Origin of the sequence: Micromonospora sp. NPDC000668, from assembly GCF_042897975.1 — a bacterium.
Taxonomy (GTDB): Bacteria; Actinomycetota; Actinomycetes; order Mycobacteriales; family Micromonosporaceae; genus Micromonospora.
The window spans coordinates 1-229,913 of sequence record NZ_JBIAYP010000007.1 but is presented as its reverse complement, the minus strand read 5'-3'; the positions used below and the strand labels follow the sequence as shown (position 1 = coordinate 229,913).

210 protein-coding genes, 9 pseudogenes and 1 riboswitch (1 of these 220 running past the window's edge) are annotated in these 229,913 nt (G+C 71.5%); of the genes and pseudogenes, 156 read left to right on the top strand and 63 right to left on the bottom strand.

Translation table 11 applies throughout. The features are described from left to right. From pgsA to pdxT, 6 genes are all read left to right on the top strand, one after another. A protein-coding gene (gene pgsA, locus ACFY29_RS31220) for a phosphatidylinositol phosphate synthase (RefSeq protein WP_328425930.1) crosses the window boundary here: on the top strand, positions 1-200 show its final stretch. Its footprint begins 430 nt before the window's first position; the window shows 200 of its 630 coding nt (coding positions 431-630); the start codon falls outside the window, past its left edge; its stop codon occupies positions 198-200. A gap of 46 nt (positions 201-246) precedes the next feature. Next, on the top strand, positions 247-1,179 hold the full coding sequence (locus tag ACFY29_RS31215) for a phosphatidylinositol mannoside acyltransferase (RefSeq protein WP_386991849.1): 933 nt from the start codon (positions 247-249) through the stop codon (positions 1,177-1,179). Positions 1,180-1,252: 73 nt separating this feature from the next. Continuing rightward, a complete protein-coding gene (locus ACFY29_RS31210; RefSeq protein WP_328425934.1) occupies positions 1,253-2,413 on the top strand; it encodes a glycosyltransferase family 4 protein in 1,161 nt (386 codons plus the stop codon). A gap of 83 nt (positions 2,414-2,496) precedes the next feature. Then, positions 2,497-3,000 carry a hypothetical protein gene (locus ACFY29_RS31205; protein WP_386991847.1) on the top strand — a complete coding sequence of 168 codons (504 nt, stop codon included), beginning with the start codon at positions 2,497-2,499 and terminating at the stop codon, positions 2,998-3,000. A 138-nt stretch (positions 3,001-3,138) separates the two neighbouring features. After that, on the top strand, positions 3,139-4,056 hold the full coding sequence (gene pdxS / locus ACFY29_RS31200) for a pyridoxal 5'-phosphate synthase lyase subunit PdxS (protein ID WP_386991845.1): 918 nt from the start codon (positions 3,139-3,141) through the stop codon (positions 4,054-4,056). 5 nt (positions 4,057-4,061) lie between these two features. Continuing rightward, positions 4,062-4,667: a pyridoxal 5'-phosphate synthase glutaminase subunit PdxT gene (pdxT, locus tag ACFY29_RS31195; RefSeq protein WP_328426449.1), complete on the top strand. Its 606-nt coding sequence runs from the start codon at positions 4,062-4,064 to the stop codon at positions 4,665-4,667. Positions 4,668-4,684: 17 nt separating this feature from the next. Here the strand turns inward: pdxT and ACFY29_RS31190 are convergent, their stop codons facing one another. Next, positions 4,685-5,539 (bottom strand): helix-turn-helix transcriptional regulator, encoded by an 855-nt coding sequence (locus ACFY29_RS31190; RefSeq protein WP_386991843.1) that lies wholly within the window; start codon positions 5,537-5,539, stop codon positions 4,685-4,687. A gap of 101 nt (positions 5,540-5,640) precedes the next feature. Between ACFY29_RS31190 and ACFY29_RS31185 the strand changes: the two genes are divergently transcribed. From ACFY29_RS31185 to ACFY29_RS31175, 3 genes are all read left to right on the top strand, one after another. Further along, positions 5,641-6,282 (top strand): NADPH-dependent FMN reductase, encoded by a 642-nt coding sequence (locus tag ACFY29_RS31185; protein ID WP_386991841.1) that lies wholly within the window; start codon positions 5,641-5,643, stop codon positions 6,280-6,282. 231 nt (positions 6,283-6,513) lie between these two features. Beyond that, positions 6,514-7,266 carry a YebC/PmpR family DNA-binding transcriptional regulator gene (locus tag ACFY29_RS31180; protein WP_121654488.1) on the top strand — a complete coding sequence of 251 codons (753 nt, stop codon included), beginning with the start codon at positions 6,514-6,516 and terminating at the stop codon, positions 7,264-7,266. Between the two features lie 2 nt (positions 7,267-7,268). After that, complete coding sequence (locus ACFY29_RS31175; protein WP_386991839.1) at positions 7,269-7,880, top strand: DUF402 domain-containing protein; 612 nt, start codon at positions 7,269-7,271, stop codon at positions 7,878-7,880. A 59-nt stretch (positions 7,881-7,939) separates the two neighbouring features. Here the strand turns inward: ACFY29_RS31175 and ACFY29_RS31170 are convergent, their stop codons facing one another. The 6 genes from ACFY29_RS31170 to ACFY29_RS31145 form a co-directional block, all read right to left on the bottom strand. Beyond that, the gene (locus ACFY29_RS31170) at positions 7,940-9,001 is read right to left on the bottom strand and encodes an ABC transporter permease (RefSeq protein ID WP_386991837.1); all 1,062 of its coding nucleotides are present in this window, start codon (positions 8,999-9,001) and stop codon (positions 7,940-7,942) included. Beyond that, positions 8,998-9,891 (bottom strand): ABC transporter ATP-binding protein, encoded by an 894-nt coding sequence (locus ACFY29_RS31165; RefSeq protein ID WP_386991835.1) that lies wholly within the window; start codon positions 9,889-9,891, stop codon positions 8,998-9,000. The genes ACFY29_RS31170 and ACFY29_RS31165 overlap by 4 nt, the downstream gene beginning before the upstream one ends. A gap of 81 nt (positions 9,892-9,972) precedes the next feature. Then, on the bottom strand, positions 9,973-10,668 hold the full coding sequence (locus tag ACFY29_RS31160; protein WP_328426450.1) for a response regulator transcription factor: 696 nt from the start codon (positions 10,666-10,668) through the stop codon (positions 9,973-9,975). A gap of 23 nt (positions 10,669-10,691) precedes the next feature. Continuing rightward, positions 10,692-12,005: a sensor histidine kinase gene (locus tag ACFY29_RS31155; protein ID WP_386991833.1), complete on the bottom strand. Its 1,314-nt coding sequence runs from the start codon at positions 12,003-12,005 to the stop codon at positions 10,692-10,694. Between the two features lie 131 nt (positions 12,006-12,136). Then, positions 12,137-13,090: a permease prefix domain 1-containing protein gene (locus ACFY29_RS31150; protein ID WP_386991832.1), complete on the bottom strand. Its 954-nt coding sequence runs from the start codon at positions 13,088-13,090 to the stop codon at positions 12,137-12,139. Further along, positions 13,087-13,428 (bottom strand): PadR family transcriptional regulator, encoded by a 342-nt coding sequence (locus tag ACFY29_RS31145; RefSeq protein WP_110564981.1) that lies wholly within the window; start codon positions 13,426-13,428, stop codon positions 13,087-13,089. Before ACFY29_RS31145 ends, ACFY29_RS31150 begins: the two co-directional genes overlap by 4 nt. A gap of 125 nt (positions 13,429-13,553) precedes the next feature. Here ACFY29_RS31145 and ACFY29_RS31140 point away from each other — a divergent pair, with 125 nt between their 5' ends. Then, entirely contained in the window at positions 13,554-14,729 is a 1,176-nt protein-coding gene (locus tag ACFY29_RS31140) for a low temperature requirement protein A (protein ID WP_386991829.1), read from the top strand. A gap of 6 nt (positions 14,730-14,735) precedes the next feature. Here the strand turns inward: ACFY29_RS31140 and ACFY29_RS31135 are convergent, their stop codons facing one another. Further along, complete coding sequence (locus ACFY29_RS31135) at positions 14,736-15,356, bottom strand: L-threonylcarbamoyladenylate synthase (RefSeq protein WP_386991827.1); 621 nt, start codon at positions 15,354-15,356, stop codon at positions 14,736-14,738. 134 nt (positions 15,357-15,490) lie between these two features. Between ACFY29_RS31135 and dnaE the strand changes: the two genes are divergently transcribed. Further along, on the top strand, positions 15,491-19,021 hold the full coding sequence (dnaE, locus tag ACFY29_RS31130; RefSeq protein WP_386991825.1) for a DNA polymerase III subunit alpha: 3,531 nt from the start codon (positions 15,491-15,493) through the stop codon (positions 19,019-19,021). 23 nt (positions 19,022-19,044) lie between these two features. Here the strand turns inward: dnaE and abc-f are convergent, their stop codons facing one another. After that, the gene (abc-f, locus tag ACFY29_RS31125) at positions 19,045-20,682 is read right to left on the bottom strand and encodes a ribosomal protection-like ABC-F family protein (protein WP_386991823.1); all 1,638 of its coding nucleotides are present in this window, start codon (positions 20,680-20,682) and stop codon (positions 19,045-19,047) included. Between the two features lie 356 nt (positions 20,683-21,038). On the opposite strand from abc-f, the pseudogene ACFY29_RS31120 reads away from it, so the two are divergent. After that, a pseudogene (locus ACFY29_RS31120) lies at positions 21,039-21,430 on the top strand (type II toxin-antitoxin system RelE/ParE family toxin). Further along, the gene (locus ACFY29_RS31115) at positions 21,430-21,744 is read left to right on the top strand and encodes a helix-turn-helix transcriptional regulator (RefSeq protein ID WP_328425968.1); all 315 of its coding nucleotides are present in this window, start codon (positions 21,430-21,432) and stop codon (positions 21,742-21,744) included. Before ACFY29_RS31120 ends, ACFY29_RS31115 begins: the two are co-directional and overlap by 1 nt. Before the next feature lie 65 nt (positions 21,745-21,809). On the opposite strand, the gene ACFY29_RS31110 is transcribed toward ACFY29_RS31115, so the two are convergent. Beyond that, entirely contained in the window at positions 21,810-22,505 is a 696-nt protein-coding gene (locus tag ACFY29_RS31110) for a response regulator (protein ID WP_328425970.1), read from the bottom strand. Continuing rightward, complete coding sequence (locus ACFY29_RS31105; RefSeq protein WP_386991820.1) at positions 22,502-24,088, bottom strand: ATP-binding protein; 1,587 nt, start codon at positions 24,086-24,088, stop codon at positions 22,502-22,504. The genes ACFY29_RS31110 and ACFY29_RS31105 overlap by 4 nt, the downstream gene beginning before the upstream one ends. 113 nt (positions 24,089-24,201) lie before the next feature. On the opposite strand from ACFY29_RS31105, the gene ACFY29_RS31100 reads away from it, so the two are divergent. Both ACFY29_RS31100 and ACFY29_RS31095 read left to right on the top strand, forming a co-directional pair. After that, positions 24,202-25,593, top strand: a complete 1,392-nt coding sequence (locus tag ACFY29_RS31100; RefSeq protein WP_386991818.1) for a cation:dicarboxylate symporter family transporter — start codon at positions 24,202-24,204, stop codon at positions 25,591-25,593. A 107-nt stretch (positions 25,594-25,700) separates the two neighbouring features. Next, positions 25,701-26,267: an NUDIX hydrolase gene (locus tag ACFY29_RS31095; RefSeq protein WP_386991816.1), complete on the top strand. Its 567-nt coding sequence runs from the start codon at positions 25,701-25,703 to the stop codon at positions 26,265-26,267. A gap of 3 nt (positions 26,268-26,270) precedes the next feature. Here ACFY29_RS31095 and ACFY29_RS31090 read toward each other — a convergent pair whose 3' ends face one another. Beyond that, a complete protein-coding gene (locus ACFY29_RS31090) occupies positions 26,271-27,692 on the bottom strand; it encodes a helix-turn-helix domain-containing protein (protein WP_386991814.1) in 1,422 nt (473 codons plus the stop codon). A 438-nt stretch (positions 27,693-28,130) separates the two neighbouring features. Here ACFY29_RS31090 and ACFY29_RS31085 point away from each other — a divergent pair, with 438 nt between their 5' ends. Next, positions 28,131-28,304 carry a hypothetical protein gene (locus ACFY29_RS31085; RefSeq protein ID WP_386991812.1) on the top strand — a complete coding sequence of 58 codons (174 nt, stop codon included), beginning with the start codon at positions 28,131-28,133 and terminating at the stop codon, positions 28,302-28,304. A 48-nt stretch (positions 28,305-28,352) separates the two neighbouring features. On the opposite strand, the pseudogene ACFY29_RS31080 reads toward ACFY29_RS31085, so the two are convergent. The 4 genes and pseudogenes from ACFY29_RS31080 to ACFY29_RS31065 form a co-directional block, all read right to left on the bottom strand. After that, a pseudogene (locus ACFY29_RS31080) lies at positions 28,353-28,926 on the bottom strand (HD family hydrolase). Positions 28,927-29,033: 107 nt separating this feature from the next. After that, a complete protein-coding gene (locus ACFY29_RS31075; protein WP_386991810.1) occupies positions 29,034-29,405 on the bottom strand; it encodes a hypothetical protein in 372 nt (123 codons plus the stop codon). Positions 29,406-29,458: 53 nt separating this feature from the next. Continuing rightward, a complete protein-coding gene (locus ACFY29_RS31070) occupies positions 29,459-30,037 on the bottom strand; it encodes an AAA family ATPase (protein ID WP_386991808.1) in 579 nt (192 codons plus the stop codon). A 24-nt stretch (positions 30,038-30,061) separates the two neighbouring features. Beyond that, on the bottom strand, positions 30,062-30,649 hold the full coding sequence (locus tag ACFY29_RS31065; protein ID WP_386991807.1) for a hypothetical protein: 588 nt from the start codon (positions 30,647-30,649) through the stop codon (positions 30,062-30,064). Between the two features lie 139 nt (positions 30,650-30,788). Here ACFY29_RS31065 and ACFY29_RS31060 point away from each other — a divergent pair, with 139 nt between their 5' ends. The 3 genes from ACFY29_RS31060 to ACFY29_RS31050 all read left to right on the top strand — a co-directional run bounded on the left by ACFY29_RS31060 (position 30,789) and on the right by ACFY29_RS31050 (position 33,008). Continuing rightward, the gene (locus tag ACFY29_RS31060) at positions 30,789-31,286 is read left to right on the top strand and encodes a Tn3 family transposase (protein ID WP_386991805.1); all 498 of its coding nucleotides are present in this window, start codon (positions 30,789-30,791) and stop codon (positions 31,284-31,286) included. 234 nt (positions 31,287-31,520) lie between these two features. Next, positions 31,521-32,360, top strand: a complete 840-nt coding sequence (locus tag ACFY29_RS31055; protein WP_386991803.1) for a helix-turn-helix domain-containing protein — start codon at positions 31,521-31,523, stop codon at positions 32,358-32,360. Positions 32,361-32,426: 66 nt separating this feature from the next. Then, positions 32,427-33,008 carry a dihydrofolate reductase family protein gene (locus ACFY29_RS31050; protein ID WP_355605671.1) on the top strand — a complete coding sequence of 194 codons (582 nt, stop codon included), beginning with the start codon at positions 32,427-32,429 and terminating at the stop codon, positions 33,006-33,008. Positions 33,009-33,210: 202 nt separating this feature from the next. Here the strand turns inward: ACFY29_RS31050 and ACFY29_RS31045 are convergent, their stop codons facing one another. Further along, the gene (locus ACFY29_RS31045) at positions 33,211-33,366 is read right to left on the bottom strand and encodes a hypothetical protein (protein ID WP_386991801.1); all 156 of its coding nucleotides are present in this window, start codon (positions 33,364-33,366) and stop codon (positions 33,211-33,213) included. 528 nt (positions 33,367-33,894) lie between these two features. Between ACFY29_RS31045 and ACFY29_RS31040 the strand changes: the two genes are divergently transcribed. The 3 genes from ACFY29_RS31040 to ACFY29_RS31030 all read left to right on the top strand — a co-directional run bounded on the left by ACFY29_RS31040 (position 33,895) and on the right by ACFY29_RS31030 (position 39,862). Continuing rightward, on the top strand, positions 33,895-36,138 hold the full coding sequence (locus ACFY29_RS31040; protein ID WP_386991799.1) for a serine/threonine protein kinase: 2,244 nt from the start codon (positions 33,895-33,897) through the stop codon (positions 36,136-36,138). Positions 36,139-36,399: 261 nt separating this feature from the next. Then, complete coding sequence (locus ACFY29_RS31035) at positions 36,400-38,586, top strand: FUSC family protein (protein ID WP_386991797.1); 2,187 nt, start codon at positions 36,400-36,402, stop codon at positions 38,584-38,586. 238 nt (positions 38,587-38,824) lie between these two features. Beyond that, positions 38,825-39,862 carry an aminotransferase class V-fold PLP-dependent enzyme gene (locus tag ACFY29_RS31030; protein ID WP_386991795.1) on the top strand — a complete coding sequence of 346 codons (1,038 nt, stop codon included), beginning with the start codon at positions 38,825-38,827 and terminating at the stop codon, positions 39,860-39,862. A 21-nt stretch (positions 39,863-39,883) separates the two neighbouring features. Here ACFY29_RS31030 and ACFY29_RS31025 read toward each other — a convergent pair whose 3' ends face one another. Then, on the bottom strand, positions 39,884-41,056 hold the full coding sequence (locus ACFY29_RS31025) for an acyl-CoA dehydrogenase family protein (RefSeq protein WP_386991793.1): 1,173 nt from the start codon (positions 41,054-41,056) through the stop codon (positions 39,884-39,886). Between the two features lie 97 nt (positions 41,057-41,153). On the opposite strand from ACFY29_RS31025, the gene ACFY29_RS31020 reads away from it, so the two are divergent. Genes ACFY29_RS31020 through ACFY29_RS31010 form a run of 3 tightly spaced genes read left to right on the top strand, consistent with a single transcriptional unit; the run spans position 41,154 to position 44,423 of the window. Next, complete coding sequence (locus tag ACFY29_RS31020) at positions 41,154-41,819, top strand: TetR/AcrR family transcriptional regulator (RefSeq protein WP_328426004.1); 666 nt, start codon at positions 41,154-41,156, stop codon at positions 41,817-41,819. Between the two features lie 55 nt (positions 41,820-41,874). Next, positions 41,875-43,332, top strand: a complete 1,458-nt coding sequence (locus ACFY29_RS31015; RefSeq protein WP_386991791.1) for an aldehyde dehydrogenase family protein — start codon at positions 41,875-41,877, stop codon at positions 43,330-43,332. Further along, the gene (locus tag ACFY29_RS31010) at positions 43,329-44,423 is read left to right on the top strand and encodes an alcohol dehydrogenase catalytic domain-containing protein (RefSeq protein WP_386991789.1); all 1,095 of its coding nucleotides are present in this window, start codon (positions 43,329-43,331) and stop codon (positions 44,421-44,423) included. Before ACFY29_RS31015 ends, ACFY29_RS31010 begins: the two co-directional genes overlap by 4 nt. On the opposite strand, the gene ACFY29_RS31005 is transcribed toward ACFY29_RS31010, so the two are convergent. Together ACFY29_RS31005 and ACFY29_RS31000 are read right to left on the bottom strand one after the other, a co-directional pair. Further along, a complete protein-coding gene (locus tag ACFY29_RS31005; RefSeq protein ID WP_386991787.1) occupies positions 44,407-44,655 on the bottom strand; it encodes a TetR/AcrR family transcriptional regulator C-terminal domain-containing protein in 249 nt (82 codons plus the stop codon). The genes ACFY29_RS31010 and ACFY29_RS31005 overlap by 17 nt on opposite strands. A gap of 54 nt (positions 44,656-44,709) precedes the next feature. After that, positions 44,710-45,567, bottom strand: a complete 858-nt coding sequence (locus ACFY29_RS31000) for an SPFH domain-containing protein (protein WP_328426014.1) — start codon at positions 45,565-45,567, stop codon at positions 44,710-44,712. Between the two features lie 224 nt (positions 45,568-45,791). Between ACFY29_RS31000 and ACFY29_RS30995 the strand changes: the two genes are divergently transcribed. From ACFY29_RS30995 to ACFY29_RS30965, 7 genes are all read left to right on the top strand, one after another. Then, positions 45,792-46,553 (top strand): ABC transporter ATP-binding protein, encoded by a 762-nt coding sequence (locus ACFY29_RS30995; RefSeq protein WP_328426016.1) that lies wholly within the window; start codon positions 45,792-45,794, stop codon positions 46,551-46,553. After that, positions 46,540-47,232, top strand: coding sequence for an ABC transporter ATP-binding protein (locus tag ACFY29_RS30990; RefSeq protein ID WP_328426018.1), 693 nt, complete (start codon positions 46,540-46,542; stop codon positions 47,230-47,232). Before ACFY29_RS30995 ends, ACFY29_RS30990 begins: the two co-directional genes overlap by 14 nt. 53 nt (positions 47,233-47,285) lie before the next feature. Continuing rightward, entirely contained in the window at positions 47,286-48,536 is a 1,251-nt protein-coding gene (locus ACFY29_RS30985; RefSeq protein WP_328426020.1) for an ABC transporter substrate-binding protein, read from the top strand. A gap of 12 nt (positions 48,537-48,548) precedes the next feature. Continuing rightward, entirely contained in the window at positions 48,549-49,430 is an 882-nt protein-coding gene (locus ACFY29_RS30980) for a branched-chain amino acid ABC transporter permease (RefSeq protein WP_109818387.1), read from the top strand. Next, positions 49,427-50,440, top strand: a complete 1,014-nt coding sequence (locus tag ACFY29_RS30975) for a branched-chain amino acid ABC transporter permease (protein WP_328426025.1) — start codon at positions 49,427-49,429, stop codon at positions 50,438-50,440. The genes ACFY29_RS30980 and ACFY29_RS30975 overlap by 4 nt, the downstream gene beginning before the upstream one ends. 334 nt (positions 50,441-50,774) lie before the next feature. Further along, a complete protein-coding gene (locus ACFY29_RS30970) occupies positions 50,775-52,343 on the top strand; it encodes an MFS transporter (RefSeq protein ID WP_355605707.1) in 1,569 nt (522 codons plus the stop codon). Positions 52,344-52,354: 11 nt separating this feature from the next. Beyond that, the gene (locus tag ACFY29_RS30965) at positions 52,355-52,963 is read left to right on the top strand and encodes a TetR/AcrR family transcriptional regulator (RefSeq protein ID WP_328413958.1); all 609 of its coding nucleotides are present in this window, start codon (positions 52,355-52,357) and stop codon (positions 52,961-52,963) included. A gap of 41 nt (positions 52,964-53,004) precedes the next feature. Here the strand turns inward: ACFY29_RS30965 and ACFY29_RS30960 are convergent, their stop codons facing one another. After that, the gene (locus ACFY29_RS30960; RefSeq protein WP_328413959.1) at positions 53,005-54,924 is read right to left on the bottom strand and encodes a helix-turn-helix domain-containing protein; all 1,920 of its coding nucleotides are present in this window, start codon (positions 54,922-54,924) and stop codon (positions 53,005-53,007) included. 14 nt (positions 54,925-54,938) lie between these two features. After that, entirely contained in the window at positions 54,939-55,721 is a 783-nt protein-coding gene (locus tag ACFY29_RS30955; RefSeq protein ID WP_386991782.1) for a 3-hydroxybutyrate dehydrogenase, read from the bottom strand. Positions 55,722-55,972: 251 nt separating this feature from the next. On the opposite strand from ACFY29_RS30955, the gene ruvC reads away from it, so the two are divergent. From ruvC to ACFY29_RS30915, 8 genes are all read left to right on the top strand, one after another. Then, positions 55,973-56,500, top strand: a complete 528-nt coding sequence (gene ruvC, locus ACFY29_RS30950; protein ID WP_355605715.1) for a crossover junction endodeoxyribonuclease RuvC — start codon at positions 55,973-55,975, stop codon at positions 56,498-56,500. After that, positions 56,497-57,099: a Holliday junction branch migration protein RuvA gene (gene ruvA / locus ACFY29_RS30945; protein WP_355605718.1), complete on the top strand. Its 603-nt coding sequence runs from the start codon at positions 56,497-56,499 to the stop codon at positions 57,097-57,099. Before ruvC ends, ruvA begins: the two co-directional genes overlap by 4 nt. Then, positions 57,096-58,163, top strand: a complete 1,068-nt coding sequence (gene ruvB, locus ACFY29_RS30940; RefSeq protein ID WP_386991779.1) for a Holliday junction branch migration DNA helicase RuvB — start codon at positions 57,096-57,098, stop codon at positions 58,161-58,163. Before ruvA ends, ruvB begins: the two co-directional genes overlap by 4 nt. Positions 58,164-58,304: 141 nt before the next feature. Next, the gene (yajC, locus tag ACFY29_RS30935) at positions 58,305-58,643 is read left to right on the top strand and encodes a preprotein translocase subunit YajC (RefSeq protein ID WP_386991777.1); all 339 of its coding nucleotides are present in this window, start codon (positions 58,305-58,307) and stop codon (positions 58,641-58,643) included. A 276-nt stretch (positions 58,644-58,919) separates the two neighbouring features. Continuing rightward, positions 58,920-60,830 carry a protein translocase subunit SecD gene (secD, locus tag ACFY29_RS30930; RefSeq protein ID WP_386991775.1) on the top strand — a complete coding sequence of 637 codons (1,911 nt, stop codon included), beginning with the start codon at positions 58,920-58,922 and terminating at the stop codon, positions 60,828-60,830. A 1-nt stretch (position 60,831) separates the two neighbouring features. Continuing rightward, positions 60,832-62,025 (top strand): protein translocase subunit SecF, encoded by a 1,194-nt coding sequence (gene secF / locus ACFY29_RS30925; RefSeq protein ID WP_386991773.1) that lies wholly within the window; start codon positions 60,832-60,834, stop codon positions 62,023-62,025. Between the two features lie 105 nt (positions 62,026-62,130). After that, positions 62,131-62,697, top strand: a complete 567-nt coding sequence (locus tag ACFY29_RS30920; RefSeq protein ID WP_328413974.1) for an adenine phosphoribosyltransferase — start codon at positions 62,131-62,133, stop codon at positions 62,695-62,697. Positions 62,698-62,867: 170 nt separating this feature from the next. Continuing rightward, on the top strand, positions 62,868-65,393 hold the full coding sequence (locus tag ACFY29_RS30915) for a RelA/SpoT family protein (protein ID WP_386991771.1): 2,526 nt from the start codon (positions 62,868-62,870) through the stop codon (positions 65,391-65,393). A gap of 109 nt (positions 65,394-65,502) precedes the next feature. On the opposite strand, the gene ACFY29_RS30910 is transcribed toward ACFY29_RS30915, so the two are convergent. Together ACFY29_RS30910 and ACFY29_RS30905 are read right to left on the bottom strand one after the other, a co-directional pair. Continuing rightward, positions 65,503-66,342: a peptidylprolyl isomerase gene (locus ACFY29_RS30910; protein WP_386991769.1), complete on the bottom strand. Its 840-nt coding sequence runs from the start codon at positions 66,340-66,342 to the stop codon at positions 65,503-65,505. A 59-nt stretch (positions 66,343-66,401) separates the two neighbouring features. Then, positions 66,402-67,286 (bottom strand): peptidylprolyl isomerase, encoded by an 885-nt coding sequence (locus ACFY29_RS30905; protein ID WP_328413976.1) that lies wholly within the window; start codon positions 67,284-67,286, stop codon positions 66,402-66,404. Positions 67,287-67,551: 265 nt separating this feature from the next. Between ACFY29_RS30905 and ACFY29_RS30900 the strand changes: the two genes are divergently transcribed. From ACFY29_RS30900 to ACFY29_RS30890, 3 genes are all read left to right on the top strand, one after another. After that, complete coding sequence (locus ACFY29_RS30900; protein ID WP_328413978.1) at positions 67,552-68,262, top strand: MBL fold metallo-hydrolase; 711 nt, start codon at positions 67,552-67,554, stop codon at positions 68,260-68,262. Positions 68,263-68,330: 68 nt separating this feature from the next. Further along, on the top strand, positions 68,331-69,659 hold the full coding sequence (hisS, locus tag ACFY29_RS30895; RefSeq protein ID WP_386991767.1) for a histidine--tRNA ligase: 1,329 nt from the start codon (positions 68,331-68,333) through the stop codon (positions 69,657-69,659). 77 nt (positions 69,660-69,736) lie between these two features. Next, on the top strand, positions 69,737-70,672 hold the full coding sequence (locus tag ACFY29_RS30890) for an acyl-ACP desaturase (RefSeq protein WP_386992034.1): 936 nt from the start codon (positions 69,737-69,739) through the stop codon (positions 70,670-70,672). A gap of 127 nt (positions 70,673-70,799) precedes the next feature. Here the strand turns inward: ACFY29_RS30890 and ACFY29_RS30885 are convergent, their stop codons facing one another. Continuing rightward, positions 70,800-71,321, bottom strand: a complete 522-nt coding sequence (locus ACFY29_RS30885; RefSeq protein WP_355605747.1) for a PaaI family thioesterase — start codon at positions 71,319-71,321, stop codon at positions 70,800-70,802. A gap of 55 nt (positions 71,322-71,376) precedes the next feature. Here ACFY29_RS30885 and ACFY29_RS30880 point away from each other — a divergent pair, with 55 nt between their 5' ends. Both ACFY29_RS30880 and ACFY29_RS30875 read left to right on the top strand, forming a co-directional pair. After that, complete coding sequence (locus tag ACFY29_RS30880; RefSeq protein ID WP_386991764.1) at positions 71,377-71,853, top strand: winged helix-turn-helix transcriptional regulator; 477 nt, start codon at positions 71,377-71,379, stop codon at positions 71,851-71,853. Between the two features lie 427 nt (positions 71,854-72,280). Next, entirely contained in the window at positions 72,281-73,327 is a 1,047-nt protein-coding gene (locus tag ACFY29_RS30875; protein ID WP_328413990.1) for a S1 family peptidase, read from the top strand. 72 nt (positions 73,328-73,399) lie between these two features. Here ACFY29_RS30875 and ACFY29_RS30870 read toward each other — a convergent pair whose 3' ends face one another. Both ACFY29_RS30870 and ACFY29_RS30865 read right to left on the bottom strand, forming a co-directional pair. Then, positions 73,400-74,050, bottom strand: a complete 651-nt coding sequence (locus ACFY29_RS30870; RefSeq protein WP_386991762.1) for a DUF998 domain-containing protein — start codon at positions 74,048-74,050, stop codon at positions 73,400-73,402. An 85-nt stretch (positions 74,051-74,135) separates the two neighbouring features. Then, positions 74,136-74,870, bottom strand: a complete 735-nt coding sequence (locus ACFY29_RS30865; RefSeq protein ID WP_386991760.1) for a DUF998 domain-containing protein — start codon at positions 74,868-74,870, stop codon at positions 74,136-74,138. A gap of 153 nt (positions 74,871-75,023) precedes the next feature. On the opposite strand from ACFY29_RS30865, the gene aspS reads away from it, so the two are divergent. The 4 genes from aspS to ACFY29_RS30845 all read left to right on the top strand — a co-directional run bounded on the left by aspS (position 75,024) and on the right by ACFY29_RS30845 (position 79,721). Further along, positions 75,024-76,829 (top strand): aspartate--tRNA ligase, encoded by a 1,806-nt coding sequence (gene aspS / locus ACFY29_RS30860; protein ID WP_355605760.1) that lies wholly within the window; start codon positions 75,024-75,026, stop codon positions 76,827-76,829. Positions 76,830-76,925: 96 nt separating this feature from the next. After that, positions 76,926-77,738, top strand: a complete 813-nt coding sequence (locus tag ACFY29_RS30855) for an SDR family oxidoreductase (RefSeq protein WP_386991758.1) — start codon at positions 76,926-76,928, stop codon at positions 77,736-77,738. Positions 77,739-77,814: 76 nt separating this feature from the next. Then, positions 77,815-78,423: an ArsR/SmtB family transcription factor gene (locus ACFY29_RS30850; RefSeq protein WP_386991756.1), complete on the top strand. Its 609-nt coding sequence runs from the start codon at positions 77,815-77,817 to the stop codon at positions 78,421-78,423. Next, positions 78,420-79,721 (top strand): MFS transporter, encoded by a 1,302-nt coding sequence (locus ACFY29_RS30845; protein WP_386991754.1) that lies wholly within the window; start codon positions 78,420-78,422, stop codon positions 79,719-79,721. The genes ACFY29_RS30850 and ACFY29_RS30845 overlap by 4 nt, the downstream gene beginning before the upstream one ends. Before the next feature lie 49 nt (positions 79,722-79,770). Here ACFY29_RS30845 and ACFY29_RS30840 read toward each other — a convergent pair whose 3' ends face one another. Continuing rightward, on the bottom strand, positions 79,771-80,511 hold the full coding sequence (locus ACFY29_RS30840; protein WP_386991752.1) for a GNAT family N-acetyltransferase: 741 nt from the start codon (positions 80,509-80,511) through the stop codon (positions 79,771-79,773). A gap of 139 nt (positions 80,512-80,650) precedes the next feature. Here ACFY29_RS30840 and ACFY29_RS30835 point away from each other — a divergent pair, with 139 nt between their 5' ends. The 21 genes and pseudogenes from ACFY29_RS30835 to ACFY29_RS30735 all read left to right on the top strand — a co-directional run. After that, positions 80,651-80,863, top strand: a complete 213-nt coding sequence (locus ACFY29_RS30835) for a hypothetical protein (RefSeq protein ID WP_328414004.1) — start codon at positions 80,651-80,653, stop codon at positions 80,861-80,863. Between the two features lie 75 nt (positions 80,864-80,938). Further along, on the top strand, positions 80,939-82,477 hold the full coding sequence (locus ACFY29_RS30830) for a replication-associated recombination protein A (protein WP_386991750.1): 1,539 nt from the start codon (positions 80,939-80,941) through the stop codon (positions 82,475-82,477). A 2,078-nt stretch (positions 82,478-84,555) separates the two neighbouring features. Continuing rightward, positions 84,556-85,281 (top strand): hypothetical protein, encoded by a 726-nt coding sequence (locus ACFY29_RS30825; protein WP_386992032.1) that lies wholly within the window; start codon positions 84,556-84,558, stop codon positions 85,279-85,281. 150 nt (positions 85,282-85,431) lie between these two features. Next, complete coding sequence (locus tag ACFY29_RS30820) at positions 85,432-85,896, top strand: DUF948 domain-containing protein (RefSeq protein ID WP_386991748.1); 465 nt, start codon at positions 85,432-85,434, stop codon at positions 85,894-85,896. 29 nt (positions 85,897-85,925) lie between these two features. Then, entirely contained in the window at positions 85,926-86,231 is a 306-nt protein-coding gene (locus ACFY29_RS30815; protein ID WP_328414009.1) for a hypothetical protein, read from the top strand. Then, a complete protein-coding gene (gene alaS / locus ACFY29_RS30810) occupies positions 86,228-88,906 on the top strand; it encodes an alanine--tRNA ligase (RefSeq protein WP_386991746.1) in 2,679 nt (892 codons plus the stop codon). Before ACFY29_RS30815 ends, alaS begins: the two co-directional genes overlap by 4 nt. A gap of 72 nt (positions 88,907-88,978) precedes the next feature. Beyond that, positions 88,979-89,437, top strand: coding sequence for a Holliday junction resolvase RuvX (gene ruvX, locus ACFY29_RS30805; protein WP_328414012.1), 459 nt, complete (start codon positions 88,979-88,981; stop codon positions 89,435-89,437). Then, on the top strand, positions 89,437-90,630 hold the full coding sequence (gene mltG, locus ACFY29_RS30800) for an endolytic transglycosylase MltG (RefSeq protein WP_386991744.1): 1,194 nt from the start codon (positions 89,437-89,439) through the stop codon (positions 90,628-90,630). The genes ruvX and mltG overlap by 1 nt, the downstream gene beginning before the upstream one ends. A gap of 121 nt (positions 90,631-90,751) precedes the next feature. Then, on the top strand, positions 90,752-91,564 hold the full coding sequence (locus ACFY29_RS30795; RefSeq protein ID WP_386992030.1) for a shikimate dehydrogenase: 813 nt from the start codon (positions 90,752-90,754) through the stop codon (positions 91,562-91,564). Positions 91,565-91,661: 97 nt separating this feature from the next. Next, on the top strand, positions 91,662-93,371 hold the full coding sequence (locus tag ACFY29_RS30790; RefSeq protein ID WP_386991742.1) for a glycoside hydrolase family 26 protein: 1,710 nt from the start codon (positions 91,662-91,664) through the stop codon (positions 93,369-93,371). A 208-nt stretch (positions 93,372-93,579) separates the two neighbouring features. Further along, positions 93,580-95,508: a hypothetical protein gene (locus tag ACFY29_RS30785; RefSeq protein WP_386991740.1), complete on the top strand. Its 1,929-nt coding sequence runs from the start codon at positions 93,580-93,582 to the stop codon at positions 95,506-95,508. 212 nt (positions 95,509-95,720) lie between these two features. Beyond that, the gene (locus ACFY29_RS30780) at positions 95,721-97,325 is read left to right on the top strand and encodes a lipopolysaccharide biosynthesis protein (protein ID WP_386991738.1); all 1,605 of its coding nucleotides are present in this window, start codon (positions 95,721-95,723) and stop codon (positions 97,323-97,325) included. A gap of 2 nt (positions 97,326-97,327) precedes the next feature. Further along, positions 97,328-98,695 (top strand): O-antigen ligase family protein, encoded by a 1,368-nt coding sequence (locus ACFY29_RS30775; RefSeq protein ID WP_386991736.1) that lies wholly within the window; start codon positions 97,328-97,330, stop codon positions 98,693-98,695. Next, positions 98,692-100,335, top strand: a complete 1,644-nt coding sequence (locus ACFY29_RS30770) for a lipopolysaccharide biosynthesis protein (RefSeq protein WP_386991734.1) — start codon at positions 98,692-98,694, stop codon at positions 100,333-100,335. The genes ACFY29_RS30775 and ACFY29_RS30770 overlap by 4 nt, the downstream gene beginning before the upstream one ends. A gap of 8 nt (positions 100,336-100,343) precedes the next feature. Beyond that, a complete protein-coding gene (locus ACFY29_RS30765) occupies positions 100,344-101,246 on the top strand; it encodes a sulfotransferase domain-containing protein (protein ID WP_386991732.1) in 903 nt (300 codons plus the stop codon). After that, on the top strand, positions 101,243-102,502 hold the full coding sequence (locus ACFY29_RS30760; RefSeq protein WP_386991730.1) for a hypothetical protein: 1,260 nt from the start codon (positions 101,243-101,245) through the stop codon (positions 102,500-102,502). Before ACFY29_RS30765 ends, ACFY29_RS30760 begins: the two co-directional genes overlap by 4 nt. Before the next feature lie 220 nt (positions 102,503-102,722). Beyond that, the gene (locus ACFY29_RS30755) at positions 102,723-103,202 is read left to right on the top strand and encodes a UDP-N-acetylglucosamine--LPS N-acetylglucosamine transferase (protein WP_386991728.1); all 480 of its coding nucleotides are present in this window, start codon (positions 102,723-102,725) and stop codon (positions 103,200-103,202) included. 56 nt (positions 103,203-103,258) lie between these two features. Further along, entirely contained in the window at positions 103,259-103,906 is a 648-nt protein-coding gene (locus ACFY29_RS30750) for a glycosyltransferase (RefSeq protein ID WP_386992028.1), read from the top strand. Next, positions 103,903-104,820, top strand: coding sequence for a glycosyltransferase family 2 protein (locus ACFY29_RS30745; protein WP_386991726.1), 918 nt, complete (start codon positions 103,903-103,905; stop codon positions 104,818-104,820). Before ACFY29_RS30750 ends, ACFY29_RS30745 begins: the two co-directional genes overlap by 4 nt. A gap of 73 nt (positions 104,821-104,893) precedes the next feature. Beyond that, positions 104,894-105,550: a class I SAM-dependent methyltransferase gene (locus ACFY29_RS30740; RefSeq protein ID WP_386991724.1), complete on the top strand. Its 657-nt coding sequence runs from the start codon at positions 104,894-104,896 to the stop codon at positions 105,548-105,550. Positions 105,551-105,614: 64 nt separating this feature from the next. After that, positions 105,615-105,854: pseudogene (locus tag ACFY29_RS30735) on the top strand (shikimate dehydrogenase); the annotation flags it as partial. A gap of 27 nt (positions 105,855-105,881) precedes the next feature. On the opposite strand, the pseudogene ACFY29_RS30730 reads toward ACFY29_RS30735, so the two are convergent. Further along, a pseudogene (locus tag ACFY29_RS30730) lies at positions 105,882-106,110 on the bottom strand (IS3 family transposase); the annotation flags it as partial. 66 nt (positions 106,111-106,176) lie between these two features. Further along, a pseudogene (locus tag ACFY29_RS30725) lies at positions 106,177-107,099 on the bottom strand (cation:proton antiporter). A gap of 184 nt (positions 107,100-107,283) precedes the next feature. Here ACFY29_RS30725 and aroC point away from each other — a divergent pair. Together aroC and ACFY29_RS30715 are read left to right on the top strand one after the other, a co-directional pair. Next, the gene (gene aroC, locus ACFY29_RS30720) at positions 107,284-108,462 is read left to right on the top strand and encodes a chorismate synthase (protein ID WP_355605786.1); all 1,179 of its coding nucleotides are present in this window, start codon (positions 107,284-107,286) and stop codon (positions 108,460-108,462) included. After that, entirely contained in the window at positions 108,462-108,965 is a 504-nt protein-coding gene (locus ACFY29_RS30715) for a shikimate kinase (RefSeq protein ID WP_328414071.1), read from the top strand. The genes aroC and ACFY29_RS30715 overlap by 1 nt, the downstream gene beginning before the upstream one ends. 5 nt (positions 108,966-108,970) lie before the next feature. Here the strand turns inward: ACFY29_RS30715 and ACFY29_RS30710 are convergent, their stop codons facing one another. Next, complete coding sequence (locus ACFY29_RS30710; RefSeq protein WP_386991721.1) at positions 108,971-109,618, bottom strand: hypothetical protein; 648 nt, start codon at positions 109,616-109,618, stop codon at positions 108,971-108,973. Positions 109,619-109,785: 167 nt separating this feature from the next. Next, complete coding sequence (locus ACFY29_RS30705; protein WP_355605794.1) at positions 109,786-110,514, bottom strand: alpha/beta hydrolase; 729 nt, start codon at positions 110,512-110,514, stop codon at positions 109,786-109,788. 80 nt (positions 110,515-110,594) lie between these two features. Here ACFY29_RS30705 and ACFY29_RS30700 point away from each other — a divergent pair, with 80 nt between their 5' ends. The 5 genes from ACFY29_RS30700 (at position 110,595) to nusB (ending at position 114,245) form a co-directional block, all read left to right on the top strand. Beyond that, entirely contained in the window at positions 110,595-111,593 is a 999-nt protein-coding gene (locus ACFY29_RS30700; protein WP_328414076.1) for a YafY family protein, read from the top strand. A 10-nt stretch (positions 111,594-111,603) separates the two neighbouring features. Beyond that, on the top strand, positions 111,604-112,683 hold the full coding sequence (gene aroB / locus ACFY29_RS30695; RefSeq protein ID WP_386991719.1) for a 3-dehydroquinate synthase: 1,080 nt from the start codon (positions 111,604-111,606) through the stop codon (positions 112,681-112,683). Positions 112,684-112,741: 58 nt separating this feature from the next. Further along, on the top strand, positions 112,742-113,167 hold the full coding sequence (gene aroQ / locus ACFY29_RS30690) for a type II 3-dehydroquinate dehydratase (RefSeq protein WP_386991717.1): 426 nt from the start codon (positions 112,742-112,744) through the stop codon (positions 113,165-113,167). 86 nt (positions 113,168-113,253) lie between these two features. Beyond that, complete coding sequence (gene efp / locus ACFY29_RS30685) at positions 113,254-113,811, top strand: elongation factor P (protein ID WP_210917934.1); 558 nt, start codon at positions 113,254-113,256, stop codon at positions 113,809-113,811. 23 nt (positions 113,812-113,834) lie between these two features. Next, on the top strand, positions 113,835-114,245 hold the full coding sequence (nusB, locus tag ACFY29_RS30680) for a transcription antitermination factor NusB (protein WP_328426460.1): 411 nt from the start codon (positions 113,835-113,837) through the stop codon (positions 114,243-114,245). A gap of 75 nt (positions 114,246-114,320) precedes the next feature. On the opposite strand, the gene ACFY29_RS30675 is transcribed toward nusB, so the two are convergent. Then, positions 114,321-114,809 (bottom strand): transcriptional regulator, encoded by a 489-nt coding sequence (locus tag ACFY29_RS30675; RefSeq protein WP_007458348.1) that lies wholly within the window; start codon positions 114,807-114,809, stop codon positions 114,321-114,323. A 287-nt stretch (positions 114,810-115,096) separates the two neighbouring features. Between ACFY29_RS30675 and pyrR the strand changes: the two genes are divergently transcribed. The 19 genes from pyrR to ACFY29_RS30580 all read left to right on the top strand — a co-directional run bounded on the left by pyrR (position 115,097) and on the right by ACFY29_RS30580 (position 137,401). Next, a complete protein-coding gene (gene pyrR, locus ACFY29_RS30670; protein WP_328414084.1) occupies positions 115,097-115,681 on the top strand; it encodes a bifunctional pyr operon transcriptional regulator/uracil phosphoribosyltransferase PyrR in 585 nt (194 codons plus the stop codon). Further along, positions 115,678-116,604, top strand: a complete 927-nt coding sequence (locus ACFY29_RS30665) for an aspartate carbamoyltransferase catalytic subunit (RefSeq protein ID WP_328414086.1) — start codon at positions 115,678-115,680, stop codon at positions 116,602-116,604. Before pyrR ends, ACFY29_RS30665 begins: the two co-directional genes overlap by 4 nt. After that, entirely contained in the window at positions 116,601-117,878 is a 1,278-nt protein-coding gene (locus ACFY29_RS30660; RefSeq protein ID WP_355605804.1) for a dihydroorotase, read from the top strand. The genes ACFY29_RS30665 and ACFY29_RS30660 overlap by 4 nt, the downstream gene beginning before the upstream one ends. Further along, the gene (carA, locus tag ACFY29_RS30655; protein ID WP_355605807.1) at positions 117,875-119,050 is read left to right on the top strand and encodes a glutamine-hydrolyzing carbamoyl-phosphate synthase small subunit; all 1,176 of its coding nucleotides are present in this window, start codon (positions 117,875-117,877) and stop codon (positions 119,048-119,050) included. Before ACFY29_RS30660 ends, carA begins: the two co-directional genes overlap by 4 nt. After that, entirely contained in the window at positions 119,043-122,390 is a 3,348-nt protein-coding gene (gene carB / locus ACFY29_RS30650; RefSeq protein WP_328414091.1) for a carbamoyl-phosphate synthase large subunit, read from the top strand. The genes carA and carB overlap by 8 nt, the downstream gene beginning before the upstream one ends. Continuing rightward, positions 122,387-123,433 (top strand): quinone-dependent dihydroorotate dehydrogenase, encoded by a 1,047-nt coding sequence (locus tag ACFY29_RS30645; RefSeq protein ID WP_386991712.1) that lies wholly within the window; start codon positions 122,387-122,389, stop codon positions 123,431-123,433. Before carB ends, ACFY29_RS30645 begins: the two co-directional genes overlap by 4 nt. A 58-nt stretch (positions 123,434-123,491) precedes the next feature. Then, positions 123,492-124,766: an adenosylmethionine--8-amino-7-oxononanoate transaminase gene (locus ACFY29_RS30640; RefSeq protein WP_386991710.1), complete on the top strand. Its 1,275-nt coding sequence runs from the start codon at positions 123,492-123,494 to the stop codon at positions 124,764-124,766. A 72-nt stretch (positions 124,767-124,838) separates the two neighbouring features. After that, positions 124,839-125,678, top strand: a complete 840-nt coding sequence (pyrF, locus tag ACFY29_RS30635; protein ID WP_355605818.1) for an orotidine-5'-phosphate decarboxylase — start codon at positions 124,839-124,841, stop codon at positions 125,676-125,678. A gap of 174 nt (positions 125,679-125,852) precedes the next feature. Beyond that, positions 125,853-126,170 carry an integration host factor, actinobacterial type gene (gene mihF, locus ACFY29_RS30630; protein ID WP_053655462.1) on the top strand — a complete coding sequence of 106 codons (318 nt, stop codon included), beginning with the start codon at positions 125,853-125,855 and terminating at the stop codon, positions 126,168-126,170. Between the two features lie 25 nt (positions 126,171-126,195). Further along, positions 126,196-126,729 (top strand): guanylate kinase, encoded by a 534-nt coding sequence (locus ACFY29_RS30625; protein WP_386991707.1) that lies wholly within the window; start codon positions 126,196-126,198, stop codon positions 126,727-126,729. Between the two features lie 64 nt (positions 126,730-126,793). Next, complete coding sequence (rpoZ, locus tag ACFY29_RS30620) at positions 126,794-127,057, top strand: DNA-directed RNA polymerase subunit omega (protein WP_074318577.1); 264 nt, start codon at positions 126,794-126,796, stop codon at positions 127,055-127,057. A 14-nt stretch (positions 127,058-127,071) separates the two neighbouring features. Continuing rightward, a complete protein-coding gene (gene coaBC, locus ACFY29_RS30615; protein ID WP_386991704.1) occupies positions 127,072-128,280 on the top strand; it encodes a bifunctional phosphopantothenoylcysteine decarboxylase/phosphopantothenate--cysteine ligase CoaBC in 1,209 nt (402 codons plus the stop codon). Positions 128,281-128,367: 87 nt separating this feature from the next. Next, positions 128,368-129,561 carry a methionine adenosyltransferase gene (gene metK / locus ACFY29_RS30610; RefSeq protein WP_355605826.1) on the top strand — a complete coding sequence of 398 codons (1,194 nt, stop codon included), beginning with the start codon at positions 128,368-128,370 and terminating at the stop codon, positions 129,559-129,561. A 59-nt stretch (positions 129,562-129,620) separates the two neighbouring features. Continuing rightward, complete coding sequence (locus ACFY29_RS30605) at positions 129,621-131,759, top strand: primosome assembly protein PriA (protein ID WP_386991702.1); 2,139 nt, start codon at positions 129,621-129,623, stop codon at positions 131,757-131,759. 247 nt (positions 131,760-132,006) lie between these two features. Continuing rightward, positions 132,007-132,990: an AAA family ATPase gene (locus tag ACFY29_RS30600; RefSeq protein WP_328414112.1), complete on the top strand. Its 984-nt coding sequence runs from the start codon at positions 132,007-132,009 to the stop codon at positions 132,988-132,990. 174 nt (positions 132,991-133,164) lie between these two features. Continuing rightward, positions 133,165-134,433 carry a cytochrome P450 gene (locus tag ACFY29_RS30595; protein WP_386991700.1) on the top strand — a complete coding sequence of 423 codons (1,269 nt, stop codon included), beginning with the start codon at positions 133,165-133,167 and terminating at the stop codon, positions 134,431-134,433. A gap of 45 nt (positions 134,434-134,478) precedes the next feature. Next, the gene (gene def, locus ACFY29_RS30590; protein ID WP_328414115.1) at positions 134,479-135,036 is read left to right on the top strand and encodes a peptide deformylase; all 558 of its coding nucleotides are present in this window, start codon (positions 134,479-134,481) and stop codon (positions 135,034-135,036) included. A gap of 5 nt (positions 135,037-135,041) precedes the next feature. Continuing rightward, positions 135,042-135,968, top strand: coding sequence for a methionyl-tRNA formyltransferase (gene fmt, locus ACFY29_RS30585; protein ID WP_328426462.1), 927 nt, complete (start codon positions 135,042-135,044; stop codon positions 135,966-135,968). Then, complete coding sequence (locus tag ACFY29_RS30580; protein ID WP_386992026.1) at positions 135,923-137,401, top strand: RsmB/NOP family class I SAM-dependent RNA methyltransferase; 1,479 nt, start codon at positions 135,923-135,925, stop codon at positions 137,399-137,401. Before fmt ends, ACFY29_RS30580 begins: the two co-directional genes overlap by 46 nt. A gap of 80 nt (positions 137,402-137,481) precedes the next feature. Here the strand turns inward: ACFY29_RS30580 and ACFY29_RS30575 are convergent, their stop codons facing one another. Continuing rightward, on the bottom strand, positions 137,482-138,372 hold the full coding sequence (locus tag ACFY29_RS30575; protein ID WP_355605835.1) for a septum formation family protein: 891 nt from the start codon (positions 138,370-138,372) through the stop codon (positions 137,482-137,484). Positions 138,373-138,456: 84 nt separating this feature from the next. Next, complete coding sequence (locus ACFY29_RS30570; protein WP_386991697.1) at positions 138,457-139,347, bottom strand: septum formation family protein; 891 nt, start codon at positions 139,345-139,347, stop codon at positions 138,457-138,459. A gap of 255 nt (positions 139,348-139,602) precedes the next feature. On the opposite strand from ACFY29_RS30570, the gene rpe reads away from it, so the two are divergent. From rpe to argH, 24 genes are all read left to right on the top strand, one after another. Beyond that, positions 139,603-140,283: a ribulose-phosphate 3-epimerase gene (rpe, locus tag ACFY29_RS30565; protein WP_328414119.1), complete on the top strand. Its 681-nt coding sequence runs from the start codon at positions 139,603-139,605 to the stop codon at positions 140,281-140,283. A 1-nt stretch (position 140,284) separates the two neighbouring features. Continuing rightward, entirely contained in the window at positions 140,285-141,241 is a 957-nt protein-coding gene (locus ACFY29_RS30560; protein WP_386991695.1) for a response regulator, read from the top strand. A 78-nt stretch (positions 141,242-141,319) separates the two neighbouring features. Beyond that, positions 141,320-141,490, top strand: a riboswitch (FMN riboswitch). 162 nt (positions 141,491-141,652) lie between these two features. Next, positions 141,653-142,714, top strand: a complete 1,062-nt coding sequence (gene ribD / locus ACFY29_RS30555) for a bifunctional diaminohydroxyphosphoribosylaminopyrimidine deaminase/5-amino-6-(5-phosphoribosylamino)uracil reductase RibD (RefSeq protein WP_328426466.1) — start codon at positions 141,653-141,655, stop codon at positions 142,712-142,714. Between the two features lies 1 nt (position 142,715). Beyond that, positions 142,716-143,366, top strand: coding sequence for a riboflavin synthase (locus tag ACFY29_RS30550; RefSeq protein ID WP_386991693.1), 651 nt, complete (start codon positions 142,716-142,718; stop codon positions 143,364-143,366). Beyond that, complete coding sequence (gene pnuC, locus ACFY29_RS30545) at positions 143,366-144,055, top strand: nicotinamide riboside transporter PnuC (RefSeq protein WP_328414124.1); 690 nt, start codon at positions 143,366-143,368, stop codon at positions 144,053-144,055. Before ACFY29_RS30550 ends, pnuC begins: the two co-directional genes overlap by 1 nt. Positions 144,056-144,092: 37 nt before the next feature. Continuing rightward, positions 144,093-145,358 (top strand): bifunctional 3,4-dihydroxy-2-butanone-4-phosphate synthase/GTP cyclohydrolase II, encoded by a 1,266-nt coding sequence (locus ACFY29_RS30540; RefSeq protein ID WP_328414126.1) that lies wholly within the window; start codon positions 144,093-144,095, stop codon positions 145,356-145,358. 2 nt (positions 145,359-145,360) lie between these two features. Next, complete coding sequence (gene ribH / locus ACFY29_RS30535) at positions 145,361-145,858, top strand: 6,7-dimethyl-8-ribityllumazine synthase (RefSeq protein WP_328414128.1); 498 nt, start codon at positions 145,361-145,363, stop codon at positions 145,856-145,858. Between the two features lie 8 nt (positions 145,859-145,866). Beyond that, positions 145,867-146,148, top strand: a complete 282-nt coding sequence (locus ACFY29_RS30530) for a phosphoribosyl-ATP diphosphatase (protein WP_328426468.1) — start codon at positions 145,867-145,869, stop codon at positions 146,146-146,148. Positions 146,149-146,195: 47 nt separating this feature from the next. Beyond that, positions 146,196-147,041: an ATP phosphoribosyltransferase gene (gene hisG / locus ACFY29_RS30525; RefSeq protein WP_328414130.1), complete on the top strand. Its 846-nt coding sequence runs from the start codon at positions 146,196-146,198 to the stop codon at positions 147,039-147,041. 353 nt (positions 147,042-147,394) lie between these two features. Further along, entirely contained in the window at positions 147,395-147,868 is a 474-nt protein-coding gene (locus ACFY29_RS30520) for a PH domain-containing protein (protein ID WP_386991690.1), read from the top strand. A 445-nt stretch (positions 147,869-148,313) separates the two neighbouring features. Continuing rightward, a complete protein-coding gene (gene infC, locus ACFY29_RS30515; protein ID WP_328414137.1) occupies positions 148,314-148,964 on the top strand; it encodes a translation initiation factor IF-3 in 651 nt (216 codons plus the stop codon). Between the two features lie 20 nt (positions 148,965-148,984). Beyond that, positions 148,985-149,179, top strand: coding sequence for a 50S ribosomal protein L35 (gene rpmI, locus ACFY29_RS30510; RefSeq protein ID WP_328414139.1), 195 nt, complete (start codon positions 148,985-148,987; stop codon positions 149,177-149,179). Positions 149,180-149,211: 32 nt separating this feature from the next. After that, a complete protein-coding gene (gene rplT / locus ACFY29_RS30505; protein WP_281583696.1) occupies positions 149,212-149,604 on the top strand; it encodes a 50S ribosomal protein L20 in 393 nt (130 codons plus the stop codon). 83 nt (positions 149,605-149,687) lie between these two features. Beyond that, positions 149,688-150,485: a TrmH family RNA methyltransferase gene (locus tag ACFY29_RS30500; RefSeq protein ID WP_386991687.1), complete on the top strand. Its 798-nt coding sequence runs from the start codon at positions 149,688-149,690 to the stop codon at positions 150,483-150,485. A gap of 218 nt (positions 150,486-150,703) precedes the next feature. Continuing rightward, positions 150,704-151,771 (top strand): phenylalanine--tRNA ligase subunit alpha, encoded by a 1,068-nt coding sequence (pheS, locus tag ACFY29_RS30495; RefSeq protein ID WP_386991685.1) that lies wholly within the window; start codon positions 150,704-150,706, stop codon positions 151,769-151,771. Positions 151,772-151,811: 40 nt separating this feature from the next. Next, a complete protein-coding gene (gene pheT / locus ACFY29_RS30490) occupies positions 151,812-154,391 on the top strand; it encodes a phenylalanine--tRNA ligase subunit beta (protein WP_386991684.1) in 2,580 nt (859 codons plus the stop codon). A gap of 167 nt (positions 154,392-154,558) precedes the next feature. Next, positions 154,559-155,560, top strand: a complete 1,002-nt coding sequence (argC, locus tag ACFY29_RS30485; protein ID WP_386991683.1) for an N-acetyl-gamma-glutamyl-phosphate reductase — start codon at positions 154,559-154,561, stop codon at positions 155,558-155,560. Further along, a complete protein-coding gene (gene argJ / locus ACFY29_RS30480) occupies positions 155,557-156,729 on the top strand; it encodes a bifunctional glutamate N-acetyltransferase/amino-acid acetyltransferase ArgJ (RefSeq protein ID WP_386991681.1) in 1,173 nt (390 codons plus the stop codon). The genes argC and argJ overlap by 4 nt, the downstream gene beginning before the upstream one ends. Continuing rightward, positions 156,726-157,613: an acetylglutamate kinase gene (gene argB, locus ACFY29_RS30475; RefSeq protein ID WP_386991679.1), complete on the top strand. Its 888-nt coding sequence runs from the start codon at positions 156,726-156,728 to the stop codon at positions 157,611-157,613. Before argJ ends, argB begins: the two co-directional genes overlap by 4 nt. Then, entirely contained in the window at positions 157,610-158,881 is a 1,272-nt protein-coding gene (locus ACFY29_RS30470; RefSeq protein WP_386991677.1) for an acetylornithine transaminase, read from the top strand. Before argB ends, ACFY29_RS30470 begins: the two co-directional genes overlap by 4 nt. Then, positions 158,878-159,822, top strand: coding sequence for an ornithine carbamoyltransferase (gene argF, locus ACFY29_RS30465; RefSeq protein ID WP_386991675.1), 945 nt, complete (start codon positions 158,878-158,880; stop codon positions 159,820-159,822). The genes ACFY29_RS30470 and argF overlap by 4 nt, the downstream gene beginning before the upstream one ends. Then, positions 159,819-160,334 carry an arginine repressor gene (locus ACFY29_RS30460; protein WP_386991673.1) on the top strand — a complete coding sequence of 172 codons (516 nt, stop codon included), beginning with the start codon at positions 159,819-159,821 and terminating at the stop codon, positions 160,332-160,334. The genes argF and ACFY29_RS30460 overlap by 4 nt, the downstream gene beginning before the upstream one ends. Next, on the top strand, positions 160,331-161,542 hold the full coding sequence (locus tag ACFY29_RS30455; protein WP_328414162.1) for an argininosuccinate synthase: 1,212 nt from the start codon (positions 160,331-160,333) through the stop codon (positions 161,540-161,542). Before ACFY29_RS30460 ends, ACFY29_RS30455 begins: the two co-directional genes overlap by 4 nt. Before the next feature lie 8 nt (positions 161,543-161,550). Further along, a complete protein-coding gene (argH, locus tag ACFY29_RS30450; RefSeq protein ID WP_328426469.1) occupies positions 161,551-163,014 on the top strand; it encodes an argininosuccinate lyase in 1,464 nt (487 codons plus the stop codon). Positions 163,015-163,060: 46 nt separating this feature from the next. Here argH and ACFY29_RS30445 read toward each other — a convergent pair whose 3' ends face one another. The 6 genes from ACFY29_RS30445 to ACFY29_RS30420 all read right to left on the bottom strand — a co-directional run bounded on the left by ACFY29_RS30445 (position 163,061) and on the right by ACFY29_RS30420 (position 166,606). Further along, positions 163,061-163,414 (bottom strand): MmcQ/YjbR family DNA-binding protein, encoded by a 354-nt coding sequence (locus ACFY29_RS30445; protein ID WP_355605879.1) that lies wholly within the window; start codon positions 163,412-163,414, stop codon positions 163,061-163,063. A gap of 86 nt (positions 163,415-163,500) precedes the next feature. Then, positions 163,501-163,926: a DNA-binding protein gene (locus ACFY29_RS30440; RefSeq protein WP_386991670.1), complete on the bottom strand. Its 426-nt coding sequence runs from the start codon at positions 163,924-163,926 to the stop codon at positions 163,501-163,503. 214 nt (positions 163,927-164,140) lie between these two features. Next, positions 164,141-164,614: a GNAT family N-acetyltransferase gene (locus tag ACFY29_RS30435; RefSeq protein ID WP_386991668.1), complete on the bottom strand. Its 474-nt coding sequence runs from the start codon at positions 164,612-164,614 to the stop codon at positions 164,141-164,143. Positions 164,615-164,648: 34 nt separating this feature from the next. Further along, the gene (locus ACFY29_RS30430; protein WP_386991666.1) at positions 164,649-165,110 is read right to left on the bottom strand and encodes a GNAT family N-acetyltransferase; all 462 of its coding nucleotides are present in this window, start codon (positions 165,108-165,110) and stop codon (positions 164,649-164,651) included. A gap of 157 nt (positions 165,111-165,267) precedes the next feature. Continuing rightward, positions 165,268-166,185 carry an NADP-dependent oxidoreductase gene (locus tag ACFY29_RS30425; RefSeq protein ID WP_386991664.1) on the bottom strand — a complete coding sequence of 306 codons (918 nt, stop codon included), beginning with the start codon at positions 166,183-166,185 and terminating at the stop codon, positions 165,268-165,270. Between the two features lie 88 nt (positions 166,186-166,273). Continuing rightward, a complete protein-coding gene (locus ACFY29_RS30420) occupies positions 166,274-166,606 on the bottom strand; it encodes an SDR family NAD(P)-dependent oxidoreductase (RefSeq protein WP_386991662.1) in 333 nt (110 codons plus the stop codon). Between the two features lie 408 nt (positions 166,607-167,014). Between ACFY29_RS30420 and msrB the strand changes: the two genes are divergently transcribed. The 5 genes and pseudogenes from msrB (at position 167,015) to ACFY29_RS30395 (ending at position 170,247) form a co-directional block, all read left to right on the top strand. After that, the gene (gene msrB / locus ACFY29_RS30415) at positions 167,015-167,494 is read left to right on the top strand and encodes a peptide-methionine (R)-S-oxide reductase MsrB (RefSeq protein ID WP_386992023.1); all 480 of its coding nucleotides are present in this window, start codon (positions 167,015-167,017) and stop codon (positions 167,492-167,494) included. Positions 167,495-167,503: 9 nt separating this feature from the next. Then, entirely contained in the window at positions 167,504-168,010 is a 507-nt protein-coding gene (gene msrA / locus ACFY29_RS30410) for a peptide-methionine (S)-S-oxide reductase MsrA (RefSeq protein WP_386991660.1), read from the top strand. A 420-nt stretch (positions 168,011-168,430) separates the two neighbouring features. Then, on the top strand, positions 168,431-169,087 hold the full coding sequence (locus ACFY29_RS30405) for a TetR/AcrR family transcriptional regulator (protein ID WP_328414180.1): 657 nt from the start codon (positions 168,431-168,433) through the stop codon (positions 169,085-169,087). A 59-nt stretch (positions 169,088-169,146) separates the two neighbouring features. After that, positions 169,147-169,347 (top strand): annotated as a pseudogene (locus tag ACFY29_RS30400) (transposase family protein); the annotation flags it as partial. Positions 169,348-169,818: 471 nt separating this feature from the next. Next, on the top strand, positions 169,819-170,247 hold the full coding sequence (locus ACFY29_RS30395; RefSeq protein WP_328414182.1) for an OsmC family protein: 429 nt from the start codon (positions 169,819-169,821) through the stop codon (positions 170,245-170,247). Positions 170,248-170,417: 170 nt separating this feature from the next. Here the strand turns inward: ACFY29_RS30395 and ACFY29_RS30390 are convergent, their stop codons facing one another. Both ACFY29_RS30390 and ACFY29_RS30385 read right to left on the bottom strand, forming a co-directional pair. Then, on the bottom strand, positions 170,418-170,669 hold the full coding sequence (locus ACFY29_RS30390) for a hypothetical protein (RefSeq protein WP_386991658.1): 252 nt from the start codon (positions 170,667-170,669) through the stop codon (positions 170,418-170,420). Beyond that, the gene (locus ACFY29_RS30385; protein ID WP_328414184.1) at positions 170,669-170,899 is read right to left on the bottom strand and encodes a hypothetical protein; all 231 of its coding nucleotides are present in this window, start codon (positions 170,897-170,899) and stop codon (positions 170,669-170,671) included. The genes ACFY29_RS30390 and ACFY29_RS30385 overlap by 1 nt, the downstream gene beginning before the upstream one ends. Before the next feature lie 26 nt (positions 170,900-170,925). On the opposite strand from ACFY29_RS30385, the gene ACFY29_RS30380 reads away from it, so the two are divergent. Further along, positions 170,926-171,174: an MFS transporter gene (locus ACFY29_RS30380; protein ID WP_386992021.1), complete on the top strand. Its 249-nt coding sequence runs from the start codon at positions 170,926-170,928 to the stop codon at positions 171,172-171,174. A 96-nt stretch (positions 171,175-171,270) separates the two neighbouring features. Further along, positions 171,271-173,148, top strand: a complete 1,878-nt coding sequence (gene nhaA / locus ACFY29_RS30375) for a Na+/H+ antiporter NhaA (RefSeq protein WP_386992019.1) — start codon at positions 171,271-171,273, stop codon at positions 173,146-173,148. Positions 173,149-173,185: 37 nt separating this feature from the next. Here the strand turns inward: nhaA and ACFY29_RS30370 are convergent, their stop codons facing one another. Then, positions 173,186-173,557, bottom strand: a complete 372-nt coding sequence (locus ACFY29_RS30370) for a MerR family DNA-binding transcriptional regulator (RefSeq protein ID WP_386991656.1) — start codon at positions 173,555-173,557, stop codon at positions 173,186-173,188. A 416-nt stretch (positions 173,558-173,973) separates the two neighbouring features. Here ACFY29_RS30370 and ACFY29_RS30365 point away from each other — a divergent pair. Then, positions 173,974-174,224: pseudogene (locus ACFY29_RS30365) on the top strand (ISL3 family transposase); the annotation flags it as partial. Positions 174,225-174,680: 456 nt separating this feature from the next. Here ACFY29_RS30365 and ACFY29_RS30360 read toward each other — a convergent pair. After that, a complete protein-coding gene (locus ACFY29_RS30360) occupies positions 174,681-175,544 on the bottom strand; it encodes an SDR family oxidoreductase (protein WP_386991654.1) in 864 nt (287 codons plus the stop codon). A gap of 320 nt (positions 175,545-175,864) precedes the next feature. On the opposite strand from ACFY29_RS30360, the gene ACFY29_RS30355 reads away from it, so the two are divergent. From ACFY29_RS30355 to ACFY29_RS30330, 6 genes are all read left to right on the top strand, one after another. Next, positions 175,865-176,731: a helix-turn-helix transcriptional regulator gene (locus ACFY29_RS30355; RefSeq protein ID WP_386991652.1), complete on the top strand. Its 867-nt coding sequence runs from the start codon at positions 175,865-175,867 to the stop codon at positions 176,729-176,731. A 745-nt stretch (positions 176,732-177,476) separates the two neighbouring features. Further along, the gene (locus ACFY29_RS30350) at positions 177,477-178,118 is read left to right on the top strand and encodes a DNA-3-methyladenine glycosylase (RefSeq protein WP_386991650.1); all 642 of its coding nucleotides are present in this window, start codon (positions 177,477-177,479) and stop codon (positions 178,116-178,118) included. 89 nt (positions 178,119-178,207) lie between these two features. After that, a complete protein-coding gene (locus ACFY29_RS30345; protein ID WP_386991648.1) occupies positions 178,208-179,293 on the top strand; it encodes a WD40/YVTN/BNR-like repeat-containing protein in 1,086 nt (361 codons plus the stop codon). 10 nt (positions 179,294-179,303) lie between these two features. Continuing rightward, positions 179,304-179,570, top strand: coding sequence for a ubiquitin-like small modifier protein 1 (locus tag ACFY29_RS30340; RefSeq protein ID WP_328414190.1), 267 nt, complete (start codon positions 179,304-179,306; stop codon positions 179,568-179,570). Between the two features lie 135 nt (positions 179,571-179,705). Continuing rightward, positions 179,706-180,845 (top strand): LLM class flavin-dependent oxidoreductase, encoded by a 1,140-nt coding sequence (locus ACFY29_RS30335; RefSeq protein ID WP_386991646.1) that lies wholly within the window; start codon positions 179,706-179,708, stop codon positions 180,843-180,845. Beyond that, entirely contained in the window at positions 180,842-181,540 is a 699-nt protein-coding gene (locus ACFY29_RS30330) for an FMN reductase (RefSeq protein WP_386991644.1), read from the top strand. The genes ACFY29_RS30335 and ACFY29_RS30330 overlap by 4 nt, the downstream gene beginning before the upstream one ends. Here the strand turns inward: ACFY29_RS30330 and ACFY29_RS30325 are convergent. Both ACFY29_RS30325 and ACFY29_RS30320 read right to left on the bottom strand, forming a co-directional pair. Then, on the bottom strand, positions 181,470-182,351 hold the full coding sequence (locus ACFY29_RS30325) for a universal stress protein (RefSeq protein WP_386991642.1): 882 nt from the start codon (positions 182,349-182,351) through the stop codon (positions 181,470-181,472). The two genes, ACFY29_RS30330 and ACFY29_RS30325, sit on opposite strands and share 71 nt — an antisense overlap. 118 nt (positions 182,352-182,469) lie before the next feature. Then, positions 182,470-183,357: a universal stress protein gene (locus ACFY29_RS30320; RefSeq protein WP_386991640.1), complete on the bottom strand. Its 888-nt coding sequence runs from the start codon at positions 183,355-183,357 to the stop codon at positions 182,470-182,472. A 161-nt stretch (positions 183,358-183,518) separates the two neighbouring features. On the opposite strand from ACFY29_RS30320, the gene ACFY29_RS30315 reads away from it, so the two are divergent. Beyond that, on the top strand, positions 183,519-183,980 hold the full coding sequence (locus tag ACFY29_RS30315) for a cyclic nucleotide-binding domain-containing protein (RefSeq protein WP_328414200.1): 462 nt from the start codon (positions 183,519-183,521) through the stop codon (positions 183,978-183,980). A gap of 121 nt (positions 183,981-184,101) precedes the next feature. Here the strand turns inward: ACFY29_RS30315 and ACFY29_RS30310 are convergent, their stop codons facing one another. Then, positions 184,102-184,530 carry a hypothetical protein gene (locus ACFY29_RS30310; protein WP_386991638.1) on the bottom strand — a complete coding sequence of 143 codons (429 nt, stop codon included), beginning with the start codon at positions 184,528-184,530 and terminating at the stop codon, positions 184,102-184,104. 11 nt (positions 184,531-184,541) lie between these two features. Continuing rightward, a complete protein-coding gene (gene ppdK / locus ACFY29_RS30305; RefSeq protein WP_386991636.1) occupies positions 184,542-187,202 on the bottom strand; it encodes a pyruvate, phosphate dikinase in 2,661 nt (886 codons plus the stop codon). A gap of 141 nt (positions 187,203-187,343) precedes the next feature. On the opposite strand from ppdK, the gene ACFY29_RS30300 reads away from it, so the two are divergent. Next, on the top strand, positions 187,344-187,820 hold the full coding sequence (locus ACFY29_RS30300; protein WP_386991634.1) for a GNAT family N-acetyltransferase: 477 nt from the start codon (positions 187,344-187,346) through the stop codon (positions 187,818-187,820). On the opposite strand, the pseudogene ACFY29_RS30295 reads toward ACFY29_RS30300, so the two are convergent. Next, positions 187,817-188,442: pseudogene (locus ACFY29_RS30295) on the bottom strand (SDR family oxidoreductase); the annotation flags it as partial. The gene ACFY29_RS30300 and the pseudogene ACFY29_RS30295 sit on opposite strands and share 4 nt — an antisense overlap. Positions 188,443-188,448: 6 nt before the next feature. Then, positions 188,449-188,965, bottom strand: a pseudogene (locus ACFY29_RS30290) (sugar nucleotidyltransferase); the annotation flags it as partial. A gap of 467 nt (positions 188,966-189,432) precedes the next feature. On the opposite strand from ACFY29_RS30290, the gene ACFY29_RS30285 reads away from it, so the two are divergent. The 4 genes from ACFY29_RS30285 (at position 189,433) to ACFY29_RS30270 (ending at position 194,461) form a co-directional block, all read left to right on the top strand. Next, on the top strand, positions 189,433-190,827 hold the full coding sequence (locus tag ACFY29_RS30285; protein ID WP_386991632.1) for a sugar transferase: 1,395 nt from the start codon (positions 189,433-189,435) through the stop codon (positions 190,825-190,827). Positions 190,828-190,898: 71 nt separating this feature from the next. Beyond that, positions 190,899-192,251, top strand: coding sequence for a UDP-glucose dehydrogenase family protein (locus ACFY29_RS30280; protein WP_386991630.1), 1,353 nt, complete (start codon positions 190,899-190,901; stop codon positions 192,249-192,251). Between the two features lie 170 nt (positions 192,252-192,421). Further along, positions 192,422-193,498, top strand: a complete 1,077-nt coding sequence (locus ACFY29_RS30275; RefSeq protein WP_386991628.1) for a GNAT family N-acetyltransferase — start codon at positions 192,422-192,424, stop codon at positions 193,496-193,498. A gap of 30 nt (positions 193,499-193,528) precedes the next feature. After that, the gene (locus ACFY29_RS30270; RefSeq protein WP_386991626.1) at positions 193,529-194,461 is read left to right on the top strand and encodes a glycosyltransferase; all 933 of its coding nucleotides are present in this window, start codon (positions 193,529-193,531) and stop codon (positions 194,459-194,461) included. A gap of 6 nt (positions 194,462-194,467) precedes the next feature. Here the strand turns inward: ACFY29_RS30270 and ACFY29_RS30265 are convergent, their stop codons facing one another. From ACFY29_RS30265 to ACFY29_RS30250, 4 genes are all read right to left on the bottom strand, one after another. Next, positions 194,468-195,160 (bottom strand): polysaccharide deacetylase family protein, encoded by a 693-nt coding sequence (locus ACFY29_RS30265; protein WP_386991624.1) that lies wholly within the window; start codon positions 195,158-195,160, stop codon positions 194,468-194,470. Further along, positions 195,141-196,007: a glycosyltransferase gene (locus ACFY29_RS30260; RefSeq protein ID WP_386991622.1), complete on the bottom strand. Its 867-nt coding sequence runs from the start codon at positions 196,005-196,007 to the stop codon at positions 195,141-195,143. Before ACFY29_RS30260 ends, ACFY29_RS30265 begins: the two co-directional genes overlap by 20 nt. Next, positions 196,004-197,335: a glycosyltransferase family 4 protein gene (locus ACFY29_RS30255; RefSeq protein ID WP_386991621.1), complete on the bottom strand. Its 1,332-nt coding sequence runs from the start codon at positions 197,333-197,335 to the stop codon at positions 196,004-196,006. The genes ACFY29_RS30260 and ACFY29_RS30255 overlap by 4 nt, the downstream gene beginning before the upstream one ends. A gap of 183 nt (positions 197,336-197,518) precedes the next feature. Beyond that, positions 197,519-198,151: a hypothetical protein gene (locus ACFY29_RS30250; RefSeq protein WP_386991619.1), complete on the bottom strand. Its 633-nt coding sequence runs from the start codon at positions 198,149-198,151 to the stop codon at positions 197,519-197,521. A 241-nt stretch (positions 198,152-198,392) separates the two neighbouring features. Between ACFY29_RS30250 and ACFY29_RS30245 the strand changes: the two genes are divergently transcribed. From ACFY29_RS30245 to ACFY29_RS30215, 7 genes are all read left to right on the top strand, one after another. Further along, positions 198,393-199,370 carry a hypothetical protein gene (locus ACFY29_RS30245; protein ID WP_386991617.1) on the top strand — a complete coding sequence of 326 codons (978 nt, stop codon included), beginning with the start codon at positions 198,393-198,395 and terminating at the stop codon, positions 199,368-199,370. Beyond that, positions 199,345-200,712 carry an O-antigen ligase family protein gene (locus ACFY29_RS30240; protein ID WP_386991616.1) on the top strand — a complete coding sequence of 456 codons (1,368 nt, stop codon included), beginning with the start codon at positions 199,345-199,347 and terminating at the stop codon, positions 200,710-200,712. The genes ACFY29_RS30245 and ACFY29_RS30240 overlap by 26 nt, the downstream gene beginning before the upstream one ends. Beyond that, the gene (locus tag ACFY29_RS30235) at positions 200,709-202,184 is read left to right on the top strand and encodes an oligosaccharide flippase family protein (RefSeq protein WP_386991615.1); all 1,476 of its coding nucleotides are present in this window, start codon (positions 200,709-200,711) and stop codon (positions 202,182-202,184) included. The genes ACFY29_RS30240 and ACFY29_RS30235 overlap by 4 nt, the downstream gene beginning before the upstream one ends. 14 nt (positions 202,185-202,198) lie before the next feature. Beyond that, a complete protein-coding gene (locus tag ACFY29_RS30230; protein WP_386991613.1) occupies positions 202,199-203,002 on the top strand; it encodes a glycosyltransferase family 2 protein in 804 nt (267 codons plus the stop codon). Positions 203,003-203,028: 26 nt separating this feature from the next. Continuing rightward, on the top strand, positions 203,029-204,219 hold the full coding sequence (locus ACFY29_RS30225; protein WP_386991612.1) for a hypothetical protein: 1,191 nt from the start codon (positions 203,029-203,031) through the stop codon (positions 204,217-204,219). 400 nt (positions 204,220-204,619) lie between these two features. Then, entirely contained in the window at positions 204,620-207,613 is a 2,994-nt protein-coding gene (locus tag ACFY29_RS30220) for a N,N-dimethylformamidase beta subunit family domain-containing protein (RefSeq protein ID WP_386991610.1), read from the top strand. Between the two features lie 75 nt (positions 207,614-207,688). Beyond that, positions 207,689-208,735, top strand: coding sequence for a glycosyltransferase family 2 protein (locus tag ACFY29_RS30215; RefSeq protein WP_386991608.1), 1,047 nt, complete (start codon positions 207,689-207,691; stop codon positions 208,733-208,735). Between the two features lie 24 nt (positions 208,736-208,759). Here the strand turns inward: ACFY29_RS30215 and ACFY29_RS30210 are convergent, their stop codons facing one another. Genes ACFY29_RS30210 through ACFY29_RS30200 form a run of 3 tightly spaced genes read right to left on the bottom strand, consistent with a single transcriptional unit; the run spans position 208,760 to position 211,924 of the window. Continuing rightward, positions 208,760-209,887: a biotin/lipoyl-containing protein gene (locus ACFY29_RS30210; RefSeq protein WP_386991607.1), complete on the bottom strand. Its 1,128-nt coding sequence runs from the start codon at positions 209,885-209,887 to the stop codon at positions 208,760-208,762. Positions 209,888-209,912: 25 nt separating this feature from the next. After that, entirely contained in the window at positions 209,913-210,923 is a 1,011-nt protein-coding gene (locus tag ACFY29_RS30205) for an alpha-ketoacid dehydrogenase subunit beta (protein ID WP_386991605.1), read from the bottom strand. After that, positions 210,920-211,924, bottom strand: coding sequence for a thiamine pyrophosphate-dependent dehydrogenase E1 component subunit alpha (locus tag ACFY29_RS30200; protein WP_386991603.1), 1,005 nt, complete (start codon positions 211,922-211,924; stop codon positions 210,920-210,922). Before ACFY29_RS30200 ends, ACFY29_RS30205 begins: the two co-directional genes overlap by 4 nt. A 453-nt stretch (positions 211,925-212,377) precedes the next feature. Between ACFY29_RS30200 and ACFY29_RS30195 the strand changes: the two genes are divergently transcribed. The 3 genes from ACFY29_RS30195 to ACFY29_RS30185 are packed head-to-tail and all read left to right on the top strand — an operon-like array spanning position 212,378 to position 215,799. Next, positions 212,378-213,493, top strand: coding sequence for a DegT/DnrJ/EryC1/StrS family aminotransferase (locus ACFY29_RS30195; protein WP_386991601.1), 1,116 nt, complete (start codon positions 212,378-212,380; stop codon positions 213,491-213,493). Positions 213,494-213,505: 12 nt separating this feature from the next. Next, entirely contained in the window at positions 213,506-214,786 is a 1,281-nt protein-coding gene (locus ACFY29_RS30190; RefSeq protein WP_386991599.1) for an MFS transporter, read from the top strand. Continuing rightward, positions 214,783-215,799: a hypothetical protein gene (locus ACFY29_RS30185; RefSeq protein ID WP_386991597.1), complete on the top strand. Its 1,017-nt coding sequence runs from the start codon at positions 214,783-214,785 to the stop codon at positions 215,797-215,799. The genes ACFY29_RS30190 and ACFY29_RS30185 overlap by 4 nt, the downstream gene beginning before the upstream one ends. Here the strand turns inward: ACFY29_RS30185 and ACFY29_RS30180 are convergent. Continuing rightward, positions 215,762-217,018, bottom strand: coding sequence for an acyltransferase family protein (locus ACFY29_RS30180; protein WP_386991595.1), 1,257 nt, complete (start codon positions 217,016-217,018; stop codon positions 215,762-215,764). The genes ACFY29_RS30185 and ACFY29_RS30180 overlap by 38 nt on opposite strands. A gap of 197 nt (positions 217,019-217,215) precedes the next feature. Here ACFY29_RS30180 and ACFY29_RS30175 point away from each other — a divergent pair, with 197 nt between their 5' ends. Then, the gene (locus ACFY29_RS30175; RefSeq protein WP_386991593.1) at positions 217,216-219,006 is read left to right on the top strand and encodes a hypothetical protein; all 1,791 of its coding nucleotides are present in this window, start codon (positions 217,216-217,218) and stop codon (positions 219,004-219,006) included. A 430-nt stretch (positions 219,007-219,436) separates the two neighbouring features. Next, a complete protein-coding gene (locus tag ACFY29_RS30170; protein WP_386991591.1) occupies positions 219,437-221,152 on the top strand; it encodes a DUF4082 domain-containing protein in 1,716 nt (571 codons plus the stop codon). Positions 221,153-221,227: 75 nt separating this feature from the next. Here the strand turns inward: ACFY29_RS30170 and ACFY29_RS30165 are convergent, their stop codons facing one another. From ACFY29_RS30165 to ACFY29_RS30155, 3 genes are read right to left on the bottom strand one after another with little or no spacing between them, the layout of a single operon-like run. Next, positions 221,228-222,367: a DegT/DnrJ/EryC1/StrS family aminotransferase gene (locus ACFY29_RS30165; protein WP_386991589.1), complete on the bottom strand. Its 1,140-nt coding sequence runs from the start codon at positions 222,365-222,367 to the stop codon at positions 221,228-221,230. After that, positions 222,364-223,329 carry an NAD-dependent epimerase/dehydratase family protein gene (locus ACFY29_RS30160; protein WP_386991587.1) on the bottom strand — a complete coding sequence of 322 codons (966 nt, stop codon included), beginning with the start codon at positions 223,327-223,329 and terminating at the stop codon, positions 222,364-222,366. The genes ACFY29_RS30165 and ACFY29_RS30160 overlap by 4 nt, the downstream gene beginning before the upstream one ends. After that, positions 223,326-224,465 (bottom strand): Gfo/Idh/MocA family oxidoreductase, encoded by a 1,140-nt coding sequence (locus ACFY29_RS30155; protein ID WP_355614714.1) that lies wholly within the window; start codon positions 224,463-224,465, stop codon positions 223,326-223,328. Before ACFY29_RS30155 ends, ACFY29_RS30160 begins: the two co-directional genes overlap by 4 nt. A gap of 278 nt (positions 224,466-224,743) precedes the next feature. Here ACFY29_RS30155 and ACFY29_RS30150 point away from each other — a divergent pair, with 278 nt between their 5' ends. From ACFY29_RS30150 to ACFY29_RS30140, 3 genes are all read left to right on the top strand, one after another. Then, positions 224,744-225,370, top strand: a complete 627-nt coding sequence (locus ACFY29_RS30150) for an acyltransferase (protein ID WP_355614711.1) — start codon at positions 224,744-224,746, stop codon at positions 225,368-225,370. A gap of 80 nt (positions 225,371-225,450) precedes the next feature. Continuing rightward, a complete protein-coding gene (locus tag ACFY29_RS30145) occupies positions 225,451-226,092 on the top strand; it encodes a hypothetical protein (RefSeq protein ID WP_328414218.1) in 642 nt (213 codons plus the stop codon). A 126-nt stretch (positions 226,093-226,218) separates the two neighbouring features. Continuing rightward, positions 226,219-227,544 (top strand): hemolysin family protein, encoded by a 1,326-nt coding sequence (locus ACFY29_RS30140; protein ID WP_386991584.1) that lies wholly within the window; start codon positions 226,219-226,221, stop codon positions 227,542-227,544. A 30-nt stretch (positions 227,545-227,574) separates the two neighbouring features. Here ACFY29_RS30140 and ACFY29_RS30135 read toward each other — a convergent pair whose 3' ends face one another. Then, complete coding sequence (locus tag ACFY29_RS30135; RefSeq protein ID WP_328426472.1) at positions 227,575-227,958, bottom strand: PaaI family thioesterase; 384 nt, start codon at positions 227,956-227,958, stop codon at positions 227,575-227,577. 105 nt (positions 227,959-228,063) lie between these two features. On the opposite strand from ACFY29_RS30135, the gene tyrS reads away from it, so the two are divergent. Beyond that, complete coding sequence (gene tyrS, locus ACFY29_RS30130) at positions 228,064-229,356, top strand: tyrosine--tRNA ligase (RefSeq protein ID WP_386992017.1); 1,293 nt, start codon at positions 228,064-228,066, stop codon at positions 229,354-229,356. Positions 229,357-229,913: the final 557 nt, after the last annotated feature.

Below are 229,913 nucleotides of genomic sequence, written 5' to 3'. Positions count from 1 at the left end.
CCTGCAACGTGGGCATCGCCGAGCGAACCGAGCGGCTGCTGATCGTCGGGGTCGGTGGGATCCTCACCGGCGTCGGTGTCGACCCGGCGCTGGAGATCGCGCTCTGGCTGCTCGCCGCCGTGTCGATCTTCACGGTGGGGCAGCGGATGGCACACGTCTACCGCCAGGCCCAGCAGCTCCAGCCGGACGGCCAGGCGTGAGCGGAGCGCCGGCGACCCGGCGTCGGACGACCGGCGGCCGGGCCGCGTGAACCTCACCGAGCTGGGCTACGTCGCGGGCTGGCGGGTGATCCGTGCGCTGCCCCGGCCGCTGGTGGCCGCGGCGTTCCAGGCGGGCGCGGACCGCGCCCACCGCCGCGCCGGTGGGGGTACGGCTCGACTGCGCGCGAACCTGCGCCGGGTGGTCGGCCCGGAGCTGCCCGAGGCCGAGCTGGACGATCTCGTCAAGCGCGGGCTCCGCTCGTACGCCCGGTACTGGATGGAGGCGTTCCGGCTGCCCTCGATGAGCCGGGCGCAGATCCTGGCCAATTTCCGGCTCGACGGCGCCGAGCTGCTTGCCGCCGACGTGGCCGCCGGCCGGGGCGCCGTGGTGGCGCTACCCCATGCCGGTAACTGGGACGCCGCGGGTGCCTGGGTGGCGGCCACCGGTTGGCCGATCACCACGGTCATGGAGCGGCTCAAGCCGGAGGGTATGTACGAGCGTTTCTATGCCTTCCGAGAGCGCCTGGGAATGGAGATCCTGCCGACCCACGGCGGGTCGCGTCCGGCGTTCGACGTGCTGCTGGACCGGGTACGCGCCGGCGCGGTGGTGCCGCTGCTGGCCGACCGGGACCTCTCCGCCCGAGGGGTGGAGGTGGACTTCTTCGGCGGAAAGACCCGGATGCCCGCCGGGCCGGCGCTGCTCGCGCTGCACACCGGCGCCCCGCTCTACGTGGCATCGATGTGGTACGAACCGGACAGGGCGTGCGCATCTCTCGCCGGCCCGCTGCCGGTACCCGGGCCGGAGGAGGGGCCGCTGGACCAGCGGGTCCGGTCGCTGACCCAGCTGATCGCCGACCGTCTGGCGGCGGGTATCGCCCGGCATCCGGAAGACTGGCACATGTTGCAGCGGATGTGGCTGGACCAGCGGGGGACGGGGGGCGGCACCGCGCTGCCCTCGCCGGCCGCCGGTCAGGCCTGAGGGGGTGGGCACGGTGAGCGCGAGGAGTGCACCGCAGCGGAGCCCCGCAGTCGCGGGCGAGGGGCGCTGACGTATGCGGATCGGCATCGTCTGCCCGTACTCCTTCGACGTCCCCGGCGGGGTGCAGAACCACGTGATGGACCTCGCCGAGGCGCTGATCACGCTCGGCCACCAGGTCAGCGTGCTCGCCCCGGCCGACGAGGACTCCCCGCTGCCGGAGTACGTGGTCTCCGCCGGCCGGGCCGTGCCGCTGCCGTACAACGGCTCGGTGGCCCGGATCGCGTTCGGCCCGGTCTCCACCGCCCGGGTCCGGCGTTGGATCACCAATGGCGACTTCGACGTGCTGCACGTGCACGAGCCGCTCACGCTGAGCCTGTCGCTGCTGGCGGTGCTCTCCGCCCGGGGCCCGGTGGTGGCCACCTTCCACACCGCGATGACCCGTTCGCGGGTGCTGGCCGCCGCGCAGGGGGTGCTGCAGATCGTGCTGGAGCGGATCACCGCCCGGATCGCGGTCAGCGCGCTGGCCCGCAAGGTGCAGGTCGAGCACATGGACGGCGGCGCCGTGGAGATTCCCAACGGGGTGGCGGTGGCCAAGTTCGCCGACGCTGAGCCGTTGCCCGGCTGGCCGGGGGAGTGCACCCCGGGCACCGGCGGCACGCTGGGTTTCCTGGGCCGGTTCACTGAGGCGCGCAAGGGCTTCCCGGTGCTGCGTGACGCGTTCGTGGAGCTGGCCGCCACCCGCCCCGAGCTGCGGCTGCTGGTCGCCGGCCCGGGCGACCCCGACGACCTGTATGACCGGTTTCCGGCCGAGTTGCGTGACCGGGTGACCTTCCTCGGCCTGGTGTCCGAGCCGGACAAGGCGCGGATGCTGCGCAGCGTGCACCTCTACGTGGCGCCGAACACCGGCGGCGAGTCGTTCGGCATGATCCTCACCGAGGCCCTGGCCGCCGGTACCACGGTGGTCGCCAGCGATCTGGACGCGTTCCGGCGGGTCCTCGACGGCGGCCGGGCCGGGCGGCTCTTCCCCACCGGCGACCCGGCGGGGTTGCGCGACGCGCTGGCCGATCTGCTCGACGATCCGGCCGGCCGGGCCGTGCTGAGCGCCTGCGGTGATCAGGTCGTGGCGAATTTCGACTGGCCGGTGGTTGCTCGCCGCGTTCTGGAGGTATACGCAGCGGCGATCGAGGCAACCGACGGGCGGGTCATCGACCAGGAATGGGTGGGGCTGGGCTGAGCCGGTGTGACGCATGGTGCGGGTGGTGACCGGGGTTTTCGGCGCGACCGCGCCCGGACGGACGGAAACGGAGCAGCACTACGATGCCGCACATGTGGTGGGTGGTGGCCGCGAGCCTGGTCGTGGGGCTGGTCGCGGCGTACCTGATCTGGACCGCCGGGCGGGTCGAGCGGCTGCAGGGCCGCGCGGAGCTGGCGGCGCGGGCCCTCGACGCCCACCTGCTGCGCCGGGCGGCGGCCGCCGCCGTGTTGGCTGAGCGGCACTTCGGCGTCGAGTTGTACGCGGCGGCCCGGATCGCCCTGGACGCCCACCCGGACGAGCGGGAGGCCGCCGAGAACGACCTGACCCGGCAGCTCCGCGCGGTGCAGCTCGATCCGGCCGATCCGGACTGCGGGGCGGTTATCGCCGCCAGTCGCCGGCTCGCGCTGTCCCGGCAGGTGCACACCGACCTGGTCCGTGACGCCCGGTCGGCGCGCAGCCGGCCGCTGGTGCGGTTGTTGCGGATGGGGCGGGGCCGGGAGTGGCCGCGCTACTTCGACATCGACGACCCGACCCTGGCCGTTCCCACGGACGTGCCGGCGAACTGATCGGGAGCTGCTCGGCGGGCCGGTGACCGTTGCCACTACGCAGGCCACCGGGGGTCTGATTGGCTGTCGGAACGGCGTTGACCTCCGCGTAGCATTTTTCCTGCCACCCCCAGAGCACGTCCCGAGGAGCGCTGACCCGTGTCCGAAACCACCGCGCCGAACACCGGAACCACCCCCGTCGTCGGCACCGCCCGCGTCAAGCGGGGCATGGCCGAGATGCTCAAGGGTGGCGTGATCATGGATGTGGTCAACGCCGAGCAGGCCAAGATCGCTGAGGACGCCGGCGCCGTCGCGGTGATGGCCCTGGAGCGGGTGCCCGCCGACATCCGCGCGCAGGGCGGGGTGTCCCGGATGAGCGACCCGGACATGATCGACGGGATCATCGCGGCGGTCTCCATCCCGGTGATGGCCAAGGCCCGCATCGGCCACTTCGTGGAGGCGCAGATCCTCCAGTCGCTCGGCGTGGACTACGTCGACGAGTCCGAGGTCCTGACCCCGGCTGACTATGCCAACCACATCGACAAGTGGGCCTTCACGGTCCCCTTCGTCTGTGGTGCGACCAACCTGGGCGAGGCGCTGCGCCGGATCACCGAGGGCGCGGCCATGATCCGCTCCAAGGGCGAGGCGGGCACCGGTGACGTCTCCAACGCCACCACCCACATGCGCAAGATCCGCCAGGAGATCCGCCGGCTCTCCAACCTGCCGACCGACGAGCTGTACGTCGCGGCCAAGGAGCTTCAGGCCCCGTACGAGCTGGTCAAGGAGGTCGCCGAGAACGGCAAGCTACCGGTGGTGCTGTTCACCGCCGGTGGGATCGCCACCCCGGCCGACGCCGCGATGATGATGCAGCTCGGCGCGGAGGGCGTTTTCGTCGGCTCCGGCATCTTCAAGGCCGGCAACCCGGCTCAGCGGGCCGCCGCGATCGTCAAGGCCACCACCTTCCACGATGACCCGGACGTGCTGGCCAAGGTCTCCCGCGGTCTCGGCGAGGCGATGGTCGGCATCAACGTGGACGAGATCCCGCAGCCGCACCGTCTGGCCGAGCGGGGCTGGTGAGCGCCCTGAGCGCCCCCACCATCGGTGTGCTCGCACTCCAGGGGGACGTCCGCGAGCACGTGGCGGCACTGGCCGCGGTGGGCGCGGACGCCCGCCCGGTCCGCCGTCCAACCGAGCTGGACGCGGTCGACGGGCTGGTCATCCCCGGGGGCGAGTCCACCACCATGAGCAAGCTCGCCGACATCTTCGAGCTGCGCGAGCCGATCGACAAGCGGATCGCCGACGGTATGCCGGTCTACGGGTCCTGCGCCGGCATGATCATGCTGGCCACCGAGGTGCTCGACGGCCGGCCGGACCAGCGTGGCTTCGCCGGCATCGAGATGACCGTCCGACGGAACGCGTTCGGCCGGCAGGTCGACTCGTTCGAGGCGCCGGTGGAGATCGCCGGAGTCGAGGGCGAGCCGTTCCACGCGGTGTTCATCCGCGCCCCGTGGGTCGAGCGGGTCGGTGACGGCGTCGAGGTGATCGGGAAGGTGACCGGTGGCCCGGCCGCGGACCGGATCGTGGCGGTCCGGCAGGGCAATCTGCTGGCCACCTCGTTCCACCCGGAGCTGACCGGTGACCTGCGCGTGCACGCGTACTTCGTGGACATGATCCGCACCGCCTCCTGACGGCGTGACCCGTCGCCTCAGCCGGCGACCGCGCGTAGCTGCCCCGGGCGGCGACCCGCCAACTGGTCGAGCGCGGTCGCCGTGGCGGCGTCGGCGGGCAACTGCACCACCAGTCGCTGCGGGTCGGCCTCGGTCAGCTCCAGCGTCTCGACGTTGAGGCGCAACAGCCCCGCCTCCGGATGGCGCACCGTCAGCAGGCCGGTACGCGCGGCGGTGACCGGCCGCCGCCGCCAGCGGTCGGTGAACGGCGCGCCCACCGTACGGGCCAGCCGCTCGGCGAAGGCGTCGCTGGCCGGGTCGCCCCGGCGCAGCAGGTGCAGCTCCGCGACCTGCTGGTCGGCCAGCGCCGACCACTGCGGGTAGTACGCACGGGCCCGCTCGTCGGTCAGCACCCACCAGGTGAGGTTCGGTCGCGTCCCGTCCAGCAGGCCGAGCGGGCGGGCCAGCAGGTCGAATGGCTCGTTCCAGGCGAGCACGTCGCCGAGCCGGTTGAGCACGTACGCCGGGGTGTCGCGCAGCGCGTCGAGCATCGCGCGGACCGTTGGCCGGACGGTGCGGGAAACCGTCGGCCGGTCGCCCGAGCACAGCTGTCGGGCGTGCTGGGCCGAGGCGAGCTGCCGCAGGTGTTCCCGGTCGGCGCTGTCCAGGCGTAGGGCGTCGGCGAGCGCGGCGAGGATCTCCGGCGACGGCCGGGTGTCGCGGCCCTGCTCCAGCCGGGTCAGGTACTCCACGCTGACCTGCGCCAGCGTTGCCAGTTCGGCCCGGCGCAGCCCGGGGGTGCGTCGGCGGGGACCCTCGGCGAGGCCGACCTCGGCTGGCCGCCGCGCCTCGCGGCGACTGCGCAGGAACGCACCCAGCTCTCCGTCAATCACCGAACCAGTCTGGCAGCCGGCGCCGGTCGGAGGGTGGCCCTGGCAAGGCCATCCTCGCGGCGGTCTCCCCGCCCCGTCCCGTCGCCCGCAGGATCGTGGTCATGAGAGACGCACAGAGCACAGGACCGCTGCGGGTCGGTCTGATCGTGGGCAGCACCCGGCCCGGCCGGCGCGGCGCGGCGGTCGCCCGTTGGGTCATGGAGGTGGCTGAGCGGCACGAGGCGGTACGCGCCGGGGACGCCGTCTTCACGCTGGTCGACCTCGCGGAGCAGGCATTGCCACTGCTCGACGAGCCGGTGCCGGCGCTGTTCGGCGACTACCGGCGCCCGCACACTCGGCGTTGGGCGGCTGTGGTGGACGGCTGCGACGCCTTCGTCTTCGTCACCCCGGACTACAACCGCTCGATACCGGCCGCGCTCAAGAACGGCATCGACTACCTGTACGCGGAGTGGACCGGCAAGGTGGCCGGAGTGCTGAGCTACGGCGTGCAGGGCGGCAATCGGGCCGCCGACCACCTGCGGGCGATCCTCACCGAGGTGCGGACCGTGGTGGTGCCGACGGGTGTGGCACTGTCGATCTTCACCGACTTCGACTTCACCGGGGCCGACCCTGGTGACCGGACCGCCGGCCGTTTCGCGCCGGGCGACGGCCGGGAGGCGGAGCTGTCGACCATGCTCGCCGAGGTCGTGACCTGGTCGCGGGCGCTGCGCCCGGCGGACCGGGCCCTGCTGGGGTCGTCGTAGCCGTCCGGGATTTTCGTCCCGTCTGCTCCGATTGGAGCGGACGGGGCGGAGCCGCCACGCGCGGTGCATGACAGCGACCCCGGGGACGTCGGTAGGATTGCCGAGATTCGGCAGCGCCATCTGCCCGCCACGGCTTCCACCAGAGCTGACCGGCACCTCCGCGTGCGCCGGCGGAAGCGGGGCGTGCGCGGTGCCCTCGATGCAGACGGCGGGTAGCAACGGAGGTAACAGATGTCCGGCCACTCAAAGTGGGCGACGACCAAGCACAAGAAGGCCGTCATCGACGCCAAGCGCGGCAAGATGTTCGCCAAGCTGATCAAGAACGTCGAGGTGGCCGCGCGGACCGGCGGTGGTGACCCGTCCGGCAACCCGACGCTCTACGACGCCATCCAGAAGGCGAAGAAGAGCTCGGTGCCGAACGACAACATCGACCGCGCGGTCAAGCGCGGCTCCGGGCTGGAGGCCGGCGGCGCCGACTGGCAGACCATCATGTACGAGGGCTACGGCCCGAACGGCGTGGCGATGCTGATCGAGTGCCTCACGGACAACCGCAACCGGGCGGCGACCGAGGTGCGCACCGCGCTGACTCGCAACGGCGGCTCGCTCGCCGACGCCGGCTCGGTGTCGTACATGTTCTCCCGCAAGGGCGTGGTGATCGTCCCCAAGGAGAGCACGAGCGAGGACGACGTGATGATGGCCGTCCTCGACGCCGGCGCCGAGGAGGTCAACGACCTCGGTGAGGCGTACGAGGTGGTCTCCGAGCCGACCGACCTGATCGCGGTCCGCACCGCGCTTCAGGACGCTGGCATCGAGTACGAGTCGGCGGAGTCCTCCCTCATCCCCAGCATGAACATTCCGCTGGACGAGGAGGGCGCGCGCAAGATCTTCAAGCTGATCGACGTTCTGGAGGACTGCGACGACGTGCAGAACGTCTACGCGAACTTCGACGTCAGCGACGACGTGATGGCCGCGGTGGACGCCTGACCGTGCGGTTCGCGCCGGGCGAGGTGGTCGTCCGGCGCGAGGTTCTGCTCGGCGAGGTCTGGTTCGGCTGCCCGACGATCTGCGTCGAGGACTCGCCCGATCTGCTCGCTCTCTACCTCCCACCGGGTGCCGAGTTCGGCTTCCCGGAGTCCGGCACCTTTCCGTGCGGGCGGCACCCCTGGCAGACCGCCGGGCACCGCGCCTGGCAGGGGCACGGCAAGCTGATGCTGCAACGCCCCGGCGAGGCGCACTCGGTGGACGTCTTCTGGACGGGCCCGGAGCGCGACTTCGCCGGCTGGTACTTCAACCTCCAGGATCCGCTGCGGCGTACCCCGATCGGGGTGGACACCCTGGACCACGAGCTGGACCTGTGGTGGGGCGCGGACGCCGACCGGTACGTCTGGAAGGACGTGGAGATGTTCGCGCAGCGCCTCGTCGAGGGGCGCTACCCGGGGATGGCGGAAGCCATCCGTGGCGAGGGCGACCGGATAGCCGCGCTGCTCGACGCGGGCCAATGCTGGTGGGACCCGGCGTGGGCGTGCTGGCGGCCCGACCCGTCCTGGCCGGTGCCTCGGTTGCCCGCCGGCTGGGACCGGGTGCCGCCCGCCCGTTGAGCGCGAACGGGCGCCGGTGTCCGATCAGGACACCGACGCCCGCCCGGGCCGGTCACCGGTCAGCCGATGGTCTCCCGCTCGCGCCAGGCGGCGCGCAGGGAGGTCCGGCCGTTGGTCCGCAGTAGCGACCCCTCGTAGATGCGGGCCCCGGCGACCACGAAGGCGCAGGCGCCGACCAGCAGGATGGCCAGCGAGACGATCGGCTCCCAGCCGGCCGCGTCCCCGGTGAAGAGCCGCAGCGGCATCGCCGTCGGCGACGAGATCGGCAGGTACGACAGCACCTTCATGGCGGCGGGGTTGTCGTTGAAGAAGATCACCGCGAAGAACGGCAGCATGACGGCGAGCTGCACCGGCGTCGACACACCGGCGATGTCCTCCTGCCGGTTGACCAGTGCTCCGGCCGCCGCCCACATCGCGGCCAGCAGCACGAAGCCGAGCAGGAAGAACGGCACGAACCAGCCGATCGCCGGGGCGAGCAGGGTGAGCAGGTCGCCGCTGTCCCCGATCTGCATGCCGACGACGGCGACAAGGGCGATCAGCGCGATCTGCCCGAGCGCCAGGATGCCGCCGGCGATCACCTTGCCGGCCAACAACGCCCGTACCGGTATGGCCGCGACCAGGATCTCCACGATCCGGGTCTGCTTCTCCTCGGTGACGCTCTGCGCGATCTGCAGGCCGAAGGTCTGCGAGGTGAGGAAGAAGACGAACGCGAAGACGAACGGCACCAGGAACGCCACCACCGGGTCGACCGCGTCCGGGTCCAGCAGCCGTAGCGGCGGAGCGCTGCTCAACGCCTGCACCACGTCGTCGGGGGCCTCGTCCATGGCGAGCACCGCCGGGCCGGAGACCACCGCGGCGTCCACGTCGCCGTCGCGGACGGCCTGTTCGGCGGCGCGGTCGTCGGGCACCACGCGGACGTCGAGGCCGGCGGCCCGCAGCGGGCCGGCGGCGTCCTGGGTGACCGCGACACTCGCCGGCCCGCCGGAGAGCAACGGCGGCAGGATCGTGCCGGCTGCGGCGATCAGCAGGAAGAAGAGCGTGCCGAACAGGAAGGTACGGTCGCGCAGCTTGACCCGGATCTCGCGGGCGGCGACCAGCCGGGTGGCCTGGTAGGTGTTCACTGGGTGACCTCTCGGAAGATCTCGGTGAGCGAGGGGGTGACCGGGCGGAAGGCGCGCACCGGGCCCCGGGCCAGGGCCGCCCGCAGCACGGCCTGCTCGTCGGCGCCCGGCGCGAGGTCGAAGACCGCGCGGGCGCCGTCCAGGTCCACCAGCGTCACGTCGGGCTGGTCGCGCAGCCAACCCGCGTCGGTGTCGACCACCAACTCGAACCGGGGCACCGTGTACGTCGCGCGCAGTTGCTCCCGGCTGCCGGCGGCCCGGATCGTGCCGTCCGCGATGATCACCAAGTCGTCGCAGAGTCGCTCGACCACGTCGAGCTGGTGACTGGAGAAGAGCACCGGCACGCCCGCCTTGGCCCGCTCCCGCAGCACCGTCACGACCGTGTCGACGGCCAGCGGGTCCAGGCCGGAGAACGGCTCGTCGAGCACCAGCACCTCGGGGTCGTGCACCAGCGCGGCGGCGATCTGGGCGCGCTGCTGGTTGCCCAGTGACAGCGTCTCCAGGAGGTCGTCGCCGCGTTCGTCGAGCCCGACCCGTTCCAGTAGCGTGTCGGTGCTGCGCCGGGCCGCAACCGCGTTCAGCCCGTGCAGGCGGCCCAGGTAGGTCACCTGTTCCCGGACGCTCATCTTCGGATAGAGGCCGCGTTCCTCCGGCATGTAGCCGAACCGCTGCCGGTCCTCCCGGGTCAGTTGGGCACCCTGCCAGGTGACCTCGCCGGCGTCCGGGGCGAGCACGCCCAGGACGATCCGCATGGTGGTGGTCTTGCCGGCGCCGTTGGCGCCTACGAAGCCGGTCATCCGGCCGGCGGCCACCTCGAAGGAGACGTTCTTGAGTACCTGCCGGTCGCCGAAGCTGCGGTCGACGCCGTCGAGGCGGAGCGTTCTGGTCACGCACCCACGGTAGAGAGAACACGTCGGTCCGCCGTCCGCCCGGCGGGTGAGCCGGCGGGTCCACCTCGCGGCGGATGCCGGTCAGCCGCCGGGACGGACCACCCCGTTCTCGTACGCGAAGACCACCGCCTGCACCCGGTCGCGTAGGCCGAGCTTGGCCAGCACCCGGCTCACGTGTGTCTTCACCGTCGCCTCGCCCAGGTGCATGGTCGTGGCGATCTCCGCGTTGCTGGATCCGGCGGCGAGCAGCACCAGCACCTCCCGTTCGCGCGGGGTCAGCTCGCGCAGTGCGGCCTCGGCGGCCGGCCCCTGGTGGGCGGTGCCCGTCGGGTCGCCGGGGCGGGCGAAGGTGGAGATCACCCGACGGGTGATCTCCGGGGCGAGTAGACCGTCGCCCCTGGCCAGTACCCGGATCGCCTCGATCAGCTCCTCCGGTGTGCCGTTCTTGAGCAGGAAGCCACTGGCCCCGGCCCGCAGCGCGGCGAACAGGTAGTCGTCGCGGTCGAAGGTGGTGAGGATCAGCACCGCTGGCGCGTCAGGCCCGTCCCCGGTGATCCGCCGGGTGGCCTCCAGCCCGTCCATCCCGGGCATCTCCACGTCCATCAGCACCACGTCCGGTTGGGTGGCCCGGGTCATGGTGACGGCGCGCGCGCCGTCCGCCGCCTCGCCAACCACCTCGATGTCGTCCTCCACCTCGAGGATGACCCGGAAGCCGGTGCGGACGAGGTGCTGGTCGTCGGCGAGCAGCACCCGGATCGGGTCGTCCGCGCCCGGCAGCGTGGCGTCGGCCGGCGGGGCGGTCACGCCGACCACCCCGCGCCGGCCGCGGCGGTTTCGCCCAGCCTCGACGTCTCGGCGGGCAGCGGTAGTCGGGCGCGGACCCGCCAGCCGCCGCCGGGGCGCGGGCCGGCTTCCAGGACGCCGTCCTGGGCGGCGACCCGCTCCCGCATGCCGATGAGGCCGAGCCCGTCCGCGTGGGGCGGAGTACCGGTCCGTCCGTCGTCGCTCACGTCCAGCTCCACCTCTCGTGCCAGGTAGCGGATCCGCACGTCGAGCAGACCGGCCCCGGCGTGCTTCAGCGTGTTGGTCACCGCCTCCTGCACCACCCGGTACGCCGTCTGGGAGACGGACGCGGGTAGCGGGACCGGTTCGCCGTACACCCCGACGGTGGCCGTGAGCCCGGCGGCGCGGGCCCGCTCGACCAGCTCGTCGATCCGGTCGACCGTCCCGGTCGACGGCGGCGGTGGCGCGGTGTCGCCGTCGGGGGCGCGCAGCACGCCCAGCATCCGGCGCAGCTCGTCGACGGCGGTGCGGGCGCTCTGCTCGATGGCGCTCAGCGCCGTCCGGGCCTTGCCCGGGTCGCGGTCCCACACCCGGCGGCACGCGGACGCCTGCACCCCCATCACCGACACGTGGTGGGCGACCACGTCGTGCAGCTCCCGGGCGATGCGCACCCGTTCGCCGAGCACCGCCCGTTCGCGGGCCTCGGCCTGCGACCGGCGCAGCTCCTCGGCCTGGGCGCGCAGCTCGTGCTCGCGGCGCGCGGCCACCCAGGAGGTCTCACCGAAGAAGTACGCGAAGCCGAAGTACAGCCCGTTGATCAGGACGCCGCTCACCATCGCGGCGAGCACCGGTGGCACTGGCCCGACCGCGTCGGAGAAGGCGCCGGGCGGGATGTGGCCGATGCTCACCGCGTAGTAGAGACCCAGCCAGGCGAACATGGCGGCGATCACGCCGATCCGCAGCTGGCGGGCGAGCCGGCGGTCCCGTCCCCAGGCGCCGACGGTGTAGAGGGCGCTGAACAGCGCCCACGAGGAGAGCTGGGTTTCCGGAGCCGACCGTGCCTGCGCGGCGATGAACGCCACCGAGACGACCAGCAGGGTGGCGGCCGGCCAGCGCCGCCGCCAGATCAGCGGCAGGGTGACCGCGACGGTCCAGAGCACCTGCTCCGGCCCGGACGGCGGCGGGCCCAGCAGGAACGCCCCGGTGCTGCGCGCCAGGGTCAGGCTCACCAGTGCCAGCAGGGTCACCGCCAGCCCGATCCAGAGATCGATCCGGCGCTGCTCCGGTGTCGGAGCCGGGCGACGCCATTCGTCACGCTGTGCCACGGTCATCCGGGAACGATGCCACGCCGGCCACGCCAACCGCCACGGCCGCTCGCCGGTCCGTACGACGGTGGCCTGGTCCGGTGGACAGGCGGCGGCCCGGCGCGGAGTCCGCGCCGGGCCGCCTGGTCGGCTGCTGCTCACGCCCGCGCCGACTGGCGGCGGCTCTTGGTGGCGGTGTCGATCAGGTCCCAGACCAGCACCACGGCCGCGCCCACCGCGATGGCAGCTCCGAGGGTGTTCCGGTTGTCCCCTTCCGCCAGCCAGCTCAGCCGATCGCCCAGGGCCGGGTTGAGCAGCCGGTCGGAGAGCGCCAACCACACCACCGGCACCGTGAACGCCAGGTTGAGCAGGGCCTTCACCCCGAACAGGGTCCAGGTCCAGCGCCCGATCCGGTACTTGACGATCTCGAACACCATGGTGGCCAACAGCACCGCGATCAGCGCCGGCAACCAGAACGACCACAGCGCCGGGTCGAGGATCGGGATGTTGCCACCGTCGGTCTCGTGCACCCAGGACTGGTAGTGCTGGAAGGGCAGGTAGCCGATGGCCAGCGCCAGCATGGCCACCGAGGCGATGGTGTCGGCGAGAGAGATGTCCCGGTGCGCGGGGACGTCGGGCAGCTGGTCGACGGTCCAGTCGGGCAGGCCGGAGACGGGTTGGAAGCGCTCGATGAGGGCGAAGGTCAGGGTGAGCCAGAAGGCGATCTGCACGGCCACCTCGATGGCGGTGCCGATGCCGGAGCCGATGGCCCCGAAGCCCTTGCCGTCCGCCACGTCGATGACCGCGACCACCGTGCCGACGATCGCCGGGACGAGGCTGAGCAGCACCTTCAGCAGCCGCAGCCAGACGAGGTAGTAGGTCGGGCCGATGAGCTGCAGCCGTCGGTCGGTGTACCGGGCGGCCAGCAGGTCCGGGTTGCCCAGCTCGGTGAGCACCTCCCGCTCGGCGGTGGTGGTGTCCTGGCCGCCGCCGGCCCGGTCCTCGATCATGTCCTCGATCGAGGCGCGCAGCTCGGTGGCGATCTCGTCCCGGCGCTGGGTGGGCACCGAGCGCAGGGTGGCGGCGAGATAGCGGTCGGTCAGGGTGTTCATCGGTCTACTCCTTGGATCAGCCCGGTGATAGAGGTCTGTACGGCGGCGAGGTCGTCGAGGAGCCGGCTCAGCATCGACTCGCCCTCGTCGCTGGTCCGGTAGAACTTGCGCGGCCGGCTTTCCTCGGTGTTCCACTCGCTGGTCAGCAGGCCCTGGTCCTCCAGGCGGCGCAGCAGCGGGTAGAGCGTGTTGGCGTCCACCGGAAAGCCGTGGTCGGTGAGCCGTTGCAGCAGTGCGTAGCCGTAGTCCGGTCGGCGCAGCGCGACCAGGCTGGCTACCACGACGGTGCCTCGACGCAACTCCTGTAGGTGCGTCCTCAGAACGTCCTCGCTAACCATGTGTCACACCATACTGTGTGGCACACAGTGTTGTCTAGACCGATAACATCGTGCCCGATCGGGTCCGGCGAATGTGGCTGGCGGTCCGGCCCTGGATGTGAAGCTGTCCCCATGGCGGTGAGCCGGTGACGAAGGAGCCACGTCTGCCGTTGACCCGCATCCCGAGCGGCTCGCAGCGGGCGGATCTGCTGGAGCTGTTCTTCGACCTCGCCGTCGTCGCCGGCCTGGCGTTGACGTCGGCGAAAATGGCCGCCGACCAGACCTGGACCGGCATCAGCCAGGGCCTACTCGTCCTGTCGACGCTCTGGGCGGTATGGGTGACCACCACGTTGATCACCGACACCTACAGTCCGCGGAAGCGACCGATCCCGTACCTGATCCTGGGTGTCATGTTCGGCCTCATGCTGATGTCGGCCGCGCTGCCGGCCGCGTTCGGCGACCACGGGCTGATCTTCGGCGGGACCTGGGCCGCGATCAACCTGGGCCGCGGGCTGACGCTCATCCGGTCCCTGCGCGGCCGGTCGGAGCAGGAGCGTTCCGTGCGCGCCCTGGTCTGGAGCCTCGGCTCGGGGATCCTCTGGGTGGTCGGCGGCCTGGTGTCCGACCCCGGGTGGCGGCTGGTCGTGTGGCTGGCCGCGCTGGCCGTCGACTACATCGCGTTCGGGTTCCGCTTCCCGATCCCCGGCCGGCCACCCCTGCCGCAGTACCAGGTGGCGCCCGAGCACCTCGCCGAGCGGTACCAGCAGATCTACATCCTCACCCTGGGCGAACTCATCCTGGTGAGCGTCCTCAGCCTGAGCCACCAGCCGTTCACCGCGGGCCGGATCGGCGCCTTCGGCACGGCGTTCCTGACGGCCGTGGTGCTGTGGTGGAGTTACGCACGAGGAGCGGGCGCGACGCTCCGCGCCGCCATCGAGTCGTCACCTCACCGAGGCCGGCTCGTGCAGACCAATCCGTACGCCCACTGGTTGATGGTGGCCGGGGTGGTCGGCACAGCCGCCGGCGTCGAACGCGTCATCGCGTGGCCGGGGGAGCAGCCGGGCACCCCCATGACCGCGCTCATCCTGGGCGGCGCCGGGCTCTTCCTCTGCGGCCGGGCGGTGTTGGAGCACGAGGTCTACCAGCGCGTGCCGCTGTCCCACGTCGTCGGTCTCGTCGCGGCGATCGCCCTCGGGCCGCTCGCCGTGCACCTGACCGGTCTGGCGGTGAGCGTTGCCGCCGGCCTCGTGCTGCTGGGCGTCGCCGTCGGCGAACTCCTGAGAGCCCGGCGGCATCCGGCCCAGGCGCCGGCGACGACCTGAGCGGCGCTACTCGAAGCGCGACGGGTCGCCCGCACCCTGGCGCAGAATCTCCGGCTCAGGGCCCGACAGGTCGACCACCGTCGTCGGGTCCTTGCCGCAGTCGCCGGCGTCGAGCACCGCGTCGAGAAGGTGGTCGAGCCGTTCCTTGATCTCCCATCCCTGGGTCATCGGCTCCTCCTCGCCGGGCAGGGCCAGGGTGCTCGACACCAGCGGCTCGCCCAACTCGGCCAGCAGCGCCTGGGTGACGGTGTGCCGGGGTACACGGACACCGACCGTGCGCTTGCGGGGGTGCAACATCCGGCGCGGGACCTCGCGGGTGGCCGGCAGGATGAAGGTGTAACTGCCCGGGGTGGACGCCTTCACGAGGCGGAAGACCGAGTTGCTGATCTGGACGAACTGGCCGAGCTGCGCGAAGTCGCTGCAGACCAGGGTGAAGTGGTGCCGATCGTCGAGGTGGCGGATCTCGCGGATCCGGTCCAGCCCTTCGCGGTTGCCCAGTTGGGTGCCGAGCGCGTAGCAGGAGTCGGTCGGGTAGGCGACCAGCCCGCCGTCGCGGATCAGGTCGGTCACCTGGCGGATGACCCGGGGTTGCGGGTTCTCCGGGTGCACGTCGTAGTACCTCGCCATCCTCTGAGACTAGGCGCTGCGAGGAGACGCGGGCCACCCTCGGCGCGGACGGTGGAGCCGCCGAGATCACCTCGGTAGGGTAGGTCCCGGTCGGTTCCGACCATCAAGATCCACACCGCCGGGGGGCGCCACGCATGGCCGATTCGTTCGCGCATCTGCACGTGCACACCGAGTACTCGATGCTCGACGGGGCGGCCCGGCTCAAGGACCTGTTCACCGAGGCCAATCGGCTCGGCATGTCGGCGGTGGCGATCACCGACCACGGCAACATGCACGGCGCGAACGACTTCTACAACCAGGCGATGGCCGCCGGGATCACCCCGATCCTGGGCGTCGAGGCGTACGTGGCGCCGGAGTCGCGCTACCACAAGGCGCGGGTCAAGTGGGGCCGGCCGGAGCAGAAGAGCGATGACATCTCCGGTAACGGCGCGATCACCCACAAGACCATGTGGGCGAAGAACGCGCAGGGCCTGAAGAACCTCTTCACCCTCAACTCGCGCGCGTCCATGGAGGGGCACTACGTCAAGTGGCCCCGGATGGACATGGAGCTGATCGCCGAGCACGCCGAGGGCATCATGGCCACCACCGGCTGCCCCTCCGGTGCGGTGCAGACCCGGCTGCGGCTGGGTCAGTTCGACGAGGCGCTCAAGGTCGCCGCGAGCTACCAGGACATCTTCGGCAAGGACAACTACTTCCTGGAGATCATGGACCACGGCCTCTCCATCGAGAGCCGGGTCCGCGAGGGTCTCACCGAGATCGCCCGCAAGCTCGACATCCCGCCGGTGGTCACCAACGACTCGCACTACACCCACGAGGCGCAGGCCACCGCGCACGACGTGCTGCTCTGCGTGCAGACCGGCAGCAACATCGACGACCCGAACAGGTTCCGGTTCGAGGGCGGCGGCTACTTCATCAAGAGCGCCGAGCAGATGCGCGGGGTCGACTCCTCGGAGCTGTGGCAGCAGGGCTGCCGCAACACCCTGCTGGTCGCCGAGAAGGTCGACCCGACCGGCATGTTCGAGTTCCACAACCTGATGCCGCGCTTCCCGGTCCCGGAGGGGGAGACCGAGGAGTCCTGGTTCCGCAAGGAGACCTTCGCCGGCCTGGCCCGCCGCTACCCGGGCGGCATCCCGGAGGGGCACGTCGTCCAGGCCGAGTACGAGTTGGGCGTCATCAACCAGATGGGCTTCCCGTCGTACTTCCTCGTGGTCGCCGACTTCATCCAGTGGGCGAAGAACCAGGGCATCGCGGTGGGGCCGGGCCGTGGTTCGGCCGCCGGCTCCCTCGTCGCGTACGCGCTGGGCATCACCGACCTGGACCCGATCCTGCACGGCCTGATCTTCGAGCGGTTCCTCAACCCCGAGCGGGTCTCGATGCCGGATGTCGACATCGACTTCGACGAGCGTCGGCGCGGCGAGGTGATCAAGTACGTCACCGACAAGTGGGGCGAGGACAAGGTCGCCCAGATCGCCACCTTCGGCACGATCAAGGCGAAGGCCGCGATCAAGGACTCGGCCCGGGTGCTCGGGTTCCCGTACGCGGTCGGCGACCGGATCACCAAGGCGATGCCGCCGGCCGTGATGGGCAAGGACATCCCGCTCACCGGCATCTTCGACCCGAAGCACGCCCGCTACGCCGAGGCCGGCGAGATCCGCGGCCTGTACGAGTCCGACCCGGACGTGCGCAAGGTGATCGACACCGCGAAGGGCATCGAGGGGCTGATCCGGCAGACCGGTGTGCACGCGGCCGGTGTCATCATGTCCGCCGAGCCGATCATCGAGCACATCCCGTTGACGCGCCGCGACGCCGACGGGGCGATCATCACGCAGTTCGACTACCCGACCTGCGAGTCGCTCGGGCTGTTGAAGATGGACTTCCTCGGCCTGCGAAACCTGACGATCATCGATGACGCGGTCAAGAACATCAAGCTCAACCACGGCAAGCAGCTCGACCTGCTGGCCCTGCCGTTGGACGACAAGGCCGCCTACGAGCTGCTGGCCCGCGGTGACACCCTCGGCGTGTTCCAGCTCGACGGTGGGCCGATGCGCTCGCTGCTGCGGTTGATGAAGCCGGACAACTTCGAGGACATCTCCGCCGTCCTGGCGCTGTACCGGCCGGGCCCGATGGGCGTCGACTCGCACACCAACTACGCGCTGCGCAAGAACGGCCTCCAGGAGATCACGCCGATCCACCCGGAGCTGGAGGAGCCGCTGCGGGAGATCCTGTCGCCCACCCACGGCCTGATCGTCTACCAGGAGCAGGTCCAGCGCGCGGCGCAGATCCTCGCCGGCTACACCCTCGGTCAGGCCGACCTGCTGCGCCGGGCGATGGGTAAGAAGAAGAAGGAGATCCTCGACAAGGAGTTCATCCCGTTCCGGGACGGCTGCCGCGAGCGCGGCTACTCCGACGAGGCGATCCAGGCGGTCTGGGACGTCCTGGTGCCGTTCGCCGGGTACGCCTTCAACAAGGCGCACTCCGCCGCGTACGGGCTGGTCTCCTACTGGACCGCGTACCTGAAGGCGCACTACCCGGCCGAGTACATGGCGGGGCTGCTGACCAGCGTCGGCGACGACAAGGACAAGATGGCGCTCTATCTGTCCGAGTGTCGCCGGATGCGCATCCAGGTGCTGCCACCGGACGTGAACACCTCGGCCGGGCCGTTCACCCCGGTCGGCAAGGACATCCGCTTCGGCCTGGCCGCCGTGCGCAACGTCGGCGCGAACGTGGTCGCCTCGATCATGCGCTGCCGGGAGGAGAAGGGCGACTACGCCGACTTCTACGACTTCCTGTCCAAGGTGGACGCGGTGGTCTGCAACAAGAAGACGATCGAATCGCTGATCAAGGCGGGCGCCTTCGACTCGCTGGAGCACCCGCGCAAGGGCCTGCTCGCGGTGCACGCCGACGCCATCGACGCGTACGCCGACGTCAAGCGCAAGGAGGCGGTCGGCCAGTACGACCTCTTCGGCGCCGGCTTCGGCGATGCCGACACCGGCAGCACGACGGTGATGCCCACCATCGGCGACAGCGAGTGGGACAAGCGGGACAAGCTGGCCTTCGAGCGCGAGATGCTCGGCCTGTACGTCTCCGACCACCCGCTGTTCGGCCTGGAGCACATCCTCGGCGCGGCGGCCGACACCACCATCGCCTCCCTCGCAGAGGACGGCGCGGTGCCCGACGGCGCGGTGGTCACCCTCGCCGGCATCCTGTCCGGGGTGCAGCGCCGGGTCACCAAGCAGGGCCGGGCCTGGGCCTCGGCCACGCTGGAGGACCTGGCCGGCGGCGTGGAGACGCTGTTCTTCCCCAACACGTACGAGGTGATCGGGCAGTACATCGCCGAGGACGCCATCGTCGTGGTCAAGGGGCGGGTGGACCGCCGCGATGACACCCCGCGGATCATGGCGATGGACATGTCCATGCCGGACGTCAGCACCAGTGCCACCAACAAGCCGGTCACCCTCACCATCCCGGTGCACCGCTGCACGCCACCGCTGGTGGAGAAGCTCAAGGAGACCCTGGTGCTGCACCCCGGCGACACCGAGGTGCACATCAAGCTGCTCAACGGCGGGCGCACCACCACCCTGCGGCTGGGTCCGTTCCGGGTGGCGGCCACCACCGCGCTGATGGGGGACCTGAAGAGCGTCCTCGGCCCGGCCAACGTGAGCTGACCGGGCCGCGGACGCCGCCGGGCTCAGCCCCGGTCGGGGGCCGCGATCTCCCGCAGCTGGCCGTCGGCCAGCCGCAGCCAGCGCTGCACGCCGATCTCGGCCAGGAACCGTTCGTCGTGGCTGACCACCACGAACGCGCCCTGGTACGCCGTCAGCGCGCTCTCCAGTTGCGCGACGCTGACCAGGTCCAGGTTGTTGGTCGGCTCGTCGAGCAGCAGCAGTTGCGGCGCCGGCTCGGCGCAGAGCACGCAGGCGAGGGTGGCGCGTAGCCGCTCGCCGCCGGAGAGCACCCCGACCGGCAGGTTCACCCGGGCGCCCCGGAACAGGAACCGGGCGAGCAGGTTCATCCGCTTCGCGTCCGGCAGGCTCGGCGCGTACGCGGCGAAGTTCTCCGCCACCGTGCGATCGAGGTCCAGCAGGTCCAGCCGCTGCGACAGGTACGCGATCCGGCCGTCGGCTCGCCGGATCTCGCCGTCCGCCGGTTCAAGGTCGCCGTCGAGCAGGCGCAGCAGCGTCGACTTGCCGGCGCCGTTGGGGCCGGTGAGCGCGATCCGCTCCGGCCCCCGGATCACCAGGTCGGCGCCGTCGCCGGCGAACAGCTCCCGGTCGTCGAAGCGGACCCGCATGCCGAGCCCGGAGAAGACCGTGCGGCCGGCCGGGACGGTGGTGTCCGGCAGGTCCACGACGATCCGGTCCTCCTCGCGAAGCGCCCGGCCGGCCTCGTCGAGCCGCGCCTGGGCCTGGCCGACCCGGTTGGAGTGCGTTTCCTGGGACCGCCCCGCGGATTCCTGCGCGCCGCGCTTCATGGTCCCGGCGAAGATCTTCGGCAGGCCGGCGTTCTTCAGGTTGCGGCTGGCGTTGCTGGCTCGCCGGTCGGCACGCTCGCGGGCCTGCTGCATCTCCCGCTTCTCCCGCTTGACCTCCTGCTCCGCGTTGCGGATGTTGCTCTCGGCCACCTCCCGTGCCGCCCGCACCGCCTCCGTGTACGCGGTGAAGTTGCCGCCGTACCAGCGGATCTCGCCACGGTCCAGCTCGGCGATGCGATCCATCCGGTCCAGCAGTTCCCGGTCGTGGCTGACCAGCAGCAGACAGCCGGTCCATTCCGACAGCACGTCGTAGAGCTTGTGCCGGGCCTCCAGGTCCAGGTTGTTGGTGGGCTCGTCGAGCAGCAGCACGTCGGGGCGCCGGAGCAGTTGTGCGGCCAGGCCGAGGGAGACCACCTGGCCGCCGCTGAGGGTGTGCAGACGTCGGTCGAGCGACAGCTCACCCAGGCCGAGCCGGTCCAGCTCGGCGCGGGTGCGCTCCTCGATGTCCCAGTCGTCGCCGATCGTGGCGAAGTGCTCCTCGCTGGCGTCGCCGGCCTCGATGGCGTGCAGCGCCGCGATCCGCTCGGCGACGCCCAGCACCTCGGCCACGGTCAGGTCGCCGGCCAGGGGCAGGGTCTGCGGGAGGTAGCCGAGCACACCGTCGACGGTGACGCTGCCGCCGCTGGGGCGCAGCTCCCCGGCGATCAACCGCAGCAGCGTGCTCTTGCCGGCGCCGTTGGGCGCGACCAGGCCGGTGCGGCCGCCGGGGACGGTGAAGGACAGCTCCGAGAAGACCGGAGTGTCGTCCGGCCAGGAGAAAGACAGGTTCGAGCAGACGATGAACGCATCGGACATGCGAGTGACCTCAAAGGGTGGGGTGGGCGCGCCGGAGCTGCCCGAGACGAAACGGGGACCGGTGGAACGACGGCATGGCCACGGCGGCTGCGCTGACGCGCGCCGAACGGTGGCCTGAGACATCCGGTATCACCCGGAGATGTCGTCGTCACCCGCCATGTCTGGTCTCCCTCGTCAACCGCTGACACCCAACTCCGCCGAGTCTAGCAACGGATCTTCCCCCCGCCACGGCAATAGGGCGGCCCGCTTCGATCTTGTGGCGAGCGGTCAAGCTATGGCGGCTCGTCGACCGCCGCCCTGGGCAACAGACCCGGCTCCGCTGGGACATCGTGTATAGGTAAGGCTATAGTTTTCCTATGTCTCATGAGCCGCCACGTCGCTGGGCGATCAGGACGACAACCGATGTCCGGGACTGGTTGCGGTCTCTGCGGCAGGCTGACCCGGCGACGTACCGGTCGGTCAACGTAGCGATCGACATGCTCGCGGAGACCGGGCCGGGCCTCGGGCGTCCCCTGGTCGACACCCTCAGAGGTTCGAGCATCAGCAACCTCAAGGAACTACGACCGAGGTCCGGACGGGACGTCGCTGTTCGAGTGCTGTTCGTCTTCGATCGTGGTCCCAGGCAGTGCTGTTGGTGGCCGGCAACAAGGCAGGGGACTGGATTCGATGGTACGAGAAAGCGATTCCGGTCGCTGAGATCGCGTACGAGGGCTGGCTAGCCTTCGAGAGGAAACGGAGGGAGGGCTGATGAGCGGGTTCCATGACTGGGACGACATCCGGGCTGAGCTGCACGACGGAGACGATGAAGCGCTCGACGCAGAACGTGCCCGAACCGAAGCGTGGATCAGCGCGTTCCACCTTGCTGAAGAGCGGAAGCGGCTGGGTCTGACGCAGCGGCAGGTGGCCGAGCTGATGGGTGTCACGCCCGGCCGAGTCAGCCAGATTGAAAATGGCGATCTGGAGGCCAACGAGGTCGCGACGCTGAGCCGTTACGCACGAGCACTCGGCGCCCGGATGCGGATCATCTTCGACTATGGCGACGACCTCCGCCAGATTGCCTGAACACGAAGGTCCACTGCTAATACCGGCGACCAGCGCTGGCCAGCCCGATTGTCCGCCTGGGCCGTTCACCGAGGCCGGTACTCGACCTCCGGTCGACCAGGCGTGCCGTAGCGGGGTCGGCGCGCCGCCCGGTCGACGGTCACCAGGTACTCCAGGTAGCGGCGGGCGGTCACCCGGGAGATGCCGGTCCGCGCGCTCACCTCGGTCGCCGACAGCCCCACGTCCGCGCGGGTTCCGTCGGTGAGGGCGGCGCGCACCCGGTTCAGGGTCTGCGCGTCCAGCCCCTTGGGCAGGCTGTGCCCGGCCGTGCCGCGCAGGGTGGCGAACATCCGGTCCACCTCGTGCTGCGCGGCCACCTCACCGTCGGCGAGCGCCTGGGCGCGGTAGTCGGCGTACCGCTCCAGCTTGTCGCGAAACGCGGCGAAGGTGAACGGCTTGAGCAGGTAGTGGGTCACTCCAAGAGAGACCGCCGTGCGCACCACCGCGAGGTCCCGGGCCGAGGTCACCGCGAGCACGTCGACGCTGCTGCCCGCCGCGCGCAGCGCCCGGCAGACGTCCAGGCCGTGCAGGTCGGGCAGCCGGAAGTCGAGCAGCACCAGGTCGACGTCGCCGCCGTCGTTGGCGCGCAGCGCCGCCATCGCCGCCCGCGCGGTGTGCGCCACCCCGACCACCACAAAACCGGGAACCCGCTCGGTGTACGCCGCGTGCGCCTCCGCGAGCAGCGGCTCGTCCTCGACGACCAGCACCCGAATGTCGGTCATCGGCGGGCCCCGACGACCGGCAGTCGGACGGTGAACAGGCTGCCGCCGTCGTCCGAGCGGCCCACCTCGGCCCGGCCGCCGTGCCGGCGGACCACCTGCCCGACCAGCGCCAGCCCGAGGCCCCGGCCGGTGCTCTTGGTGGACCAGCCGCGCCGGAACGCGTCCGCCACCCGGTCCGGGGCCAGCCCGGGGCCGCTGTCGGCGACCCGTACCACCAGCTCGTCGTCGACCGCGCCGACGAAGACGCGTACCCGGCGGGGGGCTGGCGTACCGGCCACCGCTTCGAGGGCGTTGTCGACCAGGTTGCCGACCACGGTGAGGAGGTCGCCGGTCGGCAGGGGGCTGTCGTCGAGGCGGCAGTCCGGCTCGATCACCAGGTCCACCCCGCGCTCGCTGGCCTGCGCCGACTTGCCGAGCAGCAACGCGGCCAACGCCGGCTCGGTCACCGCGCCGACCACCCGGTCGGTCAGTTGCTGGGCCAGCGCCAGGTCCCGGGTGCCGAGCCGGACCGCCTCGTCGGCGCGGCCCAGCTCCACCAGGGTCAGCACGGTGTGCAGCCGGTTGGCCGACTCGTGGGTCTGCGCCTGCAACGCCTCGGTCAGCGCGCGGACCGAGTCCAGCTCGCTGGCCAGGGCGCGCAGCTCGGTCTGGTCGCGCAGGGTCAGCACGGTGCCGAGCACCGCGCCCTCGAAGCGGGTGGTCCGTTGGTTGGCCACCAGCACCCGGTCGCCGGCCAGGATGGGCTCGTCGAGGGCGTCCCGCTGGGAGGTGAGCAGCTCGGCCACCGCGGGCGGCAGGTCGATCCCGGCCACCGGCTGGTCGGTCACGGGCGCATCCCCGTCGAGGCCCAGCAGCCGGCGCCCCTCGTCGTTGATCAGTGCCACCCGGCGGTCGGTGGTCAACACGACGAGGCCCTCCCGCACCGAGTGCAGGACCGCGTCGTAGTACTCATACATCCGGGTCATCTGGGCCGGCCCGAGACCGTGCGTCTGGCGGCGCAGCCGGCGGCTGAGCAGCCAGGAGCCGGACGCGGCGAGGGCGAGCGCCGGTGCGGCGACACCCAGCAGCACCGGCAGTTGACCGAGCAGCTTCCGGTTGATGGCCCGGGTGGTGATACCCACCGAGACCAGCCCGACGATCCGCCGCTGGTCGTCGTACACCGGAACGACCGCGCGCACCGACTCGCCGAGCGTGCCGACGTTGGTGATGGTGAATGGGTGGCCCGCCAGGGCGGGCTCGATCTCCCCGACGAACGGCTGGCCGATCAGCTCCCGGGTCGGGTGCGAGAAGCGGGTCCGGTCGGGGGCCATCACCACCACGAAGTCGGTGCCCGTCGCGAGCCGGGTCGACTCGGCGTACGGCTGGAGGGTGCCGGCCGGGTCGGCGGTCGTGAGGGCCTCGCGGACGTCGGGAGAGCGGGCCACGGTCTGTGCCACCGCGAGCACCTCCTCCTGTGCGGCCTGCTGGGAGTCGCTGCGGGCCAGCCAGAACGCCCCTGCCGCGCCGGCCAGCACCAGCAGCGTCACCACCACGGCCTGGAGGGCGAACAGTTGCCCTGCGATGCTCCACTGCCGTCGGGCCACCTCCACCACCTCCTCGTTGCGCCTGTGTCGCTGGACGGCGTCACCGGTGATGTCGCGGTGAACAGAATGACCGCAAGGCTGTCAACGTGTGAGACGCGCTTCACATTGTCGACATGGACACCACCGCATCCACCACCACACCGGCACCGCCGGTCCGCCGGGACCGTACCCGGTATCTTTACCTGGCCGTCATCGTGGCCGTGCTGGCCGGCATCGTGGTCGGCCTCGTCGCCCCCGATTTCGGCAAGGAACTCAAGCCGATCGGCACCGGCTTCGTCAACCTGATCAAGATGATGATCAGCCCGGTCATCTTCTGCACCATCGTGCTGGGCGTCGGCTCCGTCCGGCAGGCCGCGAAGGTCGGCAAGGTCGGCGGCCTCGCCCTCGGCTACTTCCTGACCATGTCGACCGTCGCGCTCGCCATCGGCCTGGTGGTCGGCAACCTCATTCACCCGGGCTCCGGCCTGAATCTGGGTCAGGACCTCGCCGGTGCGGGCAAGGCCGCCGCTGGTGACGAGGCCGGCGGGACGGTGGACTTCCTGCTCGGGGTCATCCCGACCACGCTGCTCTCCGCGCTCACCGAGGGAGAGGTGCTCCAGACGCTGCTGGTCGCCCTGCTGGTCGGCTTCGCCGTCCAGGCCATGGGCCGGCGCGGTGAGCCGGTGCTGAACGCCATCGGGGTGATCCAGCGGGTGGTCTTCAAGGTGCTCGCCATGATCATGTGGCTGGCGCCGATCGGCGCGTTCGGTGCCATGGCCGCCGTGGTCGGCGCGACTGGTGTCGACGCGCTCAAGAGCCTCGCGCAGATCATGGTGGGCTTCTACGCGACCTGTCTGATCTTCGTGCTGGTCTTCCTGGGCTCGCTGCTGTGGTTCGTGGCCCGGATCTCGATCTTCTCGCTGCTGCGCTACCTGGGCCGGGAGTTCCTGCTGATCCTGTCGACCTCGTCGTCGGAGTCGGCGCTGCCGCGGCTCATCGCGAAGATGGAGCACTTCGGGGTGAGCAAGCCGGTCGTGGGCATCACGGTGCCGACCGGATACTCGTTCAACCTGGACGGCACGGCGATCTACCTGACGATGGCGTCGCTGTTCATCGCCGACGCGCTGGGCAAGCCGCTGTCGATCGGCGAGCAGGTGTCGCTGCTGCTGTTCATGATCATCGCGTCGAAGGGTGCTGCGGGGGTGACCGGCGCTGGGCTGGCCACGCTGGCCGGTGGCCTTCAGTCGCACCGGCCGGACCTGGTTGACGGGGTTGGGCTGATCGTGGGCATCGACCGGTTCATGTCGGAGGCTCGGGCGTTGACGAACTTCGCCGGTAACGCGGTTGCGACCGTGCTGGTCGGGACCTGGACCGGGGAGTTCGATCGGGATCGGGCGGCTGGGGTGCTGCGCGGCGACGACCCGTTCGACGAGGCCACGATGCTGGACGAGCATGACGACGAGGACGAGTCGGCGACGCGGCGGTCCGACGATGAGCCGGCCACGCCGGTTGGGGTGCCGGCCTGATTCCACGGCTAGGAGCCACCCGGGGGTCGCGTCGGCCGAGAGGCGGCGCGGCCCCTGGTTGCCCAGGCGGCCGGTTGAGTCTGGAGCGGGGAGTCGATACTGAGCCGATGGCGGAGGAGCAGTCGACGGAGCTGACCCGGTGGACCATCCACGGTGAGCGGGTCGTCGACGACACCCGGCGAGCGCGGTTGAGCATCGCCGAGGTGGAGTTGCCCGACGGGGTGCGGTTCGAGCAGTACGTGATCCGGGCGCCCCGTTCGGCCATGGTCGCGGTCGTCGACGATCGGGAGCGGCTGCTGCTGATGCGGCGGCACCGGTTCGTGTTCGACCGGTGGGTGTGGGAGCTGCCCGGCGGCTACGTCGACGGTCACGAGCAGCCCGAGGTGTGCGCGGCACGCGAGGTGGAGGAAGAGACCGGCTGGCGTCCGCATCAGGTCGAGCCGCTGCTGTCGTTCCAACCATGGGTGGGCATGGCGGATGCCGAGAACCTGCTCTTCCTCTCGCGGGCGGCGGAGCACACAGGCGGTCCGGTGGATGTGAACGAGGCCGAGCGGGTGGCGTGGATCCCGCTGGTCGAGGCGCGCGAACTCGTGGCGCAAGGCGAGATCGTCGGGGCCGGCACGGTGATCGCGGTGCTGGAGTTGGTCGCCCGACAGGCGCGCGGGGAGCTGTAGGCGTCAGCGTCGGGTGCCGAGGACCGCGTCGACCCGGCGGATGAACTGTTGGACGGTGGGTCGCCGACGGTACGGCACGAGTTCGGCTTGCAGTTCGCGTACGTAGCGCGCGGCTCTGGCCGATTGGAGCCGTGAGGTCAGGGTCAGTGCTTCCGCCCCGACGACGCAAGCCCGCTCCAGTTCGCCCTGCTGCGCCTGCGCGGTGGCGAGAAGCGCGAGGTTGAAAGCCTTGCCGCGGATGTACCGCTCGTCCATCCGGAGGGACCGGGCGGCGAAGCGTTCGGCCTGGGCAGGCTTGCCGAGCGCTCGGAAGCAGTGGCCGAACTTGGCCGACAGGTAGGCCTCGTCGAAGTACCCGAGCCATTGGGGAGCGCTGCTGCGGTCGGCCCGGTCAAGGGTCTTCTCCGCCTGATGCAGAGCGGCAGTGCACGCGCGTTCGTCCCTGACCATGGCATGCCCATGAGCCTCCATGACGGACGCCTCTGCCGTCAGGACGGTGAGCCCAGCCCGTTGCGCTGTCTGCCCGGCGGCGCGGGCGAGGTCGATGCCGGTAGCGCCGTGTCCAAGGTAGGTGGCCTGGTGGCTCATGGCGGCCAGGATCTCCGCGCCCAGACTCGCATCGCCGGCAGCGCGGGCCAGGTCGAGGGCGCGGGTCAGGTAGAGCTGGGCGATCCCGTGATCGGCGACGTCGTACGCCTGCCAGCCGGCGAGCTGGGTCAGCTCGGCGACGGCGCTGAGGAGCTTTCTTCCCGTCGAAGTCTCGTAGCGTCCGTTATCCAGCAGTGGCGTCACCTCCTGGTGGAGGTAGCGGGCGACCGTAGCGCGGGCGTGGCCGCCCCCGTACTGGTTGTCGAGTCGGCGGTAGGTCGTGGTCATCTCTCGGATGGTCTCGATATCGGGTTGCCCGACGGTTCGAGTGCCGGCGTGCACAACTGGTGGCGCGGCAGGTGCGGTGAACCAGCGCAGGGCCGTCAGGGTGTAGCCGGCCGAGCTGAACGCCATTTGCCGGATCACATCTCGACGGTTCACATCGCCTTCCCACAACTGCGCGGCGGCGCGGACGTCGTCACGCCAGGATCGGTTGACGGGCAGGTCACTCTCTCGTTGCTTCGGCGGCGAAGCCATGTCCAGGTGACATGGACGATCCTGTGGTGCCAGGCCAAGCGCCATCCGTGCCTGATCCGGCATCCGGCAGCCGTCGGCGATGCGCTCCAGCACCTCGATGGAGGTCACCTTCCGGCCCGCCATCACACGGCTGACGTACCCCTGCTCCAGGCCGACTGCCGCACCGATCCGGGTCTGGCTCGCGCCGGTCAGTTGGCCGATGCGTCGGAAGAGTGCGCCGACATCACGCCGGGTCAGGGCGTCGCCTACGGCCGGATCGGACCACACCGTGTTCGGAATGCGAAGCGGATCGAGCAGCACAGCAGCTCCCAGCGTCGCGGACTGACTACTCAAGGTGCTCGCTCCGCAGCCTATGGTCCGAATGTGCGCAGGTCGAGGCCGGTCATGTCACCGTGACATGACCGGACGACATGGCCGGCGGCCGACGACGGGCGGGAAAGTCGCCGCATGCTCTCGACTGCCCGAGCTCCTGCCTGTACGGGGACTGTCTCTTGTCCCGTGCCTGCCGGGACGACCCCATGAGAGCCAGCCGGGGAGAGCCGGCGCGCCGCGTCTCGTACGACGAATACCTGCTCGCAGTCGCGATGACCTTGCCCGGCAGCGCGAGTTGCGGGTGGAGTTCGATGGAGCTCCGGTGTCACTGGCTCTCTACATGGGTGCGCAACTGGTCCGGGCCTCGGCGGACATGACCTGGGCACCCGCCGGCACGCTGCACCGGCGCTTTCTTGGGTGGGTGCGGTGAGCATCCTGCGCGTAGGGGACGAGAAGTTCCACTACAGCGACGGCTCCCACAAGTGGATCCCACCAAATCCGGACTACGACCAGGAGATCTGGGACGAGCAGGTCCGCCAGCACAAGCATGGCCACCTGAGGAACGAGCGCCCGAAGGCGTGCATCAAGCGCCTCATCTAGAACTGCTAATCGGTCGCAGGCCGGGGCAACTATGGCCGTTTCCCTACCTCAGTTGAGGGGCGGGGTGAGCCAGGCGAGTTGCTGCCCTGCGAGGGCGCGTCAGCGAGGCGGTGAGCGGAGGCGGTCTTGAGGGCTGCGCGTGAGCTGTCGATCCAGCGTTGGACGTTGTCGATGCCCTGGTGGCGGTACTCGACGGCTTGGACGAGGCATTCGAGTTTGTCGGCGTCGCGGGCGACGACGGCTTCGAGGGTCTCTCCGGCCTCGTACTCGTTGACGGCGGCGGTGATGGCGTCGGCGACGGGTGGTGGGCAGTCGGCGACCTGGTCAGCGGTGACGGCGGTGTTGGGTACGGCGGTGAGGTACCGCTTGGCGATATGAGGGATGTCGGTGATCCGGGTCTCCTGGGTGTCGTGCAGGACGCACATCATGAAACCCGCGCGGGGTCGGCGCCTTCCATAGCGGCGAGCATCATGCCGATGAGGGCGGTGCGGAACGAGTGCTCGGCGATGGACTCGGGCTGCTTGACGCCAGCGAACCACCAGCCAGTGCGGGCTGCGCGCTTGAGTACGCCTGATTCGAAGATGAAGTTCATCGCGCCGGCGGCGTCGTGGTCGTCGCTCATGTGCCCGTCCCTGTGCCGGTGATTCCTTCGGTGCGCAGGCTCTAAACGATAGACGTCAACCCCTGGCGGGTTGCTCCACCGCGATCGTCCAGCCGCTCATCGCCGTCCTAAAGGCTCTTACCGAGAAGCCGGCGAGCTTGATGTTGTTGGTCCACGCCGATGCATGCGAGGACCGAGGTGCCGTCAACCGCCAGGAACAGTTGGAAGTGGTAGGGAGGATCCGACTGGTTGACGCGGCCGAGCCGCAACGGTTGCTCCCCGAGTGCGTGAAGCGTCTCGACGGCCCCTACGAGGCCGCGGGTGGGGATTCCCCGCTCCCTGGTGTGGGCCTGCCGCCTTCGGTACGTGCGCGCCAGGTTGTCCGCAGGGACAAGGTCGTCGTCGATGTGGAAAGGACTTCCCTCTTCGAGAGCCCTGCGGCACGCCTCGTGCACCGGACTGTCGTCGACAAGAAGGGAGATCAGTTCCGCGCGCTCCACCTGGCGACCGTACAGCCGTTGCTCGAATCTGAGCGGTACGGACGACGACGTGGTCACCGAAGCAGGGCGATGACTGCCGCCTCGATGGTGTCGATGTCCGGAGCCCGATCGTGTGAGGTGTCGACATCGATGACGGCGTCGACTCGGTCGGGTGGCGCGAAGATCGACCGCGTCATGTCGCCTCGCTCAAACAGAGACGCGAGCTGTTGGGCGACGGCCCCGCCTCCGGCCGCCCGAGCCCTCAGACGCTCGCCGATGACCGACTCGTCGGCAACGACGTGAACAGCGAGCACCCGAGCGTCAGCGGCGAGCAGGGCATTTAGCAGCTCGTGGGACAACACCGAGGACTCCACCACGAAACTCACCTCTGCGGTCGCGAGCAGCCGGGCTGCGTCGACCATTACGGCCGCGGCGCGGCGGCTGAAGGGACCGCCGGCGATGTGAAAATCCGGATCGAGGCGAAGGCCGCCGTCCTGGACCGCAGCGGAGGACAGCCCGATTCCGGTCTTGATCTCGTCGCGGGTCAGAAACGGCACACCGAGGCGGCGCGCTGTCGCGGAGGCAACGGTCGTCTTTCCGGCTCCCGGGGACCCGCAAACCGCAACCACTACAGGCCGTTCCTTCGTCGACATCCGCAGATGGTGCCACGTGCGCTGTCAGCAGCTGGCAGCCGCGTACTGGCGGAACTCCTCGCCGGTCATGGCCAGGGGCTCTCCGAACGGATCCGGTACTGCCCATACCTCTCCGTCGGCGAGCGAGCGCAGGTCGCCGAGTGTGAACCGAACCACGGCATCTCGACTCTCTGCCCCGTCGGTGTCTGCCCAGACCCCATAGTGCTGATCCTCTGCGAAGGCGGTCAGCAGGCGAGCTCCCGGCTCGACGTTCTTGAAGCGCACCTCGCCGCCCGGCTCGGTGATGCGCAGTTTCCAGCCGGGCGGAGTCTCCAGGAGTCGAATCTGTGTGACCGGGTCGTCGCCCTTGGCGTCGGCAACACTCCACCCGAGCGGAAGACCGGTGGCCGGCGCGGACCCGGTCATTTTCTCAACTGTCGAAACCACAACAACGTCGGAACGGCCACAAGGGTGAAAGAGGGCCGTCGGGTGGCCATCGTCAAGGAAAACGGCAGTAACCGAAATCTGGGCAGGCGAGCATCCGGCCGTGAGTAGGCAGCACAGCAGAATCAGGACGCCCGCGAGCGCCCGCCGGCCACGCTGCGCCAATGTCGTGTGCGCTTCTAACCCCATGAACCCACCCTGGCCGTCGTAGGTGGATCGAAGGCTCCGGTGGCGTAACGATCCGAGTTCGGCTGTATCGGTGCTCTCTCGCCGCCGAACCCTTGACCCGGTCAGGCAATCGGGCTCTTCACAATGCAAAGTGTCTTCGGTGACGCTGATGTGCCGATTCTCGTCGAACTCCCGCAAAAACCAGATCTACAAGGCGTTCCGGGAGGTCGGGCGCGTGATGCGGACCGTGGCGCTGCTGCGGTTCCTCGCCGACTCGGGGCTGCGGGCACGGGTGACCGCGGCCACCAACAAGGCCGAGGCCTACAACGGGTTCTCCGCCTGGACCCCGGTTCGGCAACCAGGGCGTGATCGCCGAGAACGACCCGGCCGAGCGGGAAAGTCGGTCAAATGGAACTCGCTGCTGTGCAACCTGATCGTGTTCCACACCGCGATCGACATGATGGAGGTCATCCGGCAGCTGGTTGCCGAGGGGTGGCAGGTGACGGCTGAGGATCTGGCCCAGCTCTCGCCCTACCTGACCTCCCACATCCTCCGGTTCGGCGCCTACGCAACCGACGAACTCCACATCCCGCCGGGCGTGTTCGACCCCGCGCTGGACGAGGTCGACTTTGGCGGCGAACAGCCCGCGGCCGCGTAGCAGGGCACGGTAACGCAGCAGAGGTGGTTTAGCGCCTCCCCCATGCGGGGCGACACTGGAGGGCCGAGAATCCTCCATCGCTCACGCAGCACGCGTATCCCACACAAATGTCCGCGGCCCGGCGCTCGTCCGGGATCGGCGCCGGCTCGATGCTGGCGGCAGCGCGGCTGGACCATTTCGGCGCGCGATGCCGGCGGGGTTGATCGCGAACACGGTGGCGGCGATGCTGTGGGCGTGGAGTACGTGTCCAGAGTGCCGCGACCGCCGCTGGACGGGCTGATCGACGACCTTTACTACCTGGAGGGTGCGCCGCCGTACGCCCGGCTGACGCTGCCGGCAAGTCCGGCGGCGTTGCTCATCGTCAACCTCGGGGCGCCGTTCCGCATCCGCGCCGGCACCGACATCGAGACGGCCGAGTACGCCGACGGCTGCGTGGTCACCATGCCCACCCGCGCGTGGGAGTTCGGCTACCCATCCCCGACCCGGTCCGTCGGCGTGCACTTCAAGCCGTGGGGGCCGGCGCCGTTCCTGCCGATGCCCGCGGCCGAGCTGTGTGACCGGCCGGTGACGGTAGAGCAGGTTTGGGGCCGGCCCGCCATTGCTGAGCTGCGAGACCGGCTGGCCACGGCGGACGGACCGCACGAGATGCTGACGCTGCTCGAGGAGGAGCTGATGCGACGGCTGTGCGAGACCGCCGGCCTGGGGCTGGTCCGCCATACGAGCAGCGTCATCGCGGCGACCAGCGGGGCGGTGGCGATCGGCGACCTGAGGGTGGCAGCCGGTGTCAGCAGCACTCATCTGGCACAGCGGTTCAAGGAGCTCATCGGCGTGACGCCGAAGCGGCTGGCCCGCACCTACCGCTTCACCGCCACCGTGTTCGCGATCAACCCCGCCGGACCGATCGACTGGGGCGACCTCGCCGGTGGCGCAGGCTACTTCGACCAGGCCCACTTCGGCCACGAGTTCCGGGCGTTCACCGGGCTCACGCCGACCCGGTACGTCGAAGTCCGGCGGCGGTTCCTGCGCGAACATCCCGGCCACGCGCTGGACGGCTGGCCGCTGCCGGCCGATTGATTTCTTACAAGAGCGACAGCTCACGACACGCTAATTTGGGGGCACCCCAAAGCAAAGGAGAGCCCCGTGGGCAAGGTGGTCATGTACAGCTCGGTGTCGGTGGACGGCTTCATCGCGGACGAGAATGACCAGCCCGGACCGCTGTTCGACTGGTTGTCCAGCGGTGACGTTCCGTTGGACGAGAGCGGCGTGCTAAAGGTGTCGCAGACGTCCTACGACTACACCCGGCCGTACTGGGACCAGATCGGGGTGACAATCGCCGGCCGCCACGTCTTCGACATGACGGACGGCTGGGACGGGAAGCCTCCGGGCGGGATCGACCACGTGGTCGTCGTGACGCACCGGCCGAAGCCCGAGGGCTGGGACCCCGAGGCGCCGTTTCACTTCGTCGACAGCGTCGAGGCAGCCGTGGCCAAGGCGCAGGAGCTTGCGGGTGACCGCATGGTCGAGGTCGCCGCCGGCGACGTCGGTGGCCAGGTGCTTGCCGCGGGCCTGATCGACGAGGTGCGCATGGACGTCGTACCCGTCGTGTTCGGGTCCGGCAAGCGCTACTTCGGGTCGGTCCACGCGCAGCACCTGTTGGAGGATCCTGACGTGGTGATTCAGAGCAACCGGGTGCTTCACCTGCGCTATCGGGTGCGCCGTTGACCGATCTGAGCGGGTACGCGAAGAAGTCCACTGCGAACGGTGACACAAGATCGGGCCTCCGGCTGCGTTTGCGCATCGCTGTCCGTGGTCGGGCAGCCGACGCCGATCCGCCCCAGCACCTCACCTACGGCAAGTTCAACTCAAGATCACTGGTTGCCGGTTTCCGTCGTGTCTTTGGCGGACCCCCGGGAAGAGCGGCTTTTCACCAATGCAGGGTGTAGTCGGGGTCTGAATCCGCCTGTCTCGAGTAGGGATCGGGCGATGTAGTTGGTGAAGTTGCGGAAGCCGAGGGCAAGGAACTCACGCCGATCGGCACCGGCTTCGTCAACCTGATCAAGATGATGATCAGCCCGGTCATCTTCTGCACCATAGCCGATTCGCTGGATCGGCCCTTTTTGATTTCTCCGTGGACAACACCGTGTCGTCAGACACCGCTACGTCTTATCCCGCTAGTCGATAAACCACTCGCCATTGCTCCCGCGTCTGCATTGAGCTTCGCCGTCCACAGGCGACGCGGTGCGGTGGCGTGAATCAGTTGGGGAGACTGGCGGGCGAGCAACACCAGCAGGCACCGGAGCCTTCAGCCCGTAGACGGGCTGTTCACGCTGCCCTGGGTTGATTCCGGAGGGGCCGGGAGCCACGCATGTTTGGTTACTGTGGATTCGATGCATTCGGTGTTCATGGCCGCGTAGTCGATCTACGTGTTGGTAACATCGCGCTGGGCAACAATGCCTGGTGTCCATGGTGGAGTTGGTCGAAATGGTGGGGTGGGAACCGCCGATCCGACGTGTGACATACGTAACTGTCGGGTTCTCGCCTGCCGCAGAAATTGGGCATGTAATCATTGCCGGGTACATTTCCTGTCGTGCCCGACGCTTCTCGACAAATGATTGCCGATCGTTACCGATTGGTCCGTCCGCTCGGCCAGGGCGGGATGGGCCGCGTGTGGCAGGCCCGGGACGAGATGCTCCAGCGAGACGTGGCCATCAAGGAGTTGGTGGCGCCGCCCGGCCTGCGCGACGACGAACGCCGCGAGATGCGCGAACGGTCCATGCGCGAGGCGCGGGCCGTCGCCCGCCTGGGCCACATCAACGTGGTACGCGTCTTCGACGTGCTGCACTCGGGCGACGACCCGTGGATCGTGATGGAGCTCGTCCCGTCCCGATCCCTGCATGAGGTGCTCGAAGCCGAGGGGCCGATGTCGGCGGCCCGCGCCGCGCGGATCGGGCTGGGCGTGCTGAGTGCGCTGCGGGCCGCACACCGGGCCGGCGTACTGCACCGGGACGTGAAGCCGGCCAACGTGCTGCTCGCCGACGACGGCCGGGTGGTGCTGACCGATTTCGGGCTGGCCACCCTCCCCGGCGATCCGCGGATGACCCAGACCGGGATGGTGCTCGGCTCACCGGCGTACCTCGCACCGGAGCGGGTCACCGACGGCGACGTCGGCCCGGCCGCCGACCTCTGGTCGCTCGGCGCCACCCTCTACGCGGCGGTCGAGGGCCGCACCCCGTATCACCGCTCGTCTCCGATGGCGACGCTGGCAGCGCTCGCCACCGAGGCGCCACCATCGGCCCAGCGAGCCGGCCAACTGACCCCGCTCCTTGAAGGACTGCTGCGTCGAGAGCCGGATCAACGGATCAGCGCCGAGGAGGCGGATCGCCTCCTGCGGCACGCCGCCGACCAGGGCAACCCGGTCGGCCCGACGCCCGCCGCGTCGGGACCGGCCGTGCCGTCCACGCGGATCAACACCGGCGACGGTACGCCCCGATCGATCGTGCCCGAGTTCGTCACCGCCGGGTCCGGCGGGCCGGTCGATCCGTCGACCGACCCACCGGCGAACGCCACGTCGCCGCCTCCTGCCGTGACGACGGACTCGTTGCCGGCGGTCTCCGCGACATCGTCCGGGTCCGACCCGAGCTCGTCAATTCCCGAGTCGGCCGCGCCGCCGGACCCCGCGGCCGGTCCGACCAGCGGCCCGGCCCGGCGGCGTCGGGGTTGGCTGGTCGGCTCGATCGCCGCTGCCGTACTGGTCGTGCTGGTGGTGAGCGCGTCGCTGCTGAGCGGCCGGCCATTCGGCGAAGCGGGCAGAGCGGCGCCGACCGCCAATCCCTCTCCAATCGCCGAAGAGGCGGTGTCCCAGGTGCTGCCGCCGCCGTCGGCCGGCTGGCGCTACCACCGGGACGACCCCCGCTTCCTCGTGCCGGTGCCGGACGGCTGGCGGTCGCAACGCGTTGGCGAGGGGGTCGAATTCCGCGAGTCGGGCGGCAGCCGACAGTTCGTCCTCGACGAACTCCGGCCGATCCCCGCGGATCTGGTCGCCGGGCTACGAACGCGGGAAAAGTCGGAGCGTCAACGGTACGGCAACTACCGGCGGGTCCGGCTCGCCGCGCTGAACTACCAGGTGCGGGCGGCTGAGTGGGAGTGGACGTACACCGATGCCAACGGCACGCCGATGCGGGCGACGAGCCGCGCCTTCGTCGATCGCAATGGGCACGCGTACACGATCGGCTGGACCACCTCGGACGCCGAATGGTCGGTCAGCCGGGGGATCTTCGAGCTGATCACGGATGGCTTCCAGGGGCTGCCGCTAGCCGCCGGTCCGCCGTCCGGATCGGCGAGTGCCCCACCGGCAGGAGGTGCGGGGCGCCCGTCGACCGGGTCGGGCAGTGGTTCGACGGCCGCTGCGGGGATCCCAGGGCAGCAGCCCTCGGCGACGGCGGCTCCACCACCCGCTGCGCCGGTCCGGCCGGCCGGCGCCAAGCAGATCGTCGGCAAGGAGACCGGGCTCTGCCTCAACAGCGGCGAACGCGACGGCGTGCGGGTTACGCTGCGCAAGTGCCAGGAGGTGCGGAACCAGTGGTGGTCCTTCTCGTCCGACGGCACCATCCGGGTAGGCAGCCTCTGCCTGGACGTCGCCTGGGGTGAGAAGCGCGACGGCGTTGCCGTGCAGTCCGCCAACTGCACCACCGTGCATGCCCAGAAGTGGGAGTGGATCGAGAAGGACGGGCGCCGCTCACTTTTCAACCGCCTGACCGGCAGGTGTCTGGACGTCGACGGCCACGCGGCGGGCGCGCCGATGATGATCTGGACCTGCGTGTTCAACGCGAAGCAGACGTTCAACCAGAAATAGGCTGCTGTCAGCGGCGATGATGCCCGCCATCGCGGTACCGGACCGACACAGTCAGTGTCGCCACGTCCATTGCCGACGGTCACGTCCGCTCCGACGACGACCCGGCCCCAATGCAACGGGAACGCCAATCAGAAAGGCGGGCCAGCTGAGCCCCCGGGCCGAGTGGGCGGCATAGCTGACGATTCGCAGCGAAAGCCGCCGCCACCGGGGAAGATGGTCAAACGGGGATAGGGGCGTGGCGACGAACCCGGGGGACCAGGCGTGCTCGGAACCAGCCTCCTGGGCCGGCTTCGTCGTCGTGACCCAGGGGATGCCGTCCTGCGGCGTGCTGCACGCCTGACACTCGTCGCCTCCCTCGTCTTCTACGCCTGCCGCTACGGCGCGGGGAACCCGGTGCTCGCGACGTACGGGCTGTTCGGCACGGTCGCCGCCGGGTCGTTCGCGCAGTTGCCCGGCCCGGCGCGCCAGCGGGCGCGGATCCTGATCACGTCGCTGCCGGTGGTCTGGGCGCTGATCACCGTGGGCACGCTGCTGGCGTGGAGCACCTGGGCGGCGGCCGGCGGGATGCTGGTCATCGGGTTCGTCGTGGCGTTCGCCGGGGTCGGCAACCCGCGCCTCGTCGGGCTGGGCAGCGCGTTCCAGCTCTTCTACATCCTGGCGTCGTTCCCGCCGTACCAACCGGGCACCCTGCCGCAGCGGCTGGGTGGGGTCACGCTCGCCATCGTGCTGCTCGCTGTGGCCGAGGTGGTCCTCTGGCCCGATCCGGTTCCGGTCTCCTACCGGCAACGACTTACCGACGCGGCGGATGGCGTCGCGGCGTTCCTCAATGCCACGTCGGACGCGCTGGCCGACCCGCACGGCGGTCACGGCGGTCGGGAGACGCACCGCGAGCGGGCGTACGGCGCGGTGGCGGGGCTCGCGCTGAGCCGTACTCCCGCGGCCTGGGCACCGATCGCCGCCGGCGCTCGTGATCGGGCGCTGCGGATCTGCGCGTCGGCGCTGCGGGAGGTCCTCGCAGAGGCGGACCGGCTGGCGACGGACGGCCCACCGGTGCTGTCTCCGGACCTGGCGGCGGCGCGGCTGCTGCGGTCGTGCGCCGACACGACCCGTGTCGCCGGCCGGAGCCTGTCGCCGGGTGGGCCGCCGGTTGACCTCGGCGACCTGGACGCCGCGATCGGGCGGGCCGAGGTGGCGTACCCCGCTGGGCAGGACGGCGGCCGCGACGTGCCGGACGTGTTCCGGTTGTGCCGGGACGCCACCGCGCTGGCCCTCGCCGACCAGGTGCGGGTCTTCGCGGTCGGGACCCGGGTGGCCAGCGGATCGCGACTCGACGACGGGGATACCTACTCAGGGCTCTTCGAGTACGCGAGGCGCAGTCCATGGACGTTGTACTGGCGGCAGTTCCGCGCCCACCTGGCGCCCCGCTCCGAACACCTGCACAGCTCGCTGCGGCTGGCCGTGGCGCTGGCCATCGCCCGGGTGGCCGCCGGGGTGTTGCAGCTCACCCACGGCTTCTGGGTGCTGCTGGCCACCCTCACCGTCCTGCGCACCTCGGCCGCTGACACCCGCACCGCGCTGCGGCCCGCGGTGCTGGGCACGATCGCCGGCGCCGTCGTCAGCGGACTGCTGATGTTCGTCATCGACGAGCCGATCGTCTACGCCGTCGCGTTGCCGTTCGCGCTGATGCTGGCCTTCGGCGTCGGTCGCCTGCTGGGTCCGGTCTGGCAACAGGCGCTGTTCACCCTGCTGCTGACGTTCGTCTTCGCCCAGCTCGGCCCCAAAGGATGGCGGCTCGCCGAGGCCCGCCTGGTCGACGTTGTGCTCGGCGCGGTGATCGGCGTGCTGGTCGGCGTGGCGATGTGGCCGCGCGGCGCAAGCCACGACCTTCGGCCCAACGCCGCCCGCTACCTGGCGGCCAGCGGAGACGCGGTCGAGCAGACCGTCCAGGCGCTGCTCGGCGGTCCTCCGCCCGACCGTGCCTTCCACCGGGTCGGTCAACGGATGATCCTGGTCGACTCGTCGCACTGCCAGTACCACTCGGAGCGGCACGATCCGTCGAGCCGGCGAGTGGACTGGGACGCGGTCCTGGGCGCCGGGCACCACGTGATGTCCGGCGCTGAGTCGCTGCTGCGGCGCAACCCGCCCGGCTGCCTCGCCGGCTGGCCGCCGGCCACGGCATTGCTGCGGGAGTCCGCCGGCGAGCTGCGCTCGGCGTACGACGACCTCGCCGACCATGTCGAGCACGGCCGGCCTTCGGGGCCGGTGCCCACCCCGCCCGGCTGCGTCGACGAACTCGACCGGATCCGCCCGTTGCTCGGCGAGGTCGACTCGCGGTCCTCGGTCCGGCATCTGGTGGAGGCCGATCGGTGGCTCGCCAGTCTCGCCGACGGCCTCGCCCGGATCCACCCGCCCGCCCCTGATTCGGCCGACCGAGACGGGAAGGCGTGAGCCCGAGGGTGGGATGCGCTTGGATGACGCCGGATCCGAGCAGCTCAACAAGGCTGCTGGACCGGCAGGGTGTCGGCGGCGAGCGTGATACCTCAGCGGCATTTCTATACCTCAGAGTCATCACGCTTGTTACGGCGATGCCCGCCCGCCGCCGACGGGTAGCTCATCGGTGTGCCGCAGGCCGCCGGTCGCCAATTGGCCGTGCCCATGCCAGGGCGCTCCGCCTAGCGTCGGTCGCGTGGACATTGAGCAGGCACAGAAGCTCTGGCAGCCGGAGCCCGGCTGGTTGAACACCGCCTCCTACGGGTTGCCGCCCGAGCCGGCCTGGACGGCGATGCAGGAGGCTCTGGCCGACTGGCGGGTCGGCCGGACGTCCTGGGAGGGCTGGGGGGACTCGGTGAACCGGGCCCGGACCGCGTTCGCCGGCCTGATCGGGGTGCCGGGCGAGGACGTGGCGGTCGGCGCGACCGCCTCGCAGATGCTGGCTCCGGTCGCGGCGTCGCTGCCGGCCGGTACGACGGTGCTGGTTCCCGAGGTCGAGTTCACCTCGAACCTCTTCCCCTGGCTGGTGCAGGAGGAGCGCGGCGTCAACGTCCGCACCGTGCCGCCGGGAGGGCTGGTCGACGCGATCGACGCCGACACCGACCTGGTCGCGTTCAGCCTGGTGCAGTCGGCCGACGGCGCTGTCGTGGCGTACGACGAGATTGTGGTGGCGGCCCGCGCGCACGGTGCGCTGGTCGTGGTGGACGCGAGCCAGGCGTGCGGCTGGCTGCCGTTCGACGGGAGCCTGGCCGACGTGGTGGTGGTGAGCGGTTACAAGTGGGTGATGGGCCCGCGTGGCTGCGCGTACGCCTATCTGGCCCCGGCGTTGCGTGACCGGCTGCGCCCGGACGCCGCCGGCTGGTACGCGGGCCGCGACCCGCACGCCTCCTACTACGGCCCGCCGCTGCGGTTGGCCGACGACGCTCGCCGGTTCGACATCTCACCGGCCTGGTTCAGCTGGGTCGGGGCCGCGCCCGCCCTGGAGTTGATCGCCGAGATCGGCGTGCCGGCGATCCAGGCGCACGACGTGGCGCTGGCCAACCGGTTCCTGACCGGGCTGGGCCGGGCGCCGGGGGAGAGCGCGATCGTCACCGTCGACGTGCCCGACGCGGAGCGGCGGCTGGCGGCGGCCGGAATCCGCGCGGCGGTACGGGCCGGGCGGGTCCGGGCGTCGTTCCACCTCTACTCCACCGAGGCCGATGTGGACGCCGCGCTGACGGCGCTGACCGGCTGAGCCGGTCAGCGCCACGCCCGCTCAGGCCAGGTGACCGCCGATCTTCGTGTACCCGCGCAGCAGGTCCCGCGAGATGATCAGCCGCTGCATCTCGTCGGTGCCCTCGAAGATCCGGTACAGCCGGACCTGCCGGTACCAGCGCTCGATGGGCAGCTCCCGGGTGTAGCCCATGCCGCCGTGGATCTGGAGCACCCGGTCGACCACCCGGTTGACCATGCCGGCGCCGTAGAGCTTGCCCATCGACGAGGCGTGTCGGGGGTCCATGCCCTGGTCGACCGTCCACGCCGACTTCAGCACCAGCCAGCGGGCGGCCTCCAGCTCGGTCTCCGAGTCGGCGATCATCCACTGGATGGCCTGGTTGGTGCCGATCTTCGCGCCGAAGGTCTCCCGGGTGTTGGCGTGGTCGATCGCCATCTGCAGGACCCGTTCGGCGATGCCGATGGCGTGCGACGGGATGGTGTAGCGGCCCTTGCCGATCCACTCCATGCCGAGGGTAAAGCCCTGCCCGATCTCGCCGAGGATATTGCGGTGCGGCACGCGGACGCCGTCGAAGATCAGCGACGCCGGGCCGCCCTCGCCCATGGTCTGGATGAACTCCGAGCGCCAGCCCATTGACCGGTCCACCAGGAACGCGGTGGCCCCGCCGTTGCGGGCGCCCTTCTCCCGGTCGGTCACCGCCACCACGATGGCGAAGTCGGCGTCGTTGCCGCCGGTGATGAAGGTCTTCTCGCCGTCGAGGATCCAGTCGTCGCCGTCGCGGCGGGCGGACAGCCGGATGTTCGCCGCGTCCGACCCGGCGCCCGGCTCGGTGATCGCGAAGCAGGAGCGCCGTTCGCCCTCGATGGTCGGGATGAGGAACTCCCGCTTCTGCTCCTCGGTGGCGTGGAACAGAATGTTGTCCGCCTCGCCGCCGAAGCGGAACGGCACGAAGGTGTGGCCCAGCTCCGTCCAGATCAGTGACTGGAGTACGGCCGGCAGGTCCATCCCGCCGTACTCCTCCGGCGTGGCCAGGCCCCAGAACCCGAACTTGCGGGCCTTGAGTTGCAGCTCGCGCACCTCGGAGTGGTCCAGGCCCGGCTGGTGCGCGCGCTCCCGGCGGAGCACCTCCGCCTCCAGCGGCATCACCTCGCGGCGGATGAACGACCGGACGGTGTCCCGTACCGCCCGCTCCTCGTCGGTCAGCGAAAAGTCCACGGTGGTCCTCCTGGCGTTGGCGCAGCTGGTCACCCTTAAACTAGCGGTGTAAGTTTTGCTGCGTCCAGACCCTACTGCCGAGACCGCGAGGAGCGCAGTGCCCCGACCACGTCAGCCCCGGCTCACCCGGCAGCTCATCGTCGAGACCGCCGCGGCGGTGATCGACGCTGAGGGCCTGTCGGCGTTCTCCACCCGCCGGCTCGCCGCCGAGCTGGGCGTGCGCGGTCCCTCGCTCTACAACCACTTCGCCACCAAGGACGAGATCCTGGACGCGGTGGCCGACACGGTCGCCGCCGCCGTCGACACCAGCGGCTTCGCCAGCCGGGACTGGGCCGCCGCGCTGCGCGACTGGGCCTGGTCGTACCGACGGGCGCTCACCGCGCACCCGAACATCGTGCCGTTCCTGGCTCAGGGGCCCGGGCGTCGGCCCGCCGCGCTGGCCATGGCCGACGCGGTCTACGGCGGGCTGGTGCGTGCCGGCTGGCCGCCGGCCCGGGCCACCCACATCGGGGCGGCGCTGCGCTACTTCGTGGCCGGGTCGGCGCTTGGCTCGTTCGCTCGGGGCTTCGTCGAGGACCCCGAGCTGTACGCCGCGCACTATCCGCACCTGCGCCAGGCGCACCGGCTCGCCGAGCACCAGCAGAGCGTGGACGAGGGCGCCTTCGCCCTCGGCCTGGACGCCCTGCTGCACGGCCTGGCCGCCGAGTACGCCCGCACCGTCGGCCCACTCGACCCGGTGGAGTCCGCCCGGCCCAGCGGGTAGCGTCCAAACTCCCAGCGCTAGTTTCCTCGCCCATCGCCCACCCCGAAGGGACGACATGGACCTCGCCGCCCCGCCGTCGCAGGTGCTGCCCGACGCCCTGCGCCTCCGGCGCCACCTGCACATCGCCGGCGAGTGGACCGAGTCCACCGCCAGCGACGTGATCGGAGTGGAGAACCCGAGCACCGGTGAGCTGATCGGGCAGGTGCCGGCCGGCACCCCGGCCGACGTGGCCCGCGCCGTCGCCGCGGCCCGCGCCGCCTTCCCCGGCTGGTCGGCCGCCGCCCCCGCCGAGCGGTCCGCTCACCTCGACCTGCTGCACACCGCGCTCGCCGCGCGTGCCGACGACCTCGCCCGCACGATCGCCGTGGAGATGGGCGCGCCGCTCAAGCTCGCCACCCGGGTGCAGGTCGGGTTGCCGCTGACCGTGCTGCGCGACCACGTCGCGCTCGCCGCCCGCCCCCCGGTCGAGGAGAGCATCGGCAACTCCCTCGTCGTCCGCGAACCGATCGGGGTGGTCGGCGCGATCACCCCGTGGAACTACCCACTGCACCAGGTGATGGCGAAGCTGGCGCCCGCGTTGGCGGCCGGCTGCACGGTGGTGCTCAAGCCCAGCGAGCTGACCCCGTTGACCGCGTACCTGCTCTTCGACGCCGTCACCGAGGCCGGGCTGCCGCCGGGTGTGCTCAACCTGGTCCCCGGCACCGGCCCGGTGGTCGGCGAGGCGCTCGCCGGGCACCCCGACGTCGACCTGGTCTCGTTCACCGGCTCCACCGCCACCGGCGCGCGGATCATGCGGCTCGCCGCCGACCGGATCGCCCGGGTCGCGCTGGAGCTGGGCGGCAAGTCCGCCAACGTGATCCTTCCCGACGCCGACCTGGCCACCGCCGTCAAGGTGGGCGTCGGCAACGCCCTGATCAACTCCGGCCAGACCTGCACCGCGTGGACCCGGATGCTGGTGCACCGCGACCGGTACGCCGAGGCACTCGACCTGATCGCCGCGGCGGTGGCCGGCTACCGCCTCGGCGACCCGTTCGACCCGGCCACCCGGCTCGGCCCACTGGTCTCCGCCGCCCAGGCCGAGCGGGTCCGCGGCCACGTCGACCGGGCCCTCGCCGACGGCGCCCGACTGGTCGTCGGCGGCCCGGACGCCCCGGTGCCCGCCCGGGGGCATTTCGTCGCCCCGACCGTCTTCGCCGACGTCCATCCGGACAGCGCGCTCGCCCAGGAAGAGGTCTTCGGCCCGGTGCTCGCCGTCATCCCGTTCGACAACACCGACGAGGCGGTGGCCATCGCCAACAACTCGAAGTACGGGCTGGCCGGGGCGGTCTGGTCGGCCGACACGGACGCCGCGCTGGCGGTGGCCCGGCGGCTGCGCACCGGCGCCGTCGACATCAACGGCGCGCAGTTCAACCCGCTCGCCCCGTTCGGCGGTTACAAGCAGTCCGGCCTCGGCCGGGAGTTGGGCGTGCACGGCCTCGCCGAGTTCTGCGAGCTGAAGGCGATCCAGCGATGAGCGGCCCGGTCACCGTGCGGGCGCTGGTCGCGCGCGGGTCCGGCGCCGAGCTGCGGGTCGAGCAGGTACGCCTGCCTGCGCCCGGCCCCGGTGAGCTGCGGGTGACGATCCACGCCGCCGGCGTCTGCCACTCCGACCTGTCCATGGTGAACGGCACCCTCGCCGCGAAGTTCCCGCTGGTGCTCGGGCACGAGGCGACCGGGGTGGTGGCCGAGGCCGGGCCGGGCAGCCGGCTGGCGGTCGGCACGCCGGTGGTGCTCAACTGGGCGCCCGCCTGCCGGGCCTGCTGGTGGTGTCAGCACGACGAGCCGTGGCTCTGCGCCGCCAACACCGCGCCGACCGTGGCGCGCGGCGAGACCGACGACGGCACCCCGCTGCACCTCACCCTCGGCCTCGGCGCGCTCGCCGAGGCGGTGGTGGTGCCCGAGAGCGCCGTCATCCCGATCCCCGCCGGGCTGCCCCCCGAGCGGGCCGCCCTGCTCGGCTGCGCGGTGCTCACCGGCGCCGGCGCGGTCCGCAGCACCGCCCGAGTGGCTCCCGGCGAGTCGGTGGCGGTGATCGGGCTCGGCGGGGTCGGGCTCGCCGTGCTCACCGCGGCCCGCCGGGCCGGCGCCACGCCGATCCTCGCCGTCGACGTCGCCGAGGCGAAGCGCGACCTGGCGCTCGCCGCCGGCGCGACCGACTTCCTGCTCTCCGACGACGGGCTCTCCAAGGACGTGCGGGCGCGCACCGAGGGTCGGGGCGTCGACCACGCCTTCGAGTGCGTCGGTCGCGCCGCCACCATCCGAGCGGCCTGGCGGCTCACCCGGCGCGGGGGAGTGGTGACCGTGGTCGGCATGGGCGCCAAGGACGACATGGTCAGCCTCGGCGCGCTGGACATCTTCCACTCCGCCCGTACGCTGCGCTCCTCGGTGTACGGCTCGTCCGACCCCGACCGCGAGGTGCCCGAGCTGGCCCGGGCCGCGCTCGACGGCACCCTGGACCTCGCGCCGTTGGTCAGTGGGGTGGTCACCCTCGACGAGGCGCCGGCCGCGTTCGATCGGCTGGCCCGGGGCGAGGGCGCCCGCTGGGTGGTCAGCTTCCCGGGCTGAGCTGAGGTTCGGCCGGCGGCCGCTGCTCGATCAGCGCGGCGTAGCCGTCGAGGAGCCGCCGCAGGCCGAACTCGAAGACGCTCTCCAGGTCGAGGTCCAGGTCGCCCTCGTCAATGAGCGCGGCCATCGTGGAGTAGCCGCCGCTCGCGATCACGTGCTGGAACGTGGTCACCTGGCGGTCCACCCACTGCTCGTCGGTGAGGCCGCTGTCCTGCTCCGCCTGCGCCCGCATCTCCAGGTTCGTCGGGTGACCCGGCCCACCCGGTGCGGGTGGGGCCGGTCCCGGTCACTTGCCGGTGACGATGCCCGGGTTGATGCAGAGACCCGGGTTGGCGCCGTTCTTCTCGGCGATCTCCAGGCAGCGGGTCACCTTGTCGACCTTCGCGTTGGTCTCGGTGATCTGCTTGGAGATCTCGGCGTTTTTGCGGTCCTGCTCCAGGTTGCGGGTCTGTGCCAGCTTGTCCTGGAACGCCTTGATGTTGCTCTCGGTCTTTTCGTCGTGGTTCACCCGGGTGATGGTCACCGAGAGGATGTCCACGTCGGTGGCGAGCCGGGTGTCCGCGCTGGCCTTGATGTTCGCCGCGAACGGCTTCAGGTCGACGTTGAGGTCACCGGTCTGTGCGTCGATCTTCTCCAGCGGGTTGTACGCGGCGAACGCGTCGTTGACCGCGCTGTCGAGCTGCACGCCCACCCGCTGGCCCCGGAAGCTGGTGAAGTCTCCCTTGTAGTCCATGAACTGCTTCGGCGCGTTCTCCGGCTTGACCTGCCACTCGATGAGCACCTCGACGCAGGCGTCGGCGAGCGTGCCGGTGCGGACCCGGACACAGTTGTTGCCGCCGATGTGGTCGTACTTCTGCCGGCCCGCGTCCCACTCGCCGACCTTCTGCCAGGGGGCCACCCACTTCAGGCCGGATCCGGTCACCTCGCCGGTGGGCTTGCCGAAGCTGGTGACGATGCCGACCGAGCGGATGGGCACCGAGTGGGCGCTGGAGGCGACGCCGATCAGCACGGTGACGGCGAGGAGGCCGAGCGCCGCGAGGGCGGCCGTTCGTTTCACCGCGCTTCTGGGGGCGACGAGCGCCAGGACGGCGCTGATCGCCAGGGCGACGGCGAAGACGATCGCCATGGTGAAGCCGACGGGCATGGGTTGGGGGCCTTTCGCTGGGCTGTGCGGATCATCAACCTAGGTGGCTCGGTCAAGGCGGCGACGCCGGGGAGTGGCGTTTGCGCACGTCTCCTGCCGGCCGAATATGGATGCCATCGACATGGCTCGACTCGCGGGGGCGGCCGTACGTTTCCTCCACGCGACGGCCCTGTGACCACGGTCACCGAATCGACCGTCGCCGCGACCATGCGGAGGATGAGGCGATGACCGGGCAAGCGCTCCTGTCGGCCCGAGGGCTGACCAGAGACTTCCGGGGCTTCCGGGCGGTCGACGACGTCGACCTCGACGTCGCGCCGGAGAGTGTGCACGCGCTGGTCGGCCCCAACGGCGCCGGCAAGACCACCCTGTTCAACCTGCTCACCGGCTTCCTGCGACCCAGCGGCGGGCGGATCGAGCTGGCCGGGCGGGACGTCACCGGGCTGCCCCCGGAGCAGGTCGCCCGGCTCGGCGTGGCCCGCTCGTTCCAGATCACCAGCCTCTTCCCGCAGCTCTCCGCCCGGGAGCACGTGGCGCTGGCCCTCCAGTCGTCGAGCGGGCTGGGCTGGCGGTTCTGGCGCTCGGCGAAGCTGATGGGCCGCTACACCGAGCGTGCCGACGAACTGCTGGCCATGGTGGGGCTGGCCGACCTGGCGGACGCCCCGTCCGAGTCGTTGGCGTATGGGCGCAAGCGCGCACTGGAGCTGGCGATCGCCCTGGCGCTGGACCCGAAGGTGCTGCTGCTCGACGAGCCGACCGCCGGGATGGGCCTCGAAGACGTCGACCGCACCGTCGAGCTGATCGGCCGGGTCCGCCAGGGCCGGACCGTGGTGATGGTCGAGCACAACATGAGCGTGGTCGGCCGGCTCGCCGACACGGTCACCGTGCTGCAGGCCGGCAAGGTCCTGGTCGAGGGCCCGTACGAGCAGGTCCGCGCGGACGAACGCGTGATCACCGCCTACTTGGGAGCCGCTGATGCTGCGCATTGAGAACCTCTCCGCCTGGTACGGCGAGGCGCAGGTGCTGCGGGACGCCAGCCTGGAGGTCGCCGCCGGTGAGGTGGTCACCCTGGTCGGGCGCAACGGCGCCGGCAAGTCCACCCTGCTGCGCTGCGTGATGGGCCTGCACTCCGGCCAGCGCGGCACGGTGGAACTGGACGGGCGCGACGTCGGGAAGCTGCCGGCGCACCGGCGGGCCCGGCTCGGGCTGGGCTGGGTACCCGACGACCGCGGGGCGTACGCCACGCTGACCGTCACCGAGAACCTGACGCTGCCGCCCCGGGTTGGTCCCGACCCGTGGTCGCTGGAGCGCGTGTACGAGGCGTTCCCCGCCCTCTACACCCGGCGCGACTCCGCGGCCACCATGCTCTCCGGCGGCGAGCAGCAGATGCTCGCGCTGGCCCGGGTGCTGCGGATGGGTGCCCGGCTGCTGCTCTGCGACGAGCCCACCGAAGGGCTCTCCCCACTGCTCGTGCAGCAGGTCGGTGACCTGCTGCGGGAGGCCAAGCGGCACGGGGTGACCGTGCTGCTGGTCGAACAGAACCTGCACTTCGCCACCGGTGTCGCCGACCGGCACTACCTGCTGGCCGAGGGACGCGTCGCCGAGGCGATGGACAACTCCGAGGTGCGCTCGCGGGAACGCGAGCTGCTGGCGTACCTCGGGATCTGATTTTTCTCTCAACAACGATCCGCGCGACGAAGCGCGGAATGGATGGAGTGGGCATGCGCAGGACGGTGGGTGTGGCCGCGGCGTCGGCCGCGGTGGTGCTGGTCGCCGGTTGTGGCGGCGGTGGACCCCAGGCGGGCGGCGACCAGAAGCTGACCGGCGACAAGATCGTGCTGGGCGTGCTCAACGACCAGTCGGGGGCGTACTCGGAGTTGTCCGGGAAGAACTCGGTGACGGCGGTGGAGATGGCCATCGCCGACTTCACCGCCAAGTACGGCGACAAGGCGGTGACCAAGGACATCACCGTGGAGACCGCCGACCACCAGAACAAGCCGGACGTGGCCAACTCCAAGGCCCAGGAGATGTACGACCGCAAGGGCGTCGACCTGATCCTGGACGTGCCCACCTCGTCGGCCGCGTTGAAGGTCGCCGACGTGGCCAAGGAGAAGAAGAAGCTCTACTTCAACATCGGCGCCGCGACGACCGACCTGACCGGCAAGAGCTGCAACAAGTACACCTTCCACTACGCCTACGACACGTACATGCTGGCCAACGGCACGGGGAAGACCACCACCGAGCAGATCGGCAAGAACTGGTACATCCTGTACCCGAACTACGCCTTCGGTCAGGACATGGAGAAGAGCTTCTCCACCGCCATCACGGCGGCCGGCGGCAAGGTCGTCGGCAAGGACGGCGCGCCGTTCCCGAACACCAGCGGCGACTTCTCCACGTTCCTGCTCAAGGCGCCGAACCTGAACCCGAAGCCGGACGTGCTGGGCACCATGCAGGCCGGTGCGGAGCTGGTCAACGTGGTGAAGCAGTACAACGAGTTCAAGCTGCGGGACAAGGGCGTCGGCCTCGCGGTGGGGCTGATGTTCCTCACCGACATCCACTCGCTCACCCCGGCGGCGCTGGCCGGCACCACGTACACCGACGCCTGGTACTGGAACTTCGACGCGAAGAACCGGGAGTTCGCCGACCGGTTCCAGCAGAAGGCCGGCACCCGACCGACCTTCGCGCACGCAGCCAACTACTCGGCGGCGTTGCAGTACCTGGAGGCGGTGCAGGCCGCCGGCACCGACGACGCGGACGCCGTCGTCAAGGGCCTGGAAGGCAAGACGATCGAGGACGTCTTCCTGCGCAACGGCAAGATCCGCGCCGAGGACCACCGGGTGGTGCACGACGCGTACCTGGCCCAGGTGAAGCCGCAGTCCGAGGTCACCGAGCCGTGGGACTACGTCAAGGTGCTCAAGACGATCCCCGCCGCGGAGGCGTTCCGCGCGCCGTCAGCGGACTGCAAGCTGTGAGCGTGTGACGCTGTGTCCGGATTCGCACAGAACACGTTCAACGGGTTGGTGAGCGGGGCGTTCTACGCCCTGCTCGCCCTCGGGCTCGCGGTCATCTTCGGCATGCTGCGGGTGGTCAACTTCGCCCACGGCGCGTTCTACATGCTCGGCGCGTTCGGCGCGTACGTGCTGCTCACCGAGGCGGGCGTGCCGTTCTGGGCGGCCCTGGTGATCATGCCGGTGGGGTTGGGCCTGCTCGGCATGGCGCTGGAGCGGGCGGTGATCCACCGACTGACCAGACTCGACCCGCTCTACAACTTCCTGCTCACCTTCGGCCTGACGCTGATCCTGCAGGATCTGGTGAAGCTGCGCTACGGCGTGCAGTCCAGCCCGTACGCCACCCCGTCGCTGTTGAGCGGGACGGTGAACTTCGGGCTCTTCGACTTCCCGACCTACCGGGTGTTCATCCTCGGCTTCGCGGTGCTGCTCTGCGTCGCGGTGTGGTGGGTGCTCACCCGGACCCGGATCGGCATGGTGGTCCGCGCGGCCACCGAGCGGCCCGACCTGACCCGGGCGTTCGGTATCGACGTCGGACGCTGGGTGACGCCGGTCTTCGGCTTCGGCATCGGGTTGGCCGGGCTGGCCGGCGTGCTGGCCGCGCCGATGCGCGCGGTCAACCCGCTGATGGGCGCCGATCTGATCATCGTGGTCTTCGCGGTGGTGGTGATCGGTGGGCTGGGCTCGATCTTCGGCTCGGTCGCCGCCGGTTTCGGCATCGGCCTGGTCCAGGCGTGGGGCGAGGCGTACCTGTCCAACTTTCCGATCGTGTCGCAGACGATCGTCTTCATCGTGATGGCCGTCGTGCTGCTCTGGCGGCCGGCCGGCCTGTTCGGTCGTGAGGAGGCGCCGGCATGACCAGCACTGTGGACACCCCGGCGGACGCGCCCCGAGCGGCGCCACCGTCCGGACTGGTCGCCGTGGCCCGCGCCCCTGGCTGGGTGCGGTACGCGCTGCTCGCCGTCGGGCTGGCCGCCGCCGCCTGGCTGCCCAACGGCCTCTACCCGGCGGTGGCGGTGGACATCCTCTGCTGGGCGCTGTTCGCGGTCGCCGTGGACCTGCTGCTCGGCTTCACCGGGCTGATGTCCTTCGGGCACGCCGCGTTCTGGGGCACCTCGGCGTACGTCACCGGGTTGGTGGCCATCCACGCCGGCCTGCCGTTCCCGCTGGCGGTGCTGGCCGGGGCGCTCGCCGCGGCCGTGCTGGCGGTGCCGATCGGTTACCTGGCGGTCAAGCGGACCGGCATCTACTTCGCCATGGTGACCCTGGCCTTCGCGCAGATGGTCTACTACGTCGCCAACGAGTGGCGCTCGGTGACCCAGGGCGAGAACGGCCTGCAGGGGGTGCCCCGGGAGTTGTTCGGCTGGGACCTCACCGACGACTACTACTTCTACTACGCCATCCTGCCGATCGTGCTGCTCGGGCTGGCCGCCGCCTGGCGGATCGTGCACTCGCCGTTCGGTCGGGTGCTGGTCGGCATCCGGGACAATCCGGCCCGGGCGCGGGCACTGGGCTATCCGGTGCACCGCTACAAGCTCACCGCGTTCGTGCTCTCCGGGTTCATCGCCGGGCTCGGCGGCGGGCTGTTCGCGGTCGGCCACCGCTTCGTCTCACTGGACGTGCTGCACTGGACCACCTCCGGCAAGGCGGTCATCGTGGTCGTGCTCGGCGGGATCGGCACGCTCTGGGGCGGGGTGCTCGGCGCCGGGATCGTGGTCCGGCTGGAGGACTGGTTGTCGTTCTCCGGGTTCGAGGCGATCGGCCTGGTCACCGGCGGCATCTTCGTCCTCGTCGTGGTGCTGTTCCGGCGCGGCATCTGGGGCAGCGCCGCCGCGCTGGCCCGCCGACTGGCGGCGCGCCGCCGGTAAATCCCGCGACGGCGCGTCCACCGCGCGCTGTCTCAGCGCACCCCCGGGTAGTAGGGAACACCTACCCGGGGGTGCGTCTGGTGCTGACCGATCCGATGCTGGCGGATGCCGTGCGAGGGCGTCCGGGTCGGGCTGGACGTGTACCGCCGGAGCCGGGCCGCAGCCTGCCCGGCGACCTCCCGACCGCATCGAGCGGGCGTGGGCCGAGCGTGACGCCCACCACATACGATACGGATCCGTTCCGTATCGTTAATGCCGGCCTTACGCTGTCCGCAGTTACGAGTCTGGCCCGTATCGTATTGCGCGGCGGGTGAAACCGGGGGGAGAACCGGGCATGGAGCTGCACGACAACACCGGACACCCGAGGAGGTGGGCGATCCTGGGGGTGCTGGTGATCAGCCTCCTCGTGGTCGTCCTCGACAACACGATCCTCAACGTCGCCCTGCGCACCCTGGCCGACCCGGTGCACGGCCTCGGCGCCAGCCAGGGCGAGCTGGAGTGGTCCATCAACTCCTACACTCTGGTCTTCGCCGGGCTGCTGTTCACCTTCGGGGTGCTCGGCGACCGCGCCGGCCGCAAGCGCTTCCTGATGATCGGCCTGGCGCTGTTCGGGCTGGCGTCGTTGCTCTCCGCGTACGCCCAGAGCCCGGCCCAGCTGATCGCGGCCCGCGCCCTGATGGGGGTCGGCGGCGCGGCCATCATGCCGGTGACGCTGTCGATCATCTCCAACGTCTTCGACCCACGTGAGCGCGGCCGGGCGATCGGCGTCTGGGCCGGTGCGGTCGGGCTGGCCGTGGCGATCGGCCCGATCCTCGGCGGCGCCCTGCTGGAGCACTTCTGGTGGGGCTCGGTCTTCCTGATCAACGTGCCGGTGGTGGCCGCCGGCGTGATCCTGGTCGCGCTGCTGGTCCCCGAGTCGCGCGACCCGCGCCCGGGCCGCGTCGACGTGCCCGGCGTCCTGCTCTCCGTGATCGGCCTGGTCGCCCTCTCCTACGGCATCATCGACGGCGGCGAGCACGGCTTCGGCCGGCCGGTGGCCTGGGGCTCGATCCTGGTCGGCCTGGCGGTGCTGGCCTGGTTCGTGCAGCACGAGCGGCGCAGCGACCACCCGTCGCTGGACGTCCGGCTGTTCACGCTGCCCCGGTTCGCCGCACCGGTGGCCATCGTCGGTCTGGTGTTCTTCGCCGCGATGGGCGTGATGTTCTTCAGCTCGTTCTACCTGCAGCTGGTGCGCGACTACAGCCCGCTGCAGACCGGCCTGCTCTTCCTGCCGTTCGCCGGCGCCCAGCTGATCTTCGCGCCGCGCAGCGCCGCGATGGTCCGCCGCTACGGCGGCCGGGCGGTCGCCACCGTCGGCCTGGCGCTGACCACGGTGGCACTGGCCGCGTTCGCCTTCGTCGACGCGACCACCCCGATCTGGATCGTGCTGGTCGTGTTCTTCTTCCAGGGCGTCGGAATGGCCAACATCATGCCGCCGGCTACCGAGTCGATCATGTCGGCTCTGCCTCGCGAGAAGGCCGGCGTGGGCTCCGCGGTGAGCAACACCGTCCGCCAGGTGGCCGGCGCGCTCGGCGTGGCGGTCCTCGGTTCGGTGCTCTCCGCGGTCTACCGGGCCGACGTGGACGGTGCGCTCACCGGCCTGCCCGCGCAGGCCCGCGAGGCGGCCAACGAGTCGATCTCCGGGGCGTACGCGGCGGCCGGGCAACTCGGCCCGGCGGCGCCGACGCTGATCTCGGCGGCCAACGACGCCTTCGTCACCGCCATGCACTGGGCGGCAGCGCTGTCCGCGGTGGTCGCCGCGCTCGGGATCCTCGTGGTGCTGCGCTGGATGCCGGGCCGGGAGGCCGCGGCTGCCGTACCGGCGGCGCCGGCCGCCGAGCCCGAGTTGGCCGGGACGGCCTAGGTTCGGGGACAATGTCCGACATGACGTCCACAGCTGATGCTCCGCGGTCGCCCGGGCGACCGCGGAGCCTCCGCGCCGATGAGGCGATCATCGAGGCCACCCTCGACCTGCTCGCCGAGGGCAGCACCATCGAAGCGCTCTCGATCGAGGCGATCGCTGCCCGCGCCGGGGTCGGTAAGGCCACCATCTACCGCCGCTGGGCCGGCAAGGACGCCCTGTTGCTGGACGCGCTGCGCCGGCTCAAGGGCGTCCTGCCGCAGCCCGAGGGGCACACCGTCCGGGACGACCTGATCCTGCTGGTCGGCGCGATCGGGAAGAACGTCGACCCGCGCGCGGCGAAGATCATGCCCTGCCTGGTGCCCGCGGTGAACCGCAGCCCGGACCAGTTCCAGCTCTACCAGAACATCATCGCCCCGCGCCGGCAGCTGATGCGCGAGGTGCTGCGACGGGGCGTCAGCGAGGGGGTGCTCCGGCCCGACCTCGACCTGGAGGTGACCATGGCGCTGCTCACCGGGCCGATGCTGATCCAGCGCGTGCTGCAGTGGAACCCGGAGCTGGACGAGCGGACCCTGCCAGAGCAGGTCGTCGACACCGTGTTGGAGGGCATCCAGGCCCGCTGACCCGGCCCGCTGGCTGACCGGTCCGGCCTGCCGGCCGGGGGTCAGCTGGCGGGGGCGCGGAGCCGGTGCAGGCGCAGCGCAAGCTGCACCTCCAACGCCCGCTCGGGCTTCTGCCAGTCGGCGCCGAGCAACTGCCCCACCCGTTCCAACCGCTGGGTCACCGTGTTGACGTGCACGTGCAACTGCTCGGCGGCCCGGGCCAGGCTGCCGCCCACCCCGAAGTACGCCTCCAGCGTCCGCACCAGCGCCGTGCCCCGCCGGGCGTCGTAGTCGACCACCGGCCCGACGGTGGCGGTGAGGAACTGCGCCACGTCCTTCTCGCCCCGGTCACCGACCGTGCCCAGCAGCAGCCCGACGAAGCCCAGCTCCGCGGTGCTCGCTCCCTGGCCGGAGCGGCCCAGCGCGCCGAGTGCGGTGAGGCAGCGGTCCGCCTCGTGGAACGTGCCGGCCAGCGACGCCGGCCCGGTCGACGGGCCGCTCGCCCCGGCGGTCACCGGCCGGCCGGTCACCCGGGACAGGTCCCGGGCCACCGCACGGGCGCTGGCACCCGCGTCCCGCCCGGGCAGCATCAGCACCACCCGGCCGTCGCGGGCCGCGGCCAGGCCGCCCCGGGCCGAGGCGTACGTGGTGGCCCAGGAGAACACCCGCTGCCGGGCAGAGCCGGTGGCGGCGATCGCGTCGTCGCCCACCGCCACCAGCACGTGCGGCGCGTCCAGGTCCACCCCGAGCCGGCGGGCGCGGTCGTGCAGGGCGTCGGTGTCGCGCAGCGGCCGGGCGATCAGGTCGTCCAGCAGCTCGCCGCGTACCCGCCCCTCGGCCTCGGCCACGGTGCGTCGGAACAGCAGCAGCAGTGCGGTGACCAGCGCGGCCCGTTCCAGGATTCGCTGGTCGGCGTCGACCAGCTCGTCGTCCGGTCGCAGTACCAGGGCGCCCAGGTTCTCCGTGCCAGCCACCACCGCCGCGTACCAGAGCGGGCCTCGGCGCACGCTGCGCCCCTCGGTCCGAGACGCGGCCACCGCCTCGACGATGTCCGCCCGGTCCGGCTCGTCGATCTCGCCGACCCGGGCCAACAGCCGGCCCTCGGCGTCCAGCGCCAGCAGCGCCCCGTCCAGCACCTCGGTCACCGCGGCTGCCACGTCCTCCACCCCGCCACCCCGCAGCACCAGCCCCGTCATCCGGTCGTGTGCGGCCGCCGCCCGCTCCACCGAGCTGCTGTGCGCGCGGATGGTGGTGTTCGCCGCCGACAGCTCGGCCAGCGCCGAGCGGGTCTCGGCCAGCAGTCGGGCGGTGTCGATCGCCACGGCGGCGTGCGCGGCCAGGGAGACCAGCAGCGCCACCTCCTCGCGGGCGAACGGGCGGGCCGAGCGGTTGGCCGAGTAGAGGACCCCGATCGAGGTGGAGCCGAGCCGCAGCGGCACCCCGAGGATCGCCACCAGACCCTCCTCGCCGACCCCGGCGTCGATCTCCCCGGTGTGGTGGAAGCGCTCGTCCTCGCCGTAGTTGGCGGTGACGTACGGAGCTCCGGACTGGGCCACCAGGCCGCCGAGGCCAGCGCCCATCGGCAGCCGCAGCCGCTGGAAGCGGGCCGAGACCGACCCGTCGGTGACCCGCATGTAGGTGTCGCCGCGCTCCTCGTCGTCGAGCGTCATGTAGGCCACGTCGGCGCCGAGCAGGTTGCGGGCCCGGTGCACGATCGCCCGCAGCACGTCGTCCAGGTCGCGCAGCCCGGCGAGGTCGCTGACCGTGTCGTACAGGCCGGACAGCTCGGTCTCCCGGCGGCGCCGGCGCTCCAGCAGCGCGCGGACCCGCAACGCCACCGTCCTGGCCTGTTCCAGCTCGGCCAGTCGGTCGGCGGGCAGCCCGGCGGCCCGCGCGGCCACCAGCGGTCCCTCGAACTCGACCGGCGCGGCCTCGCGGGCGAGCAGTTCCAGGAACTCCACCGGCGACGACATGGTCGACATTGTGCTCGGGCCCACTAGTTGGCCGTCCAGCCCCCGTCGAGCGCGATCGACGCGCCCGTGATGAAGGCCGCCGGCGCGGAGCAGAGGTACGCCATCAGCTCGGCCACCTCCTCCGGTTCGATCAGCCGCTTGATGGCGGCCCGGGCCAGCATGATCTTCTCGATCACCTCAGTCTCCGCCAGGCCGTGGCTGGCCGCCTGGTCGGCGATCTGGCTCTCCACCAGCGCGGTGCGCACGTACGCCGGGTTGATGCAGTTGGCGGTCACCCCGTGCGCGGCGCCTTCCAGCGCGACCACCTTCGACAGCCCTTCCAGGGCGTGCTTGGCGGAGACGTAGGCCGCCTTGAACGGCGAGGCGCGCAGCCCGTGCACCGAGGAGATGTTGATGATCCGGCCCCAGCCCCGGGCGTACATGTGCGGCAGGGCGCGGCGGATGATCAGGAACGGCGCCTCGACCATCACCCGCTGGATGTACTCGAAACGCTCGACGGGAAAGTCCTGCAGCGGCGCCACATGCTGGAGCCCGGCGTTGTTGACGACGATGTCCACGTCCACGTCGAGCCGGTCCACCGCCGCGGTGTCGGCCAGGTCCATCCCCTCGGCGTGGCCGCCGGCCTCTGCGGCCACCGCCTCGGCCGCCTCCAGGTTGCGATCCACCACGAGCACCTTGGCGCCGGCCGCGCCCAGTCGCAGGGCGCAGGCCCGCCCGATGCCGCTGCCGCCCCCGGTGACCAGGGCGGTACGACCGGCGAGGTCGACCTGTACGACGTGGGGGACCGCCACGGGTTCTGCCGTCATGGCGCAAGAAGTTACGAGCTGTGTGGCCCTGGGCACATGGGGCAGCGACACATACTCCGCACCAAAGCTGTGTGGCTACCCCCGCTCCCGTCGATCATGGTGTTGTGGTGCCCGATCGATCCAGATTTGCGGCCTCTGTCACCCACCACAAATCCATGATCGACTGGTGCGGGCGTGTCTGTTGAGGCCGGTGGGAGGGCGGGCAGTAGGGTGTCGAACACACGTACTGGTGATGGTTGGGGAGGGGCGGCGTGCGGGTGCTCGGTGTCGACCCGGGGCTGACCCGGTGCGGGGTGGGCGTGGTTGAGGGCGTGCCCGGTCGGCCCTGCACCCTGGTCGCCTACTACGTGATCTACACCGACCCGGCTGACGACCTGTCGCTGCGGCTGCTGCACCTGGACCGGTCGCTGAGCGAGTTGGTCGCCGAGCACCAGCCGGAGAGCGTCGCCGTCGAGCGGGTGTTCAGCCAGCACAACGTGCGCACGGTGATGGGCACCGCGCAGGCCAGCGGCATCGCCGTGCTGGCCGGGGCGCGCGCCGGGTTGCCGGTGCAGACGTACACCCCCAGCGAGGTGAAGGCGGCGGTGACCGGTTCCGGTCAGGCCGACAAGGCGCAGATGACCGCGATGGTGACCCGGCTGCTGCGGCTGGCCGAGCCGCCCAAGCCGGCCGACGCCGCCGACGCGCTCGCCCTGGCCATCTGCCACGTGTGGCGGGGCGGCACCCGTTCCAAACTGGCCGCGGCGGCCGACCGGGCACGACGAGGAGGGGCACGATGATCGCCAGCGTGCGCGGCACGGTGACCGCGACAGGTCCGGACCAGGCCGTGATCGAGGTCGGCGGGGTCGGCCTGGCCGTGCACTGCGCCCCGGGGACACTGGCCGACCTGCGGGTCGGCCAGACCGCCCGGCTGGCCACCAGCCTGGTGGTCCGGGAGGATTCGCTGACCCTCTACGGCTTCGCCGACGACGACGCCAAGGCGCTGTTCGAGCTGCTCCAGACCGCCAGCGGGGTCGGCCCGCGGCTGGCCCAGGCGGTGCTGGCCGTGCACACCCCGGACGCGGTCCGCAAGGCGATCGCCAACGCCGACACCGCCGCGCTGACCCGGGTGCCCGGGATCGGCAAGAAGGGCGCCGAGCGCCTGGTGCTGGAGCTGCGCGACCGGATCGGCCCGGTGGCGATCGGCGCCGACGGCGTGGGCGGCGTGACCGGGGGCAGTTGGCCCGAGCAGGTCCGCCAGGCGCTGGTCGGGCTGGGCTGGACGGCCGGGCAGGCCGACCAGGCGGTGGCCGCGGTGGCGGAGACCGTCGACGGCGAGACCCCGCCCGTGCCGGTCCTGCTCAGGCAGGCCATCCGCCTGCTGGGTCGCACCCGGTGAGTGAGACCGAAGGGCTTGTCTCGGCGTACGTCAGCGACGCGGACCGGGACGCCGAGGCCACCGTCCGGCCCCGGAGGCTGGCCGAGTTCATCGCTCAGGACCGGGTCCGCGACCAGCTCGACCTGTTGTTGCAGGGCGCCATGCGGCGGGGCTCGCCGCCGGACCACATCCTGCTCTCCGGCCCGCCCGGCCTGGGTAAGACCAGCCTGGCCAACATCGTCGCCGCCGAGCTGGGCGCGGGCATCCGGGTGACCAGCGGCCCGGCAATCGAGCGCTCCGGTGACCTGGCGGCCATCCTGACCAGCCTCGCCGAGGGCGACGTGCTGTTCATCGACGAGATCCACCGGATCGCCCGGCCGGCCGAGGAGCTGCTCTACAGCGCCATGGAGGATTTCCGGGTCGACGTGGTGGTCGGCAAGGGGCCGGGCGCCACCGCCATCCCGCTGGACGTCGAGCCGTTCACCCTGGTCGGCGCGACCACCCGGTCGGGTCTGTTGACCGGGCCGATGCGGGATCGTTTCGGCTTCGTGGCACACCTGGATTTCTACGCCCCGGCTGACCTGGAGACGCTGCTGCACCGCTCGGCGCGGATTCTCGGAGTGCCGATCACCGCCGACGGTGCGGCCGAGATCGCCGGCCGGTCCCGGGGGACACCGCGGATCGCCAACCGTTTGCTGCGCCGGGTCCGGGACTACGCCGAGGTGCGGGCCGAAGGGGTGGTCAACCTGGCCACCGCCCGTGCCGCCCTGACCGTGTACGACGTGGACGCGCTGGGCCTGGACCGGCTCGACCGGGCGGTGGTGACCGCGCTGGTCGACTCGTTCCGGGGTGGTCCGGTGGGGTTGTCCACCCTCGCCGTGGCGGTGGGGGAGCAGCCGGACACGGTCGAGGAGGTCTGTGAGCCCTTCCTGGTCCGCGCCGGTCTGCTGGCCCGTACCCCGCGGGGTCGGGTGGCCACCGAGGCCGCCTGGCGGCATCTGGGGCGTACACCGCCGAATGGTACATTTGGGGTGGATGTCCCATCGGCACCCGATCTGTTCTCGTCGGATGCCGATCAGGCGTGATGTGAACGTGATCTGTGCCGCATTCGGTGTTCTCAGGTGCAGGGATTAGACTTCGCCGCGGTCTGTACAGGACGTGAGAATCCGCCTCCGCTCCGGCACCCCACGTGCCGGGCAGGTGGCTAATGGGAAGGTTCAGTAACCGTGTATTACGCAGCAGCGGGCGGCGGGGCCGGCAGCTTTACGCCGATCCTGATGATCGCCCTGCTCTTCGGTGTCATGTACTTCATGATGATCCGACCCCAGCAGAAGCGCCGCCGCGAGGCGGAGGCGATGCAGTCCAACCTCGGGCCTGGCGACGAGGTCGTGACCATCGGCGGGCTCTACGGCACCGTCACCGGCATCGAGGACGACAGCGTCCTGCTCGAGGTTGCTCCGGGCGTGCAGACCCGGTACGCCCGGCCGGCCATCGCCCGGGTGATCACCCGCGCGGAGCTGCCGAGCGAGCCGGTCACCGAGGACGCGGACTCCGCCAAGGAGTGATCCTTCCTCCCGGGGGCGGGTCCGGCGTACGGCCGGTCGACCAGTCCCCCGGGGCCACCGCGCCCGATGGGGCAGCGGACGCGACGTGAAAACTGGATAGTTGGGTCGACGCCGGGCATCGGCACGTCCCCGTGACCGTCGGCGTCTCGCGTCGGCGCGTCCGGCCATCGTGTCGGCACCTCGCCGGCCCAGGTCAGACCGTCGACCGGGACCCCCGGCCCGACACCCGCCGCCGCCGCGCGCAGCGGCGCGACCGTACAGGGAGACAGGACAACCGTGGCACCACCTCAGGGACAGATGCGGCCCGGCAGGCAGCTCGCCGTGCTCGGGTTCATCTTCGTCGTCCTCTACCTTTTGGTGTTCTTCGCGGGCGGCGCCAGCGGCAGCTTCAAGGACCGGCTCGAGCCTCGGCTCGGCCTGGACCTGATCGGCGGCACCCGGATGACGCTGGAGGCGACCAACAGCGTCGATGGCAAGCCCCCGACGGCAGAAAACCTCGAGGAGGCCCGCCAGATCATCGAGAGCCGGGTCAACGCGTTCGGCGTGGCCGAGGCCGAGGTGGTCACCGAGGGCAACCGGAACATCGTCATCTCCCTGCCCGGTGAGAACCGGGACCTCACCGACGTGGGCAGCGCCGCCGAGCTGCGCTTCCGCAAGGTGCTCAAGGCCGCCGACGGCAGCGGGACGGCCGCCGTGCCGCCGCCGGCCGCCACGCCCGCCCCGTCGGGCAGCGTCAGCCCCGCCCCGTCCGGCAGCGCGTTGCCGACCCCGTCCGGCAGCGCCGCGCCGAAGGTGACCACGTCACCCAGCGGTGGGCAGGGTGGGATGGCCCCGGCGCCCAGCGCCACGCCGTCCCCCTCCGCCTCGGCCTCGCCGAGTGCCGCCGCGCCGTCGCCGAGCGCCAGCGAGGAGCCGGTGCCGGCCAGCATCGAGGAGCAGCGCAAGGCCGTCGAGCAGAAGGTCGGCGCCGCGTCGTGGCAGGCCGCCAACGGCTTGCAGGCCCCGGCCGACCTGACCGCCGACCCGTCGTTGGCCGACAAGCTCAAGCCGTTCGGCACGCTGTCGCCGCAAGAGGTGGCCGTGCTGCCGGCGCAGATGCAGTTCAACGTGCCGACGATCGGCTGCGCGCAGCTCGACAAGCGCCCGCCAGCGTCGATCTCCGACCCGAAGCAGCAGGCCGTCTCCTGCGAGGACGGCGCTTCGAAGTACCTGCTCGACCAGGCCAAGGTGCTCGGCACCGACGTGGACGACGCCGACGCGGTGCTCGACCAGACCAACGCCTGGGTGGTCAGCCTGGACTTCACCGGCAACGGCCAGGGCAAGTGGACCGCTCTCACCCGTGAGGCGTTCAACAACGAGGGCCAGGCCTGCGACGCGACCGCGCTGGGTCAGGACGGCAAGTGCCGGGTGGCCGTCGTGCTGGACAACGAGATCGTCTCCTCCCCGGAGATCCAGGGCGTACTGACCGGCAACTCCCAGATCACCGGCAACTTCACCCAGAAGGACGCCAGCGCGCTCGCCGGCCAGCTGCGCTACGGCGCGCTGCCGGTGACCTTCGAGCAGCAGGAGCGGCAGAACGTCACCGCCACCCTGGGTGCCAGCCACCTGCGGGCGGGTCTGCTCGCGGCCGGCATCGGCATGCTGCTGGTCATCATCTACGCGTTCTTCTACTACCGGCTGCTCGGCTCGGTCATCTTCCTGAGCCTGATCCTCTCGGCGCTGCTCGTCTTCGGTGCGCTGGTGGTGCTCGGCCGGCAGATCGGCTTCACGCTCACCCTCGCCGGCATCGCCGGCATGATCGTCTCGCTCGGTGTGGCGGCGGACTCGTTCGTCATCTACTTCGAGCGACTGAAGGACGAGATCCGGGAGGGGCGCAGTCCGCGCAGCGCGGTGCCCCGGGCCTGGATCCGGGCCCGTAAGACGATCATCTCGGCCAACGCGATCACCCTGCTCTCCGCGGTGGTGCTCTACGTGGTCTCGGTCGGCACGGTCAAGGGCTTCGCGTTCGCCCTCGGCCTGGCCACCGTGCTGGACCTGGTCGTGGTCTTCCTCTTCCGGCACCCGATCATGACGATGTTCGCCCGGACCCGGGCGTTCCTGTCCCCGCGGGTCAGCGGTCTGGGCCGGGCACTTCCGGCCCGCAGCCAGCAGACTCAGCCCCGCAACCCGCGCGCCAAGGAGGCCTGAGATGGCTCAGAATGGTCTGGCGAGCCGCCTCTACAACGGCGAGGCCGGTCTCAACGTCGTCGGCCGGCGCAAGCTCTGGTTCGGCGTCGCCGGGATCCTGATCCTGATCGCGATCCTCAGCTTCTCGATCCGTGGGTTCAGCCTCGGCATCGAGTTCGCCGGTGGTAACTCGTTCCAGGTGCCGGCCAGCGTCGGCACCCTGGAACAGGCCGAGGAGGAGGTCAACTCGGCTCTCGCCGCCGAGAACACCGGTATCGAGGTGGCCACCGCGCAGAAGGTCGGCGGCCCCGGCGGCGACTCCTACGAGCTGCGCACCGGGCAGCTCAGCGCCGAGCAGGCCAACGCGGTGCAGACGCGCATCGCGCAGGACTTCGGCATCAACGTCAACCAGGTCAGCGGCAACCAGGTCAGCGAGGCGTGGGGCAGCCAGGTCACCGAGCGGGCCGTCCTCGGCCTGGTCATCTTCATCGCGCTGGTGATGGTCTACCTGATCCTGCGCTTCGAGTGGCGGATGGCGGTCGCCGCCGTCTCCTCGCTGTTCATGAACCTGATCCTCACCGCCGGCATCTACTCGCTGGTCGGCTTCGAGGTCACCCCGTCGACGATCATCGGTTTCCTCACGATCCTGGGCTTCGCGCTCTACGACGTGGTGGTGGTCTTCGACAAGGTCCAGGAGAACACCCGGGGCATCACGGCCAACAACAACCAGACGTACTCCGAGGCGGCCAACCTGGCCGTCAACCAGAGCCTGATGCGGTCGTTGAACACCTCGGTCGTCGCCCTGCTGCCGGTCGGTGGTCTGCTCTTCATCGGTGCCGGCCTGCTCGGCGCCGGCACGCTGAAGGACCTCGGCCTGGTGCTGTTCGTCGGTATGGCGGTGGCGTTCGTGACCTCCATCCTGGTGGCCACGCCGCTGCTGGCGCTGCTGAAGAACTACGACCCGCGGATCCAGGCGCACAACAAGCGGGTGCTGGCCCGCCGGGGCGCGCTGGCCCGTGGCGAGGTCACCCCGAAGGGCGCCCCGAACCCGGCCCAGGCCGACGCGACCGACGCCCAGCTCGACTCGGATTCCGCCGCGCTGGCCGGTGCCGCCCCCAAGGTGGGCGCTCGGCCGGCCGGCAAGCGGCCGACCGGTGCCCGGGGCGGTCGCCCGGGTGGCGGCGGCAACCGGCCGGGTGGCGCCAAGCGGCGCTGACGGCCCCCGGGGCAGACCCGGGAGGAAACGCCCGAACGGCGTCCGGCATGCTGTGCGAGCAGCATTGCCGGACGCCGTCGTCGTTGGAGAGGAAGCGGAACAGCCGTGACGGAGACCCACAGCACCGCGGCGCGCGGGGACAGCGGCCCGGAGGCCGCCCAGCTGATCGCCAGCCGGGTGCTGGATGTGCCCGACTTTCCCCAGCCCGGTGTCATGTTCAAGGACCTGATGCCGCTGTTCGCCGACGGCAAGGTGTTCCGCGAGGTGGTCGACGGGATCGTCGCGTACCACGGGCGGGACGGCTTCGACGTGGTGGTCGGCATCGAGGCGCGCGGGTTCGTCGTCGCGGCGGCCGTCGCGTACGCGGCCGGGGTGGGCGTGGTGCCGGTGCGCAAGGCCGGCAAGCTGCCCCGTCCGGCGCACTCGGTCTCCTACGCGCTGGAGTACGGCGAGGCCACCCTGGAAGTGCACGAGGACGCCTTCACCGCTGGTCACCGGGTGCTGGTGGTCGACGACGTGCTGGCCACCGGCGGCACCGCCGAGGCGACGCTGGACCTGGTCGAGCGGGCCGGGGGGACGGTCACCGGCTTCACTGTTCTGCTGGAGCTCGCTTTCCTGGGCGCCCGCGAGCGGCTGGCCCCGCGTCCCGTCCATGCCCTGCTGACCGTTTGAACAGCGACCCGTCGGGCGGACCGGGCGCCGACCGTCCGGCGGAGCGGCAGGGGACCGTCCGTGCGGGTAGCATTGCCCTTTGCTGACGCCGGCGGTACGCCGTCCGGCGGCGCGAGACCAGGCCGGCCGACGTACGGCCGGTGTGTTTCCGGCGAGCGGTGAGGAGGCCGGTGTCCCACGATGTCGTCCCTCCGGTGGAGGGCACGGTGCACCCGACAGGCGACGCTGACGGCTCGGTGACCGACCGGAACGGTGACGCGCCGGCCCGGGTGACGGGCACCGGTAACGGCTCAGGCAGGGCTCCGGCCGAGGGCACGGTGCTTCCGATCGGTGCCGCATCGGGTGCTGTCGAGGCGTCCCCCGGTGCCGACGGTGTCGTGGTCCCGTTCCCGACCGATGTCGGCATCGACCCGTCGCCGAGCGGTGGTTTCGGGCTGTCCAACGCGCCCACCGGCCGCCGGGTCCGGGCCCGGCTGGCCCGGTTCAACGCGCCGTGGCAGACCTCGCAGGTCAGCGAGGTGCTGGAGCCGCTCATCGCGAGCCACCGGGTAAACCACCCCAAGGCCGACGCCCGGTTGCTCCAGCGCGCCTTCGACACGGCCGCGCGGTGGCACTCCGGGCAGTACCGCAAGTCCGGCGACCCGTACATCACGCACCCGCTCGCGGTGGCCACCATCCTGGGCAACCTGGGGATGGACACCACCACGCTGGTCGCCGCGCTGCTGCACGACACGATCGAGGACACCGAGTACACCCTCGACCAGATGCGCGCCGACTTCGGCGGCGAGGTCGCCCTGCTGGTCGACGGTGTCACCAAGCTGGACAAGGTCAAGCTGGGCGACGCGGCCAAGGCCGAGACGATCCGCAAGATGGTCGTGGCGATGGCCAAGGACCCGCGGGTGCTGGTGATCAAGCTGGCCGACCGGCTGCACAACATGCGCACCCTGACCTTCCTGCCCCGGCCCAAGCAGGAGCAGAAGGCCAAGGAGACGCTGGAGATCCTGGCCCCGCTGGCCCACCGGCTGGGTATGAACACCATCAAGTGGGAGCTGGAGGATCTCGCCTTCGGCACGCTGTTCCCGAAGCGGTACGAGGAGATCAACCGGCTGATCGGGGAGCACCAGCCGCAGCGTGAGGCACTGCTGCGGCAGGTGACCCAGAAGGTGCAGACCGACCTCAAGGCCGCGAAGATCAAGGCGGAGACGACCGGTCGGCCGAAGCACCTCTACTCGATCTACCAGAAGATGATCGTGCGGGGTCGCGACTTCAACGACATCTACGACCTGGTCGGGGTGCGGATCCTGGTCGACACAGTGCGGGACTGCTACGCGGCGCTGGGTGTGATCCACGCCAACTGGCAGCCGGTGCCGGGTCGGTTCAAGGACTACATCGCGATGCCCAAGTTCAACATGTACCAGTCGTTGCACACGACGGTCATCGGGCCCACCGGCAAGCCGGTGGAGATGCAGATCCGCACGTACGCGATGCACCGCACCGCCGAGTTCGGCATCGCCGCGCACTGGAAGTACAAGGAGCACAAGGGCACGCAGATCGTCGGCCCGCCGGCGCACATCGACGAGATGACCTGGCTGCGGCAGTTGCTGGACTGGCAGCGGGAGGCGGCCGACCCGAGCGAGTTCCTGGACGCGTTGCGCTTCGACCTGTCCAGCCAGGAGGTGTACGTCTTCACCCCGAAGGGTGACGTCATCCCGCTGCCGACGGGTTCGACGCCGGTGGACTTCGCGTACGCGGTGCACACCGAGGTCGGGCACAAGTGCATCGGGGCGCGGGTCAACGGCAAGTTGGTGCCGCTGGAGTCGACGCTGTCCAACGGCGACGTGATCGAGATCTTCACCTCGAAGTCCGAGACCGCCGGCCCGACTCAGGACTGGCTGGGCTTCGTCAAGAGCCCTCGCGCGCGGACGAAGATCCGCCAGTACTTCAACAAGGAGCGCCGCGAGGAGGCGATCGAGGCCGGCAAGGACGCGATCGTCAAGGCGATGCGCAAGCAGGGCATGCCGTTGCAGCGGATGCTCACCTCTGACGCGCTGATGTCGATCGCCCGGGACCTGCACCTCGCCGACGTGGCCTCGCTCTACGCGGCGGTCGGCGACAGCCAGGTCTCCGCGCAGTCGGTGGTGCAGAAGTTGATGGCCGCGTACGGCGGCGAGGAGGGCGCGGCGGAGGACATCGCCGAGACCGCCGTCGCCACCCGGCCGCCGCGCAGCCGGCAGAGCAGCAACGACCCGGGCGTGGTGGTCCGGGGCGTCAGCGACGTCTGGATCAAGCTAGCCCGCTGCTGCACCCCGGTCCCCCCGGATTCGGTGTTCGGCTTCGTCACCCGCTCCGGCGGGGTGAGCGTGCACCGCGACGACTGCGCCAACGCCGAGGACCTGCGGGCCCAGAGCGAGCGGGTGGTCGAGGTCAGCTGGAAGCTCACCTCCGCCTCGACGTTCCTGGTGGCCATCCAGGTGGAGGCTCTGGACCGGCACAAGCTGCTGGCCGACGTCACCCGGGTGCTCTCCGACGAGCGGGTCAACATCCTTTCCGCCACCGTCACCACCACCCGCGACCGGGTGGCGGTGAGCCGGTTCAGCTTCGAGATGGCCGACCCGAAGCACCTGGGCCACCTGCTGGCCACGGTCCGCAAGGTCGACGGCGTCTTCGACGCGTACCGGGTCACCTCCGGCGCCTGACCGCGTGCCGCCCTCCCCGGGCGGCGCCGATCCCCGGACACGACAGAGTTACCGGACACGACAGCGCCCGCCGGCTCAGCCGGCGGGCGCTTCGTCGTCTTCTCGGGCGTCAGCCCTGCGGCGCGCTCATGGCGAGGTCCTTGATGATGACCTCCTTCTTCGGGTGGCCACCGCCAGCCTGCTGGGCGAACGCCCCGTCGTCGCCGGTCTTGGCCACGTCCTTGACGATGTCCAGGCCACCGGTGACGGTGCCGAGCACGGTGTACGCCGGGTCCAGCGGCGAGTCGCCGTACACGATGAAGAACTGGCTGCCGGTGCTGCCCGGCTGGCCCGAGTTGGCCATCGCGATGACGCCCTCCGGGTACGGCGGACGCTTGTCGGTGGGCAGGTTCTCCTCGGGCAGCTTGTAGCTCGGGCCACCCATGCCGTCGGTCTCCCGCCAGCCGTTGCCGGTGGCGCTCGGGTCACCGCACTGCAGCACCTTGATGCCCTCGGTCACCAGACGGTGGCACTTGGTGTTGTCGAAGAAGTTCTTCTCCGCGAGGTAGCTGAAGCTGCCCGCCGTGCACGGCACCAGCGACCGGTCGACCTTGGCGGTGATCGGGCCCAGGTTGGTGTCGATCGTCATGGTCTGCACGCCGGTGCCGGACTGCTGGTTGCTCGGCAGCCCCACGTCCTTGATCTGCGGGCTCCGCTGGTCCGCGGGCAGTTGGTTGTACACGCACTCGGACGCGCCGGGCGCCTGGGCGGCGGTGTCGGTCTTGTCGTCGTCACCGCCGAGGCTCATCGTCAGCCAGACGGTGCCGGCGACCACGAGCACCAGCGCAGCGCCCGCGCCGATGATCGCCTGCGTCTGCCGGCGCTTGCGGGCCTTGGCCGAGCGCTCGGCCATCTCCTTCTCGAGCCGGGCGCGTGCCGCGGCGCGCTGCCGATCTCTGGTGGACGTCACGCCTGGATCCTCCTGGCTGTCTGCTGCTGGGTGCCGCTCGGGTGGGGTGGGGCGACCGGTCAGCCGGCACTCGGGCTGCTGGCCGGGGCGCCGGAGGCCGACGGCGACGGTGCCGCGGCGGTGACCGGCTCACCAACGGTGAGGCTCTGGATCACCACGTCGGTCTTGGGTTTGACCTGGGCCCCGGTCCCATTGTCCACGGTCGGCAGGGCACCGATCTTCTCCACCACGTCCAGCCCGCCGGTCACCCGGCCGATCACCGGGAACTTGGGGTCGGTGGTGGTGAAGTCCTTGAAGAAGATCAGGAACTGACTGCCGTTGCTGCCCGGCGGGTTGGAGATCATCGCCACGGTCCCCTTCGGGTACGTGGGCGGCTGGCCGGGCGCCGGGCTGGCCGACGGCGACGCCGACGGCACGGTCGGCACGTCCTCGTCGTAGAACGAGTAGGTCGGCCCGCCGAGGCCGGTGCCGCTGGGGTCACCGCAGCGCAGCGCGCCGTCGGCGGTGATCTCGTGGCACTTGGTGTTGTCGTAGAACGACCGGCTCGCCAGGTGGGTGATGCTCGCCGCAGCACACGGGGAGCTGGTCAGATCCAACTCCGCGGTGATCGGCGCGCCCTGGTTGGTGGTCACGGTCATCGCCCGGGTGCCGTCGGTGGGCAGGCCCTTGGTCTCCGGCGTGCCGACGTCCTTGAGGTTGGTGTTGGCCGTCGCGTCCTGCGGCGTCCAGAGGCAGATGTCCTCCGCGGCCGTGTTCTGCTTCGGGTCGGAGTCGAAGGCCCCGAGCGCCCAGGCCGAGCCGGCCACGATCAGCACGAGGACCACAGCGGCGCCGACACCGGCCTGGATCTGCCGACGGCGCCGCGTGGAGGCGGCTCGGCGGGCCAACTGCCGGTCGAGCTTGGCCCGCGCCAGTTTGCGCTGCCGGTCCCTGCTGGAAGCCACCCGTGCTCCCCTTCCTCTACCTGGTCGTCGCCGGCGGCCGGGCGTCCCGGCCCATCAGGCGTCACGTGTGCCGCGCCACACGCCCGCCAGAGTGTACGGCTAGCGACTGGGAATGTGGTGTACGAGGTCCACCCCGCCGCCAGCAGCTCTTATCGGGCGATGTCACTGTGCCCGGCGGGGCGGGAGGGACGGACGCGGCAAACCGGATCGCGTCGCCGGTTAGGCTGCTGGGCAGGACGACAGCTCGACGGAAAGGACAGCGCCAGTGCTCGTGGCCGGCTTTCCCGCGGACGCCTTCGGCACCAACTGCTATGTGGTGGCCACCGCGCCGGGGGAGCAGTGCGTGGTGGTCGACCCCGGCATCGGGGTGCTCGACCAGCTCGACGCGCTGCTCGCCGAGCACCGCCTGCATCCGGCCGCTGTGCTGCTCACCCACGGCCACCTCGATCACACCTTCTCGGTGGCGCCGGTCTGTGGTGCCCGCGGCATCACCGCGTACGTGCACCCCGGCGACCGGGAGATGCTGGCCGACCCGGCCAAGGGTCTCTCGACCGACCTGAGTTCGCTCTTCGGCGGCCGGTTGAGCTACACCGAGCCGGAGGACGTGGCCGAGCTGACCGACGGCGCGACCCTCACGCTGGCCGGTCTGGAGATCGCCGTCGACCATGCCCCGGGCCATACCGGCGGGTCGGTGCTGTTCCGGCTGCCCGGCGCCGGGTCGGGCTGGGAGGCCGACGAGATCTGCCTCTCCGGCGACGTGCTCTTCGCCGGCTCGATCGGCCGCACCGACCTGCCCGGCGGCAGCATGCCGGCGATGCTCACCAGCCTGCGCGACAAGATCCTCCCGCTGGCCGACGACACCGTCGTCCTGCCCGGCCACGGCCCCAGCACCACCATCGGCCGTGAGCGCGCCAGCAACCCGTACCTCGTCGAGGTGGCTGGCACGTCGCCGGCCGCGCCCACCAGGGGCCTCTAAACCGTCGTCTGCGCCGTGCGGACCCACGGCGTCACCGCGCATTGCCGCGGAACCGCAAGGAGTACGTGATGAACAAGCCCACGCCCATCTCCGGCTTCCCCGAGTGGACGCCCGGCCAGCGGATGACCGAGCAGTTCGTGCTCGACCGGATCCGGGCCACCTTCGAGCTGTACGGCTTCGCCCCGCTGGAGACCCGTGCGGTGGAGCCGCTGGACCAGCTACTGCGCAAGGGGGAGACCTCCAAGGAGGTCTACGTGATCCGCCGGCTGCACGCCGACGCCGACGGTGCGGCCGGCGACGACCAGCTCGGCCTGCACTTCGATCTCACCGTGCCGTTCGCCCGGTACGTGCTGGAGAACGCCGGCAAGTTGGCCTTCCCGTTCCGCCGCTACCAGATCCAGAAGGTGTGGCGGGGTGAGCGGCCGCAGGAGGGGCGCTACCGGGAGTTCGTCCAGGCCGACATCGACATCGTCGACCGGGACACCCTGGCCCCGCACCACGAGGCGGAGATGCCACTGGTGATCGGGGACGCGCTGCGCGCGCTGCCGATCCCGCCGGTGACGATCCAGGTCAACAACCGCAAGATCTGCGAGGGCTTCTACCGGGGCATCGGGTTGACCGACCCGGAGGCGGCGCTGCGCGCGGTCGACAAGCTCGACAAGATCGGCCCGGCGAAGGTGGCCGAGCTGTTGGCCCAGACCGCCGGGGCGAGCGAGGCGCAGGCCAAGGCGTGCCTGGCGCTGGCCGAGATCTCCGCGCCGGACGCCTCGTTCGCCGACGCGGTGCGTGCGCTCGGGGTCGACGACCCCCTGCTGGCCGAGGGCATCGAGGAGCTGGTCCGGGTGGTGGAGACCGCCGCCGAGCACTCGCCCGGGCTCTGCGTGGCGGACCTGCGCATCGCCCGGGGTCTGGACTACTACACCGGCACTGTCTACGAGACCCAGTTGCGCGGCTACGAGCGGTTCGGCTCGATCTGCTCCGGCGGCCGGTACGACAATCTGGCCAGCTCCGGTGCCACCTCGTACCCCGGGGTGGGGATCTCGATCGGGGTGACGCGGCTGCTCGGCCTGCTCTTCGGCGCGGGCGAGCTGTCGATCTCCCGAGAGGTGCCGACCGCTGTGCTGGTGGCGGTGACCAGCGAGGAGCGGCGTACGGCCAGCAACCGGGTGGCCGAGGCGCTGCGGCGGCGCGGGGTGCCGACCGAGGTGTCGCCGAGCGCGGCGAAGTTCGGCAAGCAGATCCGCTACGCCGAGCGGCGCGGCATCCCGTACGTCTGGTTCCCGGGGGCCGACGGCGCGCCGGACGAGGTGAAGGACATCCGCTCCGGCGAGCAGGTCACGGCTGCCGCGGGGGAGTGGATGCCGCCCCGGGAGGACCTCAAGCCGATGGTCAGCTGAATCTCACCACTGGCGCGTTCGGCCGCGGGGACCTACGGTAGCGTAAGTTACGCCACCGTAGGGAGTTTCTCGTGACCATGAGCACCACACTGAGCCAGACCGCTCTCCTCGTCGAGTTGGAGCCGGTGGTTGAGCGCAACCTCGACCGCCATCTCTCGCTGGCCAAGGAGTGGTTCCCGCACGAGTACGTGCCGTGGAGCGAAGGGCGTACCTTCGACGGGCCGCTCGGTGGTGAGGCGTGGTCGCCGACCGACTCCACCATCCCCGACGTGGCGCGCACCGCGCTGATCGTCAACCTGCTGACCGAGGACAACCTGCCCTCGTATCACCACGAGATCGCCACCCTGTTCGGCCGGGACGGCGCGTGGGGCACCTGGGTGCACCGGTGGACCGCGGAGGAGGGCCGGCACGGCACGGCGATCCGCGACTACCTGACGGTCAGCCGGGCGGTCGACCCGGTGGCGCTGGAGCGGGCCCGGATGACGCACATGTCCACCGGCTACGTCAACGCGCACGACGACGAGGTGCTGCACTCCCTGGCGTACGTCTCGTTCCAGGAGCTGGCCACCCGGATCTCGCACCGCAACACCGGCAAGGCCACCGGCGACCCCGCCTGCGAGGCACTGCTGGCCCGGGTTGCCGCCGACGAGAACCTGCACATGGTCTTCTACCGCAACCTGCTCGCCGCCTCGTTCGAGCTGGCCCCGAGCCAGGCCATGCGGGCCGTCGCGGACGTGGTGGCCGACTTCCAGATGCCGGGCAACGGCATCGACGGCTTCGCGCGCAAGTCGGTGGCGATCGCCCTGGCCGGCATCTACGACCTGCGCCAGCACCGCGACGAGGTGCTGATGCCGGTGCTGCGCCAGTGGGACGTGTTCAACGTGACCGGCCTGAACGCCGACGGCGAGGCCGCCCGCGAGCAGCTCGCCGCCCAACTCGACACCCTGCAGGTCGCCGCCACCCGCTTCGAGGAGAAGCGCGACGCCCGAGCCGCCCGCCTGGCCCTCCGCTAAACCCCCACGCTGCCCCACCCGCGCTGCCCCACCCGCGCTGCCCCACCCACGCGCCGACCTCGTTGATCATGAGGTTGGCGGGCTGTTCGATCTCCCGATCACCCGTCAACCTCATGATCGACCTGGGTCAGGCGGGGGAGTCGGCGGGGATGGGGAAGAGGAGGCAGGTGCTGGTGGCGTGCGCGATGAGGCGGGAGCTGGCGTCGGTGAGGCGGGCCTCGGCCAGGGCGGTGCGGCGGCCGCGCTGGAGTACCGTGCCCTCGCAGCGCAGGATGCCGCTGTCGACGGTGACCGGTCGGAGGAACTTCACGTTCAGGTCCAGCGAGGTGTAGCCGATGCCGACGGGCAGCGTGGTGTGCACGGCGCACCCGGCGGCGGTGTCGAGCAGGGTGGAGATGACACCACCGTGGACGGTGCCGAGCGGGTTGTAGTGGAACTCCTGCGGGACCAGCTCGACGGCGACCCGTCCCTCGTCGGCCTCCATCCGGGCCATGTCGATCATGTGCATCACCGGCGGCGCGGCCAGCTCGCCGGCGATCATCGCCCGGAGCAGGTCGAGGCCGCCGCGCTGACCGAGCTGCGCGGCGTTGGTCGCCGGATCCGACCAGGTGAAGGTACGGCTGCGCGTCGGCTCCTGCGTCTGTGTCATGGACGCAGCCTCGCAGCACGTTGCTGAGTCTGTCAATCAGACCTAGCCTGGGCGGATGAGACCCGCGGCACTGGACTGGTCGGTGGAGAACTGCACCATCGCCCGCGCAATGGAGATCCTCGGCGAGCGGTGGACCCTGGTGGTGCTCCGCGAGGTGTTCAACGGCGTACGCCGCTTCGACGACATGCGGGTGCGTACCGGGATCCCGCGTCAGGTGCTGGCCAACCGGCTGAGCACCCTTGTCGAGCAGGGCGTGCTGCGCCGCGAGCCGTACCGGGAGCCGGGCAGCCGGCTGCGCCACGAGTACCGGCTGACCGAGAAGGGCCTGGACCTGTGGCCGGTGCTGGTCGCCGTGCTCGGGTGGGGCGACCGGTACCTCGCCGACCCGGAGGGCTCGCCGCTGAGCGTGGGTCACCGAGACTGCGGTGCGGAGGTGCGCGTCGAACTGCGTTGCGTGGACGGGCACGAGGTGAGCGGGCACCACGACGTGCTGCCCCGCCCCGGTCCCGGCGCCCGCCGCCGTACCTCCTGACGCCGTCTGGCGCGGGTCGCCGGGTATCGGCGGCCGTGCACCCGACGGTGGCGAGGCAACCCGACTGTCGTACCGCCGGGCATTCACCCTCATGCCGGACGGCTCCCGGTGCCGCGCCGCGGGCGTCCGATGGCAGGTCGTGTCCGAAAGGGACCGGCGGTGATGCGGTGTGACGGTGGCGGTTCGCGAGTGCGTCAGTGGTGTTGCGGATGCGGTGTGACGGTGGGCGTTCGCGAGCGTGTCCGAGGTGTTGCGGCTACGTGGCCAGCGAAGATCGGCAAATCCGGGCGAAACCAAGTCTTGTTAATGATCTTAAGTATGTGAATACTTCAGTTTGCTCGGACGGTTTTCCCAGATCGGCCGGGTTGCCCCCCTCGGGTTCGCCGCCCCCGGCGAGACCCGTTCCCCCGCCCAGGAGGTTTATTACATGCGACCCACGAGGTCCTCACTCCGCGTCGCGGCCACCGTCGCCGTCGCCGGAACCCTGGTCGTCGGCTCACTCGTCGGCGCGCCCGCCCAGGCCGCCCCCGCCGCCTCTCCGGATGCCGCCGCCGCCCTCTCCGCACAGCTCGGCGACAGCTCCGCCGGCTCGTACATCGACGCCAGCGGCAAGTCCGTCGTCACCGTGACCGACGCGGCCGCCGCCCGCAAGGCGAGCAAGGCCGGCGCCACCGTCCGGTACGTCACCCGCGGCGCCGCCGAGCTCAACCGGGCCACCGCGGACCTGGAGGGCTCCGCCAAGATCCCGGGCACCGCCTGGTGGAGCGACCCGGTCACCAACCAGGTCGTCGTCTCCGTGGACAGCACCGTCACCGGCGCGAAGCTGGAGCGGGTCAAGGCCGCCGCGGCGCGGGCCAACGGCGCGGTCCGGATCGAGGCCGAGGCCGGCGTGCTGAGCACCCGGATCTCCGGTGGACAGGCCATCTACGCCGGCGGTGGCGGGCGCTGCTCGCTCGGCTTCAACGTGCGCAGCGGCAGCACCTACTACTTCCTGACCGCCGGGCACTGCACCAACATCTCGTCGAGCTGGTACTCGAACTCCGGCCAGACCGCGCTGATCGGCACCCGTACCGGCACCAGCTTCCCGGGCAACGACTACGGCATCGTGCGGCACAGCAACTCGGCCAACGCCGCCGGCAACGTCTACCTCTACAACGGCAGCTACCGGGACATCACCGGCGCCGGCAACGCGTCCGTCGGCCAGTCGGTGCAGCGCTCCGGCAGCACCACCGGCCTGCGTAGCGGCTCGGTGACCGCGACCAACGCCACGGTGAACTACGCCGAGGGCTCGGTCTCCGGCCTGATCCGGACCAACGTCTGCGCCCAGCCGGGCGACAGCGGCGGCTCGCTGTTCAGCGGCAGCACCGCCCTGGGCCTGACCTCCGGCGGTAGCGGCAACTGCACCACCGGTGGCACCACCTTCTTCCAGCCGGTCACCGAGGCGCTGAGCCGCTACGGCGTCAGCGTCTTCTGATCCACTCACCGCTCACGGGCCGCCGGAACCCTCCGGCGGCCCGTTCGCGCGGCCCGGAGTCGGCGATGACGGTCAGCGGGGCCTGGACGGTCCCCCCCGCCGCTCCGAGGCCAGCGCGGCGAGCACGGCGGCCAGCGGTACGGCCGCCTCGGCGGCCGCCACCAGCCGCTCCGTCAGCCCGATCCGTGCGCCGTCGGCGAAAAGCTCGACGGCGAACCAGCCGAGCAGCCCGAGGAGGACCGCCGCCACCGCGAACGCTGTCCAGCGTGCGGGTCCGCTCGGCGCTGACCCGTCCGGCGGATGGCGGTGATCCCAGTCGAGGGGCGGCGCCACTCGGCGGGGCACGGCCAGGGCCGGCCAGACAGCCAACGCCCCGAACGCCACACCAGCGGCCACGACGTGCGTCATCGAGTCGCCCGCCGGGCGCTGCGGGAAGGCGACCAGCACCAGGGTGGCCAGTCCGCCCAGCGCGAGCAGCCCTCGGCCCGCCGGCGCGGCGGTGACCAGGCCCAGCGCGGTTATCAGGTGACAGAGGCCCAGGCCGGCCAGCCCGATCGTCATGATCCAGCGATGGTCCGCGTTCGAGGCGGCAAGCGCGCTGATGGTCTGCCGGACCGGGTCGAATTCGTCGGGTTGGGCGGCCTGCGCCAGCGTCCAGCCCCCGATGAGAAACAGCGGTGCGCCACCGGCTGACAGCAGGGCCCAGCGGGGAACGGCCGACATCGGGCGATCGTAGCGGTGCGACCGGCGCCTCGCGCTCGAGCGGATGGGCCGACGTCGCTGCCGCCGGGCTATGTCGGGCGACGACTCACGGCAGCCAATCGGGCCGTCGAGGAGCGGGCCCGTGAGTTGGTCCCAGCGGATCCGGGGGTACGACGCCGACCGTCGGTAGGTCCGGGCCGACGGGTACGGGGCCGCCGGCGGCCCACGCGAGGTGCGCCCGGCGGGCCGAGAGGACCGCGAGCAGCGGCCAGAGCGAGACGGCCACCGCCGTCACCCGCTCGGCCAGGCCGGTCCGGGACCCGCTGGTCACCTCGAACGCGAACCAGCCGAAGAGGGCCAGCAGCACGACCGTGGCGCTCAACCCCACCCCCCGGCGGAACGCCCAGGGCGGCTCCGGCGCGGCCGGATGCGCGGCGTCCCGGCCGCGCGGCAGCCACAGCGCCGAGCCGGCCGGCCAGAGCGCCAGGGCGAGGACGGCCACCGTCGCCGCGATGCCGTGGCTGACGGAACCGCCCACCGTCGGCCGAGGAAACGCCACCAGCGCGATGGTGGCCACCCCGCCGACGGCGAGCAGGAAGCGGCTGGGCAACCCGGCCGCGTGCAGCGCGGCGGCGATCGCCAGGTAGCAGCAGCCGAGCAGCACCAGACAGCTGATCATGATCCAGGCATCGGTGGCGTCGTGCCCGGCCAGCTCGCTGATGGTGTCCCGGACCGGGTCGTAGCCGGCGGGCTGCCGGCCTTCCGCGACCGTCCAGCCGGCCACCAGCAGCAGGGGCGCGGCCACCGCCGTGGCGACGGCCCAGTTCGGTACGGCGCGCATTTCGCCACGTTAACCAACACGCCAGCCCGCCGAGCACGGTTCGTCCGTCTGCCCACCGCGAATCGCTGCGGCCTGCCGGGTGCCCCCAAAGGAGGCCGGCCGCCCCTGACAGAATGCCGGTGAGGACTGTTCCACGATGAGGAGTTGCCAGCCGTGATCCGTACCCACAATGCCGGAAGCCTGCGCGCGACGGACGCCGGCGCGACGGTGACGCTCGCCGGGTGGGTGGCCCGCCGACGCGACCACGGCGGCGTCATCTTCGTCGATCTGCGCGACGGCTCCGGCGTGGTCCAGGTGGTGTTCCGGGAAGAGGACGCGCACGCGCTGCGCAACGAGTTCTGCGTGAAGGTCACCGGCGAGGTGACCCGCCGGCCGGCCGGCAACGAGAACCCGGAGCTGCCCACCGGTGACGTCGAGGTGACCGCCGTCGAGTTGGAGGTGCTCTCCGAGGCGGCCCCGCTGCCGCTGCCGGTGGACGACCAGGTCGAGGCCGGTGACGACATCCGGCTCAAGTACCGCTACCTGGACCTGCGCCGCAGTGGTCCGGCGAACGCGCTGCGGCTGCGCTCGCGCGCCAGCCACCTTGCCCGGGGCGTGCTGCACGAGCGGGACTTCCTGGAGATCGAGACGCCGACGCTGACCCGCTCGACGCCCGAGGGCGCCCGCGACTTCCTGGTGCCGGTCCGCCTCCAGCCCGGCAGCTGGTACGCCCTTCCGCAGTCGCCGCAGCTGTTCAAGCAGCTGCTGATGGTCGGCGGCATGGAGCGGTACTACCAGATCGCCCGCTGCTACCGGGACGAGGACTTCCGCGCCGACCGGCAGCCGGAGTTCACCCAGCTCGACATCGAGATGTCCTTCGTGACCGAGGACGACGTGATCGACCTCGGCGAGGCGATCGTCTCGGCGCTCTGGAAGGACCTGGCCGGGCACGAGATCACCCGACCCATCCCGCGGATCACGTGGCACGACGCGATGGCCCGGTACGGCTCCGACAAGCCGGACCTGCGCTACGGCGTGGAACTGACCGAGCTGACCGACTACCTGCGCGGCACCGAGTTCCGGGTCTTCGCCGGGGCGATCGACGCGGGCGGCTACGTCGGCGCGGTGGTGATGCCGGGCGGAGCGGCGCAGAGCCGCAAGGAGCTCGACGGCTGGCAGGACTGGGCGAAGGCGCGTGGTGCGCGCGGCCTGGCGTACGTGGTGCTGGACGCCGAGACCGGCGAGGCGCGCGGCCCGGTGGCCAAGAACCTCTCCGCCGAGCACCTGGGCGGGCTTGCCGACGCGGTCGGCGCCAAGCCGGGCGACGCGGTCTTCTTCGCCGCCAGCAACACCACCCGGGAGGCGCAGGAGCTGCTCGGCGCGGCCCGCATCGAGATCGCCAAGCGGGCCGGGCTGATCGACGAGAGCGCCTGGGCGTTCTGCTGGGTGGTCGACGCGCCGATGTTCGAGCGCACCGACGAGGGCGGCTGGACGGCCGTGCACCACCCGTTCACCTCGCCCAACTCGGAGTGGGTGGATCGGTTCGAGGAGGCACCGGACCGGGCTCTGGCGTACGCGTACGACATCGTCTGCAACGGCAACGAGATCGGCGGCGGCTCGATCCGTATCCACCGGGGTGACGTGCAGAAGCGGGTCTTCGATCTGCTCGGCATCACCCCGGAGGAGGCGCAGGACAAGTTCGGCTTCCTGCTGGAGGCGTTCAAGTACGGCGCCCCGCCGCACGGCGGCATCGCCTTCGGCTGGGACCGGGTCTGCATGCTGCTGGCCGGCGCGGACTCCATCCGCGAGGTGATCGCCTTCCCGAAGACCCGGGGCGGCTTCGACCCGCTGACCGGCGCGCCGACGCCGATCACCGCCCAGCAGCGCACCGAGGCCGGCATCGACGCCAAGCCGAAGCCCCCAGCCACCGCCCACACCGGCACCGCAGGCCCGGCCGCCCCGGTAGCCGACCCGGTCTGACCGCCGCCCACCTGCTTGGTTGATCAAGAGGTTTGCGTCATGCTCGCCCCGTCGAGGTGACGCAAACCTCTTGATCGTTGGCGGGGGAGTGATGGCATGCGGGTGCTCGTGGTGGGGGCGAGTGGGTTTCTCGGGCGTGAGGTGTGTCGGCGGGCGGTGGACGCCGGCTGGTCGGTGGTGGGGACGTGCCACTCCGGCGACATCAGCGCGCCGGGCGTCACGGCGCGCCGGCTGGACGTGACCGACCGGGCCGCCGTGCGCGCGCTGGTCGCCGAGGTGCGTCCGGACGCGGTGGTCTCCACCCCCTACCGGTACGACGACTGGACGGTGACCGCCGACGGGGCCGCGTACGTGGCGGTCGCGGCAGCCGAGATGGGCGCCCGTCTGGTGCACGTGTCCAGCGACGCGCTGCACGCCGGCCGGCCCGAGCCGTACGCCGACGACGACCCGCCGACGCCGGTGAACGCGTACGGCGCCGCGAAGGCCGCGGCCGAGACTGCCGTGCGAGCGGTCGACCCCGGCGCGGCACTGGTACGTACCTCGCTGATCCTGGGGGAGGGCAGTAAGCAGATCCAGCTCTCCCGGGACGCGCTCGCCGGCCGGGCCACCCTGTTCACCGACCAGATCCGCTGCCCGGTCGACGTCACCGACCTGGCCGCCGCCGTTCTGGAGCTGGTCGACAGCGCGTACGCCGGCCCGCTCAACGTGGCCGGTCCGGACGCGGTCAGCCGCGCCGAGCTGGGCCTGCTGGTCGCCGAGCGGTTCGACCTGGACGCGGCCGGGCTCAAGACCACCACCAGCACCGCCGCCGGTGTGGTCGGCCCCACCGACGTACGCCTGGACTCCACCCGCGCTGCCGGCCTGCTGCGTACCCGGCTACGCGGCGTGCGCGAGATCCTGGCTCGCTGAGCCCACCGCCCCGCAGGTGCACACTTCCTATGCATAACTCTTGTGCACAGGAAGTGTGCAGAGCTATTGTGCAGTCATGGCGAACGACGGAGAGACGCCGAGACCGGCGCCGCGTGAGGTACGGATCGACAAGCGGCAGGTCCGGGTGCTGGCGCACCCGCTTCGGATGCGGCTGCTCGGGGCACTGCGGGTGAACGGGCCCGCCACCGCCACCACCCTGGCGGAGCTGCTCAGCACCAACACCGGCGCGACCAGTTACCACTTGCGCCAGCTCGCCGAGGTGGGGCTGGTGACCGAGGACCCCGACCGGGGCAGCGGCCGGCAGCGCTGGTGGCAGGCCGCACACGACGTCACGAACTGGGAGCCGACCGACTTCGACGACGACCCCGACGCCCGGGCTGCGATCGAGTGGATCCAGGGCGACCAGGTACGCCTTCTCGTCGAGCACGCCGAACGCTGGTTCGCCATTCAGCACGAGTGGTCCCCCGCCTGGCGGGACGCCATCGGCATGGGCGACATCTTCATGACGATCCCGCCAGACCGGCTGAAGGCGCTCCAGGCGGAGGTGTGGCAGGTGCTGGAGCGGTACAACCGCGAGGCCGGCCTCGTCGACTCCGCTGATCCGCAGGCCCGCCCCGTGCAGGTCTTCCTGGCCGCCTACCCGTTGCTGGAAGGGCCCCGATGAGCACGCTGACCGTACGCCAGGTCCGGCGTCGCTACCTGACGCTCTACGGCCTGCGCTGGCTGCCGACCGGCCTGATGATCCCGGTGATGATCCTGCTGATGCAGGAGCGCGGCCTGTCGCTGCCGCAGATCGGCCTGGTCTTCACCGCGCAGGGGCTGCTGGTGCTTGCGCTGGAGCTGCCCACCGGCGGGCTCGCCGACGCCCTCGGCCGCCGTCCGGTGCTGCTCGCCGCCGGAGCGCTCAACCTCGTCTCGCTGTCACTCTTCGCGGTGGCCGACTCGTTCTGGATGTTCTTCCTGGTCTGGGCATTGCAGGGGGTCTACCGGGCACTGGACAGCGGCCCGCTGGAGTCCTGGTACGTCGACGCCACCCTGGCGGCCGACCCCGAGGCCGAGTACGAACGGGGCCTCGGGCACGCCGGCACCGTCAGCGGCGTGGCCATCGGCGCCGGCGCGCTGCTCGGCGGTGGCCTGGTCGCGCTGGGCCCGATCGGACCGGTCAGCGCGCTCACGGTGCCCGTGCTGGCCGCCGTCGTCGCCCAGTCGGCGGCACTGGTCGCGCTGGTCGTCCTGCTGGTGGAGCAGCGGCCGGCCACCGGCGTCGCGGCGCTGCGGGCCTCGGTGTCACAGGCGCCCCGGATGATCGGCGAGGCCGTCGGGCTACTGCGTCGCTCGCGGGTGCTGCTTGCCTTGGTGTCGGTGGAGCTGTTCTGGGGCTTCGGCATGATCACCTTCGAGTCGCTGCTGCCGGTCCGGCTCGCCGAGGTGGTCGGCGACCCGGAACGGGCCGCCGCGCTGCTCGGCCCGGCCAACTCGGCCGCCTGGCTCGCCTCGGCGGCCGGCGCGGCGCTGACCCCGCTGCTGCTGCGCTGGCCCGGCGCAGCGCCCGGCGCGGCTCTGCTGCGCATCCTGCAGGGCGTCACGGTGGTCGGGATGGGCCTCTTCGCCGGGCCGGTCGGGGTGCTCGTGGCCTACCTGGCCTGCTACACCGTGCACGGCGCGTCCAACCCGCTGCACAGCGGGCTGCTGCACCGGCAGGTCGACGGCCCGTACCGGACCAGCGTGCTCTCGCTGAACTCGATGATGGCGCAGCCGGCCGGCGCGCTCGGCGGGGTGGCCCTGACCGCGCTCGCCGCCGCCACCAGCATCAGCACCGCCATGGTCGTCGGCGCGGTCGTGCTGGCCATCGCCGCCCCGCTCTACCTGCCGGCATGGCGGGCCGGCCGTCGGCCCGCGGCGGATACCGCCGACCCGCCCGCGGTACCCGAACCCACCGAGCCGCAGGTCGCCGGGCGTTAGGAAGGGCGCCCTTCCGCTACCCGCGGCGATTCCAACGGAACCCTCCCGCTCAGCCCAGCCGTAGCGAGCTGAGCGGGAGGGTTTCGGTGAAGCCGAGCCGCCGGTAGAGCCGTGCCGCCCCGAGGTTGTCCGTGTAGACGCCGAGCCCGACCGTGTCGTAGCGGGCCAGCAGCGCCCGGGTCATCCCGGCGGTCAGCGCCGCGCCCAGCCCTCGACCCCGCTGGTCGGGGGCGACGGTCAGGCCGGCGAGGAACCCGATGTCGCCCCGGCTGCGGTCCGCGCCGCACGCCACCAGCCGGCCGCCGGCCCGGATGCCGTACCAGTCCACCACCTCTGCGTCTCCCGGGCGGGCGGTGGTGCTCGGGAACGCCTCGTCGATCAGCGCCTCCAGCGCCGGATGGTCGGCCTCGGCGAGTCGTACCACCCGCTGCTCGTCCGCCTGTGCCGGTGGTGGCGTGTCGGTCCAGTGGAATTCCCAGTCGTCGTGCCGGGTCACCGCCAGCCGGCCCGCCAGCAGGGCGGGATCGTGCCGGGGTAGGTGCAGCCGCTGCCCCGGGCGCAGCATCCCGTCGGCGACCAGCGCGACACAGACCTCGATCGCCGGCCCGGGCGGGCCGATCGCGCAGCCGGCCGGCCCGTGCTCGGGCGGCACCAACCACAGCACGGTGCCGTCGCGCCGGTAGCCGCGCGCCGGCGCGCCCCGCCCGAGTGCGTGCCGGGCGAACGGGTGGTGGCCGACGGCGGCCAGGATGGCGGTCCGGTCCAGGACCACCTGGTCGTCGATGATCATGCGACCAGCCTAGGAGCCGGGGGTCGAACGCCTGCGCCGGGCCGCCACGGCCAGGCCGAATCCATCGTGGAGATTGACGAGTCGACCGATTGGGTACATCCGGGGCCGACCTACTGGGAACCCCCACCGGAGGACCGACATGCTCGCCATTCTGGCCGCCATTGTCTTCGGCTTTGCCCTGCTGATCGACCTGCTCGACACCAACTTCGGAGCGCCGGACCTGTTCAACTGGAACACGCTCGTGCTCCTCGGATTGTTCCTGCTCTCGCTCTACCTGGGCGGCGTGGGCAACGGCCCGCGCGGCGGTGGCGGCGGCCGCTGGTACCGGGGCCGGCGCCCCGGTCGCGGCTGACCGGAACCGATCACCAGTGGCCCGGCCCGCGGCGCGATTCCGGCGTCGCGGGCACGGCCCGGTACTGTCTTCGTGATGGAGTCCGACGCCCTCTTCTCCCTCGGTGCACCCGCCGGGTCGCGCAGCGCGCCCGACGGTTCCGCCAGTGTCGACGGCTTCACTCCGGTAGCAGCCGATTCGCCCCTGCCCGTCCGGATGCGCCCGGCGACCCTCGACGAGCTGATCGGGCAGGCCCACCTGCTCGCCCCCGGCGCGCCGCTGCGGCAACTGGTCTCCGGCGGCGCCCCGATGTCGGTCATCCTCTGGGGACCGCCGGGCAGCGGCAAGACCACCATCGCGCACCTGGTGGCCGGGGCCACCGACCGCCGGTTCGTGGCCATGTCGGCGCTCTCCGCCGGCGTCAAGGACGTCCGGGCGGTGATCGAGGCGGCCCGCCGGCAGCGCCGCTCGGGCGGCCCGCAGACCGTGCTCTTCATCGACGAGGTGCACCGGTTCAGCAAGACTCAGCAGGATTCGCTGCTCGCCGCCGTCGAGGACCGTACGGTCACGTTGCTGGCGGCGACCACCGAAAACCCGTACTTCTCGGTCATCTCCCCACTGCTGTCACGCTGCGTGCTGCTCACCCTGCAACCGCTGGACGACGAGGCGGTGCGGAGTCTGCTGCGCCGTGCGGTCACCGACGAGCGTGGCCTGGGCGGCGCGCTCACCCTGGCCGACGAGGCCGAGGACCACCTGGTCCGGCTCGCGTCCGGCGACGTGCGCAAGGCGCTGACCGCACTGGAGGCGGCGGCGGCCTCCGCCACGGCGCTCGGCGCAGGCCGGATCGACCTCGCCACCGCCGAGCAGGCGGTCGACGTGGCGGCGGTGCGCTACGACCGTGACGGCGACGCCCACTACGACGTGGTCAGCGCGTTCATCAAGAGCATGCGCGGCTCGGACGTGGACGCCGCGGTGCACTGGCTGGCCCGGATGCTGGTCGCCGGGGAGGACGCCCGGTTCATCGCCCGCCGGCTGGTCATCTTCGCCAGCGAGGACGTGGGCATGGCCGACCCCGGCGCGTTGAGCGTGGCCACCGCCGCCGCGCACGCCGTCGAGTACGTCGGGCTGCCCGAAGCGCAGCTCAACCTTGCCCAGGCGGTGATCCACCTGGCCACCGCGCCCAAGTCGAACTCGGCCACCACCGCCATCGGCGCCGCGATCGCCGACGTGCGGTCCGGCCGGGGCGGCCCGGTGCCGCGCGGGCTGCGCGACGCGCACTACGCCGGCGCCCGAGGGCTGGGCCATGGCACCGGCTACCGCTACCCGCACGACGACCAGCGTGGCGTGGTCACCCAGCAGTACGTCCCGGACGACCTGGTGGGCACCGACTACTACCGGCCCAGCCCGCACGGGGCGGAGCGGTCGGTGGCCACCCGGCTGCCGCTGCTGCGCGGGATCGTGCGAGGGCTGCCGGCCCCGCCCGCCCGCCCGGAGGCCCCGCCGGCCGGGCCGCCCGTAACGGCGCAGAACGGGCCGGCGCTTGCCGACGAGAACGGTCGCCCGACGACGGGCACGGGCGGTCCCGGCACGATGCAAGACAGCGGCACCAACGCCGCAGGAGAGGGTCAACAGTGAAGTCGCGTGGTGCGGACCGCCCGGACGAGGGCCCGGATGAGCGGCGCGATCCCCGCGCCAAGGGCCGCCGCTGGGGTCGAGGCCGGGCCGAGGCCGAGCCGGAGGAGCCGGTAGCCGGCGAGGAGTTCGGCTGGATCGACGACCTGCGGTCGGCCAAGCAGCAACGTTCCGAGCTGGGCCCCGACGGGGCCGCGGTAGAGCCCGCAGGGCCACGCGGGGGCGCCCCGGTGCCGCCGGACGGCCCGGTGCCACCCACCCCGCACCGTGGTGACCCGGACGGTCCCGCCGCGCGCCGGCCGGCCGGCGGACCATGGCCGGGCGACGCTCCGCCGCCGGGCCGCCGCCCGGACGAGCGGCCACCCGCCGACCGACCCCGGGCCGCCGGCCCCGGAGTCCCCGCCCCGGGCCAGCCGGCCCGCCGCGGGGCACAGCCGGCACCCGGCAGCGGCCCTCGCGCCGCCGGGCCGCCGCTCGCGCCTCCCACCGCCGCCCGCCCGGCCGGTGGCGAGCCGGCAGGCCCACCCGGACCCCCGACCTCGGGCGTACCGGCCGGCCCGGCCCGGCCCCGCCCGGGCGCTGCCCCGGCCGGCCCGCCCGCCGGCCCGCCGGGCACCGGCGCACCGACCGGTCGCCGCCCGGCCGCCGTCCCCCCATCGGGTCGAGCGGACGCGATGCCGCCGCTACGCCGGCCCGACGCCGGGCCGTTGGGTCGCAGACCCGGCCCGGAGACCACCGAGCCCGGCCGTCCACTGCCCACCGACGGCGGGCCCGCCGGTCGGCGTACGACCGATCCGGCGCGGGCCGCCGGTTCACCCACCGCCCCCGGCGGGACCCGCTTCGACGCGGCGTCGACCGGTGCCGTACCGCCGGTCCCCGGTGGACTGCGACCCGACCCCGCCGTCGACCGTGATCCGCGGAACGCCCGGCGTCGCCCGGGCACAGTCGACCCCGGCGCGACGGAGACGTCCGGCCATGGGCCGGCCGACCGCGCCCGCTCGTCCTCCGGCGGGCACCGCCGCGCGGCCGAACCCGACGAGCCGGTAGTGCCCCGTTCGGGCAACGCCCCGGCGGTGCCCGACGCGTCCGGCCACACCGGCGCCGCGCCGACCATCGGCCCGGCCGACGGCACCGGGCGCCGCCGGACGGTCCCGGACGAGCAGGAGCGCCGCGCTCCGGCCGGCGGCGAGCCCCGGACCGACCGCCCGGAGCGGCCGGCCGACTGGCTGCGCCAGGCAGGCCGCCTGCCGCACACCGACCCCGCCCTGCCGGTGGTCAACCGGCGCGGTGGCACCCCGCCGCCGGCCGGCCGCCGTCCTGGGCCGCCCGTAGGTGCGGGTGACCTCACCGACCACTCGCCCGGCCGGCTCGCCGTGCCGGACCCGGCCGCGGAGCGCGGCACCGGTCGCCGGCCCGCCGGGCCGCCGGCCGACCCGGCCGCGGACGCCCCCACCGGTCGCCGTGCCGTCCGGCCCGGCGCGACGGGCGACCGTGGCGACGACCCGTACGCCGGTCCCGCCGGCGGCGGGCGACCCGCGCCCGGTGGCAGTGCCGCCGGTCCGGGCGCACCGGCCCGCGGCGCCGCCCGCTCCACCCCGCCCGGTCGTGCCCGGCCCGCCCCCGGCGACGCGCCGGCCACCGGCGCCGGACACCGTGGTCCCGACGGGCCATCCCGGCCCGGCCCGGGTGCCGAGACCACTGCCCGTGGCGCCGCCCGCCCGGACGGCCCGGCCCGTGCCGCCGTCCCACCGGGCATCGGCCCGGACGGCCCGCCCCGGCAGCGCCCGGACGGTCCGGCTCGCGCCGCCGTCCGCCCCGCCGGCGCCGGGCACCCGCCCGTGAGCGGCGAGCCCGGCACCGGTCCCGGGGCTCCCGCAGTGGCCCGCGGCGGTGCGCCGGCCGTTCGACCCGCGCCGGCCGATCGCGCCGCCGGCCGTGCCCTGCCACCGAACCGGGAGCCCGGTCGTCCCGAGCCCTCCGGTGTCGCACCCGTGCCGCCGCCCGGCCGCCCCGGCGAGCCCGTCGGTGTGGCCCGGGCCGCCGCCGTGGTGCCCACTGCGGGCGGACCGGTGGACCGGCCGGTGCCCGCGCCGGCCGACGGGCCCGCGCTGCGCCCAGCCGGCCAGGACGTACCCGACGACGACGGCGCCGCCCCGGGCGCCCGGTCCGAGCTGCGCCGGCAGTTGCGCGAGCGGCGCCGGCTGCGGGCGGCGGTGCTGGCGCTGGTCAGCGTCGTCCTGCTCGGCGCGGTGCCGCTCTTCTTCGGCATCCGGACGCTGAGCCGGGACCCGGTCTTCGACAACCTGGACCAGCTGAACGTGCCCGGCTGGGCCGCGGCGAAGACGGTCGACGAGGTCAGCGGCAGTCGTTGGTGCCTGCTCGACTGTCGACTGCGCGAGCGCACCGTCACCTCGGAGAAGTCGCCGGAGGAGACGGCGGGGGTCTACGAGAACGCGCTGCGACAGGACGGCTGGCAACCGTGGAAGGTGACCCGCTGCCCCGAGCAGGAGACGAAGGGGAGCTACACCTGCTGGCGTCGCGACGAGCTGACTCTCGACCTGTGGGTGCGCGAGCCGACCTGCGTGCCGCCGCCGGTCGACGGCGAGCCGGCGATCGTGCCGTCTCCCGGCCCGTCGGCCGCTGCGGCGGAGTGCGCCGGCTCGTTGGTATCGGTGAAGGTGCGCAACGCGATCGATGACGAGCGGACCAAGCCACAGCCGAGCACCGATCCGTCACTGACCGGAGAGGATCCGTTCCCGACAGTCAGCGCGGACCCGCTGGGTGAGTTGACACCCTCACCGTCGTGAGCCGGTTTCCATCACGGACGGTAGGGTCTGGGGCTGGTAGGCCCGTCCGCTGCCGTTGATCGGTGACGGTTCGGTGGGCCCGGTACGGGTACCACGGTTGTGCGTTCCGGGGACGTCGGGTCCCCGGAACTCTGCTTGAGGAGGACAGGCGTGGGCGACATTGGAGCGGTTGCGGCGCTGATCGCGGCGTGCGCGTTCGCGGTGCTGGTGCTCATCCTGACGCTGCCCATCCTGCGGCTGCGGCACACGGTGGACGCCACCACCCGGATGATCAACGACCTCAACGATCGGACCGCACCGCTGCTCGGCGACGTGAACACCACGGTGAGGAACGTCAACACCGCCTTGGAGCAGGTGCAGACCTCGCTCGACGGCGTGAACCTCCAGTTGGCGAAGGTCGACACCATGACCAGCCACGCGCAGAACATCACCGCCAACGTCGCCAACCTGGCCACCGTGGTCTCTGCCGCGGCCGCGAACCCGCTGGTCAAGGTAGCCGCGTTCGGCTACAGCGTGCGTAAGGCTGCGGCCAGCCGCCGGCACGCCGAGACCGAGCGCGAGGTGCGCGACACCATCAAGCAGCAGCGGCGGGCCACCCGGCGCGGCAACCGCTGACCGGCCGGCGCACCAGGAGGTAGCGAGACATGAGGCGATTGTTCTGGTTGGGCATCGGGCTCGCCGTCGGCGTGGTGGTGGTCCGCAAGGCGACCCGGACCGCGCAGGCGTACACCCCGGCCGGCATCGCGAGCACGTTGTCGGAATCCGCTGGCGGGCTGGTCGAATCGCTGCGTAGCTTCGTGGAGGACGTCCGCGTCGGGATGGCCGAACGCGAGCAGGAGATCCACCAGGCGTTCGCCCAGGGCGAGGCGTTCGACGACCAGTTCGCCGAGCTGCGGGAAGACCCGCGGATCGGCGATCGATACATCTTTCCGGAGGAACACCAGCGATGAAGACGGCGGAAATCAAGCGGCGGTACCTCGCGCACTTCGAGGCGAATGGCCACGCCGTGGTGCCGTCCGCTCCGCTGCCCGCCATCAGTGACCCGAACCTGCTGTTCGTCAACGCCGGCATGGTGCAGTTCGTCCCCTACTTCCTCGGTCAGCAGCGCGCGCCGTACCAGCGGGCGGTCAGCGTGCAGAAGTGCATCCGTACCCCGGACATCGATGAGGTCGGCAAGACCAGCCGGCACGGCACGTTCTTCCAGATGAACGGCAACTTCTCCTTCGGCGACTACTTCAAGGACGGCGCGATTCCTCTCGCGTGGGACCTGGTCACCAAGCCACAGGACCAGGGCGGCTACGGCCTCGACCCGGAGCGCGTCTGGCCGACCGTCTATCTCGACGACGACGAGGCGTTCGAGATCTGGCGGTCGGTGGGGGTGCCGGCCGCTCGGATCGTCCGCCGGGGCAAGGCCGACAACTTCTGGTCGATGGGCATTCCCGGGCCGTGCGGCCCGTGCTCCGAGTTGTTCTACGACCGGGGCCCGGAGTACGGCCGGGAGGGCGGCCCGGCGGTCGACGAGGACCGCTACATGGAGTTCTGGAACCTCGTCTTCATGCAGTTCGAGCGCGGTCCGGGCACCACCAAGGACGACTACCCGATCCTGGGTGATCTGCCGGCGAAGAACATCGACACCGGCATGGGCCTGGAGCGGATGGCCTCGATCCTGCAGGGCGTCGACAACCTCTACGAGATCGACGAGGTCCGGCCGATCCTGGACCGGGCGGCCGAGCTGACCGGCAAGCGGTACGGCGCGCACTCCGGCCACGTGGCCAGCGAGTCGCACCCGGACGACGTACGGCTGCGGGTGATCGCCGACCACGTGCGGACCGCGCTGATGCTGATCGGCGACGGCGTGACCCCGAGCAACGAGGGGCGTGGCTACGTGCTGCGCCGGATCATGCGCCGGGCGATCCGGTCGATTCGGCTGCTGGGCTGGCAGGATCGGGCGTTGCCCGAGCTGTTGCCGGTGGCCCGGGACTGCATGGCGCCGTCGTACCCGGAGCTGGCGACCGACTTCGACCGGATCGCGCAGTACGCGTACGCCGAAGAGGAAGCCTTCCTGTCCACCCTGCGCGCCGGCACCACGATCCTGGACACCGCGATCGCCGAGACCCGCACCGCGGGTGGCGCGGCGCTGTCCGGGGCGAAGGCGTTCCAGCTGCACGACACGTACGGCTTCCCGATCGACCTGACCCTGGAGATCGCTGCGGAGCAGGGCCTCACGGTCGACGACGAGGGCTTCCGCCGACTGATGGCCGACCAGCGGACGCGGGCGAAGGCGGACGCGCAGGCCCGCAAGACCGGGCACACCGACGTGTCGGCGTACCGGTCGGTGCTGGACTCGGGTGGCCCGGTGACGTTCACCGGGTACAGCGAGGTGGCCCGCGAGTCGACGGTACGGGCGCTGCTCGGCGAGGGTGGCCCGCGCCAGGCGGCGACCGAGGGCGACACCATCGAGCTGGTGCTCGACACGACCCCGTTCTACGCCGAGGGCGGTGGCCAGCAGCCCGACCAGGGCATGATCACCGTGGGCGGCGGTCAGGTCGAGGTGCTCGACGTGCAGCAGCCGGTGCCCGGCCTGATCGTGCACCGGGCCCGGGTTATCCGGGGTGAGGTGCGCGCCGGCGAGACCGGCTACGCCGAGATCGACACCACCCGGCGGCGGGCGATCTCCCGATCGCACACCGCGACCCACCTGGTGCACCAGACCATGCGCAACTTCCTCGGCGACTCGGCCACCCAGGCTGGTTCGCTGAACGCGCCCGGTCGGCTGCGGTTCGACTTCAACACTCCGACGGGAGTGTCGCCGACCGTGCTGCGTGACGTGGAGCAGCAGGTCAACGAGGTGCTCCTGGCCGACCTGGAGGTGCACGCCTTCATCACCTCGCTGGACGAGGCGCGGCGGATCGGGGCGATGGCCCTCTTCGGCGAGAAGTACGGCGAAGAGGTGCGGGTCGTCGAGGTGGGCGACTACGCCCGGGAGCTCTGCGGCGGCACGCACGTGGCCCGCTCGGCCCAGCTCGGCCTGGTGAAGATCCTCTCCGAGTCGTCGATCGGCTCCGGCGTCCGTCGGGTCGAGGCGCTGGTGGGCATGGACGCTTTCGGTTTCCTGGCCCGTGAGCACCTGCTGGTCTCCCGGCTGGCCGAGCTGTACCGGGTGCCCAACGAGCAGGTCGCCGACCGGGTCGAGCAGACCGTCACCCAGCTCCGGGATGCGGAGAAGGAGCTGGAGAAGCTGCGCGCCCAGCTGGTTCTGGGCGGAGCGGCGGCGCTCGCCGCGCAGGCCAAGGACGTGCGCGGGGTGGCGTACGTGGGCACCGAGGCGCCGGAGGGCGCGGCCGGTAACGATGTGCGGACCCTCGCCCAGGAGATCCGCGGCAAGATCGACCCGGCCCGGCCGGCGGTGGTCGCGGTGGCGGCCCGCTCGAACGGCAAGGCCTCCCTGGTGGTGGCGGTCAACCAGGCTGCCCGCAGCCGGGGCCTGGCCGCCTCGGACCTGGTAAAGGCGGCGTTCTCCGGGCGCGGCGGGGGCAGCCCCGACCTGGCCCAGGGTGGCGGCCTTCCGGCGGCCGAGGCGCCGAACCTGCTACACACCGTCGAGAAGGCGATCACCGAGGCGTGATGGTTCATCATGTTCGACCAGGGCGGGCCGATCGGTCCGCCCTGGTTCGTCGGGTCCCGGGGGTGACCGCCGGTGACTGAGCTGACGCGCGGGGTCCGGATCGGGGTGGATGTCGGTCAGGTCCGGGTGGGGGTGTCCCGTTCGGATCCGGACGGCGTGTTGGCCACGCCGCTGGTGACCCTGGCCCGCGACCTCACGACGGCGCCCGACGCGGTGCCCAGTGACCTCGCCGAGCTGGCCGCGCTGGTGGCCGAACATGAGGCCGTGCAGGTCGTCGTCGGCCTTCCGGTCAATCTGGCCGGCAAACACGGCCCGGCAGCCATCCATGTGAAGGCGTACGCTGACCGACTGGTCGATGTGATAGCGCCCGTCCCGGTAACGCTCACTGACGAGAGGATGTCGACCGTGGTCGCTTCTCGTAGGCTTGCTGAGCGTGGCGTTCGGGGCAAGCGTCAACGAGCGGTTGTCGACCAGGCGGCCGCGGTGGAAATTCTGCAGAGCTGGCTGGACGCGCAGCGGAGGCGGACGTAATGATCGACGATCTGGACCTTGGGTTCGACGAGCCGGAGCGGGGGGAGAAGGGCCGGCACCGCCGCGGCTTCGTCCGCAAGCGCAAGGGCGGTTCCGGGGGCCGGGGCAAGACGTTCCTGGCACTGCTGATGGCCCTGGTCCTGCTGGGCGGCATCGGCGGCGGCGCGTTCTACGGTTTCGACCGGATTCAGAACTACTTCGTCACGCCCGACTACAACGGCACCGGGTCCGGCGAGATCACCGTCGAGATCAAGAACGGCGCGTTGCTCGCCGACATGGCCGACGCCCTGGTCGCCGCCGACGTGGTGAAGAGCCAGAAGGCGTTCATCGAGGCCGCCGAGGCCAACTCGCGCAGCAAGAACATCCAGCCGGGCACGTACAAGCTGCGGAAGCAGATGAGCGGCGCGAGTGCCGTCACCGCGATGCTCGACCTGAAGAACAAGATCGTCAACGGGTTGACCATCCCCGAGGGGCGTACCAGCAAGAACATCTACAAGCTGCTCTCCGAGAAGACCAAGATCCCGGTCAAGGACTTCGAGACCGCCGCGAAGAACCCGCTGGAGCTCGGCATCCCGGACTGGTGGTTCACGCGCGAGGACGGCAAGAAGGTCCCCAAGTCCGTCGAGGGCTTCCTCTTCCCGGACACGTACGAGATCCCGCCGAAGGCCACCGCGGAGAGCATCCTCAAGCTGATGGTCGACAACTTCCTCTCCGTGAGCGGCGAGATGAAGTTCGCCGACCGGGTGCAGAAGGAACGCAAGGTCAGCCCGTACGAGGCGCTGATCGTGGCCTCGCTGGCCCAGGCCGAGGCAGGCAACAAGGACGACCTGGGCAAGGTCGCCCGAGTGGCCTACAACCGGGTGTACGGCGAGTTCCCCTGCAACTGCCTGGAGATGGACGTCACGGTCAACTACTACCTGGAGTCGATCGGCAAACCGACCAAGACCTCCGCGCAGATGACGCAGTCCGAGCTGGACGACCCGAAGAACCCGTACAACCGCAAGCTGCGCGGCCTGATCCCCACCCCGATCAACAACCCGGGCAAGCAGGCCCTGGAAGGGGCCATGAACCCGCCGACGGGCAAGTGGCTCTACTTCGTGGCGATCGACAAGCAGGGCCACTCCGCCTTCGCCGAGACCTACGAGGAACAGCAGCGCAACGAGGCCAAGGCCAGGGAGGCCGGCATCATCTGAGGCCGGCCGCGCTGCCGGGTAGGGTCGAGCTGAGATGGGCGGCAGGGCGGGGGAATGATGCGCATCCACACGGGGGCTCGTGAGGTGTCCGGCGGTGGTCGTGTCCTCCCGTAGGGCCGCGGTGCTGGGCAAGCCGATCGCGCACTCCCTCTCCCCGGTGATCCACACCGCCGGGTACGCCGCCGCCGGGCTGACCGGATGGTCGTACACCCGGATCGAGTGCGCGGCGTCGGAGCTGCCGGCCCTGGTCGCCGGCCTGGGACCGGAGTGGGCCGGGCTGTCGGTGACCATGCCGGGCAAGGAGGCGGCGCTGGAGGTGGCCGCGGATGCCTCGCCGGTCGCCGTCGCCGTCGGCGCGGCCAACACGCTGGTACGCCGCCCGGACGGCTCCTGGTACGCGGACAACACCGACGTCGGCGGCATGGTGCGGGTGCTCACCGACGCCGGAGTGGGCGCCGGTGCCGCCATGACGGTCCTCGGCGCAGGGGGAACGGCCCGCGCCGCGCTCGCCGCCGCCGCGCGGCTGGCCTGCTCCTCGGTGACGGTGGTGGCGCGTCGGCCCGAGGCGGTCGATGAACTGCGGACGGTGGCGGGCGCGCTCGGCGTCGCGCTGACCGCCGCGGGCTGGGCCGACGCCCCCCGGCACCTGGTCGCCGACGTGGTCGTCTCCACCGTGCCGAAAGGCGTCGCCGATTCGCTGGCCGAGGCGGTGACCTGGCGGCCGGGAGGCGTGTTCTTCGACGCGCTCTACGACCCGTGGCCGACGCCACTGGCCACCTCCGCCCTCGCGGCCGGCTTGCGGGTGGTGTCCGGGTTGGATCTGCTGCTGGCCCAGGCCGTCGGCCAGTTCGAGCAGTTCACCGGGGTGGTCGCCCCGGTCGAGGCGATGCGGGCCGCCCTGCGGAGCGCGACCAGGAGCGACTTCCTTAGCTGACGGTTAAGACGCGCTTACGGCAAACTGTCCTCCCACGGCATGGCCTGGTCATCGATACGCTGCTGAGCGTAATCGCAGCAGACACAGGGAGTTTTCCTTGACCAGGCACGGACTGCACCGCATCCGCCGGTTCCGCCCCGGCCCCCGCCGCAAGGCGATCGCCATCGGCGTGGTCGGTGGTTCGGTGGTGGCCGGCATCGTGGCGACCATGATGCCGCTGCTGGCCAGCGACGACCTGTCGATCCAGGCGGCGGCGGACACCACCGCGACCGCGGTGACGCAGGACGGCGACAACGCCGCCAAGGCGACCCTCGCGACCTGCCCGGCGCGCTGCGACGGCAACCCGCGAGGTGGTCGGGAGGCGGTCATCGAGTTCGCGGTGACCAGCGTGCCGGCCGCTGCGGTCAACGTCCGGGCGACGCTGCGGGTGCACGCTTGGCAGCAGTTCCCCGCCACGGTGACGGCGCACGCCTCGCCGTTGAGTGCCCGCCAGGCGCGGCCGGCCCCGGTGCCGGCGGGCGCCGCCCTGGCCACGGCGACCGGGGTGACCAAGGGCGTCAACGAGTGGGACGTCTCCAAGCTGGTCACCGGCAACGGCACCTGGACCGTCTCACTGGCCCAGGCCGGCCTGGAAACCCGGATCTACTGGGCGTCGACCGAGAACCGCGACCCGGAGCTGCGCCCGCGCCTGCTGATCAGCTACGACATCGGCGCCCGCCCGTCGCCGATCACGACGACCCGTCCGGCACCGCCGCCGTCGCCGAGCGCGTCGCCGACCACCGCCGCGCCGAAGCCGTCACCGACCATCGCCCCGACCCGGACGCCGACCCCGACGACGAGCCCCACCGTTCCGCCCGGCGAGTGCGGCGCCGTGTCGGACAAGCTAGTTCCCTCCTGCGGAGCCTGGTGGGGCATGTACTCGCCGACCGTCGCGGCCGGCGGCTGGAACCACGGCAAGGCGATCACCGACGTTGAGGCGCAGGTCGGGCGCAAGTTCGACATCGTGCACCGCTACCACGACTTCTCCAACGCCGGCAGCAACGGCGCCTTCCCGGACGCGTACGAGCAGCAGCAGATGCGCGAAGGCCGGCTGATGTTCTTCGCCTGGGAGTCCCGCAACTTCTCCACCGGCACCACTCTGACCTGGGCCGACGTCTACAGTGGCCGGTACGACGCGACCATCGACGCGGTCGCCGGCCGGATCCGTGCCGCCGGCGTGCCGGTCTTCCTGGGCTTCGACCATGAGCCGGAGGACGACCCGGCCAAGGGCAGCGACGTCGACTTCGTCCGGGCCTGGCGGTACGTGTACGAGCGGTTCGCCAAGGCCGGTGCGGACAACGCGGTCTGGGTCTGGACGATGATGGGCTGGTCCGGGCACTACTCCCGGTACGCCGGCCTGTACCCCGGCGACCGCTACGTCGACTGGGTGGCCTACGACCCGTACAACTTCCACGTCTGCACCGGCAGCACGGTGTGGAAGAGCCCGAGCACCACGGTGGGCGGTTTCTACCGCTGGCTGGACGAGCACGGCATCGGCGCCGGCAAGCCGCGGATGCTCGCCGAGTTCGGCACCAACTTCAACTCCGCAGATCCCGGTGCCAAGCAGCGTTGGTTCCAGGAGTTCCCGGCGGCGCTGAAGGCGCACCCGAAGGTCAAGGCTGCCATCTACTTCAACTCGCCGGGCGTGACCAGCAGCTCGGCCACCTGCAACATGACCATGAATCACGACCCGTCGGCGCTGGCCGGGTTCACCCGGGCCGGGCAGGACGGCTACCTGCGGCAGCCCACTGGGGGGAGCCGCCGTTGACGACTGATCCGAGAGTGACAGGCGCTGATCGGAGTCGGACATCCGACTGACGTGACGCTCTGTCAGCTAGCGGATACACGGACCGGCCAATCGGCGGATGCCGGGCACCAGGGTTGGCGAGGCACGCTACGCGGGTTCTCGTCCACCTTGGAGGCGCAGCGTGCCCGAACTGCCACCTTCCGGAAGACTCCGCATCTGGGCGGGGGCGGTGGCCCTGACCACCGTCGCCGCGGTGCTGGCCGTGCCGACCGCCACCTCCGCGGCCGTGGTGCCCACTCCGGCGCCAGCAACCGTGGTGTCGACGAACCCAGCCGACCCCATCCCGCACGCCAGGGACGGTGAGACCCGGGCGTTCGCGCAGGTCGGCAACATGGTCTACGTCGGCGGCAGCTTCACCCAGATCCGCCAGACCGCCAGCTCCGCGTGGGTCACCCAGCGCTACCTCTTCGCGTACGACCGGAGCACCGGCACGATCTCCACCGGCTTCCTGCCGGTGCTGGACGGGGCGGTCAACTCCCTGATGGCCGGCCCGGGCGGGACGCTGATCGTCGGCGGCGCCTTCAAGAACGTCAACGGGGTCTCGCGGAAGAACCTGGTGGCGCTCGACCCGGCCACGGGGGCGACCGACGCCTCCTGGGTCGGCCGGTCGGACGGCGGCATGATCCGGGACATGGTCCTGCAGGACAACTGGCTCTACGTGGCCGGCGCGTTCAACTGGCTCAACGGTGCGGCGCACTCCGGCCTGGGCCGGCTCAACGCCACCACCGGGGCGATCGACCCCACGTTCAACGTCAACGCCACCGTCGGGCGGCACGGCACCGGCTCGTACGCCTGGGCCATCGACGTCACGCCGGACGGCGGCACCCTGGTCGCCGGCGGCAACTTCACGTTGGTCAACGACCTGCCGCGCAACCAGATGGCGTTGGTCGACCTGACCGGCACGCCGACGGTGCTGGACTGGAGCAGCGACAAGTTCGTGCCACCGTGCGCGGCGCCGGCGACGTTCGTCCACTACGTCCAGGACGTCGAGTTCGGCGCCGACGGCAGTTGGTTCGTGGTCGGCACCAACGGCGGAGGCGGCTGGCCGGCCGCGTACTGCGACGCGCTGGTCCGGTTCGAGACCGCGAACCGGGGCAGCGGCCAGCTCGGCACCTGGGTTGACTACACCGGCAACGACACCATCACCTCCGTGGAGGTGGCCGACAACGTCATCTACCTGGGCGGGCACTTCCGCTGGCTCAACAATCCCAACGCGAGCGACGCGGCGGGCGCGGGTGCGGTCGACCGGCTCGGTGTCGCCGCGGTCACCCCGGCCACCGGGATGCCGGTCAACTGGAACCCCGGCCGTCGAGCCAGCGGCTCGATGCCCGCCGGCACCAGCACGTGGGGCTCCCAGGTGCCGGTGCTCTGGCGGGGCAGCGACGGGCTCTACTTCGGGCAAAACTCCGACGCCATGGGCGGCGAGTACCACGGCCGGCTCGGCATGTTCCCGCTCGCCGGCGGGCGCACCATCACCCCGAAGAACCCGCCGACCGCGACCACCGGCAACATCTACCTGGGTACGGGGGAGGGGCAGCTCGCCAAGGTGCCGTTCGACGGTGCGGCCATCGGCACCCCGACCACGGTCAGCCAGCCGAACTACACCGGCGCCGGGGCGACCTGGCGGGTGAGTGACCGGATCTACTGGTCGCACGTCGTTGGCGGCATGCCCACCGGCAGCCGGCTCGACGTCTCGATGTTCAACGGCGGCGCCATCGGGGTGCCGTGGGAGTCGTCCGGCTACAACGACTGGTCCAACCCCGCGGCGATGACCGGCGCGTTCTTCCTCAACGGCAGGCTCTACTACACCCGCACCGGCGCGAACGCGCTCTACTACCGCTACTTCGAGACCGACGGCGACTATCTCGGCGCCACCGAGTTCACCCTGCCCACCACAGGGGTGACCTGGTCGACGGTACGGGGCATGGCCTGGGTCGGCGGCCGCATCGTCTACGGCGGCACCGACGGCACACTGCGCAGCGTGCCGTTCGACCCGACAGCCGCACCGGCGGTCGACGGTACGGCGGCGGTAGTGATCGCACCGGCGACCCCGGAGCTGGGCTGGTCCACGCCACGGACCTTCTTCTCTGTGCAGTGACGGTCTCACCGTTGGTGACGAAACATCGTTAGATTGCTCGTGTTGGGCCGGCGGCGGGTCCCCGTCGCCGGCACCACGACACGGGGAGGGCGTTACCCGGGATCGTCCGTCGTCGGCGGTGGACCTACCGCCCTCGCCGCGACGGTGATGCGGACGCACCCTGCCGCCGGTCGTGGTCGCCGCACACCACAACAGGCGGTGAAGAACGCTCCATGACTGACGCTCCTGTCGGTAGCTGGCCCGTCGACGCCTCCGGCGGCGGACCTGCCCGTACCGTCACCCTGGCCGACCTGCTCCGCGTCCCGCTGCACCGCATCCGCCTGGTCGCGGCGGTCGCGGCGGTCGGGCTGCTCGCGGCGGCCGGGTACGTGCTGATGGTGCCGCCGGTGGTGACCGCGAGCGCGGTGGTGGCGGTCCGCCCGGTCGTCACCGACGCCTTCACCCCCAGCGGAGCGGCCGCCGACCGGGCGGTGAACATGAATGTGGAGAGCGGCATCGCCACCGGCACCGAGGTGGTGCAGCGGCTCGCCGACGCGAACGGCCAGGACCAACGCGACATGCGGAACGCACTCGCGGTCGAGGTGCCCACCGGTGGGCAGATCCTGCGCTTCTCCTACACCGCGCGCTCGGCGGACCAGGCGGTGCAGAGCGTCAACATCGCCGCCCAGGCCTATCTCGACGTGCGCCGCGCGATGTACGAGAAACAGCGCACGGAGATGCTGCGTTCGTACGACGAGAGCATCGGCAAGGTCGCCGCGCAGCAGACCGCGCTGCAACGGCGAATCGGTACCGCCCGGGAGGGTGCCCTCGACGCCGCGGTCGCCGAGCTTTCCGGGATCAACAGCCAGCTCACGCAGCTGAGCTCGGCGCGTACCGAGATCGCCGCGGTCGACGTCAACCCCGGTTGGGTCACGCAGACCGCCGAGCGGGCCCTCGTGTCCGCTGGCAGGGACCGCCCGCTCTACCTGTTCGCCGGCCTGCTCGGCGGGGCGCTGATCGGGGTGGTGCTGGCGTACGCCTGGGAGACGGTGGACCGCCGGATCCGCTCGGCGGCGGACGGCCGCGCCGCCACCGGCCTGCCGCTGTTGGGCACCGTACGGCGCCAGCGGTTCCGCGGTCGACGCCGGGCGGTCGACGCCGACGTGCGCTACGTGGCGATGGCGATCGCCGAGCGGGTCCGCCAGCCCGCCCGGGTGTCCCTGCTGGCAGCCCGGGAGGATCCGAGCATCCTCACCGCCGGCCTCGCGGTGGCACTCGCCGCCGACGGTCGGGAGGTGTTCCTCGCCGACGACAGCGGACGCGTCGAGAAGCTGCGCGCCGCCGTGCTGGCCGACCGGGGCCGGCTGCCGGTCGTTGCAGACCAGGCACGGTCGATCGTGCCGAAGCCGCGCCCGGCGGGAACGCCGGCCAACGGCGGTGCGGCCGCGGAGCCCGCACCCGCCCGACGGCCGTCGCCGCACCCGCCCGGCGCCCGCCCGTCGCCCGACGCTGACGCCACCCTGACTCTGCCCCGGGTCGCCTCCGCGCGCGGTGTGGAGATCAACCGGACCGGCGGTGCCGGCGACGTCGCGGTGGGCATCGGCAGCGTCCGGTTCGGCAGCTGGCGGCAGGGTGCCGACCACGGGCTGGTGCTGTACAACGCCCCTCCGGCGGAGTCCGACGAGCGTGGTGTCGCGATCGCTCGCCAGGGATCGGCCGTTGTGGTGGTCGAACGCGACCGGACCCGGGAGAGCGACCTGCGCCGGCTGGTCGGCCGGCTCCGGGCCGCCGGCGTCACGCCGCTGGGCTTCGTCCTCACCCGCAGCGGCTCGGACTGACGGTGGCCGTCACCCGCGCCCCGGCGACCAATGACCCGGCGGGGGAAGACCCGCCGCCGCCCGAGCCACCCGCTCCGGCCCCGCCGTTCCGGCCCGCCATGCTGCCACTCTGGCCCCTGGCGCTCATGTTCGGCCTGGTTCCGCTGTGGTGGGTGGCAGGTGCGTTCTACCTTGGCTGGTCGCTGTTCGGCGCGTTGCTGTTCGCGCTGCTGCTGGTCCGGGGCCGGGTGCCGCTGCCGCCGGTGACCGGGATCTGGCTGCTCTTCCTGGCCGTGGTCGTGCTCAGCGCCACCCGACTGTCGTCGGCCGGGTCCCTGCCGACGTTCGCCCTGCGTCTGGGTTTCTACGTCACCGCCCTGGTGGTCGGCGTCTACGTCTACGCCCTGGCCCGGGAACGCGCCGACCCGACGGCGGTGCTCATGCCGCTCTGCGCGTTCTGGCTCGGGCTCGTCGCGCTGGGCTGGCTGGGCGTGCTGGCGCCACGGTTCGCGTTGACCACGCCGATGGAGGTGCTCCTGCCCGGCGGCGTCGCGGGCAACTCCTACATCCAGGACCTGGTCCACGTCACCGCCGCGGAGTACAGCGCCCGGTCGCTCGACCCGGTCTTCCGGCCCGCCGCGCCCTTTCCGTACACCAACAACTACGGCAGCGCGTACGCGATGACGCTGCCCTGCGTGGTGGCGTACACCATGCTGCGCCGGCGCGGCGTGCTGCGTTGGATGCTGCTGGCGTCCCTGCCGCTGTCGATGGCGCCGGCCTTCCTCACCCTCAACCGGGTGATGTTCGTCAGCCTCGGGGCGGGCCTCGTGTTGCTCGGCGTCCGGGCGGCGCTGCGGGGGAACATGCGGGTGGGCCTCTCGGTCGTCGGCGTGCTGGTCCTCGGCGGTCTCGCCACGCTGTTCATCCCGGTGACCGAGCTGATCGGCAACCGCGTCGAGTCGAGCGACACCAACACCGACCGGTTCTCCCTGTACGCGGAGGTGATCCGCCGCATCGGCGACTCGCCGTGGCTGGGCTACGGTGCGCCGGTCAGCGCCGACACCCTCTCCGCCCAGGCGCCGGTCGGCACCCAGGGGCAAGTGTGGATGGTGTTGTTCAGCCACGGCATACCCGCGCTGGTGCTCTTCCTCGCCTGGTTCGTGGCCGCCGTGGTGATCTGCCAGCGGGCCCGCTCGGCGGCCGGGCAGTGGCTCGCGGTGGTCCCGGTGGTCTGCCTGGTGCAGTTCCCGTTCTACGGCATGGCCAGCCCGAACCTGGCCGTCGCGTTCTTCGCGGTCGCCTTCACGGTGGTGCTCATCGAGCGGGAGGCGGGGGCCGGGCGGGCTCACCCGGCCCACCCCACGCGCAGCCTCAAGGCCGTTCCGGTATGACAGCCAGCACCCGCCCGGCCGCCGACTCCGGTCCCGGCGACGACGTGCGACCGGCTGCGGCCGTCGCCGGATCCGACCCCGACGAGCCGTCGATCGACGGTACGACCGAGGCCCGGAGCAGCGCCCGCACCGGCCTCGCCGGGCTGGCCGGGGCCGCCACCAACGGTCTGTTCGGCTTCCTGCTGGCGGTCGTCATCACCCGCGGCTACGGCACCGTCGGTTCGGGCGCGTTCTTTGCCGCGATCGGAGTCGTCACCGTCACCGCCGCCGTGTGCACGCTGGGTGCGGAGACCGGGCTGATCTGGACGCTGCCCCGGCGGCGCGCCGGCGGGCGAGGCGACGCCGCCCGCGTGCTCCCGGTGGCGTTCCTGCCGCCGCTGGTGGCAGCCGTCATCGTCGGCCTCGCCGGGGTGTTCGCTGCGGACGCGCTCGCACCCCGCCTGCTGGACGAGCCGGGCGCCGGCGGTACGGCCCTGATCGCGGTCAGCTTCGCAGCGGTGCCGCTGGTGGTGGCGATGACGCTGCTGCTCGCCGTGCTGCGCTGCGTCCGTCCGATTCGGGCGTACGTCGGTGTGCAGTCCGTCCTGGTGCCGGTCGCCCGGCCGGTGCTGGTCGGCGCGGCCGCCGTGGCCAGCGGAGGTGTGCTGGTCGGCATGACCGGCTGGCTGGTCCCGGCGGCGTTCGCTGTCCTGGTCTGCCTGACGCTGGTGGCCGGCCCACTCGGCGTCGGCCGGGGCGCGACGCTGCGTCCCGAGCGGGCCGGCTGGTCGACGTTCTGGCGTTTCGCCCTGCCCCGCGCCGCCTCCGCGGCGATCGACGCCAGCGCCGTGTGGGTGGGCGTGCTGCTCACCTCGGTGCTCGCCGGGCAGGCCGACGCCGGCGTGTTCGGTGCGGTCGGCCGCTACATCCTGGCCGGGCAGCTCGCCATGCAGGGGCTGCGGGTGGCGGTGTCGCCGCAACTGTCCCGGCTGCTCGGGCGCGGCGAGCGGGCCGCCGCGGCGGCGGTGCACCGGCAGCTGACCACCTGGGCGCTGGTGCTGTCCTGGCCGGTCTACCTGCTGCTGGCCGTGTTCGGGCTGGCGTTCCTCCAGCTCTTCGGGCCGGAGTTCACCGCTGGCACCGCCGCGATGACCGTGCTCGCCCTGGCCATGCTGGTCAACACCGGCGTGGGAAACGTGCAGAGCCTGCTGCTGATGGGCGGGCGCAGTGGCCTGCACCTGGCCGCGACGGTGGCCGGGCTGCTGGTCACCGTCTCCCTCGGGCTGTGGCTGATCCCGGAGCACGGCGTGACCGGTGCCGCTGTCGCGTGGGCGGCCGGCATCGCCACCGAGAACCTCACCGCCTTCGGCTGCGCCCGCGCGGTGGTCGGCCAGCCTCTGGTCGACGCGGCGCTGCTGCGCGCGGCGGCCGGGGTGGTCGCCGGGGTGGGGATCGCGGCTCTGGCCGGCGTGCTCACGGGCGGTCGGGGGATTGCCGGCCTGGTGTCGGCGCTGAGTGTGGTGGCCGCCGGTTGCGTCGGCATGTTGACGGTGCCCAGCGTGCGACGGCGCATCCGGGTGACCATGAAACAGCTCCGTGGCGGGGAGGGGGCAGCGCCGGCCGCCGTCGGTGCCGCCACGGCCTCGATGAAGGGCAGGTGAGGTCCTCCGTGTCGTCCATCCGAGACCGGGTGAAGCAACTCGTGCCGACCCAGGTGACCAACCGGGTGAAGGACTCTCTGGTCGACTATGCGGTGCGCACCAGCGACCGCCGGCCACTGCCGGACTTCCTCATCATCGGCACCAAACGGGGCGGCACCACCTCGCTATGGAACTACCTCATCCAGCACCCGCTGGTGCCGCGCCTCTTCCCGGCCTGGAACACCAAGGCCTCGCACTACTTCGAGGAGAACTGGCACCGGGGCGAGGCGTGGTACCGCTCGCACTTCCCGACCGAGCGGCAGCGGGCGGCGCTGGAGAGCCGGCACGGCGGGCCGGTACGGGTCGGTGAGGCCGCCCCGCTCTACATGTTCCACCCGCTGGCAGCGCAACGCGTCGCCATGCTGATCCCGTCGGTGCGGCTGATCGTGCTGCTACGCGACCCGGTCGAGCGGGCGTACTCGCACTGGAACGAACGGCGGACGCACGGCATCGAGCCGCTGGACTTCGCCGACGCCCTGGCCGCCGAGGAGGAGCGGACGGCGGGGGAGCGGGGGCGGCTGATTGCCGAGCCGGAGTATTTCAGCGAGCCCTACGACTGGTACACCTACCGCGCCCGGGGGCGCTACCTGGAGCACCTGGAGCCGTGGCTGGACCGGTTCGACCGGGCGCGGATCCTCTTCCTGCCCAGCGAGGCCCTCTACCGCGACGCCCGCCTCACCTACCGTCGGACGCTGGACTTCCTCGGGCTGCCCCCGTACGACCTGCCCAACTTCAAGGTCTACAACGACCGGCGGTCCGCTCCGCTGGAGCCGGCGCTGCGCACGGAGCTGACCGCGTACTACCGGCCGTACAACGACGCGCTGCGGCAGCGGCTCGGGCTGAACCTCGACTGGCCGGAGCGGGCGGCGTGACCGTCGAGGTCGCCGCGTCCACCGACCCGCGCACCCGGACCGACGGGCTGGGTTGGGTGAGTCGGGCGGTCTTCGGCAACGAGCGGGTCGCGCTGACCGTGGGCGGCGAACCGCCGGCCGGTCACCGCGCGCTGGCCCGGTACGCGGTGGTTCCGTCGCTGGCCCGGGCCCGGTTCCTGCTGCCGCTCGGCGCGCCCCGGGCCACCACGGCGTCGCTGCTGGCGTACAACGCGTTGCGTCCGCCGAAGGTGCGCGCCGTGCGGGCCGCGCTCGGCACCCTGTCCCGGGTCGGGGCGTTACAGCGGGGCTTTCCCACCCTCACCGTCTCGGTGCCGGCCGGCGAGGAGCCCGCCGAGCTGCTGCTGGCCGAGCGGCTCGCCGTTGCCCTCGGCGGCGCGCCGCTGCACGCGGCGTGCGGGGTGCGCCCACCGGACCCGAACCACAAGCCCACCCTTCAGCTCTTCGCGGCCGACGGCCGGCCCCGCGGGTACGCGAAGATCGGTTGGAACGACGCCACCCGGGCGCTGGTCGCCGCCGAGTCCGCCGCGCTGCGCGCATTGGCCGAGGTGACCGGTGTGGCCGACCACCCGGCGACGCCCCGGTTACTGGCCCAGCTCGACTGGGCGGGGCAGGTGGTGGCGGTGGTCGAGCCGTTGCCGTCGCGGGTGCAGGGGGTGCCGGTCACCGACCGGCCGCGGATCGCCGCGCTGCTCGCGGTCGCCCGCAGGGGCCGCCCGGCGGCCCCGCCCCGACCGCTGGCCGGCTCACCGTTCCTCGCCCGGTTGGCCGCCGAGGCGGCCCGGGCGGCGGGCGCGGCTCCGTCCGGTGCGCGGGCGGTCGCCGCGGTGGCCGGACTGGGACGCCGGTACGGGCGCACCACCGTCGAGTTCGGACACTGGCACGGCGACTGGGTGCCGTGGAACCTCGGCCTGCACGACGGACGGCTGGTCGCGTGGGACTGGGAGCACAGTGGGCAGGACGTCCCGCTCGGCTTCGACCTGGCGCACGACGCGTTCCAGCGGGCCGTGGTGCTACGCGCGGAACCGGCTCGCACGGCTGCGGACGCCATCGACGCCCAGCTCGATCGGTACGGGGACCGGTTGGGGCTCGCGCCGGCCCAGCGCCGTCTGGTGGCCGACGCCTACCTGCTGGAGATGTGGCTGCGGACCTGGCGGCTGGCCGACGGCGGAGCGGGCTGGAACGCCGCGCTGCACCCCGCCCTGTTGGACGTCATCGAGAAACGAGATACGGGCTGATTCGGATGGATCGCCACGCCGATGGCTGTTGACCACTGGCTGAGCGTGACGGGAGAATTACTTGTCGTGATGGTGGTCGATGAACCATCGGGCGACCGGCGCGCCGGACGGCCCGGGCGGGAGATCGATCGATTATCCGGTCGCCCTGTACAACGGCCGGCCTGTGATCGGCTTCTGCCTGGCGCCGACCGAAATTCCAAGCGAACTTGTGGGGAGTCGCGTGGACACGAACATTGAGGACGGATGGCTCCCGGTCCTGCTGCTGGTTGGTTCCAGCGGCGGTCACCTGGCCCAACTGCTGGCACTGCGGTCCTGGTACGAGACCTGGCCCCGATGTTGGGTCACCTTCGACACGCCGGAGGCGGTGTCGCTGCTCGCCGGGGAGGACCTGGTGCCGGCACACCATCCGACCACCCGGAACGTGCCGAACCTCCTGCGTAACGCGGTGCTCGCCTGGCGGGTGCTGAGTCGCCGACGGGTCGCCGCGGTGGTCACCACCGGCGCCGGGGTCGCCGTTCCGTTCGTGGTACTGGCCCGGCTGCGCAACGTCCCGACCGTGTACATCGAGGTGTACGACCGGATCGACACCCCCACGTTGACCGCCCGGCTCTGCCGACCGTTTCTCTCCGCGATGCTCGTCCAGTGGGATGAGCAACGTCGGCAGTACCCGGAGGCGACCGTCGTGGGGACGCTGCTGTGAGCGGGGAGGCGACCACCGGCACAGCGCCCGCCGCCCGGCCCGCCCCGCCCCGGGCGGTGCCGCACGCCGCCCACCCGGACTCGGCCCTGGTGCCCCGCCAGCGGGATCGCGCCGACGACGCCCAGCTACGAGTGCTGGTCGCCGTCGGCACCGACAAGCACCCGTTCGACCGGCTGGTGAGCTGGCTGGACGAGTGGCATGTCGAGGCCGCCGACCAGGTCGGGCTCACCGTCCAGCACGGGCACACCCGGGCTCCCGCGCTGCCCGGCGCGGTGCCGTTCCTCGGCCACGACGCGTTGCAGGCCGCGATGGCCGACGTCGACCTGGTGGTCTGCCACGGCGGCCCGGCGACCATCCTGGAGGCCCGCCGGCACGGTCACCTGCCGATCGTGGTCCCACGGGATCCGGCCCACGGCGAGCACGTCGACGACCACCAACTGCTCTTCGCCCGCCGGCTCGGCGCGGCCGGCATGGTCGCGCTCTGCGAGACCCGTCAGGCCCTGCGCGACGCACTGGACGCCGGGCTGGCCGACCCGACCCGTTTCGCGGTCGCCTCCGACCCGCAGGCGCACGACGCGCGGCACGCGGCGGTGGCCCGGGTGGGGCAGATCGTGGACGGGCTGGTCGCCTCCGCATCCGGGCGACGCCGGGCGTGGTGGCGCCCGTGGGAGCGGCCCGGCCGGGGCCAGGGGCGGGACCGATGACGGCACCCACGGTTAGCGTCGTGGTGCCGACCCGGGATCGGCCGGAGTTGCTCCGCGCCGCGGTCCGGGCCATCCTCGACCAGGAGCATCCCGGCGCCATCGAGGTCGTGGTGGTCCAGGACCACTCCGACCCGGACGGGTCGCTGATCGAGTTGGCCCGGCCTGACCGCGCCGTCCGGGTGATCCGTAACGGGCGAACCCCGGGGCTGGCCGGGGCACGCAACTCGGGCACCCTGGCCGCCGAGGGTGAGCTGATCGCGTTCTGCGACGACGACGACGAATGGTTGCCGGGCAAGCTCTCCGCCCAGATCGCCGCGCTCGCCGCAGCGCCGGAGGCCGAGTTTGTCAGCTGCGGCATCCGGGTCAGTTACGACGGGCACACCGTGGACCGGGTGCTCGACAAGGAGCGGGTCGCCCTGGCCGACCTGCTCCGGGACCGGATGACCGAGCTGCATCCGTCCACCTTCCTGATCCGCGCCGCGGCCCTGCGGGACGGGTTCGGGCTGGTCGACGAGGAGATCCCGGGCAGCTACGCAGAGGACTACGAGTTCCTGCTCCGGGCCGCCCGCAGCGCCCCGTTGGTCAACCTGCGCACCCCCTACGTGTCGGTGCGCTGGCACCAGCGGTCGTACTTCGCGCAGCGCTGGGACACCATCTCCGAGGCGTTGCAGTGGTTGTTGGAGCGCTACCCGGAGTTCGGCACCCAGCCGGCCGGCGAGGCGCGCGTTGCCGGGCAGATCGCCTTCGCCCGGGCCGCGTCCGGCGACCGGCAGGGCGCGCTGCGCTGGGCCCGGCGGACCCTCCGGCGCAACCCGCGGGAGCCGCGCGCGTACCTCGCGCTCGCGGTGGCCGGGCGGATGGTCCGGGCCGACGCGGTCCTGCGCACCCTGCACAAGCGGGGCCGAGGCATCTGAGCTCGCGCCCACCGACCGCCCGACCGGTTCGCGTCGTGAACCGCCCCGACACAGCAGACAAGGATGCCGGCTCATGGCACTTCACTCGCTCAGGTTCCGCCTGGTCGACTCGCCGACCTCGCTCGGCGCGAAGCGCCGGGCGAGGCGCGCGGCCTGGCTGTCGGACACGTTCCCCAACCTCGCCGAGATGAGCGTCCTCGACCTCGGCGGGCGGGTGGAGAGCTGGGCCGGGGTGCCGGTACGTCCGGCTCGCGTCCACGTGGTCAACCTGGAGCCGCTGCCGTCGGAGTTGCCGGCGTGGGCCGAGGCGGACCACGCCGACGCCTGCGAGCTGCCGAAGAGCATCCTCAGCCGCCGGTACGACCTCGTCTTCAGCAACAGCGTGCTGGAGCACGTGGGCGGGCACGATCGGCGCCGGCGCATGGCAGAGGCGATTCGCGAGCTGGCACCCGCGTACTGGGTGCAGACGCCGTACCGGTACTTCCCGGTCGAGCCGCACTGGGTGGCGCCTGGCATGCAGTTCCTGCCGGTGCCGGCGCGCGTGGTCGTGGCGCGAAAGTGGCCGTTGGCATACACCCCGGGCAAGTCGTACGAGGCAGCTATCCGGCAGGTCCTCACCACGGAGCTGATCGGCCGGGCGGAGATGCGGCAGCTGTTTCCGGATGCCACCATTCGCAACGAACGACTGCTGGGCCTTACCAAGTCGCTGATTGCGCACCGGAGTTCATAACGGCTTCGCCGCCACCTGGCGCGGGCCGGCCTGGCCGCCAGCCCGGGGGTGCTCGCCCTCGGCGGCGACGGTGCCGAAGGGGGTCGCCGACCCGCTCGCCGGCACGGTGGCCTGGCGGCCGGAGGCGGTGCTCTTCGACGCGCTCTACGACCCGTGGCCGACGCCGCTGGCGGCCGGTCGCCGGCTCGTCTCCGGGCTGGATCTGCTGCTGGCCCAAGCGGTCGGCCAGTTCGAGCAGTTCACCGGGGTCGCCGCGCCCCGGGCCGAGATGGCCGCCGCGCTGGCTGCGGCACGCGCCGCCTGAGGCCGCCCTCCCCACCCGCACCCGCGCGACGTCTTCCCAGAAGCAGAGCCTGGCCACCCGGTTGGCGCCGGCGGTGGATGCCCTGAGCGGCGAGTTCGTCGGCGATGAACCGGTAGCCGAACGCCGGGTCGTCGTGGTGGATGTCCAGCGCGGCGTTGATCAGGTGGACGTTGTCCCAGTCCCGCTGTGAGGCCGGATCTCTACGCCACGCGTAGTAGGCCTGCGGGCTGAAGCCCAGGACCCGGCAGGAGGCGGTGTGCATTCGGTGGAAGTCGCACAGGTCATCGACGTTTCGGACACCCTGAACTGCTCGACGGCGCCATCAGCGAATTCGGCTGGGCCGACGCGGAGCGGTTGGCAGTCCCGTTACGTCGTCACGCTGTGTTTCTCGACGCTGTGGTTGGACTGGCGTCGGCGGTCGCGGCCCTGGGCCTTCGGTTCGGCCCGGCGACAGCCGAGCCGTATAACCGCAGCCATTTTCGTACCAGGCGGGGGCGACGGGTTGAAGATTAGGGCGATCACAGTGTCGGTCGAGGAGTGCGCGAAGATAGACAGCACAATGGTCAACGCGGCCAGGTGGAAGGCCTCGTCGCCAGCGGGGGTGCCGGCCTGGAGCACCAGCAGGCCGTAGACCACCGAGGCGAAGCCCTCCGGGCCGATCCGCATGGCGGCGAACTGCTCGGTGCGGCTCAGGTGTGAGCCGAGGAAGGACACGGCCAGTGCCGCCGGGCGGGCCACCACGATGGCGAGCACCGCGAAGACCCAGCCCGGCGATCAGCTCGCCGAAGTGTTCGAAGCTCTCCCGCTGCCGCTCGCCGAAGGTGGCCTCGACGTTGAGCAGGTGGCGCAGCCGGTCGTTGCCGACCAGGCCGGCGGCGAAGACCGGGTCTGTGGGGGAGAGGATCGCCCCGAGCAGCAGCGCTTTCAGCCAGTCCAACCCCACCACGAAGTACGCCAGCACCGCGGTGATGACCAGGGTCAGCGGCAGGCACCAACCCAGCGCCGGGCCGGGCAGTCGGCAGGGGCCGCCGACCGCAGGTCCGCCCAGCCGACCCGCATGCCGGCGGTGAAGAGCACGGTGAACAGGGCCAGCTCGGCCGGGGTCGACACGATCGGCGTGTGGGCGGTGACCTCCAGCAACCCGGTTGTCTCCGGGTCCAGCACGAACCCGGCGAACAGGAAGAGCACCGCAGTGGAGAGGATGGTCCGGTGGGCCAGGCTGGAGAACAGGACAGCCAGCAGCATTACGGCGGCGAACGCGAAGAGCAGCACCGGAACTCCTGAATCAGGGGTCGACGAAGTCACTGCCGACCAGACTTCCCGGCCCACCGACCTGGTCTTAGGGTTTCCCGTCGCCGGAGGCGTCCGCAGGGCGGGACGCGGCGGGCAGCGCACCGAGCCGGTGGCCAGCCGTGACAGACTGACGGCTGTGTTGCGCTGGTTGACTGCAGGTGAATCGCACGGTCCCGCCCTCGTCGCGCTGCTGGAGGGGGTGCCGGCCGGGATCGAGGTGACCTCCACCGAGATCGCCGACGAGCTGGCCCGCCGGCGGCTGGGCTATGGCCGTGGTGCCCGGATGTCGTTCGAGCGGGACGAGGTCGAGGTGCTCGGCGGCCTGCGGCACGGCGTCAGCCTGGGCAGCCCGGTGGCGATCCGGGTGGGCAACTCCGAGTGGCCGAAGTGGCGCACGGTGATGGCCGCCGACCCGGTGGACCCCGACGAGCTCGCCCGGCAGGCCCGCAATGCCCCGTTGACCCGCCCCCGGCCCGGCCACGCCGACCTCGCCGGCATGCAGAAGTACGGCCACACCGACGCCCGGCCGATCCTGGAGCGGGCCAGCGCCCGGGAGACCGCGGCCCGGGTCGCCGTCGGCACGGTCGCCAAGGCACTGATCCGTCAGGCGCTCGGCATCGAGATCGTCTCGCACGTCGTCGAGCTGGGCCCGGTGGCCGCGAAGCCCGGGCTGCGCCCCACCCCGGAGGACGCCGCCCGGATCGACGCCGACCCGCTGCGCTGCCTCGACCCGGAGGCCAGCGCCCTCATGGTCGCCGAGGTGGACGCCGCGAAGAAGGACGCCGACACCCTCGGCGGCGTGGTCGAGGTGCTGGCGTACGGGGTGCCGCCGGGGCTGGGCAGCCACGTGCAGTGGGACCGCAAGCTCGACGCCCGGCTGGCCACCGCGCTGATGTCGATCCAGGCGATCAAGGGCGTGGAGATCGGCGACGGCTGGCAACAGGCCCGGTCCCGCGGCTCGGAGGCACACGACGAGATCATCCCGTCGGCCACCGGCGTCCGCCGGGTCACCGACCGGGCCGGCGGGCTCGAGGGCGGCATCACCACCGGCGAGCCGCTGCGGGTCCGTGCCGCGATGAAGCCGATCTCGTCCCTGAACCGGGCGCTGGCCACCGTGGACGTCACCACCGGCGAGCCGGCCACCGCGATCAACCAGCGCTCGGACGTCTGCGCCGTGCCCGCCGCGGCGGTGGTCGCCGAGGCGATGGTCGCGCTGGTGCTGGCCGAGGCGGCCACCGAGAAGTTCGGCGGCGACTCGGTCGCCGAGATCCGCCGCAACCTGACCGGCTACCTCGACGCGCTGGTCATCCGCTGATGGCGCCGGTCATCGTGCTCGTCGGCGCGCCCGGCTGCGGCAAGACCACCGTGGGACGGGTGCTCGCCGAGGCCCTCGGGGTGGAGTTCCGCGACACCGACACCGACATCGAGCGGATGGCTGGCAAGCCCATCCCGGAGATCTTCATCGACGAGGGCGAGGAGCACTTCCGTACCCTCGAACGGGCCGCGGTGGCCGCGGCACTGGCGGCCAGCACCGGGGTGCTCGCCCTCGGCGGGGGTGCGGTGCTGGCCGAGGAGAACCGCGCCGCCCTGGTCGGACACCGGGTGGTGCACCTCTCGGTCGAGCTGCCCGACGCGGTCAAGCGGGTCGGGCTCGGCGCCGGTCGGCCGCTGCTGGCGATCAACCCGCGGGCCACCCTCAAGCACCTGATGGATCAGCGCCGGCCGCTCTACACCGAGGTGGCCACCGCGACGGTGCGCACCGACGGTCGGACCCCGGAGGACATCGTCGCCGAGATCGCCGCGCTGCTGCCCCGCTGACCCGGTCAGCCGCCAGCCGGACGGCGGGCGGGGCCGTTGTCGACGAACCGGAAGGTGCTCCGCAGCGGGGCGTCGCCCAGCTCTTCGAGGATCAGGCCGCTGGTGGCGGAGTGCTGCAGGTACGCCGACTCGTTGCTGATCGCGTACGCACCCTTGCCGCTGGCGGTGATCGTGAACTGCTGACCCGGGTTGGCGGTGTCGCAGACCGCCCCCTCGACGGTCAGTGACTCCGTGGTGCGAGGGTTGCGCACCTGCCAGCAGGACGGCACATCGTTGGCGGGATGGCTGTTGGGCTGGCCGTACGCCTTGATCAGGTATTTGTCGCCACCGATCGGCGTCGGGACGAACCGTTGGCGGCCGCTGTCGTCGTCGGCCTCGACGAGCTGGCCGTAGAGCGACACTCCGGACTCGAATGACTGCACCCGGACGATGGCGATCTCCCGTGAACCGGACAGGACGGCGTCGGTCGGACCTGCCGAGGTGGACGGCGGCGGGGTGGACGGCGACGGTGCAGCCACCGTCGCCGTCGCGGGTGCCGAGGCGGAGGGCCCGGCGGAGGCGGCGGGGTCTGCGGGCGGGTCGGCCTGGCAGGCCACCAGCGCCCCGGCGCACGTCAACATCGCCGCGCCGGTAGCCCATTTCACCGTCGACATGCCCAACTCCTCACCCCTGCCCCGCAACTGTCCGCCGGGCATCACCATGGACGCGACGACCGCGCCGACACACCCTCCCACAGGCCTGTCACCGCCCGCCGTTTCACCCCGGCCGGCCTATTTCGCCCGTCGTGGTCGGGTGTGGCGGGCCGGTGGCAGGCACTGCCTCAGCTGCGGGCGATGGCGTCGAGCACGTCGGCCAGGGCCTTGGGCTCGCTGAGCATCGGCCAGTGCCCGGTGGGCAGCTCGAACAGCTGACCACCGGCCAGCCCGGTGAAGAACGGGTGCCCCTGGCCGATCATCTGCTCCACCACCGCCAGCGGGAAGGTGCTGGCGACCAGCGCGGTCGGCACCGGGCGACCACCGGTGCGCCGCACCGGGTCGGTCGCCGCCCGCAGTGGCTGCCCAGTGGCCCGGGCGCGCAGCAGGGCCAGCGTCGGCTCGTCCAGCCCGGCCAGGTTGGCCGGGTCGGCCGCCGGATCCCAGGCCGGCGGCGGCAGCAGGTGACCAGCACCGATGGCGTCCCGCAGCGCCTGCTGCTCCTCGGGTGGCACCGTGTCGAACTGCGCCGTGCCGTCCGGCAGCGGCCCGCTCTCCACGTAGACCACCCGGGCGATCCGGTCCGGGATGCGGTCCGCGGCCTGAGCGACCGGCATGCCACCGCCGGAGTGCCCGACCAGCAGCACCTCCCGCAGGTCCTCGACCTCGATCAACCGGACGATGTCGACGGTGTGCGTCTCCAGGCTCACCTCGGGCCCGGCGAGATGGGCCCGCTCGGCCAACCCGGTCAGCGTCATCGGGTAGACCTCATGCCCCTGCGCGCGCAGCGCACCGGTCACGTCCCGCCATGCCCAGGCACCCAACCAGAACCCCGGTACCAGCACGAACGTCGCCATCTGTCGCTCCTTCTCTCGGTTGTGGCCACGACCGTACGATTGCAACCGGACAGAATCCGCCCGGTTTAGAGGAGTGGTCCGTGTCACATCCTGCGGCTCGGGTGCTGGCCCTGCTCGAACTGCTGCAGACGCGGCACCGGGCGACCGCCGCCGAGCTGGCCGGCCGGCTCGGCGTGGACGAGCGCACCGTGCGCCGGTATGCGGCCACCCTGGTCGAGATGGGCATCCCGGTCACCGCCGACCGGGGCCGCCACGGCGGCTACCGGCTGCACCCCGGGTTCAAGTTGCCGCCGCTGATGCTCACCGACGACGAGGCGGTGGCCGTGCTGCTCGGCCTGGTCGTCGCCGAACGGGTCGGGCTGGGCACCGAGCAGCCGGCCACCGCCACCGCGCTGGCGAAGATCCGGCGGGTGCTGCCGGCGGCGCTCGCCGACCGGTTGGCCGCCGTGCAGGAGCACCTCGGCTTCACCCTGTGGCGCCCCGAGGCGCAGCGGGGGCCGACGTCGGGCACCCTGCTCACCCTGGCCGCGGCCGCCCGACACCGGCAGCGGGTGGCGCTGGACTACCGCTCCTGGCGGGGCGAGCAGTCGCACCGTGAGCTCGACCCATACGGGCTGGTCTTCCACGCCGGCCGCTGGTACGTCACCGGCCACGACCACCGGCGTGGGCAGATCCGCACGTTCCGGCTGGACCGGATCGGCGCCGTGACGCCCGGCGCGGCGACGTTCACCGTGCCGGACGGCTTCGACCCGGTGGCCCGGGTGACCCGGTCGCTGGCCGGCGTGCCGTACACGCACGAGATCGAGGTGCTGCTGGAGACCGACCTGGTCGCCGCCCGCCGCCGCGTCCCGCCCAGCGTGGCCGAGCTGACTGCCACCACCGACGGGGTGCTGCTGCGGGGCCGCGCGGAGAGCCTGCCCGGCGCGGCCGCGCTGCTCGCCGGGCTGGGCTGCCCGTTCACCGTGCGGCACCCGGACGCGCTGCGCGCCGCGGTGGCCGAGCACGCCCGCCTGCTGGCCGACTGGGCCGCCCGGCCAGCAGGTGGGCAGCTGCCCTCACCGCGCCCTCCGCTGGACTAGGCTGCCGGCGATGGACGAGGTGACCCGGATCCCGGTCGGCGGCGAGCGGCCGTACGACGTGCTGGTCGGACGAGACCTGCTGGACACGCTGCCTGGGCTGCTGCCCGGCGCGACCCGCGCGGCGGTGCTGCACGCGCCCCCGCTGAAGGCGCTGGCCGACGCGATCGGCGAGCGGCTGCGCGCGGCCGGCGTCGAGCCGCTGCCGATCGAGGTGCCCGACGCCGAGGCGGGCAAACAGATCGACGTGGCCGCCGAGTGCTGGGACCGGCTCGGTGCGGCCGGTTTCACCCGTACCGACGCGGTGGTCGGGGTCGGCGGCGGCGCGGTGACCGACCTGGCCGGCTTCGTCGCGGCCTGCTGGCTGCGCGGCGTGCGCTGGGTGCCGGTGGCCACCTCGTTGCTGGGCATGGTGGACGCCGCGGTGGGCGGCAAGACCGGGATCAACACCGCCGCCGGCAAGAACCTGGTGGGCGCATTCCACCCACCCGTCGGGGTCCTGGCCGACCTGGCCACCCTGGACAGCCTGCCCGCCACCGACCTGGCGGCCGGGTTGGCCGAGGTGGTCAAATGCGGCTTCATCGCCGACCCGGCGATTCTGGACATGGTCGAGCGTGAGCCGGCGGCGGCCACCGACCCGCGCGGGCCGGTCGCCCGGGAGCTGATCGAGCGGGCGATCCGGGTCAAGGCTGACGTGGTCTCCGGCGACCTGCGTGAGTCGGGCCTGCGGGAGGTGCTCAACTACGGGCACACGCTGGCCCACGCGATCGAGCGGGTCGAGGGCTACCGCTGGCGGCACGGCCACGCCGTCGCCGTCGGCCTGGTGTACGCCGCCGCGCTGGCCCGGCTCGCCGGCCGGCTGGACGCGCCGACCGCCGAGCGGCACCGGAGCGCCCTGGCCGCGCTCGGCCTGCCGGTGAGCTACCCGGCCGACGCCTGGCCGCAGCTCCTGGCCGCGATGCGGGTGGACAAGAAGGCCCGGGGCAGTCAGCTCCGCTTCGTGGTGCTGGACGGGCTGGCCCGCCCGGCGATGTTGGAGGGGCCGGACGACGAGTTGCTCGCGGCCGCCTACCGGGAGGTGGGTGTCGAGTGAGCGCGAGGAGTGAGCCGGGTTTGCGAGCCCCGCAGTCGCGAACGAAAGGTGGCCCGGCGTGAAGGTCTACGTCCTCAACGGGCCGAACCTGCGCCGGTTGGGCTCCCGCGAGCCTGAGGTGTACGGCGCGGCCAGCTACGCCGACCTGGTGGCGCTCTGCGAGCACACCGGCAAGGAGTTGGGGCTCGACGTGACGGTCCGGCAGACCGACGCCGAGCACGAGCTGCTCGGCTGGCTGCACGCCGCCGCCGACGAGGGCGCCGCGGTGGTGCTCAACCCGGCCGCCTGGTCGCACTATTCGTACGCGGTGCGGGACGCCTGCGCGATGCTGCGGGGGCCGTTGGTGGAGGTGCACATCTCCAACATCCATGCCCGCGAGGAATTCCGGCGCCACTCGGTGGTGTCCGCGGTGGCCACTGGGGTGATCTGCGGGCTCGGCATTGACGGTTATCGCCTCGCCCTGCACCATCTGGCCGCCCGCTGAGGGGCCGTCCCGAGCGGGGGCCGGGCGATTCGACGCAGCTAGTAGACTCGTAGGGTCTGTCCGCCAATTGATGATCAAGGCAGGAAATGGCCTCCACCAACGACCTCAAAAACGGCCTGGTACTCAACCTTGACGGCGAGCTCTGGGCCGTCGTCGAGTTCCAGCACGTCAAGCCCGGTAAGGGTGGTGCGTTCGTGCGCACCACGCTGAAGAACGTGCTGTCCGGGAAGGTGGTCGACAAGACCTTCAACGCGGGCACCAAGGTCGAAACCGCGACCGTGGACAAGCGCACGATGCAGTACCTGTACGCCGACGGCGAGGACTACGTCTTCATGGATCTGGAGACCTTCGACCAGATCACCGTTCCCGGGGGCACCGTCGGCGAGGCGGCCAACTACCTCCTCCCCGAGGCCGAGGCGACCGTCGCCACGCACGAGAGCGTCCCGCTCTACATCGAGCTGCCCACCAGCGTCGTGCTGGAGGTCACCTACACCGAGCCGGGTCTGCAGGGCGACCGGTCGACCGGCGGCAACAAGCCGGCCACCGTCGAGACCGGCGCGACCGTGCAGGTGCCGCTCTTCATCACCACCGGCGAGAAGATCAAGGTCGACACGCGCGACGGCCGTTACCTCGGCCGCTCCTGATGGCTGAGGGTCCCAAGCAGCAGATGCCCGCGCGTCGCAAGGCGCGCAAGCGGGCGCTGGACGTCCTCTACGAGGCTGACCTTCGGGACCGGCCCCCGGTCGAGGTGCTCGCCGGCTACCTGCAGCGGATCGAGCAGCCCCGGCCGGAGCACCTGGGCTACGCGGTGGGCCTGATCGAGGGGGTCGCCGAGCACCTGAACCGGATCGACGAGCTGATCGCCAGCTACGCCGAGGGCTGGACGCTGGAGCGGATGCCGGTGGTCGACCGCAACCTCGCCCGGATCGCGGTCTACGAGCTGCTCTACGTCGACGAGATCGACGACGCGGTGGCGATCAGCGAGGCCGTCGAGCTGGCCCGGCAGATGTCCACCGACGACTCGCCGCGCTTCCTCAACGGCATCCTCGGCCGAATCGCCGAGTACGCCACCCGCTGAGCGCACCCGCTCAGCACGCGTACCACAAGAAGAGCCCGTGCCGGATGGCACGGGCCCTTCTTGTGGATCGACGGATCAGGACGCGAAGAACGCCCGCGGGTCGGCGACCAGCACACCGTGCTCGGTGAGCCGCTCGATCAGACCCGACGGCGAGGCGTCGTAGACGATCGCGAGCGCCCGCAGGTCATCGGCGCGGATGGAGAGCACCCGGCCGTTGTAGTCGCCGCGCTGCTGCTGGATGGCGCGGGCGTAGCGGGCGACGTAGGCCAGGTCCTCGGAGGCCTCGTCGTAGAGCCGCTCCAGGTCCAGGACGATCTTGCTGGTGGGCTCGTGACGGACACCACTGCCGTCGGGCAGCAGCTCCGAGACGGGGACGCGGTAGAACTCAGCCAGCTCGGCCAGGCGGGACACCGTCACGGCCCGGTCGCCGCGCTCGTACGAGCCGACCACCACGGCCTTCCACCGCCCGTTCGACTTCTCTTCCACGCCCTGCAGGGAGAGACCCTGCTGCTGGCGGATGGAGCGCAGGCGGGCGCCCAGCGACTTGGCGTATTCAGAGGGCATTCGGACACTCCCAGTGCTGCTCGGGGTTCTCCCGTCGATCGCTACGGAGCGTGACGGTACGGGGATTGCGACACCTGGTCAAGTGGTCGTGACCTTACCGTTGGGGAGCACCGGGGGAGTTATCCCCATTCGCCGGGCCTGATCCGATGCTCAGCGGCCGCCGTCCATCGGCCCGGTGACCACTGGTAACGTGGCGTGAAGCCCCGGCCCAGGTCCGTCCGCGGACGGCCGGAGGTGCCCGACATCCTTTAACGACCCGTCCAGTGAGGCGGGGAAGGAGGCCCGCCGTGGCATACCCACCGGCTGCCCGCTCGTCACCACCGCGACAACCCTCGGTGAAGGTGATCCTCGCCAGCGCCGACGTGCAACGCGTGGTCGACCGCATCGCCCACCAGATCCTGGAGAAGACCCAGGGCGCCGCCGACACGGTGCTGCTCGGGATTCCCACCCGGGGTGCCCCGCTCGCTCGGCGGCTCGCCGCCCGGATCAGCACCTTCGAGGACGTCGCCGTCCCGGTCGGTGTGCTCGACATCACGCTCTACCGCGACGACCTCCGCCGGCACGCCACCCGCGCGGTCGGCCCGACGGAGCTGCCGGCCGGTGGCATCGACGGCAAGCGGGTCATCCTCGTCGACGACGTGCTCTTCTCCGGCCGCACCGTCCGGGCCGCGCTCGACGCGCTCAACGACGTGGGCCGCCCGGCGTCCGTGCAGCTCGCCGTCCTGGTCGACCGCGGCCACCGGGAGCTGCCGATCCGGGCCGACTACGTCGGCAAGAACATCCCGACCTCGCTCGTCGAGAGCGTCAGGGTCACGCTCGCCGAGACCGACGGCGCCGACGAGGTCAAGCTGTACGGGGGGACCACCTCATGATCAGGCACCTGCTCTCCGGCGCGGACCTGGACGCCGACACCGCCACCGAGATCCTGGACACCGCCGCCGAGATGGCCACGGTCGCCGGCCGGGAGATCAAGAAGCTGCCCGCGCTGCGCGGCCGGACCGTGGTGAACCTCTTCTACGAGGACTCCACCCGCACCCGGATCTCCTTCGAGGCGGCGGCGAAGCGGCTCAGCGCCGACGTGATCAACTTTTCCGCGAAGGGGTCCAGCGTCACCAAGGGCGAGAGCCTGAAGGACACCGCGCTGACCCTGCAGGCCATGGGCGCCGACGCCGTGGTCGTCCGGCACCCCGCCTCCGGCGCGCCGCACCGGCTGGCCAACTGGGTGGACGGGTCGGTGGTCAACGCCGGCGACGGCACCCACGAGCACCCCACCCAGGCGCTGCTGGACGCGTACACCATGCGGGCCCGGCTGGGCCGGCTGGCCGGCCTGTCGGTCGCGGTCGTCGGGGACGTGCTGCACTCCCGGGTGGCCCGCTCGAACGTGCTGCTGCTCTCCACCCTCGGCGCCAAGGTCACCCTGGTCGGCCCGCCCACCCTCATCCCGGTGGACATCTCCGCGGCGCTCGCCCCCGGCACCGACGTCTCCTACGACCTCGACTCCGTGCTGCCCAACGTCGACGTGGTGATGATGCTGCGGGTGCAGCGGGAGCGGATGAACGACTCCTACTTCCCCTCCGCCCGCGAGTACGCCCGCCGTTACGGCCTGGACGGGCCGCGGATGCGCCGGCTGCCCGAGCACGCGATCGTCATGCACCCCGGCCCGATGAACCGGGGGATGGAGATCACTCCCGAGGTGGCCGACTCTCCCCGCTCCACCATCGTCGAACAGGTCACCAACGGGGTCTCCGTGCGGATGGCCGTCCTGTACCTGCTGCTCGGAGGGAACAACCGGTGACCGCGTACCTGATCACCAGCGTGAGTGTCGTCGGCTCCGCACCGACCGACCTGCTGATCCGCGACGGCGTGGTTGCCGAGGTCGGCCCGGGGCTGTCCGCACCGGACGCCACGGTGCTCGACGGCACCGGCCTGGTCGCCCTGCCCGGCCTGGTCGACCTGCACACCCACCTGCGCGAGCCCGGTCGAGAGGACGCCGAGACCGTCGAGTCCGGCTCCCGCGCGGCCGCGCTGGGCGGCTACACCGCGGTCTGCGCGATGGCCAACACCTCCCCGGTCGCGGACACCGCCGGCGTGGTCGAGCAGGTCTGGCGGCTCGGCCGGGAGGCCGGGCTGGTCGACGTGCAGCCGATCGGCGCGGTCACCGTCGGGCTGGCCGGCGAGCGCCTGGCCGAGCTGGGCGCGATGGCAGACTCCGCGGCCCGGGTGCGGATCTTCTCCGACGACGGGCACTGCGTCGCCGACCCGAAGCTGATGCGCCGGGCCCTGGAGTACGTCAAGGCGTTCGACGGGATCATCGCCCAGCACGCCGAGGAGCCCAGGCTCACCGAGGGCGCCCAGATGCACGAGGGTGAGGTCTCCACCCGACTCGGGCTGATCGGCTGGCCGGCGGTCGCCGAGGAGGCGATCATCGCCCGGGACGTGCTGCTCGCCGAGCACGTGGGCAGCCGGCTGCACGTCTGCCACGTCTCCACCGCCGGCAGCGTCGAGGTGCTGCGCCAGGCCAAGGCGCGCGGGGTACGGGTCACCGCCGAGGTCACCCCGCACCACCTGCTGCTCACCGACGAGCGGGCGGAGAGCTACGACCCGGTCTTCAAGGTCAACCCGCCGCTGCGCACCGCCGCGGACATCGCCGCGCTGCGCGCCGCGCTCGCCGACGGGGTGCTCGACGTGATCGCCACCGACCACGCCCCGCACGCCGTGGAGGACAAGGAGTGCGAGTGGGCGTACGCCCGGCCGGGGATGCTCGGCCTGGAGACGGCCCTCTCCATCGCGCTGGACGTGCTCGGCCCCGAGTGGGACCTGATCGCCGAGCGGATGTCGCGGACCCCGGCCCGGATCGCCGGGCTGGCCGGCCACGGCGTCGACCCGGCACCCGGCGTGCCGGCCAACCTGACCCTGGTCGACCCGGCCGCCCGCCGCACCATCGACCCGGCGGAGCTGGCCAGTCGCAGTCGCAACACCCCGTACGCCCGCATGACGCTGCCGGGTCGCATCGTGGCGACCTTCCTGCGTGGCGAGCCGACGGTCCTGGACGGAAAGGCAATCAAGTGACCCGCAGACGTTCCGCGATCCTCGTACTCGAGGACGGGCGTACGTTCCACGGCGAGGCGTACGGCAGTGTCGGGGAGACCTTCGGCGAGGCGGTCTTCAACACCGGCATGACCGGCTACCAGGAGACCCTCACCGACCCGTCCTACCACCGGCAGGTGGTGGTGCAGACCGCCCCGCACATCGGCAACACCGGCGTCAACGGCGAGGACGACGAGTCCAGCCGGATCTGGGTGGCCGGGTACGTGGTGCGCGACCCGGCCCGGATCGGTTCGAACTGGCGGGCCACCGGCAGTCTTGAGGACCGGCTCGCCACCGAGGGTGTGGTGGGCATCAGCGGAGTGGACACCCGGGCGCTGACCCGGCACCTGCGGGAGCGGGGCGCCATGCGGGTGGGCATCTCCAGCGTCGACGACGACCCGCGCGGCCTGCTGGCCCGGGTTCGCCAGTCGCCGCAGATGGTCGGCGCGAACCTCTCCGCCGAGGTGACCACCGCCGAGCCGTACGTCGTCGAGGCGGTCGGGGAGCACCGGTTCACCGTGGCGGCGCTGGACCTGGGCATCAAGCGCAACGTGCCGCGCCGGCTCGCCGCGCGTGGGGTGACCACCCACGTGTTGCCGGCCGGGTCGAGCATCGAGGAACTGCTCGCCACCGGCGCCGACGCGATCTTCCTGTCGCCCGGCCCCGGCGACCCGGCCACCGCCGACGGCCCGGTGGCGCTGGCCCGGGAGGCGCTCGTCCGGCGGGTGCCGCTGTTCGGCATCTGCTTCGGCAGCCAGATCCTCGGCCGGGCGCTCGGCTTCGGCACCTACAAGCTGGGCTACGGCCACCGGGGGATCAACCAGCCGGTGCTCGACCGGGCCACCGGCAAGGTGGAGGTGACCAGCCACAACCACGGCTTCGCCGTCCAGGTGCCCGGCGCGGGGCAGGGCGCGGTGGTCCCCGACCAGGTGATCGACACCGATTTCGGCGGCGTTCGGGTCAGCCACGTCTGCCTCAATGACAACGTGGTCGAGGGGCTGCGAGCCGTGGACGTGCCCGCCTTCACCGTTCAGTACCACCCGGAGGCGGCGGCCGGCCCGCACGACGCGGACTACCTCTTCGACCGTTTCGCCGAGCTGATCGAAGGCCGCGGCCTCGACTCGCAGCACAGTGAGGGGCGCAGCAATGCCTAAGCGGACCGATCTCAAGCACATCCTGGTGATCGGCTCCGGGCCGATCGTGATCGGGCAGGCCTGCGAGTTCGACTACTCCGGCACCCAGGCCTGCCGGGTGCTGCGCAGCGAGGGGATCCGGGTCAGCCTGGTCAACTCCAACCCGGCGACGATCATGACCGACCCGGAGTTCGCCGACGCCACCTACGTCGAGCCGATCACCCCGGAGTTCGTGGAGCTGGTCATCGCCAAGGAGCGGCCGGACGCGATCCTGGCCACCCTCGGCGGGCAGACCGCGCTGAACACCGCGGTCGCCCTGCACGAGGCCGGCGTGCTGGAGAAGTACGGCGTGGAGCTGATCGGCGCGAACATCGACGCGATCAACCGGGGCGAGGACCGCCAGCTGTTCAAGGAGATCGTGGCCAAGGCCGGGGTCCGCCTCGGCATCGAGGACCCGGCCGCGCTGGTGCCCCGCTCGCGGGTCTGCCACTCGATGGACGAGGTCGAGGCGACCGTCGCCGAGTTGGGCCTGCCGGTGGTGATCCGGCCGTCGTTCACCATGGGTGGCCTGGGCTCCGGCATGGCGCACACCCCGGAGGACCTGGCCCGCATCGCCGGCGACGGTCTCTCCGCCAGCCCGGTGCACGAGGTGCTCATCGAGGAGAGCGTGCTCGGCTGGAAGGAGTACGAGCTGGAGCTGATGCGCGACCGGCACGACAACGTGGTGGTGGTCTGCTCGATCGAGAACGTCGACCCGATGGGCGTGCACACCGGCGACAGCGTCACCGTGGCCCCGGCCATGACGCTCACCGACCGGGAGTACCAGCACCTGCGTGACCTGGGCATCGCGGTGCTGCGCGAGGTCGGTGTGGACACCGGCGGCTGCAACATCCAGTTCGCGGTCAACCCGGCCGACGGCCGGATCGTCGTGATCGAGATGAACCCGCGGGTGTCCCGCTCCTCGGCGCTGGCCTCCAAGGCGACCGGCTTCCCGATCGCCAAGATCGCCGCCAAGCTGGCCATCGGCTACACCCTCGACGAGATCCCCAACGACATCACGTTGAAGACCCCGGCGGCCTTCGAGCCGACCCTGGACTACGTGGTGGTGAAGATCCCGCGGTTCGCGTTCGAGAAGTTCCCCGGCGCCGACCCGGAGCTGACCACCACGATGAAGTCGGTGGGCGAGGCCATGAGCCTCGGGCGCAACTTCACCGAGGCGCTGAACAAGGCGATGCGCTCGATGGAGACGAAGGAAGCGGGCTTCTGGACGGTGCCGGACCCGGCCGACGCGACGACGGAGAACACCCTCGCCGCGCTGCGGATCCCGCACGACGGCCGGCTGTACACCGTCGAGCGGGCGCTGCGCCTGGGCGCGTCGATCGCCGAGGTCACCGCCGCCTCCGGCGGGATCGACCCGTGGTTCCTGGACCAGATCGCCGCGCTGGTCGAGCTGCGCGCCGAGATCGTGGACGCCCCGGTGCTCGACGCCGAGCTGCTGCGCCGGGCCAAGCGGGCCGGCCTGTCCGACCGGCAGCTCGCCGCGCTGCGGCCGGAACTAGCCGCCGAGGACGGCGTACGGACCCTGCGGCACCGCCTCGACGTGCGCCCGGTCTACAAGACCGTGGACACCTGCGCCGCCGAGTTCGAGGCGACCACGCCGTACCACTACTCCAGCTACGACTCGGAGACCGAGGTCGTGCCGTCGGACCGGCCGAAGGTGCTGATCCTGGGGTCCGGCCCGAACCGGATCGGGCAGGGCATCGAGTTCGACTACTCGTGCGTGCACGCGGTGCAGGCGCTGCGGGCGGCCGGCTTCGAGACCGTCATGGTCAACTGCAACCCGGAGACCGTCTCCACCGACTACGACACCGCCGACCGGCTCTACTTCGAGCCGCTGACCTTCGAGGACGTGCTGGAGGTCTGGCACGCCGAGGAGTCCTCCGGCCGGGCGGCCGGCGGGCCGGGCGTGGTCGGGGTGGTCGTGCAGCTGGGCGGGCAGACGCCGCTGGGGCTGGCGCAGCGGCTCAAGAACGCCGGAGTACCGGTGGTCGGCACCTCCCCGGAGTCGATCCACCTCGCCGAGGAGCGCGGCGCGTTCGGCGCCGTGCTCGCCCGGGCCGGGCTGCGCGCACCGGCGCACGGCATGGCCACCTCCTACGACGAGGCCAAGGCGATCGCCGACGAGATCGGCTACCCGGTGCTGGTCCGGCCGTCGTATGTGCTGGGCGGGCGGGGGATGGAGATTGTCTACGACGACCCGACGCTGCGCGACTACATCGGCCGGGCCACCGACATCTCCCCGGACCACCCCGTGCTGGTGGACCGGTTCCTGGACGACGCCATCGAGATCGACGTGGACGCGCTCTGCGACGCCGACGGCGAGGTCTACATCGGCGGGGTGATGGAGCACATCGAGGAGGCCGGCATCCACTCCGGCGACTCGTCCTGCGCGCTGCCGCCGATCACCCTCGCGGGCTCGCACCTGGCCGAGGTTCGCCGCTACACCGAGGCGATCGCCCGTGGCGTCGGCGTCCGCGGCCTGCTCAACGTGCAGTACGCGCTCAAGGACGACGTGCTCTACGTGCTGGAGGCCAACCCGCGCGCGTCGCGGACCGTCCCGTTCGTCTCCAAGGCGACCGCGGTGCCGCTGGCCAAGGCGGCGGCCCGGATCGCGCTCGGCGCCAGCATCGCCGAGTTGCGCGCCGAGGGTCTGCTCCCGGCGACCGGGGACGGCGGCACGATGCCCGCCGACGCGCCGATCGCGGTCAAGGAGGCGGTGCTGCCGTTCAAGCGCTTCCGTACCCGCTCCGGCAAGGGGATCGACTCGCTGCTCGGGCCGGAGATGAAGTCGACCGGCGAGGTGATGGGGATCGACACCAACTTCGGGCACGCCTTCGCCAAGAGCCAGTCGGCCGCGTACGGCTCGCTGCCCACCGCCGGGAAGATCTTCGTCTCGGTGGCCAACCGGGACAAGCGTGGCATGATCTTCCCGATCAAGCGCCTGGCCGATCTGGGCTTCGAGATCGTGGCGACCACCGGCACCGCCGAGGTGCTGCGTCGGCACGGCATCGCCTGCGAGCAGATCCGCAAGCACTACCAGGCCGGCGAGGGCGACGACGCGGTGTCGCTGATCCTCGGCGGCCACGTGGCGCTGGTGATCAACACGCCGCAGGGCTCGGGTGCCAGCGCCCGCTCGGACGGGTACGAGATTCGCAGTGCCGCGGTCACCGCGGACATCCCCTGCATCACCACGGTCCCCGGCGCCGCCGCGGCCGTGATGGGCATCGAGGCGCGGATCCGTGGCGACATGCAGGTCCGTCCCCTGCAGGACCTGCACGCCACCCTTCGAGCCGCCCAGTGACCGTGTTCGAGCGGGTGGTGCGGCCGCAGTTGTTCCGGGTTGGCGGTGGGGACGCGGAGGCGGCGCACGAGTGGACGTTGCGGCGGCTGGCCGCGCTGTCCCGGCGGCCGATGGCGTTGGCGGCGCTGCGGGCACGGTACGCGGTCCAGGCACCGCGCACGGTGTTCGGCGTGCGGTTCCCCAACCCGGTCGGGCTGGCCGCTGGAATGGACAAGGACGGGGCCGCGCTGCCGGCCTGGCCGGCGCTCGGCTTCGGCTTCGTCGAGGTCGGCACGGTCACCGCGCGGGCACAGCCGGGCAACCCCCGGCCGCGGCTGTTCCGGCTGCCGGCCAGCGAGGCCGTGGTCAACCGGATGGGCTTCAACAACGCCGGCGCCGCCGCACTGGCCGCCCGGCTGACCGCGCTGCCGCGGCCGATCGGCGTGCCGCTGGGCATCTCGTTGGGCAAGTCCAAGGTGACCCCGCTGGACGAGGCGGTCGAGGACTACCTCGCCTCGTACCGGGCGCTGCGCGGGCACGGCGACTACTTCGCGGTGAACGTCTCCTCACCGAACACCCCCGGGCTGCGCTCGTTGCAGGATCGCGCACACCTGGACGCGCTGCTCGCCGCGCTGGTCGGGGAGAAGCCGGTGTTGGTCAAGATCGCCCCTGATCTGACCGAAGCGGCGATCGCCGAGCTGTTGGAGGTCTGCCTGGCCCGGGGCGCGGCCGGGGTGATCGCCACCAACACCACCCTGGCCCGGGACGGGCTCGCCCCGGTGGACGCCGAGCGTGGCGCGCAGGCCGGCGGCCTGTCCGGCCGGCCGCTCACCGGCCGGGCCCGGGAGGTGGTCTCCTTCGTGCACCGGGAGACCGGTGGCCGGCTGCCGATCATCGGGGTCGGCGGAGTGCTGGACCCGGACGACGCGGCGCGGATGTTCGACGCCGGCGCCGCCCTGGTGCAGCTCTACACCGGCTTCATCTACCGGGGCCCCGCCCTGGTCCGTGCCGTCGCCCGCGCGACGGCCGCGTCCCCGGCGCCGGACGCGGTCGCCGGGCGGTGACCGGACCCGGCGTGGGGCGTACGGCGGCCCTGCCCGCCCAGGACTGGAAGGAACGCGCGTGACGCCCGAGGAGATCCTGACCGCCGACCGGGCGCACGTCTGGCATCCGTACACCGCGCTGCCGTCGGCGAACCCGCCGTACGTGGTGCAGAGCGCCGAGGGGGTACGGCTGCGGCTGGCCGACGGGCGGGAGCTGGTGGACGGGATGTCGTCCTGGTGGGCGGCGATCCACGGCTACCGGCACCCGGCGTTGGACGCGGCGGTGACCGACCAGCTCGGCCGGATGAGCCACGTGATGTTCGGCGGGCTCACCCACGAACCCGCGGTCCAGCTCGCCCGGACCCTGGTCGAGCTGAGCCCGGACGGCCTGGAGCACGTGTTCCTGGCCGACTCCGGCTCGGTCAGCGTCGAGGTGGCGGTGAAGATGTGCCTGCAGTACCAGCGGGCCGTCGGCCAACCGCAGCGGCGCCGGCTGGCCACCTGGCGGGGCGGCTACCACGGCGACACGTTCCACCCCATGAGCGTCTGCGACCCGGAGGGCGGGATGCACCACCTCTGGGGCGACGTACTGCCCCGGCAGGTCTTCGCCCCGGTCCCGCCGGGCGGCTTCGCCGACCCGCCCGACGAGGCGTACGTGGCGGAGCTGGTGGACGCGGTCGAGCGGCACGCCGACGAACTGGCCGCGGTGATCGTCGAGCCAGTGGTGCAAGGTGCCGGCGGGATGCGCTTCCACCATCCGGGGTACCTGCGCGTGCTGCGCGAGGTGACCCGCGCGCACGGAGTGCTGCTGATCTTCGACGAGATCGCCACCGGCTTCGGCCGTACCGGGACGATGTTCGCCGCCGAGCACGCCGGGGTGACCCCGGACGTGATGTGCGTGGGCAAGGCGCTCACCGGCGGCTACCTGACCCTGGCGGCGACGCTCTGCACCCCGCGGGTCGCCCGGGCCATCTCCGCCGCGGGCGTGCTGGCGCACGGACCCACCTTCATGGGCAACCCGTTGGCCTGCGCGGTCGCCAACGCCTCCATCGGGCTGCTGCGGGCCGGGGACTGGGCGGCGCAGGTGGAAAGGGTCGGCGGCGGCCTACGCGCCGGGCTGGAGCCGCTGCGCGGCGCGCCGGGCGTGACCGACGTGCGGGTGCTCGGCGCGATCGGGGTGGTCCAGCTCGACCACGAGGTCGACCTCGGCGCGGCCACCGTGGCGGCGGCCGACCAGGGGGTCTGGCTGCGGCCGTTCCGCGACCTGATCTACACGATGCCGCCGTACGTCACCGACGACGCCGACCTGGCCCGGATCGCAGCCGGGGTGGCGGCGGCCGTGGCGGCCGGCTGAGCCACCCTGACCAACGACTCAGGGGTACGCCGGGCGGGGCAGCCGTCCGGACGAGGAGAGGGGAAGTACCGGATGGAAAGCTTCGGCACCCGGCTGCACCGTGCCGTCACCGAGCGGGGGCCGCTGTGTGTCGGCATCGACCCGCATCCCGGTCTGCTGGCCCGCTGGGGGCTCGCCGACGACCTTCAAGGGCTTGACCGGTTCGCCCGGACCGTCGCGGACGCGCTCGGTGACCGGGTTGCGGTGGTCAAGCCTCAGTCGGCCTTTTTCGAGCGATTCGGATCCCGCGGAGTGGCGATTCTTGAGTCAACTATCCGACAGTTACGGGATGCCGGCTCGCTCGTTCTGCTGGACGTCAAGCGCGGCGACATCGGCTCGACGGTCAGCGCGTACGCCGCCGCGTACCTCGATCCATCCAGCCCGCTGTATGTCGACGCGGTCACCGCGAGCCCCTACCTGGGGGTGGGTTCGCTGGCGCCGATGTTCGAGCTGGCCGCCGAGCACGGCGGCGGGGTCTTCGTGCTGGCCCTCACCTCCAACCCCGAGGGCGCCGCCGTGCAGCAGGCCCGCACGGCCGACGGACGCACCGTCGCGCAGACCGTGATCGACGAGATTTCCCAGCTCAACAGGGGTGCGACCCCACTCGGCAGCTTCGGTCTGGTGGTCGGCGCGACCATCGGAGACACCGGTCACGACCTCTCCGGCGTGGGGGGTCCGCTGCTCGCCCCGGGGCTCGGCGCGCAGGGTGCCGGCGCGGCGGATCTGCGCACCGTCTTCGGTCCGAGCCTGGCCAACGTGCTGCCCTCGTACTCCCGTGAGGTGCTCTCGGCGGGCCCCGACGCCGTCGCCCTGCGGGCCGCCGCGGACCGGGTGCTGGCCGAGTGCCGGGCCGTTCTGGCTGCCCGTGACTGACTGACGGCTCGGTCACTCTGCGATGATCACTGCGCGTCCACGTTGCCGAAAGCTCCGTTGACCGCTAGTTTTCCCCGCGCTGGGAACCACGGACCCCTTGGTTCACAGCGACACCACGTTTCACAGATGCGGCGGTGCGCCCCGCCCGCCGCGATAGGGACCTGAGGAGAACTGGTGCCGCTCCCGTCACTGACCCCCGAACAGCGCGCTGCCGCGCTCGAGAAGGCCGCGGAGATCCGCAAGGCCCGTGCCGAGCTGAAGGAGCAGCTCAAGCAGGGCAAGACCACCCTCGGTGCCGTCCTCGAGCGTGCCGAAGGCGACGACGTCGTGGGCAAGCTCAAGGTTTCGGCCGTCCTGCAGGCAATGCCGGGCATCGGCAAGATCCGGGCGACCCAGATCATGGAGAAGCTCAAGATCGCCGACAGCCGTCGCCTGCGCGGCCTCGGCGAGCAGCAGCGCAAGGCACTGCTTGGAGAGTTCGCCGCCAACTGAACCTGGCAGCGTGTAGAAACAAGCAGTGAGCACGGATGACGAGGCGCGCCCGGCGGCTCGGCTCACTGTCCTGTCTGGACCTTCGGGTTCGGGCACGGAGAGTGTCGTCGAGCTTGTCCGGGCGCGTTCTCCGTCCGTGTGGATCCCGGTGCCGGCCACCACCCGGCCACGCCGGGAGACGGAGGTGGACGGGGTCGACCGAGTCTTCCTCGCCCCCACCGAGTTCGACCGCCGGGTGGCCGTCGGCGAGCTGCTGGAGTGGTCCCGGATGGGCCCGCACCGCCGCGGCACCCCGTACCTGCCGCTGCGCGCCCGGCTCGACGCCGGGCAGCCGGTGTTGCTCCCGCTGGACCTGGCGGGCGCCCAGTTGGTCCGGGCGCGGCTACCCAACGCCCGGCTGGTGCTGCTGAGCCCGCCCGGGCACCGCCCCGACCCCGCTGTGGCGGCGGCCTTCGACCACACCGTGGCCCACGACCGCACCGATCGGGCGGTCGAGGAGCTGGTAGGCTTACTCGGTTCTTCTTATCCGGATCCGGCCTGGTCACGCGTGCGTGGCTGACGGCCGACCGCCGTTGAGACTCAGCACCGCGTCCGCGCGGCTCGAAAGACGCAGAGGTTAATTCGTGGGATCCATCGCCAACCCCGAAGGCATCACCAACCCGCCGATCGACGAGCTCCTCGAGAAGACGACGTCGAAGTACGCGCTGGTCATCTTCGCCGCCAAGCGCGCGCGCCAGGTGAACGCCTACTACAGCCAGCTCGGTGAGGGCCTCCTGGAGTACGTCGGCCCGCTCGTCGAGACCACCCCGCAGGAGAAGCCCCTCTCCATCGCCATGCGCGAGATCAACGGGGGCCTGCTCACCGCCGAGCCGACCGACCAGCCGTAAGCCCGCACACGTCGATGTCCGCCGGGATCGTCCTCGGGGTCGGCGGCGGCATCGCCGCCTACAAGGCCTGTGAGCTGCTGCGGCTCTTCACCGAATCGGGCCACCGGGTTCGTGTCGTGCCGACCGCGTCGGCGCTCCGGTTCGTCGGAGCGCCGACCTGGGCGGCGCTCTCCGGCCAACCGGTCGCCGACGACGTCTGGTCCGACGTGCACGAGGTGCCGCACGTCCGGCTCGGCCAGCAGGCCGACCTGGTGGTGGTCGCACCGACCACCGCCGACCTGCTCGCCAAGGCCGCCCACGGGCTCGCCGACGACCTGCTGACCAACACGCTGCTGACCGCGCGCTGCCCGGTGGTGCTGGCCCCGGCCATGCACACCGAGATGTGGGAGCACCCGGCCACCGTGGCCAACGTCGCCACCCTGCGCGCCCGGGGTGTCCGGGTCATCGAGCCGGCCGTCGGCCGACTCACCGGCGTCGACACCGGCAAGGGCCGCCTGCCCGACCCGGCGGAGATCTTCGCGGTCGCCCGTCGGGTCCTCGCCCGGGGCGGGCACGCCCCCGCTGACCTGGTCGGCCGCCGGGTGGTGGTCACCGCGGGGGGCACCCGCGAGCCGCTGGACCCGGTCCGCTTCCTGGGCAACCGCTCCTCCGGCAAGCAGGGCTACGCCTTCGCCCGGGCGGCGGTCGCCCGGGGCGCCCGGGTCACCCTGATCGCGGCGAACGTCTCCCTCACCGACCCCGCCGGGGTCGACCTGGTCCGGGTGGGCACCACCGCCGAGTTGCGGGAGGCCACGCTGAAGGCCGCCGTCGAGGCCGACGCGGTGGTGATGGCGGCGGCTCCGGCCGATTTCCGGCCGGCGACGTACGCGGCTGGCAAAATCAAGAAGTCGGACGATGGCGTCGCACCCACCATCGAGCTCGTCACGAACCCGGACATCGCGGCGGAGCTCGGCCAGCGCAAACGACCGGAGCAGCTGCTGGTGGTGTTCGCCGCCGAGACCGGCGAGGCCGAGGCCAACGGACGGGCGAAACTCGCCCGGAAGCGGGCCGACCTGATCGTGGTCAACGAGGTAGGGCCGGACAAGGTCTTCGGCGCCGACACCAACACGGTGACGGTGATCGGCGCGGACGGCTCGGTCACCCGACTGCCCGAGCAGGCCAAGGAGGACGTGGCCGACATCGTATGGGATCTCGTCGTGGCGCGGCTGCCCGGCCGCTCCTGACGGGTGGAACAAGGCGCGACCGACCCCGACACCCGCCGCAGTGGTGACTACACTGCCGCGGAATGACTTCACACGCTTAGGAGTGCCGTGACACGCCGCCTCTTTACGTCCGAATCGGTCACGGAAGGCCACCCGGACAAGATCGCCGACCAGATCAGCGATGGCATCCTCGACGCGCTACTCACCGAAGACCCGCACAGCCGGGTGGCGGTCGAGACCATGATCACCACCGGCCAGGTCCACATCGCCGGTGAGGTGACCACCAAGGCCTACGCCGACATCCCCACCATCGTGCGCCGGACCATCCTCGACATCGGCTACGACTCCTCGAAGAAGGGGTTCGACGGCGCATCCTGCGGGGTCAGCGTCTCCATCGGCGCGCAGTCCGAGGACATCGCGCAGGGCGTGGACAACGCCTTCGAGCTGCGTACCGGGGCGTCGGAGAGCGCGCTGGACGCGCAGGGCGCCGGGGACCAGGGCATGATGTTCGGCTTTGCCTGCTCCGAGACGCCCGAGCTGATGCCGCTGCCGATCGCGCTGGCGCACCGGCTGGCACGCCGACTGGCCGCAGTGCGCAAGGACGGGACCATCCCGTACCTGCGGCCCGACGGCAAGACCCAGGTGACCATCGAGTACGAGGGGCTGCGCCCGGTCCGGCTGAACACCGTGGTCGTGTCCAGCCAGCACGCCGCGGACATCTCGCTGGAGTCGCTGCTCACCCCGGACGTGCGCGACCACGTCATCGCCCCGGAGCTGGAGAGCCTCGGTCTGGACACCGACGGCTACCGGCTGCTGGTCAACCCGACCGGCCGGTTCGAGATCGGCGGGCCGATGGGTGACGCCGGCCTGACCGGCCGCAAGATCATCGTCGACACCTACGGCGGGTACGCCCGGCACGGTGGCGGCGCGTTCTCCGGCAAGGACCCGTCCAAGGTGGACCGGTCGGCCGCGTACGCGATGCGCTGGGTGGCCAAGAACGTGGTCGCCGCCGGCCTGGCCGAGCGGTGCGAGGCCCAGGTCGCGTACGCCATCGGCAAGGCCCACCCGGTGAGCCTGTTCATCGAGACGTTCGGCACCGAGACCGTGCCGGTCGCCTCGATCGAGAAGGCCGTCAACGAGGTGTTCGACCTGCGCCCGGCCGCGATCATCCGGGACCTCAACCTGCTCCGCCCGATCTACCAGCAGACCGCCGCGTACGGCCACTTCGGCCGGGAGCTGCCGGACCTGACCTGGGAGAGCACCGACCGGGCCGCCGACCTCAAGTCGGCCGCGGGAGCCTGACCGCCACCAGGCGCAGCGACCGGCGACCCGCGGATGGGTCGCCGGTCGCTCGCGTCTGCGTGGATGTTCCGCTGGCGCACCTGGACCGGCCGTTCGACTACCTGGTGCCCGCCGAGCTGGACGACGTGGCGGTGCCCGGCACCCGGGTGAAGGTGCGCTTCGCCGGGCAACTCGTCGACGGCTGGCTGCTGGCCCGCGCCGACGACTCCGGGCACACCGGTCGGCTCGCCTACCTGGAGAAGGTGGTCTCGCCGGAGCCGGTGCTGGCGCCCGAGATCGCCCGGCTGGCCCGGGCGGTCGCCGACCGGTACGCGGGCAGCCTCGCCGACGTGCTCCGGCTGGCCGTGCCACCCCGGCACGCCCGGGTCGAGAAGGAGCCCCGTGGCGGCGGCGCGTCCACCCCACCAGAAGTCGCCCCCGACCGGGCCGCCGCCGCGCCCGCCGACCCCGCGGACGTGCAGCCCGCGACCGTTGACCCCGCGACCATGCAGCCCGGGACCATCGACCCGGCGGCCGCCGAGCCCGCGGCCGTGCAGCCCGGGACCGTCGAGCCCGCGACCGTGCGGCCCGGGACCGTCGAGCCCGCGACCGTGCGGCCCGGGACCGTCGAGCCCGCGACCGTCGAGCCCGCCGGGGTCGGGGGAGCGGTCGACCCGCGCGGGTGGCGGGACTACCCGACCGGGCCGGCCCTGCTGCGCGCGCTCACCGACGGCCGGGCACCTCGCGCGGTCTGGTCGGCGCTGCCCGGCGAGGACTGGGCCGCCCGCTACGCCGACGCGGTCGCCGCGACCGTCGCCGGCGGACGCGGCGCGGTGGTCGTGGTGGCCGACGCCCGCGACCTCGATCGGCTGGACGTCGCGCTCACTGCCGTGCTCGGCCCGGGGCGGCACGTCAGCCTCTCCGCCGCGCTCGGTCCGGCCCGCCGCTACCGGGCGTTCCTCGCCGCCCGGCGCGGGGAGGTGCCGGTGGTGATCGGTACCCGGGCGGCGATGTTCGCCCCGGTGGACCGGCTCGGTCTGGTCGCCGTCTGGGACGACGGGGACGACCTGCACTCCGAGCCCCGGGCGCCTTATCCGCACGCCCGCGACGTGCTGCTCACCCGCGCCCAGCTCGCCGAGGCCGGCGCGCTGGTCGGCGGGTACGCCCGTACCGCCGAGGCGCAGCTGCTGCTGGAGACCGGTTGGGCCCGGGAGGTGGTCGCTGACCGGGCGACCGTGCGGGCCCGGATCCCGGCCATCGCGCCGACCGGCGACGACCCGCAGCTGGCCCGCGATCCCGGGGCGGCTACCGCCCGGCTGCCCAGCCTGGCCTGGACGGCCGCCCGCGACGCCGTCCGGGCGGACCTGCCGGTGCTGGTGCAGGTGCCCCGGCGCGGCTACCTGCCCTCGATCTCCTGCGCGGACTGTCGCACCCCGGCCCGCTGCGCGCACTGCGCCGGACCGCTCGCGCTGCCCTCGGCCGGCGGCACCCCGGCCTGCCGCTGGTGCGCCCGGGTGGCCGCCGCGTACGCCTGCCCGCAGTGCGGTGGGCGGCGCCTGCGGGCCGCGGTGACCGGCGCCCGGCGTACCGCCGAGGAGCTGGGCCGAGCGTTTCCCGGTGTGCCGGTGCGCACCTCGGGGCGGGAGGAGGTGCTGACCGACGTGCCCGGTGGGGCGGCCCTGGTGGTCGCCACGCCGGGCGCCGAGCCGGTCGCCGAGGGCGGCTACGGCGCGGTGCTGCTGCTCGACTCGTGGGCCCTGCTGACCCGGGCCGACCTGCGTGCCGGGGAGGAGGCGCTGCGCCGCTGGCTGGCCGCCGCGGCACTGGCCCGCCCGGCACCGGCCGGCCGGGTGGTGGTGGTCGCCGACGGCGCGCTCGCCCCGGTGCAGGCGCTGCTGCGCTGGGACGCCGGCTGGTTCGCTGGCCGTGAGCTGGCCGAGCGCCGTGAGCTGGGCTTTCCGCCGGCGGTGCGGATGGCCAGCGTCACCGGCCCGGCCGAGGCCGTGGCCGACCTGCTCGCGGCGGCCCGGCTGCCGGACGACGCCGAGGTGCTCGGGCCGGTGCCGGCCGAGGAGGGCCGGGAGCGGATGCTGGTACGGGTGCCCCGGGCCCGGGCTGCCGCGCTGGCCGAGGCGCTGCACTCGGCCGCCGGGGTGCGCGCCGCCCGGAAGGCAGCCGATCCGGTCCGCCTTCAGGTCGATCCGTTGAGCATGTTCTGACCGTGTCGGCCGGCGTCGAAGGCCGCCGGACCTGGTCCGGGACGGTGGTCCTCGCACACCGCGTCCGGCAAAGCGGTGGCGCCGGAGTGGTAGCATCGCCCGTCATGCCAAGGCGTACGACGGCTCCAGGTCGCGACGGGGCGTCAGACGCGCCGAGCTGGGGCCCTCGCAGGATGGCGGGAATGCGTCAGTCGGGCGCGATGTCGATGATGTCTTCAATGAGCCGGTGATCAGGGGTGGACCAGTCGTGACCGTTGGACAATCGATCGTCTTCAACGGCGACCTCGGCAGCGGCAAGAGCACCGTGTCGGTCGAGATCGCCAAGCGGCTGGGCATGCGCCGGGTCAGCGTGGGTGACCTCTACCGCGAGATGGCGCAGCAGCGGCAGATGACCGCCCTGCAGCTCAACCTGCACGCCGAGCTTGACCAGGCCGTCGACGGCTACGTCGACCAGCTTCAGCGCGACATCGCCGCCTCCGGCGAGCGCCTCGTCATGGACTCCCGGCTGGCCTGGCACTTCTTCACCGACGCGCTCAAGGTGCACATGATCACCGAGCCGGGTGAGGCGGCCCGCCGGGTGCTGGCCCGTCCGTCTGGGCCGGCGGAGAGCTACGCCTCGCTGGAGGAGGCCACCGCCAAGCTGCGCGAGCGCAGTGAGAGCGAGCGCAGCCGGTTCATCATCCGGTACGGGGTGGACAAGGCACGGCTGCGCAACTACGACCTGATCTGTGACACCACCCGGGCCTCCGCCGCCGAGGTGATCGAGCACATCATCGCCGCGTACGAGGGGAAGCTCGGCGCCGAGGTGCTGCGCGACGGCCCACCGCTGCTGCTGCTGGACCCGGCCCGGGTCTACCCGACCGAGGACATCGCCACCCTGCGTGGGCTGTGGGACACCGAGTTCGTCGGCGACGTGGCCGAGGCCGGCGACGAGGGGCTGGAGCCCCTGAAGATCGGGTTCACCGGCGAGTACTTCTTCGTCGTCGACGGGCACCGCCGGCTCAGCGCCGCCCTGCAGAACGGCTTCTCGATGGTCCCCGCCCAGCTCGTCGCGGAGGTCGACGAGCCGGTGGTGGGCGGGATGAGCGCCATCGACTACTTCGCCGCGCAGGTGCGCCCCGGCCTGGTGTACGACTGGGAGGCGGCCCACAAGATCCAGCTGCCGCTGCCGGAACCCGCGCTGCTCGCCGGCGACGCGGTCCTCGCCGGGGACCCGGGCGCCAGCGTCTGAGCCTGCGAAGGCGGGCCTCGACCCTCGGCATGTGAGCCCGCAGGGGCGTCCTGACCACTGGAGCCTGAGCCCGCAGCGGGCCGGATCGGCGTCGTCACCCCGGCCGGGGGGCTGCCGATCGTGGACGCCATCGGGATGATGGAGCCTCCGACGCATCGACGGGGGAGGCCGGCCATGGAGGCTGCCGAGGCGCTCACACTGCTCATGTCACCGCAGGGGCGGATCGATCCGTACCCGACGTACGAGCGGCTGCGCGCGCACGGGCCGGTGGTGGAGGCGCTGCCGGGCATGTACGTCGTGACCGGCTACGCGGAGGCCGACGAGCTGCTGCGCGACCCCCGGCTCGTGGTGCTGGACGACGCGCTGCGGGACGAGGTCTGGCCGGACTGGCGGGAGAGCCCGGCGGTGGCGTCGATCGCCCGGTCCATGCTGCGGACCAACCCGCCCGACCACAGCCGGATGCGCCGGCTCGCCGCCGGCGCGTTCACCCCGCGCCGGATCGCCAGCATGCGCGACGTGGTGCGCGCCCAGGCCGAGGATCTGCTCGACGAGATGTGCCACCGGGCCAGGGACGGCGCACCGGTCGACATGCTGTCCGACTTCGCGTACCCCCTGCCGGTGGGGGTGATCTGCGCGCTGCTCGGCGTACCGGCGGCCGACCGACCGCTGTTCCGCCGCTGGGCCAGCGACCTGACCGGGGTGCTGGAGCCGGAGATCACCCTTGAGGAGCTGGCCGTCGCCGACGCCGGCGCCACCGAACTGCGCGACTACTTCGTCGAGCTGGTCGTCGCCCGGCGCAACGCCCCGGCCGACGACCTGACCACGGCGCTGGTCCAGGTGCACGACGCCGACGGCGATCGGCTCACCGGCCACGAGCTGCTGGCCAACCTGGTGGTGCTGCTCGTCGCCGGCTTCGAGACCACCACCAACCTGCTCGGCAACGGGCTGGTGGTGCTGCTGGGGCACCCCGAGGCCGCCGCCGCGCTGCGCGCCGACCCCGGGCTCGCCCCGGCATACGTCGAGGAGCTGCTGCGCTACGACTCGCCGGTGCAGCTGACCACCCGGACCAGCAGCGCGCCGGTGCGCTGCGGCGGGCTCGACCTGCCGGCCGGCAGCGTGACGCTGCTGCTGCTCGGCGCGGCCAACCGGGACCCGCGCCGGTTCCCCTACCCGCAGCGCTTCGACCCGACCCGCGACCAGGCGCACCCGCTCTCCTTCGGCGCCGGCCCGCACTACTGTCTCGGCGCCGGGCTGGCCCGGCTGGAGGCGCAGCTCGCCTTCCCGTTGCTGCTGCGCCGGCTGCCCGAATTGGCCCTGGCCGGGACGCCCCAGCACCGGACCCGGCTGACCCTGCGCGGCTACCAGAGCCTGCCGGTGACGCTGGGCACACCGGCGGCGGCCGATCGAGGTACGCCGGCCGGTGCCGGCCCGAGCACTCCGTAGACTGGTACGGCACCGCTCGTCCCACCCATGAAGGAGCCCTCCCGCGTGACCGTTCAGCCCATCCGTCTGTTTGGGGATCCGGTGCTGCGCACGCCGGCCGATCCGGTGGTCGACTTCGACGCCGAGCTGCGTAGGCTCGTCGCCGACCTGACCGACACGATGCGTGAGCAGAATGGTGCCGGCCTGGCCGCCCCGCAGCTCGGTGTGAGCCTGCGGGTGTTCACTTTCGACGTCGACGACGTGCTCGGGCACCTGATCAACCCGGTGCTCGAATTCCCCGACGAGGAGGAGCAGGACGGCCCCGAGGGCTGCCTGTCCATCCCCGGGCTCTACTTCGACACCAAGCGCCGACAGAACGTCATCGCCAAGGGCTTCAGCTCGTTCGGCGACCCGGTGCAGATCGTCGGCACCGGCCTGATGGCGCGCTGCGTGCAGCACGAGACCGACCACCTCGACGGTGTGCTCTTCCTCGACCGACTGGACCCGGAGGGGCGCAAGGAAGCGATGAAGGCGATCCGCCAGGCCGAGTGGTACGACGCGGCAGCTCCGCCGGTGGTCAAGCTGAGCCCGCACATCTCCGACCCGTTCGGCCTGGGCCGGTGACCGCGATGCGTGTGATCTTCGCCGGTACGCCGGCCGTCGCTGTGCCCGCCCTGGCCGCCGTCGCCGCCTCCCGACACGAGCTGGTCGGCGTCGTCACCCGGCCCGACGCGCCCGCCGGACGCGGGCGCGGCCTGTCCCGTTCCCCGGTCGGCGAGTGGGCCGACGAGCACGGCGTCGAGGTGCTCACCCCGGCCCGCCCCCGTGACCCGGAGTTCCTCGACCGGCTACGCGAGCTCGCACCGGACTGCGTACCGGTGGTCGCCTACGGCGCGCTGGTGCCGCCGGCCGCACTGGAGATCCCCCGGTACGGCTGGATCAACCTGCACTTCTCGCTGCTGCCCGCCTGGCGCGGCGCCGCGCCCGTGCAGCACGCCGTGCTGCACGGTGACGAGCTGACCGGGGCCAGCGTCTTCCAACTGGAGCAGGGCCTGGACACGGGCCCGGTCTTCGGCACCCTGACCGACGAGATCCGTGCCGGCGACACCTCCGGCGACCTGCTGGAGCGGCTCGCCGAATCCGGCGCAGGGCTGCTGGTGGCGGTGCTCGACGCGATCGCCGACGGCACCGCGCGGGCCGAGCCGCAGCCGGCCGACGGAGTGACGTTGGCACCGAAACTGACCGTAGAGGACGCCCGCGTGCGCTGGACCGACCCTGCTTTCGCGGTGGACCGACGGGTCCGGGCCTGTACCCCGGCTCCGGGCGCCTGGACGACCTTCCGCGGCGAGCGGGTGAAGCTCGGCCCGGTCGTGGCGGCGGCCGACGGCCCCGACCTGAAGCCGGGGGAGCTGCTGGTGGAGAAGGCCCGGGTGCTGGCCGGCACGGCCACCGTGCCGGTGCGGCTGGGTGAGGTCCGGGCCGCGGGCAAGCGGGCCATGCCGGCCACCGACTGGGCGCGCGGCGTCCGGGTCAGCACCGGCGAGGACTTCGCGTGACGGCCCCGGAGGGGACGCGCCCGACGCGCGGTGGCCCGTCGACCGGTCGCGGCGGTGACCGCCGGCCGGTCCGGCCGCCGTTGGACCGGCCACGGCGTGCGGCGTACGAGGCGGTCGCCGCGGTGCACCGCGACGACGCGTTCGCCAACCTGGTGCTGCCCATCATCCTGCGCGAGGAGGGGCTGTACGGCCGGGACGCGGCGTTCGCCACCGAGCTGACCTACGGCACTCTGCGCCACCTGGGCACCCTGGACGCGATCCTGACCGAGGCGGCGGGCCGGGACGTGGCCCGGATCGACCCGCCGGTGCGTGACGCCCTGCGGATCGGGGCGTACCAGCTGCTGCACACCCGGGTGCCGGCGCACGCCGCCGTCTCGTCGACCGTGGACCTGGTCCGCGCCGTCGCGCCGGGCGCCACCGGGTTCGCCAACGCGGTGCTTCGGGAGGTGTCCACCCTCGACGTGGACGGTTGGGTGGCGAAGCTCGCCCCGCCGATGGAGACCGACCCGGTCGGGCACCTGTCGCTGGCGTACAGCCATCCGCAGTGGATCGTCCGGGCCTTCTCCGAGGCGCTCGGCGGCGACCTGGGCGAGACGGCCCGGCTGCTGATCGAGGACAATGAGCGCCCACCGGTGCACCTGTGCGCCCGGCCCGGTCTGATCGATCCGGTCGAGCTGGCCGACCAGGTCGGCGGGGCGCCCGGCGCCTTCTCGCCGTACGCCGTCTACCTGCCCGGCGGCGCGCCGGGCGACGTGCCGGCGGTGGTCGACGGCCGGGCCCACGTCCAGGACGAGGGCTCCCAGCTGGTGGCCAGCGCACTCGCCGACGCGCCGCTGGACGGCCCGGACGGGCGCTGGCTGGATCTGTGCGCCGGTCCCGGCGGCAAGGCCGGGCTGCTCGGCGCGCTGGCCGCGCAGCGTGGCGCCCGGGTGACCGCGGTGGAGGTGGCCGAGCACCGGGCCCGGCTGGTTTCCCAGGCGACCCGGGGCCTGCCGGTGACCGTGCTGGCAATGGACGGCCGTGAGGTCGGCGCGGACCCGAAGCTCCCGGAGGGGCACTTCGACCGGGTGCTGGTGGATGCGCCGTGCACCGGGCTGGGGTCGCTGCGCCGCCGGCCCGAGTCGCGGTGGCGTCGCCAGCCCTCCGATCTGCCGCCGTTGACCCGGTTGCAGCGGGAGTTGCTCGGCGCTGCGCTGCGCGCGGTCCGTCCGGGTGGCCTGGTCGCCTACGTCACCTGCTCGCCGCACACCGTGGAGACGCACGTGACGGTGACCGAGGCGGCTCGCCGTAGCGGGGTGCCGGTGGACTTCGTCGACGCCCGGCCGCTGCTGCCGGCCGGTATGCCTGGTCTGGGCGACGGGCCCACCGTGCAGCTCTGGCCGCACCGGCACGGCACCGACGCGATGTTCCTCGCCGTCCTGCGCCGGGGCTGAGTCGTTCCACGCCGGGGCTGAGCCGTCCCGGCGACGCGCACCGCACCCGGCCGCCCGGCCGGGTGCGGGTGCCCGGCCGGTCAGGTGACCGGGAGGCCTTTGGTGCCAGCGCCCTTCAGCGAGCGGGTCAGGTTCCGGTCGCTGACCCAGAGGAAGCACTGCACGCCACGGTTGCCGTTCTTCCACTCCTGCTCGTACGGCTGGTAGTAGATCGTCCCGGCGCGGAAGTCGAGCTCGGCGTTGTCCGGCACCTTCACGTACTTCGCGGTCATCGTCTGGCAGGCCCGGTGGGTCCGCTTGGTCGTGCGGTTGAACTCGGCGTAGCTGATGTCCGGTGCCCGCCAGATCCCGACGAACTCGGCGTGGTGCTTGGCGGTGCAGGAGACCGGCTCCATGGCGTCGATGTCGTCCTTGACCAGCTTCGGGTTGAAGCAGCGGTACGCCAGCGGCGCGGCGCCGGTCAGCGCACCCCGGAGGCTGCCGGTGCGCAGGTCGACGGCGGTGTCGTCGATGCTGGCGAGCTCGGTGACGTCACAGCGGTACCAGCGGGCTCCGCCGGCCCAGGCGGGCGGCGAGGGCAGCACGACGGTCAGGCCGAGGCGACCGGAGCGCCAGTCGGCACCCACCGCCTTGCTGACCTCCGTCTCGCAGCCGGCCTGCGCGGTCCGCATGCCGGCCGAGCCGGCCGGCGGGGGCGTGCCGCGTTCCGCGCCCGGGCCGGTGAGCGTGCCGACGTGCACGGTCTCCACCCGGTGTGCTTCGGTGCACGCCACCGGGTTGTAGCCGGTCAGGAAGCCGACCTGCTGGGAGGAGTGGTGGCAGACATCGGCGGCGGGAACGAACTGCTGCGCCGCGACGGGTGCCGGCCAGTCATCGATGAGGTCCCGGTCGACTCCGGCGGGTGCGCCGCACCCGGCCAGCGCCAGGGTCACCGCCGCGCCCACGGCGACCGCCGCCAACCACCGTCGCATCCCCGACCTCCTGCCGCTGGTGGTCTCCGGCCGGCCCCCAGCCGGTCGGTAGCGCCACGGCGCAGCAGCATACGGCACCGGTACTCAGATCGCGGGTAGTCCCTCCGGGCCGGCACCGCGCATCGAGCGGGTGAGTTTGCGGTCGTCGCTCCACAGGAAACAGCGCACGCCGCGGTCGCCCTCCTCCCACTCCCGCTGCGACGGTGGGTAGTAGATGGACCCGGCCCGGTACGGCAGGTCGCTGTTGTTCGGTACGGCGGCGTACGCGGCGATCAACGCCATGCAGCGCCGGTGTGCCTGCTCGGCGGAGCGGGCGAACTCCGCCCAGGTCATCTCCCGTTCCACGTAGACGCCGACGAACTCGGCGCGGTGCGGCTCGGTGCAGAGCACCGGCGCCATGTAGTTGAGGTTGTCGCCGATCAGCTTGGGGTCGAAGCAGCGGTGGGTCAGGGGGGTGTCGCCGATCAACGCGCCGCGCAGGCTGCCGGTGCGGTTCACCGCCCTGGTGTTGTCGATGCTGTCGGTCTCGCTGAGGTCGCAGCGGAACCAACGCGCGCCGCCGGCCCACGCCGGGACGGTGGGCAGCGAGATGGACAGGGTGAGACGTGCCGTGTGCCAGTCGCCGCCGAGCACCTCCCGGGCCCGCTGGTCGCACTCGGCGCGGGCGGTGCGCAGCGCCGACGAACCGGGCTCCGGTCGGGTGTCGGCCAGCGCGACCGGGCCGGTGAAGGCGCCGACGTGGATGGCCTCGGCCAGGTGGTTGCGCGCGCAGTCCACCGTCTCGTACGTGCTGGCCTGCACGATCGAGGTGATCCGGGGCAGGCAGGTGTCGGTGGCGGGGGTGAACGGCTTCGGGGCCGCGAGGGCCGGCCAGTCGTCGGTGAGATCACCGTCCGCGCCCCGCGCCGGCCCGCAGCCGGCCAGCAGCATCGTCGTGACGCCGGCCAGCGCCAGCGTTCCGAGCCACCGTCGCATCGTCCGCCCTCCCCGGGAGCTGGCGGCCGGTGACCGCGCCCCGCGGCGAGACCCCGGCGGGCGTGCAACCTCTGGCACCGTCCCGGTTGGAGTGTCGTCGCGTTTCCGTCGATCGGCCAGCCGCTGATGTCTGTTCGTCCGGATTCGGCGGTCCGGACCGGCCAATTCTGCACCACTGGTCACCGCCGGATCACAGCGCGTCGGCCATGGTGCCGCGCTGCGGGCGGCGGGTGGCCGCGTTCGTACACTGACCCCGTGACCGTACCGCCGCCGATCGTCGCGCCGAGCATTCTGGCCGCCGATTTCGCCCACCTCGCCGAAGAAGTCCGCGCCGTCGAGGACGCCGCGGACTGGTTGCACGTAGACGTGATGGACAACCATTTCGTGCCGAACCTGACCATCGGGCTGCCCGTGGTGCAGAGCCTGCGGGCCGTCACCGCCATGCCGTTCGACGTGCACCTGATGATCGAGGACCCACGTCGGTGGGCCCCCGGCTACGCCGACGCCGGGGCGTACAACGTCACCTTCCACGCCGAGGCGTGCGACGACCCGGTGGCGCTGGCCAAGGACCTGCGCTCGGCCGGCGCGAAGGCCGGGCTGGCCATCGACCGGGACACCCCGATCGAGCCGTACCTGGACCTGCTGCCCAGCTTCGACACCCTGCTGATCATGACCATCAAGGCCGGCTTCGGTGGGCAGCGGTTCATCCCGCAGTTGCTGGACAAGGTCCGTGCCGCCCGCCGGCACGTCGCCGCCGGGCATCTGGAGCTGCGCATCGAGGTGGACGGCGGGATCGCCGCCGACACCATCGAGCAGGCCGCCGCCGCCGGCGCCGACGCGTTCGTGGCCGGCACCGCCGTCTACGGCGCCGCCGACCCGGCGGAGGCGGTACGGCACCTGCGGGCGCTGGCGGAACGCGCGGCTCCCGGGGCCTGAGATGGACCCCGACGGCGATCGCAAGGACATCATCCTCGTCGTCGACGACGACGAGGACATCGCCCGTTTCGTCGAGTTCAACCTGCGGCTGCACGGCTTCGAGGTGATCCACGCCAACGACGGCCAGGAGGCGTTGGAGGTCATCGAGCGGCAGCGGCCGGACCTGGCTGTGGTCGACCTGATGATGCCCCGGATCGACGGGTTGGAGCTGACCCGGAGGCTGCGGGCCGACCCGATGACCTCTGCCCTGCCGGTGATCATGTTGACGGCCAAGGGGATGACCGTGGACAAGGTGCACGGGCTCAGCGCCGGCGCCGACGACTACCTGGTCAAGCCGTTCGACACCGCCGAACTGGTGGCTCGGGTCTCGTCGACGCTGCGGCGCAACAAGGAGTTCCGGGAGGTCTCCCCGCTGACCGGGCTGCCCGGCAACAGCCGGATCCGTCGGGAGATCAGCGACCGGGTCCGGCACGGGGTGGACTACGCGGTCGGCTACGTCGACATCGACCGGTTCAAGAGCGTCAACGACCGGTACGGCTTCGTCCGTGGCGACGACTTCATCTCGGCGCTGGCCCGCAGCCTGCACCGGGCGGTGGTGGCGGTGGGTCTGCCACCGGCCTTCCTCGGCCACGTCGGCGGCGACGACTTCGTCATCGTCTGCGCCCCGGACCAGGTCCGCCCGCTGACCTCCAGGGCGGTGGTCGACTTCGAGAAGGCCGCCGACACGCTCTACGACCCGACCGACCGGGAGCGCGGCTTCGTCGAACTGAAGGACCGGCGTGGCAACATCCGCCGGGCCGCCCTGGTCACCCTCTCCATCGGGGTCTCCCTCTCCGACGACGGCAAGCGGTTCACCGACCCCCTTGAGGTGATCGCGGTGGCCTCGGAGATGAAGACGGTGGCCAAGAGTCAGCCGGGATCGTACGTGGCGGTGGACCGGCGCCGTGGCGTCACCTGAGCGTGATACCGCTGTGAAGTAGCTCGCCTCGGTGGCGGCACACCCCCGTCAGCGTGTAAGACTGCCGTTGTACCCACCACGCGCTGGCGGGACTCGGTGAAATTCCGAACCGGCGGTGATCCACGGTCCAACCGTGGTCAGCCCGCGACCCGGACGGCTCTGCTGTCCGGTGGACCTGGTGAAAATCCGGGGCCGACGGTTGGGGGCGGTTTGTCCGCGCCCAGACAGTCCGGATGGGAGACAGCGCGCGGGACGGACGGGTCCGAGCCGGCCGCTGGCTTCAGCGTGCCGTGTCGACCCCCCGGGGCGGCTGTGCCGTACCCGGAATCCGCCGCCGCCTGCCCGCGGCCCCATGCCGCCTCCCTGACCGCCCGCGCGCGGACCGGCGAGTGAGAGGGCAGGGGCAAGGCGATGGCCAGCGTCTCCGTCGATGAGGCGATGCGGCGTGCGATCGAACTGGCGGCGCGCGGGCTGGGCACAACCAGCCCCAACCCGGTGGTCGGCTGCGTGCTGCTCGACGCGGACGGCCAGGTCGTCGGGGAGGGCTTCCACGCCTACGCCGGCGGCCCGCACGCCGAGATCGTCGCGCTGGCCCAGGCCGGGGAGCGGGCCCGCGGGGGCACCGCAGTGGTCACCCTGGAGCCCTGTAACCACACCGGTCGCACCGGTCCCTGCAGCAACGCGCTGGTCCAGGCCGGTGTGGGCCGGGTGGTGATCGCCGTGCCCGACCCCAACCCGGTGGCCACCGGTGGCGCCGCCACGCTGCGCTCCGCCGGGGTCCGGGTGGACCTGGGGGTACGCGGCGACGAGGCCGAGGCCGGCAACGTCGCCTGGCTGACCTCGATGCGCCGGGGCTGGCCGTACGTGATCTGGAAGTACGCCGCCACCCTGGACGGCCGGTCCGCTGCGGCGGACGGAACAAGCATGTGGATCACCTCGGAGGCGGCCCGGATCGACGTGCACGCGCTGCGCGGCACGGTCGACGCGGTCCTCGCCGGGGTCGGCACCGTGCTCGCCGATGATCCCCGGCTGACCGCCCGCAACCTGCGCGACGGCAGCCTCGCCATCCGGCAGCCGCTGCGGGTCGTGGTGGACAGCGCGGGGCGTACCCCGGCCGACGCCCGGGTCCGCGACGGCGCCGCCCGGACCTGGATCGCGACCGCCGCCGAGGTTGGCGCGGGCCCCGACGGCCGGGTCGATCTGCCGGCGCTGCTCGCGGCGCTGCACCAGCGCGGCGTCCGCGCGGTGCTGCTGGAGGGCGGCCCCCGGCTGGCCGGCGCGTTCCTGGCCGCCGGCCTGGTCGACAAGATCGTCGGGTACGTCGCGCCCCGGCTGCTCGGCGCCGGCCCGACCGCGCTGATCGACGCGGGCGTGACCACCATCGCTGAGGCCATCGATCTGGAGTACGTCGACGTTACGCAGATCGGTCCGGATCTGCGGATCACCGCGTTGCCTCGGAAGAGGGAGGGCTGACATGTTCACCGGCATTGTCGAGGAGCTGGGCGAGATCGTCCTGGTGACGGCGACGGCGGGCGATTCGGCGCTGGTCGCCGTACGCGGCCCGCTGGTCACCTCCGACGCCCGACACGGGGACTCCATCGCGGTCAACGGGGTCTGCCTGACCGTGGTGGAGGTGGCCGACGGGACCTTCACCGCCGACGTGATGGGCGAGACGCTGCGCCGCTCCGCGCTCGGCGCACTGCGCCCCGGCGACCCGGTCAACCTGGAGCGGGCCGCCGCGCTGGGCAGCCGGCTCGGCGGGCACCTGGTGCAGGGGCACGTGGACGGGGTCGGTGAGCTGATCTCCCGGGAGCCGGCCGAGCAGTGGGAGACGGTCCGGTTCCGGCTGCCTGCCGCCCTGTCCCGGTACGTCGTGGAGAAGGGCTCGATCACCATTGACGGCGTCTCGCTGACCGTCGCCGAGGTGGGCGCGGACCAGTTCGCCGTCGGGCTGATCCCGACCACGCTCAAGCTGACCACGCTCGGCGCGAAGGGCGTCGGCGACCCGGTCAACCTGGAAGTCGACGTGCTGGCCAAGTACGTCGAGCGGCTGCTCGGCGCCCGGCTGACCGACGGCCCGACCGGCCCGGTCGGCGGCGTCGCCGCCCTGGACGGAGTGGCCTGATGGGCCCGCTCGGCTGGCTGCTGGACGCCCAGGTGCAGATCGCCGGCTCGCCGGTGCTGGTCCGGGAGATCGTCGGCAACGTGTTCGGGCTGGTCTCCGCGCTGCTCGGGCTGCGTCGGCTGGTCTGGGCCTGGCCGGTCGGCATGATCGGCAACGCGTTGCTGTTCACCGTCTTCCTCGGCGGGGCGTTCGCTACCCCGCAGGCGCACGACCTGTACGGGCAGGCCGGCCGGCAGGTGTTCTTCTTCGCGGTCAGCGTCTACGGCTGGTGGCGCTGGCAGCGCAACCGCAGCGCCGGCGCCGGGCACGCCGCGGTGCTCCCGCGCTGGGCCACCGGGCGGGAGCGGCTGGCGATGCTGCTGGCCGCCGCCGTCGGCACCGCCGTGGCGTACCCGGTGCTCGCCGCGCTGGGCTCCTGGGGCCCGCTGCCGGACGCCTGGATCCTCACCGGCAGCCTGCTGGCCACCTACGGCATGGCCCGCGGCTGGGTGGAGTTCTGGCTGGTCTGGATCGCGGTGGACGCGGTCGGCGTGCCACTGCTGCTGCGCGGCGGGTTCTACCCGTCGGCGGTCATGTACCTGATTTATGGCGCCTTCTGCGCCTGGGGCTTCGCCGCCTGGTGGCGCACCTCGCGCGCCGTCCGTCCGGTCGCCTCGATCCCGCCCACCTACACGGAGGCTGTCGCATGAGCGAGCGAATCATCAGGTCCAGCGCCGTGGTGCCGGCATGAGCACCTTCGCGAGCATCGAGCAGGCGGTCGCCGAGATCGCGGCCGGTCGTCCGGTCGTCGTGGTTGACGACGCCGACCGGGAGAACGAGGGCGATCTGATCTTCGCGGCCGAGCTGGCCACGCCGGAACTGCTGGCCTTCATGGTGCGGCACACCTCCGGCTACGTCTGCGTGCCGTTGACCGAGAGCGAGTGCGACCGGCTCGACCTGCCGCCGATGCACCACACCAACCAGGACCGCCGCGGCACCGCGTACACCGTGACCGTGGACGCCCGGGAGGGGGTCAGCACCGGCATCTCGGCGGCCGACCGCGCGCACACCATCCGGCTGCTCGCCGACCCGACCACCGACCCCACGGACCTGGCCCGACCCGGGCACGTGGTGCCGCTGCGCGCCCGCGAGGGCGGGGTGCTGCGCCGGCCGGGACACACCGAGGCGGCGGTCGACCTGACCCGGCTGGCCGGGCTGCGCCCGGCGGGCGTGCTCTGCGAGCTGGTCAACGACGACGGCACCATGATGCGCGTGCCGGACCTGGAGAAGTTCTGCGCCGAGCACGGCCTCACGCTGATCACCATCGCCGACCTGATCGCCTACCGACGGCGGACCGAGAAGCAGGTCGAGCTGGTCGCCGACGCCCGGATGCCAACCCGGCACGGGGTGTTCCGGGCGCTCGGCTACCGCGCCGAGCACGACCCGGCCGAACACATCGCCATGGTGCTGGGCGACCTCGGTGACGGCCAGGACGTGCTGGTCCGGGTGCACTCCGAGTGCCTCACCGGGGACGTGTTCGGCTCCCTGCGCTGCGACTGCGGGCCGCAGCTGGACGCCGCGCTGGCCCGCGTCGGGCAGGAGGGCCGGGGCGTGGTGCTCTACGTGCGCGGGCACGAGGGGCGCGGCATCGGGCTGCTGCACAAGCTGCAGGCGTACCAGCTGCAGGACCTGGGCCGGGACACCGTGGACGCCAACCTCGACCTGGGCCTGCCGGCGGACGCCCGCGACTACGGCACCGGCGCGCAGATCCTGTACGACCTGGGCGTGCGCTCGATGCGGCTGCTCACCAACAACCCGGCCAAGCGCGCCGGGCTGGAGGGCTACGGGCTGACCATCACCGGCCGGGAGGGACTGCCGGCCGGCGCGCACCCGGAGAACCTGCGCTACCTGCGCACCAAGCGGGACCGGATGGGTCACCTGCTGGACGAGTTGGACGAGGTGACCGAGGCTCCCACGGGGCGTGCGGTTGCCAGCGACGAGATCGGAGCATAGACATGGCGGGTTTCGGGGAGCCGGGCGTCGACGCGGTGGACGCGGCCGGGATGACCGTCGGGGTGGTGGCCGCCCGTTGGCACGGTGAGTTGACCGACCACATGCTGGAGCGGGCCGTCGCCGCCGCCGAGGCGTGTGGCGCGCGGGCCGTGGTGGCCCGGGTCGCCGGGTCGGTCGAGCTGCCGGTGGTGGCCCAGGCCCTCGCGCGCCGCTGCGACGTGGTGGTCGCACTCGGCGTGGTGGTCCGTGGCGCCACGGCACACTTCGACTACGTCTGCCGTTCGGTCACCGACGGGCTCACGCGGGTGGCGCTGGACGAGGGCAAGCCGGTGGCGCACGGTGTGCTCACCGTGGAGACCATCGAGCAGGCCCGGGACCGGGCCGGGCTGCCCGGCTCGGCGGAGGACAAGGGCTGGTCGGCCACCGTCGCCGCGCTGGACGCCGCGCTGGCCGTCCGGACGCTGGCCAGCAACGGTCAGCGGGTCGGCTTCGGCGGCTGACCGGCCGACTGGAAGAATCGGGTTCCGTGAAGACGTTCGAGGAGTTGTTCGCCGAGCTGCAGGCCAAGGCCGCCGCCGGCACCCCGGGCTCGGGCACCGTCGCCGCCCTGGACAAGGGGGTGCACTTCATCGGCAAGAAGGTCGTCGAGGAGGCGGCCGAGTCGTGGATGGCCGCCGAGCACGAGGGGCCGCAGCGCACCGCCGAGGAGATCTCCCAGCTGCTCTACCAGGTCCAGGTGCTGATGCTCGCCAGCGGTCTCGAGCTCAAGGACGTCTACCGACATCTGTGAGTGCCCCCACCCGTTGATCAGAACTGCGATCGAAGGAGCACTCCGTCATGCTGCGTGTCGCCATTCCCAACAAGGGCACCCTGGCCGAGCCGGCCGCCCAGATGCTGCGCGAGGCGGGCTACCGCCAGCGCACCGACCCCAAGGACCTCATCTGCCGGGACGAGGCCAACGACGTCGAATTCTTCTACCTGCGCCCCAAGGACATCGCCACCTACGTCGGCTCCGGTGACCTCGACCTCGGTATCACCGGCCGGGACCTGCTGATCGACTCGGCCGCGCCGGCCGAGGAGGTCGTCGACCTCGCCTTCGGCCGGGCCACCTTCCGCTTCGCCGCCCGCCCCGACGACATCGCCTCCGTGCAGGACCTGGGCGGGCACCGGATCGCCACCGCGTACCCGGGCCTGGTCGAGCGGCACCTCGGCGAGGTAGGCGTCAAGGCCGACGTGATCCGCCTCGACGGCGCGGTGGAGAACGCCGTCCGGCTCGGCGTCGCCGACGTGATCGCCGACGTGGTGGAGACCGGCGCCACCCTGCGCCAGGCCGGCCTGGTCGTCTTCGGCGAGCCGCTGCTGCGCTCCTCCGCGGTGCTGGTCCGTCGGGCCGCCGCACCGGCGCACCCGCAGGCCGAGCAGTTGCTGCGCCGCCTGCACGGCGTGCTGGTGGCCCGCCGCTACGTGATGCTCGCCTACGACGTGCCGGCCGGCCTGCTGGACCGGGCCAGCGGGCTCACCCCGGGCATCGAGTCGCCCACCGTGTCGCCGCTGCACCGCGAGGGCTGGGTGGCGGTGCAGGCCATGGTGCTCCGCGATGACGTGCACCGGATCATGGACGAGCTGTACGAGCTGGGCGCCCGGGCCATCCTGGTCACCAACATCCACGCCTGCCGACTCTGACCGCCGCCTGACCGCCGGGCCGCTGCCGGGCCGCCTGCGTAGCGCACTCGGGCGGTCGACCTGCTTGATCGACTCGGGATCGCCGATGTGGGGGTGTCGGCCCGCTCGGGACACCCCCACATCGCCGATCTCGAGTCGATCTACCGCACCGCGCGGCACCTGCCGGCGTGAGTGGCCGCGCGACGATCACGCACGAACATGGAAGTAGTGGCCTCCGGTGCGGCCGAGGCCACTAGATCCCGGATCGAGCGTGATCTTCCGCAGCGCCGCGCGGTCGGCTCGGCGGCCTCGGCGCGGCTCGGCTCCGGCGGGTGGTGCGGTCGTCGGGCGAGGGCTGATGGCAGACTGGTGGGGTGAGTGACACCGAACTGGTCCGCCTGAAGCCCCGCCGCATCCGAGTGGTCTGCTGGTCTGCGGCGGTCGCGCTGGTGGTGGTGTTCAGTCTGGTGGCCACATCGCTGAGCGGCCCGACCGGCAACGGCTACGGCAGCTTCCAGCGCGGCGACCAGTTGGCCATGATCGGTCTGGGCATCTTCGGTGCGCTGGCCTTCCTGCTGTTCACCCGCCCCCGGGTCGAGGCCGACGCGCGCGGTGTCCGGGTGCGCAACGTGATCAGCTCGTACGAGCTGCCCTGGGAGGTCGTCCGGGGGGTCCGGTTCGACCGGGGCGCGCCGTGGGCCAGCCTCGAGTTGTACGACGACGACCTGATGCCGATGGTCGCCTTGCAGGCCGCCGACAAGGAGTCGGCCGTCGAGGGGGTCCGCTCGCTGCGCCGGCTGCACGAAGCGCACCAGGCTCGCCTAGCCGAGCGCGCCACCGGCCGCTAACCCACGCCGCCCCCCCGCCACCAATCCGCGCTGCGGGTCGCGCCGGGTTGCACCGGCCTACGGCGTCGCACCGCCGGGGGCCAGGGCGGTGATCGGTCGACCTTCGGGCGGGCAGCAGGTGGTGGGTGGTGTCCGGTTTGGGGGCGACCGGGTCAGGGGTGTAGTGTTATCGAGTCGACCAGGCTGTCTCCGCGTGCGAGCAGACAGCCACGAAAGCGGAGCGCCTGCTCCCACCCGAGTCGCCGCTACGGTGGCCGGGTCCGGTCCCCGGTTCCGGGCATGTCCCGGTGCCGGATGCGCGATCATATGATCGTGCCGGCCGGTCGAGCGGGCCCTGGCGTATGCCGGGGCCTTCTGCTTTCCGGGTCGGTTCCCACCCGGGAGCCGCGGGGTCGGCACGAAAGCAGAAACGACTCGAGGAGGCCCCATCAGCGTCGAACCACGCGTGAACGAGCAGATCCGGGCACGTGAGGTCCGACTGGTCGGCCCCGAGGGTGAGCAGGTGGGCATCGTCCCACTGGAGCGCGCCCTTCAGCTGGCCGCGGACGTCGATCTGGACCTGGTCGAGGTTGCGCCGATGGCGCGCCCGCCGGTGTGCAAGCTCATGGACTTCGGCAAGTTCAAGTACGAGAGCGCACTGAAGGCGCGCGAAGCGCGGCGTAACCAGCAGCAGACCGTCATCAAGGAAATGAAGCTTCGGCCGAAGATCGACCCGCACGACTACGAGACCAAAAAGGGTCACGTGGTGCGGTTCCTCAAGGCGGGCGACAAGGTCAAGGTGACGATCATGTTCCGCGGTCGCGAGCAGAGCCGCCCGGAGCTGGGCTATCGGCTCCTGCGCCGGCTCGAATCCGAGATCACGGAACTGGGATACGTCGAGGCCGCTCCGAAGCAGGACGGTCGAAACATGATCATGGTTCTCGCTCCGCATCGGGCCGTCAAGGCCTCTGCGGTTGCCGCAACGGCGTCCCGCGGTGCACCTCGGGACCGGGCAGCGGACGAGTCCGCCGCTCCGGAAGCCGATGAGACCGCGGCGGCCGGCGAGACCGCAGCAGCCGGTAATACCGGCACCGCCGCCGACACCAGCGGCGAGTAACAGGGGAGAAGACGTTCCACATGCCGAAGATGAAGAGCCACACGGGTATGGGTAAGCGGGTCAAGGTCACCGGCAAGGGCAAGATCGTTGCCCAGCAGGCCGGCCTCCGCCACAACCTGGAGAAGAAGCCCTCCACCCACACCCGCCGGCTGACCGGCACGGTCGTGCTTGCCAAGGCCGACGTCAAGCGCATCAAGAAGCTGCTCGGCCGCTGACGCGCGCCACCTTTACGTAAGAAGGAGTTGAGATGGCACGCGTCAAGCGGGCTGTAAACGCCCAGAAGAAGCGTCGTACCCTGCTGGAGTCCGCGAGTGGTTACCGCGGTCAGCGCTCCCGGCTGTACCGCAAGGCCAAGGAGCAGGTGCTGCACTCGATGCAGTACGCCTACCGGGACCGTCGTGACCGCAAGGGCGACTTCCGGCAGCTGTGGATCCAGCGGATCAACGCGGGTGCCCGGGCCAACGGGATGACCTACAACCGCCTGATCCAGGGCCTGCGTCTGGCCGGTATCGAGGTCGACCGCAAGATCCTGGCCGACCTGGCTGTCAACGACGCCGCCGCCTTCGCGGCGATCGTCGAGCTGGCCCGGGCCGCGGTCGCGGCCGAGGGCACCGGCGGCGCGGCGGCCCAGGCCGCCTGATCCCCGCGCACAAGAGCGAGGCGTCTCCCGTGTCGGCACCGCCGTCCGGGGGGCGCCTCAATCGTGCCGGAGGACCACACACCATGGCCTTCACCCCGCGTACACCCAGGGTTGTCGCCGCCCGCCGGTTGCAGCGCCGCCGGGACCGCGAGGCCACCGGCCGCTTCCTGGCCGAGGGACCGCAGGCGGTCCGCGAGGCGCTGGCCCGGCCCGGGGTGGTCACCGAGCTGTTTGGTACGCCCACCGCCCTCGACCGGTACGCGGAGCTGGCCGCTGCCGCGGCCCGAGCCGACGTGCCGGTCTCCGAGGTGACCGACGAGGCGCTGGCCGCGCTGGCCGAGACCGTCGCCCCGCAGGGGCTGGTCGCCGTCTGCCGGCACCTGGACGTGCCGCTGGAGCAGGCGCTCGCGGGCGGGCCCCGTCTGGTGGCGGTGCTCGCCGAGATCCGTGATCCGGGCAACGCCGGCACCGTGCTGCGCACCGCCGACGCCGCCGGGGCGGGCGCGGTGGTCTTCGCCGGCGACGCCGTCGACCCGTACAACGGCAAGTGCGTGCGGGCCTCCGCCGGCAGCCTCTTCCACGTCGACGTGGTTCGCGCCGCCGACCCGGTCGAGGTGGTCGGCGCACTACGCGCTGCCGGGCTGACCGTGCTGGCCACCACGGGCTACGGCGACAGCGACCTGGACGACCTGGCCGACTCCGGACGGCTCGGCGAGCCCACCGCCTGGCTGTTCGGCTCCGAGGCGCACGGGCTGCCCGAGGAGTTGACCGCCGCGGCCGACGCCCGGGTCCGGGTGCCGCTGCACGGGCGCGCGGAGAGCCTGAACCTGGCTGCGGCCGCCGCGGTCTGCCTGTACGCTTCGGCGAGAGCACAGCGCTGATGGTGGCCTCACCCGGCGCGACAGATCAGCAGGGGAGTCTCCGTCGATGAACGCGCCACGGCGTTCGTTTAGCCAGCCCGCCGGTGTCGGTGGGCGGCGGGTCTGACCTGCTCCCTGCGCAACTCCTACCGGCGGGCTGCGGCGCAGCCGCGCGTCCGTAGACTCGCTTAGCCGCCCCGGTGAGGGCTGGCGCCGCCGTGAGGGAGTGCCCGTACGCCATGAGCTACCGCAACGATCCGTACGACCCGAAGCAGGTCGCCCTACTCGACCCGGCCGCCCTGGCCGAGGCCGTCGCCGACGCCACGAAGGCGTTCACGGCCGCCGCCGACCCGGACGCGCTGACCGCGCTACGCCCCGCGCACCTCGGTGACCGGTCTCCGATCTCGCTGGCCCGCCGGGAGATCGGCGCGCTGCCACCGGCCGCGAAGTCCGACGCCGGCAAGCGGGTCAACGAGGCCCGCCGGGCAATCGAGACCGCCTACGCCGGCCGCGCCGAGGTCGTGGAGCGCGAGCAGGCCGAGCGGGTGTTGGTCGAGGAGCGGGTGGACGTCACCCTGCCGTACGACCGCCGTCCGCGCGGCGCCCGGCACCCGCTGAACACCCTGATGGAGTCGGTCAGCGACCTGTTCGTCGGGATGGGCTACGAGGTGGCCGAGGGCCCCGAGGTCGACCTGGAGTGGGTCAACTTCGACGCGTTGAACATCCCCGCCGACCACCCGGCGCGCGGGCTGATGGACACCTTCCACATCGCACCGGAGGGTTCCGGCCTGGTGCTGCGGACGCACACCTCGAACGTGCAGACCCGCACCATGCTCAGCCGCAAGCCGCCGATCTACGTGATCTGCCCGGGCCGGGTCTACCGCACCGACGAGGTGGACGCTACCCACAGCCCGGTCTTCCACCAGGCCGAGGGTCTCGTCGTGGACAAGGGCATCACGATGGCCCACCTGCGCGGCACCCTCGACCATTTCGCCCGGGCGATCTTCGGCCCGGAGGCGAAGACCCGGTGGCGGCCGCACTACTTCCCGTTCACCGAGCCGTCGGCGGAGTTCGACGTCTGGTTCCCGGAGCACCGCGACGGCCCCCAGTGGGTCGAGTGGGGCGGCTGCGGGATGGTCAACCCGCGGGTGCTGCGCGCCTGCGGCGTGGACCCGGAGGTCTACTCCGGATTCGCGTTCGGCATGGGCATCGACCGGACCCTGATGATCCGGCACGGGGTGAGCGACATCCGCCATCTCTTCGAGGGCGACGTGCGGTTCAGCCGCGCGCTCGGGACCGGGGCGTAGGCGATGCGGGTACGAGACACGGGAACGGTGGTCTGAAGTCATGCGAGTTTCTGTCAGTTGGCTGCGGGAGTACGTCGACCTCCCCGCCGACCTGCCCACCGGTGACCTGGAGCAGGCCCTGGTCGACCTCGGCATCGAGGTCGAGTCCGTGGTGGACCTGCGGGAGACCGTCACCGGCCAGTTGGTCGTCGGCGAGGTGCGCGAGATCGAGGAGCTCACCGGCTTCAAGAAGCCGATCCGGTTCTGCCGGGTCGACGTGGGCGACGCCAACGGCACCGGCGAGCCGCAGGAGATCGTCTGCGGAGCGCGCAACTTCGCCCCTGGCGACCGGGTGGTGGTGATCCTGCCCGGCGGTGTGCTGCCCGGCGGCTTCGCCATCGGCGCCCGCAAGACGTACGGGCACAACTCTGCCGGCATGATCTGCTCGGCCAAGGAGTTGGGCCTGGGCGACGACCACTCCGGCATCATCGTGCTGCCGCCGGACGTGGCGGCCAAGCCCGGCGACGACGCGCGGCCGGTGGTCGGCCTCGACGACGTGGTGCTGGAACTGGAGATCACCCCGGACCGGGGTTACGCGCTGAGCCTGCGCGGCCTGGCCCGCGAGTTGTCGCACGCGTTCGACGTGCCGCTGCGTGACCCGGCCCTGGTGCCCGCGCCGGGCGGCACGCCCGAGCCGGCGTACCCGGTGGAGGTGCGCGACACGGTCGGCTGCGACCGGTTCGCCGCCCGCCTGGTCCGTGGCGTCGACCCGACCGCGCCCACACCGTCCTGGATGCAGCAGCGGCTCGTCACCGCCGGCATCCGCAGCATCTCGCTGCCGGTCGACATCACCAACTACGTGATGCTGGAGCTGGGCCAGCCGATGCACGCCTTCGACGCCGACCGGATCGTGGGGGCGCTGGTGGTGCGCCGGGCCGAGCCGGGGGAGAAGCTGACCACCCTGGACGGGGTTCTGCGGGTGCTCGCCTCCGACGACATGGTCATCTGCGACGCTGGGCTGCCCAACCCCGGCGCGGGCGAGGGTGCCGGCATCCCGATCTCGCTCGCCGCGGTGATGGGCGGTGAGACCAGCGAGGTCATCGCCGGCACCACCGACGTGCTCTTCGAGGCGGCGCACTGGGACCCGGCGATGGTCGGGCGGACCGCCCGCCGGCACAAGCTGTTCAGCGAGGCCGCGAAGCGCTGGGAGCGTGGCGTCGACCCGGCCCTGCCACTGGTCGCGCTGGAGCGGGCGGTGCGGCTGCTCACCGAGCACGGCGGCGGCACGCCCGGCGCGGAGATCCTGGATATCGATCACGTCCGCCCGCGTACCCCGATCAGCCTGCCGGCGGACCTGCCCACCCGGCGGATCGGCGTCGAGTACCCGCCGGCGCGGGTCGTCGCCCTGCTGGAGCGGGTCGGTTGCACGGTCGCCCAGGGTGCGGACCGGTTGGCCGAGGACCCGGGCTCGGTCGGCATGGCCAGCGGCGCCGGGGTCGCGCTCAGCGTCACCCCGCCGAGCTGGCGGCCCGACCTGACCGACCCCGCCGACCTGGTCGAGGAGGTGGTCCGCCTCGACGGGTACGACCGGGTGCCGTCGGTGCTGCCGACCGCGCCTCCCGGCCGTGGGCTGACCCCAGGGCAGTATCGGCGCCGGGCGATCGCCCGGTCCCTGGCCGAGCGGGGGTACGTGGAGGTGCTCGCGCACCCGTTCGTGTCGTCCGAGCTGGCCGACCTGCTCGGGCTGCCGGCCGATGACCCGCGGCGGCAGGCGGTGCGGCTGGCCAACCCGCTGTCCGAGGAGGAGCCGCTGCTGCGTACCACGCTGCTCGGCCCGCTGCTCGGCATCCTCAAGCGCAACCTCGGCCGGGGTCTTCGCGACCTGGCGCTCTCCGAGATCGGTGCGGTCTTCCACCCGCGGGTGGACGCCGGCAGCCCGCCGGCGATGGGTGTGGACCGGCGTCCCACCGACGCGGAGTTCGCGGCCGCCGACGCGGTGGTGCCGGCGCAGCCGGTGCACGTCGCGGTGGTGCTGACCGGTGACCTCGACCCGGCCGGCTGGTGGGGTCCGGGTCGGCCGGCCGGCTGGGCGGACGCCATCGAGGCGGCCCGCGACGTGCTGGACGCCGCCGGCGTTCCGGCCGAGCGGGTCGAGGTGCGTGCCGCCGAGTACGCCCCGTGGCACCCGGGCCGCTGCGCCGAGGTGCGGGTCGACGGCACGGTCGTCGGACACGCCGGCGAGCTGCACCCGGTGGTGGTGGCGGCGCTGGAGCTCCCGCGCCGTACCTGTGCCATGGAGCTGGACCTGGATGCGTTGCCGTCCGCGCCGGTGACGCCCGCCCCGGCGGTCTCCGGCTTCCCGCCGGCGCTGATCGACGTGGCCCTGGTGGTGGACGACTCGGTGCCGGCGGAGCAGGTGCGCCGGGCGCTGGAGGCGGGCGCCGGCGAGCTGCTGGAGGACGTGCGGCTGTTCGACGTGTACGCCGGTGAGCAGCTCGGTGCGGGTCGCCGGTCGCTGGCCTACAAGCTCACCTTCCGGGCACCGGACCGGACGCTGACCGTCGAGGAGGCGGTGGCCGCCCGCGACGCGGCGGTCGCCGTCGCCGCGCAGCGCCTGGGGGCGATCCTGCGCGGCGCCTGAGGCGATCTGACACTGGCGTGTCCTCCGTCGGCATGGTCCGACGGAGGACACGTCCGTATCGGGGTGTGCCGCGCGTCACCCTCTCATCTCCATGCACTTGCCTGCATTAAGTTGCAACGGCTGATCATCGCTGCTAACCTTCGTTGCATAGTCATGCGGAGGTGAGTATGGGAATCCGAGTCGCGGTCGCCGGAGCGAGCGGCTACACCGGGGGTGAATTGCTGCGCCTGGTCGCCGGGCACCCGGAGTTCGACCTGGTGGCCGCCACCGCGCACCGCCAGGCCGGGCACCGCGTCGACGTGGTGCACCCGCAGCTCACCGGTCTGGACCTGGTGCTCGGCGAGACCGACCCGGCGACCCTGGCCGACGCGGACCTGGTCTTCCTGGCCCTGCCGCACGGTGAGTCGGCGGCTCTTGCTGCCCAATTGCCGGCCGATGTCCGGATCGTGGACCTCGGCGCCGACCACCGGCTCGCCGACCCGTACGCCTGGGCGCAGTACTACGGCGGCACGCACGCCGGACAGTGGACCTACGGCCTGCCCGAGCTGCCCGGCCAGCGGGAGCTGATCGCCGGCTCCACCCGGGTGGCGAACACCGGCTGCTACGCCGCCGCGATCACCCTGGCGCTCGCGCCGCTGATCGCGGCCGGTGCGGCCAGCCCCGCCGACGTGGTGGTGGTCGCCGCCTCCGGCACCTCCGGCGCCGGGCGGGCCGCCAAGCCGCACCTGCTGGGCAGCGAGGTGATGGGGGACCTGTCGCCGTACCGGGTCGGCACCCACCAGCACGTACCGGAGATCAAGCAGGCCGCCGGGGCGACCAGCCTGTCGCTCACCCCGGTGCTGGCGCCGATGTCGCGCGGCATCCTGGCCACGGTCACCGCGACGCCGGCGCGCGGTGTCGACCCGCAGCAGGTGCTGGCCCAGGCGTACGCGGACGCGCCGTTCGTGCACGTGCTGCCGGAGGGTCGTTGGCCGCACACCGGCGCCACCCTTGGCTCGAACTCCTGCCACCTGCAGGCCACCGTCGACGTCGACTCCGGCCGTCTGATCGTGCTCAGCGCGTTGGACAACCTGGGCAAGGGCGCGGCCGGCCAGGCCGTCCAGAACGCCAACCTGATGCTCGGCCAGCCGGAGACGACAGGGCTTTCCGTCTGGGGGGTTGCCCCGTGAGCGTCACCACCCCTCGGGGGTTCCGGGCGGCCGGGGTGGCCGCCGGGCTGAAGGCCAGCGGTGGCGCGGACGTCGCGCTGGTGGTCAACGACGGCCCGGACGCCGGGGTCGCCGGCGTCTTCACCACCAACCGGGTCAAGGCGGCACCGGTGCGCTGGACCCAGCAGGTCGTGCACGGCGGCGTGGTCCGCGCGGTGGTGCTCAACTCCGGTGGCGCCAACGCCTGCACCGGCCCGGCCGGTTTCCAGGACACCCACGCCACCGCCGAGCACACCGCCGCCGCGCTGACCTCGGTCAGCCCACGGTTGATCCTCGGCGCCGGCGAGGTGGCGGTCTGCTCCACCGGCCTGATCGGTGAGCGGCTGCCGATGCCGAAGCTGCTGCCCGGGGTCCGCTCGGCGATCCGGGGTCTGTCCCGTGACGGCGGTCCGGCCGCCGCCGAGGCGATCATGACCACGGACACCCGGCCGAAGACCACGGTGGCCCGGGGCAGCGGCTGGACGGTCGGCGGTATGGCCAAGGGCGCCGGGATGCTCGCGCCGGGGATGGCCACCATGCTCTGTGTGCTGACCACCGACGCGGTGGCCGGGCCGGCGACCCTGGACGAGGCGCTGCGCGCGGCCACCCGGGTCAGCTTCGACCGGGTCGACTCCGACGGCTGCATGTCCACCAATGACACGGTGCTGCTGCTGGCCAGCGGCGCGAGTGGCATCGAGCCGACTCCGGCCGAGCTGACCGCCGCGGTCACCGCGGCCTGTCACGACCTGGCCCAGCAGTTGATCGCCGACGCCGAGGGCGCCACCAAGCAGATCGCCATCGACGTGGTCGGTGCGGTCGACGAGGACGACGCGGTCGAGGTGGGCCGCTCGGTGGCCCGCAACAACCTGGTCAAGACCGCGCTGTTCGGCAACGACCCGAACTGGGGCCGGATCCTCGCCGCCGTCGGCACCACCGCCGCCGCGTTCGAGCCGGACGGGGTGGACGTGGCGGTCAACGAGGTGTGGGTGTGCAGGGCCGGCGCCGCCGCCGAGGACCGCTCGAAGGTCGACCTGACCGGGCGGGACGTGACCATCCGGATCGACCTGCACGCCGGCACGTCGGCCGCGACGATCTGGACCAACGACCTGTCCCACGCCTACGTGCACGAGAACTCGGCGTACTCCACATGAGCCTCAGCACCGACCTCACCCGGGCCCAGGTCAAGGCGGAGGCGCTGATTGAGGCGCTGCCCTGGCTGGCTCGTTTCTCCGGCTCCACGGTGGTGGTCAAGTACGGCGGCAACGCCATGACCGACCCCGAGCTGCAGCGGGCGTTCGCCGCCGACATGGTCTTCCTGCGCTACGCCGGCCTCAAGCCCGTGGTGGTGCACGGCGGCGGCCCGCAGATCTCCGCCATGCTGGGCCGGCTCGGCATCGCCAGCGAGTTCCGGGGTGGGCTGCGGGTGACCACCGCCGAGGCGATGGACGTGGTCCGGATGGTCCTGGTCGGGCAGGTGGGCCGGGAGCTGGTCGGGCTGATCAACTCGCACGGCCCGTTCGCCGTGGGTCTCTCGGGCGAGGACGCCCGGCTGTTCACCGCGGTACGCCGCCCCGCGTACGTGGACGGGTTGCCGGTCGACGTCGGCCAGGTCGGCGACGTCGAGTCGGTCGACGTGTCGGCGGTGACCGACCTGATCGGGGCCGGCCGGATCCCGGTGATCTCCACGGTCGCGCCGGACGCCGACGGTGTGCTGCACAACCTCAACGCGGACACCGCCGCCGCCGCGCTGGCCGTCGCGTTGCAGGCCCGCAAGCTGGTCGTGCTCACCGACGTGGCTGGCCTGTACGCCGACTGGCCGGACACCACCAGCCTGATCTCCGAGATCAACACCGACGACCTGGCGAAGCTGCTGCCCAGCCTCGAATCGGGGATGGTGCCCAAGATGGAGGCCTGCTTGCGGGCGGTGGGCGGGGGAGTGCCTGCCGCACACGTCGTCGATGGTCGGGTGGCGCACTCCACGTTGCTCGAGGTCTTCACCTCGGAAGGGTTCGGAACGATGGTGATTGCGGCATGAGCACGTTGGTGCAGCGCTGGGCCCAGTCCATGATGGACAACTACGGCACCCCGCCGCTGGCGTTGGTCTCCGGCGCCGGTGCGGTCGTGGTCGACGACGCCGGCCGGGAGTACCTCGACCTGGTGGGCGGGATCGCGGTGAACGCGCTCGGCCACGCCCACCCGGCCGTGGTGGCCGCAGTCTCCAAGCAGGTCGCCACCCTCGGGCACGTCTCCAACCTCTACGTCGCCGAGCCGCCGGTCGCGCTGGCCGAGCTGCTGCTGGCGCTCGCCGGCCGGCCCGGCCGGGTCTTCTTCGCCAACTCCGGCGCGGAGGCGAACGAAGCGGCGTTCAAGCTCTCCCGGCGGACCGGCCGCAGCCACGTGGTCGCCACCCGGGGCGGGTTCCACGGCCGCACCATGGGGGCCCTCGCGCTGACCGGCCAGCCGGCCAAGGCCGACCCGTTCCGCCCGCTGCCCGGCGACGTGACCCACGTCGACTACGGCGACGTCGCCGCCCTCGACGCGGCGGTCACCGACGCCACCGCCATGGTGATCCTGGAGCCGATCCAGGGCGAGGCCGGCGTGGTCGTGCCGCCGGCCGGCTACCTCGCCGCGGCGCGGAAGATCACCGCCCGGCACGGCGCGCTGCTGGTGCTCGACGAGGTGCAGACCGGCATCGGTCGTACCGGACACTGGTTCGCCCACCAGGCCGAGGGCGTGGAGCCGGACGTGGTCACCCTGGCCAAGGGGCTGGGCGGCGGGCTGCCGCTCGGCGCCACGCTGGCCTTCGGCCGGGCCGCCGACCTGCTCACCCCGGGCTCGCACGGCACCACCTTCGGCGGCAACCCGGTCAGCTGCGCCGCCGCGCTCGCCGTGGTGGCGACCATCGCCAACGAAGGGCTGCTCGACCACGTGAAGCGGGTCGGCGAGCGGCTGCGCGGCGGGATCGAGGCGTTGGACCACCCGCTGGTCGCCGGGGTGCGGGGCGCCGGGTTGCTGCTCGGTGTGGCGCTCACCGCGCCGGTGGCGCCGGTGCTGTCCGAGGCGCTGCGCGAGGCCGGTTTCCTGGTCAACCCGGTGCAGCCGGGCGTGGTCCGGCTCGCCCCGCCGCTGATCCTCACCACCGCCCAGGTGGACGCCTTCCTCGCCGCGCTGCCCACCGCCCTGAACGCGTCAACCCCCGCCACTGCCGCAGATCTCGGAGGGGACCTGCCCTCCCAGGGGTCGGCAGCTTCCAAGAACTCCGCGCCGACCACCGCCACCGCCACGACGGGAACGACCCCATGACCCGGCATTTCCTGCGCGACGACGACCTCTCGCCCGCCGAGCAGGCCATGGTGCTCGACCTGGCCGCGCGGATGAAGGCGGACCGGTTCGGCCACCGGCCGCTGGCCGGGCCGCGCTCGGTGGCGGTGCTCTTCGACAAGCAGAGCCTGCGGACCCGGATCTCGTTCGACGCCGGGATCGCCGAGCTGGGCGGCCACCCCCTCATCGTGGACACCCAGCTCACCCACTTCGGACGGGGCGAGACGCTGGCCGACGCCGGGCGGGTGCTGTCCCGCTACGTCGCGGCCATCGTGCTGCGCACCCACGGCGACGACCGGATCGCCGAGGTGGCGGCGGGCGCGAGCGTGCCGGTGATCAACGCACTCACCGACGGCTTCCACCCCTGCCAGCTGCTGGCCGACCTGTTGACCGTTCGCGAGCGGTGCGGTGGCACGGCCGGCCGCACGCTGGCCTACGTGGGGGACGGCGGCAACAACATGGCGCAGTCGTACCTGCTGGCGGGGGTGACGGCCGGGATGCACGTGCGGATCGCCGGGCCGGCCGGCTTCGCACCGGACCCGGCCGTGGTGGACCGGGCGGCGGAGATCGCCGCCGGCACCGGCGGGTCGGTGCGGGTGCTGACCGATCCGGGTCAGGCGGTACGTGACGCCGACGTGGTGGCGACCGACACCTGGACCTCGATGGGTCAGGAGGACGACGGGCTGGACCGGATCACCCCGTTCCTGCCGTACCAGGTCAACAAGGAACTGCTCGGCCAGGCCGCGCCGGACGCGATCGTGCTGCACTGCCTGCCCGCGCACCGGGGCGAGGAGATCAGCGATGAGGTGTTCGACGGCCCGCAGAGCGCGGTCTTCGACCAGGCCGAGAACCGGCTGCACGCCCAGAAGGCGCTGCTGACCTTCCTGCTGGGGGCCGACGGCGTAACCGGGGAGACCCGATGACCGCTCCGTTGACCCGCGCCGCCCGGCACGCCCGGATCGTCGAGCTGATCCGTGACCGGGTGGTCCGCTCGCAGACCGAACTGGCCGACCTGCTGGCCAGCGACGGCGTCGGGGTCACCCAGGCCACCCTCTCGCGGGACCTGGAGGAGCTCGGCGCGGTCAAGGTGCGCGGCGGCGACGGGCCGGCGGTCTACCTGATCCCCGAGGACGGCCACCGGCCGCTGCGCGACGCCGAGGCGGCCCCCGCCCGGCTGGTGCGGCTGCTGCGCGAGCTGCTCAACGGGGTCGACTCCAGCGGCAACATCGCCGTGCTGCGTACCCCACCGGGTGCAGCCCAATACCTGGCCAGCGCGTTGGACCGAGCGGGCCTGCCCGAGATCGTCGGCACCATCGCCGGCGACGACACCATCCTCGTCGTGGCCCGCGAGGCCGTCGGCGGGGCCGCACTCGGCGAGAAGCTCGCCGGCTGGGCCCGCAGGGAAGACACCGTTGAAGGGAGCACCACACCATGACCGAGCGGGTCGTCCTGGCGTACTCCGGAGGGCTGGACACCTCCGTCGCCATTCCTTACCTGGCCGAGCAGACCGGCGCCGAGGTGATCGCGGTAGCGGTCGACGTCGGGCAGGGCGGCGAGGACCTTGACGCCATCCGGCAGCGCGCGCTGGACTGCGGCGCCGCCGAGTCCGAGGTGGTCGACGCGCGCGACGAGTTCGCCGCCGACTACTGCCTGCCGGCCATCCGGGCCAACGCCCTCTACATGGACCGCTACCCGCTGGTCTCGGCGCTGTCCCGGCCGCTGATCGTCAAGCACCTGGTGGCCGCGGCGCGTCAGTACGGCGGGACGATCGTCTCGCACGGCTGCACCGGCAAGGGCAACGACCAGGTCCGGTTCGAGGTGGGCTTGAACGCGCTCGCCCCCGACCTGAAGATCATCGCGCCGGCCCGGGACTTCGCCTGGACACGGGACAAGGCGATCGCCTTCGCCGAGGAGAAGGGGCTGCCGATCGACGTCTCGGCGAAGTCGCCGTACTCCATCGACCAGAACCTGTGGGGACGCGCGGTGGAGACCGGGTTCCTGGAGGACATCTGGAACGCCCCGATCGAGGACCTCTACTCGTACACCGACGACCCGGCGCAGGACCGCGACGCCGACGAGGTCGTGATCACCTTCGACGCCGGCGTACCGGTGGCCATCGACGGTGAGACGGTCACCCCGTACCAGGCGATCCTGGAGCTGAACCGGCGCGCCGGGGCGCAAGGCGTGGGCCGGCTCGACATGGTCGAGGACCGGCTGGTCGGCATCAAGAGCCGCGAGGTGTACGAGGCTCCCGGCGCGATCGCGCTGATCACCGCCCACCAGGAGCTGGAGGCGGTCACCGTGGAGCGGGACCTGGCCCGGTTCAAGAAGGGCGTCGACCAGCGCTGGGGTGAGCTGGTCTACGACGGCCTGTGGTTCTCGCCGCTGAAGGACTCGCTGGACGCGTTCATCGACGACGCGCAGCAGCACGTGAGCGGCGAGGTGCGGATGACCCTGCACGGCGGCCGGGCCACCGTCACCGGCCGGCGCTCCGAGGCGAGCCTCTACGACTTCGGAATGGCCACCTACGACACCGGCGACACCTTCGACCAGTCCCTGGCCAAGGGTTTCGTGCAGCTGTGGGGCCTGCCGAGCCGGATGGCCGCCGCGCGGAACGCCCGGCTGGGCGGCTCCGGCCAGTGACCCCCACAATGGGCGGCGTGGACGACAAGAGCCTGACCGAGAACAGCGCCGCCACCAACCGGACGAGCCTGTGGGGTGGCCGGTTCGCCGGCGGCCCCGCCGAGGCGCTCGCCCGGCTGTCGGTGAGCGTGCAGTTCGACTGGCGCCTGGCCCCGTACGACATCGCCGGTTCCCGGGCGCACGCCCGGGTGCTGGCGGGCGCCGGCCTGCTCGACCCCGACGAGCTGGGCCGGATCCTGGCCGCCCTGGACGACCTGGAGGCCGCCTGCGCCTCCGGGGCGTTCCGTCCCACGGTCGACGACGAGGACGTGCACACCGCGCTGGAGCGCGGGCTGCTGGAGCGGCTGGGCAGCCTCGGCGGCAAGCTGCGCGCCGGCCGGTCCCGTAACGACCAGGTCGCCACCGACCTGCGGCTCTACCTGCGCGACCACGCCCGGGGCGTGGCCAGCCGGCTGGTCGAGCTGGCCGATGCGCTGGTCGAGCAGGCCGAGCGGCACGTCGACACCGCCGCGCCCGGCATGACCCACCTGCAGCACGCCCAGCCGGTCACCTTCGGGCACTGGCTGCTCGCCCACGTGCAGCCGCTGCTGCGTGACCTGGAGCGGCTGCGTGACTGGGACCACCGGGCGGCGATCAGCCCGCTGGGCGCCGGCGCGCTGGCCGGCTCCGGGCTGCCGCTCGACCCGGTGGCCGTGGCCAAGGAGTTGGGCTTCCGCACGTCGTTCGCCAACTCCATGGACGCCGTCGCCGACCGGGACTTCGTCGCCGAGTTCCTCTTCACCACCGCCCTGATCGGGGTGCACCTGTCCCGGCTCGGCGAGGAGGTGGTGCTCTGGACCTCGCACGAGTTCGGCTGGGTGGAGCTGGACGACGCGTTCGCCACCGGCTCGTCGATCATGCCGCAGAAGAAGAACGCGGACATCGCCGAGCTGGCCCGGGGCAAGTCCGGCCGGCTGGTCGGCGGCCTGATGGCCGTCCTCACCATGCTCAAGGGTCTGCCGATGACCTACGACCGGGACATGCAGGAGGACAAGGAGCCGGCCTTCGACGCGGTCGACACCCTGGAGCTGCTGCTGCCGGCGCTGGCGGGGATGATCTCCACGATGACCGTGCGGGTGGACCGGCTGGTGGCCGCCGCGCCGGTCGGCTTCTCGCTGGCCACGGAAGTGGCCGACTGGCTGGTCCGCAGGGGCGTGCCGTTCCGTGACGCGCACGAGATCACCGGCCGGCTGGTGGCGCTCTGCGCGGTCCGGGAGTGCGAGCTGGAGGAGGTCTCCGACGCCGATCTGGCCGCGGTCAGCGAGCACCTCGACCCGTCGGTGCGCGATGTGCTCTCGGTCCGTTCGGCCCTCGCGGCCCGGACCACCCCCGGCTCCACCGGCCCCGGCCCGGTCGCCGACCAACTGGCCGCCGCCGCGGACCGGCTGGTCGGCTGGCGGGAGTGGGCCACCGAGCGGGTCGTACCCCGCTGATCCTGCCGTGGCGCCGGCGCGACTCGCCGCCGGCGCCGCGGTCCGTTCAGGCCGTCGGGCGCTCCCGCTTCGGGAGCTTGGCCACCACCATGTCGTACGACGCGTCGACCGCCTCGGTGAGCTCGTCCTCGTCGATCCCGCCGTCCAGGCGCAGGGTGTTCCACCCGGACCGGCCGATGTAGGCCATCACCCGGGCGTCGTCGGGGTGGCGGTGCAGCCACTCGTCGGCGACCTCACGGGTCTGGCCGCACTTCACCCCGACCGTCGGGTTTCCCTCTCCGTTGCCGAGGAAGGCGAAGATCCGGCCGCCGACCTTCACCACCTCGTCGCCCTCCCATGGCCGGTCCAGCCACGCCCCCGGCTTGGCCAGGCAGTACGCCAGCATCTCCGCGCGCTCCATGGGTGCCTCCCGGAATCGTCGTGCGCACAGTCTGCGCGCCCGGCCGGCGTGCGGCATGCCAGTCGGCCGGGCGGGTCGCCACGCCGTCAGCGTGTCTGCTCGGCCGAGCGGGCGGCGACCCGCTCGTAGCGCTGTCGGGCGGCCTGCGCGCTGCCCAGGCCCAGCCCGTACGCGATGGCCTGCCAGGTCAGCCCCCGGTCGCGGGCCAGCGTCAACAGCCCGGCTTCCAGGGCGTCCAGCTCCGCGCGGACGTGCGGCAGCAGGGTCAGCGCGGCCGTGAGGTCGGCGCCGTCGACCGGCTCCTCCGTGGGCTCCCGCTCGGCTCCGCCCGCGGCCAGGGCGGTGACCAGGGCCACCGCCTCCCACGGGTCCAGCACGTACGGATGCGCCCAGCGCCCTCGCTGAGCGTCGGTGCCGGCGTGTCGCTCGCTGATCCGTTGCAGCGCCTCGTGGGTGCGGTGGGCGCGGACACGGGCCGGGTTCGGCGCGGTGAACGGGTCGTCGGTCGTCATGGTCCGATCACAGCTCATCAACGCAGTCTTGTCAACAGAATGTTGAAAGACGCCCCGACCGGCGCCGACGGCCGGATGGTCTTGCCCTTGACCGGCCCGGTCGGGTTGAAGGCGGCAACGGCGTCGTCGAGGGTCGCGACGTTGCCGATGTTCGTCCGCAGTCGCCCATCCCGGACCCGCTGGACGACTCGAACGACGTCTGAACGCCGGACGGCTACGTCATGTCGTTCTCGAACGCGGTGAGCTCCTCGTCGTGGTCGCCTTCCGCGGGTTCGTGCTGGGGGTAGGCGCCGGCGCCGGGATGGACCTTGTCGATGAGATCGAGGTATTCCGGGTTGCGGGCAATGAACTCACCCACGACCGGGCAGATGACGGTGATCTTCTTCCCGCTCTCGCGGATCTCGTCCAGCACGCGAGCGATGAGCTCCGTGGCCACCCGATTGCGTCGGTAGGCGGGGTCGACCCAGGTCGTTAGCAGCACGACACGGCCGCCCACGAACCGGTACGGGAGCTCGGCGATCGCTTCGGCGCCGAGGGCGGCGATCCAGCGACCGCGCTCCGCGTCGTTGATGACATCGAGCTCCCAGCTGGATTCCACCTCGCTGAGACTTGTCTCGTTCAGAGCAGCGATGAGCACCGCGTTGTTCTCTTCCCGGGTGGCCGCCTCGGCCTCGAGATTGATCGTCATTGTCACACTTCTGTTGGGGGGCTAATAGGTGGGTTTAGGACAAATGGGTGTGACCCTGGGTCACCCCCGGGTGCTCGGGGTCGATGAGGTCGGCGTACTCGGGGTTGTGCTCGATGAAGGTGCGCACGATCGGGCACCTGATGGTGACCGTCTTGCCTTGCACGCGCACGTCGTCCAGGACGCGTCGGATCAGCTCGGTGGCGATGCCCTGTTTGCGGAACTCGGGGAACACCGAGGTGGCCAGCAGCACGAGTCGGTCGTCTCCGGCGACGTTGTAGGTCAGCCCGGCCACCTCTCGGTCCCCGACGATGGCGTCGTAGATGCCGAGTTTCTCGTCGTTGACGACTTGGAAGTCGAACGCGGGGGCGTGGGGATCGTCGATTACCTCGTCGATGAGGACGGCCTGGTCCTGGCTGAGGGTGCCTTTCTCGTCGGGGTATCCGGCCTCGTCGGGGTACTCGACGGCGTAGCGGGTCGGCTCGGTTGGGTCGGTCATCGGGGTGTGCCTTCGTTGATGGTCATCAGATCACTCTCGGGTCGTGGCGGTAGTCGTACTCGCCCAGCCGCATGTCGTCGAGGGGACGTGAAGGCCCAGCCATCGACGTACTTCTCGCTCCTGCGGGGTCGTTCTCGTGCTTGGGTGTGCCGAGTCCTTACGAGCGAACGCGGATGATCGTCTTTCCCTTGATCCGCTCGGTCGGGTTGAAGGCGGCGACGGCGTCGTCGAGGGTCGCGACGTTGCCGATGTTCGTCCGCAGTCGTCCGTCCCGCACCCGCCGGACGATCTCGCCCAGTTGGGCGCGATCGGACACGACGACGAAATCGACCGCTAGTCCGTCCGCGGGCCGCGCCTCGGGCGGCCCGACGACAGACACCAGCGTTCCTCCGGCTCGAATCAGGCCTGCGGACCGCTTCCCGATGTCACCGCCGATGACATCGAAAACCAGATCGACTCCGCCGACGTCTTCCAGGGCGTCGTTGCTGAGGTCGACGAACTCCTGCGCGCCGAAGTCGAGCGCGGTCTGACGGTCGGCAGCGCGTCCGGTGCCGATGACGTAGGCGCCGAACTCATGTGCGAGCTGCGTCACCATCGAACCGACTGCGCCGGCCGCGCCGTGCACGAGGACGCTCTGCCCCGCCTGAAGGCGGCCGTGCTCGAACAGTCCCTGCCACGCGGTCAGGCCCGAGATCGGCAGGCTCGCGCCCACCGTGAAGTCGACGTCGGCGGGCAGCGGCGCGAGGTTACGCGCCTCGACGGCCACATACTCCGCCAAGGTGCCGTCGCGAGTCCAGTCCGTGAGGCCGAACACCCGCTGTCCCACAGACAGTCCCGTCGTGCCATAGCCGAGAGCGGTGACCACTCCGGCCAGCTCGTGCCCAGGGATCGACGGCGTCCGGTCACGGCCGAGGCGATCGGTCCAGGTCGAGGGCCACGCCATCTCAGTCGGGACGAATCCCGACGCATGAACCTGAACGACGACGTCGTTCAGCGCCGGTTCCGGCTCGGGCCGCTCCACCAGCGTCATCCCGGCCGTTCCCGCAGCCTCGTCCGTCACCACAATCGCCTTCATCTGGTACCTCCTTTTATCCAGTCCTCGTTTGCACGGTCACGAGGAGCAAATTTCGTTTAACAGCATTAGCGGCGCTCGCCTCGGCGTCTTACCACGCTGATCGGTAGCGGTTGTGGCGCGAGGGTGTCGAGGAACGAGCGCGACAGCGAAGTCGTCGGTAGGACGGCGCCGGGGTCGAGGCCCCGCTGGCGCGATCCCGGCGTTTCGTGTCGACCTGGTCGCGGTCGGTCAGCTCGGCTGTGATGCCCCATGCCTTTCCGTTCTGCGACAAGGCGCCGACCGCGGCCCCGACCTTGTCCTGGTCTCGGCCCGTGATCACGCCGGTGCCGCCCCCGGCGACGACTTGGTGGGCCGTGGCGAGGCCCATGCCGCTGCTGCCGCCGACGACCACGGCCTTACGGCCCTCGAAACTCTCACTCATGACAGTTGTTCCTTACCCACTGAATGGCGATTTGTGTTTGGCAGCAACCGGTTCCCCGGGAGTGGCGCGACGTCCGTAGAACTCGGCGCCGGTGGGCAAGTCGGACCGTTCGTCGCTAGCGGAGGCACACAGCCGGACGCCCCGAACCTAGTCGCGGTAGAACTGGTCGGTCAAGTCCACTCTTGGGGTCAAGCGGATGCTACTGTGACGGCGAAGTGTCCCAGGTCAACCACCGTAACGACGGCACCCAATCGGCCCCGCCCGGGCATTCTGTCCGGACTCTATGGTCCACAAAAGGTGAGGGCTGCGGGAATACAACCGGTCCGTAGGGTGTCTGTACATTCGCGCGTCCAGGTGCGTTTCGCCTGGTTCCTCAGCTTCACGCCGAAAGGCCGGGAAGGGAGAGCTTTGCGCCAGCAGACCCAGTACCATAAGAACCCGGAGGCCGTTTCGCGGCTCGACCCGGAGCAGTACCGCGTGACCCAGCAGGACGGCACCGAGCGCGCGTTCGCCAACGCCTACTGGGACAACCACGAGCCCGGCATCTACGTCGACGTCGTGTCCGGCGAGCCGCTGTTCGCATCGGTCGACAAGTACGACAGCAACTCCGGCTGGCCGAGCTTCACGAAGCCGGTCGCCAGGACGAACGTCGTCGAGCGCGAAGACTCCAGCCACGGGATGATCCGGACTGAGGCCCGCTCGCGGCACGGGGACAGCCACCTCGGCCACGTCTTCAACGACGGTCCCCCCGACAAGGGTGGACTGCGCTACTGCATCAACTCCGCGTCGTTGCGGTTCATCCACCTCGACCACCTGGAGAACGCAGGGTACGGCGAATACCGCACCCTGTTCAGGAGTGACACCAAAACTGACACCGACGACAAGTAGGGAGACGACGTGACCACCGAAAAGGCGATCCTCGCTGGCGGCTGCTTCTGGGGCATGGAGGAGTTGTTCCGCCGCCAGCCCGGCGTCGTGTCCACGCGCGTCGGCTACAGCGGTGGCGACGTCCCGAACGCCACCTACCGCGACCACGGCACCCACGCGGAGTCCATCGAGGTCGTCTACGACACCGAGAAGACCAACTTCCGCGCGCTGCTCGAGTTCTTCTTCCAGGTGCACGACCCCTCGACGAAGAACCGCCAGGGCAACGACATCGGCATCAGCTACCGCTCGGCGATCTTCTACGCCAGCGACGAGCAGAAGCGGGTCGCCGAGGACACGATCGCCGACGTCGACGCCTCGGGCCTGTGGCCCGGCAAGGTCGTCACCGAGGTGACCCCGGCGGGCGACTTCTGGGAGGCTGAGCCCGAGCACCAGAACTACCTGCAGACCTACCCCAACGGTTACACCTGCCACTTCCCCCGCCCCGGGTGGAAGCTCCCGAAGCGGGCGGCGGCCTGACACCTCCGGCGCGCGGACCCCGGGTCTGCGCGCCGGCCAGGGATGTCTTCGTCTGCCGGGAGCGGGACACGCGACAGTGATTCCCTCTTGTTGTTTCATGGCCGCAGCCAGGATCAGCTGCGGGTGATGCGTGTGACGTGCAGACGCAGGTCAAAGAGGTTGACACGCGCTGACCTCCGGCGCGCCGCTCACGATGCATCGACCGAGCAACTCCTGAGCAGCAGCAACTTGCCACAGCGAGGACCAAGCAGTCCAGGAAGAGACCCGCCCTATCGATGATCTCGCGGACGGACACCCGTTCAATCAAGCCGTCGGCGCATACGTTCGTTCTTCACCATCACGCGAATGCGACATGACGCCGGATGGACTCCAAGGTCCCATTCTCCATGGGCTATCTGGCGCGCTGGATACACTTGACCGATGAGCGACGAGCAACTGGCTGCGCCGACGAATCAGCGGAGGATCAGTCAACGGGGCATCGCGACGCGAGAGCGGATCCTCGAGGCGGCGAACCGGCTAATGTTCGTGCGCGGAGTGAACGCGACGACCCTTGACGACGTCCGCGAGGCCAGCCAGACGAGCAAGTCTCAGCTCTACCGCCACTTCGCCGACAAGCAGGAGCTCGTGCGCGCGTTGGTCAAATATCGAGGCGCGCTTGTGCTTCAGCGCGAGCGCGGAGGGCTCGAACGACTGAGATCGTTCTCGGGGCTGGTCCGGTGGCGTAACGCGCTGGTCCAGGCCAACTCGCTGAACAACGGCAAATACGGGTGCGGCCTTGGGTCGATGGCTGTCGAGCTGTCCGATCAGGATGAGCAGGCTCGATCGATGCTGTCGGAGACGTTTGCGGCATGGGAAAAGCTGATCAGTGATGGTCTGCACCGGATGCGGGACAGCGGTGCACTGCGCCAGGACGCCGACCCGGAGAAGTTGGCCACGGGGTTGATGGCAGCTTTGCAAGGCGGCTACTTGCTGGCGAACGCCGCGCACAACGTCGCACCCATGGAAGTTGCTCTGGACATGGCGCTGGAAAACATCAGATCGTTCCTCTTGGAGCCGTCCGGCGAGCCGACCCGTTAATTGAGCCCTTTTCATCGTGATCAGGCTGGTCACGGCGGGTGCGAGCAGCCCGGAGATCGATGAGGGCGAGCCTCCGTAACCACCGCCAGCAGCGTCGATCCCGGTGGCGGCGCCTGGACCCCGCCCGGCAAGCCCTACTCACCCTCGCCCATCTGCGCAACGGCGACACCTACGCCCGCCTCGCAGCCGGGTTCGGCATCGGCGTCGCCACCGCCTGGCGCTACGTCCGCGAAGCTGTCGCTCTACTCGCCGCAGCGGCGCGGTGAGAAAGCTGCCATCGAGTCGTTCCTCGCGTCGTTGGATCGCCTCGTAGTGCGACTGTGGATCACCGAGCATCGATGTCACTCATGTCGTCCGGATTTGAGTCCGCCCGAGTCGCGGGAGGCGACGACGATCGCCCGCCCTGATGCGTGAACGACGGCATACCCTAGCCTTAACGGACCGATGAGTCCATCTCTGGGTTTGGCCTTGAGCGAGTTCAGCTGGGGCGTCTTGGTCCTAACCGCCTCTTAGTGCAGCTTAGACACAGTGACGTGATGGTTCACGAGGGCCGAGCGGTTCTGGCCACGAGCGATCAACTGGACTATCTAGTCCGCGAAGGCTAGCCTGCGGAGGTACCCGGTCACGGGGTTATACGCCCGGCCACAGCCCCCGCTCAGACTGCGGCTCGGCTGCTGCTGGACCCGCGTATCTGGACCGTCACTACCAGGATCTACAGGAAGGCACGGCTGATGGAAACCGATCGGGATCGTGTCGTCGCATCCGCCCGAGCTGTCCTTCCGGCCACTGAGCGCCGGCGCACGGACATGACCACCCGCGGCTTCACATTCGTCGCCGATGAACCGCACAACGGCGCACTCGGCGAAGGCCCGACGCCGACGGAGTACCTGTTGATGGCGCTCGCGTCGTGCACTGCTCAGACGCTGCGGCAGTATGTCGACTATAAGTACGACACCGCCGGTGACATCACCGTCGAGATCGACTACCACGAACCCGACCAGGAAGGCGCAGAGCGTTACCTGCAGCGCACGATCACGCTGAGTGAAGAACCTGACCCCGACGACTTGAAGGTGATGCATGACATTGCCGAGAAGTCCCCAGTGACCCTGCTGATTCAGTTCGCATGGAGCGTGAGGACAGAGTTCGTCGGGCCGCGCTGAAATCAGGCCGCTTGCTGCTCGGCGATCACGGCCGAGCAGCAACCGGTTGTCGTTCCGCCCCAGGCGGCGACAGTGTTTCCGTTGACCGCGACAGCTTGAACGCGATGCGGCGCCTTGCATGCGGCGCAGGTCCTGGTCCTGGCGGATGGCCGGTGACTCGTGCCGGCAGCTCAGGACTGAGTCGGTGCGGTCGGCTCGGTGACGGTGGAGCGTCTGCCGAGCAGGGCGAACTCGTCGGAGGTCGTGTCGTCGGGGATCGGCAGCCCGTGGCGCTGCAATGCCTGGTTCACGCGTGCCCGGACGAGGTCGCGGTAATGACGGGCCGTGCACGAGCCGTGCGCGTAGAGGTCGGCGTACGTGGAGAGCAGTTCGGGATACTGGCGGCGCAGCCAGGCGAAGAACAGGTCTGTGACGCCGCGCATCAGGTACAGCGGTGTCGGGAGAAGTTGCCTGCCCCTGCGTCGGCCAGGGTGCCGATCAACTCGTCGATCTGCTCGGTGCTGTCTGTCAGTTCGGGCAGGATCGGCGCGACGAACACAATGGGGTGAGGCCGGCGTCGCGCATGGCTCGCAGTGATCGGCCGGGCCACGGTGGACGGTGCGCCGGGTTCGAGCGAGCGTTGCAGTGCCTCGTCGAGGAAGGCGATGGACATGCCGAGCTCGACGTTGACGCGCTGAGCTGCGACAGCGAGCTGATCCAGGTCGCGGCCTGGCCGCGCTGATCCTGCTGGCCGGCGTGCTCGGCGACCGCTACGGCCACAGGCGAATCCTCCTCGTGGGTATCGCCGGGTTCACCATCGCGTCGATCATGTGCGCGGTCGTCCCGACCATGAACTCACTGATAGTCGCCCGCATCCTGCAGGGCATCGGCGGGCCTCGTCGCTCTCTGCGCAGTCGGCCACAGCTGGGGCAGCGCGATCAGTACTGAACCGAGAGGTCGCGTGCCCGCATTTGCGGCACGTGATCTAGCTATCCATGCTGGCCCGGCCAGCGCGTCGGAAGGTGACGTGTGACCGAAACCAAGATGAGCGACCGAACGATTTCGAAGCGGAATCTAGCGGCACCGCTGCGAGCCTTTCTGCGAACTGAGTCCGGCAGCGCCCGCGTGCTCGTGGCCGCCATCGTCGCCGCACTGCTCTGGGCCAACATCGACCTCGGCTCCTACGAAGCCGTCTGGCGCACCCAACTGTCCCTGCGCCTCGGGCACCTCGAGCTCTCCCGCGACCTGCACACCTGGATCAACAGCGGCTTGATGACTCTGTTCTTCCTGGTCGTCGGCCTTGAGGCGCGGCGCGAGTTCGACCTCGGCGACCTCCGCGACCGGCGACGTTTCGTGCTGCCCAGCGTGGCCGGCGTGATCGGCATGCTGATCCCGGTGCTGATCTTCCTGGTGATCAACCACGGCGGGCCGGGCGCGCATGGCTGGGGCGTGGCTATGTCGACCGACACCGCCCTCGCGTTGGGCCTGCTGGCACTGCTCGGCCGGGGCGTGCCCGACCGGGTCCGGATCTTCCTGCTCACCGTGTTCGTGGTCGACGACTTGATCGCACTCATCGTCATCGCCCTGGTCTACAGCGACGACATCAAGATGATGCCAATCGTGGTGGCCGTAGCGGCGTTCGCGGTCATGCTGGCCATCCGCGCAGCCGGCGTCCGACGTGGCTCGGCGTACGTGCCGGTCGCCATCGTGATGTGGGGCGCGCTGCTGGTCAGCGGAGTCGACCCGGTGGTGACCGGACTGGCCATCGGGTTGACCGCGTTCGCCTACTCTCCCGGCCGAGCTGAGCTCGAGCAGGTCAGCGGGCTGTTCCGGTCGTTCCGTGAGCAGCCGACGCCCACGCTCGCGCGTACGGCTTCGATCGGCCTCGCGAATACGCTGTCGCCCAACGACCGCCTTCAGCGCATCTACCACCCTTGGTCCAGCTACGTCATCGTGCCGCTGTTCGGCCTGGCCAACGCTGGCATCAGCATCGACGGTCCGTTCCTGGCCCAGGCGTTCACGTCGCCTGTCACCTGGGGCGTGCTGCTCGGGTATGTCGTCGGCAAGCCGCTCGCCGTGATCGGCACCTCGGCCGGGCTCACCTGGATCTCACACGGCCGCATCCGTCCGGCCGTGGGCTGGGCGGGCGTGCTCGGCAGCGGCACGATCGCCGGTGTCAGCTTCACGGTGTCGCTGCTGATCGCCAGCCTGGCCTTCACCGGCGACCAACTGGCCGAGGCCAAAGTCGGGGTGCTCAGCGCCGCGATCGTATCCTCAGCGCTGACCTGGAACGCGTTCCGCATCACCAACATGTTGCCCAGGGACAAGCGCACCCGGGCGCTCTTCGGCGACATGACGGAGCTGATCGACCTCATCCCAGGAGTCGACGAGAAGCAGGACCACGTCCGCGGCCCAGCCGGTGCGTCGGTAACGCTGGTGCAGTACGGCGACTTCCAGTGCCCGTACTGCGGGAAGGCCGAGCCAGTCGTCCGGCAGTTGCTGGGCCACGCCGACCTGCGTTTCGTGTGGCGTCACCTGCCTCTGTCAGACGTGCACCCGCAAGCCCGGCTAGCAGCCGAGGCCGCCGAAGCAGCGGCCGCTCAGGGCAAGTTCTGGCAGATGCACGACCTGCTGCTCGAACACCAGGACAAGCTGAACATCACTGATCTAATCAAATACGCCGGCGATCTCGGTCTGGATCAGAAACGCTTCCACGACGATCTGATAAGCCAGGCCCACGCCGGCCGCATCGAAAGCGACATCGACTCGGCCGACAACAGCGGAGTGTCCGGCACCCCGACGTTCTTCATCAACGGCCGTCGCCACTACGGCGCCTACGACATCACGGCCTTGACCGCCGCCATTCGTATGGCCCGAGCCCGGGCCCGCCTCGGCCGCGAAGCACCAGCGACCCGTAAATAAGCGCGTTCCGTTGACTCGACAGCACGCCGGTCGGCCGTCAGATCCTGCCGCGCGAACTCTTGCCTTGACGCGAAGCGATGGGAGCGTCAAGAGGATCCGACACCTCATCGAGGCTTGTGCAGAAGCGCCAGCGCGGCGTAGCCGATCGACGGGCGCCGGGACCGACGCCGAGTAGCGTCGTCACCAGCAGCGGGTGAATGACCCGTGCGGTCGCGACCTGCGACACGTCGTCGTAGCGGTATCCCGATACCGAATCGACCACTGCGGGTTCGAGTAGCCCCATTTCGTGATAGTTGCGCAGCTGCTTGACGCTCAGAAACGTCATCTTCGCGAACTCCCCGATACTCAGCTCCGCGCTCCCACGACCACCAACCTCCCCTCTCCCACGGGGGAGAGTCAACTGATCCACGGAACCGCACTGAAAGCCGCGTCGTGCCACATATCACCTGGCGTTCGCTTAGCCAGTGCCACTTGGGCGGGCAGCTAACTAACCGCACCGGGTTGGCGAGACGCCGCCCCGTGCGGGATGCGGTCGTACTCTTGCCGGCCGGCCGCCCCGGGCTGCCGAGGTGACCGCCGCTGAGCCGGACCCGCTGCTCTAACCAGCCCGGGACTGGCCGGGCGCCCGCCCCTTCCGTTCATCAGGACGAGTGACGCAGACCACTCCGTTGCCTCTCCTGTTTCTACGCGAAGGCGCCGATTAGTAGAGGTGAAGGGGCTCTTCACAGTTGAGGGTGTAGCGGGCGTTGGCGTGGCGTCCCGGGATAGACGTCGAGGTCTCCCGAGGATGGAAGTTCTCACGCTCACCATCCGGAAGACCTCGACGTGCCTGACGCTATCCGTCCTGCGGGCTTCGCCTGCCCGACCTGACCACGTTCTGCCGACTCGACGAGCTCGGCCTCGAAGTGATCGGCCAACGCCTCGAACCCGAGCGCGCGGTGCTTGCCTGCCGCGTCGTCGAACCCGACGACGGCACGGATCGATGGTGTCGTCGCTGCGGGTCCCAGAGAGCGTCACGTGACACCGTGCTCCGGCGACTCGCGCACGAGCCTCTGGGTTGGCGACCGACCGTGCTCGAACTGGGCCAGTACGTCGGCATGACGCTGAACCCTCCAGCGAGCACGGGCCTCCGCGCGACGCAGAACTTCATCGTCATCCGAAGCTCGCGCTCGTGCATTGCGAACGAGAAGGCACGACGCCGCCCGAAAACGAGAACGTCCGGCCACTCGTGGCCGCGGCGTTCGCACTACCCATCCATCTCACGGGCTACGTCGATGACCTGGCCGCCGAGAACCCCATCATCGACGCCGGCCCCACGGGCGAGGACCTGGTTGCGAACCAGATGGTAAACAACACACCGCACTGGCGGACTGCCTGGGCTGTCTACCGGCGGTGCCTGCGTGAATTGCTCGCGCGAGCTCCAGAACTCCCCGGGGGTAGCCGCGACGGCCTGGCGGAGGTCCGAGTCGCGCACCTGGCCAGCAAAGCCCTCAATTCCGAGATGTTCACCGTCCGAGAACTCCGAAGAGCGGCTAGGCCTGCAGAGCCGATGCGACGTTGGAGGACATGGGAGTGGTGGGTCGCCCCAAGAGGGTGGACAAGTCGCTCGTGATGTAGTCCAAGGTGCCGTGAGAGATCGCGACATCAGCGTCGACGATGAGCTCTACCACGGGTTCGGGCAATCCTGCCTGCTGCAGGACCTGTCGGTACTGCTCGGCTGGAAGGTCGGCGTAGGTGAGCGGTGTGCCCGACTGCGCTGCAGCCTCGGCTGCGAGTTCGGAAAGGGTCCAGGCGGTATCGCCGGTGAGGTCATAGACCTGCCCGGCCTGATCGTCGCGGGTCAAGATGATGGCTGCGGCTTCGGCAAGGTCCGCTCGGCTTGCCGCGGCCATCCGGCCATTGCCCGCGCTGCCGACGAGGGTGCCGCTACTGATGGCATTGCGGAGTGCGGCCGTGTGATTCTCGGCGTACCAGCCGTTCCGCAGGATGACAGCGGGCAGTCCGGATGCGGCGATGGCCTGCTCGGTGACCCGGTGGACGGGTGCCAATCCCATGGTGTTGGTGGGGGCGTGAGTCACTGATGTGTAGGCGAGGATGCCTACTCCGGACTCGATTGCCGCGTCGATCACCGCCTGGTGCTGCCGAATACGCGTGGCATCTGGACCTGTGGGAGCGGACACCAGCAGAACCTTGTCAGCGCCCGCGAAGGCTGGTAGCAGGGTCTCGGGCTGGTCGTAGTCCGCGAATCGGACATCAACTCCCAGGGTGGCCAACGCTGCTGCCTTGGCGGATTCTAGGTCGACGGCAACAATCTGACCGGCGGGTACTCCCTGGAGGAGCAGGTGGTTGATGACCTGGTGTCCGAGCTGGCCTGCGGCTCCGGTGACGGCAATCACGATTGGGTTCCTTCTGGTAGTGGGATGCACACATGACAACCAGGTTTGATCCGCTCTCCCCGAACCAGTTGGTGCAGTCGGAAGCGATGACGTTGCTCTTCAGACTGTGTCCAGCACGGACCTGCTGAGCGCCTCGCCCGCGGGGTTTCCGCCAAGGAGTGCGGGCCCGGTCTTGGATCTCGGCCCTCGGGGACCGGCAGTTCGACCTGGTGGTCATGCTCCACGAACGTAGGGCGCTCGTTCGGCTGGGACCAGGGGCGGAACATCCTGTGAGCAGGAGTACCAGTCGCTTCCATCCGTCGACTGCGACAATGGACTTGATGAGTGCATCAGGAGAGCTGGCAGCGATTCTGCGGGTGTGGCGGGAACGTCTCTCACCGCAGATGGCAGGTATGCCGGCGACCGCCTCCCGGCGGACCAAAGGTCTGCGCCGCGAAGAGCTCGCCGTGCTGGCGTCTGTGTCCGCCGACTACATCGTGCGCCTGGAGCAGGGACGCTCCTCCGCACCTTCAATGCAGGTGTGTGTCTCGATCGCCCGGGCGTTGCAGCTCAGCGACACCGAACAGGAACACTTGTTCCGTCTTGCCGGGCACGCCACCGGCGGTGGACGAATTAGCCAGATAGTGCCCGCGAGTATTCGCCGACTGGTGGAGCGCGCCAGCGACCGCCCCGTGGCCGTCTTCGACGCGATGTGGAACCTCCTGCTCTGGAATTCCGTATGGGCGGCGTTGCCAGGTGACCCCTCCCCGGTGCGCGAAGCTGACCGCAACCTGTTGTGGCTGCACTTCACCGGCCCTTCCGACTGCCACCTGCACGGCCCCGGGAGCGCCGAAACCCTCGACGCCTCCCTGGTCGCCGACCTGCGCCGCAGTGCGGGGCGTTACCCCGACGATCCCCAGCTACAACAGCTCGTCGCACGGCTGAACGAGACAAGCACGCAGTTTCGCGGACTCTGGTTGCGTCATGAGATCGACGAACACGGCCCGACCATCAGAAGGGTTGTTCATTCGGAGGTCGGGACCCTTGACTTGGATTGCGACATTCTTAGCACCCAACGCCATGACCTGCGGATCATGATGTACACCGCCGAACCTGGCAGCGAGTCCGAGAGCAAACTCGCGCTACTGGGAACCATCGGCATTCAGCCGGCGCCGGGCTCTTCGGAATTCTCGGTAGCTGAGCCCTGATCCACCGGTGCTGACCGCTGCGGTGGCATGGCGTACAACGAGAATGCCGCTCCTGAGCAGGGAGGATGTCGATTACGACGTCAACAACCCACTGCCCAGAAGGAACACCTCGTAAGTGAGACCTTCTCATACGATCCGACCGGTCTTCGATGATCCCAACGTATGCCGCTGCGGGCACCTCGTCGGCGACGAATAGGCCGGACGTTAGAGGACCGGGGGTCGCCCACCCGAACAAGACGGGCGGAGGTCACCAATCGTCGCTGCGCTCGGCGGCCCACTGCGCGTACGCAGCGGCGTACGCGGCATCGGGGGTGGCCGCCTCGACCACCCATGTCCGGCGGGCGCCCAGGATTCAATCCCACCGGCCTGCACGTCCACCTCGCCCAGAACCGCGGCGAGCAGTCGCACGCTGTCGTTGTCGCAGGCCCACGACGGTCCACCGCCTGCCCGCGAGGTCCACCTGCCAGGCGGGCACGTCGTCGGCGAGCAGTTGGTCGGGGGCGCCCATCGCGCGGTTCTGGAGGTAGGTAGACGGGTCGCGAGGGGCTGAACGTGAACCGCAGTGACCAAGATTTTCCGGCAGCTCCCCGCCCGGGGTCGGGTCACTGGCGTGTCAGCCTATGTGCGCACTGAAATGCTCAGCGGGACGATCTTCGGTGACACGGGGTGCGGCGACATTTCACTCCGCAGGTCGGCGGCCAGCTAACTGAAATCTTCACTGAGAACCGGCGGTACCGTCGGGGTCATGGACCTGCTGCCGGAGGACCGCGCCGTCGACGCCGACCTGGCGATGCTGGGGGACCTGCTCGCCGGCCCGCTGCTGCCGGCCGCGCGCGGGCTGCTGGGCTGTCGGCTGGACGCTGGCGGGGTCACCGTCCGGATCACCGAGGTCGAGGCGTACGCCGGGACGGCCGGTGACCCGGCCTCGCACGCGCATCGGGGGCGCACCCCGCGCAACGCGGTGATGTTCGGGCCGGCCGGGCACGCCTACGTCTACTTCACCTACGGGATGCACTGGTGCATGAACGTGGTCACCGGGGTCGAGGGGGAGGCCGCCGCGGTGCTGTTGCGCGCCGGGGAGGTGGTCGACGGCCTGGCCACGGCGCGGGCTCGTCGACTGGCGGTGCGTCGGGACGTGGACCTGGCCCGTGGTCCGGCCCGGCTCTGCGCCGCGCTCGGGATCGACCGGGCGGCGTACGGCGGGTACCTGCTCGGCGACGGGCCGGTCCGGTTGCGTCCGCCGGAGCGTCCGGTGTCGGCCCAGGCGGTGGTCGCCGGGCCGCGGGTCGGCGTGACCGGGGCGCACGACGTGCCGTGGCGGTTCTGGCTCGACGGTGACCCGACGGTCAGCGCGTACCGGCGGCACGTGCCCCGCGCCCGGGGCTGAGCGCCCGGCCCCGGCGTGTGCCCTGGTGAAACTGTCGGTGGGTGTGGCCATAATCACCGCACCTGCACGCCGACGGTTCGGAGGACGTCATGACAACGCTGCTCGCGATCGGCACGGCCAAGGGGTTGTTTCTCGCCACCAGCGCCGACGACCGGCGCAACTGGGAGATCACCGGCCCGCATTTCCCGATGACCGGCGTCTACTCGGTCGCGGTCGACACCCGCCGCCCCACCCCGCGGCTGCTCGCCGGGGTGACCAGCTCACACTTCGGGCCCAGCGTGGCCACCAGCGACGACCTCGGCGCCTCGTGGGACGAGCCCGACCAGGCCCCGGTCGCCTTCCCGGCCGACACCGGCGCGACGCTGGGGCGGGTCTGGCAGCTGATGCCGGCCGGCCCGGACGAGCCGGACGTGGTCTGGGCCGGCACCGAGCCTTCGGCGCTGTTCCGCTCCACCGACGGCGGTCGCAGCTTCGAGCTGGTCCGGTCGCTGTGGGACCACCCGCACCGGACCGAGTGGGGGGCCGGGTTCGGCGGCCAGGCCGTGCACACCGTGCTGCCGCACCCGCGTGACCCGGCTCGGCTGCTGGTCGCCATGTCGACCGGCGGGGTCTACCGCTCGGAGGACGCCGGGGCGAGTTGGGCGCCGGGCAACACCGGCATCCGTGCGTACTTCATGCCCGACGAGTGGCCGGAGTTCGGCCAGTGCGTGCACAAGGTCGCCCGGGACGCCAGCAACCCCGAGCGGCTGTACGCGCAGAACCACCACGGCGTCTACCGCTCCGACGACGACGGCCGCACCTGGTCCTCGATCGCCGATGGGCTGCCCAGCGACTTCGGCTTCGCCATGGTGTCCCACCCGGCGCGGGCCGGCATGGTGTGGACCTTCCCGCTGGTGGCCGACAGCGAGCGGTTCCCGACCGACCACCGCTGCCGGGTGTTCCGCTCGGCCGACGCCGGCGGCAAGTGGGAGCCGTTGTCGGTGGGGCTGCCCGAAGGGCCGTTCTACCCGGCGGTGCTGCGCGACGCGATGTGCGCCGACGACGCCACCCCGGGCGGGGTCTACTTCGGCACCCGCTCCGGTGAGGTCTACGCCAGTCGCGACGAGGGCGACTCCTGGTCGTTGGTGGCCGCGCACCTGCCCGACGTGCTCTGCGTCCGCGCTGCGGCGGTGTGAGGTGGTCACCGTGCTGCTGCCCGGCCCGCTGCGCGGCGAGGCGGGCGGCGCCAGCCGGCTGAGCGTCACCGCGGCCGGGACGCTGCGGGCGGTCCTCGACGAGGTGGCCGCCGATCATCCGCGGCTGGCCCGGCGGATCCGCGACGAGCGTGGCGAGCTGCGCCGTTACGTCAACGTCTTCGTCGACGGGGAGGATTGCCGGCATTCCGGCGGGCTGGCCACCCCGGTGGGTGACGGTGCCGAGGTGCAGGTGCTGCCCTCGGTCGCGGGGGGCTGAGCCGGCACCCTACGTCCGTTGTCGGGTGACCGGCGCCACCGAGGGGCGTACCGCCGACGGAATAGTTGACTCGTCAAATATGTTGGGCGCAGTGTCCGGATACCACGGACCCGTTCGACACTTGAGGAGCTGGTCATGCAGTTCGGAGTCTTCACCGTCGGCGACGTCACGGTCGACCCGACCACCGGTCGGGAGCCGACCGAGCATGAGCGGATCAAGGCGATGGTCACCATCGCGCTCAAGGCCGAAGAGGTTGGCCTGGACGTCTTCGCCACCGGCGAGCACCACAACCCGCCGTTCGTGCCCTCGTCGCCGACCACGATGCTCGGCTACATCGCGGCGCGTACCGAGCGGCTGCTGCTGTCCACCGCGACCACGCTGATCACCACCAACGACCCGGTGAAGATCGCCGAGGACTACGCGATGCTCCAGCACCTCGCCGACGGTCGGGTGGACCTGATGATGGGTCGGGGTAACACCGGCCCGGTGTATCCGTGGTTCGGCAAGGACATCCGCGCCGGCATCCCCCTGGCCATCGAGAACTACGACCTGCTGCGCCGGCTCTGGCGCGAGGACGTGGTCGACTGGAAGGGCCGCCACCGCACCCCGCTGCAGTCGTTCACCTCGACGCCGCGCCCGCTCGACGGGGTTCCCCCGTTCGTCTGGCACGGCTCGATCCGCAGCCCGGAGATCGCCGAGCAGGCCGCGTACTACGGTGACGGCTTCTTCGCCAACCACATCTTCTGGCCGAAGGAGCACACCCAGCGGATGGTCGGGCTCTACCGGGAGCGGTACGCGCACTACGGCCACGGCTCCGCCGACCAGGCCATCGTCGGCCTCGGCGGGCAGGTGTTCATGCGGCGCAACTCGCAGGACGCGGTCCGGGAGTTCCGGCCCTACTTCGACAACGCGCCGGTTTACGGGCACGGGCCGTCGCTGGAGGAGTTCAGCCGGGAGACCCCGCTGACCGTGGGCAGCCCGCAGCAGGTCATCGACCGGACGCTCAGCTTCCGCGACTACGTCGGTGACTACCAGCGGCAGTTGTTCCTGATGGACCACGCCGGGCTGCCCCTGAAGACGGTGCTCGAGCAGCTCGACCTGCTCGGCGAGGAGGTCGTGCCGGTGCTGCGTAAGGAGTTCGCCGCACTGCGCCCGGCGCACGTGCCGGAGGCGCCCACGCACGCCTCGCTGGTGGCCAATGCCGGCGGCACCAAGGACAGCACCGTCCACGCCGTCGACGACGTGACGGGTAAGGCGCCCGAGGTGGCCCGGTGACCCGCCGCACCCTCGCCGTGATCTCGGCCGGCCTCAGCCAGCCCTCGTCCACCCGGCTGCTCGCCGACCAGCTCGCCGCGGCGACCCGCGACGAGCTGGTCCGGCGCGGCGCCGAGGTGGAGCTGCGCGTCGTCGACCTGCGCGAGTACGCCCATGACGTCATGAACAACCTGCTCACCGGGTTCCCGCCGGCCGCCCTGCGCGGGGCCCTCGACGCGGTGACCGGGGCCGACGGGATCATCGCCGTCACGCCGATCTTCAACGCGTCGTACAGCGGGCTGTTCAAGTCCTTCTTCGACGTGGTGGAGTCCGAGTCGCTGGTCGACCGGCCGGTGCTGATCGGAGCCACCGGGGGCACCGCCCGGCACTCGCTGGCCCTGGAGCACGCCGTCCGCCCGATGTTCAGCTACCTGCGGGCGGTGGTGGTCCCCACCACGGTCTTCGCGGCCCCGGAGGACTGGTCCGGTGGCACCGCGGACGGCGCGTTGCGGGGTCGGATCAGGCGCGCCGCCGGGGAGTTGGCCGACCAGGTCGAGCGGCGGCTGCCGGGCAGCGGCCCTGCCGACCCGTTCGCCCTCACCACCGACTTCCTGCAGATGCTCGGCCGGGGCGACGACGACCAGGTCAGCCCTCCCGGTCGTACGGATGAGCGACCAGCACCGGGCAGTGCGCGTGCTGGATCGCCGCCTGGCTGACCGAGCCGAGCAACAGCCCGGTGAATCCGCGCCGGCCCCGGGTGCCCACGACCAGCAGCGACGCTCCGCCGCTCGCCTCGATGAGCCCCTGGGCCGTGCCGGCCGCCCGGACCGGATGCTCCCGCACCACCAGGCCGGGATGGTCGGCCCGGACGGCGGTGGACGCGTCGGCCAGCAGCCGCACCGCCTCCGCGTGGTACGCGGCCTGTGACTCCTCGACCTCGTCCGGGACCGGCCGGTCGCCGTCGGGCGGGCCGACATGCACCAGCACCAGCGGGACGTCGCGGAGCGCCGCCTCGTCGGCGCCGTACCGGGCGGCGAGCCGGGACGACTCGGATCCGTCCACGCCGACCAGCACCGGCTCGTTCACCGGGATCGGCTGCTCGTCGGGGCGGACCACCAGCACCGGGCAGTGCGCGTGCGCGGCCACCTGCCCGCCGACCGAGCCGAGCAGCAGCCCGACGAACCCGCCCAGCCCTCGACTGCCCACCACGACGAGTTCGGCACGCCGGGACGCCTCGACCATGGTGGCGCCGGGACCGCCGGCGACCTGGCGTACCTCGACGTCGAGGCCGGGCCAGCGGTCGGCCAGGTCGGCCGCCGTGCGCTCCAACATCTTCTGCGCCTCCTCGGAGGGCGCCGGCACCCCGAGGTCGTACGGGTTGAGCGGCACGCCGTAGCCGAGCGGGTGCAGGTAGCCGTGTACGAGGAGCAGCGGCCGGGACCGGAGCAGGGCGGCACGGGCCGCGTGTTCCGCGGCGACGTGGCTGGACGGCGATCCGTCCACACCCACCACGACAGGTCGGTTCATCGGCTCTCCCTCGGTCGGTCAGGTCATTGTCGACGCACCCGGCGTGCGACGCCGGCATTTGCTTCGACGCGCTGCCGCGTCGGCCGGAGCAACGGCCGACGCGGCGGGGCGGGCGACGTTAGTTCTTTCGGCTCTCGGCCTGGTGCCGCACGATCGCCAGCGGACCCTTCGCGTGGTGCAGCACCGTGTGGCTGACCGAGCCGAGCAGCATCCCGCCGAGGGCACCGCGTCCGTGCGCCCCGACCACGGTCAGCTGCGCCGCCGCGGACTCCTCGATCAGCACCCGGGCCGGTGCCCCGTAGACGACTCGCTGCCGCACCGGCACCTCCGGGTACCGCTCGGACCAGCCGGCCACGGCTTCGGCGAGGGTTCGCTCCTCCGCGGCGGTGGCCGCGTCCAGGTCGTACACCAACGGGAGCACCTCACCCGCGATGAACGACGTCGGGATCTGCCAGGCGTGCACCGCTACCAGCGTGGTGTCCCGCCGTGCGGCCTCGGCGAACGCGAAGCCGAGCGCCTCGGTGGACAGCGCCGAGCCGTCGACGCCCACCACCACCGGACCGTCGGCCCGGGACTCGCCCCGGACCACCAGCACCGGGCAGTCGGCGCGGGCGGAAACCTGAACGGCCGTCGAGCCCACCAGCAGTTCGGTGAAGCCGCCGAGACCACGGTGGCCGAGCACCAGCAGCGCCGCGTCGCGGGTCGCGCGCAGCAACACCGGCGTGGGCGTGCCGTCGACCACGGCGCCGGTGACCGGCAGGTCCGCGGAGACCTTCTTGGCCTCGGCGACCGCCTCGGCGACGAGTTCGTCGGCCTCGCGGCGGAGGCCGACATCGGTTGGCAGCGGGCCCTGCACGGTCGCGTACAGCGGCCAGACGAACGCGTGCACCACCCGCAGCGGAAGGTGTTGGGCGGCGGCTGCTCGGGCGCCCGCGCGTACCGCGTCCAGCGCGGAGGCGGAACCGTCGACACCCACCACGACGAAAGCACCGGTTCTGGTGGTCATCACATCCTCCTTTGTTCAACCTCAGCCTCCCTCCGCGCCGCCGCCCCGGTCAGAGGCATGGTGCCCGCGTCAAGGGGGACCAACGGCCCTGACGCGGCAGCCGTGGCAGGAGTCCGATGGACTCGCGACGAGTGACCAGAGGTTGAGGAAGGGGCGCCGCCATGACCGCGTTGGACGTTCTCCGGGAGCATCCCTTTCTCACTGGCGTGCCGCAGGAGTGGCTGCCGCGGCTGGCCGGGTACGCCCGGCCGGTGGTGTGGCATCCCGGGCACCGGGTGTTCCGCGCCGGCCAGCCGGCCGAACGGTTCTGGCTGATCAACCGCGGCGAGGTGGCGCTGGACTTTCCGGTGCCCGGCCGCGGAGACGTGGGGATCGAGACGATCGGCGCGGGCGGGGTGCTCGGCTGGTCCTGGATCTTCCCGCCGTACCGCTGGCAGTTCGGTGCGGTCGCGGTGCAACGCACCACGACAATCGAGTTCACGGCCGAGGGCGTGCGGCGGCTGATCGAATCCGATGACGCCCTTGGCCGGCAGCTCACCCTGCGGCTCATGGCCGTGGTGGTGGACCGGCTCCAGGCGTCCCGCAGCCGGCTGCGCGAGCTGTACGGCTATCCGGCCGCCTGACTCAGTAGAGGGTCACTCCCCGTTCTGCTCGGGTGCCGCGCACTGGCGGTCGCGGCCGTCGTCGCCTGAGTCACGTCCGCGCGACCGCCGGGGTCGCGGACCGACCCCGGCGGCCTGGTGCTCAGCGTTCGACGACCAGTCGGCGGGCCCGCAGCACCCGTGCCCACCACGGGCGCGGTGTCGCCGGGCGCAGCGTTGGCGGGCGTACTCCGCGCAGGCTGACCCAGCCACCCGGTCCCATCGTCACCGCGCCGATCGCCGGCGGCTTGCGACGGCCCACCGCGGCGACGGCGGCGGTGAGCACCGCGACGGCGAACGCGCCGGCCGCCGCGGCGAGCAGCCGGTCCGGGTCGGTGACCGGCCGGTACCGGACCCGCCCACCGGAGAGGACGTACGCCCCGATCGCCTGGCCGTCGCGGATCACCGGCACCAGCGCGCTCGCCGGTGTGCCCGGCAGTTCCAGCACCGGTCCCACCGGTCCCACGGTGACCGGCTGGGTCGGTGGCGGGCGCAGCGGGGCGGCACCGGTCGGGTTGAGGATCGCGGTCATGGCGCTGCCTCCTAACGGGAGTCGGACGTGCCGGTGGTGGCGTCGACGGTGGCCCGCCCGGCGGCCAACCGGGCGATCGGCACCCGGTACGGCGAGCAGGAGACGTAGTCCAGGCCGGCGTCGGCGAAGAACGAGATCGAGTCGGGGTCGCCGCCGTGCTCGCCGCAGACCCCGATGGTCAGGTCCGGCCGGGCGGCCCGACCCTCGGCCGCGGCCATCCTGACCAGGCGGCCCACGCCGACGGCGTCGATGCTCTCGAAGGGCGAGACGCCGAAGATCCCCCGCTCCAGGTAGGCGCTGAAGAACGAACCCTCCACGTCGTCGCGGGAGAACGCCCAGGCGGTCTGCGTCAGGTCGTTGGTGCCGAAGGAGAAGAAGTGCGCCGCTTCGGCGATCTCCCCGGCGGTCAGCGCCGCCCGGGGCACCTCGATCATCGTGCCGATCGGGATCGTCGGCGCGTCCGGCACCCCGGCGAGGACCGGTTCGATCTCGGCGCGCACCGCGCGGAGTTCCCGCACGTCGCCGACCAGCGGCACCATGATCTCCGGCTGGGGGTCCCCGCCGTCGCGGACCCGCTGCGCCGCGGCCTCGGCGACCGCCCGGACCTGCATGGCGAACAGTCCCGGGATCACCAGCCCGAGCCGCACACCGCGCAGCCCGAGCATCGGGTTGGACTCGTGCATCCGCCGTACGGCCGTCAGTAGGCGACCGTCGCGGCCCGGGTCCTCGCCGCGCGCCTCGGCCCGGGCCACCCGGGCCGTCAGCTCGTGCAACGGGGGAAGAAACTCGTGCAGCGGCGGGTCGATGAGGCGGATCGTCACCGGCAGCCCGTCCATCGCGGTCAGGATCTCCACGAAGTCGGCCCGCTGCAGCGGCAGCAACGCGTCCAAGGCGTCGGTCACCTCGTCCGGCCCGTCCGCCAGGATCAGCCGTTCCACCAGCTCCCGACGCTCGCCGAGGAACATGTGCTCGGTGCGGCACAGACCGATGCCGGTGGCGCCGAACCGCCGGGCCCGCCGGGCGTCCGCGCCGGTGTCCGCGTTGGCCCGTACGCCCAGCCGGCGCACCGCGTCGGCGTGCCCGAGCAGCCGGTGCACCGCCGCGACCAGCGGGTCTGCCTGCGGCGCCAGGTCACCGGCGAGGTAGCGGGCGACCGGGGAGGGCTGCACCGGCACCTCGCCCGGGTAGACCCGACCGGTGGTCCCGTCGATCGAGATCACCTCGCCGGCCCGCACGACCCGGTCGCCGACGGTGAACTCGCCGCGCTCGGAGTCGATGCGCAGCGCGTCCGCGCCGCAGACGCAGGTACGCCCCATGCCCCGGGCCACCACGGCGGCGTGTGAGGTCTTGCCGCCGCGCGAGGTGAGCACTCCCGCCGCGGCGATCATGCCGGGCAGGTCATCCGGGTTGGTCTCCCGCCGCACCAGGATCACCGGCCCGTCGGCCGTCGCCGCCGCGGCCGAGTCGAAGACCACCCGGCCCACGGCGGCGCCGGGCGAGGCACCGAGGCCGACGGCCAGGGGCTCGGGCGCGCCGGCCAGGTCGAACGCGGGGAACATCAGCTGGGCCAGTTGGGCGCCGGTGACCCGGTGCAGGGCCTCGTTCAGCGTGATCAGCCCCTCGTCGACCAGCTGCGCGGCGATCACGAACGCCGCCGCGGCGGTCCGCTTGCCGACCCGGGTCTGCAACATCCAGAGCCGACCCCGCTCGATGGTGAACTCGATGTCGCACAGGTCCCGGTAGTGCCGCTCCAACGTCGCCATGATCTCGACGAGCCGGCGGTAACTCACCGGGTCGATGTGCGCCAGCTCGGGCAGGCCGACGGTGTTACGGATGCCGGCCACCACGTCCTCACCCTGGGTGTTGGTGAGGTAGTCGCCGTAGATCCCGGGCGTGCCGGTGGCCGGATCGCGGGTGAACGCCACTCCCGTGCCGGAGTCCGGGCCGAGGTTGCCGAAGACCATCGCCATGACGTTGACCGCCGTGCCGAGCTCGTCCGGAATGTGCTCCTGGCGGCGGTACAACCGCGCCCGCTCGGAGTTCCACGACTCGAACACCGACCGGATGGCCAGGTACAGCTGCTCGTGCGGGGCCTGCGGGAACTCGTGCCCGACCTGCGCGGCGAAGATCTTCTTGTACGTCTGCACCAGGTCGCGCAGCTGTTCGGCGTTCGGCCCGGCCGACCCGGCCGTCGCACGCAGCGCCTCGAGCTCCCGCTCGAACTCCTCCGCCGGTAGCCCGTGCACCGTACGGCCGAACATCTGGATCAACCGCCGGTACGAGTCCCAGGCAAAGCAGGCGTCGCCGCTGTGCGCGGCCAGACCGCCGACCGTGGTGTCGTTGAGCCCGATGTCCAGGACCGTCTCCATCATCCCGGGCATCGAGTACCGGCCACCGGAGCGGACCGCCAGCAGCAGCGGGTTGTGCGGGTCGCCGAGCCGCCGGTCCAGCCGCGCCTCCACGTCGCGCAGGTGCGCGTTGACCTCCGTGAAGAGCCCGTCCGGGGGCGCCCCGGTCTTCAGGTACTCCCGGCAGGCGTCGGTGCTGATGGTGAAGCCCGGCGGCACCGGCAGCCCCAGCCGGGTCATCTCGCTCAGGTTCGCACCCTTGCCCCCCAGCAGGTCGGCCCTGCCCCGGTCACCCTCGATGAAGTCGTAGACGTACTTGGGCATGGCTCCGGCCTCCACTTCCGTTGCCGCACGGACCTCTGCATCCAGTGGTACCAATGCGCCAGGGCGTGCCGGCAGGGCCGGACGGTACGGCCGGCGGGCCAGAGGTCCCGGACCCACACCTCCGCCGCGTATCCTCGCCCGATGACCTCCGACGTGCGGCTACGCCCGGTCCGCGAAGACGATCTCGTGGAGTTCTTCCTGTACCAGCAGGATCCGGAGGCCAACCGGATGGCCGCCTTCGTCGCCGCGAACCCGTCCGACCACCGCGAGTTCGCCCGGCACTGGGCACGGGTGCTCACCGACCCGGCGATCGTGGTCCGCACCGTCGAGGCCGACGGCGAGGTGGTCGGCCACGTCACCGCCTTCCCGGCCGGTGACCACACGGAGGTCAGCTACTGGATCGATCCGGCCCGCTGGGGCCGGGGTCACGCCACCGCGGCGCTGGCCGCCCTGCTGCGCGAGCTGCCCCGGCCGGTGCACGCCCGCGCCGCCAAGGACAACGCCGCGTCCCTCGCGGTGCTCCGTAAGTGCGGCTTCGTGGTGGTCGGCGAGGATTCGGGGTACGCCAACGGCCGCGGCGCCGAGGTCGAGGAGTATTTGCTGGAGCTGCCCGCCTAACAGGTCCGACCGGTGGCCAGTGCCTCAGCCAGGGCCGATCGCCAGTCCGCCAGCGGCCGCAGATTCGCCGCACCCCAGCGGCCGTGGCCCAGGACGCTGTACGCCGGACGGGGCGCGGGCCGCCGGTAACCGTCGCTGGCTGTCGGCCGGATGCGGTCCGGGTCGAGGCCGCGCAGGCCGAACACGGCGCGTGCCAGGCCGTACCAGGTCGTCTCGCCCGAGGCGGTGCCGTGGTAGATGCCGGGGGCGGCGTGGCCGGCCAGCGCCGCGCCGGTCAGCACGACGAGCTGCTCTGCCAGCCTGTATGACCAGGTGGGCTGCCCCCGCTGGTCGTTTACCACGTCGAGCCGCTCGCGTTCTCCGGCGAGCCGCAGCATGGTCGCGACGAAGTTAGGCCCGTGCGCGCCGTAGAGCCAGGCGGTGCGCACGACATAGCCGGCGTCGGGGAGCAACCGGGTCACGGCGAGCTCTCCGACGAGTTTGCTGCGCCGTACGCGTTGACCGGACAGGTCGGGGCGTCCTCCGGGTACGGCTCGGTGGCGTCGCCCCGGAAGACGTAGTCGGTGGAGATGTGAATCATCCGCGCCCCGGTCGCGGCGCAGCCGCTGGCCAGGTTGGCGACCGTGTCGCCGTTGACGGCGGTGGCGGCCTGCTCCCGGGCCTCGGCTCCGGCGACGCCGGTTAGCACTCTGCCGTCGGCGTCGAAGTCGACCACTCCGTACGCCCCGGGGTCAGCCACCTGGTAGGCGAAGATTCGACCGCCGACGAGGTCTCCGTGACCGGCGAGCTGCCGGCCGAGCCCGACGCCGTGGAAGATGTTGTCGCCGAGCACCAGGGCCACGGATTCGGCGCCGATGAAGTCGGCGCCGCCGAGGAAGCCCTGCGCGATTCCCTCCGGGCGTGGCTGTACGGCGTACTCAAGCCGCAGCCCCAGTTGGGCGCCGTCACCGAACACGCGACGGAACTGGTCCTGATCCTCGGGTGTGGTGATCATCAGGATTTCGCGCACGCCCGCCATGATCAATGTAGACAGCGGATAGTAGATCATCGGCTTTGTCGAAGATTGGCATGAGTTGCTTGGACACTGCACGGGTGATCGGCCACAGCCGCGTTCCGGTGCCGCCGGCGAGAAGGATTCCGCGCATAGCGCGAGGTTACCGGCCGCGAAGCGTCACCTGGGAACGTCCGAAAGTGTCTCACCGCCGCCTCGTTCGGTTGACCGGGGCAACTGGACGGCCATTGTGAAACACCGGTCCGGTATAGGGTCGGCCGCCGGTCAGCCTGTGCGTTGTCGGCAATTCGACTTTAGCTCAGAAATGCCGAATACGATGCTGGCGCATTGAGTCCGTGGTCAGCATGCTCATACCTCAGTCGGTCCCGCCAACGCCTCCGGGAAGGGGCCCCCGGACGCGCAGTCTTCGCGGGTACCGCACCAACTCGAGCCGGACGACAAGCCGCAGGGGCGTGGCTGGTCGTCGGCGCGTGTACGTGGGGGCGGTGTGCATTGGTAGAAATCGTGCAGGTCATTGACGGCACGACTAGGCGGGAGGGTGAGCGGGCGCCGATAGGCCATTCGGTCACTTCACTGCGGACTGGTTGGCAGTCCCGTTACGTGGCCACACTCTGCGTGGTCGACCTCATGGTCGGTGCCGGGTCGGCCGTGGTGGCGCTGAGCCTTAGATTCGGCCCGGCGACGGCGGAGCCGTACAACCGTGGCCATCTCTGGCTCACCCTTGCGCTGCCGTTCGCCTGGGTGCTGGCGCTCACCCTCAACCGAGCGTATGAATCGCGCCATCTATTCGTGGGAAATGATGAGTACGCCCGGGTCTTCCAAACCGGTCTCGCCGTTACCGCCACGTTGGCGGTCATTTCCCTCGCGTTCGACTTCCGAATCGCCAGAGGCTACGTGATCATCGCGATGCCACTGGTCACCGTCGCCGGCGTCGCGATGCGCTACCTGGTCCGCCAGCAGCTCCACCGGTCGTGGGCCCGCGGTGAGCGGCTGCACCGGGTGATCCTGGTCGGGCACGAGCTCGCCGTCGCGGAGATGACCAGGAGGCTGCGCCGCGAGTGCTATCACGGGCTCGGCGTGGTCGGCGCCTGTCTCCCGCATCCGCCGGCGGGAACCGCGGAGCCGCGCGCCGGCGGGCTGCCGCCGATCCTCGGCACCTTCGCGGACGTTCCGGCGGCCGTCACGGGCACGGGTGCGGACACGGTGGTCGTGCTCTCCTGTCCCGAGATGGCGGGATCCGCCCTGCGCCGGTTGGGATGGCAACTCGAACGCGACGAGGTCGACCTGATCGTCGCCAGCAACCTCGTGGACGTGGCCGGCGACCGCACCACCGTCCGACCCGTCGACGGCCTGCCGATGCTGCACGTCGAGCACCCTCGGTTGAAGGGCGGCCGGCGGGTCGTCAAGGCGGTCTTCGACCGGGTGTCGGCGCTCCTGCTGCTGATTGTCGCCGCCCCGGTGCTGCTCGCGATCGCCCTGCTGGTCCGGGTGAGCCCGGGTGCCGGTGGACCCGCCATCTTCCGCCAGGTGCGGGTGGGCAAGAACGGCCGGCCGTTCTGCATCTACAAGTTCCGAACCATGTACGTGAACGCCGAGGAACGCCTGGCGGAACTGCTCGACCGCAACGAGACCGACGGGGAGCTGTTCAAGATGCGCCAGGACCCCCGGGTGACCCGGGTCGGGCGCTGGCTGCGCCGGCTGTCGCTGGACGAGGTCCCGCAGCTCGTCAACGTGCTCAGGGGTGACATGTCGCTGGTCGGACCGCGGCCGCCGCTGCCGCGTGAGGTGGCCAACTATCCGTCGGACATGCGCAGGCGTCTGGTCGTCAAGCCCGGCCTGACCGGGCTGTGGCAGGTTTCCGGCCGGTCCGACCTGTCCTGGGAGGAGTCCATCCGGCTCGACCTGTCGTACGTGGAGAACTGGTCGCTGACCATGGACCTGGTGATCCTGGTCCGCACGCTGAGCGCCGTCGTCCGCAGCTCCGGAGCCTACTGACCGCCCGCACCCCGTCATCGCACGACTGGCGCACGCGCTGTCGGTCGCGTCCTGATCCTTCTGGAGGAACCATGAACACCGGGTGCACCGAACCGGTGGATGGCGCTGCCCACAAGCTCACCGTCATCGGCACCGGCTACCTGGGGGCCACCCACGCGGTGTGCATGGCCGCGCTCGGCTACCAGGTGCTCGGCGTCGACGTCGACGCAAACAAGATCGAGCGGCTGGCCGCGGGCGAGGTGCCCTTCTTCGAACCCGGGCTGCCCGAGTTGCTGGCCAAGGCGCTGGATTCGGGGCGGCTGCGCTTCACCACCTCCCTGGCCGAGGCGGCCGACTTCGGCGACGTCCATTTTCTCTGCGTGGGAACCCCGCAGCGGGCCGGTTCGTACGCGGCTGACCTGCGGCATGTCGAGGCGGCGCTGATCACGTTGGCCCGTGGCCTGCACCGACGTGCGCTGGTCGTCGGCAAGTCCACGGTTCCGGTCGGCACCGCCGCCCGGCTCACCGACCTGATGCACGCCGTCTCGCCGGCCGGCGACGCCGTGGAGCTGGCCTGGAACCCTGAGTTCCTCCGCGAGGGCTTCGCCGTCGACGACACGATGCGTCCGGACCGGTTGGTGTTCGGCGTTTCCTCCCGATGGGCCGAGCGACGCCTGCGCGAGGTGTTCGCTCCGGTGGTCGACCAGGGCTGCCCGGTGTTGGTGACGGATCCGCAGACCGCGGAGCTGGTCAAGGTCGCGGCGAACGGCTTCCTGGCCACCAAGATCTCGTACATCAACGCCATGGCAGAGGTGTGCGAGGCCAGCGGCGCGGACGTGTACGACCTGGCCACGGCCCTGGGCCTCGACGAGCGGATTGGCAGCCGGTTCCTGCGGCCGGGGCTGGGCTTCGGTGGCGGGTGCCTGCCCAAGGACATCCGCGCGTTCATGCACCGGGCCGAGGAGTTGGGCGTGGGGCGGGCGGTGGCCTTCCTGGGGGAGGTGGACGGGATCAACCAGCGCAGCCGGGGGCGCATGGTGGACCTGGTACGCGAACTCGCCGGCGGGGACCTGCGCGGGGTCCGGGTGGCGGCCCTGGGCGCGGCGTTCAAGCCGAATTCGGACGACATCCGGGACGCGCCCGCGCTCGACGTCGCGAGCGCCCTGCACCGGGCGGGGGCACGGGTGCGGGTTTTCGACCCGGTGGCCATGGCCAATGCGCGCTCGGCGTATCCGGCGCTCGAATACGGTGACAGCGCCTTCGATGTGGCGACCGGCGCGGACGTGGTGGTGCTGCTGACGGAGTGGTCGCAGTTCCGGGAGATCGACCCGGCGGCGCTGCGTACGGTGGTGGCGAGGCCGCGTATCGCCGACGGCCGGCACGCCCTGGACCCGGCCCGATGGCACGCGGCGGGTTGGGAGTACCGGGCCCTTGGCCGCCCGTGAAGCCCCGGAGCGTACCGACGGCTGGGTCAGGCCGTCCGAACGGTGCCGACGGGCCACCACCGGTCCACGTGCGCAGACGGCTAACCGACACCGGCCGCGGTTCACCTTTCCTGCGGGAGCGGGCACGATGAACCGCGGCGAAAACAGCGTTGTCCCGGGAAAGGTGACCGATGCAGATTTCCGTTGTCCGTCCTAGTGACCTCGGCCCGGCCGAGGTCGCCGAGTGGCGGCAGATGCAGGAGTCCCAGCCGAGGCTGCAGAATCCCTTCCTCGCCCCGGAATTCACCCTCGCGGTCGGTCGTAGCCGCCCCACCGCCCGGGTGGCGGTGCTACAGGACGGCCCAAAGATCGTCGGCTTCTTCCCCCACGAGGTGAGGCATCGGGTCATCGGAGTGCCGATCGGCTCCGGCATCTCCGACTGCCAGGGCCTGGTGCACCGTCCCGGCCTGGACTGGGATCCGGTCCGGCTGTTGAAGGCGTGCGGGCTGGCCGTGTGGGAGTTCGACCATCTGCTGGCCGATCAGGCACCCTTCGCGCCGTACCAGGCTCGGGTGGCCGGGTCTCCCATCATCGACCTGTCGAAGGGCTACCAGAGCTACGTCGACGACCGGATGACCGACGGGAACCTGATCCGGCAGGCGCTGCGCAAGCAGCGCCGCATGGTGCGCGAGCTCGGCGAGGAGCGGTTCGAGTGGGAGGACCGCAGCGAGGGCGTGATGCTCGCGCTGCGGCGCTGGAAGTCGGACCAGTACCGCCGGACGCAGCAGTACGACCGGTTCCGGACGCCGTGGATCCAGGCGGTGCTCACGGAGTTGTCCCAGTCCTCCGCGGCCGACTGCCGGGCCGTCGTCTCCACGCTCTACGCCGGAGACCAGCCCGTCGCCGCCCACCTCGGGCTGCGGAGCCGGTCGGTGCTCGCCTACTGGTTCCCCGCGTACGACGTCGACCTGGCGCGGCACTCCGCCGGCATCCTGCTCTGCCTCCGCTTGGCCGAGGCCGGTGCGGCCGATGGGATCGAGCACATCGACCTCGGCAAGTCCGAGGCGCTCTACAAGGGCCGGCTGTCAAATGACGAGGTGCCGGTGGCCGAGGGACGCGTCGGCCGGTCGTGGGCGGTGGCCGGCGCCCGGCGGGCACAATTCGCGCTGGCGCGCTCGGTGCGCACCGGCGCCGTCGGGGCTCGACTCCGCAGCGGCGGGACGGGCCGAATCCTGCGCGGTCTCCGCGCCAGGCTGCACGAGCGGTGACAGCCGGCATTTCATGGATGGGAGCACCTGGTGGGCGTTACCGAGGTGAGGGTTGCCGTCGTTGTGGTGACCTACAACAGCGAGCGGCTGCTGCCTGATCTCCTCGCGGCACTGGGCCCGGGGCTGGGCGGGTTGTCCTGGCACCTGACGGTCGCCGACAACGCCTCCGCCGACGGCACCGTGGCGGCCCTGCGTCGCCTGGCGCCCGAAGCGACCGTGGTCGAGATGGGACGCAACGCGGGCTACGCCGCCGGTATCAACGCGGCCGTGGCCGCGGCGCCGCCGCACGCGGCGGTGCTCGTGCTCAACCCCGACGTCCGGCTCCGGCCGGGCTGCGTCGAGACCCTGCTGGCCGCCCTCGGCACGAACGGCACCGGCATCGCGGTGCCGCACATCGTGGACGGTGCCGGCGCGCTCATCACGACGCTGCGCCGCGAACCCACCATCCTCCGGGCCCTCGGGGACGCCATTCTCGGGGCTCGGAGAGCCGGCCGCTATGCCGTGATCGGCGAGGTGGTGACCGACGATCGCCGGTACGCCCGGGAGACGGTCACCGACTGGGCCGAGGGTTCCACGCTGCTGATCAGTCGAGAGTGTTGGCAGCGGTGTGGCCCGTGGGACGAGTCCTTCTTCCTCTACTCGGAGGAGACCCACTTCGCCCTGCGGGCCCGGGACGCGGGTCTCGTCACGCGCTTCGTACCCGGTGCCCGCGCCGTGCACCTGGAGGGTGACTCCCGGCACTCGCCGAAGCTGTGGGCGCTGCTCACGCTCAATCGGGTACGCCTCTACCGCCGTCGGCACGGCCTGGCGTCTACCGCGGTCTACTGGTTTGTGCTCCTGGCTCGTGAGGCCAGCCGCGCCCTGCTCGGTCGGCAGACCAGCCGGGCAGCAGCGCGGGACCTGCTCAGGCCCGCGAAGATCCGGGAGGTGCCGGGGCCGGCGACCGTGCACTCCGCCGGGTGACGCCGGCTACCGCCAGCGCTTGGCCACGCTCACCAGCTCGCCCCGGATCCGTCGGGGCCAGCCTCGGCTGGCCCCGACGGCAGCCCGCAGAGTGGCGGGCGTGTCGTCGCGGCGGACGCTGAATCTCGGCTGGAGCCATGCCGCTCGCCTGGCCGGCCGGCGATCACTGGTGAAGACTGCGGTGTAGCCCAGCCGCCGGAGCTCGCCGAGCGCCCGCCGGTCGTACTGCCCGAGCGGGCAGGCGGCCGTCGTGACGTCCTGCTCGACCACCTCGACGAGACGGTACCGGGCCGTCACGAGCTCGTCGTACGTGGTCTGCTCGTCCATTCCGCGCCACGAGCGGTGGTGCATTCCGTGCGTGCCGATCGTCATGCCGTGACCCTGCAGTTCCCGTACGTCGTCCGCGTCCAGGCTGCCGGCCGTCCCGAGGCGCCCCGCCAGGACGAAGAACTCGGCCGACAGGCCGCGGGCGGTGAGCCCGGGCAGACCGATCCGCACGTCGGAGAGGTTGCCGTCGTCGAAGCTGATCTGCGCCGACGGCCAGCTGAGTAGGTCGTCCAGGATGGCGTGGAACTGGTCCGGCCGGATCCAGTAGCGCTCCTCGCCGGGCTCGAGGTCCCGGCGCGGCTCGCCGATGCCGTGGAAGCAGATGTTGACGGTGGTGCCGGTCGGCACGTGCCTACCGTCGGACTCGGGCATGCGCCTCTTCCTGTCGGGACGAGTCGTCGCGCCCCCAACCGGCCGCGCCTTCAGCGTGGCTCCGGGCGGACAGCGCGGCGAGGACCGTGATCGCCACATAGCAGAGCGCGGCCGGGGCGAGCCAGGGCCGGGGGAGGACCACGTCACGGAGCCAGGAGAGGCGGGCCGCGGGGTGGACGCGCGCCCCGACCTGGCCCTGGCCGGCGGCGGCACGCATGGCCGAGTTGCCTCTGCGGACCCGGCTCAGCCGGCGCACCAGGTCCCCGGTGCGCCGCGGGGTCGCCACCCGTGAGCTCACCGTGTCGACCTGCCGTTTCTCGGCCGCCCCGAACAAGGAGTCGAGGAAGAGGTCGTCGGCCACGAGCGCCGGGAACCGGTCAAAGCGATGCCGACCAGCCTCGGACAGTCCGATCACGCCGCGCCCGAAGAGACCGTCCCGGAAGACCGGCAGACGGTGGTGGACGCTGAAGTAGGCGCGCACCAGTGTCGGCCGGCCGGTCAGGTCGAGTTCCCGGCGGACCGTCGCGGCCAGGTGCGGTCCGTCAAGCGCCGCGGCGACGGCCCGTACCCCCTGTGTGGAGAGCACGATGTCGGCGTCGAGATAGATGCGTGGGAATCCGCGCGTGGCGTCGTCTCCCGCGTTCAGAGCGGCCGGCTTGCCAGCCTCGGCGAGTTCGACGACCCGTACGCCCGGCCGCGCGGCGGCGATGGCGGCGGTCTCATCGGTGCAGCCGTTGGCGACGACGGTGACCTCGAACTCGCCGGGCGCGGCCTCGGCCAGCAGGGCGTCGAGGCAGCGGCCGATGACGGCGCGCTCGTTGTGGGCGGCGATGACGATGCTGGTCACTGCGCCGTTACCCGTTCCTCGGTCGCCGCCGACGGGTGGTGCCCGGCTGGCGCCGCGGCGCCCGCCGGCGTGGTCGGTCCGGCCACCGCGCCGGCCGGGGAGGCGGGCGTGGCAACGCCGTGGGGGAGTCGCTTGGCGAGGAGCCGGCGCCACACCGCGACGTAGGCGTCGGCCTGGTGCTCCCAGGCGAGGGTCTCCCGGAAGCGGGCCAGCCCGACGGCCCGCATCTGCGCCCGGCGGGCCGGATCGTCCAGCAGTTCGTCGATGGCCTCGGCGAACTCCTCCGGCGCACCGGTGGGAACGTAGGCGCCGGCCTCACCCACACTGCGACGGGTCTCGAGGAGGTCCACCGCCACGACCGGCACACCACGGCCGAGATACTCGACGGTCTTGGCCATGGTGGACAGCTCGTTCATCCGGGTCGGCAGGTCGGGCTGGATGGCGACCGTCGCGGTGCGCAGCAGTTCATCGACGGCCACACCGTCGAGCCACCCGGTGAACTCCACGACGTCCGTCAGGCCCCGGTCCGTGGCGAGCCTGGTCAGCGCCGGCATGCTCTCGCCGTCGCCGGCGAGCACCATGCGCCAGCCGGTACGCCCGCGGCGACGCGTCAACTGCTCGGCGGTCAGCACAGCTCCCTCCACGTTGTCCTGTGGTCCGAAGACACCGAGATAGACCACCTTCTGGTCGGCCCGACGGCCATCCGCCGGGTCGGTGGCTTCGCCCGGCTCGGCGACCTCCCCCCGGGTCGGACCGTTGCGGACCACCGTCACCCTTTCCGGCGTGACGCCACGCCGTACGGCGTTGTCCTTGAACGACTCGTTGGTGGCCACGACCTCGGTGGCCGTGTGCAGGGTCAGCCACTCGCAGGCCCGGAGGACCCGGAAGGCCCATTTGTTCGGGGTGCCGACGCGGGACGCGTACACCTCGGGGCATAGGTCGTGGTGGTCGAAGACCCACGGGCGGCCCAGGGCCCGCAGCAGCAGCGCCAGCGGCCAGTAGACATCGGGTGGGTTGCACACCTGCACCGCGTGCGCCCGTCCACTGAGCACCTCGGCCAGCAGGCGGACGGCGATGCAGAGAAACGACCAGCCGAATTCGACGCCGTACGAAAGTACCCCGTGGCCGTAGACAAAGGTTGGATAGGGGCGTAGCCGAGTGTTCCGACTGCCCGGCAAAGTGCGCAGGCTTTTGTCGCCACGTGGCGCGATGACGGTGACCTCGAAGCCATCTGCCTCCAGGCTCAGGCATTCCCTGATGACTCGGCGATCGCGCTCGGCGGGAAGGTTGGCCACGAGGATGGTGATGTGGGGCTGGGAATTGCTCACGTCCGGGTCACCTCGGTTCACGTTTGAGCTGATTCCCTGCGTACGCTCCCCGCCGCTGATTGAGTAAACAATCAACCGTTGGGTTGCCCGGCGTGTCGGGATGTTTACAGAAGACTCATCGAATGGTCCCGTTTCCTGGCCCTGAGCTGCGGCGACGCCGGCAACCCCGGTGCGGACGAACGGTCACCCGGTCACGTGAACCGATCGGCGCTTGCCGCGGCGGCGGAGGAACTCGTCGGTCCAGAGGGTCACCGCCAGGGTCGCGATGACGCCGAGCAACCCGGCGCCGATCAGGGCCCGTGACGGCGAGTGCGGCTGCAACGTCGCGCTCGGCGGGACGAGGGCGGCGGTGGTGATGCGCAGTTGCCGAGCTACCTTCCATCGGTCCTGCAAGCTCTTGAGCTCCTGCTCGAAGGCGTCCCTGAGCACGGCGAGCGCGCGCAGCCCACTCTCCTCGTCGGACGCTATCGTCGTCATGGTCATCGAACCGATAACGTACCGGGGCTCCTGGTTGGTGCCGGTGTTGCGGGGCTGGAAGGCGTACGGACCGGTCACTCCCGCCGTCCGCAGGCGGACCTTCGCGTCGGGCGTGCTCAGCCGCTGCGCCACCGCCGCTCCGGTGATCGAGATCGACGGGTAGAGCCCGGTCATCGGGTTGGGCGCGTAGGGCGAGACCGGCGGCTGCATCACGACGACCTCGGAGGCGAGGTAACGCGGCGTGACCTGGGGCGCGCCCAGGCCGGCCAGCGCGGTGACCACCAGGCCGGTGGCGACGAGATACCACCGCCGACGCAGCGTCGCCAAGACATCAGACAAATACACGCCCTTCGGGTCCTTTCTGGTCCGCTCGCTGCTTATGCTGTGTGACGACTCAGGCGTGGAGGATGCCACGGGGCATGGACGAATGCAGCAAGCAACTCGACCGGATCGGCGGTAGCCGTCGTGCCTCCGGTCTGTATAGCTTGACTTCGACCTTCGGCGCGGAACCCTCCCCGGTGTCGAGGAATGCTCTTTCAATTACCGACGACTGACGTCCTAGAGAAGTTGGAGGGGCGTCGTGGACCTAGGCGAGATCCTCTCGGTGGCTCGCGCCCGCTGGTACATCCTCCTGCCGATGATGGTCTTGGCGGTCGGGCTCGGCATTGCCGCCTTCGTGCTGGTGCCGACCTCGTACCAGTCGACCACCACCGTCAGCCTGCTCAGCTCGCCGGCCGCGTCCGATGCAGCCACGCCGGGCGAGCACAACGACAACCCGTTCCTCAACTTCAACGGTTCCCTCGTCGCCACCGCCGACTTCCTCGGTCGCAGCCTCCAGTCCACCGATGCCCAGGCGGAGCTACTTAAGATGGGGGTGACCGAGGACTTCGAGGTCGGGCTGGCTGAGGGCGCGCAGGGACCCTTCCTGACCTTCACCGTCACCGGCACGGACCAGGCCCACCTGCTTGCCTCGACCGCGACGATCGCGCGGTACGCCGAGGCCAAGCTGGCGAAGATCCAGTCGAAGAACGACGTCAAGGAGCGGGACATGGTCCGGATGACCGAGATCATCCCGCCGCAGAAGCCCGAGCCGCAGCTCAAGGACAAGCTCAAGTTGGTGATCGCGGCCGGTGGCGGCACCGCCGCGTTCGCCCTGCTGCTGACGTTCGTGGTGGAGAGCCTGGCGCGGTCCCGCCAGCGACGTCAGGAGCTGGCCACCGCTGCCGCCGCGCCCGCCCCGGTCGCTGCCGGCGGCTCCGCCAACGTGCCCGGCCGACCGGCCCCGGCCCGGCGCCCGCAGCCGCCGAACCCCGAGCGGGACGACCGTGCTGTCCTGGGAAAGCCCGCGGTGGTCACGAACGGCGTCGAGGGTCGCGGCAGTCGCGGCGGAGCCGAGGAGACGGTGATCCTCAGCGTGCGGCCCGGGACGGGGCCGGCTCCGCGGCAGGACAGCGGGGCGTGGAAAGCCTCGCCGTCGGGGGCGCCGTCCACCACGTACCGGTCCTCTGAGAGGTCCCACCACAGAGGCCAGAATGTCGACCGGCGTAACGGAAGCTAGCCATCCCGCCGCAGTCCCGGCGCTGCGGCGAACCAGCCGGGTCTATCTCTCCCAGCAGCGCATCGTCAGCCTCGGACCCCATTCACTGCTGACCCTCTACGTCGTTTTCCTGATGCTCGTGCCGTCCCGGTTGGTCTTCCCGGGCATCGGGGCAACCGGGACGGTGGCGAGTCTCTTCGTTCTCGTCGGCCTGGTGTGGTTTCTGGCCAGTTGGCTGATGCGGCGGGCTCGGCCGGCGCCGTTCACCCGGGCGCCCCGGCTCGCTCTCTTCGGCGTCGCGGTGGCCGTGCTGCTCAGCTACGTCGCCGCCGCCCGACGGGACGCGGAGCCGCTGGAGGTGAGCGCGGCCGACCGGGGGCTGATCCAGCTCCTGGTGTGGACGTCCATAGTGCTTCTCGCCACGTCGGTCCGGAGCTACGACCACCTCGACCGGCTGTTGCGGGTCTTCGTGCGGTGCTGCACCGTCATCGCGGTCGTCGCCCTGGGCGAGTTCGTGCTGGGGACGAGCCTGACCGCCTGGATCCAGATCCCGGGGATGTCGAGCGGCGCCCAGGAACTGGTCACCAGGGGTGCCTTCGTCCGGCCCACCGCGACCGCCGCGAACACCCTCGAACTCGCCGCCGTCATGGCCCTGGCGCTGCCGTTCGCTCTCCAGCAGGCGTTCCACGGCGGTGAGCGCAAGGCAATGCGCCGCTGGTTGCCGGTCGTGCTGATCGCGATGGGCGCCATCACCACCGTCTCCCGGACCTCCGTGGTGGGTCTGGGCGTGGTGCTGCTCGTGCTCCTGCCGACCTGGAACGCGCGGCGGATCGGGTGGACGTTCGCCACCGTGCTGCCGTCGCTGGCCGTGGCGAGGCTGGCGCTGCCGGGCCTCTTCGTGACGATCATGGGCCTTTTCACCGCGATGTTGAACGGCGGCGACAACAGCACCCAGTCCCGCACCGCGACGAGCGCGAGCGTCAACGCCTACATCGTCGAGCGGCTCTGGACGGGCCGGGGCTTCGGCACCTTCCTGCCGCTGATGTACCGCTACACCGACAACCAGTATCTGCTTGCCTTGTTGGAGATGGGCGTCGTCGGCGTGGTGAGCATCGTCCTCGTCTATGTCACCACGCTGCACTGCGGCGGCGCCGGCCGGCGGCGGTTCACCGATCCGGCCCGCCGGGAGACCGGCCAGGCCTTCGTAGCTGTCGGATTCGTGATGCTGGTGGTGACCTTCACCTTCGACACGCTTAGCTTTCCGATGGTGGCCGGGACGTCGTTCCTGTTTCTCGGTCTTTCGGGCGCGTACCTCGGCATCGCCCGCTCCGAGGAGCTCCAGAGGGGAGATCCGGCTCTGTGACGGACCTGAACCAGAAGGTCGCCGCGGCGGCCCGATGGAGCATGATCAACACCGTCGTACGTCGAGTGGGCACGTTCGCGACGGGTGTCGTGCTGGCGCGGCTGTTCTTCGGGCCGTACGAGTGGGGGCTGTACGCCGTCGGGTCGCTGGTCCTGGCGATGCTGCTCTCCCTGAACGAGATGGGCGTCAGCCTGGCCCTCGTGCGCTGGGACGGCGACATCAAGCGGTTCGCACCGACCGTCCTGACGTTGTCGACCCTCTCCAGCAGCGCCTTCTATCTCGTGCTCTTCGTCACGGCGCCGGCGGTGGCGCGCCTGCTGGGGTCGCCAGAGGCGACGGAAATGCTGCGGCTGCTCTGCCTCACCGTGGTCATCGACGGCATCGCCTGCGTGCCGATTGGCAAGCTGAACCGGGAATTCCAGCAGTTCCGGCGCACCGTTGTCGACGTCGCCAACTTCCTCGTGAACACTGCCGTCACGATCGCCCTGGCCGCCGCCGGGATGGGGGCGGTGGCCTTCGCGTGGGGCTCGCTCGCGGGCAACATCGTGGCGCTGGTCGGGTTCGCGCTCTGTGCCCCCGACATGCTTCGGTTTGGCTGGGACCGGACGCAGGCCGCCCGGTTGCTGCGGTTCGGGCTTCCCCTGGCGTCGGCGAGTCTGCTCACTCTCGGCATCGTCAACGTCGACTCGGTCGTCGTCAGCTCGGTGCTCGGTCCGGCCGCGCTCGGTCTGTACGCGATGGCCTTTAACATGTCGAGCTGGCCGGTCCGGATCGTGTCGGACACCGTGCGCCGGGTGTCGTACGCCGGTTTCTCCCGCCTAGCGGATTCGCCGGAGGCGTTCGCCGCCGGCTTCCAGCGGGCGCTGGCCGTGGTGCTGGCCGCCGCTGTGCCCTGCTGCGTGCTGCTGGGGGTGCTCGCCGACCCGGTCATCCGCCTGGTGTACGGCGACCAGTGGGCCGGGGCGGCGGTGGCCCTGCAGTTCCTGGTGGGGCTGGGCCTGATCCGGGTCGCCGTCGACCTGGCGTACGACTGCCTGGCCACCCGGGTGCGCAAGACCCTGATGCTGATGCAGGCCTGGTGGCTGTTCAGCCTGACTCCGGTGCTCCTGTTGTTCGCCCACCGGTTCGGCATCGCGGGCGTGGCCGCCGGGCAGGTGGTGGTGGCCGGTCTGCTCGTCGTACCGGTCTTCGTCGTGGTGCTGTCCCGGTTGGGCATCCGGCCCGCGCTGATGCTGCGCGCCTGCGTCCGGCCGGCGCTCGGCGGGGTGGCAGTGGGCGTCCTGGCCTGGGGGTTGCACCTCGTCCTCGGCGGCGGCTTCCTTTCGCTGGCAATCATCGGGCTGGCCGCAGTGGCGGTCTATCTGCCCTTCGTCCGGCCGCTGCTGCGCAGCGGCCGGACGGACCGGTCGCAAACGGGCCGCGAGGCGGAGCCTGACGGTGATAAGCCGTTGGCGACGGTCGCACAGAGCTGAGTGGAGACTCATAGATGAGTTGGGTGAAGCGGCGCCTGCGCGCGACCTTCGGCTGGCTGCCTCTCGAGGAGCTGCGCAACAAGGTGCTGCTCGGGCACACCGCGGTCGGGCTCTACCGGTTCGAACGGTCCGAGATCGCCCGGCTGCTGGCCACGCTGCCCGGCGGCGTCAAGCCCCGTGCCCTGGTGGCGACGATCGTGTTGACCTACAAACGGCCGGACGGATTGCGGCGGGCGGTGGAGTCGGTGCTGGCCCAGACCGTGACCGACCACGTCGTCATCGTTGTCGACGACGGCGGCGGCCAGATCCCCGAGCTGCCGGCCGACCCCCGCCTGCACGTGGTCAGCCTGCGCCGCAACATCAACGTGCTGGGGATCAGCCGCAACATCGGGATGGGCCTGGCGGATTCCCGGTTCGTGGCGTTCCTCGACGACGACAACGCCTGGCATCCGCATCACCTGCAGACCGCGCTCGCCCGGCTGCAGGACGACGACCCGTCGCGCCCACGGCCGGACGGGGTCTACACCGCGATGCGCCGGGTGACGCCGGACGGGCTCCAGCGCGACATCCTCTCCGTGGCGTTCGACCGCAAGCTCGCCTGGGAGAGGTGCTTCCTGGATTCCAACCCCTTCGTGGCGAGACGGTCGTCGGACCTGGTGTTCAGCCGGCTGCGCCGCAGTTCCACGGTGGCGCCGAAGGAGGACTGGGAGCTGATCTACCGGTTCAGCCGGCGCCACCGGGTGGAGCACATCCCCGAGCCGACGGTCGAGTACGTGATCAACCCGAACAGCTACTGGACGACCTGGGAACGGATGTAGGTCGGGCGGGACCGGAAGGAGGTCGGGTGTCGATGCCCGGGAAGAGGCGTAGCACCGGCAGGCGTTGGCCGGTCCTGGCGGCGGCCGGCGTGCTCCTGGTCGGGGCCGCCGTCACGGTGGTGGCACTGGACCGCGGCGCGGCCGAGCCGACCGGCTGCGCGACCCCGGCGCGGTGCCAGGCGGCCACCACGGCCGGGGCCACGCCCACGCCGGCCACTCCCGTGCCGACCCCCACCGCGGCGGGCTCCGCACCTGCCTCCGCCACGGCGCGGGCCGCCGACTCCACCGGTGGCGGCCGCTATCCCGCTCGCTTCTCGATCGGCGCACCGGGCGTCGGGCGCTACCGGCAGTCGGACGCCCAGCTGCCCGTGCCACGCGGCTACCGGGTGTACGAACCGCACGACCGGGCCAGCAAGGAATGGGACCTGTACGACTGCAAGGGCACGGTCAACCTGGACCGGATCTACTTCCGTGCCTTCATCTACATCGGCACCGACTGCCACGGCACGGTCAACATCACGAACTCGATAATCGCCCCGCCGCCGGGCTCGGCCAACCGGGCCATCCTGGTCAACGCCAACTCCGCCGGCCGCCTCACGCTGAACATCAGGAACACGACCATCCGGCCGGAGCCGGTCGCCGGCGGGCAGCAGAACGCCGCGCTGACCGATCACGCCATCAACGACTGTGCCACCTGCACGATCCGGATCAGCGGCGTGGACGTGGCGAACACCGGCGGCATGTGCCTGTGCGGAGCCAACGTCACCATCGAGCGGAGCTGGCTCCACGACAACTACATCGCCCACCTCGCCGACCCGTCCCAGGCGCACACCGGGGGCGTCTTCCCGTACGGCGGCAGTGGACCGGTGACCATCAGTAACAGCCGCCTGGAACCGGGGGTCGACGCCTTCACCGGAAAGGAGGTGCCGGGCTACTGGAAGGCGATTACCGCAGTGTTGTTCACACAGAGTGAGGGAATCTCCACTTTGCGCGATTACCTGGTTCGGGACAGCTTCATCTCGCTCGGCGCATTCGGCCTGTACGCCCAGGACGGGATCGGCCTGCGGCTGCGCGACAATGTCTTCGGCCCCACCCATTGGGGGCACACCAGCCAATGCGGTTCGGACTGCTCGGTCACCTATGCGGAGTGGTCCAACAATGTCGTGGGCTCGATTGACGGTACGCCCACCGGTAAGGCGGTGCCCCGACCGTCCTGACCGGACTCCGTCCGGTCGGCTGTGCGTGGCGAGCCGAGTGGCTGCGCGTCGGGAACGATCATCGGGGCGATACCCGGCGCGATACTGACCGAATGGTGTCGCGGCGCGACACCTGTAGATCTGGTATCTCCCCGGCGCTTACGTACGCTCAGTAGCGTCCGGCGGCCCTCCTTTGAGAAGCAGGCGATCTGTAATGAGGTCTCGGGTGTTTCGGGCCGCGGTAGCGGCCGCCACGGGAGCAGCCTTGGTGCTGATTCCCGCGTCAGCGAGTTCAGCCGTGTCCGATCCTTGTGGCACCGGCTCCAACCCCGTCGTCTGTGAGAACTCGAAACCGGGCACACCGCTTGACGACTGGTACGGCGAAAGTGCCTGGGGCGATATCGAAGGATTCTCCACCCGGATGAGTATTCAGCCGGGCGAGACGCTCCAGTTGAAGGTGCAGTCCCCGACCACCTTCGAGGTCGACATCTACCGGCTCGGCTACTACGGCGGTGACGGTGCGCGGAGGATGCCGACCTCACCGACGAGTAGTTTCCCCGCCCGGACCCAGCCGGCGTGCCTGCACGACGCGGGCACCGGACTGGTGGACTGCGGCAACTGGACCACCAACGTGACCTGGACGGTGCCGTCCGACGCCGTCTCCGGGGTCTATCTCGCGACGCTCGACCAGCCCAACGGCGCCGGCTTCGCGCACGTGCCGTTCGTCGTCGTGGATCCGGCGAACCACTCCGACATCCTGGTGCAGACCTCGGACCAGACCTGGCAGGCGTACAACGACTGGGGCGGCCAGGACCTCTACGGTGGGGGCGGGCCGGCGTACGACGGCCGGGCCTACAAGGTGAGCTACAACCGTCCCATGCGGATCGCCGGCGACAACGGCATCCTCTCGGCCGAGTACCCGATGATCTACTGGCTCGAGCGCAACGGGTACGACGTCAGTTACACCTCGAGCATCGACGTGAGCACCAAGCCGTCAAGCCTGCTCGACCACAAGGTCTTCATGTCCTCCGGGCATGACGAGTACTGGAACCAGGCCCAGTGGAACAACGTGGTCGCCGCCCGCGAGGCGGGCGTGAACCTGGCCTTCTTCAGCGGCAACGAGGTCTTCTGGCGCACCCGGCTGGAGCCGTCGGTCGCCAGCGGTGGCGGTGACAACCGCACCCTCGTCTGCTACAAGATGACCAAGATGCGGCAGAACCCGCCGAACGGGGTCGCGGACCCGAGCGGGCAGTGGACCGGCACCTGGGTCGACTCGGTGGGTGCCGGCTCGGGCGGTGCCACCCCGCCCAACCAGCTCACCGGGACCATCTTCACCGTCAACGGCTACCGCAACGACGCGATCACCGTCCCGGCCGCGTACCGGAACCTTCGCCTCTGGCGGAACATCCCGTCCATCAACAACCTGGCGTCCGGGCAGGTGGCCACGTTCCCCGTAGGCACGCTCGGCTACGAGTGGGACTCCGACGTCGAGAACTCGGTCCGCCCGCCGGGCGCGGTGGCCTTCTCGTCGACGACGCTGGCCATCACCGACGGCACGCTGCTGCTCGACGAGGGGAACAACTACGGGAACGGCACGGCCACGCACAGCCTGGTCGCCTATCGCGACCAGTCCTCCGGGGCCCTGGTCTTCGGCGCCGGCACGGTGCAGTGGTCGTGGGGGCTCAGCAGCCTGCACACGATGCTGCCCAGCACCGAGGACCAGCGCATGCAGCAGGCGACCGTCAACCTGCTCGCCGACATGGGCGCCCAGCCGCTGACCCGGCAGGCCAACCTGGTCGCCGCCACCAAATCCACCGACACCACCGGACCGGCGGTGACCATGACCGCGCCGGCGGCCGGTAGCACCGTGGCGGTCCTCACGCCGGTGACCGTCACCGGGACCGCGGCGGAGGTCGGCGGCGGCCAACTGGGCCGCGTGGAGGTCTCCACGGACGGCGGCAACACCTGGGCGGCCGCCACCGGGCAGGGGAACTGGTCCTACACCTGGACCCCGAGCGCCCAGGGCCCCGCGCAGATCAAGGTGCGGGCCTCCGACGACAGCCTGAACATCGGGGCGGTCACCACCCGGAGCGTGACCGTCGGACCGCAGCAGTGCCCCTGCACGGCGTTTCCGGCCACCGCCGTGCCGACCGGAGTCGACTCCTTCGATGCCTCGCCGAACGAGCTCGGGGTGAAGTTCCGGGTCGGCGCGCCGAGCCTGGTGACCGGTGTCAAGTTCTACAAGGCCGGCACGAACACCGGCACGCACGTCGGGAAGCTGTGGACCGCGTCGGGCCAACTGCTCGCATCCGGTACGTTCACCAACGAAACCGCGAGCGGTTGGCAGACGCTGACCTTCGCCAATCCCGTGCCGGTCGCCGCCAACACCACCTATGTGGCGTCGTACTACACGCCCACCGGGCACTACTCGTACACCAGCAACTACTTCGCCAACCAGGGCGCGGGGCTGTCGGCCGTACGGCTGCTGCAGTCGGGGGTGGACGGCGCGAACGGCGTCTACCGGTACGGCTCGGGCGGGGGCTTCCCGAACCTGAGCTGGAACAACACGAACTACTGGGTCGACGTCCTCGTCGACACGGTGGGGGCCGAGACCGAGCCACCGACGATCACCGCGAAGACCCCGGCGGCGGGCGCGTCCGATGTCGGGCTCAATGCCACGCCGACCGCGACCTTCAGCCACGACGTCGACCCGCAGAGCATCGAGTACTCGCTCACCTCGAGTGGCGGTTCCGTCCCGGCGGGCTTCCGCTACGACAACACCACGCGCAAGCTGACCGTCCAGCCGCAGCACGCCCTGACCCCGTCGACCACCTACACCGCCTCGGTGCGGGCGACCGACGCCTGGGGCAACACGATGGCGGCGCCGTACACCTGGACCTTCACCACCGGCACGTCGGTCAGTTGCCCCTGCTCGGTCTGGAACGACTCCGTGGTACCGGCGATCCCCAACGCCTCCGAGGTGAACTCCCTGGAGCTGGGCATGCGGATCACCTCGGCACTCGACGGCTACGTGACGGGCGTGCGGTTCTACAAGGGCAGTGCCAACACCGGCACGCACACCGGCACCCTCTGGTCGAACACCGGCGCGCAGCTCGCCACCGGGACCTTCACGAACGAGAGCAGCACCGGCTGGCAGACGCTGCTGTTCGACCAGCCGGTCGCCATCACGGCCAACACACCGTACGTGGTCTCGTACCACACGGATATGGGTCGCTACGCCTACACGGGTAACCAGTTCACCCAACCGACGGTGTCCTACCCGCTGACGGCGATCGCCGACTCACCGAACGGCGGGAACGGCCTCTTCCGAGCCGGTTCCGGTGTCGCCTTCCCGACCTTCAGCTGGAATGCGGCGAACTACTGGGTTGATGTGGTTTTCACGACGACTCCGTGAACGGCCGCGGACCCCGCACCGGTACCGGTGCGGGCCCGCGGCACCGGGCGCGGACGGGCCAACGGAAGGGTGTCAGTGAGTACGGTCAGTGTGGTCATTCCGTGCTACCGGTACGGGGACTATCTCCAGGCATGCGTGAGCAGTGTGCTCGACAACCAGCCTGACGTCGACGTACGCGTGCTCATCATCGATGACGCCTCGCCGGACGACTCGGCGGAGAAGGCGCGTGCCATCGCGGCGGCGGACCCACGGGTCGAGGTCCGGGTCCACGAGACCAACCGTGGCCACATCGCCACCTACAACGAGGGCCTGCTGGAGTGGGCCGACGGCGACTACGCCGTGCTGCTCTCCGCCGACGACCTCCTGACGCCGGGCGCCCTGACCCGGGCGGCAGGCGTGCTGGACGCCAACCCGAACGTCGGCTTCGTCTACGGGCACCCGGTGCATTTCACCCACCCCGGTCCGCCGCCGCCGGCCCGCACCCGGGACCTGGGCCACACCGTCTGGCCCGGGCACTGGTGGCTGGAGCGACGGTTTCGCGAGGCCACCGGCTGCATCACCTCGCCCGAAGTCGTGGTGCGTACGGATCTGCAGCGCAAGGTGGGCGGCTACGATCCCGAACTGCCGCACGCCGGCGACATCGAGATGTGGATGCGGCTGGCCGCGCACGCCGACGTCGGCTATGTGCGCGGGGCGGACCAGGCGTACTACCGCCTGCACGGCGCGAACATGTCGCAGACGGACTACGCCGGCCAACTGGACGACCTGCGCCAGCGTAGGACCGCGTACGACGCGGTGATGCGGCGCTGCGGCGATCTGCTGCCCGACGCCCACCGGCTCGACGCGATGGTGCGCCGGCGCCTCGCCCGCCACGCCCTGCGGCGCGCGGTGCGGGCCTACGACCGAGGGCGCACCGCGAGCGTGCCCGAGGGCGAGCTGATCGCGTTCGCCGCGGATTGCTGGCCGGAGTACCGCGCGCTGCCGGAGTACCGCGGCCTGCGCATCCGGAAGCGGATCGGGCCGACGGTGATGCCGTACCTTCAGCCGCTGGTGCTCACCGCGGTCGCCGCCAAGGGCCGGGAGTGGCTCTGGTGGCAGTCCTGGAAGCGGCGCGGCATCTGACGGACCACCCCGGCCCGGGCGGTGCTACCGGCCGGACCGGCGCGGCGGCACCACCGTCGTCGTGACGACCTTCGTCTTGACGGCGTGCTCGGCCGGCACCGATCGGACGATCACCGCGCCGGAGGCGACCACCACCCCGTCACCCAGGACGACGTTCGGCTCGATGAAGATGCCGGTGCCGAGCCGCACCCGGTCGCCCACCGTCACCTTGCCCGACGAGACACAGGACGGGCCGGTCGCGTTGTCGGAGCCGATCCGACTGTGGTGGTCGAACGAGTTGAAGGCGGAGAGGAAGTTGTTGTCTCCCATCCGCACCCCGGTGCCGAGGTGCGCGAAGGCGCAGATGATGTTCCCCTGCCCGAGGACCACGTCGGTAGCGATCTTGGCGGTGGGATCGATGGCGTTCGCCAGGGGGATCCCGGCCTGCGCGCACATCTCACGGAAGCGGCGCCGGGTCTCCACGGAGGTGCCGATCGCGATGATCGCGGCGTCGTAGGCATCCTCGGCGAAGAGCGCGGCGAGGCGGTCCGTTCCGCCGACGATCGGCACGCCGTGCACGTCGGCACCCCACCGCTGCGGGTCGTCGTCCACAATGGCGACGGCCCGCTGCGTCGCGGATCCGGCCAGGATGTCGAGGACCTGGGTGGCGCCCAGCGCCCCGCCGATGAGCAGGATGCGCTGCACCCCGGGCTCGGCCGCCAGCGGCGCCGGGAGGGCATCGTAGCCGACGCTGGCCTCGCGGGCGGTCGCCTCCACGTCCTTGACGGTGATCAGCCGTCCCAGTTGGAGGGTAGCCAGGTCGACGCCGAGTTCCGCGGCCCGCCGCACGGCCTTGACGCTCGCCCGGACGGGTGCCGGAGCCGCCGCCGCGGCCGCCGCCCGCGTCTCGCGCTCCCGCACGTACTCGGCGAGGTCGGCCGACGTCTCGAAGAGCATGGCGATCGGCTCGGAGAGGGGGACCTCCTGCAGCCGCTCGGCCAACTGCAGGACGATGCCGGCCTCGGGAGCGACGACCTCGAGCACCGCCTTGCTGGTCTCGATCTCGGCGAGCAGGGTGTCCGCCTCCACCTTGGCTCCGTCGTCGACGAACCATTCCACGAGCACGCCGTGCTCGCTGTTGACGTCGCTGGTCGGAACGATTACCGGCTTCACACTCTCTCCTCAACGGGCCCTGGACTCAGGCGGCCGCGGCGCGCAGCGCCGCCTCGATTCGGCCCTCGCCGACCAGGACCCGGCTCTCCTTGGCCTTGGCTGACGGGATGACGGTGGGCTCGCTGGCCACGACGTCGACGGGGGAACGCAGCTCCCGGAACAGCCGGCGGGAGATCGTCGCGGCCGCCTCGGTGCCCCACGACCAACCGCCGCTGCCCTCCTCCACGGTGACCAGCCGTCCGGTGACGCCGACGGAGCGCTCGACCGGCGCCCAGTCCATCGGGGCGAGCTGAGCGGGCACCAGCAGCTCGACGAAGATCTCTTCCTCGACGGCGAGCCGTTCGACCACTTTCGCGGCGAGCATGGCCTGGTATCCGTAGGCCAGCACGGTCACCGCGCACTCCTCGCGGGGCACCGCGGAGAGGCAGACCGTCGGCAGCATGCCGGGGCTGGCGTCCCGCGTCGCCAGCAGGTCGCCCCACCGACCGTCCTCGGGCACGGTCAGGTGCTGCGGGTAGAGCAGCTTGTGCTCCACGTAGAGGACCGGGCTGTCCTGGCTGAGGAACTCGTCGAAGACCGCCCGGGGATCGTGCAGCAGCGACGCGGCGACCACCCGCAGATGCGGCACGCCGAGGAAGTGCTTCTCCAGGCTCTGGCTGTGCGTCGGACCGTATCCTCGGTGGCCGCCGGAGGGGGCGCGCATGATGACCGGGCAGGCCGCCTGGCCGGCGTACATCGCCTGGTACTTGGCGATGTGGTTGACCACCTGATCGAAGACGAGGGTGAGGAAGTCCCCGAACATGATCTCGGCGATGGGCCGGTAGCCGGCAAGCGCCAGCCCGGCGGAGATCCCGGCAATCGCCCCCTCGCTGATCGGCGTCGTGCGGACCCGGTCCGGGAAGGCGGTGGAGAGCCCTCGGGTCACCTTGAACGCTCCGCCGTACGGGTCGGCGATGTCCTCACCGAGCACGAGCACCCGAGGGTCGGCGGTGAGGCAGGCGCGCAGCGTCTCGTTCAGCTCCTTGGCGAAGATCACCGCAGCGCCCTCGCGGTCGCGACCACCTCGGCCAGCGCGGTCTCCACCTCGCCGTCGACGATCCGCCGTTCGTCGTCGCGCAGGCGACGACCGTGGACCAGCAACGGCTCGACGGCCCACCGGGCGGCGATCTCCTCGGCGGGACGTTCGTCGTCGCTCTTGGAGTGGTGGCACAGCCGGTAGGTGTGGATCAGCAGGACCCGGGGACCGGCTCCGCGGCGGACCGCGTCGACCTCCGCCCCGGCGGCCGCGCGCAACTCCAGCACGTCGGTGCTGTCGACCTCGCGTACCGGGACGCCGAAGGCCTCGAAGCGGCCCGGCATGCTGCCCGCCAGGTTGGCCCCGATCGGCGTGCTCTGCGCCCACCGGTTGTCCTCGCAGACCACGAGGAGCGGCAGCCGCCAGAGCGCGGCGATGTTCAACGTCTCGTAGAGCAACCCCTCGCCCAGGGTGCCGTCGCCGATGAACACGACGCTCACCCGGCGGCTGCCGTCGAGCTGGCCGGCGAGGGCGATCCCGGCGGCGGCCGGGACGATGCCGCCCTGGACGCCGTTGGACTTGAAGCCGGGCGCGCAGATGTGCTGGCTACCGCCGATGCCCCGACACATCCCGGCCTCCTTGCCCATGATCTCGGCGAGCAGCCCGAGCGCATCCCCGGTGCGGGCGAGGTAGTGACCGTGGCACCGGTGGTTGCTGAACACGTGGTCCTCCTCGACCAGGTGCTCCATCACCGCCACCGCGTCGGCCTCCTGACCGATGCACGCGTGTGTCGTGCCATTTAGGACGCCCTCTTCAAAGAGCGAGAGCAGGGTTTCCTCGAAGCGGCGGATAAAGCGCATGCGCCGGTAGAGCCGACGCTCGTCGGATTCGCCGGGTAATCCGGTGAGCCGTTCGTCGACAGGACCAGGAACGTACGGAGAGGCGATGCCATCAGCACCAGCCGCCGGCCGGAGATCAGGTTCGGCCAGATTCACGCCGCGCCATGTGGTTGCCGTCGACACTGTCCGCCTTCCTTTTCCGCACGGCACGCTCCGTGCCATGGGCGCAATGACCCGGGCCTGCCGCGGCCACGTTACCGGGCTTCGTCCATTCGACAGGAGAAACCTTTATCCATCCCGTGTCGACGGGGATCTCGGGAATCCGACTGAATGGACAACTGCCCGTGGCCGTGCGGCGGCTTCGCCGCGCCGCCGTCGCTGGCACACTAGCCCAGTCGGTACGGCCTGGGGCGTGACGAGAACCGTTCTGCCGGATACCCGTCACGGTCCTTCCGCCGCCCGCCTCGCTTGGTAGCTTGCCTGCCGGGTCGGCCGGTACGACCGCCAGCCGCACCGATCGTCACCCGCACCGACCGGTTGCCGACCGAGGCTCCGGGCCGTCCGGTCACCGTCGGGTCCGCCCGGTCGCTGATCGACCCCTGCCCGCCGCGATCGCGGCAGATGGAGTAGCGCCAGATGATTCCACTCGTCGACCTGCGGGCCGCCCACGTCGAAGTGGCCGAGGAGGTCAGCACCGGCTTCAAGCGCGTCATCGAGAACACGGCGTTCGTCGGCGGCGAGGAGGTCGCGGCCTTCGAGCGGGAGTTCGCTACGTTCTCGGGCGTCCAGCATTGCGTCGGGGTTGCCAACGGCACGGACGCGGTCGAGCTGGCCCTGCGGGCGACCGGCGTGCGGGCCGGGGACGAGGTGGTGCTGCCGGCGAACACGTTCGTCGCGACCGCCGAGGCCGTGGCCCGGATCGGGGCCCGCGTCGTGCTCGTCGACATCGACCCGGCGACCTACCTCGTCGACGTCGACGCCGCCCTGGCCGCCGTCGGCCCGGCCACCCGGGCGGTGGTCCCCGTCCACCTCTACGGGCAGCTCGCCCCGGTCGAGCGGCTCCGCGCCGGACTCGCCGGCCGCGGCGTAGCGATCGTGGAGGACGCCGCGCAGTGCCAGGGTGCCACCCGCACCGGCGCCGGAGCCGGCACCGGCGGCGTCGCGGCCACCAGCTTCTACCCGGGCAAGAATCTGGGGGCGTACGGTGATGCGGGGGCGGTGCTGACGGACGACGCCGGCCTGGCCACGGTGGTACGCACCCTGGGCAGTCACGGCGGCCTGGCGAAGTACGTCCACGAGTTGATCGGGGTCAACAGCCGGCTCGACGCGCTGCAGGCGGTGGTGCTGCGGGCCAAGCTGACCCGCCTGGCCGCGTGGAACGACGCCCGCCGGGCCGCGGCTGCTCGCTACGACGAACTGCTCGCGCCCCTTGACGTGACGCGTCCCGTCGTTTTCGCTGGGAACGAGCACGTGTGGCACCTCTACGTGGTGCGGATCCCCGGGGGCGCCGGGCGCCGCGACGAGGTCCTGCGGCGGCTGAACGAGGCCGGCGTGGGCGCGGGCATCCACTACCCCTGTCCGGTCCACCTGACGCCGGCGTTCGCGGACCTGCCGTACGGTCCGGGCAGCTTCCCGCATGCCGAGCGGGCGGCCACCGAGATCCTGTCCCTGCCGCTGTTCCCGCAGATCACCGCCGACCAGCAGGCAACCGTCGCGCGCGCGCTCGCGGCCGCGCTGCGGTCAGTGGCCTGACGCGACCCCGCCATGTACGTATCGGTCCGGGACCGCCCAGGCGCCGATCCGGCCGGCGAGCGCGGCAGCAGGCTGCCCCGGGTCGGCGCCACCGTGGTGCTGCTCGGCGTCGTCAGCCTGCTCACCGACGTCTCGTCGGAGATGGTCGCTGCGGTGCTGCCGGTCTATCTCACCGCCGAGCTCGGGCTCGGTGTGCTGGCGTACGGCCTGGTCGACGGGCTCTACCAGGGCGCCAGCGCGCTGGTCAGAATCCTCGGCGGGTATCTCGGCGACCGGTCCGACCGGCCGAAGTGGGTCGCCACCGCCGGCTACGCCCTCTCGGCGGCGAGCCGGCTGGCCATGCTGCCCGCGCACGGGCTCGGCGCGGTCACCGCGGTGGTGACCGCGGACCGGCTGGGCAAGGGGCTGCGTACGGCGCCACGGGACGCACTCATCGCGGATGCGTCGGATCCGCGCACGCTGGGCCGCTCGTTCGGCGTCCACCGGACCCTGGACACCATCGGAGCGGCCGCCGGCCCATTGGTGGCGTTCTCGCTGCTGTGGTTCCTGCCAGGGGCCTACTCGGCGGTATTCGTCGCGTCGTTCGCGTTCGCCGTGCTGGGCGTCGCCGTCATGGTCCTCTTCGTGCCGGACCGGCGCCGCCGACCGACGGCGGCCCTGCCGGTACGGCGGGTGCTCCGGGAACTGACCGGTCCCCGCCTCCGGCGTCCGCTGATCGCCGCCGGCGTGCTGGGCCTGTTCACGATCGGCGACGGGTTCGTCTACCTGTCCCTGCAGGATCGCGACCAGTTCGCGGCGAGCTATTTCCCGCTGCTGTTCGTCGGCACGAACGTCGCCTATCTCGCCTTGGCGATCCCGCTGGGCCGCCTCGCCGACCGGGTCGGGCGCTCGCGCGTCTTCGTCGGGGGCCACTTGGCGCTGCTCGTCGCGTACCTGGTCGCCGCCGCGCCGCTGGGCGGCCTGGGGGTGACGGCTACGGCCCTGGTCCTGCTGGGTACGTTCTACGCCGCGACCGACGGCGTGCTCGCCGCGCTGGTCAGCCGCAGAGTGACCAGCGACGCGCGGGGGAGCGGTATCGCCGCCGCCCAGACCGTCGTCGTGATCGCACGGTTCGCCGGCGCGCTCGCCTTCGGCAGTCTGTGGCAGCTGTTGGGCCGCCAGGCGGCTCTCTGTCTGTTGGCCGGCCTGTTGATGACGGGAGTGGTGATGGCCGCTTGGCTGCTGTCGGGGCAGCACCGCCCCGATCCCGTGGCGGTGCCCGGCGTCGACGCGGCGGCGGAGGACCAGCGATGAGCGGGCGGGTACGGGTCTGGACCCTGGCCGTCATCGTCCTGGTCACCCTGCTCGGCACGGTGGGCTACATCTACTCCGTCCGTCGGGAGCAGACCCAGGTCGTGGCGACGGCGCCGCAGATGCCCACCGGTCCGGACCTCACGGCGGTGACCGCCGACGGCCATGTCGCTTTCCGCAGCACTGTGGCCGGTAGCGACTACGGCCGGGTGGCGGTGGTCCCGCTCATCGGCCCGGCCGGGCCCCGAACGTTCACCCCGGCCGCCTGCGACCGCGTCTACGCCCGGCGCGGCGAGGCGGTGTGCCTGTACGCCAAGCCCGGCCTGGTCACCACGTACCGCGCCCAGGTTCTCGGTCCCGACTGGAGGGTCACCCGCGAGCTGCCGCTCTCCGGCGTGCCGAGCCGCACCCGGCTGTCGCGTGACGGGTCGCTCGTGGCGACGACCACCTTCGTCGCGGGGCACAGCTACTCCACCCCCGGCGAGTTCTCCACCGAGACTCTCGTGACCAGGGTTGCCGACGGGCATTCCACCAACATCGAGCACTTCCAGCTGATCGTCGACGGCAGGCGGGTGACGACCGCGGACCGCAATCTCTGGGGGGTCACGTTCGCCGACGGGGACACCTTCTACGCGACGGCGGCGTCGGGCGGCCGGACCTGGCTGGTCCGGGGCAGCCTTCGCGAACAGCGACTCGTCGCGCTTCGAAAGGACGCGGAGTGCCCCTCGCTCTCGCCGGACGGCACCCGGATCGCGGTCAAGACGCGGGCCGGCCAGGCGCCGGGGCACTGGCGGATCGCGGTGTACGACCTCGCCACCGCCAGGTCGACCATCCTGTCCGAGCAGCGCAGCGTGGACGACCAGATCGAGTGGCTCGACGACCGCCGGGTGATCTACGGCCTGCCGCGCAGCGGGGAGGGACCGTCGACGAGCGACCTCTGGGTCGTGCGCGCGGACGGCGGTGGGATTGCCGAGTTGTTCATCCGCGATGCCTGGTCGCCGGCGGTCGTGCGGTAGTCGCCTCCTCCGCCCCGACCGCGGCGGGGACCTTCCCGGTCGCCGGCTCCGGCGCTCGTCGGGGGACCTCCGTCGTGGTGTCACGACGGCGTGGCGACCAGGCCTTCAGCGCCATCGCCGGCCGCTCGACCAGGTGCCAGGATCCAACGGCGAGCGCGACCGTGGCGACGGTGCAGATCGCGACGTAGGGAACCAGGCCGAGCCGCGGCACGCCCACCAGGGCCAGGAGTTGCTGGACCGGGAAGGCGTAGATGTAGCAGCCGTAGGAGTAGTCGTGCCGGCGGCCGACCCGGCGGGTCCAGCGCGGCAGGCGGACCGCCAGCCACAGGACGAGGTAGGCGAAGGCGGGGTAGCCCAGCACCGCGAACGCGCCGAACTGGGTGGTGGCGAGCACGACCGCGGCGGCGGCGACGGCGAGGCCGTCGTGCAGGACGAGCCGCTCCCGGTAGAGTTGGCACACGGCGCCCAGGAGGAAGACGTAGGTCAGGTAGACGAGGGAGTAGCTGTCCAGCCCGCTGACCCCGAAGACCGGGCCGTGCACGCCCTGCGGCCCCGGGATCTCCGGTGCCCGGAGCAGGTCGTGCAGCAGGACGCCGGCCCCGGCCAGCGCGAGGATCGTCACGAGCCACCGGGCCCGGCGCAGCACACCGACGGCCGCCAACCCGGCGACCAGGAGGTAGCAGAGCACCTCGTAGATGAGGCTCCAGAGCGAGCCGTCGAAGACCGACGTGCCGGTGCGCTGCCCGTACGGGGTGTCCAGCAGCAGGCCGGAGATGCCGTACTGCCCGATCGCGATGAACGCGTTGCTGACGACGTACTGGAACGGTCCGTCGGAGGCGGCGAAGAGGCCGTGGAGCGTGCCGCGCTCCCACAGGGACACGATCGGGGCGAAGACGAAGGCCGTCACCACGAGGCACACCCACAGGCCCGGAAGGATCCGGAGGCCACGGTGCCAGAGGTATCGAAGCACCGGAACCCGGGTGCCGCTGCGGGTGATGAGAAAGCCGGAGATGACGAAGAAGCCCAGGATTCCGATCTCGCCGAGCGCCGTCTGGCCGTTCGTGAGGCCGGCGCCCGGATCGTCCGCGCCGAAGCCGAGCGGCAGCGAATGGGACACGAGCACGGCGAAGGCGAACATCAGCCGGAGAAAGCCGAAGCTGTTGTCCGCCGACGCACAGGCAGCGGCGAGGGTCCGCCTCGCCCGGGTTCCGGCCACCACGGCGAAAGTCAACCACGGCGGGGGAGCAGGGTAGCTGTTTTTCTTGGTCGGGAAGTCGACACCGACAGGCCGGAAATCTGTTACCCCATATGGCCTTTGCCGTATTGGGACTGCTTTCCTTGCGTGTTGGCGGAGATTACGCTGGCCGCCATGTCTGCCCAAGGTGAGATCGCAACGCCGCCCACGGTGCTGCCGAGATGAAGTCGTTCCTCGCCGTCTCGTACGCCCCGGGCAGGCTGACCGCGACCGAGGAGGCGTCCCGGGCCGAGGCTCTCACCCGCCTCGGTGCCGACGCGCGGATGCTGTCCACCGAGGACGGCTGGCTCGCCTTCCAGGGCGCGGACCCGGGCGATCGGGTCGACGACAGCGGCACCGCCTTCACGCTGCGCCTGGGCCGGGCGGTTCGTACCCGGACCGCCGATGTCGCCACCGCCGAGTTGGCCGAGCAGTTGGGCCGGGGCACGAAGGCGGACGGCGCCGTGCTCGCCGCGCTGGTGCCGCCGTTCGCCGCGGCGCACCGCTCCGGGCCGGGCGAGCCGATCGTGGCGGCCACGGACTGGCTCGGCTTCCGGCAGCTCTTCTGGTGGCAGGGCGATGGTGTGGCCGCGGTGTCGACGAGTGCGCTCGCGCTCGGCGCGCTGGCCGGGGCGGGGCTGGACCACGGGGCGCTCGGCCTGCAGGGCCTGGTGGGCTGGCAAGTGGGGCTCGGCACGGTCTTCGCGCAGGTCGAAAAGGTGCCCGCCGGATGCTTGGCGGTGCTGGACGCGGGCCGGGTGGAGACGCACCGCTACGTGGAGCAGTCGCTCGCCCTGGACGGCCCGGCACCGTCCCTGCCCGAGGTCGCCGACGAGATGGCCGGGATGCTGCGGGAGTTCCTCGGGGCCTACCTCGCTGACCATCCCAGCACCGTGCTCCAGTTGACCGGTGGCCAGGACACCCGCGTCCTGCTCGCGGCGCTGTCCCCGGAGACCCGCCGAGGGCTGCGCGCGCTCACCCTGGACGTGCGGGGCGGCTCGGACGCCACGCTGGCCCAGAAGCTGAGCGCGCTGGGTGGGCTGGATCTGCATGTCCACTGGCTGGACGAGCAGCCACCGGTCACGCCGGCTGCGGCGCACTCCGCGGCGCTACAAGCGGCGGCGGCGCTGGACTGCATGGCCAGCCCGCTGGCCCTGGCCCCGTTGCTCCTCGCCGAGGGCCACCTCGAGCAGGGGCATCGCCTCTCCGGCCTCGGCGGGGAAGCCTGCCGCGGGTTCTACTACTTCGGCCAGCCCCGCGACGCGACCACCTCGCCCCACCTGATCGGCCAGTTGGCGAACTGGCGCCTCTACGCGAACGAGGCCGTCGACGCCCGCGCACTCGAACCGGGCTTCGTGGCCGCCGCCCGCACCGACGCGCTCGAACGGATCACGGCATCCTTCGACGGCGCTCCGCCGCAATGGCTGCAGGCCACCGACTACTTCTATCTCTACCAGCGCATGCAGCGATGGGCGGGAGCGCATGGCTCGGTCGCGGCCGTCAACCGCTTCTTCATCAACCCGATGTTCGATCGCCGCTTCATCCAGCTGGCGCACTCCGTGTCGCCGGACCAGAAGGGGAGCGGCCTGCTGACCGGGCAGCTCATCCACCGGCTCGATGCCGAACTGGCCGCGGTGCCGCTGGATTCCGGGCTGGTTCCCGCCCGGTTGGGGCAACGCGGCATCCGTGACCGCGCGGCGGCGGCCCGGGTCACCGCGCGGAAGCTGTCCGGCAAGGTACGGCAGCGGCTGCGCCATTCCGGCCGGGCGCAGCTGGGCGCGGCCGAGGTGGCGGCGCTCGTGGTCGAGCACTGGCGCAGCGAGCCGGACGTCCTCGCACCGCTGCGGACCACCGGCATCGTCCGGGACGCATGGCTGGACGAGTTGCTGGCGGGGCGGCGGGAGTGCGCCCCTGCCACGGTGGCCTTCCTGACCAACCTCCTGGTCGCCACCGCGCCGCAGCCCGTCACCTGAGGTCACCTGCCCGCCGACGTGCGGTGCACCATGACCCGACAGCGGAGCCCGCTCCTCCCGACACCGGGAGGAGCCCCTCGCTCACGCCGTCCGCGCAGGTCACCCATGGTTCAACGTCGATACCGGTGACTTAGCGGCATTTCGATCGTTGTGTTGGTGTACCCCGTGCAGGGGTCAGGCGAGCATCCTCCCGGATCGCCCGGCGAACGCGGTGCTGAGCCCAACGCCTTCGCCGCCCCCGTGAACCGTGCGGCGGGCGCCCCGCGCGCGTCCGCCGCTGGCCAGGGCAGACGGCGCGAGGAGTCTCACCTGGGGCTGTGGCTGGATCGCGTCGGACGCACCAGCCGTCGACGTCCGCGACACCGCATCTTCCGTACCGGCGTTCGCCCGCCCCGGGTCGAGTGACACCACTTGTGGAGAAGGGAACCACATGGTCAGGAATTCGCGAGCGGTCATCGTGCTAGCCGTTGCCGGCGCGGTGGCGATCTCTGGGACGGCGCTGGCTGGTCGCTACGCGACCAGCCCGGGCGGCGCGGAGCCCGCGGCGGCACCCTCCGGAACGTACTCGCTGTGGAGCAGCTCAGCAGTACCGGGCACGGTTACCGACCCGGACAGACAGGCCGTGGAACTGGGGGTGAAATTCACCGCGACCCAGGACGGCAGCGTCCTCGGCGTCCGGTTCTACAAGTCGAGGAGGAACACCGGCGTGCACACGGGCAGCCTCTGGGCGATCAACGGCACCAGGCTCGCCACCGTGCGGTTCACCAACGAGAGCCCGTCCGGATGGCAGTACGCCGCCTTCTCGGCCTCGGTGGCCGTCAAGGCCAATGCGCTGTACGTGGTGTCGTACCACACCAACGTGGGGCAGTACTCGGCCGACGACCGTTACTTCGCCGCAGATCGCAGCCGGGGCCCGTTGCGCGCGCCGGCCGACGGGTCGCAGGGCGCCAACGGCGTGTACCGGTACGGCGCGGGCGGGTTCCCGAACCGGGGCTACCGGGCGACCAACTACTGGGTCGACGTCGTCTTCAATCCCGGCGCTCCCGCCACGTCCAGTCCCACCCCTCGACCCACGACGGCATCCCCCCGCCCCACCTCGCCGAGTCCCACCCCGACCGCGGCGCCGACGCCCAGCTCCACCCCACCCGCGGCGCCGACGCCCAGCTCCACCCCGCCCGTACCGACTCCGACCGTCACCGGCAACCCCGACAGCACCGGTGGCGGCAGGTACCCCCAGCGCTTCTCGGTGGGCGCACCCGGGGTCGGCCGGTACCGCCAGTCCGATGCCCGGCTGCCGGTGCCGGCCGGTTACCAGGAGGTGTTCCCGCACGACACCGGGAGCAAGGAGTGGGACCTGTACGAGTGCAACGGCACCGTGAATCTCGACCACAAGTACTTCCATGCCTTCATCTACATCGGCACGAACTGTCACGGCACCGTCAACATCACGAACTCCATCATCGCGCCGCCACCGGGTTCCGCCAATCGGGCCATCCTGGTCAACGCGAATTCCTCGGGCAGCCTTCGTCTCAACATCAGCAACACGACCATCCGGCCCGAACCGGTGGGCCTGGGCATGAAGAGTGCACCGTTGACCGATCACGCGATCAACGACTGCAACACCTGCACGATCCAGCTCAGCCGCGTCGACGTGGCGAACACCGGCGGCATGTGCCTCTGCGGGGCGAATACCACCATCGAGTACAGCTGGCTCCACGACAACTACATCGCCCACCTGGCCGACCCCTCCCAGGCCCACACCGGGGGCGTCTTCCCCTACGGCGGCACCGGTCCGCTGGAGATCAGCCACAGCCGGCTCGAGCCGGGCGTCAACGCCTACACCGGCGCGGAGATCCCCAACTACTGGCAGGCCATCACCGCAGTGCTGTTCACCCAGAGTTCGGGCGGCTCCCGGCTGCGCAACTACCAGGTCCACGACAGTTTCATCTCGCTCGGCGCCTTCGGGCTGTACGCCCAGGAGGGTGAGGGGCTGCGACTGCGCGACAACGTATTCGGGCCGACGCACTGGGGTTACACGAGCCGGTGCGGGTCCGGATGCTACGTCACCTTCGCCGACTGGACGAACAACGTCGTGGGCACGATCGACGGCGCCCCGACGGCGCAGCTGGTCCCCAGACCCGCATAGGTGGTGACCACCCGGGGCAGGCGTGGTGGTACCCGCCCGCCTGCCCCGGTTTCGGTCGCCCCGTGACGGCCCGACCTAGCGGGCGGCCAGCTTGCGGAGTACGGCGACGATGTGGTCCTGGTCGTCCTCGGTCAGCGCGTGGTGCAGCGGCAGGATGAGCGAGTCGCGGGTCAGCCGCTCGGTCACCGGCAGCGGCGCGGGCGACACGTCGGCGTAGGCCGGCTCCAGGTGGGCGGCCATGATGCCGCGTCGGGCCGACACTCCGGCGGCGGCCAGCTCGGCGAGCACCTCGTCGCGGCCGGTCCCGTACTCCGGGTCGATCAGCAGCCAGAACGACTGGAAGTTGGTCTCGCCGTACTCGGGGTCGCGGACCGGGGCCAGACCCTCGAGGTCCGCCAGCAGCTCGTGGTAGCGGGCCGCCAGCGCGCGCCGGTGAGCCACCAGATCCGCGAGGCGGCCGAGCTGCACGAGACCGATCGCCGCCTGGATGTCGGTCATTCGGTAATTGAAGGCGGTCTCCAGGTAGGCCTCGATGACCGGCTGGGAGCTGGCGTGGCGGTCGGCCGCGGAGACGTTCATGCCGTGTTCCCGCAACCGGCGCAGCCGGGCCGCCCACTCCGGATCGTCCACGGTGACCATGCCACCCTCGCCCGTCGTCAGCAACTTGCGGGGATGGAACGACCAGGCCGAGATGGTCGCGCCGGCGCCGACCGGCCGTCCGTACGCCGTCGACCCGGCGGCGCAGGCCGCGTCCTCGATCAGCGGCAGCCCCCAGCGGCCGGCGGCGTTCCGCAGCGCGGCGACGTCGAACGGCACGCCGCCCTGGTGCACCGCGATCACCGCCCGGGTCCGGGCGGTCCGCACCGCGTCGATCGTCGCCACAGTCAGGTTGCCGGTGCGGACGTCGACGTCGGCGAAGACCGGGGTGGCGCCGACGTAGCGCACCGCGTTGGCGGTGGCGATGAACGAGAACGATGGCACGATCACCTCGTCGCCCGGGCCGATCTCCAGCACCACCAGCGCCAGATGAAGTGCGGTCGTGCACGAGCTGACGGCCACGCCGTGGCCGGCGCCCACCAGGGCGGCGAACTCCTGCTCGAACCGGGCCACCCGGGGCCCCTGGGCCACCCAGCCCGACCGTACGGCGTCGGCGGCGGCCTGCGCCTCCTCCTCACCGAGGCGGGGGATCATCACCGGGATCCGGGTGCTGCTCACTTCTCGGCCCGCCACCAGTCGACCAGCCCCTGAAGCCCCTCGTGCAGGCCGATCTCGGCGCGGAAGCTCAGCTTCTCCGCGGCGGCGGTGGTGTCGGCCAGTCGGCGGGTGACGCCGTTGACCGCGCGGGCCGGACCGTGCTCGGGTGCGAGGTCGGACTTCATCACGTCGCTGAGCGCCTGGGCCAGCTCCTTGAGGCTGGTCTCGGTGCCGCTGGCGATGTTGAACACCTCGTCGGTGACGTCCGCCCGGGCGGCCAGGATGTTGGCCCGGGCGATGTCGGCGACGTGCACGAAGTCCATCGTCTGCAGGCCGTCACCGAGGATCAGCGGGGGCACACCCGAATCGATCCGCTCCATCCACCGGATCAGGACCTCGGTGTAGAGGCCGTGGATGTCCATCCGGGGGCCGTAGACGTTGAAGTAGCGCAGCGCGACGTAGTCCAGGCCGTACATGCTGTGATAGCTGCGCAGCATGCCCTCGTTGAACGCCTTGGCGGCGCCGTAGAACGTGTCGTTGTGGTACGGGTGGTGCCGCTCGGTGGTCGGGAACTCGTCGGCGAGCCCGTACACGGAGGCCGACGAGGACAGGATGACCTTGCGGACCCGGGCGGCGGCGGCCGCCTCCAGCACGTTGAACGTGCCGTCGACCAGCACCTCGTTGGCCAGCCGCGGCTCCTCGGCGCACTGGGTGATGCGGATGGCGGCGAGGTGGAAGACCAGGTCCTTGCCGCGGGTCAGTTCGTGCACCAGCCCGACGTCGCGGATGTCTCCCTCGACCAGGCGGACACCGGCGTGCGGCAGTGCCCGGGCGAGGTTCTCCCGGCAGCCCCGGACGAAGTTGTCCAGGACGACGACCTCGGCCGCGCCGCCGGCGACCAGCTGGTCGACGACGTGGGAACCGATCGTGCCCGCTCCACCGGTGACCAGGGCCCGTGCCCCGGCGGTCTCCACCGCGCTCATGCCGTTGCTCCGCTTCGCTCCGCGCCGGACTGAGCAATTGCCCTACCGGTTTCGACGATTTGCCCGTGCACGTCTGTCCATTCGTTGAGATTGACCACTGATCCGCCACTGGCGAGGCTGCGCGAGGCGGCCTCCAGGATGGCCATCACCCGCAGGCCGGACCGGCCGTCGGTCAGGGCGGGCGTGCCGGTGCGGATCGACCGGGCGAACTCCTCGACCATGGTCCGCAGCGCCTCCCGCTCCGTCAGGGCCGGCGCCACCATGTCGCCCGAGCGGTACGAGACCAGCATGTCCCGGCGCTGCTCGTCGCCGAGCTCCTCCGCCGACGCCACGTCGACCCCGCGGTCGAAGATCGAGAGTCGCTGGCTCGGGTTGAGGTCGTCCCAGACCAAGGTCCGCTTCGACCCGCCGATGATCGCGGTCCGGATCTTCACCGGGGAGAGCCAATTGACGTGGATGTGCGCGATCGCGCCGGTGTTGAGGTGCAGCGTCAGGTAGGCGACGCAGGCCCGCCCCGCCCCGATCCGGTCCGCGCCGTGCGCGGCCACCGAGACCGGCGCCACCCCGGACGGGAGGATGAAGTCGAGAATCGACAGGTCGTGCGGCGCCAGGTCCCACATCACGTCGATGTCGCGCTGGACCAGCCCGAGGTTGATTCGTACCGAGTCGAGGTACTGCAGCTCGCCCAGTTCCCCGCCGTGCAGCAGCTCGCGGATGCGCAGCACGGCGGGCGTGTAGCAGTAGGTGTGGTCGCACATCAGCGACAGTCCCCGGCCCTCCGCCTCCGCCACCAGCGCGCGCCCCTGTTCGACGTCGGCCGCCAGCGGCTTCTCCACGAGCACGTGCTTGCCGGCCCGTAGCGCCGCCATCGCCACCTCGAGGTGGGTGCCGGCCGGGGTGGCGATGGCCACCGCGTGTACGTCGTCGTCGGCCAGCACCGTGGCCAGGTCGTCGGTCGCCTGGACCGTCGAGTAGTCACCGAGCGCGCGTCGGGCCCGGGTCATATCGAGGTCGCAGAGCCAGCGCAACCGGAATGCGTCAGAGGTCTGGAAGTTACGCACAAGATTCGGCCCCCAGTAACCGGCACCGATGACGGCAACGCCGATTGGTTCGACGGCAGCGGGCGATGAGTTCACTGATACCCGTTTCGCTAGTCAGGACAGGAAAATCCGCTGAGGGGGGGAGTTAGTGGCGACGTCCATTCGGCAAGCTACCGAGGTCGTCCTCGCCAGCGCCAGCACCGACCGGGAATTCCGGCGGTGCCGCCGGGGTCATTCGGTCCGTTTGGTCTGCCCGCGCACTTCGAATGGCCCGTTCTGCGGCCACTGGGTCGGCTTTCTGACATTGCCCTTGCTGCCGAATGTCTACTGTTTCCACCGCACAGAAGATCACCGGACCGCGGAGGGAACGAGAGATGACGGACGCCCACCGGGCACCGCACGACGGTGCGCAGATCGCCGCGACGGCCGATGTGGACGAACGTGCCACCATCCGTCCCGGCACGCGCGTCTGGCACCTGGCTCAGGTCCGCGAGCATGCCTCGGTCGGCCGGAACTGTGTCATCGGCCGCAGCGCGTACGTCGGGCCGGGCGTCCGCCTGGGCGACAACGTCAAGCTGCAGAACCACGCCCTGGTGTACGAGCCAGCGGAACTGGCCGACGGGGTCTTCATCGGGCCGGCCGCGGTGCTCACGAACGACGAGTACCCGCGCTCGGTCACCCCGGAGGGGCGGCTGAAGAGCGGCGACGACTGGACAGCGGTCGGCGTGGTGGTCGGCGAGGGCGCGGCGATCGGAGCGCGGGCCGTCTGCGTGGCGCCGGTCTCGATCGGCCGGTGGGCCCTGATCGCGGCCGGCGCGGTGGTCACCCGGGATGTTCCCGACTTCGCGCTCATGGTCGGAGTTCCCGCCCGCCGGGCGGGCTGGGTGGGCCGGGCGGGCGAGCCGCTCGTGGCGAAGGACGACGGCCGGTGGATCTGTCCGCGCACCGGAGCCGAGTACCGCGAGTGCGAGGGGCGGCTGACCGAACTGCCGTCGGCCTGACGGCCGCGCCGGGGTCGACGTCCCCGGTCGAACGCGTCCCGCCGACCGGCCCGAGCTGGCGGGGGGCTACCCTCGCCGGGGTGAACTGGTTGGATCTCGTCGGCTGGGCCGGCTCCGCGGTGCTGGTCTGGTCGCTGCTGCAGTCGCGCATCCTCCGCCTGCGCGCGCTCAACCTCGTCGGCTGTCTCGTGCTGATCGGCTACAACGGCGCACTCGAGGTCTGGCCCATGGTCGGGCTCAACATCGTCCTCGCGGTGATCAACATCTGGTATCTGCGCGGGATGCTCGCCACCCGGCACGACGAACAGACCTACCAGGTCGTCGAGGTCGGCGTCGGCGACCAGTTCCTGGCGCACACGCTGCGGGTGCACGCACCGGACATCGCCCGCTTCAACCCCGACTTCCACTGGGACCCGGACGCCGCCGGCCACTCCGCGTTTCTGGTGGTCAGGGCAGATGAGGTGGTCGGGGTGGTGCTGTCGCACGCCGAGACGCCCGGGGTCGCCCAGATCGACCTGGACTACGTGACCCCGAAGTTCCGCGACTTCACCCCCGGCGAGTTCGTCTACCGGCGCAGCCGCCTCTTCACCGAACGGGGCTTCCACCGGGTGGTCAGCCCGCCCGGGATGGTCGCCCCCTACTACCACCGGCTCGGCTTCCGCCCGGAGGGCGACTCGTACGTCCTCGACCTGCCCGCGTCACCGGCGGCCGAATCGGCATAGCGTCGCCAGGGGAGGATTCGGCTGGCGCCGCACGGGGCACAGACACGCGTACGCCGGGCGGGGCTGCCGACCGGCTGGCACCGCGCGGAGCGGCCGGTGCCACCACGACGAGGGAGCGAGCCAGGCGTGCAGAGCTACGGGAGCCAACTGGCCCTGGTCGGAATTCTGGTCGTCATCAACGCGCTCTTCGCCGGCAGTGAGATGGCCCTGGTGTCGCTGCGGGACAGCCAGATCCAGCGGTTGGAGCGCACCAGCCGGGCCGGGCGGGTGCTGGCCCACCTCGCCAAGGACCCGAACCGTTTCCTGGCGACCATTCAGATCGGCATCACCCTGGCCGGCTTCCTGGCCTCCGCCGCCGCGGCGGTCTCACTGGCCAAGCCCCTGGTGCCGCTGCTCGGGATGTTCGGGAGCGCCGCCGAGACGGTGGCGATCGTGGTGGTCACCCTCGCGTTGACCTTCGTCACGCTGGTCTTCGGTGAGCTGGCCCCCAAGCGGATCGCCATGCAGTCGGCCGAGCGGTGGGCGCTGCTGGTGGCCCGGCCGCTCGATGTGCTCGCCACTCTCACCCGCCCGGCCGTCTGGGCGCTCGGCGCCACCAGCGACCTGGTGGTCCGCCTGTTCGGGCTCAACCCGAAGCACCAGCCGGAGGAGATCGGCCCGGACGAGCTGCGGGACATCGTCGCCGGCAACCACGGCTTCACCAAGGAGCAGCGCACCATCATCGCTGGCGCCGTGGAGATCGCCGACCGGCGGTTGCGGGCGGTCCTCGTACCCCGGTTGCAGGTTTTCACGCTCGACAGCGGAACCACCGCGGAGGCCGCGCGGCTGGTGCTGGCCGCCACCGGGCACTCCCGGGCACCGGTGGTGCGCCACGGCGGCCTGGACGACACGGCCGGCGTGATCCACCTGCGCGACCTGGTGGGGGTGCCCGACGACCGGCGGGTCGACGAGATCGCCCGCCCCCCGATGTTGCTGCCCGACTCGCTGCCGGTGGTGGACGCGCTGCGCCAGTTCAAGGCCGAGCGCCAGCAGATCGCGCTGGTGGTCGACGAGCGCGGCGCCGTCGACGGCATCGTGACGTTGGAGGACATCCTGGAGGAGATCGTCGGAGAGATCTACGACGAGACCGACCGGGACGTGAACTCGGTGCGCCGCGACCCGGACGGCGCGCTGGTGCTGCCCGGCACCTTCCCGGTGCACGACCTGACGGACATCGGCGTCGAGCTGCCGTCGCGGCCGGCCGGCGACTACACCACCGTCGCCGGGCTGGTGCTGGCCCGCCTCGGGCACATCCCCACCGTCGCGGGGGAGGACGTCACCCTGGACGGGTGGGTGCTGATGGTGACCGGCATCGACCACCGGGCGATCACCGAGGTACGGCTGAGCCGGGTCCCCGATGAGACCGACGCCGATCGGGACGCCGAGCCGGTGCTGGACGAGGCCCGCGGCTGACCCGAGAGTTCCGCCGCCGGGTGTGCCTGCTCAGGCGGGGGAGAGGTTCTGCAACCGGACCTGACCGCGGGCGATCAGCCGCTGGTCGGCATCGGTGATCTCCACCTGCCAGAGCTGCTGGCTGCGGCCCCGATGCACCGGAGTGCCGACCGCGGTCAGCTCGCCGTCCCGGACGGCCCGCAGGAAGTCGGTCTGGTTCGACACCCCGACGACCGTGCCCCGGTCGGCCAGCCAGAGCGAGCCGCCCACGCTGGCCGCGGTCTCCACCACCGAGCAGTACACCCCGCCGTGCTGGATGCCGAACGGCTGGTGCAGCTCCGGCCGGACCCGCCAGCTGATGACCACCCGGTCGGCGGTCGCCTCCTCGAACTTCAGGCCGAGCAGGGCGACAAAGCCACCTGTCAGGTCCGGCATCTCCACGGTAAAGCCTCCTCGATCAACTGGCCGCCAGCCTAACTGGGGCGGCTTGCGCCAAACCCGGTACGGGTCGATGCCGGCGATGGGGGAGAATCGGTGACCGTGACCGACAGCAGCCTCCCGCCCCCCGGGCGGGCCTCCCTGACCGACGACCTGCTCTGGCGTGGCCTGATCCAGGACTCGACCGGCCTCGACGAGCTGCGCGAGCTGCTCGACGGCGGAGCGGCCACCACTTATTACGTGGGCTTCGACCCCACCGCGCAGAGCCTGCACGTCGGCTCGCTCATGCAGGTCATCACGGCCCGTCGGCTGCAACTCGCGGGTCACCGCCCGTTGCTGCTGGTGGGCGGGGCGACCGGCCAGATCGGTGACCCGAAGGAGAGCGCCGAGCGGACGCTCAACCCGCCCGAGGTGATCGCCGGCTGGGTCGAGCGGATCCGCGACCAGCTCGCGCCCTTCGTGTCGTACACGGGCGAGAACGCGGCGCAACTGGTGAACAACCTGGACTGGACCGGCGAGATGTCGGTGGTCGAGTTCCTCCGCGACGTGGGCAAGCACTTCCCGGTGAACAAGATGCTCGCTCGGGAGGTGGTGCGTGCCCGGCTGGAGATCGGCATCAGCTTCACCGAGTTCAGCTACCAGCTGTTGCAGGCCAACGACTTCTTCGAGTTGCACCGCCGGCATGGCTGCCAGCTTCAGTTCGGCGGCTCCGACCAGTGGGGCAACATCACCGCCGGCGTCGACTACGTGCGCCGGCGTGGCGCCGGGCCGGTGCAGGCGTTCACCACGCCGCTGGTCACGAAGTCCGACGGTACGAAGTTCGGCAAGACCGAGGGCGGCTCCGTCTGGCTCGATCCGTCGATGACCAGCCCGTACGCCTTCTACCAGTTCTGGCTCAACGTCGAGGACGGGGAGGTCGACCGCTACCTGCGGTACTTCAGCTTCCGCTCGCGCGACGAGTTGGAGGAGTTGGCGAAGGCGACCGCCGAACGGCCGGCGGCCCGGCTGGCGCAGCGCGCGCTCGCCGAAGAGCTCACCACCCTGGTGCACGGGCCTGAGGAGGCCCGGCAGGCGATCGCCGCCAGCCAGGCACTGTTCGGCCGGGGCTCGCTGGACGACCTGGCCCCGGAGACGCTGCGCGCGGCGCTGACCGAGGCCGGCCTGGTGCGACTCGCCGGCGAGTTGCCGGACGTGGCGGGCCTGCTGCGGGACTCCGGGCTGGTGCCCAGCCTCAAGGAGGCCCGTCGGGTGATCGCCGAGGGTGGCGCCTACGTCAACAACAACCGGGTGACCGAGGTGGACGCCGTGGTGTCACCGGCCGACCTGCTGCACGGGCGGTACCTGGTGCTGCGCCGCGGCAAGCGCTCCTTCGCGGGCGTTGAGCTGGGCGGATAGTCATCGGTCGACGATGTGACGGGGGACGCGTCCGGCGGATTTGACGATCACTCCGCCGGACGCGTAACTTTCTCTCTGCCAGCGCGGAACGGACGAAACAGGCGAAAGCCTGAAACGGCCGGAGCGCGGCAACGGCCTCGGGGTCGGGCGGGTTCGCCCACCGGATCCCGAACCGGGCGGTGCCCCAGATTCGCCGCGAGGCGGATTTGGTGAGGCGGAACCGACCGGGTAAGGTTGGCAAGCGGCAGGGAAACGGGCGAGTTCGCGGGAAACCGCAACGGCCGGCCTGCCGACCCCGTGACGAGAGCGGCGCAAGCCGATCGAGACATGGTGCCCGCAATACGGAGTGAAGCACGACGGACCGCAAAACGGCGGTTTGACACGGCGGAAACCGGCGGGTAACGTAGTAAGAGTGCCTAGCGCGACTGAGCGCTGGGGATGCGGTAAAAATGCCCCGAGAGGGTGCTCCACTGAGTGGGGCTTCTGGTCGGTGTGTGGTTGTTCTTTGAGAACTCAACAGGGTGCTTGAAAAGCCAGTGCCAATTATGATTTATACC

Bases quoted from the DNA above. Each gene is read 5' to 3' on its own strand.
- ACFY29_RS31210 (WP_328425934.1), top strand. From the start codon at position 1,253: ATGCGGATCGGCATCGTCTGCCCGTACTCCTTCGACGTCCCCGGCGGG.
- ACFY29_RS31205 (WP_386991847.1), top strand. From the start codon at position 2,497: ATGCCGCACATGTGGTGGGTGGTGGCCGCGAGCCTGGTCGTGGGGCTG.
- ACFY29_RS31185 (WP_386991841.1), top strand. From the start codon at position 5,641: ATGAGAGACGCACAGAGCACAGGACCGCTGCGGGTCGGTCTGATCGTG.
- ACFY29_RS31180 (WP_121654488.1), top strand. From the start codon at position 6,514: ATGTCCGGCCACTCAAAGTGGGCGACGACCAAGCACAAGAAGGCCGTC.
- ACFY29_RS31155 (WP_386991833.1), bottom strand. From the start codon at position 12,005: ATGACCGTGGCACAGCGTGACGAATGGCGTCGCCCGGCTCCGACACCG.
- ACFY29_RS31150 (WP_386991832.1), bottom strand. From the start codon at position 13,090: ATGAACACCCTGACCGACCGCTATCTCGCCGCCACCCTGCGCTCGGTG.
- ACFY29_RS31145 (WP_110564981.1), bottom strand. From the start codon at position 13,428: ATGGTTAGCGAGGACGTTCTGAGGACGCACCTACAGGAGTTGCGTCGA.
- ACFY29_RS31135 (WP_386991827.1), bottom strand. From the start codon at position 15,356: ATGGCGAGGTACTACGACGTGCACCCGGAGAACCCGCAACCCCGGGTC.
- dnaE (WP_386991825.1), top strand. From the start codon at position 15,491: ATGGCCGATTCGTTCGCGCATCTGCACGTGCACACCGAGTACTCGATG.
- abc-f (WP_386991823.1), bottom strand. From the start codon at position 20,682: ATGTCCGATGCGTTCATCGTCTGCTCGAACCTGTCTTTCTCCTGGCCG.
- ACFY29_RS31115 (WP_328425968.1), top strand. From the start codon at position 21,430: ATGAGCGGGTTCCATGACTGGGACGACATCCGGGCTGAGCTGCACGAC.
- ACFY29_RS31110 (WP_328425970.1), bottom strand. From the start codon at position 22,505: ATGACCGACATTCGGGTGCTGGTCGTCGAGGACGAGCCGCTGCTCGCG.
- ACFY29_RS31100 (WP_386991818.1), top strand. From the start codon at position 24,202: ATGGACACCACCGCATCCACCACCACACCGGCACCGCCGGTCCGCCGG.
- ACFY29_RS31095 (WP_386991816.1), top strand. From the start codon at position 25,701: ATGGCGGAGGAGCAGTCGACGGAGCTGACCCGGTGGACCATCCACGGT.
- ACFY29_RS31070 (WP_386991808.1), bottom strand. From the start codon at position 30,037: ATGTCGACGAAGGAACGGCCTGTAGTGGTTGCGGTTTGCGGGTCCCCG.
- ACFY29_RS31065 (WP_386991807.1), bottom strand. From the start codon at position 30,649: ATGGGGTTAGAAGCGCACACGACATTGGCGCAGCGTGGCCGGCGGGCG.
- ACFY29_RS31045 (WP_386991801.1), bottom strand. From the start codon at position 33,366: ATGACCGGGCTGATCATCATCTTGATCAGGTTGACGAAGCCGGTGCCG.
- ACFY29_RS31040 (WP_386991799.1), top strand. From the start codon at position 33,895: ATGATTGCCGATCGTTACCGATTGGTCCGTCCGCTCGGCCAGGGCGGG.
- ACFY29_RS31015 (WP_386991791.1), top strand. From the start codon at position 41,875: ATGGACCTCGCCGCCCCGCCGTCGCAGGTGCTGCCCGACGCCCTGCGC.
- ACFY29_RS31010 (WP_386991789.1), top strand. From the start codon at position 43,329: ATGAGCGGCCCGGTCACCGTGCGGGCGCTGGTCGCGCGCGGGTCCGGC.
- ACFY29_RS31005 (WP_386991787.1), bottom strand. From the start codon at position 44,655: ATGCGGGCGCAGGCGGAGCAGGACAGCGGCCTCACCGACGAGCAGTGG.
- ACFY29_RS31000 (WP_328426014.1), bottom strand. From the start codon at position 45,567: ATGCCCGTCGGCTTCACCATGGCGATCGTCTTCGCCGTCGCCCTGGCG.
- ACFY29_RS30995 (WP_328426016.1), top strand. From the start codon at position 45,792: ATGACCGGGCAAGCGCTCCTGTCGGCCCGAGGGCTGACCAGAGACTTC.
- ACFY29_RS30990 (WP_328426018.1), top strand. From the start codon at position 46,540: ATGCTGCGCATTGAGAACCTCTCCGCCTGGTACGGCGAGGCGCAGGTG.
- ACFY29_RS30985 (WP_328426020.1), top strand. From the start codon at position 47,286: ATGCGCAGGACGGTGGGTGTGGCCGCGGCGTCGGCCGCGGTGGTGCTG.
- ACFY29_RS30975 (WP_328426025.1), top strand. From the start codon at position 49,427: ATGACCAGCACTGTGGACACCCCGGCGGACGCGCCCCGAGCGGCGCCA.
- ACFY29_RS30970 (WP_355605707.1), top strand. From the start codon at position 50,775: ATGGAGCTGCACGACAACACCGGACACCCGAGGAGGTGGGCGATCCTG.
- ACFY29_RS30965 (WP_328413958.1), top strand. From the start codon at position 52,355: ATGTCCGACATGACGTCCACAGCTGATGCTCCGCGGTCGCCCGGGCGA.
- ACFY29_RS30960 (WP_328413959.1), bottom strand. From the start codon at position 54,924: ATGTCGACCATGTCGTCGCCGGTGGAGTTCCTGGAACTGCTCGCCCGC.
- ACFY29_RS30955 (WP_386991782.1), bottom strand. From the start codon at position 55,721: ATGACGGCAGAACCCGTGGCGGTCCCCCACGTCGTACAGGTCGACCTC.
- ruvA (WP_355605718.1), top strand. From the start codon at position 56,497: ATGATCGCCAGCGTGCGCGGCACGGTGACCGCGACAGGTCCGGACCAG.
- secF (WP_386991773.1), top strand. From the start codon at position 60,832: ATGGCTCAGAATGGTCTGGCGAGCCGCCTCTACAACGGCGAGGCCGGT.
- hisS (WP_386991767.1), top strand. From the start codon at position 68,331: ATGAACAAGCCCACGCCCATCTCCGGCTTCCCCGAGTGGACGCCCGGC.
- ACFY29_RS30890 (WP_386992034.1), top strand. From the start codon at position 69,737: ATGAGCACCACACTGAGCCAGACCGCTCTCCTCGTCGAGTTGGAGCCG.
- ACFY29_RS30885 (WP_355605747.1), bottom strand. From the start codon at position 71,321: ATGACACAGACGCAGGAGCCGACGCGCAGCCGTACCTTCACCTGGTCG.
- ACFY29_RS30880 (WP_386991764.1), top strand. From the start codon at position 71,377: ATGAGACCCGCGGCACTGGACTGGTCGGTGGAGAACTGCACCATCGCC.
- ACFY29_RS30875 (WP_328413990.1), top strand. From the start codon at position 72,281: ATGCGACCCACGAGGTCCTCACTCCGCGTCGCGGCCACCGTCGCCGTC.
- ACFY29_RS30870 (WP_386991762.1), bottom strand. From the start codon at position 74,050: ATGTCGGCCGTTCCCCGCTGGGCCCTGCTGTCAGCCGGTGGCGCACCG.
- ACFY29_RS30865 (WP_386991760.1), bottom strand. From the start codon at position 74,870: ATGCGCGCCGTACCGAACTGGGCCGTCGCCACGGCGGTGGCCGCGCCC.
- ACFY29_RS30855 (WP_386991758.1), top strand. From the start codon at position 76,926: ATGCGGGTGCTCGTGGTGGGGGCGAGTGGGTTTCTCGGGCGTGAGGTG.
- ACFY29_RS30850 (WP_386991756.1), top strand. From the start codon at position 77,815: ATGGCGAACGACGGAGAGACGCCGAGACCGGCGCCGCGTGAGGTACGG.
- ACFY29_RS30845 (WP_386991754.1), top strand. From the start codon at position 78,420: ATGAGCACGCTGACCGTACGCCAGGTCCGGCGTCGCTACCTGACGCTC.
- ACFY29_RS30840 (WP_386991752.1), bottom strand. From the start codon at position 80,511: ATGATCATCGACGACCAGGTGGTCCTGGACCGGACCGCCATCCTGGCC.
- ACFY29_RS30835 (WP_328414004.1), top strand. From the start codon at position 80,651: ATGCTCGCCATTCTGGCCGCCATTGTCTTCGGCTTTGCCCTGCTGATC.
- ACFY29_RS30830 (WP_386991750.1), top strand. From the start codon at position 80,939: ATGGAGTCCGACGCCCTCTTCTCCCTCGGTGCACCCGCCGGGTCGCGC.
- ACFY29_RS30815 (WP_328414009.1), top strand. From the start codon at position 85,926: ATGAGGCGATTGTTCTGGTTGGGCATCGGGCTCGCCGTCGGCGTGGTG.
- alaS (WP_386991746.1), top strand. From the start codon at position 86,228: ATGAAGACGGCGGAAATCAAGCGGCGGTACCTCGCGCACTTCGAGGCG.
- mltG (WP_386991744.1), top strand. From the start codon at position 89,437: ATGATCGACGATCTGGACCTTGGGTTCGACGAGCCGGAGCGGGGGGAG.
- ACFY29_RS30780 (WP_386991738.1), top strand. From the start codon at position 95,721: ATGACTGACGCTCCTGTCGGTAGCTGGCCCGTCGACGCCTCCGGCGGC.
- ACFY29_RS30770 (WP_386991734.1), top strand. From the start codon at position 98,692: ATGACAGCCAGCACCCGCCCGGCCGCCGACTCCGGTCCCGGCGACGAC.
- ACFY29_RS30745 (WP_386991726.1), top strand. From the start codon at position 103,903: ATGACGGCACCCACGGTTAGCGTCGTGGTGCCGACCCGGGATCGGCCG.
- ACFY29_RS30740 (WP_386991724.1), top strand. From the start codon at position 104,894: ATGGCACTTCACTCGCTCAGGTTCCGCCTGGTCGACTCGCCGACCTCG.
- ACFY29_RS30715 (WP_328414071.1), top strand. From the start codon at position 108,462: ATGGCGCCGGTCATCGTGCTCGTCGGCGCGCCCGGCTGCGGCAAGACC.
- ACFY29_RS30710 (WP_386991721.1), bottom strand. From the start codon at position 109,618: ATGTCGACGGTGAAATGGGCTACCGGCGCGGCGATGTTGACGTGCGCC.
- ACFY29_RS30705 (WP_355605794.1), bottom strand. From the start codon at position 110,514: ATGGCGACGTTCGTGCTGGTACCGGGGTTCTGGTTGGGTGCCTGGGCA.
- aroB (WP_386991719.1), top strand. From the start codon at position 111,604: ATGGACGAGGTGACCCGGATCCCGGTCGGCGGCGAGCGGCCGTACGAC.
- efp (WP_210917934.1), top strand. From the start codon at position 113,254: ATGGCCTCCACCAACGACCTCAAAAACGGCCTGGTACTCAACCTTGAC.
- nusB (WP_328426460.1), top strand. From the start codon at position 113,835: ATGCCCGCGCGTCGCAAGGCGCGCAAGCGGGCGCTGGACGTCCTCTAC.
- ACFY29_RS30675 (WP_007458348.1), bottom strand. From the start codon at position 114,809: ATGCCCTCTGAATACGCCAAGTCGCTGGGCGCCCGCCTGCGCTCCATC.
- ACFY29_RS30665 (WP_328414086.1), top strand. From the start codon at position 115,678: ATGATCAGGCACCTGCTCTCCGGCGCGGACCTGGACGCCGACACCGCC.
- carB (WP_328414091.1), top strand. From the start codon at position 119,043: ATGCCTAAGCGGACCGATCTCAAGCACATCCTGGTGATCGGCTCCGGG.
- pyrF (WP_355605818.1), top strand. From the start codon at position 124,839: ATGGAAAGCTTCGGCACCCGGCTGCACCGTGCCGTCACCGAGCGGGGG.
- coaBC (WP_386991704.1), top strand. From the start codon at position 127,072: ATGTCCGCCGGGATCGTCCTCGGGGTCGGCGGCGGCATCGCCGCCTAC.
- ACFY29_RS30595 (WP_386991700.1), top strand. From the start codon at position 133,165: ATGGAGGCTGCCGAGGCGCTCACACTGCTCATGTCACCGCAGGGGCGG.
- fmt (WP_328426462.1), top strand. From the start codon at position 135,042: ATGCGTGTGATCTTCGCCGGTACGCCGGCCGTCGCTGTGCCCGCCCTG.
- ACFY29_RS30575 (WP_355605835.1), bottom strand. From the start codon at position 138,372: ATGCGACGGTGGTTGGCGGCGGTCGCCGTGGGCGCGGCGGTGACCCTG.
- ACFY29_RS30570 (WP_386991697.1), bottom strand. From the start codon at position 139,347: ATGCGACGGTGGCTCGGAACGCTGGCGCTGGCCGGCGTCACGACGATG.
- ACFY29_RS30560 (WP_386991695.1), top strand. From the start codon at position 140,285: ATGGACCCCGACGGCGATCGCAAGGACATCATCCTCGTCGTCGACGAC.
- ribD (WP_328426466.1), top strand. From the start codon at position 141,653: ATGGCCAGCGTCTCCGTCGATGAGGCGATGCGGCGTGCGATCGAACTG.
- ACFY29_RS30550 (WP_386991693.1), top strand. From the start codon at position 142,716: ATGTTCACCGGCATTGTCGAGGAGCTGGGCGAGATCGTCCTGGTGACG.
- pnuC (WP_328414124.1), top strand. From the start codon at position 143,366: ATGGGCCCGCTCGGCTGGCTGCTGGACGCCCAGGTGCAGATCGCCGGC.
- ACFY29_RS30540 (WP_328414126.1), top strand. From the start codon at position 144,093: ATGAGCACCTTCGCGAGCATCGAGCAGGCGGTCGCCGAGATCGCGGCC.
- ribH (WP_328414128.1), top strand. From the start codon at position 145,361: ATGGCGGGTTTCGGGGAGCCGGGCGTCGACGCGGTGGACGCGGCCGGG.
- hisG (WP_328414130.1), top strand. From the start codon at position 146,196: ATGCTGCGTGTCGCCATTCCCAACAAGGGCACCCTGGCCGAGCCGGCC.
- rpmI (WP_328414139.1), top strand. From the start codon at position 148,985: ATGCCGAAGATGAAGAGCCACACGGGTATGGGTAAGCGGGTCAAGGTC.
- rplT (WP_281583696.1), top strand. From the start codon at position 149,212: ATGGCACGCGTCAAGCGGGCTGTAAACGCCCAGAAGAAGCGTCGTACC.
- ACFY29_RS30500 (WP_386991687.1), top strand. From the start codon at position 149,688: ATGGCCTTCACCCCGCGTACACCCAGGGTTGTCGCCGCCCGCCGGTTG.
- pheS (WP_386991685.1), top strand. From the start codon at position 150,704: ATGAGCTACCGCAACGATCCGTACGACCCGAAGCAGGTCGCCCTACTC.
- pheT (WP_386991684.1), top strand. From the start codon at position 151,812: ATGCGAGTTTCTGTCAGTTGGCTGCGGGAGTACGTCGACCTCCCCGCC.
- argC (WP_386991683.1), top strand. From the start codon at position 154,559: ATGGGAATCCGAGTCGCGGTCGCCGGAGCGAGCGGCTACACCGGGGGT.
- argB (WP_386991679.1), top strand. From the start codon at position 156,726: ATGAGCCTCAGCACCGACCTCACCCGGGCCCAGGTCAAGGCGGAGGCG.
- ACFY29_RS30470 (WP_386991677.1), top strand. From the start codon at position 157,610: ATGAGCACGTTGGTGCAGCGCTGGGCCCAGTCCATGATGGACAACTAC.
- argF (WP_386991675.1), top strand. From the start codon at position 158,878: ATGACCCGGCATTTCCTGCGCGACGACGACCTCTCGCCCGCCGAGCAG.
- ACFY29_RS30460 (WP_386991673.1), top strand. From the start codon at position 159,819: ATGACCGCTCCGTTGACCCGCGCCGCCCGGCACGCCCGGATCGTCGAG.
- ACFY29_RS30455 (WP_328414162.1), top strand. From the start codon at position 160,331: ATGACCGAGCGGGTCGTCCTGGCGTACTCCGGAGGGCTGGACACCTCC.
- argH (WP_328426469.1), top strand. From the start codon at position 161,551: ATGGGCGGCGTGGACGACAAGAGCCTGACCGAGAACAGCGCCGCCACC.
- ACFY29_RS30445 (WP_355605879.1), bottom strand. From the start codon at position 163,414: ATGGAGCGCGCGGAGATGCTGGCGTACTGCCTGGCCAAGCCGGGGGCG.
- ACFY29_RS30440 (WP_386991670.1), bottom strand. From the start codon at position 163,926: ATGACGACCGACGACCCGTTCACCGCGCCGAACCCGGCCCGTGTCCGC.
- ACFY29_RS30435 (WP_386991668.1), bottom strand. From the start codon at position 164,614: ATGACGATCAATCTCGAGGCCGAGGCGGCCACCCGGGAAGAGAACAAC.
- ACFY29_RS30430 (WP_386991666.1), bottom strand. From the start codon at position 165,110: ATGACCGACCCAACCGAGCCGACCCGCTACGCCGTCGAGTACCCCGAC.
- ACFY29_RS30425 (WP_386991664.1), bottom strand. From the start codon at position 166,185: ATGAAGGCGATTGTGGTGACGGACGAGGCTGCGGGAACGGCCGGGATG.
- ACFY29_RS30420 (WP_386991662.1), bottom strand. From the start codon at position 166,606: ATGAGTGAGAGTTTCGAGGGCCGTAAGGCCGTGGTCGTCGGCGGCAGC.
- ACFY29_RS30405 (WP_328414180.1), top strand. From the start codon at position 168,431: ATGAGCGACGAGCAACTGGCTGCGCCGACGAATCAGCGGAGGATCAGT.
- ACFY29_RS30395 (WP_328414182.1), top strand. From the start codon at position 169,819: ATGGAAACCGATCGGGATCGTGTCGTCGCATCCGCCCGAGCTGTCCTT.
- ACFY29_RS30390 (WP_386991658.1), bottom strand. From the start codon at position 170,669: ATGCGCGGCGTCACAGACCTGTTCTTCGCCTGGCTGCGCCGCCAGTAT.
- ACFY29_RS30385 (WP_328414184.1), bottom strand. From the start codon at position 170,899: ATGTCCATCGCCTTCCTCGACGAGGCACTGCAACGCTCGCTCGAACCC.
- nhaA (WP_386992019.1), top strand. From the start codon at position 171,271: ATGAGCGACCGAACGATTTCGAAGCGGAATCTAGCGGCACCGCTGCGA.
- ACFY29_RS30355 (WP_386991652.1), top strand. From the start codon at position 175,865: ATGAGTGCATCAGGAGAGCTGGCAGCGATTCTGCGGGTGTGGCGGGAA.
- ACFY29_RS30350 (WP_386991650.1), top strand. From the start codon at position 177,477: ATGGACCTGCTGCCGGAGGACCGCGCCGTCGACGCCGACCTGGCGATG.
- ACFY29_RS30345 (WP_386991648.1), top strand. From the start codon at position 178,208: ATGACAACGCTGCTCGCGATCGGCACGGCCAAGGGGTTGTTTCTCGCC.
- ACFY29_RS30335 (WP_386991646.1), top strand. From the start codon at position 179,706: ATGCAGTTCGGAGTCTTCACCGTCGGCGACGTCACGGTCGACCCGACC.
- ACFY29_RS30325 (WP_386991642.1), bottom strand. From the start codon at position 182,351: ATGAACCGACCTGTCGTGGTGGGTGTGGACGGATCGCCGTCCAGCCAC.
- ACFY29_RS30320 (WP_386991640.1), bottom strand. From the start codon at position 183,357: ATGACCACCAGAACCGGTGCTTTCGTCGTGGTGGGTGTCGACGGTTCC.
- ACFY29_RS30315 (WP_328414200.1), top strand. From the start codon at position 183,519: ATGACCGCGTTGGACGTTCTCCGGGAGCATCCCTTTCTCACTGGCGTG.
- ACFY29_RS30310 (WP_386991638.1), bottom strand. From the start codon at position 184,530: ATGACCGCGATCCTCAACCCGACCGGTGCCGCCCCGCTGCGCCCGCCA.
- ppdK (WP_386991636.1), bottom strand. From the start codon at position 187,202: ATGCCCAAGTACGTCTACGACTTCATCGAGGGTGACCGGGGCAGGGCC.
- ACFY29_RS30300 (WP_386991634.1), top strand. From the start codon at position 187,344: ATGACCTCCGACGTGCGGCTACGCCCGGTCCGCGAAGACGATCTCGTG.
- ACFY29_RS30280 (WP_386991630.1), top strand. From the start codon at position 190,899: ATGAACACCGGGTGCACCGAACCGGTGGATGGCGCTGCCCACAAGCTC.
- ACFY29_RS30275 (WP_386991628.1), top strand. From the start codon at position 192,422: ATGCAGATTTCCGTTGTCCGTCCTAGTGACCTCGGCCCGGCCGAGGTC.
- ACFY29_RS30265 (WP_386991624.1), bottom strand. From the start codon at position 195,160: ATGCCCGAGTCCGACGGTAGGCACGTGCCGACCGGCACCACCGTCAAC.
- ACFY29_RS30240 (WP_386991616.1), top strand. From the start codon at position 199,345: ATGTCGACCGGCGTAACGGAAGCTAGCCATCCCGCCGCAGTCCCGGCG.
- ACFY29_RS30230 (WP_386991613.1), top strand. From the start codon at position 202,199: ATGAGTTGGGTGAAGCGGCGCCTGCGCGCGACCTTCGGCTGGCTGCCT.
- ACFY29_RS30220 (WP_386991610.1), top strand. From the start codon at position 204,620: ATGAGTATTCAGCCGGGCGAGACGCTCCAGTTGAAGGTGCAGTCCCCG.
- ACFY29_RS30195 (WP_386991601.1), top strand. From the start codon at position 212,378: ATGATTCCACTCGTCGACCTGCGGGCCGCCCACGTCGAAGTGGCCGAG.
- ACFY29_RS30190 (WP_386991599.1), top strand. From the start codon at position 213,506: ATGTACGTATCGGTCCGGGACCGCCCAGGCGCCGATCCGGCCGGCGAG.
- ACFY29_RS30185 (WP_386991597.1), top strand. From the start codon at position 214,783: ATGAGCGGGCGGGTACGGGTCTGGACCCTGGCCGTCATCGTCCTGGTC.
- ACFY29_RS30175 (WP_386991593.1), top strand. From the start codon at position 217,216: ATGAAGTCGTTCCTCGCCGTCTCGTACGCCCCGGGCAGGCTGACCGCG.
- ACFY29_RS30170 (WP_386991591.1), top strand. From the start codon at position 219,437: ATGGTCAGGAATTCGCGAGCGGTCATCGTGCTAGCCGTTGCCGGCGCG.
- ACFY29_RS30160 (WP_386991587.1), bottom strand. From the start codon at position 223,329: ATGAGCGCGGTGGAGACCGCCGGGGCACGGGCCCTGGTCACCGGTGGA.
- ACFY29_RS30150 (WP_355614711.1), top strand. From the start codon at position 224,744: ATGACGGACGCCCACCGGGCACCGCACGACGGTGCGCAGATCGCCGCG.
- ACFY29_RS30135 (WP_328426472.1), bottom strand. From the start codon at position 227,958: ATGCCGGACCTGACAGGTGGCTTTGTCGCCCTGCTCGGCCTGAAGTTC.